The organism is Rhizobium sp. 01T437 (genome assembly GCF_056398505.1).
The window spans coordinates 1-223,982 of the sequence record NZ_JBFTPM010000008.1 but is presented as its reverse complement, the minus strand read 5'-3'; the positions used below and the strand labels follow the sequence as shown (position 1 = coordinate 223,982).

208 protein-coding genes, 6 tRNA genes, 4 pseudogenes and 1 riboswitch (1 of these 219 running past the window's edge) are annotated in these 223,982 nt (G+C 60.4%); of the genes and pseudogenes, 116 read left to right on the top strand and 102 right to left on the bottom strand.

Features of this window, described 5'->3' with window-relative positions:
- The 4 genes from AC1DM5_RS18835 to AC1DM5_RS18820 all read right to left on the bottom strand — a co-directional run.
- Window positions 1-503, bottom strand: partial view of a DUF2232 domain-containing protein gene (locus AC1DM5_RS18835; RefSeq protein ID WP_477820233.1) — the 5' portion only. The gene continues 496 nt to the left of window position 1, outside the view; only the first 503 of its 999 coding nucleotides appear in the window; it begins with the start codon at window positions 501-503; its stop codon lies off the left edge, out of view.
- A 129-nt stretch (window positions 504-632) separates the two neighbouring features.
- Window positions 633-881, bottom strand: a complete 249-nt coding sequence (gene rpsR / locus AC1DM5_RS18830; protein WP_007531286.1) for a 30S ribosomal protein S18 — start codon at window positions 879-881, stop codon at window positions 633-635.
- A 12-nt stretch (window positions 882-893) separates the two neighbouring features.
- Window positions 894-1,352, bottom strand: a complete 459-nt coding sequence (gene rpsF, locus AC1DM5_RS18825) for a 30S ribosomal protein S6 (RefSeq protein WP_477820192.1) — start codon at window positions 1,350-1,352, stop codon at window positions 894-896.
- A gap of 352 nt (window positions 1,353-1,704) precedes the next feature.
- A complete protein-coding gene (locus tag AC1DM5_RS18820; RefSeq protein ID WP_477820191.1) occupies window positions 1,705-2,748 on the bottom strand; it encodes an aldo/keto reductase in 1,044 nt (347 codons plus the stop codon).
- 207 nt (window positions 2,749-2,955) lie between these two features.
- Between AC1DM5_RS18820 and fabD the strand changes: the two genes are divergently transcribed.
- From fabD to gmk, 7 genes are all read left to right on the top strand, one after another.
- Window positions 2,956-3,900 (top strand): ACP S-malonyltransferase, encoded by a 945-nt coding sequence (fabD, locus tag AC1DM5_RS18815; RefSeq protein ID WP_477820190.1) that lies wholly within the window; start codon window positions 2,956-2,958, stop codon window positions 3,898-3,900.
- Between the two features lie 29 nt (window positions 3,901-3,929).
- On the top strand, window positions 3,930-4,667 hold the full coding sequence (gene fabG, locus AC1DM5_RS18810) for a 3-oxoacyl-[acyl-carrier-protein] reductase (protein ID WP_007820098.1): 738 nt from the start codon (window positions 3,930-3,932) through the stop codon (window positions 4,665-4,667).
- Window positions 4,668-4,953: 286 nt separating this feature from the next.
- On the top strand, window positions 4,954-5,190 hold the full coding sequence (locus AC1DM5_RS18805; RefSeq protein ID WP_003547058.1) for an acyl carrier protein: 237 nt from the start codon (window positions 4,954-4,956) through the stop codon (window positions 5,188-5,190).
- Window positions 5,191-5,284: 94 nt separating this feature from the next.
- On the top strand, window positions 5,285-6,547 hold the full coding sequence (fabF, locus tag AC1DM5_RS18800; protein WP_113184548.1) for a beta-ketoacyl-ACP synthase II: 1,263 nt from the start codon (window positions 5,285-5,287) through the stop codon (window positions 6,545-6,547).
- A 118-nt stretch (window positions 6,548-6,665) separates the two neighbouring features.
- On the top strand, window positions 6,666-7,886 hold the full coding sequence (mltG, locus tag AC1DM5_RS18795; protein ID WP_477820189.1) for an endolytic transglycosylase MltG: 1,221 nt from the start codon (window positions 6,666-6,668) through the stop codon (window positions 7,884-7,886).
- A 16-nt stretch (window positions 7,887-7,902) separates the two neighbouring features.
- Window positions 7,903-8,790: a YicC/YloC family endoribonuclease gene (locus AC1DM5_RS18790; protein ID WP_477820188.1), complete on the top strand. Its 888-nt coding sequence runs from the start codon at window positions 7,903-7,905 to the stop codon at window positions 8,788-8,790.
- A gap of 3 nt (window positions 8,791-8,793) precedes the next feature.
- Window positions 8,794-9,456 carry a guanylate kinase gene (gene gmk / locus AC1DM5_RS18785; protein ID WP_477820187.1) on the top strand — a complete coding sequence of 221 codons (663 nt, stop codon included), beginning with the start codon at window positions 8,794-8,796 and terminating at the stop codon, window positions 9,454-9,456.
- Window positions 9,457-9,554: 98 nt separating this feature from the next.
- Here the strand turns inward: gmk and rsmA are convergent, their stop codons facing one another.
- The 7 genes from rsmA to AC1DM5_RS18750 form a co-directional block, all read right to left on the bottom strand.
- On the bottom strand, window positions 9,555-10,382 hold the full coding sequence (rsmA, locus tag AC1DM5_RS18780) for a 16S rRNA (adenine(1518)-N(6)/adenine(1519)-N(6))-dimethyltransferase RsmA (RefSeq protein ID WP_477975411.1): 828 nt from the start codon (window positions 10,380-10,382) through the stop codon (window positions 9,555-9,557).
- A complete protein-coding gene (pdxA, locus tag AC1DM5_RS18775) occupies window positions 10,382-11,410 on the bottom strand; it encodes a 4-hydroxythreonine-4-phosphate dehydrogenase PdxA (RefSeq protein WP_477820185.1) in 1,029 nt (342 codons plus the stop codon). The genes rsmA and pdxA overlap by 1 nt, the downstream gene beginning before the upstream one ends.
- Window positions 11,411-11,417: 7 nt before the next feature.
- Complete coding sequence (locus AC1DM5_RS18770) at window positions 11,418-12,359, bottom strand: SurA N-terminal domain-containing protein (RefSeq protein WP_477820184.1); 942 nt, start codon at window positions 12,357-12,359, stop codon at window positions 11,418-11,420.
- A gap of 187 nt (window positions 12,360-12,546) precedes the next feature.
- Window positions 12,547-14,901: an LPS-assembly protein LptD gene (locus AC1DM5_RS18765; RefSeq protein ID WP_477820183.1), complete on the bottom strand. Its 2,355-nt coding sequence runs from the start codon at window positions 14,899-14,901 to the stop codon at window positions 12,547-12,549.
- Entirely contained in the window at window positions 14,901-15,989 is a 1,089-nt protein-coding gene (gene lptG, locus AC1DM5_RS18760) for an LPS export ABC transporter permease LptG (RefSeq protein ID WP_477820182.1), read from the bottom strand. The genes AC1DM5_RS18765 and lptG overlap by 1 nt, the downstream gene beginning before the upstream one ends.
- Window positions 15,986-17,167 (bottom strand): LptF/LptG family permease, encoded by a 1,182-nt coding sequence (locus tag AC1DM5_RS18755; protein ID WP_477820181.1) that lies wholly within the window; start codon window positions 17,165-17,167, stop codon window positions 15,986-15,988. Before AC1DM5_RS18755 ends, lptG begins: the two co-directional genes overlap by 4 nt.
- 99 nt (window positions 17,168-17,266) lie before the next feature.
- Window positions 17,267-18,040, bottom strand: a complete 774-nt coding sequence (locus AC1DM5_RS18750) for a phosphatase PAP2 family protein (RefSeq protein ID WP_477820180.1) — start codon at window positions 18,038-18,040, stop codon at window positions 17,267-17,269.
- A 140-nt stretch (window positions 18,041-18,180) separates the two neighbouring features.
- Here AC1DM5_RS18750 and AC1DM5_RS18745 point away from each other — a divergent pair, with 140 nt between their 5' ends.
- Window positions 18,181-19,674, top strand: a complete 1,494-nt coding sequence (locus AC1DM5_RS18745; RefSeq protein WP_477975409.1) for a leucyl aminopeptidase — start codon at window positions 18,181-18,183, stop codon at window positions 19,672-19,674.
- Window positions 19,671-20,120: a DNA polymerase III subunit chi gene (locus tag AC1DM5_RS18740; RefSeq protein ID WP_477820178.1), complete on the top strand. Its 450-nt coding sequence runs from the start codon at window positions 19,671-19,673 to the stop codon at window positions 20,118-20,120. Before AC1DM5_RS18745 ends, AC1DM5_RS18740 begins: the two co-directional genes overlap by 4 nt.
- Before the next feature lie 9 nt (window positions 20,121-20,129).
- On the opposite strand, the gene AC1DM5_RS18735 is transcribed toward AC1DM5_RS18740, so the two are convergent.
- From AC1DM5_RS18735 to AC1DM5_RS18720, 4 genes are all read right to left on the bottom strand, one after another.
- Complete coding sequence (locus AC1DM5_RS18735; protein ID WP_477820177.1) at window positions 20,130-20,681, bottom strand: GrpB family protein; 552 nt, start codon at window positions 20,679-20,681, stop codon at window positions 20,130-20,132.
- Between the two features lie 74 nt (window positions 20,682-20,755).
- Window positions 20,756-21,682, bottom strand: a complete 927-nt coding sequence (locus AC1DM5_RS18730) for a Gfo/Idh/MocA family protein (protein ID WP_477820176.1) — start codon at window positions 21,680-21,682, stop codon at window positions 20,756-20,758.
- A 196-nt stretch (window positions 21,683-21,878) separates the two neighbouring features.
- Window positions 21,879-23,765 carry an ABC-F family ATP-binding cassette domain-containing protein gene (locus tag AC1DM5_RS18725; protein WP_477820175.1) on the bottom strand — a complete coding sequence of 629 codons (1,887 nt, stop codon included), beginning with the start codon at window positions 23,763-23,765 and terminating at the stop codon, window positions 21,879-21,881.
- A gap of 93 nt (window positions 23,766-23,858) precedes the next feature.
- Window positions 23,859-24,911, bottom strand: a complete 1,053-nt coding sequence (locus AC1DM5_RS18720; protein WP_477820232.1) for a GGDEF domain-containing protein — start codon at window positions 24,909-24,911, stop codon at window positions 23,859-23,861.
- A gap of 264 nt (window positions 24,912-25,175) precedes the next feature.
- Between AC1DM5_RS18720 and AC1DM5_RS18715 the strand changes: the two genes are divergently transcribed.
- Both AC1DM5_RS18715 and ndk read left to right on the top strand, forming a co-directional pair.
- A complete protein-coding gene (locus AC1DM5_RS18715) occupies window positions 25,176-25,865 on the top strand; it encodes a glutathione S-transferase family protein (RefSeq protein ID WP_477820174.1) in 690 nt (229 codons plus the stop codon).
- Window positions 25,866-25,945: 80 nt separating this feature from the next.
- A complete protein-coding gene (gene ndk / locus AC1DM5_RS18710; RefSeq protein ID WP_477975407.1) occupies window positions 25,946-26,368 on the top strand; it encodes a nucleoside-diphosphate kinase in 423 nt (140 codons plus the stop codon).
- Between the two features lie 82 nt (window positions 26,369-26,450).
- Here ndk and AC1DM5_RS18705 read toward each other — a convergent pair whose 3' ends face one another.
- Together AC1DM5_RS18705 and AC1DM5_RS18700 are read right to left on the bottom strand one after the other, a co-directional pair.
- Window positions 26,451-26,957 carry a hypothetical protein gene (locus tag AC1DM5_RS18705; RefSeq protein ID WP_477820172.1) on the bottom strand — a complete coding sequence of 169 codons (507 nt, stop codon included), beginning with the start codon at window positions 26,955-26,957 and terminating at the stop codon, window positions 26,451-26,453.
- A complete protein-coding gene (locus AC1DM5_RS18700; RefSeq protein WP_477820171.1) occupies window positions 26,954-27,502 on the bottom strand; it encodes a CGNR zinc finger domain-containing protein in 549 nt (182 codons plus the stop codon). The genes AC1DM5_RS18705 and AC1DM5_RS18700 overlap by 4 nt, the downstream gene beginning before the upstream one ends.
- Window positions 27,503-27,569: 67 nt before the next feature.
- Between AC1DM5_RS18700 and AC1DM5_RS18695 the strand changes: the two genes are divergently transcribed.
- On the top strand, window positions 27,570-28,466 hold the full coding sequence (locus AC1DM5_RS18695; protein ID WP_477820170.1) for a branched-chain amino acid ABC transporter permease: 897 nt from the start codon (window positions 27,570-27,572) through the stop codon (window positions 28,464-28,466).
- Here AC1DM5_RS18695 and AC1DM5_RS18690 read toward each other — a convergent pair whose 3' ends face one another.
- From AC1DM5_RS18690 to AC1DM5_RS18670, 5 genes are all read right to left on the bottom strand, one after another.
- Window positions 28,467-28,928, bottom strand: a complete 462-nt coding sequence (locus AC1DM5_RS18690; RefSeq protein WP_477820169.1) for a molybdenum cofactor biosynthesis protein MoaE — start codon at window positions 28,926-28,928, stop codon at window positions 28,467-28,469.
- Between the two features lie 34 nt (window positions 28,929-28,962).
- Entirely contained in the window at window positions 28,963-29,217 is a 255-nt protein-coding gene (gene moaD, locus AC1DM5_RS18685; RefSeq protein ID WP_007820055.1) for a molybdopterin converting factor subunit 1, read from the bottom strand.
- A complete protein-coding gene (gene pgsA, locus AC1DM5_RS18680; protein WP_113184531.1) occupies window positions 29,214-29,804 on the bottom strand; it encodes a CDP-diacylglycerol--glycerol-3-phosphate 3-phosphatidyltransferase in 591 nt (196 codons plus the stop codon). The genes moaD and pgsA overlap by 4 nt, the downstream gene beginning before the upstream one ends.
- Before the next feature lie 110 nt (window positions 29,805-29,914).
- On the bottom strand, window positions 29,915-31,957 hold the full coding sequence (uvrC, locus tag AC1DM5_RS18675; protein WP_477820168.1) for an excinuclease ABC subunit UvrC: 2,043 nt from the start codon (window positions 31,955-31,957) through the stop codon (window positions 29,915-29,917).
- On the bottom strand, window positions 31,954-32,721 hold the full coding sequence (locus tag AC1DM5_RS18670; RefSeq protein WP_477820167.1) for an SDR family oxidoreductase: 768 nt from the start codon (window positions 32,719-32,721) through the stop codon (window positions 31,954-31,956). Before AC1DM5_RS18670 ends, uvrC begins: the two co-directional genes overlap by 4 nt.
- A 364-nt stretch (window positions 32,722-33,085) precedes the next feature.
- Here AC1DM5_RS18670 and AC1DM5_RS18665 point away from each other — a divergent pair, with 364 nt between their 5' ends.
- Window positions 33,086-33,718: an outer membrane protein gene (locus tag AC1DM5_RS18665; RefSeq protein ID WP_477820166.1), complete on the top strand. Its 633-nt coding sequence runs from the start codon at window positions 33,086-33,088 to the stop codon at window positions 33,716-33,718.
- Between the two features lie 112 nt (window positions 33,719-33,830).
- On the opposite strand, the gene AC1DM5_RS18660 is transcribed toward AC1DM5_RS18665, so the two are convergent.
- Complete coding sequence (locus AC1DM5_RS18660; RefSeq protein ID WP_477820165.1) at window positions 33,831-34,427, bottom strand: glutathione S-transferase; 597 nt, start codon at window positions 34,425-34,427, stop codon at window positions 33,831-33,833.
- A 57-nt stretch (window positions 34,428-34,484) separates the two neighbouring features.
- Entirely contained in the window at window positions 34,485-35,354 is an 870-nt protein-coding gene (locus tag AC1DM5_RS18655; RefSeq protein WP_477820164.1) for a 23S rRNA (adenine(2030)-N(6))-methyltransferase RlmJ, read from the bottom strand.
- Window positions 35,355-35,371: 17 nt separating this feature from the next.
- Between AC1DM5_RS18655 and AC1DM5_RS18650 the strand changes: the two genes are divergently transcribed.
- Together AC1DM5_RS18650 and AC1DM5_RS18645 are read left to right on the top strand one after the other, a co-directional pair.
- Complete coding sequence (locus tag AC1DM5_RS18650) at window positions 35,372-37,561, top strand: molybdopterin-containing oxidoreductase family protein (RefSeq protein WP_477820163.1); 2,190 nt, start codon at window positions 35,372-35,374, stop codon at window positions 37,559-37,561.
- Window positions 37,558-38,172 (top strand): NUDIX domain-containing protein, encoded by a 615-nt coding sequence (locus tag AC1DM5_RS18645; RefSeq protein WP_477820162.1) that lies wholly within the window; start codon window positions 37,558-37,560, stop codon window positions 38,170-38,172. Before AC1DM5_RS18650 ends, AC1DM5_RS18645 begins: the two co-directional genes overlap by 4 nt.
- Window positions 38,173-38,218: 46 nt before the next feature.
- Here the strand turns inward: AC1DM5_RS18645 and AC1DM5_RS18640 are convergent, their stop codons facing one another.
- Together AC1DM5_RS18640 and AC1DM5_RS18635 are read right to left on the bottom strand one after the other, a co-directional pair.
- Window positions 38,219-39,517: an FAD-dependent oxidoreductase gene (locus AC1DM5_RS18640; protein WP_477820161.1), complete on the bottom strand. Its 1,299-nt coding sequence runs from the start codon at window positions 39,515-39,517 to the stop codon at window positions 38,219-38,221.
- 4 nt (window positions 39,518-39,521) lie between these two features.
- The gene (locus AC1DM5_RS18635) at window positions 39,522-40,142 is read right to left on the bottom strand and encodes a PadR family transcriptional regulator (RefSeq protein ID WP_477820231.1); all 621 of its coding nucleotides are present in this window, start codon (window positions 40,140-40,142) and stop codon (window positions 39,522-39,524) included.
- Between the two features lie 65 nt (window positions 40,143-40,207).
- Here AC1DM5_RS18635 and AC1DM5_RS18630 point away from each other — a divergent pair.
- Window positions 40,208-40,482 (top strand): annotated as a pseudogene (locus AC1DM5_RS18630) (alpha-D-ribose 1-methylphosphonate 5-triphosphate diphosphatase); the annotation flags it as partial.
- Between the two features lie 2 nt (window positions 40,483-40,484).
- On the opposite strand, the gene purN reads toward AC1DM5_RS18630, so the two are convergent.
- Together purN and purM are read right to left on the bottom strand one after the other, a co-directional pair.
- The gene (purN, locus tag AC1DM5_RS18625; RefSeq protein WP_477820160.1) at window positions 40,485-41,150 is read right to left on the bottom strand and encodes a phosphoribosylglycinamide formyltransferase; all 666 of its coding nucleotides are present in this window, start codon (window positions 41,148-41,150) and stop codon (window positions 40,485-40,487) included.
- A complete protein-coding gene (gene purM, locus AC1DM5_RS18620; protein ID WP_477820159.1) occupies window positions 41,147-42,220 on the bottom strand; it encodes a phosphoribosylformylglycinamidine cyclo-ligase in 1,074 nt (357 codons plus the stop codon). Before purM ends, purN begins: the two co-directional genes overlap by 4 nt.
- A 245-nt stretch (window positions 42,221-42,465) precedes the next feature.
- Here purM and AC1DM5_RS18615 point away from each other — a divergent pair, with 245 nt between their 5' ends.
- The 4 genes from AC1DM5_RS18615 (at window position 42,466) to ppx (ending at window position 48,098) form a co-directional block, all read left to right on the top strand.
- Window positions 42,466-43,590 (top strand): AI-2E family transporter, encoded by a 1,125-nt coding sequence (locus tag AC1DM5_RS18615; RefSeq protein WP_477820230.1) that lies wholly within the window; start codon window positions 42,466-42,468, stop codon window positions 43,588-43,590.
- Window positions 43,583-44,296, top strand: a complete 714-nt coding sequence (hdaA, locus tag AC1DM5_RS18610; RefSeq protein ID WP_477820158.1) for a DnaA regulatory inactivator HdaA — start codon at window positions 43,583-43,585, stop codon at window positions 44,294-44,296. Before AC1DM5_RS18615 ends, hdaA begins: the two co-directional genes overlap by 8 nt.
- A 66-nt stretch (window positions 44,297-44,362) precedes the next feature.
- On the top strand, window positions 44,363-46,567 hold the full coding sequence (locus AC1DM5_RS18605; protein ID WP_477820157.1) for an RNA degradosome polyphosphate kinase: 2,205 nt from the start codon (window positions 44,363-44,365) through the stop codon (window positions 46,565-46,567).
- Window positions 46,568-46,577: 10 nt separating this feature from the next.
- Window positions 46,578-48,098, top strand: a complete 1,521-nt coding sequence (ppx, locus tag AC1DM5_RS18600) for an exopolyphosphatase (protein ID WP_477820156.1) — start codon at window positions 46,578-46,580, stop codon at window positions 48,096-48,098.
- A 91-nt stretch (window positions 48,099-48,189) separates the two neighbouring features.
- On the opposite strand, the gene AC1DM5_RS18595 is transcribed toward ppx, so the two are convergent.
- The 4 genes from AC1DM5_RS18595 to AC1DM5_RS18580 all read right to left on the bottom strand — a co-directional run bounded on the left by AC1DM5_RS18595 (window position 48,190) and on the right by AC1DM5_RS18580 (window position 53,584).
- Window positions 48,190-49,545 (bottom strand): esterase-like activity of phytase family protein, encoded by a 1,356-nt coding sequence (locus AC1DM5_RS18595; RefSeq protein WP_477975405.1) that lies wholly within the window; start codon window positions 49,543-49,545, stop codon window positions 48,190-48,192.
- Window positions 49,546-49,654: 109 nt separating this feature from the next.
- Complete coding sequence (locus tag AC1DM5_RS18590; RefSeq protein ID WP_477820154.1) at window positions 49,655-50,716, bottom strand: adenylate/guanylate cyclase domain-containing protein; 1,062 nt, start codon at window positions 50,714-50,716, stop codon at window positions 49,655-49,657.
- 72 nt (window positions 50,717-50,788) lie between these two features.
- Window positions 50,789-51,940, bottom strand: coding sequence for a ribonuclease D (gene rnd / locus AC1DM5_RS18585; protein WP_477820153.1), 1,152 nt, complete (start codon window positions 51,938-51,940; stop codon window positions 50,789-50,791).
- A gap of 252 nt (window positions 51,941-52,192) precedes the next feature.
- Window positions 52,193-53,584, bottom strand: a complete 1,392-nt coding sequence (locus AC1DM5_RS18580) for a multicopper oxidase family protein (RefSeq protein WP_477820152.1) — start codon at window positions 53,582-53,584, stop codon at window positions 52,193-52,195.
- Between the two features lie 251 nt (window positions 53,585-53,835).
- Between AC1DM5_RS18580 and aspS the strand changes: the two genes are divergently transcribed.
- Entirely contained in the window at window positions 53,836-55,626 is a 1,791-nt protein-coding gene (gene aspS / locus AC1DM5_RS18575; protein WP_477975403.1) for an aspartate--tRNA ligase, read from the top strand.
- Between the two features lie 70 nt (window positions 55,627-55,696).
- Here the strand turns inward: aspS and AC1DM5_RS18570 are convergent, their stop codons facing one another.
- Window positions 55,697-56,887: a hypothetical protein gene (locus tag AC1DM5_RS18570; protein ID WP_477820150.1), complete on the bottom strand. Its 1,191-nt coding sequence runs from the start codon at window positions 56,885-56,887 to the stop codon at window positions 55,697-55,699.
- A gap of 229 nt (window positions 56,888-57,116) precedes the next feature.
- Here AC1DM5_RS18570 and parC point away from each other — a divergent pair, with 229 nt between their 5' ends.
- Together parC and AC1DM5_RS18560 are read left to right on the top strand one after the other, a co-directional pair.
- Window positions 57,117-59,372 carry a DNA topoisomerase IV subunit A gene (gene parC / locus AC1DM5_RS18565; RefSeq protein WP_477820149.1) on the top strand — a complete coding sequence of 752 codons (2,256 nt, stop codon included), beginning with the start codon at window positions 57,117-57,119 and terminating at the stop codon, window positions 59,370-59,372.
- A gap of 194 nt (window positions 59,373-59,566) precedes the next feature.
- The gene (locus AC1DM5_RS18560; RefSeq protein ID WP_477820148.1) at window positions 59,567-60,064 is read left to right on the top strand and encodes an SRPBCC family protein; all 498 of its coding nucleotides are present in this window, start codon (window positions 59,567-59,569) and stop codon (window positions 60,062-60,064) included.
- A gap of 9 nt (window positions 60,065-60,073) precedes the next feature.
- Here AC1DM5_RS18560 and AC1DM5_RS18555 read toward each other — a convergent pair whose 3' ends face one another.
- From AC1DM5_RS18555 to hemB, 4 genes are all read right to left on the bottom strand, one after another.
- Complete coding sequence (locus AC1DM5_RS18555; RefSeq protein WP_477820147.1) at window positions 60,074-60,952, bottom strand: DMT family transporter; 879 nt, start codon at window positions 60,950-60,952, stop codon at window positions 60,074-60,076.
- A complete protein-coding gene (locus tag AC1DM5_RS18550; protein WP_477820146.1) occupies window positions 60,952-61,728 on the bottom strand; it encodes an arginyltransferase in 777 nt (258 codons plus the stop codon). The genes AC1DM5_RS18555 and AC1DM5_RS18550 overlap by 1 nt, the downstream gene beginning before the upstream one ends.
- 183 nt (window positions 61,729-61,911) lie before the next feature.
- Window positions 61,912-62,370 (bottom strand): RDD family protein, encoded by a 459-nt coding sequence (locus AC1DM5_RS18545; RefSeq protein ID WP_477820145.1) that lies wholly within the window; start codon window positions 62,368-62,370, stop codon window positions 61,912-61,914.
- A 73-nt stretch (window positions 62,371-62,443) separates the two neighbouring features.
- On the bottom strand, window positions 62,444-63,457 hold the full coding sequence (gene hemB, locus AC1DM5_RS18540) for a porphobilinogen synthase (RefSeq protein ID WP_477820144.1): 1,014 nt from the start codon (window positions 63,455-63,457) through the stop codon (window positions 62,444-62,446).
- 134 nt (window positions 63,458-63,591) lie between these two features.
- On the opposite strand from hemB, the gene AC1DM5_RS18535 reads away from it, so the two are divergent.
- The 7 genes from AC1DM5_RS18535 to AC1DM5_RS18505 all read left to right on the top strand — a co-directional run bounded on the left by AC1DM5_RS18535 (window position 63,592) and on the right by AC1DM5_RS18505 (window position 70,394).
- Complete coding sequence (locus AC1DM5_RS18535; RefSeq protein WP_007819997.1) at window positions 63,592-64,029, top strand: DUF6163 family protein; 438 nt, start codon at window positions 63,592-63,594, stop codon at window positions 64,027-64,029.
- Window positions 64,030-64,158: 129 nt separating this feature from the next.
- Window positions 64,159-64,671, top strand: coding sequence for a transcriptional regulator LdtR (gene ldtR / locus AC1DM5_RS18530; RefSeq protein ID WP_112566042.1), 513 nt, complete (start codon window positions 64,159-64,161; stop codon window positions 64,669-64,671).
- A 639-nt stretch (window positions 64,672-65,310) separates the two neighbouring features.
- Window positions 65,311-66,612 carry a L,D-transpeptidase family protein gene (locus AC1DM5_RS18525; protein ID WP_477975401.1) on the top strand — a complete coding sequence of 434 codons (1,302 nt, stop codon included), beginning with the start codon at window positions 65,311-65,313 and terminating at the stop codon, window positions 66,610-66,612.
- 181 nt (window positions 66,613-66,793) lie between these two features.
- The gene (gene glyA / locus AC1DM5_RS18520; protein ID WP_113427513.1) at window positions 66,794-68,092 is read left to right on the top strand and encodes a serine hydroxymethyltransferase; all 1,299 of its coding nucleotides are present in this window, start codon (window positions 66,794-66,796) and stop codon (window positions 68,090-68,092) included.
- Window positions 68,093-68,101: 9 nt separating this feature from the next.
- Window positions 68,102-68,578, top strand: coding sequence for a transcriptional regulator NrdR (nrdR, locus tag AC1DM5_RS18515; protein ID WP_113295294.1), 477 nt, complete (start codon window positions 68,102-68,104; stop codon window positions 68,576-68,578).
- A 2-nt stretch (window positions 68,579-68,580) separates the two neighbouring features.
- Complete coding sequence (ribD, locus tag AC1DM5_RS18510; protein WP_477820142.1) at window positions 68,581-69,774, top strand: bifunctional diaminohydroxyphosphoribosylaminopyrimidine deaminase/5-amino-6-(5-phosphoribosylamino)uracil reductase RibD; 1,194 nt, start codon at window positions 68,581-68,583, stop codon at window positions 69,772-69,774.
- A complete protein-coding gene (locus tag AC1DM5_RS18505) occupies window positions 69,774-70,394 on the top strand; it encodes a riboflavin synthase (protein ID WP_477820141.1) in 621 nt (206 codons plus the stop codon). Before ribD ends, AC1DM5_RS18505 begins: the two co-directional genes overlap by 1 nt.
- Here AC1DM5_RS18505 and AC1DM5_RS18500 read toward each other — a convergent pair.
- From AC1DM5_RS18500 to AC1DM5_RS18490, 3 genes are all read right to left on the bottom strand, one after another.
- The gene (locus AC1DM5_RS18500) at window positions 70,375-70,890 is read right to left on the bottom strand and encodes a GNAT family N-acetyltransferase (RefSeq protein ID WP_477820140.1); all 516 of its coding nucleotides are present in this window, start codon (window positions 70,888-70,890) and stop codon (window positions 70,375-70,377) included. The two genes, AC1DM5_RS18505 and AC1DM5_RS18500, sit on opposite strands and share 20 nt — an antisense overlap.
- A 42-nt stretch (window positions 70,891-70,932) precedes the next feature.
- A complete protein-coding gene (locus AC1DM5_RS18495) occupies window positions 70,933-71,427 on the bottom strand; it encodes a cupin domain-containing protein (protein WP_477820139.1) in 495 nt (164 codons plus the stop codon).
- 124 nt (window positions 71,428-71,551) lie between these two features.
- Window positions 71,552-71,911: a hypothetical protein gene (locus AC1DM5_RS18490; RefSeq protein ID WP_477820138.1), complete on the bottom strand. Its 360-nt coding sequence runs from the start codon at window positions 71,909-71,911 to the stop codon at window positions 71,552-71,554.
- A gap of 345 nt (window positions 71,912-72,256) precedes the next feature.
- Between AC1DM5_RS18490 and ribH the strand changes: the two genes are divergently transcribed.
- The 3 genes from ribH (at window position 72,257) to AC1DM5_RS18475 (ending at window position 75,532) form a co-directional block, all read left to right on the top strand.
- Window positions 72,257-72,712, top strand: a complete 456-nt coding sequence (ribH, locus tag AC1DM5_RS18485; RefSeq protein ID WP_007819979.1) for a 6,7-dimethyl-8-ribityllumazine synthase — start codon at window positions 72,257-72,259, stop codon at window positions 72,710-72,712.
- A gap of 3 nt (window positions 72,713-72,715) precedes the next feature.
- Window positions 72,716-73,198, top strand: coding sequence for a transcription antitermination factor NusB (nusB, locus tag AC1DM5_RS18480; RefSeq protein WP_007819976.1), 483 nt, complete (start codon window positions 72,716-72,718; stop codon window positions 73,196-73,198).
- Between the two features lie 195 nt (window positions 73,199-73,393).
- The gene (locus tag AC1DM5_RS18475; RefSeq protein ID WP_477975399.1) at window positions 73,394-75,532 is read left to right on the top strand and encodes a sodium-translocating pyrophosphatase; all 2,139 of its coding nucleotides are present in this window, start codon (window positions 73,394-73,396) and stop codon (window positions 75,530-75,532) included.
- Between the two features lie 72 nt (window positions 75,533-75,604).
- On the opposite strand, the gene AC1DM5_RS18470 is transcribed toward AC1DM5_RS18475, so the two are convergent.
- A complete protein-coding gene (locus AC1DM5_RS18470) occupies window positions 75,605-76,138 on the bottom strand; it encodes an outer membrane protein assembly factor BamE (protein WP_477820136.1) in 534 nt (177 codons plus the stop codon).
- A gap of 188 nt (window positions 76,139-76,326) precedes the next feature.
- Here AC1DM5_RS18470 and AC1DM5_RS18465 point away from each other — a divergent pair.
- The 6 genes and pseudogenes from AC1DM5_RS18465 to AC1DM5_RS18440 all read left to right on the top strand — a co-directional run bounded on the left by AC1DM5_RS18465 (window position 76,327) and on the right by AC1DM5_RS18440 (window position 80,760).
- Window positions 76,327-76,918 (top strand): annotated as a pseudogene (locus AC1DM5_RS18465) (ubiquinol-cytochrome C chaperone family protein).
- 11 nt (window positions 76,919-76,929) lie between these two features.
- On the top strand, window positions 76,930-77,484 hold the full coding sequence (locus AC1DM5_RS18460; protein ID WP_477820135.1) for a YceD family protein: 555 nt from the start codon (window positions 76,930-76,932) through the stop codon (window positions 77,482-77,484).
- 101 nt (window positions 77,485-77,585) lie between these two features.
- The gene (gene plsX / locus AC1DM5_RS18455; RefSeq protein ID WP_477820134.1) at window positions 77,586-78,632 is read left to right on the top strand and encodes a phosphate acyltransferase PlsX; all 1,047 of its coding nucleotides are present in this window, start codon (window positions 77,586-77,588) and stop codon (window positions 78,630-78,632) included.
- Window positions 78,633-78,651: 19 nt separating this feature from the next.
- Window positions 78,652-79,623, top strand: coding sequence for a beta-ketoacyl-ACP synthase III (locus tag AC1DM5_RS18450; protein WP_477820133.1), 972 nt, complete (start codon window positions 78,652-78,654; stop codon window positions 79,621-79,623).
- Window positions 79,624-79,729: 106 nt separating this feature from the next.
- Window positions 79,730-80,068 (top strand): integration host factor subunit alpha, encoded by a 339-nt coding sequence (locus tag AC1DM5_RS18445; RefSeq protein WP_007819963.1) that lies wholly within the window; start codon window positions 79,730-79,732, stop codon window positions 80,066-80,068.
- 149 nt (window positions 80,069-80,217) lie between these two features.
- Entirely contained in the window at window positions 80,218-80,760 is a 543-nt protein-coding gene (locus tag AC1DM5_RS18440) for a MerR family transcriptional regulator (RefSeq protein WP_113324265.1), read from the top strand.
- 99 nt (window positions 80,761-80,859) lie between these two features.
- Here the strand turns inward: AC1DM5_RS18440 and AC1DM5_RS18435 are convergent, their stop codons facing one another.
- Window positions 80,860-81,201 carry a response regulator gene (locus AC1DM5_RS18435; RefSeq protein ID WP_007819959.1) on the bottom strand — a complete coding sequence of 114 codons (342 nt, stop codon included), beginning with the start codon at window positions 81,199-81,201 and terminating at the stop codon, window positions 80,860-80,862.
- 190 nt (window positions 81,202-81,391) lie between these two features.
- Between AC1DM5_RS18435 and AC1DM5_RS18430 the strand changes: the two genes are divergently transcribed.
- The 7 genes from AC1DM5_RS18430 (at window position 81,392) to AC1DM5_RS18400 (ending at window position 93,348) form a co-directional block, all read left to right on the top strand.
- The gene (locus tag AC1DM5_RS18430) at window positions 81,392-83,029 is read left to right on the top strand and encodes a response regulator (RefSeq protein WP_477820132.1); all 1,638 of its coding nucleotides are present in this window, start codon (window positions 81,392-81,394) and stop codon (window positions 83,027-83,029) included.
- Between the two features lie 274 nt (window positions 83,030-83,303).
- Entirely contained in the window at window positions 83,304-84,287 is a 984-nt protein-coding gene (bcsN, locus tag AC1DM5_RS18425) for a cellulose biosynthesis protein BcsN (protein WP_477820131.1), read from the top strand.
- Window positions 84,288-84,342: 55 nt separating this feature from the next.
- On the top strand, window positions 84,343-86,541 hold the full coding sequence (bcsA, locus tag AC1DM5_RS18420; RefSeq protein ID WP_439014570.1) for a UDP-forming cellulose synthase catalytic subunit: 2,199 nt from the start codon (window positions 84,343-84,345) through the stop codon (window positions 86,539-86,541).
- Entirely contained in the window at window positions 86,538-89,060 is a 2,523-nt protein-coding gene (locus tag AC1DM5_RS18415; protein WP_477975397.1) for a cellulose biosynthesis cyclic di-GMP-binding regulatory protein BcsB, read from the top strand. Before bcsA ends, AC1DM5_RS18415 begins: the two co-directional genes overlap by 4 nt.
- The gene (locus AC1DM5_RS18410) at window positions 89,057-90,103 is read left to right on the top strand and encodes a family 8 glycosyl hydrolase (RefSeq protein ID WP_477975395.1); all 1,047 of its coding nucleotides are present in this window, start codon (window positions 89,057-89,059) and stop codon (window positions 90,101-90,103) included. Before AC1DM5_RS18415 ends, AC1DM5_RS18410 begins: the two co-directional genes overlap by 4 nt.
- The gene (locus AC1DM5_RS18405) at window positions 90,100-92,505 is read left to right on the top strand and encodes a cellulose synthase (protein WP_477820128.1); all 2,406 of its coding nucleotides are present in this window, start codon (window positions 90,100-90,102) and stop codon (window positions 92,503-92,505) included. Before AC1DM5_RS18410 ends, AC1DM5_RS18405 begins: the two co-directional genes overlap by 4 nt.
- A gap of 174 nt (window positions 92,506-92,679) precedes the next feature.
- Entirely contained in the window at window positions 92,680-93,348 is a 669-nt protein-coding gene (locus AC1DM5_RS18400; RefSeq protein WP_477820127.1) for an HAD family hydrolase, read from the top strand.
- 35 nt (window positions 93,349-93,383) lie between these two features.
- On the opposite strand, the gene AC1DM5_RS18395 is transcribed toward AC1DM5_RS18400, so the two are convergent.
- Window positions 93,384-94,016 carry an outer membrane protein gene (locus AC1DM5_RS18395; RefSeq protein WP_477820126.1) on the bottom strand — a complete coding sequence of 211 codons (633 nt, stop codon included), beginning with the start codon at window positions 94,014-94,016 and terminating at the stop codon, window positions 93,384-93,386.
- A 212-nt stretch (window positions 94,017-94,228) separates the two neighbouring features.
- Complete coding sequence (locus AC1DM5_RS18390) at window positions 94,229-94,540, bottom strand: hypothetical protein (protein WP_477820125.1); 312 nt, start codon at window positions 94,538-94,540, stop codon at window positions 94,229-94,231.
- A 46-nt stretch (window positions 94,541-94,586) separates the two neighbouring features.
- Here AC1DM5_RS18390 and AC1DM5_RS18385 point away from each other — a divergent pair, with 46 nt between their 5' ends.
- Window positions 94,587-94,829: a hypothetical protein gene (locus AC1DM5_RS18385; protein ID WP_477820124.1), complete on the top strand. Its 243-nt coding sequence runs from the start codon at window positions 94,587-94,589 to the stop codon at window positions 94,827-94,829.
- Window positions 94,830-94,889: 60 nt separating this feature from the next.
- Here AC1DM5_RS18385 and AC1DM5_RS18380 read toward each other — a convergent pair.
- Window positions 94,890-94,966 (bottom strand) — tRNA-Pro (locus AC1DM5_RS18380).
- Window positions 94,967-95,489: 523 nt separating this feature from the next.
- Here AC1DM5_RS18380 and AC1DM5_RS18375 point away from each other — a divergent pair.
- Complete coding sequence (locus AC1DM5_RS18375; protein WP_477820120.1) at window positions 95,490-95,711, top strand: hypothetical protein; 222 nt, start codon at window positions 95,490-95,492, stop codon at window positions 95,709-95,711.
- Window positions 95,712-95,738: 27 nt separating this feature from the next.
- On the opposite strand, the gene AC1DM5_RS18370 is transcribed toward AC1DM5_RS18375, so the two are convergent.
- Window positions 95,739-95,981, bottom strand: coding sequence for a DUF982 domain-containing protein (locus AC1DM5_RS18370; protein WP_477820119.1), 243 nt, complete (start codon window positions 95,979-95,981; stop codon window positions 95,739-95,741).
- 176 nt (window positions 95,982-96,157) lie between these two features.
- Between AC1DM5_RS18370 and AC1DM5_RS18365 the strand changes: the two genes are divergently transcribed.
- A complete protein-coding gene (locus AC1DM5_RS18365; RefSeq protein ID WP_037096147.1) occupies window positions 96,158-96,370 on the top strand; it encodes a hypothetical protein in 213 nt (70 codons plus the stop codon).
- Window positions 96,371-96,418: 48 nt separating this feature from the next.
- Here AC1DM5_RS18365 and AC1DM5_RS18360 read toward each other — a convergent pair whose 3' ends face one another.
- The 6 genes from AC1DM5_RS18360 to AC1DM5_RS18335 form a co-directional block, all read right to left on the bottom strand.
- Window positions 96,419-96,568 carry a hypothetical protein gene (locus tag AC1DM5_RS18360; RefSeq protein ID WP_310382923.1) on the bottom strand — a complete coding sequence of 50 codons (150 nt, stop codon included), beginning with the start codon at window positions 96,566-96,568 and terminating at the stop codon, window positions 96,419-96,421.
- A 62-nt stretch (window positions 96,569-96,630) separates the two neighbouring features.
- On the bottom strand, window positions 96,631-96,924 hold the full coding sequence (locus AC1DM5_RS18355; RefSeq protein ID WP_477820118.1) for a helix-turn-helix domain-containing protein: 294 nt from the start codon (window positions 96,922-96,924) through the stop codon (window positions 96,631-96,633).
- Window positions 96,921-98,195 carry an O-antigen ligase family protein gene (locus AC1DM5_RS18350; RefSeq protein WP_477820117.1) on the bottom strand — a complete coding sequence of 425 codons (1,275 nt, stop codon included), beginning with the start codon at window positions 98,193-98,195 and terminating at the stop codon, window positions 96,921-96,923. Before AC1DM5_RS18350 ends, AC1DM5_RS18355 begins: the two co-directional genes overlap by 4 nt.
- Window positions 98,192-99,754 carry an undecaprenyl-phosphate glucose phosphotransferase gene (locus tag AC1DM5_RS18345; protein WP_477975393.1) on the bottom strand — a complete coding sequence of 521 codons (1,563 nt, stop codon included), beginning with the start codon at window positions 99,752-99,754 and terminating at the stop codon, window positions 98,192-98,194. Before AC1DM5_RS18345 ends, AC1DM5_RS18350 begins: the two co-directional genes overlap by 4 nt.
- 55 nt (window positions 99,755-99,809) lie before the next feature.
- On the bottom strand, window positions 99,810-100,979 hold the full coding sequence (locus AC1DM5_RS18340) for a glycosyltransferase family 4 protein (protein ID WP_477820115.1): 1,170 nt from the start codon (window positions 100,977-100,979) through the stop codon (window positions 99,810-99,812).
- A gap of 3 nt (window positions 100,980-100,982) precedes the next feature.
- Window positions 100,983-101,558 carry a polysaccharide biosynthesis/export family protein gene (locus tag AC1DM5_RS18335; RefSeq protein WP_477820114.1) on the bottom strand — a complete coding sequence of 192 codons (576 nt, stop codon included), beginning with the start codon at window positions 101,556-101,558 and terminating at the stop codon, window positions 100,983-100,985.
- 187 nt (window positions 101,559-101,745) lie between these two features.
- Between AC1DM5_RS18335 and AC1DM5_RS18330 the strand changes: the two genes are divergently transcribed.
- Complete coding sequence (locus AC1DM5_RS18330) at window positions 101,746-103,908, top strand: GumC family protein (protein WP_477820113.1); 2,163 nt, start codon at window positions 101,746-101,748, stop codon at window positions 103,906-103,908.
- 65 nt (window positions 103,909-103,973) lie between these two features.
- Here AC1DM5_RS18330 and AC1DM5_RS18325 read toward each other — a convergent pair whose 3' ends face one another.
- Window positions 103,974-105,209 carry a GNAT family N-acetyltransferase gene (locus tag AC1DM5_RS18325; RefSeq protein WP_477820112.1) on the bottom strand — a complete coding sequence of 412 codons (1,236 nt, stop codon included), beginning with the start codon at window positions 105,207-105,209 and terminating at the stop codon, window positions 103,974-103,976.
- A 125-nt stretch (window positions 105,210-105,334) separates the two neighbouring features.
- Window positions 105,335-105,544, bottom strand: coding sequence for a DUF2842 domain-containing protein (locus tag AC1DM5_RS18320; protein ID WP_132651144.1), 210 nt, complete (start codon window positions 105,542-105,544; stop codon window positions 105,335-105,337).
- A 115-nt stretch (window positions 105,545-105,659) separates the two neighbouring features.
- Here AC1DM5_RS18320 and AC1DM5_RS18315 point away from each other — a divergent pair, with 115 nt between their 5' ends.
- On the top strand, window positions 105,660-106,763 hold the full coding sequence (locus AC1DM5_RS18315; protein WP_477820111.1) for a COX15/CtaA family protein: 1,104 nt from the start codon (window positions 105,660-105,662) through the stop codon (window positions 106,761-106,763).
- Window positions 106,764-106,902: 139 nt separating this feature from the next.
- On the top strand, window positions 106,903-107,070 hold the full coding sequence (locus tag AC1DM5_RS18310) for a hypothetical protein (protein ID WP_477820110.1): 168 nt from the start codon (window positions 106,903-106,905) through the stop codon (window positions 107,068-107,070).
- Between the two features lie 11 nt (window positions 107,071-107,081).
- Here AC1DM5_RS18310 and ubiA read toward each other — a convergent pair whose 3' ends face one another.
- The 9 genes from ubiA to cml form a co-directional block, all read right to left on the bottom strand.
- On the bottom strand, window positions 107,082-107,996 hold the full coding sequence (ubiA, locus tag AC1DM5_RS18305; protein ID WP_477820109.1) for a 4-hydroxybenzoate octaprenyltransferase: 915 nt from the start codon (window positions 107,994-107,996) through the stop codon (window positions 107,082-107,084).
- A 124-nt stretch (window positions 107,997-108,120) separates the two neighbouring features.
- On the bottom strand, window positions 108,121-108,474 hold the full coding sequence (locus AC1DM5_RS18300) for a VOC family protein (protein WP_477975391.1): 354 nt from the start codon (window positions 108,472-108,474) through the stop codon (window positions 108,121-108,123).
- Window positions 108,475-108,678: 204 nt separating this feature from the next.
- On the bottom strand, window positions 108,679-110,499 hold the full coding sequence (locus AC1DM5_RS18295) for an ABC transporter ATP-binding protein (RefSeq protein ID WP_477823570.1): 1,821 nt from the start codon (window positions 110,497-110,499) through the stop codon (window positions 108,679-108,681).
- A gap of 221 nt (window positions 110,500-110,720) precedes the next feature.
- Window positions 110,721-111,485 (bottom strand): bestrophin-like domain, encoded by a 765-nt coding sequence (locus AC1DM5_RS18290; RefSeq protein ID WP_477823569.1) that lies wholly within the window; start codon window positions 111,483-111,485, stop codon window positions 110,721-110,723.
- Window positions 111,486-111,547: 62 nt separating this feature from the next.
- Entirely contained in the window at window positions 111,548-112,339 is a 792-nt protein-coding gene (locus tag AC1DM5_RS18285; RefSeq protein ID WP_477823568.1) for a sulfite exporter TauE/SafE family protein, read from the bottom strand.
- A gap of 84 nt (window positions 112,340-112,423) precedes the next feature.
- Window positions 112,424-113,347, bottom strand: a complete 924-nt coding sequence (gene argC / locus AC1DM5_RS18280) for an N-acetyl-gamma-glutamyl-phosphate reductase (protein ID WP_477823567.1) — start codon at window positions 113,345-113,347, stop codon at window positions 112,424-112,426.
- An 80-nt stretch (window positions 113,348-113,427) separates the two neighbouring features.
- Complete coding sequence (gene speB, locus AC1DM5_RS18275) at window positions 113,428-114,381, bottom strand: agmatinase (RefSeq protein WP_477823566.1); 954 nt, start codon at window positions 114,379-114,381, stop codon at window positions 113,428-113,430.
- Window positions 114,371-114,739 carry an antibiotic biosynthesis monooxygenase family protein gene (locus tag AC1DM5_RS18270; RefSeq protein WP_477823565.1) on the bottom strand — a complete coding sequence of 123 codons (369 nt, stop codon included), beginning with the start codon at window positions 114,737-114,739 and terminating at the stop codon, window positions 114,371-114,373. Before AC1DM5_RS18270 ends, speB begins: the two co-directional genes overlap by 11 nt.
- Before the next feature lie 91 nt (window positions 114,740-114,830).
- Complete coding sequence (gene cml, locus AC1DM5_RS18265; protein ID WP_477823564.1) at window positions 114,831-116,018, bottom strand: CmlA/FloR family chloramphenicol efflux MFS transporter; 1,188 nt, start codon at window positions 116,016-116,018, stop codon at window positions 114,831-114,833.
- 280 nt (window positions 116,019-116,298) lie between these two features.
- Here cml and AC1DM5_RS18260 point away from each other — a divergent pair, with 280 nt between their 5' ends.
- Window positions 116,299-116,676 (top strand): VOC family protein, encoded by a 378-nt coding sequence (locus AC1DM5_RS18260; RefSeq protein WP_477823563.1) that lies wholly within the window; start codon window positions 116,299-116,301, stop codon window positions 116,674-116,676.
- Between the two features lie 54 nt (window positions 116,677-116,730).
- Here the strand turns inward: AC1DM5_RS18260 and rpsI are convergent, their stop codons facing one another.
- Window positions 116,731-117,204 (bottom strand): 30S ribosomal protein S9, encoded by a 474-nt coding sequence (gene rpsI, locus AC1DM5_RS18255; protein ID WP_477823562.1) that lies wholly within the window; start codon window positions 117,202-117,204, stop codon window positions 116,731-116,733.
- Window positions 117,205-117,206: 2 nt separating this feature from the next.
- Window positions 117,207-117,671, bottom strand: a complete 465-nt coding sequence (gene rplM, locus AC1DM5_RS18250) for a 50S ribosomal protein L13 (protein WP_477823561.1) — start codon at window positions 117,669-117,671, stop codon at window positions 117,207-117,209.
- Between the two features lie 349 nt (window positions 117,672-118,020).
- On the opposite strand from rplM, the gene AC1DM5_RS18245 reads away from it, so the two are divergent.
- Window positions 118,021-118,854: an enoyl-CoA hydratase gene (locus AC1DM5_RS18245; RefSeq protein WP_477823560.1), complete on the top strand. Its 834-nt coding sequence runs from the start codon at window positions 118,021-118,023 to the stop codon at window positions 118,852-118,854.
- Here the strand turns inward: AC1DM5_RS18245 and AC1DM5_RS18240 are convergent, their stop codons facing one another.
- Entirely contained in the window at window positions 118,855-119,691 is an 837-nt protein-coding gene (locus AC1DM5_RS18240; RefSeq protein ID WP_477823559.1) for an EamA family transporter, read from the bottom strand.
- A 481-nt stretch (window positions 119,692-120,172) separates the two neighbouring features.
- Window positions 120,173-120,496 carry a hypothetical protein gene (locus tag AC1DM5_RS18235; protein WP_477823558.1) on the bottom strand — a complete coding sequence of 108 codons (324 nt, stop codon included), beginning with the start codon at window positions 120,494-120,496 and terminating at the stop codon, window positions 120,173-120,175.
- A gap of 118 nt (window positions 120,497-120,614) precedes the next feature.
- Here AC1DM5_RS18235 and AC1DM5_RS18230 point away from each other — a divergent pair, with 118 nt between their 5' ends.
- Both AC1DM5_RS18230 and AC1DM5_RS18225 read left to right on the top strand, forming a co-directional pair.
- Window positions 120,615-121,043 (top strand): CoA-binding protein, encoded by a 429-nt coding sequence (locus AC1DM5_RS18230; RefSeq protein WP_007819848.1) that lies wholly within the window; start codon window positions 120,615-120,617, stop codon window positions 121,041-121,043.
- Window positions 121,044-121,190: 147 nt separating this feature from the next.
- Window positions 121,191-122,474 (top strand): O-acetylhomoserine aminocarboxypropyltransferase, encoded by a 1,284-nt coding sequence (locus AC1DM5_RS18225; RefSeq protein ID WP_477823557.1) that lies wholly within the window; start codon window positions 121,191-121,193, stop codon window positions 122,472-122,474.
- Window positions 122,475-122,521: 47 nt separating this feature from the next.
- On the opposite strand, the gene AC1DM5_RS18220 is transcribed toward AC1DM5_RS18225, so the two are convergent.
- The 6 genes from AC1DM5_RS18220 to AC1DM5_RS18195 form a co-directional block, all read right to left on the bottom strand.
- Window positions 122,522-123,532, bottom strand: coding sequence for an NADP-dependent oxidoreductase (locus tag AC1DM5_RS18220; protein WP_477823556.1), 1,011 nt, complete (start codon window positions 123,530-123,532; stop codon window positions 122,522-122,524).
- A 54-nt stretch (window positions 123,533-123,586) separates the two neighbouring features.
- On the bottom strand, window positions 123,587-124,390 hold the full coding sequence (locus tag AC1DM5_RS18215; protein WP_477975388.1) for an SDR family NAD(P)-dependent oxidoreductase: 804 nt from the start codon (window positions 124,388-124,390) through the stop codon (window positions 123,587-123,589).
- Window positions 124,391-124,451: 61 nt separating this feature from the next.
- Entirely contained in the window at window positions 124,452-124,880 is a 429-nt protein-coding gene (locus AC1DM5_RS18210; protein ID WP_477823554.1) for an organic hydroperoxide resistance protein, read from the bottom strand.
- A gap of 157 nt (window positions 124,881-125,037) precedes the next feature.
- Complete coding sequence (locus AC1DM5_RS18205) at window positions 125,038-125,685, bottom strand: cysteine hydrolase family protein (RefSeq protein ID WP_477823553.1); 648 nt, start codon at window positions 125,683-125,685, stop codon at window positions 125,038-125,040.
- 18 nt (window positions 125,686-125,703) lie between these two features.
- Window positions 125,704-126,249, bottom strand: a complete 546-nt coding sequence (locus AC1DM5_RS18200; protein ID WP_477823552.1) for a hypothetical protein — start codon at window positions 126,247-126,249, stop codon at window positions 125,704-125,706.
- Window positions 126,250-126,320: 71 nt separating this feature from the next.
- Window positions 126,321-127,646, bottom strand: a complete 1,326-nt coding sequence (locus AC1DM5_RS18195; RefSeq protein ID WP_477975386.1) for an epoxide hydrolase family protein — start codon at window positions 127,644-127,646, stop codon at window positions 126,321-126,323.
- Between the two features lie 251 nt (window positions 127,647-127,897).
- Here AC1DM5_RS18195 and AC1DM5_RS18190 point away from each other — a divergent pair, with 251 nt between their 5' ends.
- The 3 genes from AC1DM5_RS18190 to AC1DM5_RS18180 all read left to right on the top strand — a co-directional run bounded on the left by AC1DM5_RS18190 (window position 127,898) and on the right by AC1DM5_RS18180 (window position 131,900).
- Complete coding sequence (locus AC1DM5_RS18190) at window positions 127,898-130,747, top strand: ATP-binding protein (protein ID WP_477975384.1); 2,850 nt, start codon at window positions 127,898-127,900, stop codon at window positions 130,745-130,747.
- A gap of 188 nt (window positions 130,748-130,935) precedes the next feature.
- The gene (locus AC1DM5_RS18185; protein ID WP_477823549.1) at window positions 130,936-131,553 is read left to right on the top strand and encodes a LysE family transporter; all 618 of its coding nucleotides are present in this window, start codon (window positions 130,936-130,938) and stop codon (window positions 131,551-131,553) included.
- A gap of 2 nt (window positions 131,554-131,555) precedes the next feature.
- Window positions 131,556-131,900 (top strand): cupin domain-containing protein, encoded by a 345-nt coding sequence (locus tag AC1DM5_RS18180; protein ID WP_477823548.1) that lies wholly within the window; start codon window positions 131,556-131,558, stop codon window positions 131,898-131,900.
- Between the two features lie 9 nt (window positions 131,901-131,909).
- Here AC1DM5_RS18180 and AC1DM5_RS18175 read toward each other — a convergent pair whose 3' ends face one another.
- Window positions 131,910-132,386 carry a MarR family winged helix-turn-helix transcriptional regulator gene (locus AC1DM5_RS18175; RefSeq protein ID WP_477823547.1) on the bottom strand — a complete coding sequence of 159 codons (477 nt, stop codon included), beginning with the start codon at window positions 132,384-132,386 and terminating at the stop codon, window positions 131,910-131,912.
- 151 nt (window positions 132,387-132,537) lie between these two features.
- Here AC1DM5_RS18175 and AC1DM5_RS18170 point away from each other — a divergent pair, with 151 nt between their 5' ends.
- The 5 genes from AC1DM5_RS18170 (at window position 132,538) to pstB (ending at window position 137,392) form a co-directional block, all read left to right on the top strand.
- On the top strand, window positions 132,538-133,341 hold the full coding sequence (locus AC1DM5_RS18170) for an SDR family NAD(P)-dependent oxidoreductase (protein ID WP_477823546.1): 804 nt from the start codon (window positions 132,538-132,540) through the stop codon (window positions 133,339-133,341).
- A 293-nt stretch (window positions 133,342-133,634) separates the two neighbouring features.
- Window positions 133,635-134,657 carry a phosphate ABC transporter substrate-binding protein PstS gene (gene pstS / locus AC1DM5_RS18165; protein WP_477823545.1) on the top strand — a complete coding sequence of 341 codons (1,023 nt, stop codon included), beginning with the start codon at window positions 133,635-133,637 and terminating at the stop codon, window positions 134,655-134,657.
- Window positions 134,658-134,745: 88 nt separating this feature from the next.
- Window positions 134,746-135,723, top strand: coding sequence for a phosphate ABC transporter permease subunit PstC (pstC, locus tag AC1DM5_RS18160; protein ID WP_477975382.1), 978 nt, complete (start codon window positions 134,746-134,748; stop codon window positions 135,721-135,723).
- A 2-nt stretch (window positions 135,724-135,725) separates the two neighbouring features.
- Window positions 135,726-136,583, top strand: a complete 858-nt coding sequence (pstA, locus tag AC1DM5_RS18155) for a phosphate ABC transporter permease PstA (RefSeq protein ID WP_477823543.1) — start codon at window positions 135,726-135,728, stop codon at window positions 136,581-136,583.
- Window positions 136,584-136,633: 50 nt separating this feature from the next.
- Window positions 136,634-137,392 carry a phosphate ABC transporter ATP-binding protein PstB gene (gene pstB / locus AC1DM5_RS18150; protein ID WP_310382952.1) on the top strand — a complete coding sequence of 253 codons (759 nt, stop codon included), beginning with the start codon at window positions 136,634-136,636 and terminating at the stop codon, window positions 137,390-137,392.
- 85 nt (window positions 137,393-137,477) lie between these two features.
- Here the strand turns inward: pstB and AC1DM5_RS18145 are convergent, their stop codons facing one another.
- Entirely contained in the window at window positions 137,478-138,722 is a 1,245-nt protein-coding gene (locus tag AC1DM5_RS18145; RefSeq protein WP_477975380.1) for a cytochrome P450, read from the bottom strand.
- A 147-nt stretch (window positions 138,723-138,869) separates the two neighbouring features.
- Entirely contained in the window at window positions 138,870-140,123 is a 1,254-nt protein-coding gene (locus tag AC1DM5_RS18140) for a GGDEF domain-containing protein (protein WP_477823541.1), read from the bottom strand.
- A gap of 382 nt (window positions 140,124-140,505) precedes the next feature.
- On the opposite strand from AC1DM5_RS18140, the gene clpP reads away from it, so the two are divergent.
- The 6 genes and pseudogenes from clpP to AC1DM5_RS18110 all read left to right on the top strand — a co-directional run bounded on the left by clpP (window position 140,506) and on the right by AC1DM5_RS18110 (window position 149,590).
- Window positions 140,506-141,135, top strand: a complete 630-nt coding sequence (gene clpP / locus AC1DM5_RS18135) for an ATP-dependent Clp endopeptidase proteolytic subunit ClpP (protein ID WP_007819825.1) — start codon at window positions 140,506-140,508, stop codon at window positions 141,133-141,135.
- 305 nt (window positions 141,136-141,440) lie between these two features.
- Entirely contained in the window at window positions 141,441-142,718 is a 1,278-nt protein-coding gene (gene clpX / locus AC1DM5_RS18130) for an ATP-dependent Clp protease ATP-binding subunit ClpX (protein WP_192727478.1), read from the top strand.
- 402 nt (window positions 142,719-143,120) lie between these two features.
- A complete protein-coding gene (lon, locus tag AC1DM5_RS18125) occupies window positions 143,121-145,541 on the top strand; it encodes an endopeptidase La (protein WP_477823540.1) in 2,421 nt (806 codons plus the stop codon).
- Window positions 145,542-145,748: 207 nt separating this feature from the next.
- Complete coding sequence (gene hupB / locus AC1DM5_RS18120) at window positions 145,749-146,024, top strand: DNA-binding protein HupB (protein ID WP_003558438.1); 276 nt, start codon at window positions 145,749-145,751, stop codon at window positions 146,022-146,024.
- A gap of 121 nt (window positions 146,025-146,145) precedes the next feature.
- Window positions 146,146-146,298: riboswitch (FMN riboswitch) on the top strand.
- A gap of 83 nt (window positions 146,299-146,381) precedes the next feature.
- Window positions 146,382-147,292 (top strand): annotated as a pseudogene (locus AC1DM5_RS18115) (DMT family transporter).
- A 96-nt stretch (window positions 147,293-147,388) separates the two neighbouring features.
- A complete protein-coding gene (locus tag AC1DM5_RS18110; RefSeq protein ID WP_477975378.1) occupies window positions 147,389-149,590 on the top strand; it encodes an esterase-like activity of phytase family protein in 2,202 nt (733 codons plus the stop codon).
- Between the two features lie 81 nt (window positions 149,591-149,671).
- Here the strand turns inward: AC1DM5_RS18110 and AC1DM5_RS18105 are convergent.
- Window positions 149,672-150,569, bottom strand: a pseudogene (locus AC1DM5_RS18105) (LysR family transcriptional regulator).
- A gap of 103 nt (window positions 150,570-150,672) precedes the next feature.
- On the opposite strand from AC1DM5_RS18105, the gene AC1DM5_RS18100 reads away from it, so the two are divergent.
- Entirely contained in the window at window positions 150,673-151,662 is a 990-nt protein-coding gene (locus AC1DM5_RS18100; protein WP_477822550.1) for a zinc-dependent alcohol dehydrogenase family protein, read from the top strand.
- Window positions 151,663-151,733: 71 nt separating this feature from the next.
- On the opposite strand, the gene AC1DM5_RS18095 is transcribed toward AC1DM5_RS18100, so the two are convergent.
- Window positions 151,734-152,720, bottom strand: a complete 987-nt coding sequence (locus tag AC1DM5_RS18095) for an aldo/keto reductase (RefSeq protein ID WP_477822551.1) — start codon at window positions 152,718-152,720, stop codon at window positions 151,734-151,736.
- Window positions 152,721-152,869: 149 nt separating this feature from the next.
- On the opposite strand from AC1DM5_RS18095, the gene AC1DM5_RS18090 reads away from it, so the two are divergent.
- From AC1DM5_RS18090 to AC1DM5_RS17980, 23 genes are all read left to right on the top strand, one after another.
- Window positions 152,870-153,271, top strand: a complete 402-nt coding sequence (locus tag AC1DM5_RS18090; RefSeq protein WP_477822552.1) for a (R)-mandelonitrile lyase — start codon at window positions 152,870-152,872, stop codon at window positions 153,269-153,271.
- Window positions 153,272-153,607: 336 nt separating this feature from the next.
- Window positions 153,608-153,684, top strand: a tRNA-Asp gene (locus AC1DM5_RS18085).
- A gap of 73 nt (window positions 153,685-153,757) precedes the next feature.
- Window positions 153,758-153,834: transfer RNA gene (locus AC1DM5_RS18080), tRNA-Asp, on the top strand.
- A 248-nt stretch (window positions 153,835-154,082) separates the two neighbouring features.
- On the top strand, window positions 154,083-154,448 hold the full coding sequence (locus tag AC1DM5_RS18075; RefSeq protein ID WP_007823878.1) for an NADH-quinone oxidoreductase subunit A: 366 nt from the start codon (window positions 154,083-154,085) through the stop codon (window positions 154,446-154,448).
- A complete protein-coding gene (locus AC1DM5_RS18070; protein ID WP_477822553.1) occupies window positions 154,439-155,023 on the top strand; it encodes a NuoB/complex I 20 kDa subunit family protein in 585 nt (194 codons plus the stop codon). The genes AC1DM5_RS18075 and AC1DM5_RS18070 overlap by 10 nt, the downstream gene beginning before the upstream one ends.
- Window positions 155,024-155,041: 18 nt before the next feature.
- On the top strand, window positions 155,042-155,644 hold the full coding sequence (locus tag AC1DM5_RS18065; protein WP_477822554.1) for an NADH-quinone oxidoreductase subunit C: 603 nt from the start codon (window positions 155,042-155,044) through the stop codon (window positions 155,642-155,644).
- 67 nt (window positions 155,645-155,711) lie between these two features.
- Complete coding sequence (locus AC1DM5_RS18060; protein ID WP_477822555.1) at window positions 155,712-156,902, top strand: NADH-quinone oxidoreductase subunit D; 1,191 nt, start codon at window positions 155,712-155,714, stop codon at window positions 156,900-156,902.
- The gene (locus AC1DM5_RS18055; protein ID WP_477822556.1) at window positions 156,902-157,174 is read left to right on the top strand and encodes a hypothetical protein; all 273 of its coding nucleotides are present in this window, start codon (window positions 156,902-156,904) and stop codon (window positions 157,172-157,174) included. The genes AC1DM5_RS18060 and AC1DM5_RS18055 overlap by 1 nt, the downstream gene beginning before the upstream one ends.
- A 16-nt stretch (window positions 157,175-157,190) precedes the next feature.
- Window positions 157,191-158,336, top strand: coding sequence for an NADH-quinone oxidoreductase subunit E (locus AC1DM5_RS18050; RefSeq protein ID WP_477822557.1), 1,146 nt, complete (start codon window positions 157,191-157,193; stop codon window positions 158,334-158,336).
- A gap of 12 nt (window positions 158,337-158,348) precedes the next feature.
- Window positions 158,349-159,653 (top strand): NADH-quinone oxidoreductase subunit NuoF, encoded by a 1,305-nt coding sequence (gene nuoF, locus AC1DM5_RS18045; protein WP_477822558.1) that lies wholly within the window; start codon window positions 158,349-158,351, stop codon window positions 159,651-159,653.
- A gap of 4 nt (window positions 159,654-159,657) precedes the next feature.
- Window positions 159,658-160,317, top strand: coding sequence for a 5' DNA nuclease (locus AC1DM5_RS18040; protein WP_477975376.1), 660 nt, complete (start codon window positions 159,658-159,660; stop codon window positions 160,315-160,317).
- Between the two features lie 225 nt (window positions 160,318-160,542).
- Window positions 160,543-162,624 (top strand): NADH-quinone oxidoreductase subunit NuoG, encoded by a 2,082-nt coding sequence (gene nuoG / locus AC1DM5_RS18035; RefSeq protein WP_477822560.1) that lies wholly within the window; start codon window positions 160,543-160,545, stop codon window positions 162,622-162,624.
- Between the two features lie 12 nt (window positions 162,625-162,636).
- Window positions 162,637-163,683: an NADH-quinone oxidoreductase subunit NuoH gene (gene nuoH / locus AC1DM5_RS18030; protein ID WP_037096242.1), complete on the top strand. Its 1,047-nt coding sequence runs from the start codon at window positions 162,637-162,639 to the stop codon at window positions 163,681-163,683.
- A gap of 37 nt (window positions 163,684-163,720) precedes the next feature.
- Entirely contained in the window at window positions 163,721-164,212 is a 492-nt protein-coding gene (nuoI, locus tag AC1DM5_RS18025) for an NADH-quinone oxidoreductase subunit NuoI (RefSeq protein ID WP_037096244.1), read from the top strand.
- A 142-nt stretch (window positions 164,213-164,354) separates the two neighbouring features.
- Window positions 164,355-164,972 carry an NADH-quinone oxidoreductase subunit J gene (locus AC1DM5_RS18020; protein WP_007823895.1) on the top strand — a complete coding sequence of 206 codons (618 nt, stop codon included), beginning with the start codon at window positions 164,355-164,357 and terminating at the stop codon, window positions 164,970-164,972.
- 25 nt (window positions 164,973-164,997) lie between these two features.
- Window positions 164,998-165,306, top strand: a complete 309-nt coding sequence (nuoK, locus tag AC1DM5_RS18015; RefSeq protein ID WP_477822561.1) for an NADH-quinone oxidoreductase subunit NuoK — start codon at window positions 164,998-165,000, stop codon at window positions 165,304-165,306.
- A 7-nt stretch (window positions 165,307-165,313) separates the two neighbouring features.
- Window positions 165,314-167,311, top strand: a complete 1,998-nt coding sequence (nuoL, locus tag AC1DM5_RS18010; protein ID WP_477822562.1) for an NADH-quinone oxidoreductase subunit L — start codon at window positions 165,314-165,316, stop codon at window positions 167,309-167,311.
- Entirely contained in the window at window positions 167,311-168,822 is a 1,512-nt protein-coding gene (locus AC1DM5_RS18005) for an NADH-quinone oxidoreductase subunit M (protein ID WP_007823904.1), read from the top strand. Before nuoL ends, AC1DM5_RS18005 begins: the two co-directional genes overlap by 1 nt.
- Before the next feature lie 14 nt (window positions 168,823-168,836).
- The gene (gene nuoN / locus AC1DM5_RS18000) at window positions 168,837-170,282 is read left to right on the top strand and encodes an NADH-quinone oxidoreductase subunit NuoN (RefSeq protein WP_477822564.1); all 1,446 of its coding nucleotides are present in this window, start codon (window positions 168,837-168,839) and stop codon (window positions 170,280-170,282) included.
- A complete protein-coding gene (locus AC1DM5_RS17995) occupies window positions 170,282-171,046 on the top strand; it encodes a biotin--[acetyl-CoA-carboxylase] ligase (protein WP_477822565.1) in 765 nt (254 codons plus the stop codon). The genes nuoN and AC1DM5_RS17995 overlap by 1 nt, the downstream gene beginning before the upstream one ends.
- Before the next feature lie 17 nt (window positions 171,047-171,063).
- Window positions 171,064-172,734, top strand: coding sequence for a ribonuclease J (locus AC1DM5_RS17990; RefSeq protein ID WP_113324436.1), 1,671 nt, complete (start codon window positions 171,064-171,066; stop codon window positions 172,732-172,734).
- A gap of 2 nt (window positions 172,735-172,736) precedes the next feature.
- Window positions 172,737-173,141, top strand: coding sequence for a methylmalonyl-CoA epimerase (mce, locus tag AC1DM5_RS17985; RefSeq protein WP_113324477.1), 405 nt, complete (start codon window positions 172,737-172,739; stop codon window positions 173,139-173,141).
- A gap of 110 nt (window positions 173,142-173,251) precedes the next feature.
- Window positions 173,252-173,527, top strand: coding sequence for a DUF1467 family protein (locus AC1DM5_RS17980; protein WP_477822566.1), 276 nt, complete (start codon window positions 173,252-173,254; stop codon window positions 173,525-173,527).
- Between the two features lie 315 nt (window positions 173,528-173,842).
- Here the strand turns inward: AC1DM5_RS17980 and AC1DM5_RS17975 are convergent, their stop codons facing one another.
- Window positions 173,843-174,121, bottom strand: coding sequence for a hypothetical protein (locus AC1DM5_RS17975; protein WP_477822567.1), 279 nt, complete (start codon window positions 174,119-174,121; stop codon window positions 173,843-173,845).
- Here AC1DM5_RS17975 and proS point away from each other — a divergent pair.
- Genes proS through AC1DM5_RS17960 form a run of 3 tightly spaced genes read left to right on the top strand, consistent with a single transcriptional unit; the run spans window position 174,120 to window position 177,499 of the window.
- Window positions 174,120-175,442, top strand: a complete 1,323-nt coding sequence (gene proS, locus AC1DM5_RS17970) for a proline--tRNA ligase (RefSeq protein WP_477822568.1) — start codon at window positions 174,120-174,122, stop codon at window positions 175,440-175,442. The two genes, AC1DM5_RS17975 and proS, sit on opposite strands and share 2 nt — an antisense overlap.
- A gap of 17 nt (window positions 175,443-175,459) precedes the next feature.
- Window positions 175,460-176,764: a lipoprotein-releasing ABC transporter permease subunit gene (locus AC1DM5_RS17965; RefSeq protein WP_477822569.1), complete on the top strand. Its 1,305-nt coding sequence runs from the start codon at window positions 175,460-175,462 to the stop codon at window positions 176,762-176,764.
- Window positions 176,765-176,815: 51 nt separating this feature from the next.
- Window positions 176,816-177,499: an ABC transporter ATP-binding protein gene (locus tag AC1DM5_RS17960; protein WP_477822570.1), complete on the top strand. Its 684-nt coding sequence runs from the start codon at window positions 176,816-176,818 to the stop codon at window positions 177,497-177,499.
- Between the two features lie 3 nt (window positions 177,500-177,502).
- On the opposite strand, the gene AC1DM5_RS17955 is transcribed toward AC1DM5_RS17960, so the two are convergent.
- Window positions 177,503-177,964, bottom strand: a complete 462-nt coding sequence (locus AC1DM5_RS17955; protein WP_007823917.1) for a DUF5680 domain-containing protein — start codon at window positions 177,962-177,964, stop codon at window positions 177,503-177,505.
- 313 nt (window positions 177,965-178,277) lie between these two features.
- Here AC1DM5_RS17955 and dnaE point away from each other — a divergent pair, with 313 nt between their 5' ends.
- A complete protein-coding gene (gene dnaE, locus AC1DM5_RS17950; RefSeq protein WP_477822571.1) occupies window positions 178,278-181,775 on the top strand; it encodes a DNA polymerase III subunit alpha in 3,498 nt (1,165 codons plus the stop codon).
- A 41-nt stretch (window positions 181,776-181,816) separates the two neighbouring features.
- Here dnaE and AC1DM5_RS17945 read toward each other — a convergent pair whose 3' ends face one another.
- Window positions 181,817-182,149, bottom strand: a complete 333-nt coding sequence (locus tag AC1DM5_RS17945) for a hypothetical protein (RefSeq protein WP_477822572.1) — start codon at window positions 182,147-182,149, stop codon at window positions 181,817-181,819.
- On the bottom strand, window positions 182,092-183,210 hold the full coding sequence (locus AC1DM5_RS17940) for an MFS transporter (RefSeq protein ID WP_477975374.1): 1,119 nt from the start codon (window positions 183,208-183,210) through the stop codon (window positions 182,092-182,094). Before AC1DM5_RS17940 ends, AC1DM5_RS17945 begins: the two co-directional genes overlap by 58 nt.
- Window positions 183,211-183,352: 142 nt before the next feature.
- Here AC1DM5_RS17940 and AC1DM5_RS17935 point away from each other — a divergent pair, with 142 nt between their 5' ends.
- On the top strand, window positions 183,353-183,784 hold the full coding sequence (locus AC1DM5_RS17935; RefSeq protein WP_477822574.1) for a winged helix-turn-helix transcriptional regulator: 432 nt from the start codon (window positions 183,353-183,355) through the stop codon (window positions 183,782-183,784).
- Between the two features lie 3 nt (window positions 183,785-183,787).
- Here AC1DM5_RS17935 and AC1DM5_RS17930 read toward each other — a convergent pair whose 3' ends face one another.
- Window positions 183,788-185,038, bottom strand: a complete 1,251-nt coding sequence (locus AC1DM5_RS17930; protein WP_477822575.1) for a L,D-transpeptidase family protein — start codon at window positions 185,036-185,038, stop codon at window positions 183,788-183,790.
- 153 nt (window positions 185,039-185,191) lie between these two features.
- On the opposite strand from AC1DM5_RS17930, the gene AC1DM5_RS17925 reads away from it, so the two are divergent.
- Window positions 185,192-186,922 (top strand): GNAT family N-acetyltransferase, encoded by a 1,731-nt coding sequence (locus tag AC1DM5_RS17925; protein ID WP_477822576.1) that lies wholly within the window; start codon window positions 185,192-185,194, stop codon window positions 186,920-186,922.
- Between the two features lie 104 nt (window positions 186,923-187,026).
- Here the strand turns inward: AC1DM5_RS17925 and AC1DM5_RS17920 are convergent, their stop codons facing one another.
- On the bottom strand, window positions 187,027-188,316 hold the full coding sequence (locus AC1DM5_RS17920) for a DNA polymerase IV (protein WP_477822577.1): 1,290 nt from the start codon (window positions 188,314-188,316) through the stop codon (window positions 187,027-187,029).
- 76 nt (window positions 188,317-188,392) lie between these two features.
- Here AC1DM5_RS17920 and AC1DM5_RS17915 point away from each other — a divergent pair, with 76 nt between their 5' ends.
- Window positions 188,393-188,980, top strand: coding sequence for an N-acetyltransferase family protein (locus AC1DM5_RS17915; protein WP_477822578.1), 588 nt, complete (start codon window positions 188,393-188,395; stop codon window positions 188,978-188,980).
- Here AC1DM5_RS17915 and AC1DM5_RS17910 read toward each other — a convergent pair.
- Both AC1DM5_RS17910 and AC1DM5_RS17905 read right to left on the bottom strand, forming a co-directional pair.
- The gene (locus AC1DM5_RS17910; RefSeq protein ID WP_477822579.1) at window positions 188,955-189,680 is read right to left on the bottom strand and encodes a hypothetical protein; all 726 of its coding nucleotides are present in this window, start codon (window positions 189,678-189,680) and stop codon (window positions 188,955-188,957) included. The genes AC1DM5_RS17915 and AC1DM5_RS17910 overlap by 26 nt on opposite strands.
- Window positions 189,635-189,949: a DUF3572 domain-containing protein gene (locus tag AC1DM5_RS17905; protein ID WP_113185645.1), complete on the bottom strand. Its 315-nt coding sequence runs from the start codon at window positions 189,947-189,949 to the stop codon at window positions 189,635-189,637. Before AC1DM5_RS17905 ends, AC1DM5_RS17910 begins: the two co-directional genes overlap by 46 nt.
- 132 nt (window positions 189,950-190,081) lie before the next feature.
- On the opposite strand from AC1DM5_RS17905, the gene AC1DM5_RS17900 reads away from it, so the two are divergent.
- Together AC1DM5_RS17900 and AC1DM5_RS17895 are read left to right on the top strand one after the other, a co-directional pair.
- Window positions 190,082-190,453, top strand: coding sequence for a response regulator (locus AC1DM5_RS17900; protein ID WP_003547430.1), 372 nt, complete (start codon window positions 190,082-190,084; stop codon window positions 190,451-190,453).
- Window positions 190,454-190,472: 19 nt separating this feature from the next.
- Entirely contained in the window at window positions 190,473-191,846 is a 1,374-nt protein-coding gene (locus AC1DM5_RS17895; RefSeq protein WP_477975371.1) for a PleD family two-component system response regulator, read from the top strand.
- A gap of 762 nt (window positions 191,847-192,608) precedes the next feature.
- On the opposite strand, the gene rpmG is transcribed toward AC1DM5_RS17895, so the two are convergent.
- The 5 genes from rpmG to topA all read right to left on the bottom strand — a co-directional run bounded on the left by rpmG (window position 192,609) and on the right by topA (window position 199,808).
- The gene (gene rpmG, locus AC1DM5_RS17890) at window positions 192,609-192,776 is read right to left on the bottom strand and encodes a 50S ribosomal protein L33 (protein WP_003587245.1); all 168 of its coding nucleotides are present in this window, start codon (window positions 192,774-192,776) and stop codon (window positions 192,609-192,611) included.
- A gap of 93 nt (window positions 192,777-192,869) precedes the next feature.
- The gene (locus AC1DM5_RS17885) at window positions 192,870-194,054 is read right to left on the bottom strand and encodes an MFS transporter (protein ID WP_477822581.1); all 1,185 of its coding nucleotides are present in this window, start codon (window positions 194,052-194,054) and stop codon (window positions 192,870-192,872) included.
- A gap of 251 nt (window positions 194,055-194,305) precedes the next feature.
- The gene (locus tag AC1DM5_RS17880; protein WP_477822582.1) at window positions 194,306-194,758 is read right to left on the bottom strand and encodes a DUF983 domain-containing protein; all 453 of its coding nucleotides are present in this window, start codon (window positions 194,756-194,758) and stop codon (window positions 194,306-194,308) included.
- A gap of 20 nt (window positions 194,759-194,778) precedes the next feature.
- A complete protein-coding gene (gene rnr, locus AC1DM5_RS17875; protein WP_477822583.1) occupies window positions 194,779-197,148 on the bottom strand; it encodes a ribonuclease R in 2,370 nt (789 codons plus the stop codon).
- 2 nt (window positions 197,149-197,150) lie between these two features.
- Complete coding sequence (gene topA, locus AC1DM5_RS17870; protein ID WP_477822584.1) at window positions 197,151-199,808, bottom strand: type I DNA topoisomerase; 2,658 nt, start codon at window positions 199,806-199,808, stop codon at window positions 197,151-197,153.
- 256 nt (window positions 199,809-200,064) lie between these two features.
- Here topA and AC1DM5_RS17865 point away from each other — a divergent pair, with 256 nt between their 5' ends.
- Complete coding sequence (locus AC1DM5_RS17865) at window positions 200,065-200,271, top strand: hypothetical protein (RefSeq protein WP_477822585.1); 207 nt, start codon at window positions 200,065-200,067, stop codon at window positions 200,269-200,271.
- Here the strand turns inward: AC1DM5_RS17865 and dprA are convergent.
- From dprA to AC1DM5_RS17845, 4 genes are read right to left on the bottom strand one after another with little or no spacing between them, the layout of a single operon-like run.
- Complete coding sequence (gene dprA, locus AC1DM5_RS17860; RefSeq protein ID WP_477822586.1) at window positions 200,251-201,399, bottom strand: DNA-processing protein DprA; 1,149 nt, start codon at window positions 201,397-201,399, stop codon at window positions 200,251-200,253. The two genes, AC1DM5_RS17865 and dprA, sit on opposite strands and share 21 nt — an antisense overlap.
- The gene (gene plsY, locus AC1DM5_RS17855) at window positions 201,399-202,019 is read right to left on the bottom strand and encodes a glycerol-3-phosphate 1-O-acyltransferase PlsY (RefSeq protein WP_477822587.1); all 621 of its coding nucleotides are present in this window, start codon (window positions 202,017-202,019) and stop codon (window positions 201,399-201,401) included. The genes dprA and plsY overlap by 1 nt, the downstream gene beginning before the upstream one ends.
- Window positions 202,020-202,072: 53 nt before the next feature.
- Window positions 202,073-203,365, bottom strand: a complete 1,293-nt coding sequence (locus AC1DM5_RS17850; RefSeq protein WP_477822588.1) for a dihydroorotase — start codon at window positions 203,363-203,365, stop codon at window positions 202,073-202,075.
- On the bottom strand, window positions 203,362-204,318 hold the full coding sequence (locus tag AC1DM5_RS17845) for an aspartate carbamoyltransferase catalytic subunit (RefSeq protein WP_477822589.1): 957 nt from the start codon (window positions 204,316-204,318) through the stop codon (window positions 203,362-203,364). Before AC1DM5_RS17845 ends, AC1DM5_RS17850 begins: the two co-directional genes overlap by 4 nt.
- Before the next feature lie 180 nt (window positions 204,319-204,498).
- Here AC1DM5_RS17845 and AC1DM5_RS17840 point away from each other — a divergent pair, with 180 nt between their 5' ends.
- Both AC1DM5_RS17840 and AC1DM5_RS17835 read left to right on the top strand, forming a co-directional pair.
- Window positions 204,499-206,157, top strand: coding sequence for an acyl-CoA dehydrogenase family protein (locus AC1DM5_RS17840; RefSeq protein WP_439014687.1), 1,659 nt, complete (start codon window positions 204,499-204,501; stop codon window positions 206,155-206,157).
- Window positions 206,157-206,774, top strand: a complete 618-nt coding sequence (locus tag AC1DM5_RS17835; RefSeq protein WP_477822590.1) for a GNAT family N-acetyltransferase — start codon at window positions 206,157-206,159, stop codon at window positions 206,772-206,774. Before AC1DM5_RS17840 ends, AC1DM5_RS17835 begins: the two co-directional genes overlap by 1 nt.
- A 112-nt stretch (window positions 206,775-206,886) precedes the next feature.
- On the opposite strand, the gene AC1DM5_RS17830 is transcribed toward AC1DM5_RS17835, so the two are convergent.
- The gene (locus AC1DM5_RS17830; RefSeq protein WP_477822591.1) at window positions 206,887-209,739 is read right to left on the bottom strand and encodes an Rne/Rng family ribonuclease; all 2,853 of its coding nucleotides are present in this window, start codon (window positions 209,737-209,739) and stop codon (window positions 206,887-206,889) included.
- Window positions 209,740-210,508: 769 nt separating this feature from the next.
- On the opposite strand from AC1DM5_RS17830, the gene AC1DM5_RS17825 reads away from it, so the two are divergent.
- The 3 genes from AC1DM5_RS17825 to prfB all read left to right on the top strand — a co-directional run bounded on the left by AC1DM5_RS17825 (window position 210,509) and on the right by prfB (window position 215,586).
- Window positions 210,509-211,633, top strand: coding sequence for an N-acetylmuramoyl-L-alanine amidase (locus AC1DM5_RS17825; protein ID WP_477822592.1), 1,125 nt, complete (start codon window positions 210,509-210,511; stop codon window positions 211,631-211,633).
- A gap of 259 nt (window positions 211,634-211,892) precedes the next feature.
- A complete protein-coding gene (locus AC1DM5_RS17820; RefSeq protein ID WP_477975369.1) occupies window positions 211,893-214,352 on the top strand; it encodes a penicillin-binding protein 1A in 2,460 nt (819 codons plus the stop codon).
- 102 nt (window positions 214,353-214,454) lie between these two features.
- Window positions 214,455-215,586 (top strand): peptide chain release factor 2 gene (prfB, locus tag AC1DM5_RS17815; protein WP_477822594.1). Its coding sequence is split into 2 segments (ribosomal slippage): window positions 214,455-214,523 and window positions 214,525-215,586, totalling 1,131 coding nucleotides; the frame shifts between segments, so codons are not numbered across the junction.
- A 52-nt stretch (window positions 215,587-215,638) separates the two neighbouring features.
- On the opposite strand, the gene AC1DM5_RS17810 is transcribed toward prfB, so the two are convergent.
- From AC1DM5_RS17810 to AC1DM5_RS17800, 3 genes are all read right to left on the bottom strand, one after another.
- Window positions 215,639-216,658, bottom strand: a complete 1,020-nt coding sequence (locus AC1DM5_RS17810) for an alpha/beta hydrolase family protein (protein ID WP_477822595.1) — start codon at window positions 216,656-216,658, stop codon at window positions 215,639-215,641.
- Between the two features lie 300 nt (window positions 216,659-216,958).
- Window positions 216,959-217,489 carry a hypothetical protein gene (locus tag AC1DM5_RS17805; protein ID WP_477824375.1) on the bottom strand — a complete coding sequence of 177 codons (531 nt, stop codon included), beginning with the start codon at window positions 217,487-217,489 and terminating at the stop codon, window positions 216,959-216,961.
- Between the two features lie 4 nt (window positions 217,490-217,493).
- Complete coding sequence (locus AC1DM5_RS17800; protein WP_007823974.1) at window positions 217,494-218,267, bottom strand: NAD kinase; 774 nt, start codon at window positions 218,265-218,267, stop codon at window positions 217,494-217,496.
- A gap of 263 nt (window positions 218,268-218,530) precedes the next feature.
- On the opposite strand from AC1DM5_RS17800, the gene AC1DM5_RS17795 reads away from it, so the two are divergent.
- The 4 genes from AC1DM5_RS17795 to AC1DM5_RS17780 all read left to right on the top strand — a co-directional run bounded on the left by AC1DM5_RS17795 (window position 218,531) and on the right by AC1DM5_RS17780 (window position 220,465).
- Window positions 218,531-218,606, top strand: a tRNA-Thr gene (locus tag AC1DM5_RS17795).
- Window positions 218,607-218,713: 107 nt separating this feature from the next.
- On the top strand, window positions 218,714-219,076 hold the full coding sequence (locus AC1DM5_RS17790) for a hypothetical protein (RefSeq protein WP_477824374.1): 363 nt from the start codon (window positions 218,714-218,716) through the stop codon (window positions 219,074-219,076).
- A 274-nt stretch (window positions 219,077-219,350) separates the two neighbouring features.
- Window positions 219,351-219,857, top strand: coding sequence for a DinB family protein (locus tag AC1DM5_RS17785; protein ID WP_477975435.1), 507 nt, complete (start codon window positions 219,351-219,353; stop codon window positions 219,855-219,857).
- Between the two features lie 11 nt (window positions 219,858-219,868).
- Complete coding sequence (locus AC1DM5_RS17780) at window positions 219,869-220,465, top strand: TetR/AcrR family transcriptional regulator (RefSeq protein ID WP_477975367.1); 597 nt, start codon at window positions 219,869-219,871, stop codon at window positions 220,463-220,465.
- A gap of 216 nt (window positions 220,466-220,681) precedes the next feature.
- Here AC1DM5_RS17780 and AC1DM5_RS17775 read toward each other — a convergent pair whose 3' ends face one another.
- Window positions 220,682-220,969 (bottom strand): hypothetical protein, encoded by a 288-nt coding sequence (locus AC1DM5_RS17775; protein ID WP_477824378.1) that lies wholly within the window; start codon window positions 220,967-220,969, stop codon window positions 220,682-220,684.
- A 46-nt stretch (window positions 220,970-221,015) separates the two neighbouring features.
- Window positions 221,016-221,906, bottom strand: coding sequence for a 23S rRNA (guanosine(2251)-2'-O)-methyltransferase RlmB (gene rlmB, locus AC1DM5_RS17770; protein WP_477975365.1), 891 nt, complete (start codon window positions 221,904-221,906; stop codon window positions 221,016-221,018).
- Window positions 221,907-222,110: 204 nt separating this feature from the next.
- On the opposite strand from rlmB, the gene AC1DM5_RS17765 reads away from it, so the two are divergent.
- Window positions 222,111-222,195, top strand: a tRNA-Tyr gene (locus tag AC1DM5_RS17765).
- A 25-nt stretch (window positions 222,196-222,220) separates the two neighbouring features.
- Window positions 222,221-222,294: transfer RNA gene (locus AC1DM5_RS17760), tRNA-Gly, on the top strand.
- 35 nt (window positions 222,295-222,329) lie between these two features.
- Here AC1DM5_RS17760 and AC1DM5_RS17755 read toward each other — a convergent pair.
- Window positions 222,330-222,530 (bottom strand): hypothetical protein, encoded by a 201-nt coding sequence (locus tag AC1DM5_RS17755; protein ID WP_477824371.1) that lies wholly within the window; start codon window positions 222,528-222,530, stop codon window positions 222,330-222,332.
- A gap of 275 nt (window positions 222,531-222,805) precedes the next feature.
- On the opposite strand from AC1DM5_RS17755, the gene tuf reads away from it, so the two are divergent.
- Window positions 222,806-223,981, top strand: coding sequence for an elongation factor Tu (gene tuf / locus AC1DM5_RS17750; RefSeq protein ID WP_113323818.1), 1,176 nt, complete (start codon window positions 222,806-222,808; stop codon window positions 223,979-223,981).
- Window position 223,982: the final 1 nt, after the last annotated feature.

Below are 223,982 nucleotides of genomic sequence, written 5' to 3'. Positions count from 1 at the left end.
AATGTCGGCTGCTGCTCCTGCAGCGAGGCCATCAGCACATCGACCATCTGGTCGGTGATTTCAGGCCCGTAGCCGATCATGATGCCGGTCACGATGACGGCAAAGGTGACGAGACCGCAGAGATGCAGCAGGATATCGGAAAGCGGATACCAGGCGAGCAGATTGTCGGGGCCGCCGAGTTCGGAGGCCGGGCGCGCAAGGTTCGCAAGGTGGCTCAGCCAGCCTGCCGGCAGCAGCGTCACCAGCGTCATGACGAGCGCGAAGGAGGGCGAAATGGCAATCGCGCCGAGCACAGCAGCGGTGACGACAGCGGAAATGGCGGCGAGATTGCCCCAGCCGAGGCCGACGAGCAGGATCGGAAGTGCGGAAGCGGCGTAGAGGACAGCACTGAACGACGGCTGCATGCTCGCGCCAAGCACAAGCAAGGCGGCGGTCAATCCGGCGAGTGCGCCGATCGCAAGCGTTTTCGGGTTCAGTTTTGTCACTTCGCTGTCCTGCTTCATCAAGCAGTTAGAGGATTTCCCTGAATCAATCCGGGAGATGCCTCAACATGGGTTTTCAGGTTCCGATCCGCGCCCATCGCGGAAGGGATGGAAGCCCCGGATCCGAAGACCCGGGGCTCCAATAGTCAATTAGGCGACGACGTACGGCAGCAGGCCGAGGAAGCGGGCGCGCTTGATCGCCTGGGCGAGTTCGCGCTGCTTCTTCTGGGAAACGGCCGTGATGCGGGACGGAACGATCTTGCCGCGCTCGGAAATGTAGCGCTGCAGGAGACGGACATCCTTGTAGTCGATGCGCGGAGCGTTTGCACCGGAGAACGGGCAGGTCTTGCGACGACGATGGAACGGACGACGGACCGGAGCGGAGGAAGATTCAGACATTCTTATTTCTCCTTATGCACGGTCTTCGCGGGGAGCGCGGTCAGGACGCGGGCCACGCTGGAAGTCGCCGTCACGGCGCGGCGGACGATCGCCGAATTCGCGGCGCGGGCCACGGTCGCCGCCGTCACGCGGGCCACGGTCGTCGCGGTCGCGCTTCTGCATCATAGCAGACGGACCGTCTTCGTGCTTTTCAACAGCGATGGTCATGTAGCGAAGAACGTCTTCGCTGATGCGCATCTGGCGTTCCATTTCCTGGATCGCGGCTGCCGGCGCATCGATGTCCATCAGGGCGTAGTGAGCCTTGCGGTTCTTCTTGATGCGGTAGGTGAGGGACTTGAGGCCCCAGTTTTCGATACGCCCGACTTTACCGCCGTTTGCTTCGATCACGCCCTTGTACTGTTCTACGAGGGCATCGACCTGCTGCGACGTGATATCCTGTCGGGCAAGGAATACATGTTCATAAAGAGCCATGACAGCTTTGCCTTTCTTGCGTTGATCAGAACCCGATATTCGGCGGCTAAGCCTCAACGACTGCTCCTGAGAGGCGACAAGCGCCAGGCAAGAAAAGCGTTTCCGAGACGGTCGAGAGCGGAGACACGGGAGGCTGGAACGCTTCCGTTCCGAACGATTTGCAAAATGCAAACCGGCCCTCCGTTCAGCCACCAGCCAGAAGACCGGGTTAACGAACAGGCGCGCTTATACGGATTTTTGAGCGAAAGGCAAGGGAAGCGGGCAAGAAACTATGAAAAGCGATCCCTGCCTGCCGGAAATGAAAAAGGGCGCGATTGCACGCGCCCTCAAAATATCGGCATCCGGATGCCTCTTAGAGCGGCATCGGATACTGCCGGTGAACCTTCTCGATGTCGGCAAGAGCATCGTTGCTGAGCACCACATTCGCCGAGCCGATATCCGTCTTCAGCTGCGCCATCGTTGTCGCGCCGATAATGACCGAGGTCATGAAGCGGCGGGTCAGGCAGAAGGCAAGCGCCATCTGCGAGGGATCGAGGCCGTGGCGGGCGGCGATGTCGAGATAGGCCTTCGTCGGCGCTTCCTGCAACGGCTGCAGGCGGCCGCCGAGGTCGCCGTTGATTGCGGCGCGCGTGCCCGCCGGCTTCTCGCCGTTGATGTACTTGCCAGTCAAGATGCCGGCAGCCAGTGGCGAATAGGCGAGCAGGCCGACATCTTCGTGGTGGGAGAGCTCCGCCAGGTCGAGATCGAAATGGCGGTAGAGGAGATTGTATTCGTTCTGGACGCTGGCGACGCGCGGCAGGTTCATCTGCTCGGACAGCGTCAAATATTTCTGGATACCCCAGGTCGTCTCGTTGGACAGGCCGAAGGCACGGATCTTACCTTCCTTCACCAACTCGCCCATGGCTTCGGCGATGTCGACCATGTTGGCGACCGCCTTAGCGCGGTCCTGTTTGAAGGGGTCATAGTGCCAGCTCTGCCGGAAATGGAAATGGCCGCGGCTCGGCCAGTGGACCTGATAGAGATCGATATAGTCGGTCTTGAGCCGCTTCAGGCTGGAGTCGACCGCGAGCCTTATGTTCTTGGAATCGGCGCCTTCGCCGTCACGCAGATAGGAACGGCCCGTACCGGCGACCTTGGTGGCGAGCACGATATCCTTGCGTTTGCCGCTCTTTTCGAACCAGCTGCCGATATAGTCTTCCGTGCGGCCCTGCGTTTCGGCCGAAACGGGCGTGGTCGGATAAAGCTCGGCAGTATCGAAGAAGTTGATGCCTTCTTGGACGGCGTAGTCCATCTGTTCGTGGGCTTCCGCCTCGCTGTTCTGCGTGCCCCAGGTCATAGTGCCAAGGCAAATCTCGGAAACGGAAATATCTGTGCGGCCTAATTTATTGTATTTCATCGGAAACCTTGGGCGTGATCTGAAAAAGCAAGAGCTTGGGAAGAGCCGCGCAAATCTAGGCTGGATTTGCCGAAGCGCAAGAGGAAAAACCGGGTGTTCCCGCTGGGGCGAAAGGCTTTGGAGAGAATCTGCCGCCACTTGACTCTGAAAGAAAGAATGTCAATTGGAGGCGAAATGGCCCAATGGGCACTATCGAGGGACTGAAAAATGACCGTTGCTTTCACTTTTCCCGGCCAGGGCAGCCAGGCCGTCGGCATGGGCAAGGATCTCGCCGAGAATTTTGCGGAAGCCCGCGCCGTTTTCGAAGAGGTAGATGAAGCGCTTGGTGAAAAGCTTTCGGATGTCATGTTCAACGGTCCCGAGGACAAGCTTACGCTGACCGCAAACGCCCAGCCGGCGCTGATGGCCGTCTCCATGGCCGTCATCCGCGTTCTGGAAGCTAGGGGTCTCGACCTGAAGGCGAAGGTTGCCTATGTCGCCGGCCATTCGCTCGGCGAATATTCCGCCCTCTGTGCCGCCGGCACCTTCTCGATCGCCGACACGGCGCGACTTCTGCGCATCCGCGGCAACGCCATGCAGGCCGCCGTGCCGGTCGGCGTCGGCGCCATGGCCGCCATCATCGGCCTCGAGCATGCCGATGTGCAGGCCATCTGCGAAGAAGCCGCAGCGATCGGCTCCTGTCAGATCGCCAATGACAATGGCGGCGGCCAGCTCGTCATATCCGGTGAGAAGTCGGCCGTCGAAAAGGCCGCCGGCCTCGCGACCGACAAGGGCGCCAAGCGCGCCATCCTGCTGCCGGTCTCCGCGCCGTTCCATTCGAAGCTGATGGCGCCTGCCGCAGACGCCATGCGAGAGGCACTCGCCGGCGTGAAGAAGGCCAATCCGGTCGTGCCTGTCATCGCTAATGTCCGCGCCGCTCCAGTCACTGACGCTGAGGAGATCGCCGCACTTCTCGTCGAACAGGTCACCGGACAGGTGCGCTGGCGCGAAACGGTGGAATGGTTCGCCGCAAATGGCGTCACCACGCTCTATGAACTCGGTGCCGGCAAGGTGCTGACCGGCCTTGCACGCCGCATCGACAGGACTATCAATGGCGTCTCGGTCAACGGCCCTGCCGATATCGACGCTGCCATTGCCGCTCTCACGGCCTGATTGCCCCACTTCATATAAGGAACGTTCCCATGTTCGATCTTTCCGGCCGCAAGGCTCTCGTCACCGGCGCATCGGGCGGCATTGGCGAAGAAATCGCCCGCCTTCTCCATAAGCAGGGCGCCATTGTCGGCCTGCACGGTACCCGCGTCGAAAAGCTCGAGGCTTTGGCAAACGAACTCGGCGACCGCGTCAAGATCTTCCCGGCGAACCTGTCGGATCGCGACGAGGTGAAGGCTCTCGGCCAGAAGGCGGAAGCCGATCTCGAAGGCGTCGATATCTTGGTCAACAACGCCGGCATCACCAAGGACGGTCTCTTCGTGCGCATGAGCGACGAGGACTGGGATGCCGTTCTCGAAGTGAACCTGACGGCGACCTTCCGCCTGACACGCGAGCTCACCCATCCGATGATGCGCCGCCGGTATGGCCGCATCATCAACATCACCTCGATCGTCGGCGTCACCGGCAATCCGGGCCAGGCCAATTACTGCGCCTCCAAAGCCGGCATGATCGGCTTCTCGAAGTCGCTGGCGCAGGAAATCGCCACCCGCAACGTGACGGTCAACTGCGTTGCTCCGGGCTTTATCGAAAGCGCCATGACCGGCAAGCTGAATGAAAAGCAGAAGGAAACGATCATGGGCGCGATCCCCATGAAGCGTATGGGAACCGGCGCCGAAGTGGCGTCTGCAGTCGTCTATCTCGCCTCCTCGGAAGCGGCCTATATGACGGGTCAGACCCTGCACGTAAACGGTGGCATGGCCATGATCTGAAACGATTAGCTGCCGCAGCCGCCGATTTCCGCCAATAGCGTGTTGAGCAATCACGAACGGTTGATTTTCTGGCTTTGCGGCAGACTTAAAGCATGTTAAGCGGGCCATGACTGTCAACAGTCGTCCCGAAAAAAGCAGACGGACCGGTGGGCTTTTCGCAAGCCTGGGACTTCTCTAAAGCCGGGTAAACGAGTTTGCCGAGGATGTCTGAAAGCATCGCAGGCTGAAACAGGGTAGGGGTGTCAGAATGACGCTCCGATCAGGACATAAGGTCGAGGAAACCGACATGAGCGATATCGCAGAACGCGTAAAGAAAATTGTTATTGATCATCTTGGCGTCGATGCCGACAAGGTCGTCGAGAGCGCCAGCTTTATCGACGATCTGGGCGCAGACTCGCTCGACACGGTCGAACTGGTCATGGCCTTCGAAGAAGAATTCGGCGTTGAAATCCCCGATGATGCCGCTGACTCGATCCTGACGGTTGGCGATGCCGTGAAGTTTATTGAAAAGGCTCAGGCCTGATTCTGCGCATTCGAGAAAGGGCGGGCCAAGAGTCCGCCCTTTTCTTTTGTGCATGTTTCTCCATAAAACATAACAGACGGGGGGAAAGCAGTCGATGAGAAGGGTCGTCATAACAGGTACCGGCATGGTATCGCCCTTGGGATGCGGAGCAGAAATCACCTGGTCCCGCCTGCGTGCGGGAGCAAACGGCGCCCGCCTCGTGACCGAATTCGAGGTCGATGATCTCCCTGCCAAGATTGCCTGCCGCATTCCCGTCGGCGATGGTTCTGATGGTACCTTCAATGCTGATGATTGGATGGAGCCGAAGGAACAGCGCAAGGTAGACCCCTTCATCATCTACGGCATGGCCGCCGCCGACATGGCGCTCAAGGATGCCGACTGGCATCCCGAAACCGATGAGGACCAGATCGCGACAGGTGTGCTGATCGGCTCGGGCATCGGCGGCATCGAAGGCATTGTCGAAGCCGGCTATACGCTGCGCGACAAGGGCCCGCGCCGCATCTCTCCTTTCTTCATTCCAGGCCGACTGATCAACCTCGTCTCCGGCCAGGTTTCCATTCGCCACAAGCTGCGCGGCCCGAACCATTCGGTCGTCACGGCCTGCTCCACCGGTGCGCATGCCATTGGTGATGCTGCCCGCCTCATCGCGCTCGGCGATGCCGATGTCATGGTTGCCGGCGGCACGGAATCCCCGGTCAGCCGCATTTCGCTTGCCGGCTTTGCCGCCTGCAAGGCGCTGTCGACGCAGCACAACGACGACCCGCAGAAGGCATCGCGCCCCTATGACAAGGACCGTGATGGTTTCGTCATGGGCGAGGGCGCCGGTATCGTGGTTCTCGAAGAGCTGGACCATGCGCTGGCACGCGGCGCCAAGATCTATGCCGAAGTGGTTGGTTACGGGCTTTCCGGCGATGCCTTCCACATCACTGCTCCGTCGGAAGACGGCGACGGCGCGTTCCGCTGCATGACCATGGCGCTGAAGCGCGCCGGCCTGACGCCTGCCGATATCGACTATATCAATGCTCACGGCACCTCGACCATGGCCGATACGATCGAGCTTGGTGCTGTCGAGCGCCTGGTCGGTAATGCGGCGTCTAAGATCTCGATGTCGTCGACCAAATCCGCGACCGGCCACCTGCTCGGTGCTGCCGGCGCCATCGAGGCGATCTTCACGACCCTCGCAATTCGGGATAACGTCGCCCCTCCGACGCTCAATCTCGACAATCCAGAGCGTGAGACCGCGATCGATCTTGTTCCGCACAAGGCTCGTGAGCGAGAAATCAACGTGGCGCTATCCAACTCGTTCGGATTCGGCGGCACGAATGCATCGCTCGTGTTGCGCCGCTACGTCGCGTAACAGGCGGTTCACGAGCACGGGCGAACGTCAAACGGCGTCATGAAGCGCGGCAGAACCTGTTTTTGCCGCATTACTTCGCGAAATAGCGAAGCGGGGGCCAAGTTTTAGAGGATTGCCGGTGAGCGATACGACCAACCAGAGCAGCGACAACGGCCAGCCGGCGCAGAAGGGACCGATCATCCCGAAATCGCCGAGCGAAGCCCTGCGCCCGGAACGTGTTCCCGAGCCGCCGAAGCGCTCCAGGAATGCGCGCAGCCAGGTCGTCCTCTTCCTGAATTTCGTAATGACCATGGCGGTGGTCGTCTGCATCGCCGGTCTCATTGGCTTTTACTACGCCATCACCGCCTATCAGAACCCCGGCCCGCTGCAGACGAACACCAACTTCATCGTCCGCAATGGCGCAGGCCTCGCGGAAATCGCCACGAATCTCGAGCGCAATCTCATTATCTCGGATGCGCGCGTCTTCCGCTATCTGACCGCGACGCATCTGAGCGCCGGCGAAAGCCTCAAGGCGGGTGAATACGAGATCAAGGCGCATGCATCCATGAACGAGATCATGGAGCTTCTGAAATCGGGCAAGTCGATCCTCTATTCCGTTTCCTTCCCCGAAGGTCTGACGGTGCGACAGATGTTCGACCGCATGCTGGACGATCCGGTGCTCGAAGGCGACCTGCCTGCCGCGCTGCCGGCAGAAGGCAGCCTGCGGCCCGATACCTACAAGTTCTCGCGCGGTACCAAGCGGTCCGAGATCATCGACCAGATGGCCGCCGCCCAGCAGAAGCTGGTCGACCAGATCTGGGAACGGCGTGATCCGTCCCTGCTTTTGAAGAGCAAGGAAGAGTTCGTCACGCTCGCCTCCATCGTCGAGAAGGAGACGGGAGTGCCGGATGAGCGCGCCCATGTCGCCTCCGTCTTCCTGAACCGTCTCGGCAAGGGCATGCGTCTGCAGTCCGATCCGACCATCATCTACGGTCTCTTCGGTGGCGATGGTAAACCCGCAGACCGGCCGATCTATCAGTCGGACCTGAAGAAAGAGACGCCCTTCAACACCTACGTCATCAAGGGCCTGCCGCCGACGCCGATCGCAAATCCCGGCAAAGACGCGCTGGAAGCTGTCGCCAATCCCTGGAAGACGCAGGACCTCTATTTCGTTGCCGATGGCACCGGCGGTCACGTCTTTGCGGCAACGCTCGAAGACCACAACGTCAACGTCAAGCGCTGGCGTAAGCTGGAAGCCGACAAGGGCGCCGATCCCGAAATTGTCGTCGACGGACAGCCGGAAGACCAGCCTGCGGACAATACATCCGCGGTTCCGCCGAAGAAAAAGAAGATCAACTGATATCGGGAGGCCTTTGATGGCATTGCAGTCCATGACTGGTTTTGCGCGGCGCGAGGGAACGACCGACCGCTGGCGCTGGGCATGGGAACTGCGTTCGGTCAACGGCAAGGGCTTTGATCTCCGCCTCCGCCTCCCGCCCGGTCTGGAGCGCCTCGAAACGGATGTTCGCCGCATTGCCGGCGAGAATTTCAGCCGCGGCAATCTGCAGGCCACACTGGCGCTGACGACAGGCGAAAGCCAGCTTGAAGCCGTGCTCAATCAGGATGCCTTCGCTGCCGTTCTCACCATGCGCGACAAGCTGGAAGGTCTTATCGATCCAGCGCCACTGAGGCTCGATACCCTGCTTTCCATCCGCGGCCTCGTCGATTTCCGCGAGACGCAGGACAGCGAAGAGACGGTTGCCGCGCGCGATGCCGATATCCAGTCGGGACTGACGGCTGCTCTTTCCGATCTCAGGACCATGCGTGAGCAGGAGGGAGCAGCACTCGCGCGTGTGCTTCTCGGCCATGTCGCGATGATTGAAGCTCTGACAAGCACGATCGAGGCTGATCCCTCGCGCTCGCCGCAGCAGATCGCGACAAGGCTCTCCGCGCAGGTGGCGCTCCTCATGGAAGGAGCCGGCGGGCTCGACCGTGACCGGCTGCACGCCGAAGCAGCGCTGCTCGCAACCAAGGCGGATCTGCGCGAAGAGATCGACCGGCTGAAGGCCCATGTCGCTGCCGCCCGCGATCTCGTGACAAAAGGTGGCCCGGTTGGCCGAAAGCTCGATTTCCTTGCACAGGAATTTAACCGAGAATCGAATACAATCTGCTCGAAGTCGAACGCATCGGCCGTCACCGCAGCCGGCATCGAGCTGAAGGTGGTGATCGATCAGTTCCGCGAGCAGGTCCAGAATTTGGAGTAGGACATGAGCCCGGCGAAAATCTCGCCCATCCAGATCGCCCGTCGCGGTCTGATGCTGGTCATCTCGTCGCCCTCGGGCGCCGGTAAATCCACCATCGCGCGTACGCTCCTGGAAACGGACAAGCAGATCGGCCTTTCCGTCAGCGTCACGACACGCCAGCGCCGGCCGAGCGAAGTGGAAGGCGTTCACTATCATTTCAAGAGCGTGCGGGAATTCGAGCGGCTGCGCGATTCCGATGCTCTGTTGGAATGGGCCGAGGTTCACGGTAATTTCTACGGCACGCCCCGCGAGCCGGTTGAGCAGGCCATGTCCGAAGGCCGCGACATGCTGTTCGATATCGACTGGCAGGGCGCTCAGCAATTGCAGCAGAAGATGCAGGCCGATGTGGTCTCGATCTTCGTACTGCCGCCGACCATGACTGAGCTGCAATCCCGCCTGCATCGCCGCGCCGAGGATTCCGAGGAGGTCATCCAGACGCGCCTGGCCAATTCCCGTGCCGAGATCTCTCACTGGCGCGAGTATGATTACGTGATCATCAATGATGACCTGAACGCTGCCTTCGATGCGGTACAGTCGATTGTCAAGGCCGAGCGACTGCGCCGCGACCGTCGCCACGGCATGTTCGATTTCGTCCGCGAATTGCTGGAAGAAACGCCGGTTCTTTAAAGCAATTCCAGCAAAAGCGTGCAGCGGTTTTGCGTCCGGAATTGCGTGAAAACAAAGCGATAGAGCATTCCCGTGATTCGAAGAAAAACGGAAATGCCCTAAAGGCTGTTCGCTAGCCGGCAGAATTCTTCCACCGACAGCGTCTCGGCGCGCCTAGCCGGATCGATGCCGGCTTTGACGAGCAGGCTTTCCCCGCCGATCGGCTTCAGGCTCTGGCGCAGCATCTTGCGGCGCTGGCCGAAGGCTGCCTGCGTCACCTTCTCCAGATTGGCGACAGAGCATGGGATCGGGTTTTCGTTCGGCGTCAGGTGGACCACCGTCGAGGTGACCTTCGGCGGCGGCGTGAAAGCCTGTGGCGGTATATCGAATGCCATGCGGGAATGTGTGCGCCATCCCGTGAGCACGCCGAGGCGGCCATAGTGATCGTCGTCCTCGGAGGCGACGATCCGCTCGCCGACTTCCTTCTGGAACATCAGCGTCAGAGATTGCCAGAAGGGCGGCCATGCCTTCGGCAGCAGCCAGTTTACCAGAAGCTGGGTGCCGACATTATAGGGCAGGTTGGCGATGATCTTCACTGGGCCTTCCGGCACCAGCGCCTCGAAATCGGTCTTCAGCGCATCGCCCTCGATGACTTCCAGCCGTCCGGGATAATGGTCGGCGATTTCGGCGAGAGCCGGCAGGCAGCGTGCATCGCGCTCGACCGCGATGACCTTCTTCGCACCGAGCGCCAGGATGGCCCGCGTCAAGCCGCCGGGACCGGGGCCGACTTCAAAGACTGTCGCGTCGTCAAGCGCGCCGGCAGTGCGGGCAACCTTCTGCGTCAGGTTGAGATCGAGCAGGAAGTTCTGCCCGAGCGCCTTGCGCGCGTCGAGCCCATGACGCTGGATAACCTCGCGAAGCGGCGGCAGCCCGTCGAGTGCAGCCATTAAAGACGGCTTTCCGCAGTTCGGCCAAGCTGCGCGCCGAGCTTCAGCGCGGCAACGAGGCTCGTCTCGCGGGCAAGTCCCTTGCCGGCAATGCCGAAGGCGGTGCCATGATCGGGGGAGGTGCGCACGAAAGGAAGGCCGAGCGTCACATTGACGGAATCGTCGAAGCCGAGCGCCTTGGCTGGGATCAGCGCCTGATCGTGATACATGCAGACGGCAACGTCATAACGCGCGCGCGCTTCGTCATGAAACATCGTGTCGGCGGGGAGGGGACCGATCGCATCGATACCCTCGTCACGAAGGATCTGGACCGCCGGATGGATGATGGTCTCATCCTCCTTGCCGATTGCGCCGCCTTCGCCCGCATGTGGATTGAGCCCTGCAATGGCCAGACGCGGAGACGCGATCCCGAACCGCTGCTTCAGATCCCTGTCTGCGATCCGGCAGGTTTCGACGATCAGGCCGAGCGTCAACGCCTGCGGCACATCCTTGAGCGGAATGTGGATGGTGACAGGAATGGCGCGCAGTTTCGGTCCCGCAAGCATCATGACGGGCATGACAGACTGACCGGTCGCATGCATGGCAAGATCGGCAAGGAATTCCGTATGGCCTGGAAATTTGAATCCTGCCTCGTAGAGCACCGACTTGGCGATCGGATTGGTGACGACTGCAAGCGCTTCGCCCTGCATGACGAGCGCCACAGCGGCTTCGATCGAGGCGATCGTGCCCTTTGCCGTCGAGACATGCGGCTCTCCGGCTGCGACATCGATGCCAGCCGGTATCGGTATGACTGGCAGCGCGTCCGCAAATGCACCGAGGCTTTCCGCTGTGTTGCCGATGCTGCGCAGGGGAACGTCGAGGCCGAGCTTTCGTGCCCGAACCGCAAGCACATCGGGATCGCCGATCAGGAAGAACGGCGGCAGTCCAAGCTCGCGTCTGCGAAGCCAGGCCATGAGCGTGATATCAGGCCCAACGCCGGCAGGATCGCCCTGCGTCAGTGCAAGCGGTCGCGAAAACGGTGTCGCCATGAAGAGATCAGCGGTAGATGATCTGCGCGTGTTTACGCAGTTCATCCAGATATTTGGTGGCGTTTTCGTTTTCCGGCGCCGCGGACTTGTCTGCCTTTGCCTTGTCCAGGTCTTCCTGACGGAACACCATTTCAGCCGCCTGGTCATCCGAGACCTGGCGCTGGCTGCAGATCGCGAGATATTCCACGCCCTTGTCGGTCACGCGCGTAGCCGTGGTGTTGCCCTTGGCTCCTATGACCAGATCCTTCCAGTCCGCCGGAATTTCCGGGGCCAGCATGCGGCCGAGATCGCGGATCGAAACGTCCCGCATTGTGGCGGCGAAAGTCTTTGCCTGATCGCAGCCCGGGTATTTGGAGCGTGACGCCTCAGCCTCGCTCTTGCGCTTCGCCGTGATCGCGTTGCGCTTGGATGCGGGAACAACGAAGATGACCTGCTGCAGCATATATTCTGTCGTCACCGGCTTCTGCTTGTTGTTCTGCATCATGCGGTTGACGAGGTCGAAATTCGATAGGCGTGCGCTGGAGCCGTAACGCGCGTTGACGACGCGCGGCCAGCTCATCTGCACGGCAATGAAGTTCTTGAAATGATCGACGCCGACGCCGGCGCGATCGAGGATCTGCCCCATCTGCTCAACGGAAAGCTTGTTGCTGGCGGCAAACCGAGCGAAGGAGGCGTTGACGTCGTCCTGCGAGACGGACATGCGCACGCGAGAGACTTCCTGCCGCTTCAGCGCCTCGTCGACAAGCTGTTCTTCGGCGGCCTTGGCATCGGGTTTCAAGCGCTGCAGGCGCATGAAGGCCTGTCGCTTTGCGACATCGCCGCTGGTAATGGCGGTACCGTTTACCACCGCCTTGACTTCGCTGGCGGCGAAGACAGGTGTACTGAAGGCAGCGAGCATGAAGGCTGCGCCTGCAATAAGCGTGGTTATGGTTTTCTTCGCGTCAATCATCTGTTGACCTCCCGATAGCGCCGTACGATCCAGCGCGCGGCGTTCTTACCATACACTGAGACAAGCGGAAATCGCCTCTCTTGCTCCGCGACACCCTATGTCTCACATAACGACTGGTCGCAATGTCCTACACAGGCTTACGGCGAAAGAATGGCCCGGCCGGAAATCTCCGGCCGTCCATCTGTCATCAGAGGTTATTCGCAGCGTCACCCGTGCCCAGCCTGATATCGCCGAGCGTGCGGAAGGTCAGGCGGGCAGCGATCGTCCAGTCGCTTGCCGTTTGATCCGACGTATCGCGGGCATCCGTATAGGCGATGGTGAAGATCGTGCACTCGTCCTGATAGGAAATGCCGAGCGTGCGTCTGGTGACGACATCGTTGTTCAGATCCCAGGCAATGCCGCCGAAGATCGACCAATAGTCCTTGAACTTGACCCTGGCGTTTGTCTGAATCTCGTCTTGGTCTTCGGCAAAGCCATATGCCGGCTGGGCGCTCACGTGCGTATAGGTGACCTGGCCCGAGAAAGTATCGTTCTGATAGGCCGTGGTCAGATCGCCGCGATTGAACGAGAAATCCTTCTCGTCCAGCCGATAGGAAGCCGCAACGGAAAGACCGAAAGGCATTTCGATGCCGCCCAGTCCGACATAGTCGGAACGGTCGGTTTCAAGGCCGGAATCGGCGCCGACATTCACGAGGTCGTCGGTCGCAAACGAATTCTGACCGGCGAGCTGATAGGACTGTCCAAAGATGCCGTGCAGCTTGTAGCCGCTGTCGAAGGTGCCGGTATACTGGAAGCCGAGGTTTGCGCGCGTGCCGCCCTCGATACGGTCGTAGCCGGAGAACCTGTCACGATCAAAAAGGTTGGTCGCATCGAAGACGAAGCTCTGCGCATCTTCATTCGGCAGCCGGCCTGCAAGCGGCTCGTCTGGCCGCGCATAGATCTGCGCGATCGGCTCCAGAACATGCGTGCTGTTGCTCGTCGTGAACAGGATCGGATAGCGCATTTCCAACCCGGCTGTCAGCATTCCGCGCGTTGCCGCGTTGTCGTCGAGATAGTTGCCGGCATAGGGGATGCCGTTGGCATCGACCGGACTTTCCATGTTGAGCGCGAAAGCATCGCCGCGTGCCGCGAGCAACGGTGTGATCACCAGGCCGGTCGATGTCACGAAGGTGCGCTTCCACTGCAGTTCCGTGCTCAAGCGGGTGGTCTGACCCTCCAGGCCACGGAAGCGGTCGAAGCCCGCGACGTTGTAGAAGTCGTCGTGGGTGCGCGAAATATTGGTGAGATTGACATCTGCAGAAAGCTCACCGCCTGCGAGTGGCTGCGGCGCGACATAGTGATAGTCAAGCGTCGGATAGACGATCGCCTGCTGCTTTTCCGCGGTGCTGTTACTGTCGGCGTCCTGTACGTCGAAATAGAAGGCGCGCAGGTCGAAGTAATTCCGCTTGCCGAGACCCGTCAGATAGACGGTGTTGGCATGCGGCGTGTTGTCGTAACCGTCGATCTTGTAGGTGCGTGAGAAGTTGTTGTCGCTCTGCACCATCACATCCCAGCCGAAGGTCCAGCGGGGATTGATCCTGAAGTTCCCCGCCGATGCGACCATGCCGCGCTGTTCAGCTTCGGCATCGCTTGTACCTTCGCTGAAATTACCGGGGTTCATCTGATCGATGCCGGCGAGGTGCATCGTCATCGTGCCGTTTTCGAAGCGGCGGCGATATTCGCCCTCGAGCAGGAAGCCCTGCGAGGTATAGCCGGTGCCCGTGACGGTGAAATCCGAACTCGGGGAGATGACGTAATAATAGGGAACGGACAGACCGTAGCCAAGATTTTGTGAAACGCTCATCGACGGGAACAGGAAGCCGGACTTGCGCTTCACGGTATTGTCGGGGACTTCGATCCACGGCAAGTATACGAGAGAACGGCCAAGCAGCTGGAATCGCGCCTTTTCAAGGCGGATCGTGTGCTTCTCACTGTTCTGGATAACGCGTTCGGCCTTGACCTGCCAGAAGGGCGCGCGTTCGGGCTTTTCGGCGCAGGGCAAGCAGGCCGTGTAGACGCCTTTATTGAGAATCATCTGCGTACCGCCGACTCGCTGGCCGGTTTCGGCAACGAGGCGGGTATTATCGCTTGTCTCAATTCGCAGCGCATTCATGAAGCCGTCTGCGAAATTGTCGGTCACGTCGAGACTGTCGGCATAGATACGGTTGCCGTCGGGCGTCACCATCTCGATGTTGCCGGTCGCCATCATGCGGCCGGTCTTCTGGTTATAGTCGACCTTCTGGGCGACCAGCCTGTAGCCGCCGTAATTGATCTGCACGCCGCCGATCACAGAGACGAGCTCCTGGTCCTTATTATAGACAAGCTCGTTCGCAGACAGCATCAGCTTCGCATCCGGCGAGATATTCTGGCCGATTGCAGGCATGCCGGTATTGGCCTGCTGGCCATAGGCCAGCGGGGCACTCTCGAAATAGGAACACAGAGCTGCGCCTAAGAGCAGGGCAACCAACTGTTTACTAAACACCTTGCGGTCGCCTACCGCCACTAGCCATCCTCCTGATGAAGCAGGATCGTCGCGCCTAAAGCGAGCGCCACGACCACTGGTATCCAAGTCGCCACAAACGGCGGCACGACACCGCTGCTTCCAAATGCCTTTACAAGCACGGTGACGACATAAAGCATGAAGCCTGAAAGGATTCCACCCAGAATCACAGAGCGTGACTGGTTGAACCGGCTAAATTTTAGAGACACTGTTGCAGCAATGAGAGTCATGGCCACCAAGAGCAGCGGCTGCGACAGCAGAGAGTTGAATTGAGTCTCAAGCGCCTTCGTGGATATCCCGAAGGATTTGGCGGCAGCGATACGGTTGGAAAGGTCAAAGAAACCAATTGTTTCCGGCGCTGTCAGCCGCTCCTTGATGAAGTCTTGCTTCAGATTGGTACGAAGCTGCTCCGTAGCCTTACGCACTGGGATTTCCCCAGGCTTGCGTTCGACGACGTTGTTAAGCTGCCAGTAACCATCTTCCAATTTGGCGGATGAGGCATCCTGCCTCAGAATGACCTGACCGGTGGAATCAAAGTGGACAAGCACGACGTCCATGAGCAGCGTGCCGTTCTCCAGCACGGTCTTGGCGCCGATGATGACATCGTCCCGGCCGCTGATCTGGCGCAGCCACGGAACCTGCAGTGCCCTGATCATGGCATTGTCCTGACCGCGCCAGGCCGTTTCGAATTGTGTTGCCTGCCTCTGGCCCCAGGCGGCGAGCGGATTGAGCGCCACCACCGTCAGCACCCCGAGAATCAAGGACCCCGCGATAAAAGGCAGCATGAACTGCCAGACCGAGATGCCGGCCGCACGGGTGACGACGAGTTCATATTTCCGGTTGAGGCCGATCAGCACGGTGATGCCGACGAACAGCGCCACGAAGGGGATGGTCTGCTGCAGGATCAACGGCAGGCGAACGGCGGTGAGCAGCACAGCACCACCCAGCGTATAGCCGGGGAAATTAGAGATGCGGCTTGCCGTCTCGCTGAAGTCCAGCAGGAAGGTGATGGCGCTCATGCCGATCAGGAACCACATCGTGGTTACGACATACCGGCGGAAGAAATACCGCGACAATGTCCCGAAAATCATCGCACAGCGCCTCCGCCGGTCCGGTTCGTCGCGGCAAGTACCCGCTTCTGCGCGCGCTTCCAGATCGTCGAGGTGCGATTTCTGACGACAAGCGGCATGGCGAGCCGCTTATGCATGTTCAGGAAAATAATCGAAACCAGGCTGGTCACGATCGGGATCGCATAGAGGATCGGGATGTAGATCGTGCTCTTGTCGATCTGGTTGGCAACGTAGAACGCCGCCCAGCGCAGGACGAATGCGAGGCCCAGTGCGCCGATCATCGGATGCATGCGTGCCTCGCGGTGCGATCGCGCATCCCCGGCTATGGCGAGCGAGAACAGCGCGAAAACGAAGGGAAGCATCCAGTCGGTCAGGCGGCGATGCAGCTCGGCGGTATAGCTGCCGGGTTTGGCGATGTAATCAGGATCTTTCGGATCGGGATTGAGCAGGAAGGCGAGATCGCGGTCGCTCGCGCGAAGCGTCGCCTGGCCGTTATTTTCCGTCATATCCGAAAGGTCGAAGGAATAGGAATCGAACTTGATGACCGAGACGTTTCCATCGGGCGTTTTGCGATGGACTTCGCCATCATGCATGATCAGCGACGTGCCGATATCATCCACGGCGCCTTCGCGCGCATAATAGATGAGCTCGTTATTCGGATCGCGCTCGTCGGCGACGAAGAGGCCTTTGAGCATGCGGCCGGCAAGCCGCTGCGAAATCTGCACATAGAGGCCTTCGTCGATCTTGCGGAAGGTCTTCTCCTCGATCACGGACGAAAGAAGATCGGCATAGGTCGCGGCGATCATCTGCCGCACGACCGTCTTCGCACGCGGCTCGACAACATTGTCGACGAAAAACGAGAAGACACTGATGAGGATCGCGAGCAGCAGGATCGGCCGCGCCAGGATGCTGCGGCGGGCGCCGGCGGCATCGATCACGGTCAGCTCGGAATCATTGTTCATCGTCGTCAGCGTCTGGGTAATGCCGATGACGAGTGCAAAGGGCAGCACGATGGGAATGATCGACGGCAGGATCAGCGTCGCAAGCGTGGCGAAGGAGCCGATCGACTGGCCGCTGTCGGTCACCAGGTTGATGCGCTGCAGGACCTGGGTGGTCCAGATGATCGCGAGTACTGGGAGCAGGGCCACGAGAAACATCTGGCCAACACGCCGCAATATATATGTCTCGAGTAGTTTCATGCTCGCCCTTGAACGCGCCTGCAGGTCGATATGATCAGCAGGAGATTCCCTCTACGCTGTTTGTCTCTGTTTTGCGACAAGTCAGTGTCAAAAATTCATTCAAATTTCAGAATTTTTTTGTTGCCGTGGCGACTCAGCAAGTGCCATCAGTGCCGCGAATATGACGACCGAAGAAAGCCATCCCAGCACGACGTCGGATAGATAATGTGCACCGAAGGAGAGCCGCATCGCAGGCGTCAGGATGGAAACGGCGGCGACGGGTGCCACAAGCGCATAACGTATCGACTTCGGAACGAAGATCAGCAGGCAGAACAGCCAGCCCGCGCTCGCCGCCTCGCCGGAAATGAAGGAGCAGTTCGAGACGCACTTGCCGGCCAATGAACCGGCTTCTGCGAAATGCAGCGTACCGCCGAAGAAATCCGTCTGCACTGGCCGCGGCCGACCCCAATGTTCCTTGAGGATCACATTGACGAGAAGAACGGGACCGATCAGCAGCGTGCCGAGCGCAACCTTCAGGTCGCGGGCGCGCGGCGCGTTGAATGTAGCGCCATGCTGCTGATAGCACTCGACCAGTTTCCACAGCATGACCGCGGTCACGACATAGGGAACGTAGAAGAAGAGCGTGCGCAACAGACCGAGGATCGCCTCGCTCCGATAGGGGAAGGAGCCGCAGATCTCGGTTGCCGGGGCCGATGCGTCACAGGCCGCCTGCACGAAAAAAAGCTGGGAAAAATAAATGTCTATCCCGGGAAAGGCGCGGAACAGGGCAAGCAGCAGCCACCACACCCAGAAGAGCAGGACAAAGACGCCGAATGCCGTTTGCGGCAGGCGAACTGCCGGACCCCGCCATCGATTTTTCGAAAAAACTGTCAACGCAAACATCTACGAAACTGACGAAAACCTTTTGGCCGGGCGGCCGCGAGGAACATAACAACTGTCGCCGGCCATTGACAGACCCGTCAAACGCGAAATTATCCCCTGGAACGGATTTCATGAATCCCATCGGAGAAGACATGTCTGCAAAATTCGAAATTTCATTCTCAAAATCGGCAAAGCTCAGCAGCGGCCTCGCGATTCTTCTGAAGACGTCCGAGGCCGACACCGCGGCTGGGGCCGATATTGCCGATCCGGCGGGAGTGATCGCTAAGGCGTCGAAGATTGCGCGCTTTTCGGCAAAGTCGTTGGCTGCCCTCGATCTGGTGGCGCCCGAGGGTGCGCCTGTCGAACGCATCGTCGTCCTTGGTCTTGGAAAGCCGGCAGACCTGACCGTCCACGACTGGCTGAAGGCCGGCGGCAGCGCTGCCTCGCGGATCAAGAATACTGAGAAAGCGACGATCTTCATCGATGCGCCGGGCGCAGACGTCAGCGCCAAGGCTGCGGCCGATTTCGCTCTCGGCATGCTGATGCGCGCCTACAGCTTCGATACTTATAAGACGAAGAAGAATGACGACGAGGAGAAGCAGGCGAAGTCGGTCAAGGTGACGATCGTCACGGCCGATGCGGCTGCGGCCAAGAAGGCCTTCGCCGATGCCGAAGCGGTTGCCGACGGCGTCAATCTCGCTCGTGACCTGGTCAACGAGCCGCCGAACGTCCTCGGCCCCATCGAATTTGCGGCCAAGGCAAAGGAGCTCGAGAAGCTTGGCGTCGAGGTGGAAATCCTCACCGAGCGCGAAATGCGCCGTCTCGGCATGGGCGCGCTGCTCGGCGTCGCCCAAGGCTCCGTGCGCCCGCCGCGCCTGGCTGTCATGCAGTGGAAGGGCGGCAAGAGCAAGGATCGGCCGATTGCCTTCATCGGCAAAGGCGTCGTCTTCGATACCGGCGGCATCTCGATCAAGCCGGCTGCCAATATGGAAGACATGAAGGGCGATATGGGCGGTGCGGCTGCCGTCACCGGCCTTATGCACACGCTTGCCGCCCGCAAGGCGCCGGTCAATGTCGTGGGCATCATCGGCCTTGTGGAAAACATGCCTGATGGCAACGCCCAGCGTCCGGGCGACATCGTCACCTCCATGTCCGGCCAGACGATCGAGATCATCAACACGGATGCGGAAGGCCGCCTCGTGCTCTGCGATGCGCTCTGGTATTGCAACGACCGCTTCAAGCCACAGTTTATGATCAATCTCGCGACGCTGACAGGCGCCATCATGGTCGCGCTCGGCAACAGCCATGCGGGTCTCTTCTCGAATGACGATCCGCTGTCGGCGCAGCTGACGGCCGCCGGTCTCGTCACGAACGAGAAGCTGTGGCGCATGCCGCTTGGCAAGGAATATGACAAGATGATCGACAGCAAGTTCGCCGACATGAAGAATACCGGCGGTCGTCTCGCCGGTTCCATCACCGCGGCGCATTTCCTCAAGCGCTTCGTGCAGGATACGCCCTGGGCGCATCTCGATATCGCCGGCACGGCCATGGGCTCGGTGCAGGACGAGATCAACCAGTCCTGGGGCTCCGGTTTCGGCGTGCGCCTGCTTGATGAACTGGTCCGCTCGAACTACGAAACACGATGACGGAAATCCTCTTCTACCATCTGACGGAATCGAAGCTGGAAGACGCGCTTCCGCCGTTGCTCGACAAGAGTGTCGAGCGCGGCTGGCGCGTCGTCGTCCAGATGAAGGAGGCTGCGCGGCGCGATGCGCTGGATCAGCATCTATGGACCTATCGGGAGGATAGCTTTCTGCCGCATGGCACGGATGAGGCCGATTTCGCCGGGGATCAGCCGGTTCTCCTGACGGTTTCGACTGACAATCCGAATGCTGCTACCGTCCGCTTCATCGTCGATGGCGCCGAGCCGCCGGCCGTCGCGGATTATGAGCGGATCGTCTTCATGTTCGACGGTTATGATCAGGAGCAGCTTGAAGGCGCGCGCGCCCAGTGGAAGAAGCTGAAAGGCGAGGGGCATAACCTCACCTATTGGCAGCAGACGCCGGAAGGGCGGTGGGAGAAGAAGGCCTGACCTCGATCGTCAGGCAAGGCCCGCTTCCGCCAGAACCCTGTTGATGAAATCCTTCTTCGCTCCCGTGTAGGCGGCTCGGCTTTCGGCATATTTTTCCGCGAGGCCGATCTTCAGTTCTTCATAGGCCAGCGCAAGGGCTGGATCGCCTTGCAGCCTGTCGCGGAAGAAGATGTTCCGCCTCCAGTTGAAGCCCTGATATTCGACGACATGGGCGAGATGCGTGCGCGTCTCGCCCGTGACACCGCGGCCGAAGAGATGGTCGTCGGGTACGATGTCGGCACCGGCATAGTCGTAGCCGATCGCTTCCATGGGCTTGATGCAGGCAAGTCCGTCATCAAGGCGGCGAATGCCGATCAGGATATCGATGATCGGTTTCGCCTTGATGCCTGGAATGGCAGTGCTGCCGAAGTGCTGTATATCGATTGCCAGAGGGCCAAGCGCGTCGCGGATCCTGGCCTCTTCCAGCAGATAGGCCTGCCGCCACTTGGCATTGGGGTCGGCGAGCCTCACCGCCAGATGTGGGACGCCCAATCCAAACGATTCATCCTGCTCCTGCTGCATGGAAAACGTCCCTCACGTTTCGTTTTCCTATTCTAGCATTCCGCAGGCACAATGGCATCTGCCCGCGAGGCCGATCAGTCGTAGAACGCCTCGACGAATTTGCGCTTGCCGAGCATGAAGGCATCGGCGACATGGCGCAGCGGCGCCAGATCGACATCCGACTTGCCGGCCTTGATGAGCTCGGCGAAACGGCGGTAGAGCGACGGATATTCGGCTTCCGGCGCAGAGAACTTCAGTTCGCCGTCGACCGAGAGCTTCGAACCGCCTTCGGAAAGAACCATCTGTCCGGCTGCCGTCTCAGCGATGATGTCCCAGCTCTGCTTGCCCGTCTGGCGCCAGTCGAATTCTGCGTGAACGGGAACGTAGTCGACATTGCGGAAATGCAGGTCGGCAGCAATCGGCGAATCACGGTTTTCAGGGAATTCCAGCGTGCCGGCGCTGAGGAACATCGCCTTCGGCAGGATATGCGTGACGATCGAAAGCGCGTTGATGCCCGGATCGAAAACGCCGAGACCGCCGGCCTGCCAGATCCATTCCTGGTTCGGATGCCAGTGGCGCACGTCTTCCTTCCAGATCACGTGCATGCTCTTGATCTCGGTCGAGGCGAGGAACGATTTGGCGGCTTCGACGGCAGCTGCATAGCGCGAATGCCAGCTCGCAAACAGCGTCGCACCCTGCTTGGTCGCGAGGTCCTCCAGATCTTCCACTTCGCTCAGCGTCGCGCCCGGTGGCTTCTCGAGGAAGACGTGTTTGCCGGCGGCCAGCGCCTTGTAGGCAGCTTCATAGCGATACTGAGGCGGCATGCAGAGCGAAACGGCATCGATCGATGGTTCGGCGTCGAGCATGTCGTCTATCGACGTATAGGCGGCAACGCCGTCGACCGTACCGTTGCGGCTTGCCGTCGCCACCAGCTTGAAATCGGCATTGGCGGCGATGGAGGGGAGGTGCTGGTCGCGGACGATCTTGCCGACGCCGACGATGGCGAGGTTGATGGCTGACATTGTAAAGCTCGCGTTCGGTGTTTCGCTAAAAGTATGACTTATTGCGCGCCGTTTTATCAGAAAGCGGTCCGCGGACAAGTCTGGTCTTTGAGAACAGACGACGCGATTTTTGGGTAATTGTCTAGCTCTTGATGACCGCGAAAATTCTTGCGCCGCAGCAAAGTATCTCCAGACAGTGACTTCCGCCGGCGGCGCCTCAGCTCGCCATGGCTCCTTCATATTCAGCGGAGAGCTCCAGCCATTGCTCTTCGGCGGCAGCGAGTTTGGCGGCGGTTTCGCCGCGCTGCTTGGCTTTTTCGGCGGCCTTGGCGGGCGCCTTTTCATAGAGCGCAGGATCCGCAAGTTCCGCATCAAGTGCCTGAATCAGTTTCTCCAGCTTGCCCGTCAAGGATTCGATTTCGTTGATCTTTTTCTTAAGAGGGGCGAGCGAGGCGCGCTTGTCCGCATTCAGTTTGCGCTGGTCGGCCTTCGAGGACTGGTCTTCAGACTGCTTCTGCTTTTCGTCGTCTTTTTTTTTGCCGGAAGCGACGATCAGGTCGCGATATTCTTCCATATCGCCTTCGAAACTCGTCACCGTGCCGTTGTTGACCAGCCAGAGGCGGTCGACGGTCGCTTCGATCAGGTGCCGGTCGTGCGAGATCAGGATAACCGCCCCGTCATAATCGTTCAGCGCCTCGATCAGCGCGCGGCGGCTGTCGATGTCGAGATGGTTCGTCGGCTCGTCGAGGATCAACAGGTTCGGTGCATAAAAGGCGGCAAGCCCCATCAGCAGGCGTGCCTTTTCGCCGCCCGAGAGGTCTTTCGCGGCCGTCGCCATCTTCTCGGTCGCAAGGCCCATCTGCGCCACGCGGGAGCGCACCTTGGCTTCGGGCTCTGTCGGCATCAGCCGCCGCACATGTTCGACAGGCGTCTCATTCGGTACGAGATCGTCGAGCTGATGCTGCGCGAAGAAACCAATCTTCAGGCCCGGCGCCAGACGCACTTCGCCGCTCTCGGCCGCCAGCCGTCCCGAGATGAATTTCGCAAAGGTCGATTTACCGTTGCCGTTCGAGCCGAGCAGGGCGATGCGGTCGTCATTGTCGATGCGCAGGTTGAGCCCTTTGAGGATCGGCTTGCCGGGCTCGTAGCCGACTGCGCCGCCGCTGACCGCGACGATCGGCGAGGCCGGCTGCTTTTCGGGTTCGGGGAAGGTGATCGGCTGAACGTGGTCCTCGATCACGGCCGCGACCGTGCCCATGCGCTCCAGCGCCTTGACGCGCGATTGGGCCTGCTTCGCCTTGGAGGCCTTGGCCTTGAAGCGGTCGATGAAGCTCTGCAGGTGCTTGCGCGCCGCATCGTTCTTCGCCTTGGCCTTCATCTGCAACTCGTCGGCCTCTGCCTTCTGCCGCTCGAACTGGTCGTAATTGCCGCGGTAGAAGGTGAGCTTCTTCTGGTCGAGATGCACGATCGAATTGACCGCGTTGTTCAGCAGATCGCGATCGTGGCTGATGATGATGACCGTGTGCGGATAGCGGCGGATGTAATCCTCCAGCCACATCGTGCCTTCGAGGTCGAGATAGTTGGTCGGCTCGTCGAGCAGCAGCAGGTCCGGCTCGGTAAAGAGCACGGAGGCGAGCGCCACGCGCATGCGCCAGCCGCCCGAGAAGGAGGATGCGGGCCGGGCCTGCGCTTCCTGATCGAAGCCAAGGCCCGAGAGGATGCTGGCGGCGCGTGCTTCCGCCGAATGGGCGTCGATATCGACGAGGCGCATCTGGATTTCGGCGATGCGATGCGGATCGGTTGCCGTTTCCGCCTCGGTCAGCAGGGCGGCGCGTTCCTTGTCAGCGGAAAGCACGATCGTGATCAGCGAATCCTCCGTTCCCGGAGCTTCCTGCTTCACCTGACCCATGCGCGCATTCTTGGGGATCGATATTGTCCCGCTTTCGGCTCCCAGATCGCCTGTTATGACGCGGAAGAGGGTGGATTTGCCGGCGCCGTTGCGCCCCACGAGCCCGGCCTTAGTGCCTGACGGCAGCGAGACGCTGGCGTGGTCGAGGAGCAGGCGGCCGGCGATGCGGGCGGAAATGTCTGAAATCGTGATCATGCGCGCGGTTTTGGCCGAAAGCCGCCGCCAAGGCAAGATGGATCAGCGGCGTGTTGGCCACTGTTTGCCATCAATAGCGCATAGCCGAACGCCTTACCGGCCGAAGGCTTGCACCGGCAGGCGCGGATTGGACTGGGCGGCAAGCAGCGCCACGCGGGCATTGGCCTGAAGCTGACCGGGTGTGGCCGCATCGCCGCTCAACGCCACGCCGACCGAAATCGTCAAGCCGCTTGCATCCGAAGTGTCCGACGCTGCGAAAACAAGATTGTCTTCGACGGAACCGCGCAGCCGCTCGGCGATCGCCAATGCATCCTGCATGCCGACATTGGCAAAGAGGAAGGCGAATTCGTCGGCCTCCAGGCGCGCAATGAAATCGTTCTTCTTCACCGTCTTGCGGAAGAGGCCGGCAAGCTTCTTCAAAAGCTTGTTGCCGGTCTGCGCGCCGTAGCGGGTGGTAAGCTCCTTGAAATCATCGATGTCGATCATGATCAGCGCGCTGCCGGCCGCACCCTCTTCCTGACCATAGAGGTCGTCGAGCGCACGATTGAGCCCGATACGGTTCGGCAGGCCGGTGATCTTGTCCGTGATAGCAGCCGCCTGCACGGCGGAAATGCCGCGCTCCAGCGCCGTCAGCCGCTCGATATCCTCTTCCAGCTTTGTGCCGATCGTTCGTTCTGCTGCAAGGACGGCCGAAAGCGAGGCGGCGAGATATTCGACCTCGGCCATGAAATCGGCAAGGCTCTGGTGCTCCTGCTGGCCCGAGACGGATTTGAGGATGGTCTCGCAGGCGCGCGCAAAGGCCTGGTGATGCAGGCGCCCCTCGGCCAGTCGCTCCGCCGTTTCCTTAAGCATGCGGCTTGCCTCGTTGCGCGAGCGGTCGCCCGCCAGCCCGTAGTGGCCGACGAGCCGGTAGCGCAGGCCGAGTTCGTCCAAGGCTTCCTGCTGCGGATGCGAACCGAGGGCTGCGATATCCTGCGCCAACCCGGCATTCAGGCCGATCAGTGCCTCGTGGAACAGTTCATAATTGCGTGGCAGGCCCGCCACATTGAGCCGCATCATATGCTGAGCGACCTTCTGGATATCGGCAGCCGGCATCGGCCGGGTAGCCTCGCGCGCATTCAATGCATTTGCAACGGCAGTCGGCATGACGATCCCCTCATTGCCATTGGTTCTCTTGGCCATCGGCTCTTCTGCTTCCGCTATGCAGGGAAGCTTTTAAGAGACATTGAATTTTCAAAGCTTATGGGGCGGGAAGCCGCAAAACCGGTTAATGCACTCTTGCTGCGTCCCGATCGGAAATGGCCGTGTTCGTTTCAGCAACGGACGCGATGGGCGCCATGAAAATTCCTGATTTGATCGCGCCCGCTTTCTGGCGTGGAATGAACTCGTTGCGATTGCGAAAGGACGGCCATGACCAGAGCTCTCTACTCCCTGTGCGGCGCCGACGAGCGTCACTTCTTCTCGCCGCATTGCTGGAAAGCGGTGATGGCGCTCGCCCATAAGGGTCTCGATTTCGAAGAGGTTCCGACGACCTACAGCCGCATTGTTGATATCGGCGGCGGCTTCTCCAAGACCGTGCCGGTCCTGGATGACAATGGCCGGCTGATATCAGACAGTTTCGATATCGCCCTTTACCTGGAAGATGCCTATCCGGACCGTCCGTCGCTTTTCGGTGGCGAGGGCGGCAAGGCCCTGTCGCGCATGGTTGAGGGTTATTCGCAGATGATCATCCATCCGGCGATCATGCGGATCGCGCTTCTCGATATTCATTCCATTCTCGATGAGGGCGACAAGGCCTATTTCCGCGTCAGTCGCCAAAGCCGCTTGGGCAAGCCGCTGGAGGATTTCGCCGCCGGTCGCGACGCGGAGAGGGAGGCCTTTGCCGCCAAGCTGGAGCCGATGCGCCACATGCTACGCTTCCAACCCTTCATCGGCGGCGAGAGCCCGCTTTTTGCCGACTATATCGTCTTTGGTGCGCTGCAATGGCTGCGCATCGCCGCAGGCCTCGCCATGCTGGCCCCTGACGACCCCGTCATGGCCTGGTTCGAACGCTGCCTCGATCTTCATGAAAGCCGGGGCCGGACTGTGACAGCGGCGTGAAATTGCCGGAGCCCCCTTGTTTTCGGGCGGTGAGGCGGGTAAAGACCGCCCACTTTTCCCTGAGTATGAGGACCCGAATTATGGCGATTGAACGCACCTTCTCGATGATCAAGCCGGATGCAACGAAGCGCAACCTGACGGGCGCTATCACCAAGATGCTCGAAGATGCCGGCCTGCGCGTCGTCGCCTCCAAGCGCGTCTGGATGAGCAAGCGCGAAGCAGAAGGCTTCTACGCCGTTCACAAGGAACGCCCTTTCTTCGGCGAACTCGTTGAAGGCATGACCTCCGGCCCGACCATCGTTCAGGTCCTGGAAGGCGAAGGCGCCATCCTGAAGAACCGCGAAGTCATGGGCGCAACCAACCCGGCAAACGCTGCCGAAGGCACGATCCGCAAGGTTCATGCTCTGTCGATCGGCGAAAACTCGGTTCATGGTTCCGACGCTCCGGAAACGGCTGCCGACGAAATCAAGTACTGGTTCTCCGACACCGAAATCGTCGGCTGATTCAGCCACGAAGCATTCCCTCGGAATGCATTGAATTGACTCATGAAAGCTGGGCTCGTCCCGGCTTTTTTGTTTCAAAGGCTCAGGCCGGGCACTTGTCTGTATTCGAAAAATCCGTCGACCCGTCCGGTTTGAAAACTTCCGGGTTCTTCTCATAACCAGCACCGAGAACCAACGGCTTGCTCGGCAGAACCGTCTGGTCGAGATCCGATTTGAACTGGGTCTTCAGCTCCTGCAAGAGCTTGCCATCCTTGTCGACCAGCCTGACGGTGACGGCATAGGGCCGGTCCTTGCGCACGCAATGCAGGTTCTCGCTCTGGACCGAAATCTTGTCCTCCATCGGAAACACCTTCTGGTTCAGCACCAGTGGCGCTCCGCCCTGCGGGTTTTCGAATTCGGCGATGATGGTGGACCCATCGGGAATGGGCGCCGTCTTCTTCAGCGTCAGCAGATAAGTGGCGCTTGCGACGCGGTAGTTGAAGACGAAGAGATGGCCCGTCACTTCCAGCATGCTTTCGGCCTCGCGCTGGCAGGCTGAGAGCACGAGCCCCGCTGCCGCAAGGGCCGTGATGATCGAGCGCCGCTTCATGGCGTCTCCTCCTTCTTTTTCCTCCGGTAATGCCTGTTAGCCTTGGCGCGGTTGCCGCAGACGGCCATGTCGCACCAGGCCCGGCTCTTGTTTTTGCTGCGGTCGATGAACAACCAGCCGCAATTGCCGCAAATCTTCATCCGCTCCGGATCGGACATGGCGATCAGCCGCAGAACCGAATGGGCCGTCGCCGCATCGAGACCCTTTTCCGCGGCACCCCGCAGCGTGCGCGCCAGCGCTTCCAGCAGTTCGGCAAGAAGCCGGTCGTCATTGCCCTCGAGCGCGCGCCGGCGGAAATAGCGGTCTGTCGCTTCGCGCAGTTCGATGAAGTTCGCTCTATTCTGCGCTCCAACCGGCACTATGTCGCCGAAAAGTGCCCGTTCGGCGCAGAATTCCTGCGCCGCTTCGGGGAAACGCTCCATTTGCCCTTCGGCCTCGAAGCGGTCGATGCGGCGCGCAGTATCGTGACGCAGGATGACGCTGTTGGCGACATCGAGCGCCAATGCGCCGCCTGAAAAACGGTGAGGGGTCCAGGAGAAGCTCATGGGAAAAAATATAACTGGTAAAACACATTTTGCCAGTTATTATTTTAAGTCGATCTGGAGTAACTGAATGGCTTATCTTCTGCAGCAACTGGCGAATGCGGTGCCGCTAGCAGCGCTCTACGCCACGCTTGCCTTCGGTTATTCGATCGCCTTCGGTGTCACCAAGCGCCCCGACATCACCTATGGGGCGATTATCGCCTTTGCCGGCCAGATCCTGCTGCTCTTCACGGATATGGCCTATAACCGCCTCTGGCTGGTGCTGCCGGCGGCGATATCGATCGGCGTCTGCGCCTCACTGATCTATTCTGTGGGGGCAGGGGTCTGGATCGGCCGCTTCGTCATGCAGCCGCTCGCCAGCAAATCGCCGAACACGGTCATTGTCGCCGCACTCGGCATGATGATCGTGCTCATGGAGACGGCGCGCCTTGCCGCTAATACCCGCGCCATCTGGCTGCCGCCGCTCTTGAATGACAACGTGACCTTCTGGAGCGACGGTACCTTCAAGGTGACACTCACCTATATCCAGCTTCTGGATACGGTTCTGATGTGCGCGATCATTGCGATCGGTGCGTTGATCCTGAAGCGCACCGCCTGGGGCCGCCTTTGGCGCGCCGTCATCGACGATCCGCTCGCCGCCGAACTCTGTGGCACCAGCGCCAGCCGTGTCTTCCTGGTGTCCTATGGGGCGGCGGCGCTGATCGCCACCTGCTGCGGCATACTTGCGACCTTCTATTACGGGTCGATGGATTTCGGCGCCGGGCTGATGTTCGGCCTCAAGGTGCTGCTGATCGCGGCCGTCGGCGGCTATTCGGATCCGCTGCGCTCGGCGGGTGGTGCCGCTGGCCTGGCGCTCGTCGAGACGCTCTGGGGCGCCTACGGTTCCTTCATCTGGCGCGATCTCGCCATCTTCTCGCTGCTGGTGTTCCTGCTGGTGCTGAGCAGGCGTGAGCGCGTCGTGCTCTGACTATTTCCAGCGGTCGCGCGCAGTGTCGTCGGCATCCTTTGCGGCGATCCAGTCGCCGGCGCCGCCATCCTTGCCGTGTTCCTTCTTCCAGAAAGGGGCGGATGTCTTCAGGAAATCCATGACGAAGCTCGCACCGTCGAAGGCCGCCTGCCGGTGCGGCGCTGCCGCGACGACCAGCACGATGTTCTCGCCGGCCGCGATCCTCCCAAAGCGATGGATGGCGGTCAGGCCGCTGAGCCCGAAACGCTCGATGGCAAGTTCGCCGATGCGGGCCATCTCCGCTTCGGCCATGCCGGGATAGTGTTCGAGTTCGAGCGCCGACAGTGTCCCGCCCTCATCGCGGCAGAGACCGGAGAATGTGACGATTGCGCCGATGCCGGGCTTGCCTTTGGAAAGCCGGTCGACTTCCGCCTGCAGATCGAAATCCTCGCGCTGGACGCGGATGGTAGGGGTAATGGTCACAGCAGGCTCCTCCGCCCGGCGGGATTGGCTGTTCTCAGCCACCCGTCATCGGCGGGAAAATGCCGATTTCCTTCGCGCCTGTTATCGGCTCGTCATGCTCCACATGCTCCTGGTCGATCGCGACCCGGATCACATCAGGATATTGAAGAGCCATCTCATATTCTTCGCCCAGGCCCTTCAAATGATTCAGAAGATCGGCAACGCTGACGACGGAAGCGGGGAGGTCGATTTCCTCTTCTCCCTTGCCAATGCGTTCGCGCACCCAGGCGAAATAGACAAGCCGTGTCATTCTTCGTCGTCCACCACGTGTTTCAGCCCGGCGCGGAAATAATCATAGCCGGTATAGATCGTCAGGATTGCAGCAATCCAGAGGAGCGCGATCCCGGTCCAGGTCGTATAGGGGAAAATGGCGTCGCCCGCCGGGCCGGCAAGCAGGAAGGCGATGGCAACGAGCTGCAGCGTCGTCTTCCATTTGGCAATGCGCGTCACCGGCACGCTGACTTTCAGCCCCGCAAGATATTCGCGCAGCCCCGAAACCAGGATTTCGCGGCACAGGATGATGATCGCCGCCCAGAGCGACCAGCCGGCAATCGTGCCGTCGGCAGCGACCAGAAGCAGGATGGCGGAAACCAGCAGCTTGTCGGCGATCGGGTCCAGCATGCGGCCGATATTCGACGTCTGGTTCCAGATGCGCGCGAGATAACCGTCGAGGAAATCGGTGAGCGAGGCGATGACGAATATCCACAGCGCCACCCAGCGCGCCGTGTCGCTGCTGCTCAGTCGTCCTTCGATGAAGAAGCAGACGACGATCAGCGGCACCGCCAGGATGCGGCCGTAGGTGAGGAGATTGGGGATGTTATACGCACGCGATGCCATGATGCGGTTCTCTGTATTGATGCGGCGGTAGATGACGGCTTTGCCCCTCGACCGTCAACATTCTTTCTGTTTTTTCGCTGCCTTTGCGTGGAATTTGCGACCGGCAACGCTTATTTCGCGGCGTCGTCGTGAAAATGATTGTAGACCTGCTTTGCGACGGCCTCGGAAATCCCTTCCACCGCCATGAGATCGGAAAGGGCTGCGCGCGACACCGCCTTCGCCGTTCCGAAGTGCTGCAGCAATGCTCTTTTGCGCGAAGGCCCGATGCCGCCGATCTCGTCGAGCGGATTCTTGACCATCTCCTTCTTGCGACGCGCCCGATGAGAGCCGATCGCGAAACGGTGCGCCTCGTCGCGCATACGCTGGATGAAGTAGAGAACCGGATCGCGCGGCGGCAACGTGAAGCTTCCCTTGCCGGGTGCGAAGAAACGCTCACGGCCGGCCTCGCGGTCCACACCCTTGGCGACGCCGATGGCGATGACGCTGTCGGTAATGCCGAGCTCTTCGAGGATTGCCCGCACCGCCGTCATCTGCCCCTGACCGCCGTCGATAAGGATCACGTCGGGCCAGGCGGGGAAGGGCATGTCGGCTGTGTCTGCGGCGGTGACCTGCGTGCTACGATCCGGAATGCCCTCTTCCTTGAGCAGGCGGGAGAAGCGCCGCGTCATCACTTCGCGCATCATGCCGAAGTCGTCGCCGGGCGTGATCTCGGTCGATTTGATGTTGAACTTGCGATACTGGTTCTTCACGAAGCCTTCCGGCCCGGCGACCACCATGCCGCCGACCGCATTCGTGCCCATGATATGCGAGTTGTCGTAGATCTCGACGCGCTGTGGCACATAGGGCAGGCCGAATGTGTCCTTGAAACCTTCCAGCAGCCGTGACTGCGAGGCCGTTTCGGCAAGCTTGCGGCCATGCGCCTCGCGCGCGTTGGCGATGACATGCTCGACGAGGTCGCGCTTTTCACCGCGCTGCGGAACGAGGATGGAAACCTTGTGCCCGGCCTTTTCGCTGAGGGCGGCGGCCAGCAGCTCCAGCTCCTCCACCGTTTCCGACAGCATGATCTGCCGCGGCACCGGCTTGTCGTCGTAGAACTGCGCGAGGAAAGCGTTCAGCACCTCGGCGCCGGAAAGCTGCGGATCGGCCTTCGGGAAGTAGGCGCGGTTGCCCCAGTTCTGCCCGGTGCGGAAGAAGAAGACCTGGATACAGGAAATCCCGCCTTCATGATGGATGGCGAAGACATCCGCCTCCTCGACGCCGGCAGGATTGATGCCCTGGTGGCTCTGCACATGCGAGAGCGCGGCAAGACGGTCGCGATAGATCGCGGCGCGCTCGAAATCGAGGTCCTCGGCGGCGATGTTCATCGCCTCCGCAATGTGCTCCTTCACCTTCTGGCTCTTGCCGGACAGGAAGTCCTTGGCTTCCTGAACCAGCTCCGCATAGCCTTCGTCACTGACCTCACGGGTGCAGGGCCCGGAACAGCGTTTGATCTGGTAGAGCAGGCAGGGCCGGGTGCGCGTCTCGAAGACGCTGTCGGTACACGTGCGGATCAGGAAGGCGCGCTGCAGCGAATTGATCGTGCGTCCGACCGCGCCTGCCGAGGCAAAGGGGCCGAAATAGTCGCCCTTGCGAGCGCGGGCGCCACGATGCTTGAAGATGGCCGGTGCGCGGTGATCACCGGTAATCAGGATATAGGGAAACGACTTGTCGTCGCGCAGCAGCACGTTAAAGCGTGGCCGCAAGCGCTTGATCAGATTGGCTTCCAGAAGCAGCGCCTCAGTCTCCGTCCGCGTCGTGACGAATTCCATATTGGCGGTCTGGCGCACCATCTGGGCGATGCGGTTGGAGTGTACGCGACCCATCGCATAGTTGCCGACGCGCTTCTTCAGGCTGCGGGCCTTGCCGACATAGAGAACGTCACCCGCCTCGTTGAACATGCGGTAGACGCCGGGACTGTTCGGCAGGCGCTTGACGAATTCGGCGATCAGGTCCGCACCGACAAGGCCGGTCTCGTTGACGCTGCCGGCATTCCAGTCGACCGCCGCAGAAATCGGCGCGACAGAGGCATCGCCTTCCACCTCGATGATATCGTCGTCGTTCTCGTCAGTCTCGTCGTAAAGAACACCGCCATCGGGCAGCTTCTTGGCATTCATTCCTTGATCTCCAGCACATCCGGCGTCTGCCATGCGAGATGCTGGCCACCGTCGAGTGCAATCATCTGACCCGTGATCGAAGGGGTCTCGAACAGAAAACGAATCGTTCGGCCGAATTCCTTGAGCTCAGGTCCCCGCTTCAAGATAAGGGCTGAAACCTGCGCTTGGAAGTCTTCCTGCAATTGCCGTTCGCTCGGCACTGTAGGGCCGGGGCCGATCGCGTTGACGCGGATGCGCGGCGCCAGCGCCTGCGCCATGGTCTGTGTCGCCGTCCACAGCGCCGATTTCGACAGGGTATAGGAGTAGAAGCTCGGCCGCAGCGCCCAGACGCGCTGGTCGATAATGTTGACGATCAGCCCTTCGGCCGTTTCCGGCAGCTGTTCGGCGAATTTAGCGGCGAGTATCGAAGGCGCGCGAACATGGACGGCGAAATGCTCGTCCCACACCTGCGCATCGAATTTGCGGAGCGAATCCTCGAGAAAAATCGATGCGTTATTAACGAGAAGATCGATCGGTCCGAGCGCCTCGCACGCCTTCCCGACAAGCCCTCCGGTCTCATCGATTTTGGCGAGATCGGCCTTGATCGCAACCGCCTGATGGCCCCTTTGCCGCAATTCCGCCACAAAATCTTCAGCCTCGGCGAGCGAGCCGTTGGCATGGATTGCGACCGAAAATCCATCAGCAACAAGGTCTTCGGCGATTGCCCGGCCTATTCTTTTGGCAGCACCCGTCACAAGCGCCGCGCGAAGTCTTTTCTGAGTCAAGATGCTGCCTTCTGGTCCAGCGAGTCCGTTTTCTGACTATATAAGGGCAGGCCTTGATCATATAAATAGGCCGAAAGCATTGCCTGTGCGGCCTGGATATTCTATGTATTATTTGCGATCGCGATTTATTAAAATAAGTATTGTAAGTTTAACTGTTTATTATCCTTAATAAACGGTATGTTGCGGCCAAGCAACATCGAATTTCTGCCGCCGCGGAGCCACAATGATATCACAATTTGGCTCTTTCAAATCCGCATTTGCATTCCAATTTCACTCTCGATCCGGAAGGGACATTTAGTAATCCCCCGTGAATGCTTCGCCGAAGTTTGAGTTGACGAGCGCGCGGGACTGAAAGGAGAAAAGTATGCGTATACTCTTTGCTGGCCTCATGGCTTCCGCTCTCGCCGTTGGCGGTTTCTCGGTCGCACAGGCAGCCGATGCCGTGGACCAGATCCCGCAGGCACCGGTCGCTGAGGAATCCCCGGCTCCGGTCAACAACTGGCAGGGCTTCTACCTCGGTGGCGCCGCGACCTACAACATGGGCAGCTTCGGTCACGACCGTAACACCTATGACTTCGGCGGCCAGCTCTTCACCGGCTACAATTTCCAGCAGGGCCAGATCGTATACGGCGCTGAAGCCGATCTCGGTTATGGCGATGCAGACGTAACCACTGGCGGCATCAAGGACAAGACCGGCTGGAACGGCTCCGTCCGCGGCCGCGTCGGTTATGACCTGAACCCCTTCCTGCTTTATGGTACGGCTGGTCTGGCGCTCGCCGACACCAAGGTTTCCGACGGCACGTCTTCCGACAGCAAGACCGCCTATGGCTACACGGTCGGCGCCGGTGTGGAAGCCTTCGTGACCAACAACATCACGACGCGCCTCGAATACCGCTACACCGACTATCAGGACAAGGACTATAACCTGAACTCCGGCAGCGTTTCGCGCGGCTTCGACGAAAACAGCGTCAAGGTCGGTATCGGCGTCAAGTTCTAATTCGGATTACACCAAATACGAAAAAAGCCGGGCTTCGTGCCCGGCTTTTTTGTTGTCTGCGTCGATCAAAGGTCTCTCAGATTCTGCAGATCTCTCAGGCCCTTCAGATCTTTCAGGCTTGAGGCTTCAGCCGTTGATAGCCGTCGAACTTCTTCTCGAATTCTCCCAGCCAGCCGATCAGCTCGGCATGGTCTTCTTCCCACTGGCCCTTGAAGCGCAGGTCGAGGTAGCCGATCGTGGCGGCGAGTGCGAAATGCCCGCCATGTAGCCTCTTGCCGAGCTTCGGCGTATTGGCCGCCAGATAGTTCAGCGCGGTGGTGACCTTCTTCCATTGACGGTCGATCCAGGGCTGATGCACCTTTTCGTCATCGCGGAAGCGACGCTCGTAGACGATCGCCAGCAGGCAGTCGCAAACGCCGTCGCACAGCGCTTCCAGCACTTCGGAATCGGTGCGCTTGCCCTTCTTGGAAGGATAGAGCGCGCCCTTCGTCAGCCGGTCGAAATAATGCATGATGGCGATGCTGTCGAAGATGGAAACGCCGTCATCCGTCAGCAGCGTCGGGATCTTGCCGAGCGGATTGTTGTCGACGAGGATCGCCGGCCCCGCATTCGTATCGACCCGGATTTCCGTAATCTCGAGACCGAGATGGCGGGCGGCCATGCACACCTTGCTGGAGAAGGGGGAGGTCGGGGAGCAGAGAAGCTTCATGGGGCACCTTTTGGAAATGCTGATGGCGCGGGACTATTCCTGAGCGCCGGGGAACGGTCAATCAGCCTTGGCGGGCTTCGTCTCGCCGCGCAGCCAGAAGGCACGCTGCGAGGCGAAACGGTCTTGCGCCAGATGGTCCTTCAGCGCTGGCAGCAGCTGGTGCAGCTCATCCTTCAGCGTGAAAGGCGGATTGACGATGATGAGGCCCGAGCCGGTCAGCCCCGTCGTTTCGCGGTCGCTGCGCACGGCAAGTTCCGCGCAGAGCACCTTCGGAATGTCCGTTGCCTGCAACGCCTCATGGAATTCCTTGATCGGCGCGCCCTTCTTCAGCGGATACCACAGGCAATAGGTACCGCCCGGAAAGCGCCGGTAGGCCCGGGCCAGGCCATCCACCAGCCGCTCATATTCGCCGTCCTCCTCGAAAGGCGGATCGACGAGCACGATTCCGCGCTTTTCCTTCGGCGGCAGATGCGCGCCGAGCGCCAGCCAGCCGTCGAGCTCGGTGATGCGCGCATGGTGATCGCCTTCAAAGACGCGGTGCAGCCGGACAAAATCTTCCGGGTGCAGTTCCATCGCCGAAAGCCGGTCCTGCGGGCGGAAGAGCATGCGGGCAAGCTTCGGCGAGCCGGGATAGTAGCGCAGGCCGCCCTGCGGGTTCAGTTCGCGGACTGCAGAAAGATAGGGCTCCAGAAGCTCCGAGACCTGCGGCCCAAGATCGGTTTCCAGGAGCTTGCCGATGCCATCATGCCATTCGCCGGTCTTCTGCGCTTCCTCGGAGGAGAGATCGTAGAGACCGATACCGGCATGTGTGTCGAGCACGCGGAAGCCCGCGTCCTTTTTCTGCATATAGCGGATCAGCCGCGCCAGCACCGCATGCTTCAGCACATCGGCAAAATTGCCTGCATGGTAGATGTGGCGGTAGTTCATTTTCGCTGATGCCTGTTATGAATTCGGACCATTGGGAGTTTTTGTGCCTTTTGGGCGATCGAGCCTTGGCATATAGAAATCGCATGAACATTGCGACCCCCATCCACGCCAAATCCCGGATCGGTCACACGGCCTGTCCGCACGACTGTCCCTCCACCTGCGCACTGGAGATAGACCTGACGGAAGACGGCCGCATCGGCCGCGTCCGGGGGGCCAACGACCATTCCTACACGTCGGGCGTCATCTGCGCCAAGGTCGCCCGCTATGCCGAGCGCCTCTACCATCCCGATCGTCTCATGCATCCGTTGCGCCGCACCGGCGCCAAGGGGGCAGGGCAATGGCAGCAGATCTCCTGGGATGACGCGCTGGACGAGATTGCCGAAGCCTTCGTGAAGGCCGAGGCGAAGGATGGCAGCGAAGCCATCTGGCCCTATTTCTACGCCGGCACCATGGGCTGGGTACAGCGCGACTCGATCGAGCGCCTGCGCCACGCCAAGCGCTATTCCGGCTTCTTCTCCTCGATCTGCACCAACCCCGCCTGGACCGGCTTCACCATGGCGACAGGCATGCTGCGGGGCCCGGACCCGCGCGAGATGGCGCGCACCGACTGCGTCGTCATCTGGGGCACCAACGCGGTCGCCACGCAGGTCAACGTGATGACCCACGCGATCAAGTCGCGCAAGGAGCGCGGAGCGAAGATCGTCGTCATCGACATATACGACAATCCGACGATGAAGCAGGCCGATATGGCCCTGATCGTCAAGCCCGGCACTGATGCAGCACTTGCCTGCGCCGCCATGCACATTGCCTTCCGCGACGGTTATGCCGACCGCGACTATATGGCGAAATATGCCGATGATCCCGCTGGCCTCGAAGCGCATCTGAAGACAAAGACGCCGGAATGGGCCGCCGCCATCACCGGCCTTTCGGTCGATGAGATCGAAGCTTTCGGCAAGCTCGTCGGCACGACGAAAAAGACTTTCTTCCGCCTCGGTTACGGCTTCACCCGTCAGCGCAATGGCGCGGTCGCCATGCATGCGGCCGCCTCGATCGCTACCGTGCTCGGCTCCTGGCAATATGAGGGCGGCGGCGCCTTCCATTCCAACAGCGATATCTTCCGCATGAACAATGCGGAGCTGACCGGCAAGTCGATGAAGGATGCCGATATCCGCATGATCGACCAGTCGCAGATCGGCCGTGCACTGACTGGGGATGCCGTCGCACTCCGCCATCGCGGACCAGTGACGGCCATGCTGATCCAGAACACCAATCCGGTGAATATCGCCCCGGAACAGCGGCTGGTGAAGTGCGGCTTTGCCCGCGACGATCTCTTCGTCGCTGTCCACGAGCAGTTCATGACCGAGACGGCCGACATGGCCGATATCGTCATTCCCGCCACCATGTTCGTCGAGCATGACGACATCTACCGCGCCGGCGGTCAGAACCATATCCTGCTTGGGCCGAAGCTCGTCGAGCCGCCACCGACCGTGCGCACCAATCTTTTCGTCATCGAAGAACTGGCAAAACGTCTCGGCGTCGCCGATCGCCCCGGCTTCGGCTTCACGGCGCGCGAAATGGTCGACCGCGTTCTGGCGGCAAGCGGCCTGCCGGATTACGACCATTTCCTCGAGCATAAATGGTTCGACCGCCAGCCGGCCTTCGAGGAAGCACATTATCTTGATGGTTTCGCCCATCCCGACGGCAAATTCCATTTCCGGCCCGACTGGGTGAACGATCCCGCACCGAACAAGCCGCCGGCTTCCGTCGGTACGCTCGGCCCCTACGCAGAGCTGCCGCCGTTCCCGGATCAGGTCGATGTCATCGAACTCGCCGATCCCGAACATCCCTTCCGCCTGGCGACTTCGCCGGCGCGCAACTTCCTGAATTCGAGTTTCTCGGAAACCAAGACCTCACGTCAGAAGGAAGGCCGCCCGGAAGTGATGATCAATCCCGCCGATGCCGAGGCCAATGGCGTCGATAACGGCGATCTCGTCCGCATCGGCAATATCAGGGGCGACCTGCGCCTCCATGCTCGCGTGACGACAGAGGTCAAGCCCAGCGTGCTGATTGCCGAGGGCCTCTGGCCCAACAAGGCGCATGTCGATGGCGAAGGCATCAACGTACTCACCGGCGCCGATCCCGTGGCGCCCTATGGCGGCGCTGCCGTCCATGACAACAAGGTCTGGCTTCGCAAGGACGTCATATGACGCAATCTAAGGCAAAAGTGGAAATCGTCGGCAAGGAAATCCTGTCCGACGGCTGGACGAAGTTGACCAGCTACCGGATCGATTACACCGACCGGAATGGCGTGACCCATCGCTTGCCGCGCGAGGTCTATCACCGCACGCCCGCCGCCTGCATTCTGCTGTACGATCCCAAGCGCGATGTCGTCGTGCTGGTGAAGCAGTTCCGTCTGCCGGCCTATGTAAACGACGATCCCGCCTGGATGATCGAAGTCCCCGCCGGCCTGCTCGACGGCGATGAACCTGAGGCCGCGATCCGCCGCGAGGCGATGGAGGAGACCGGCTATACGGTCCGCGACATCAGCTTCCTTTTCAAGTCTTATCCGGCTCCGGGCTCCATTACCGAAGTCGTGCATTTTTTCGCAGCAAGGATCGATACCGCCGACCGCACATCCGACGGCGGCGGCCTTGAGGAAGAGCATGAGGATATTGAGGTGCTGGAAATCCCGCTCCCGGAGGCCCTTGCGATGGTCGAAAAGGGCGAGATCATCGATCTCAAGACGATCACGCTGCTGCAATGGGCGCTGCTGAACAAGGGCAAACTTCGATCGCGAGGTAAGACGATCGACGCCTGATTCGTCGAGTTACCTCTGAGGCGGATCGACCCTATCCTCGACGGCCTTAGTTTTCCCCGCGAACTCGCATCATCTGCCGAAAGGCGCGCCGCTTTAGTGCAGGTATTGCGTTGATGGTGCGCATGGCGCCACGCGTCGCAGCCAGCTGAAGTCTGCCGACAATTGGCCGATGGGCCAGGTCGCTGGCATCCATCTGCTTTTTCGATTCCTGGACTGCTTCGGCACTATAGCGAAGCATCTCGACTTCGTAGGCATGTATGGCTTCGAGGAGCGGCTTTTGTCCTTGGTCCGCTTCGACCAGCATGCGTCCAAGCAGAGCGGCATCGCGAAGCGCTGTATTGGCGCCCGCGCCTCGTCCGGGTGTCATCGTATGGACGGCGTCACCGAGAAGTGTGACATTCGAACTCGTCCAAGGCGTCAGCGGGACGGAGGTCCTCATCTTGATATCGTGGATCGTCGAGGGCTCGGTCATACGGATGAGTGCACGCAAGTGCGGGTGCCAGTCCCGAGTGATCTCCAAGCCCAGCTCTTGCAGCTGTGCGCCGCTCAGGCCGGTCGGGTCCCGCGGGAAATTCTGCCGAGCGCCCCATACGCCCCAGCCGATACTATCCTCGTCGAGTGCTTCGACGAAATCCGGCCAACGAGCAGCAAAACCAGAGCCGGTTCTGATGTTGGCGAACTCGAGCGAGTGGACAATTGCACCGAAGCCCATCGGTGCCATAATCAGCGACATGCCTTTGAACATTTTGTCCGACAGCAGAGCTTTCGTCTCGGCCGTCATAGGAATTTTGCCCCCGAGCGATACGATCCCAGTATCTTCCAGACGCGCTTCCGGCAGACGTTGTTTGCGTACGGTCGAGCTCGTGCCATCGGCCCCCACAAGGACATCACCTGTCGCGAGGCTTCCATCCTGAAAGCAAGCAGTGACCGACCCGTCGGCGTTACTTGAGTAACCTTCAAACGCCTTCCCGAAGAAAACGTCGTCTTCAAGCCCTCTGAGCAGAACCCGCCTCAGCGTCTTTCGAATGACGTTCTTTTCACCGTCGAGAGCGTTCGGGCCTGCATCATCGATATCGAAGCTCAGCACTTCGCCCAGCTGTTCAGTGAGCATGTTGAAATAGCGCGGCGACCTGGAGCAGGTGGCGACATAGAGATCGTAGAGTTCGCTGGGGATACAGGCTTTCAGCGCTCGGCTTCCAGCCGGGCTGATGCCGACGCGATAACCACCGGTATCGGCGTTTGGCGCGAGGTCGCGCTCATACACGGCAATGCAAACGCCAGCCTGCTTGAGCAGATGAGCAAGTGCCAAGCCGCCGGTCCCGGCGCCGATAATCAAAACCTTCATGGTGCTAGTCCTCGCCGAGTTTAGGGTCGATGGAGAATTTCGCGGCGATCTGCCTCAGCCACTCTTCTGTCCAGGTGATGCGCTGGGCGCGCAGGTCTCCGACAATGCTGTTGACCCAGGACAGCTCGGTTGCGTGAAGCGCTCGGAGATATTCCATCTCGAGAAGGAAGAGCCTTGGAACGGCCTGTGCTTCCTGCAGGGCTCCGTCGATCCGGCGAAGCTCCGACTCGATGGCTTTTGCTCTGAGCTCAAGCTGGCTCGCCACATCATCTGGGGTAAGCAGAGGAAGAAATGATATGGCTGCCGGGAATTCCGGATATTCCCGCGTTAAGGTCGACAATATCGCCCGCATCCAGTCCAGCGCGACGTCGCGGCCCTTCTCGGTTATCTCATACACCGTCCGCTCGGGACGCTTGTCATCCCGGACTGTTTTCTGCGGGGTGATCAAACCCTCGCGTTCAAGCCGCTGGATTGTTTGATAAAGGCTCGCCCTTTGCGTGACATTGATCACCTCGTCCTTGCCGCGCTCCTTGATGAGACGCTGCATTCGGTAAGGATGCATCGGCTCTTCCATGAGCATTGCAAGGATGGCGAGCGCGATTGGAGAACGTTTGATTGATGTCATAGTCATAATGTTACTAGTTAGTTTATAACTAGTCAATACGATGGCCCGGGAGCCGTTGGTTCCTGGTGATGGGCGCGCCGAACGCGCTGCGTGGCCAGTCAATGTCGGGAAATCTGAGCGCGCTCGATGCCGCGAAAGCCGGACTGCTCAGCGTCATCGCCGGCGATTATCGTCTGGCCGCCTTCGCGCCTGGCATCTTCAAGCTTGTTGATATCGTGGAGGGCGGCCCGCCGGCAGCCGTTGTCATGGCGACCGGCAACGCATCCGCGCCACCTTCCGTGGCGGCCAGTTCATCTATAGCGACGGCACATTGCATCCGCTTCAGGCTCTTGCGGCCTGAAGCTAGTCGCCGATCAGCGAAATAAGCTGGGACTTGGGGGCAGTGGCGGAAGCTGCCGCCCCAACCGCTTTCCCGCCTTCCATCTTCACCTTGCCTTCGGCAAAGAGCCGCAGCGCCTGCGGATAGAGCTGGTGTTCGATCGTCAGCACGCGTCCCGCCAGCGCATCGGCGGTATCGCCCGCAAGCACAGGCACGGCTGCCTGGCCGATGACAGGGCCTTCATCCATGCCTTCGGTAACGAAATGCACGGTGCAGCCGGCAATCCGCATGCCGGCGTCGATTGCCCGCTGATGCGTATGAAGCCCGGGGAAGAGCGGCAGCAGGGAAGGGTGGATATTGATGATTCGGCCTTCATGGCGCTGGATGAAGGCGCCCGAGAGCAGTCGCATATAGCCGGCAAGGCAGATGATCTCAGGTGAAAGCTCGTCAAGCGCGGCAAGGATCGCCGCCTCGTGCGCGTCCTTGCTGGCATAGTCCTTGCGCACGAAAGCGAAAGTCGCAATGCCCTCGGCCGCCGCCTTGGCGAGCCCGCCCGCATCGGCCTTGTCGGAAATCACACCGACGATTTCGGCGGGATAATCCTCAGCCTTTGCCGCCCGCACCAGCGCCATCATGTTGGAGCCGCCGCCGGAAATGAAAACGACGGTGCGTTTGCGCGGCGAGTTCATAGAGCGAGCGTACCCTTATAGATAACGCCGGCTTCGCCCTCGGTGCGAGCGACCATGCGACCGAGCGTCACGACCTTCTCGCCTTCCGCTTCAAGCACGTTGGAGACGGCGGCAACATTCTCTTCGGCGACGACGACAATCATGCCGACGCCGCAGTTGAAGGTGCGCAGCATTTCCTTGGCTTCGACGCCGCCTGTCTTGGCAAGCCACGAGAAAACGGCCGGCGCCTCGACGGCGGCAAGGTCGATCTCAGCGGCAAGATGCTTCGGCAGCACGCGCGGAATATTTTCTGGGAAACCGCCGCCGGTGATATGGGCGAGTGCCTTCAGCGCGCTCGTCTCACGGATCGCCTTCAAGAGCGGCTTCACATAGATGCGGGTCGGCGTCAGCAGCGCTTCGCCGAGCTTCTTGCCCTCGGCAAACGGCGCCGGCGCATCCCAGCCGAGGCCGGAAAGCGAAACGATCTTGCGCACCAGCGAGAAGCCGTTGGAGTGGACGCCGGAGGAGGAGAGGCCGAGAATGACGTCGCCTTCAGCGATATCGCCCGACGGCAGCAGCTTGCCGCGTTCGGCGGCACCCACCGCAAAGCCGGCGAGATCATAATCGCCCGAGGAATACATGCCCGGCATTTCCGCCGTTTCGCCGCCGATCAGCGCACAGCCCGCCTCGCGGCAGCCGGCAGCGATGCCGCCGACGATCGCGGCGCCCTGGTCCGGGTCGAGCTTGCCGGTCGCGAAATAGTCGAGGAAGAACAGCGGCTCCGCACCCTGCACCACGAGATCGTTGACGCACATGGCGACGAGGTCGATGCCGACGGTGTCGTGATAGTCTGCGTCGATGGCGATCTTCAGCTTGGTGCCGACGCCGTCATTGGCGGCAACCAGAACCGGATCGGTAAAGCCCGCGGCCTTGAGATCGAAGAGCCCGCCGAAGCCGCCGATCTCGCCATCGGCGCCCGGACGGCGCGTGGAGCGCACGGCTGGCTTGATCTTCTCCACCATCAGGTTTCCGGCATCGATGTCGACGCCTGCATCGCTATAGGTCAGACCGTTTTTTCCAGACTGGCTCATGCTGATCTCCGGAGGATTTAAAGCTGCGGATAAAGGACCGCGTCACATGCCGGTCGCAATTGCATGAGAGTGCGCTTTATGCAAGCGTTGCAAGGGAAAAGCCCCCATTTTCCAGCTAATCCCTGTGCGCTTTCCGGATTCGGTGCAACAGGGTTGACCATCTTTGCGCCTCCATCCTATGTGCTGGAGCGGCCATGGTCGTTCTAAAGCGGCGTGGGCAGGGGCGAGCGATCAGCGGGGAAGCGATGCCACAACAGGTCAGCGGAACGATATTAAAGCGCCAGGTCATCTTCTGGGCGACGGTTCTGCTCGTTTTCGTCGCTTTCCTTTACATCTTCAGTTCGATCCTGCTGCCCTTCATTGCCGGCATGACGATCGCTTATTTTCTCGATCCGGTGGCCGACAGGCTGGAGCGGCTGGGCTTGAGCCGCCTGATGGCAACCATCGTCATTCTGGTGGCTTTCGTCATCGTCTTTGCGCTGGCGCTGATGATCCTCATTCCCGTGCTCATCAACCAGTTCAACGATTTCGCTCAGCGCCTGCCGGGCTATATCACCCTGCTGCAGCAATTCGTCTCCGACTACCAGGAATCCGTGCTGCCCGGCTGGATCAAAAGCCAGCTCGGCACCATCAAGAACAATTTCTCCACCATCCTGTCGGAAGGCATGGGTTTCCTGACGGGGCTCTTTGCCCAGATCTGGAATTCCGGCAAGGCGATCGTCGACGTCATCTCGCTGCTCGTCATCACGCCGGTTGTCGCCTTCTACATCCTGCTCGATTGGGATCGCATGGTCGCCAAGGTCGATCAGTGGGTGCCGCGCGATTACGTGAACGACGTGCGCCAGATCGCCAGGGAGATGGATCAGGCGATTGCCGGCTTTATTAGAGGGCAGGGTTCGCTCTGCCTCATCCTCGGCATTTATTATGCTGTTGGCCTCTCGATCGTAGGCCTGAATTTCGGCCTGCTCATCGGGCTTTTCGCCGGCATGATCAGCTTCATCCCCTATGTCGGCTCGATGGTCGGGCTTGTGCTCGCAATCGGCGTGGCGATCGTCCAGTTCTGGCCGGATTATGTCTGGATCGTCGCTGTTCTCGCCGTCTTCTTCAGTGGCCAGTTTCTCGAAGGTAACATCCTCCAGCCGAAGCTCGTTGGCTCAAGCGTCGGCCTGCATCCCGTCTGGCTGATGTTCGCGCTCTTTGCCTTCGGCGCGCTCTTTGGTTTCGTCGGTCTGCTGATCGCGGTGCCGGCCGCTGCCGCTGTCGGCGTGCTTGTCCGCTTTGCGCTTTCGCGCTACCTTCAAAGCGATCTCTACTATGGCAGGTTGCCGAGCGACCGGGCCGGGAAGACGAAATCTGTTTCCGATGAATGACGTGAAGAACGCTGATCCGAAGCGCAAGGCCGGAGAACAGCTTCCCTTGGCCTTTTCGCATGACGCTGCAACCGGCCGCGACGACCTCCTGATGTCGGAACGTCTCGCTGCTGCGGTTTCGATCGTCGATGCCTGGCCGAACTGGCCGTCGCCGGTCGTCATCCTTGCCGGTCCCGTCGGCTCCGGAAAATCGCATCTCGCCGGCATCTGGAAGGAACTGAGCGGGGCGGAAATCATCCATCCCGTGGCCGGTTCCGATGCGGCAGTCGCGGCCGCCAACGGCCCCGTGTTGTTCGAGGACGTCGACCGGACAGGCTTCGATGACGCCTCGCTCTTCCATGTCATCAACAGCGTGCGGGAAAACGGCACCGGCCTCTTGATGACCAGCCGCCTCTGGCCCATGTCCTGGCCGGTCACGCTGCCCGATCTGCGCTCGCGCCTGAAGGCCGCGACGGTCGTCGAGATCGGCGAGCCGGACGAGGAATTGCTGTCGCAGGTCATCGTTAAGCTCTTCGCCGACCGGCAGCTTTATATAGATGACAAACTCGTCCTTTATATCGTCAATCGTATGGAGCGGTCGCTCAACGCCGCCCAGACGATTGTCGAAAGGCTCGATCGGCTGGCGCTTTCCAGAGGCACAGGGATTACCCGTTCGCTCGCTGCTGAAGTATTGAATGAATTGGGAAATTCCGGCTCGTGCGATTGACTGTCACAGTTCCGTCGTGAAACTGATATATTCGCCGAAAGCGATTGAAAGCAGGGTGAGTGGACCATGGACAGCGCATACCAGGAACATCAGGAACCCACTCCGGACAACAGCGCGGACCAACCGCCGCTGGAGCAGCTTCTCTCCAGCCCCGAGCGCTTTATCAACCGCGAATTCTCCTGGCTGCAGTTCAACCGCCGTGTCCTTGAGGAGACGCTGAACACCGAGCATCCGCTCTTGGAGCGTGTGCGCTTCCTGTCGATCTCGGCCGCCAACCTCGACGAATTCTTCATGGTGCGTGTCGCCGGCCTCGAAGGTCAGGTGCGCCAGAGCATCGTCGTCAAGAGCCCTGATGGCCGCACTCCCGCCGAACAGCTCGATTCGATCCTGAGCGAGATCGATCATCTGCAGATGGAGCAGCAGGCCTCGCTCGCCGTCCTGCAGCAGTATCTCGCCAAGGAAGACATCCTGATCGTGCGTCCGGGTGCGCTTAGCGATGCCGACCGCCAGTGGCTGGCAAACGAGTTCGAGCAATCGATCTTCCCGGTCCTGACGCCGCTATCCATCGATCCTGCCCATCCATTCCCGTTCATTCCGAACCTCGGCTTCTCGATCGGCCTGCAGCTCGTCAGCCGCAGCGGCCGCGATCCGATGACGGCGCTGCTGCGCCTGCCGCCAGCGCTAGATCGTTTCGTCCGCCTGCCAGACGATCGCAACACGATCCGCTACATTACGCTGGAAGACGTCGCCAACATCTTCATCCACCGGCTCTATCCGGGTTATGAGGTGCAGGGCTCGGGTACCTTCCGCGTCATCAGAGACAGCGATATCGAAGTCGAGGAAGAGGCCGAAGATCTCGTCCGCTTCTTTGAGACCGCGCTCAAGCGCCGCCGCCGCGGCAAGGTCATCCGCATCGAGACGGATTCCGAAATGCCGGCCTCGCTGCGCCAGTTCGTGGTTCAGGCGCTCAGCATTCCGGATAACCGCGTTGCCGTTCTGCCCGGCCTGCTGGCGCTCAACACACTCTCTGAAATCACCAAGGCGCCGCGCGACGACCTGCGTTTTCCGCCCTACAATGCGCGATTTCCAGAACGTGTTCGTGAACACGCCGGTGATTGCTTCGCCGCCATCAGAGAAAAGGACATGGTGGTCCACCATCCCTACGAGTCCTTCGATGTGGTGGTCCAGTTCCTTCTCCAGGCTGCGCACGATCCTGATGTTTTGGCTATAAAGCAGACGCTCTACCGCACCTCCAACGACAGCCCGATCGTGCGGGCTCTGGTCGACGCCGCCGAAGCCGGCAAGTCGGTGACGGCGCTGGTCGAGCTCAAGGCCCGCTTCGATGAAGAGGCCAATATCCGCTGGGCGCGCGACCTTGAGCGCGCCGGCGTGCAGGTCGTCTTCGGCTTCATCGAGCTCAAGACCCACGCCAAGATGTCGCTCGTCGTCCGTCGTGAGGAAGGCAAGCTGCGCACCTACTGCCATCTCGGCACCGGCAACTACCATCCGATCACCGCGAAGATCTACACGGATCTGTCCTTCTTCACCTGCAACCCTGTGATCGCCCACGACATGGCGAACATCTTCAACTTCATCACCGGTTACGGTGAGCCGGAAGAAGGGATGCAGCTTGCCGTTTCGCCTTACACGCTGCGCTCTCGCATCCTTCGCCACATCAACGAAGAGATCGAACATGCCCGCGCCGGCCGCCCGGCGGCGATCTGGATGAAGATGAACTCGCTGGTCGACCCTGATATCATCGACGCGCTCTATACGGCGAGCCGCGCAGGCGTCGAGATCGATCTCGTCGTGCGCGGTATCTGCTGCCTGCGTCCGCTGGTGCCGGGCCTCTCCGACAGGATCCGCGTCAAATCGATCGTCGGCCGCTTCCTCGAGCACAGCCGCATCTTCTGCTTCGGCAATGGTTACGGCCTGCCGTCCGACAAGGCTCTCGTCTATATCGGCTCGGCGGACATGATGCCGAGAAACCTCGATCGCCGCGTCGAAACCCTCGTTCCGCTGACGAATCCGACCGTCCACGAGCAGGTTTTGTCACAGATTATGCTCGGCAATGTGATTGACAATCAACAAAGCTACGAGATATTGCCCGACGGTACGTCACGGCGCATGGAAGTGCGCAAGGGCGAAGAACCGTTTAATGCGCAGCAATATTTCATGACCAATCCCAGCCTGTCCGGCCGCGGTGAAGCTCTGAAATCGAGTGCGCCGAAGCTGATCGCCGGTCTGCTCGAAGGCCGAAACAACAAGTAAACTGGACCTAATGGTTGAATCTGAAGCCCAGGGGCGACTTCCGGGTATCGCCCCGGTCTCCGTTGTCGATATCGGATCGAACTCCATCCGTCTGGTCGTCTACGAAGGCTTGTCGCGTTCGCCCACCATCCTCTTCAACGAAAAGGTTCTCTGCGGCCTCGGCAAGGGTATAGCCCTGACCGGGAAGATGGATGAAGAAAGCGTCGCACGCGCGCTTCAGGCCCTTCATCGCTTCAAGGCTCTTTCCGATCAGGCGCGCGCCGCCACCATGTATGTGCTGGCGACAGCCGCCGCGCGTGAGGCGAGCAACGGTCCCGATTTCATCCATCAGGCCGAGACGATCCTGCAGCGCCATGTCCGCATACTCTCAGGTGAGGAAGAGGCGCGCTTCGCATCGCTCGGTATCATCAGCGGCTTTTACAATCCCGATGGCATTGCCGGCGATCTTGGCGGCGGTTCTCTGGAACTGATCGATATCAGGGGCAAGGATGTCAGTGGCGGTATTACCCTGCCGCTGGGCGGTCTGCGTCTGTCCGAATATGCCGGCGGGTCGCTCGCCAAAGCGCGCGCTTTTGCCCGCAAGCAGGTCAAGACCGCCAAGCTGCTCTCCAAGGGGGAGGGGCGTACTTTCTATGCCGTCGGCGGCACCTGGCGAAACATTGCCAAGCTGCACATGGAGATCACCCGTTATCCGCTGCACATGATGCAGGGCTATGAAATCTCCCTCGAGGGCATGACGCAGTTCCTGGATCAGGTCGTCACAGCCAAGGATTCCAAGGAACCGGCTCTGCAGGCGGTTTCCAAGCACCGCCGTTCGCTGCTGCCCTTCGGCGCCATCGCCATGAAGGAAGTGCTGAACGCCATGAAGCCTTCAGTGATCTCCTTCTCCGCGCAGGGTGTGCGCGAAGGCTATCTCTTTTCGCTGCTGTCCGAATCCGAACGCCGCAGCGATCCGCTGCTGGCTGCTGCCGGCGAGCTTGCCATCCTGCGCGCCCGTTCGCCGGAACATGCCCGCGAACTGGCCGATTGGACCGGCCGCATGATGCCGTTCTTCGGCGTTCAGGAAACCGATGAGGAAAGCCGTTATCGTCAGGCAGCCTGCCTGCTGGCTGATATCAGCTGGCGCGCCCATCCCGACTATCGCGGCGCCCAGGCGCTGAACGTCATTGCCCACTCCTCCTTCGTGGGCATCAGTCATCCCGGCCGCGCCTTCATCGCGCTGACCAATTACTACCGCTTCGAAGGCCTGCACGACGACGGCTCTACCGCGCCGCTCTCTTCGATCGCCGGTCCGCAATTCGTCGATCGCGCCAAGCTGCTCGGTGGCATACTGCGCGTCGTCTACCTGTTCTCGGCCTCCATGCCGGGCATTGTGCGCAACCTGACCTTCCGTAAGGCTTCGTCCCCGGATCTCGATCTCGAATTCGTGGTGCCGCACGAATACCACGACTTCGCCGGCGAGCGGCTCGATGGCCGCCTGCAGCAATTGTCGAAGCTGACCAACAAGCGGCTGGCGTTCCGGTTCGAATAGACCTTCTCCAGCGAAGGTAGCCTGACACAGGTCAGGAAACAAAAAGGGCGGCGCTCTCGCACCGCCCCCTCAATCTCACACCAAACCCGAATTACTTCGCGTTCAGGAACTCGCCGACTTCGAGGATGCTGAACTCATTGTTGTCAGCCTTGTTGACGGCACGGCCGGCCGAAAACGGCAGGTTGTTGTCGTTGCCGATGATGATGTGCGTGGCGTCGACGCGGTCGACGTTTTCGATCGTCACGAAGGGCATGTTGTAGACGCCAGCGATATCGCCGGCCTTCTTCTTGTTATCAGGATCCTGGATGTTCAGGAGATCGATATAGCCGATCTTGCGAACGGCCTTGCCGGCGTTGGCATCGTTGAACTCGATCTTGTAGACGCGCTTCAGCTCGGCCGGAGCTTCGAAGCAATCGGGCTTCGGCTGCTTGGGATCGGCGCAAGCCTTGTCCTTCGTGCCGGCGCCGTTGTCGCGCTCCATGACGAGAGCGGTGGAGTCGTCGAGCATGTTGAAGTCACCGATCGAAGCACCCTTGTCTTCGAACGGATAGAGCCAGCTGCGGCCGGTCCACTTCTTGGAAGCGACGTCGAATTCGATGACGCGGATGGCGGTGTGGCCGTCAACCGTTTCCATCTGGCCGTCATTGTAGATGGCGCCTTCGAGCAGGCCGTAGAGCTTGGAGCCGTCCTTCGACATGGCGAGGCCCTCGAAGCCGCCGGAGCGCTTGAGGTTGAAGGCCGGCATCTTGGCAGCCGGGTTGCCCGGCAGCTGGATCAGCGGATTGTCGGGGGAGAGAACCGGCTTGCCGTCGAGCGTGGTGGGGATGACGTCGGTCAGGCGGCCTTCGGTGTCGATCTTCAGGAGGTAGGGGCCGAATTCGTCGCCGAGCCAGAAGCCGTCGGCAACCGGCTGTACGGATTCGATGTCGAAGTCGGCGCCGGTCAGATAACGGGTGTCGGAGGCTTCCGTGACGATCGGGAACGGAGCGACCTTGTTCGGGTCGGACAGGAAGACGTTCTTGACGACGTCAACCTTGTTGGCATTCCAGCCGAACTTCAGCTGATGCAGGAACAGCATGGAGTCGGACGAGGTGAACTTCGAGCCGAAACCGTTGTCGGAGAGCGTCCAGAAAGTGCCGTCGGGCATGGTCTTGATGCCGGAGAAGCCCTGGATCGGCTGGCCGTCGAGCGGCAGCTTGACGTCGGTCACGCGGGCGCCGTCCTTGCCGTCAACCGTGCCGAGCTTTTCGGTGCGCTTGCGGTCCGGGGTGGTGAATTTGCCGGAGGTCTTGAGAAAAGCCGGCGCATCGGCCGGAGCCGGGGTCAGCGTGTTGGCAGGCAGGATGGCCTGGCCGGTAAGCTTCGCCGGGAAAAGCTGCTGGTCGGCGGAGGCGGAGCCTGCGACGAGCATGAAAAGTGATACGGAAGCGAAAAGAACGTTCTTCATGATGTCCCCATAGAAAGGAGTGCAAAAGCGCCATCCGCTTAGCAGGGCATTCATGTCGGCACATTGACGATTGGGTGAAGCTTTGGTGACGGCCGGATAAAGCCCCGTCTCAACCGCGCCTGAGGGTCCCTGGCTGATTGAGGACGGTCACCGCGCGCGAGGAAAGTGCGATGACATCAAGCCCCTGGCCGCGGCCGCGCACGGCGTGATTGCCGAGGTTTTCGCCGATAATTTCCTCAGGCAGCGTCATGCGTTGGGCAAGCTCGGCGGAGATCAGCACCGGCCGGTTGAGTGTCCGGCAGAGCGACTCCAGCCGCGAGGTGGTGTTCACGGTATCGCCGAAGAAGCTGATCTTGTGATGATCGACGCCGACTTCGGCCGTAATGACGCTGCCGCCATGAAGGGCGGCCCTGAGCTTCGGCACCTGGCCATAACTCTTCTTCCAGCTTGCGGCATTGGCTTCGATATCGGCGAGGATATCGAAAAGGCAGCGCACGCAGCGCGCATCCTTGACGCCGCGCGCTAAAGGCCAGGTGATGATCGCCGCATCGCCGACATAGTCGTTGATCAGGCCCTTGTGACGCCGCACCGGCTCGGCGAAGGCGGCAAATAGCGAACTCAGAAGCTGCTGCGCGCGAAGGTCACCATGCTTTTCCGCAAAGGCGGTGGACTCTGCCAGATCGATGAACAGGAAGACGCGTTCTTCCTTTACCGGTCTGCGATAACGGCTGATCAGCATGCTGATGAAGACTTCGCGCCCCAGCAATTCGCGCACCCTGAGCAGGAAGATCAGCGTGGCGCACACGGCAAGTGCGTAGAGGAAAACATCGAACGGCATGATCAGCACGTCGATCATCTTCGGGGGCTTCAGCGCGCCGAGCACGGCGAGGAGAAAACCGGCCGCCGCAAAGCCGATGCTCATCAGGATTTCGTAGATCACGAGCTCGGAGATGATGAAGAGAAGGGTCGGCAGCCTCTGAATGCGCCGGTAGAGGCCGCGTAAAAACACCTTGCGCTCGAAGGCCAGGATGGGCATGCCGATGAAAAGCGCGAAGATCGCTCCGATGACGGGCGTCTGGCCGGTAAAGAAGTACAGATCATAGACCACGCCGCTGAGCGCCAGGACGAGCGCAATCAGGATCCAGTTCTGCGCCGGGGATATCTCTCTCATGCCGACCTTTCGCCGAAGCACTTCATTCGGCTATTGTTTCCGGCGCGGGGCGGTGGTCAAGAGTTTTCGGATTCACTCCTGCAGAGCGACGGTCTCGACCTTGCGGCCGGCAAAGCGCAGGGCGATCTCGCCGCGGATGAGCTGCAGCGCCGGTTCGCCGAAAAGATCGCGCCGCCAGCCATGCATGGCCGCGACCTCGGCCGTTTCGCCCTCGGCTGCAATTCTGTCCAGGTCGTCGCTGTTGGCGATTACCTTCGGCGCCACGCCGTGCTTTTCGGAAATCAGCTTGAGCAGCACCTTGAGAAGCTCGACGGCCGCTGCCGCACCTTCCGGCGGCTGTGCCTGGCGCGGCACGTGCGGCATTTCGGAACGTGGCAGCGCCAGCGCAGTGTTGACCGCTTCGAGCACCGCAGCACCCGTGGCCGAGCGCTCCCAGCCCTTCGGAATCGTGCGCAGGCGGCCGAGAGCCTCGGCGTCCTTCGGCTGCTGCTGGGCGATCTCATAGATCGCGTCGTCCTTCAGCACGCGCGAGCGCGGCACATTGCGCGACCGCGCCTCGCGTTCCCGCCAGGCGGCGACATATTTCAGGATCGCCAGCTCCTGCGGCTTGCGCAGGCGCAGCTTCAGCCGCTGCCAGGCATCGTCAGGGTGGATATCGTAGGTCTCACGCGATTCCAGAATGTCCATTTCCTCGCGCAGCCAGGAGGCACGGCCTTCGCGCTCCAGTTCGGCCTTGAGGTAGAGATAGGCGTCGCGCAGATGGGTGACGTCGGCCAGCGCATATTCGAGCTGCTTGTCGGAAAGCGGCCGGCGGCTCCAGTCCGTGAAGCGCGAGGACTTGTCGATATGGACGTTCTTGGTGCGGCTGATGAGCTGGTCGTAGGAAACGCTGTCGCCGAAACCGCAGACCATGGCGGCGACCTGCGTATCGAAGATCGGGTGAGGGATCAGGTTGCCGCGATTGAAGATGATTTCGATATCCTGCCGCGCGGCATGAAACACCTTCAGCACATCGGGATTGGCCATCAGTTCGAAAAAGGGCGCTAGATCGATATCTTTTGCCAGCGGATCGACCAGCACTTCCACCGTCGGGCTCGCCATCTGGATCAGGCACAGTTCCGGCCAGAAGGTTGTCTCACGCAGGAATTCAGTATCGATGGTAATGAAATCGGACTTGGCCAGCTCTTTGCAGGCGGCCGCCAGATCGGCGGTGGTTTCGATCATATCAATTCATTCGCAAGGAAGAGGTCAGTTAAACCTTCCTTCCCCTTTCGAAGAGATATGTCAATACGGTGAGCGGGGCCTTCGCCTTCGTGAAGCCTTATTCGCCGGGGCGCAGCCGGTGCTTTCTGCGAGTGCTGCGTTCGTTTGCAAGCACGGCAACCCATCCATCGATGGCGACATCGCCGGCAGGATAATAAAGGCGAAGATTTTAATGCCGCTCATAAGAGCCGACCTTTACACTGCCAAGCAATATCAAACCACGCGAAGATAGCTCGTCATGCCCGTCTTCTGGTGCTCGATGATATGGCAATGCAGCATCCAGTCGCCGGGATTGTCGGCGACAAAGGCGAGCTGCACCTTTTCATCCGGCTGGATGAGATAGGTGTCGGAAACGAGCGGCATCACCTCGCGCGTCGATGACGAGATGACGGTGAAGCTCATGCCATGCAGATGGATCGGGTGCGCATGCGGCGTGACGTTTTCCAGATTGAAGACATAGCTCTTGCCGAGTTTCAGTTCGGCAAGCGGCGCGCTCGGGTCGGGCGTATCACCCGGCCACGGCACCTTGTTGATAGCCCAGAAACTGTAACCGAGCGTGCCGCAGATGCTTTCGACAGCCGCGCTCTCCGCCGTGGCGGAAAGCACGAGCGGGATTGTTTCTGCCGAAGAGAGATCGGCCTTCGGCACCGGATTTTCTGCGAGTGCGCCGAGATCGCCGATATTGCGCTTCAGTGACTGCCCGGTGGCGCGCAAGCTCGCGATCACCTTCGGCGTCGTGCCGCGAATGTCTTCCAGTGTCGCGACTGCGCCCTCACTGTCAGGCATTCGAACCGCGAGGTCGAGCCTCTGTCCCGGTCCGATCTGCAGGAGATCCAGCGGGAAACGCTTCGGCACCGGATTACCGTCGATGGCGATCACAGTCGCATCGGCGCCTTCCATCTTCATCTGGAAGACGCGGGTCACATCGGTGACGGCGATGCGCAGGCGGATCAGCCCGCCGGCGGGCGCATCATATTTCGGCTCCTGATGCCAGTTCGCGGTGCGCACAGTGCCATATGTGCCGGCCTTAGCGGCATCGCGCGGGCGGAAGGGAGCAATGAACTGACCGTCGCCGCCAAGCCGCCAGTCGCGCAGATTGAGCACGACCTCGGCGTCGAAGACGGGATCGGACGGATCTTCGATGACAAGCACGCCCGTCATGCCGTGGCCCATCTGGGTCAGCGTGTTGCAATGCGGATGATACCAGAAGGTGCCGGCGTCCGGCGGCGTGAAGAGATAGTCGAAATTGTCGCCCGTATAGACATAGGGCTGCGTCATGAAGGGCACGCCGTCCATCTTGTTGTCGATGCGCAGCCCATGCCAGTGGATCGTCGTCGGCTCGTCGAGGCTGTTGCTTAGCCGTGCCGCATAGGGCTTTCCCCGCGGCATGCGCAGCACCGGCGGCAGGCCGTCATCGCCCCATGTCATGATGTCCCGGGTCGGCGCGGCATCGACGATCTGCGCCGCGGTCTTGCGTGCCGTCAGCACATGCGGCTCAGGTGCGGCCTTCGCCAGCCCGAACCGCCCTGCGACCGCCATGCCAGCGCCATAGGCGCCGGCGACGGCGGAAGCCTTGAGCAAGTTGCGGCGTGTGAGGAGGGGCATCGGCAGGCTCCGTATTGAATGATGCCTCCTTTTAAAGTTGACTGGCGTCTTCAGCAATATGCCGCCTTCGGCCAAACTGCCGCAGCGAGAGCGCCCCAGCTCCTCCGGAAACGAGGGGGCAAACGGCCCGTCGGCTGCGCCAAGCCTTGACAAATCAGAGCGTCCATGCGCTTTTCCGCCCGATTTTCTTGTCGGCGCTGCAGGTCTTCGGCCATGCCGCCGTCTTAAGCCAAATGCCAGGATTTGAGATCATGCACCGCTACCGCAGCCACACATGTGCCGCTCTTCGCAAGTCGGACGTCGGCTCGACTGTCCGTATTTCCGGCTGGGTCCATCGTGTCCGAGATCATGGCGGCGTGCTGTTCATCGACCTTCGCGACCATTACGGCACGACGCAGATCGTTGCCGACCCGGATTCGCCTGCCTTCAAACAGGCAGAGACCGTTCGCGGCGAATGGGTCATCCGTGTCGACGGTCTCGTCAAGGCGCGTACTGAAGACACCGTCAACAAGAACATGCCGACCGGCGAGATCGAGCTCTATGCGCAGGAGATCGAAGTTCTCTCCGCCGCCAAGGAACTGCCGCTGCCGGTCTTCGGCGAGCCGGACTATCCGGAAGACGTTCGCCTGAAATACCGCTTCCTCGACCTGCGCCGCGAAACGCTGCACAAGAACATCGTCAAGCGCACGCAGGTGATCTCCGCCATGCGCCGCGAAATGGGCAATGTTGGCTTCACCGAATATACGACGCCGATCCTGACGGCTTCGTCGCCGGAAGGCGCGCGTGACTTCCTCGTGCCGAGCCGCATTCATCCCGGCACTTTCTACGCCCTGCCGCAGGCTCCGCAGCAGTACAAGCAGCTGCTGATGGTCGCCGGCTTCGACCGCTACTTCCAGATCGCACCCTGCTTCCGCGACGAAGACCCGCGCGCCGACCGCCTGCCGGGCGAATTCTACCAGCTCGACCTCGAAATGAGCTTCGTGACCCAGGAAGACGTCTGGAACACGATGGGTCCGCTGATGACCGGCATTTTCGAAGAATTTGCCGAAGGCAAGCCGGTCACCAAGGAATGGCCGCGCATTCCCTATGACGAAGCAATCCGCAAGTATGGCTCCGACAAGCCGGACCTGCGTAACCCGATCGTCATGGAAGCCGTGACAGACCACTTCGCCGGCTCCGGCTTCAAAGTCTTCGCCAACATGATCGCCTCCAACCCGAAGGTTCAGGTCTGGGCGATCCCGGCCAAGACCGGCGGCTCCAGAGCTTTCTGCGACCGCATGAACGCCTGGGCGCAGTCGACCGGCCAGCCAGGCCTCGGCTACATCTTCTGGCGCAAGGAAGGCGAAAAGCTTGAGGGCGCAGGTCCGCTTGCCAAGAACATTGGCGAGGAGCGTACCGACGCGATCCGCACGCAGCTCGGCCTCGGTGACGGCGACGCCTGCTTCTTCGTTGCCGGCGATCCCGCCAAGTTCTACAAGTTCGCCGGTGAAGCCCGCACCAAGGCGGGTGAGGAACTGAACCTTGTCGATCGCGACCGCTTCGAACTGTGCTGGATCGTCGACTTCCCGTTCTTCGAATGGAACGAAGAAGAAAAGAAGGTCGACTTCGCCCACAACCCGTTCTCGATGCCGCAGGGCGGCCTCGATGCACTGACCAACCAGGATCCGTTGACGATCAAGGCCTTCCAGTACGATGCCGTCTGCAACGGCTTCGAAATCGCCTCGGGCTCGATCCGTAACCAGTCGCCGGAGACCATGGTAGCCGCCTTCGAAAAGGTCGGCTTGAGCCAGCAGGACGTCGAGGATCGTTTCGGCGGCCTCTACCGTGCCTTCCAGTATGGCGCGCCTCCGCACGGTGGTGCTGCCTTCGGTATCGACCGTATCGTCATGCTGCTCGTCGGTGCCAAGAACCTGCGCGAAATCTCGCTCTTCCCGATGAACCAGCAGGCCCAGGACCTGCTGATGGGCGCGCCGACCCCGGCAACACCCACCCAGCTGCGCGAACTGGCGATCCGCCCGATCCCGCCGCAGAAGAAGGACTGAGGCAGAAGTTACTCAACAAAAAAGCCCGGCGAGACGATTGCCGGGCTTTTTTGTTGGATCGGAATAGTACTCAGTCGTTCGCCGAAACCTTCACGCCGAGCATCTGAGGCACCGTGTTCGGTGCACCCATGGCAGCACCAATGATCATCGGGAAGGCGACCGGCTTGTCCGGAGTGGCCTTGACGGTCAGGCTCTTCGGATTGTCGAGGAAGGTGCTGACGGCGGCTGAAATCGCATTCTGCAGTTCCGGAATGTTGAGCTGCGCCAGCATGATCGGCGTCATGGCCTTCAGCGAATCCGCCATCTGCTGGCCGGAGACATTCTGCTTCGAACCGGCATATTCCAGCGCGCGCTTGGTGATCGACGCATCTTCGAAGCGGATCTGAGCGCCCTCGAAGCTGAGCTGCTGGGCAAGGCCGAGCATAGCAAGACCAAGAGCTTGTTGTGCTTCTTCCTTGTTCGGATTGGCTTCTGACTGCTTGATGGCGTCCTGCATCGATTTCACGAAGGCCATCGTGTAGCCCGAGACCTTGAAGCCGAAGTTCAGCTTGCCGACGTTGGTGAGGTCGAGGGAAATCTCGGACAGATCGACTGTACCGGGTTCGAGATCCCAGGCGCCCTTTACGCTGATGTCGCCTTGGACGTGCTGAAGCGCCAGCTTCTCGAGCGCTTCCTTGCTGTCCGGAGTGTCGCCTGCTTGGCTGAGATCGGCCTTGATGCTTTTGAAAGCGCCGTCTAGATCGAAGCCGGATTCGTCTTCGCGCAGCGTGGCGTTTACGTCGCTTTCGAGCACCGAGAAGACCTCGGCGCCATCCTTGACGATCTTGATCGCGCCAGTATGAGCGCTTTCGGCGAAGAACATGGAGTCAACGGTGTCTCCAGGCTTTGCGGGAACGGAAATCCCACCAAGCGTCAGTCCCGCGGCGCTGAAGGTCACGCCGTCATTGGACGAGTTGATGTCGGGGAAAGCGGCCTCTTCGATATAGTAGCTGCCGTCATCCTGCTCTTCCACGCCGGAGAGGGTGACCTCGCCGATGGAGACCGGTTCGCCGCCAGCCGGCTTGATGCTGAGGTTCTTGAGCGTGACGGTCGTGCCGTCGATATCGACGCCATCCGCGGCGACAGTCATCCCGCCCTGCTGGCTGTAGGCGGCATTGATCTTCGTCAGGAGATCCTGGCCGTCCAGCGCGAACGCAGAACCGGCGAACGAAAGAAGGGCTGCGCTCGACAGCATCAGCCGCGTTGTGCGGTAAAAGGTCATGAGAAAGTCCCCTGGTGGTGTGTGCCGTTGAATATTGCAATGAAGCGACTGCGGAACGGTCCGGCTTTATATTTTGCAGACCCCTAAATTTCTGTTGAGAGGATCGGCAAACAAAGTCCAAATTCGGGCGATACTTTTCCCGTCTTTCATGTCAGCAGGAAGACGTCATCCACAGCCGGAGCGCCCGGATTCCTTGCCCCACAGGCACTTCTGAGTTAGTCAGGGTTCCATGGGACAAGAGATTTTACCGCCTTCTGGCGGAGACGGCGACAATATTCAACCGGTCGACCTGAAGGCGGCGCTCGAAGAGCGCTATCTTCGCTATGCGCTTTCGACCATCATGCACCGCGCGCTGCCTGACGTGCGCGACGGCCTGAAGCCGGTTCATCGCCGCATCGTCTATGCGATGCACGACATGGGCCTGCGGCCGACCGCGGCCTTCAGGAAATGTGCAAAGATCGTCGGCGAAGTGATGGGTAACTATCACCCGCACGGCGACCAGTCGATCTATGACGCGCTCGCGCGTCTGGCCCAGGACTTTTCGCAGCGCTACACGCTGGTGAACGGGCAGGGCAACTTCGGCAATATCGACGGCGACAGTCCTGCCGCCATGCGATACACAGAATCGAAGATGACCGCGGTCTCCGAGCTGCTGCTCGAAGGCATCGATCAGGATGCCGTCGATTTCCGCGACACCTACGACGAATCCAATTCCGAGCCGATCGTTCTTCCCGGCGCCTTCCCGAACCTTCTCGCGAACGGTTCTTCGGGCATCGCAGTCGGCATGGCGACGTCCATTCCCTCGCACAATGTACACGAGGTCTGCGACGCCGCGCTGCATCTGATCAAGCATCCCGATGCCACCATCGAGAAGCTCGTCGAATTCATCCCCGGCCCGGATTTTCCGACGGGTGGCATCATCATCGATAATAAAGAGAGCATCATCGAGAGCTACCGCACCGGCCGCGGCGGTTTTCGCGTGCGTGCGAAATGGGAGACGGAAGATCTCGGCCGGGGCGGCTACCAGATCATCGTCACCGAAATTCCTTTCCAGGTGCAGAAGTCGCGCCTGATCGAAAAGATCGCCGAACTGCTGATCGCCCGCAAGCTGCCGCTGCTGGAAGATATCAGGGATGAGTCGGCCGAAGATATCCGCGTCGTACTGGTGCCGAAGAGCCGCACGGTCGATCCGACCATCCTCATGGAATCCATGTTCAAGCTGACGGAGCTGGAAAGCCGCTTCCCGCTGAACATGAACGTCCTGTCGATGGGCGTGATCCCGCGCGTTATGGCGCTGAACGACGTGTTGAAGGAGTGGCTGGCGCACCGTCGCGACGTTCTTCAGCGCCGCTCGCGCTTCCGCCTGGCGGCCATCGACAGGCGGCTGGAAATCCTCGGCGGTTTGCTGATCGCCTACCTCAATATCGATGAGGTGATCCGCATCATCCGCGAGGAGGATGAGCCGAAGCCGGTCATGATGGCGCGCTGGGACCTGACGGACAATCAGGTTGAGGCGATCCTCAACATGCGGCTGCGCGCCCTGCGCAAGCTCGAAGAATTCGAGATCCGCAAGGAACACGACGAACTCACCAAGGAAAAGGCCGAGATCGAAGCACTGCTCGCATCCGACGAGAAGCAGTGGCAGACGGTCGCCTGGGAAATCGGCGAGGTGAAGAAGAAATTCGCCAAGGCCACCGAGGTCGGCCGTCGTCGCACGCAATTCGCCGAAGCTCCCGACGCTGACGAGGAAGCCATTCAGCATGCGATGATCGAGAAGGAACCGATCACCGTCGTCGTCTCGGATAAGGGCTGGATTCGCGCTCTGAAGGGCCACATCTCCGATACTTCGGCGCTGACCTTCAAGGAAGGCGACGGCCTGAAGGTGGCCTTCCCGGCGCAGACGACGGACAAGATCCTGATCGTCACCACCGGTGGCAAGGTCTTCACGCTCGGCGGCGACAAGCTGCCCGGTGGTCGCGGCCATGGCGAGCCGCTGCGTATCATGATCGACATGGAAAACGATCAGGACGTGCTGACGGCCTTCGTTCACGATGCGACACGCAAGATGCTGATTGTCTCCACGGAAGGAAATGGTTTCGTGGTTCCGGAAACGGAAATGGTCGCCAACACCCGCAAGGGCAAGCAGATCATGAACGTCTCCATGCCGCACGAAACCAAGCTTCTCGTTCCCGTCACCGGCGATCATGTTGCCGTCGTCGGCGAGAACCGCAAGATGCTGGTCTTCCCGCTGAGCCAAGTGCCGGAAATGACGCGTGGCAAGGGCGTGCGTCTGCAGCGCTACAAGGATGGCGGCATTTCCGACGTTCGCTGCTTTGCCATCGCCGATGGCCTGAACTGGGAAGACAGTGCCGGCCGCACCTTCACGAAGAACAAAGACGAGCTTGCCGAATGGCTGGCCGACCGCGCCACCGCCGGCCGCACCGTGCCGAAGGGCTTCCCGCGCAGCGGTAAATTCGCCGGCTGATCCCGGAATTTTGAGGCTCCGCCCTTGGCGGGCGGAGCAATTCCTCTATTTCAGTCCTGTCACCCAAAAGAAGGGCCAACAAGAAGGGCAATGTCGTTCCGTGGGCGGACGGGACGGCCATAAGCCGTGCGCTTGGGAGCGCGCGCGAACAATGGAGGCCCCAACAACGGAGGCCCACCAACGGAGGAACGCCGATGTCTACCGCCAATACCATCAAACTGCATGTCTCCCACAGCTATAGGGCGCCGCCCGCCACGGTTTATGATGCCTGGCTCAATCCCGAAATCGCTCGCCGCTTTTTATTCGCGACCGACGACGGTCATGTCATCCGCGCCGATATCGAGCCGCGCGTCGGCGGCCGTTTCATCATCGTCGACCGCCGCCCGACCGGCGACGCCTTTCATCACGGCGTATTCCTGGAGTTGAAGCGCCCCAGACACATCGTCTTCTGCTTTTCGGTCGAGGAGCACGACCACAATTGCGATCGCGTCGAAATCGATATCGAACCCCTGGGCAGCGGTAGCCGCCTCACCCTCACGCATGAAATGTGCGCGGAATGGGCGGAATATGAGGAAAAGACCCGCCAGGGCTGGACGCATATCGTCGAAGGGCTGGATCGGGAACTGGAGCTTTCCGCTGGTTCGAAACGATTGAGTCCGGAAGCAGGCCAGTCCGCCGGCGCTATGGCGTGAGCGGGCCGATCAAGCGGGCTGAACACTCTTGCCTTTCACCATCCAGACGGAATGGGCGGCAATCGCCGCAACGAGTATCGCACCGCCGACGAGCGTCATGGTGGAGGGTGTTTCAGCGAAGATTAGCCAGACCCAGATCGGCGCGAGTACCGTTTCCAGCAGGTAGAACATGCCGACTTCGGGCGCGGAGAGGTAGCGCGGTCCCATCGCCAGGCACCAGAAGGCGACCGGCATCATGATAGCGCCGTTAAAGACGATCCAGCCGGGATGGTTGATTGAGAGTCCTGAAGGCAGGACCTGCATCATGCCGACTGCGGCTGGCAGGATTGCGGCAAGCAGCGGAACGAAACCCATCTCCCGGCGCGAGGCCCGTCCGACAGTGATGGAGGCGGCAAGCACCAGCGCGCTCAAAAGTGCCATGGCGTCGCCGAAGACGTGGCCGCTCGAAAGTCCCTCGCGTACGATCAGCCCGACGCCGAAGATCATGAACAGCATGGCGATCAAAGTCACCGGCTGCGGCTTCTCCTTGAGAAACAGCCAGGACAGCAGCGCACCGAACATCGGGTTGAAGGCGACGATGAAGACAACATTGGCGGTGGCTGTGTTGAAGACTGCCAATACGAAGGTCACGGAAGAGAGGCCGTAGAGCAGCCCGGCCAGCAGGCCGGGGCGACCCGGAACGAGCAGTGGCCACCTGCCGGAGAAAAGGCGCATTGCAATCAGAATGACGAACGTGGCAAGAACCGTCGCCACGCTCCGCGCGCTGAGGATCGACCAGATCTCGCCATCGGCGAGGCGGACGAGTGGAATGTCCATGGAAAGCGCCAGCCCGCCGACTGCCGTCAGCAGCAGGCCTTTCCGATGATCGGAAAGGTGGGGAAGGGGCATCAGTCCTGCGGATCGTCCTCGAGGGAAGAGGGATCGAAGCGTTCCCAGCCGCGCGGCGTCAGATGTTCCTGCGGCTGGAAGCGTGTCTTGTAGTCCATCTTCCGCGATCCTTGAACCCAGTAGCCGAGATAGACATGCGGCAGGCCGAGCGCTCTCGTGCGGCGCACATGATCGAGGATCATGAAGGTGCCGAGCGAGCGCCGGTCGAGGTCAGGATTGAAGTAGGAATAGACCATGGAGAGCCCGTCGCTCATCGTGTCGGTCAGTGCGGCAGCGAGCAATTCGCCCTTCGGCCGCGTTTCCAGCCCGGAGCCTTCCTCGCGCCGGCGGTATTCGATGATCTTGGTGTTCACATGTGTGTCTTCCACCATGATCGCATAATCGAGCACGGTCATATCGGACATGCCGCCCTGCTGGTGGCGAAAGTCGAGGTAACGGCGGAAGAGGGAATATTGCTCGCTCGACGGCTGGGCCGGAAATTCCGTGGCGATGATATCGGAATTGCTCGCCAGCACCCGCTTCATCGATTTGGTGGGTTCGAACTCCTGCGCCAGGATGCGCACGGAGACACAGGCGCGACAGGCCTCGCAGGCAGGGCGGTAGGCAATGTTCTGCGAACGGCGGAAGCCACCCTGGGTCAGGATATCATTCATCTCGGCTGCCCGTGGTCCGACGAGATGGGTGAAGACCTTACGCTCCATCTCATGCGGCAGATACGGACAGGTAGCCGGAGCCGTCAGATAAAACTGAGGGGATGGCGTGGTCTGCGTATTCATCTCTTGCGGAGATTTCCTTTCGGGGCGCCTGTCATTCCAGACAGCATGACGCAAGAATAAAAAACGTCAACAGCGCGGCATTCAGTGCCGCGCAATCGAATATTCGATTTCTTGGATATGGCGCCCTTTTGTGGCCGGCAAAGGGCGGGGGGAGACTTTATTTCGTCCCCCGCCGGGAAGGGATCAGCTGGTGCGGATCGTTGCCGTGCCGACGAGGAAATCGTGCAGCAGGCGCGAGCGCTCTGTGAAGAGGCCGACCAGCAGAATCAGCGGCGTCAGCACTGAGTTCAGGATCCAGAACAGCGCCAGATGCGCGATCGCCATGAAGAAGTCCATCTGACGTCCGTCGACGCGCACGATCGCGATACCCATTGCGCGCATGCCGAGCGAGGCCTGTAACGGACCGCCGACACCCAGGCCGAAGTAGATGCCCGCGACGATGACGTACAGGGCCGGGAAAAGAATAAAGCCGAGCCCGAAGGTGACGATCCCGAGGAAGAACACCACGATCGCTGCCGGAATGCAGAGCAGGGCGATAATGATGTAGTCGAGGATGAATGCGAAGACGCGACGGCTGAGCACACCACTATAGGCGCGCCAGTCCTCCGGTGCGGCATAAAGCGGATTGGGGTTGTAGCTCATCCATATCTCCCTTCGAAAGACGATGCCGCTGATATGGTATCGTCAGGGGGAAATACAATAATTCGCCAGAAAATCACCTTTTTGCGAGGATTTTCGCCACTTCCGGCGCAAAATAGGTGAGGATGCCGTCGCAGCCGGCGCGCTTGAAGGCCAGCAGCGTCTCCATCATGATCCGCTCGCCATCGATCCAGCCGTTCATCGCCGCAGCCTTGATCTGCGAATATTCGCCTGACACCTGATAGGCGAAAGTCGGCAGGCCGAAAGCCTCCTTCACGCGCCAGCAGATGTCGAGATAGGCAAGCCCCGGCTTGACCATCAGCATGTCGGCGCCTTCCTCGACATCGAGTGCGGCATCGCGGATCGCTTCGGTGCCGTTCGCCGGATTGATGTAATAGCTGTTCTTGTCGCCCTTCAGCAGGCCCTTGGTGTTGATCGCTTCGCGATAGGGACCATAGAAGCCGGAAGAAAATTTCGTGGCATAGGACATGATGCCGACGCTCTGGTGCCCGGCGGCATCGAGCCCGCGGCGGATCGCGCCGATGCGCCCGTCCATCATCTCGGATGGGGCGATGATATCGGCGCCGGCATCGGCCTGCAGGATCGCCGCCCGGACCACCTGGTCGACCGTTTCGTCATTGACGATCTCGCCGTCGCGCAGGATGCCGTCATGTCCATGGCTGGTGAAGGGGTCGAGCGCCACATCCGTAATAATGCCGATATTGGGTACAGCCTTTTTGATGGCCGCCGTCGTCTGATTGATAAGGTTATTGGCAACCAGGCTGTTGGAGCCCGTTTCGTCGCGCAATTCCATCTCGATGTCGGGGAAAGTGGCAAGCGCCGGGATGCCGAGATCGGCTGCTTCCTTCGCCGCCTCGACCGCCTTGTCGACGCTCATGCGGTTGACGCCAGGCATAGCGGGGATCGGATCGACGATACCGGTTCCCGGAACGATGAAGATCGGCCAGATCAGATCGTCAACCGTCAGGCGGTTTTCCTGCACCAGCCGGCGCGTCCAGTCCGCCTTGCGGTTGCGCCGCATGCGGCGGTGACCGGTGATTTCATCGACGAGATGCGTCTTGTCCTGCATGATATCTGTCCCTGGGCCATTCCATTTATCGGAGCGCTCATTATCATGCGCCCCGGAAAATCCAAACCGGACGATTGGCCGCGGCGGATGAAAGCCGAACAACTGAAGCCGCAACTCGAGTGTGATGTCCCGCCATGGAAACCGATTCTCCGACGATACCGAAGCGGACGCTGACGGATATCCTCTTTATCTTCTTCCTGCGGCTCGTTGCCGTTTCCTGCTTCTGGTTCGGCCTGCAATATTGGGCGATGCTCGTCGGCTATTCGCTTGTCGGCGCCGGCCGCTTCGATCTGTTGAGCCTGCCGTGGAAGGTCGCAAGCACCTCCCTTGCCGTTCTTTTCCCGGTCGCCTCGCTCGGCCTCTGGCTGACCGTTTCCTGGGGACCGGTCATCTGGGTGCTGGCCGCAGGCGGCCAGATCCTCATGTACGGCCTGCTTCCGCAGATCTTCGGACCCAACCGGCTGATCATTCTGCTGCATGTGATCGTGGCCGTAATCTACTGGATTTTCAGGCTTTCCCTGTGGCTGGAGCGGCGCCGGCAGCGACGCCAGGTAAGCGTTGATTTACCCTGATACATCAAGGGGTTTCCGGTAAGCCTCTGTTAAGCCTGCGGTTTAAGTCGAATTTTATATGTATTCGATAGGGTCTCACTCAAGGCGGGAAGAAAACGACACCGCCAAACAAAACAGTGAGGCAGTCAAATGAACACGAAACTCAAGCCGCAGGCGGCATCGACTTTCCATGCGCAGGATCAGGGCATCCGTGATCTTTACATGGAATCCCTTCATCTTGTTGAACGTCTTCATCGTCGTCTGCTCGACGTCATCAAGGACGAGTTCGACCGTCAGGGCCGTAGCGACGTCAACGCCATCCAGGCGCTCCTGCTTTTCAACATCGGCAACTCCGAACTGACCGCCGGCGAGCTGCGCTCCCGCGGTTATTATCTCGGCTCGAATGTCTCCTACAACGTCAAGAAGCTGGTCGACCTAGGCTTCATCAACCACCAGCGCTCGCGCATCGACCGCCGCTCGGTTCGCATCAGCCTGACCGAAACCGGCCAGGACATCGCTGAAACCGTCGGCAAGCTCTACGAACGCCACATCGCCTCCATCGACAAGGTTGGCGGCATCGGCACTGACGAGTTTACGCAGATGAACAAGCTTCTGCAGCGTCTCGATCGCTTCTGGAACGATCAGATCCTGTATCGCCTGTAAGATGGCGACGATCTGTCCCCAGGCATGAATAGCAGAATGCCCTGACCGGCGCTGGCCGCATCAACGGGGCACGAGATGGTACAGGTGGCGCGGATTGCGCGCCGCTTGAATGCCGGCGATTTCCGATCTCCAATCGGCACCTGAAGCGCGCGCGGTTTCCCTCCGCGACGCGCTTTTCTGCCGTTGCAGACCTACTGTTGGTGAGGCGGAAGCGTGCCGGCCTTCCGCACGGCCGGACGCCTTGATAACGCTCAAGGCATCCGCTCACCTCTGCGTGGCATCTTTGCAACGCATGGCAACCAAGCGCAAAGCCCGGTATTCAAGCCGTTTTTTAGTCGTTATTAACCGGCACGGTTTACCCGTCATATGGTTCGTTGCATGCGGTCTCCGGCAACCGGCAGTCTGTCTTCCGGCCCGGCAACACGAATTGGCCATATTGATGTGACAGCGGAATATTCGATAGCCGGCGTCCTCGATGGACCATTGGCGCCATTCAGTTGCTCCTCGCAATCTTGTGATGGGACTGGCGGAATTTCCAGGTGCGCCGGAAGAACGAACGGATAGGGATCTGCGTTAGAGCGCAGTGATATCGCAAAGAGCCGCGGGTTCCTCCACCGTGGCATTGAGTGGTTGGGACGAATGTCTAAGAAGAACGGAATTGAAGCTCTCTCGCGCCGCGCCTTCCTGGCGTCGGCGGCAACTGTTGGTGCCGGCGCGCTTGCCGGGCCCGCATTCGCGCAATCGGCGCTCGATGGTCTCCTGAATGCCCCGAAACGCGGCAACTGGGACGACCAGTTCGATGCTAAGGCTGCCTCGCGCACGGCGACTGCCGTTCTCTCCAATACTCCGATCCTCAGCCCACAGTCGGTGCCGAGCACGCAGCAGGCGATCATGCAGTATCAGCAGATCGCGTCCGCCGGCGGCTGGCCTGAGGTCAATCCGGGCGATCAGCGCCTGCAGCTCGGTGTTAGCTCCCCCACCGTCCAGGCACTGCGCCAGCGTCTCGCGATCACCGGCGATCTGCCGCGTGAAGCCGGCCTGTCCAACGCCTTCGATTCCTATGTCGACGGCGCCGTCAAGCGCTTCCAGGCCCGTCACGGCTTGCCCGCCGATGGTGTGCTCGGCGAATTCACGCTGAAGGCGATGAACATTCCCGCCGATGTGCGCCTGCAGCAGCTGAACACCAACCTCATTCGCCTGCAGACCTTCCCGGAAGACCTGGGCCGGCGCCACCTGATGGTCAACATTCCGGCCGCTTATGTGGAAGCCGTTGAAGACGGCAGCGTTGCGACGCGCCATACCGCGGTTGTCGGCCGCCTGAGCCGCCCGACGCATCTCGTCAACTCGAAGGTCTACGAGGTCATCCTCAACCCCTACTGGACGGCACCCCGCTCGATCGTCGAGAAGGACATCGTGCCGCTGATGCGCAAGGATCCGACCTATCTCGAAAAGAACGCCATCCGCCTGATCGACGGTAAGGGCAACGAAGTCGCCCCCGAGACCGTCGACTGGAACGGCGAGGCGCCGAACCTGATGTTCCGTCAGGACCCCGGCAAGATCAACGCCATGGCGTCCACGAAGATCAACTTCTACAACAAGAACGGCGAGTACATGCACGACACGCCGCAGCAGGGCCTGTTCAACAAGCTGATGCGCTTCGAATCGTCGGGCTGCGTGCGCGTCCAGAACGTGCGCGACCTGTCGAACTGGCTGCTGCGTGAAACGCCCGGCTGGAACCGCCAGCAGATGGAGCAGGTGATTGCCAGCGGCACAAACACGCCGATCAAGCTCGCCACCGAAGTACCTGTCTATTTCGTCTACATCTCGGCCTGGGGCATGGCTGACGGTGTCGTCCAGTTCCGCGACGATATCTACGAAATGGATGGCAATGCGGAACTGGCGCTCGACACCACCGCTGGCATGGAGCAGCCGGTCCAGTAATCTGGACATCAAACGATCCTCAAAAGCCGCGCCATCTGCGCGGCTTTTTTGATTCTCGCGAGGCGCAATTCACGCAAAGTGCTTGCCCCGCGCGCTTAGCCCAGCAAATGTCGTTCTTCGTATTGCCCTCGCATCGGCGGGACGCTAATACCTTGGCCGCATTCCAGTGAAGGAGCCCGCCATGACCAATGCTTCCACCGAATCCTTCTTCAATCGTTCGCTTGCGGACGTCGATCCGGAAATCTTCGGCGCGATCGAAAAGGAACTCGGTCGTCAACGGCATGAGATCGAACTGATCGCATCCGAGAACATCGTTTCCCGCGCCGTTCTGGAAGCCCAGGGCTCCATCATGACCAACAAATATGCCGAGGGTTATCCGGGCAAGCGCTACTACGGTGGCTGCCAGTTCGTCGATATCGCGGAGGAACTCGCAATCGAGCGCGCCAAGAAGCTCTTCGGCGTCAACTTCGCCAACGTTCAGCCGAACTCCGGTTCGCAGATGAACCAGGCCGTCTTCCTGGCGCTGCTGCAGCCGGGCGATACGTTCATGGGTCTCGACCTGAACTCCGGCGGTCACCTGACGCATGGTTCGCCGGTCAACATGTCCGGCAAGTGGTTCAACGTCGTGTCCTACGGTGTTCGCGAAGGCGACAACCTGCTCGACATGGATGAAGTGGAGCGCAAGGCCAAGGAAACCAAGCCGAAGCTCATCATCGCCGGCGGCACCGCCTATTCGCGCATCTGGGACTGGAAGCGCTTCCGCGAGATCGCTGACTCGGTCGGCGCCTACCTGATGGTCGACATGGCTCATATCGCCGGTCTCGTTGCCGGTGGCGTGCATCCGTCGCCGTTCCCGCATTGCCATGTTGCGACCACCACGACCCACAAGTCGCTTCGCGGCCCGCGCGGCGGCGTCATCCTGACGAATGACGAGGATCTGGCCAAGAAGTTCAATTCGGCTGTCTTCCCCGGTCTCCAGGGCGGCCCGTTGATGCACATCATTGCCGCCAAGGCCGTTGCCTTCGGCGAGGCCCTGCAGCCGGAATTCAAGGAATACGCCGCCCAGGTCGTCAAGAACGCCAAGGCGCTGGCCGAAACGCTTGTCGCCGGCGGCCTCGATGTCGTCTCCGGCGGCACCGACAACCACCTGATGCTGGTCGACCTGCGCAAGAAGAATGCCACCGGCAAGCGCGCAGAAGCCGCACTCGGCCGCGCCTACATCACCTGCAACAAGAACGGCATTCCCTTCGACCCGGAAAAGCCCTTCGTTACCTCTGGCGTGCGCCTCGGCGCCCCGGCCGGCACGACGCGCGGTTTCAAGGAAGCGGAATTCCGCGAGATCGGCAACCTCATCGTCGAGGTTCTCGATGGCCTGAAGGTCGCCAATTCCGACGAGGGCAATGCCGCCGTCGAGGCTGCCGTCCGCGGCAAGGTGGTGAACCTGACCGATCGCTTCCCCATGTATGATTACATGGGCTAAGGAGAAGGCATGCGCTGCCCCTATTGCGGTTCGGAAGATACGCAGGTCAAGGATTCACGCCCGGCGGAGGATAACACCTCCATCCGCCGGCGCCGCATCTGTCCGGACTGCGGCGGACGCTTCACGACCTTCGAGCGCGTGCAACTGCGCGAGCTGATGGTCACGAAGAAGACCGGCCGAAAGGTTCCCTTCGACCGTGATAAGCTGGTCAGGTCCTTCGATGTGGCATTGCGCAAGCGGCCCGTCGATCGCGATCGCATCGAGCGCGCTGTCTCCGGCATCGTGCGCCGGCTGGAAAGCTCGGGCGAGACGGAAATCTCCTCCGAGCAGATCGGCCTGCAGGTTCTGGAAGCCATGAAGAGCCTCGATGATGTCGGCTTCGTGCGTTACGCCTCGGTCTATCGCGATTTCTCGCATGCCGAGGATTTCGAAAAACTGATCGCCGAGATCAACGCCAAGATCGGCCGCGATCCGCTGGACGTCTGACCATGGGCGAGGGGATCGCGCGGCCTGAGGACGAACGCTTCATGGCAGCCGCGATCCGCTTGTCGCGTTGGCATACGGGCCAGACTTCCACGAACCCATCCGTCGGCTGCGTCATCGTTCGAGATGGCGTGATCGTCGGCCGTGCCGTGACCGCGCTCGGCGGCCGCCCGCATGCCGAGCCGCAGGCGCTCGCAGAAGCCGGCGAATTTGCCCGCGGTGCGACAGCCTATGTCACGCTCGAACCCTGCTCGCATCATGGCAAGACGCCACCCTGCGCCGAGGCGCTGATCGCTTATGGCGTCGGTCGCGTCGTCATCAGCGTCACCGATCCCGATGTCAGAGTTTCCGGGCGCGGCATTTCCATGCTGCGCGATGCCGGCATCGAGGTGACCTCGGGCGTATTGGAGGAAGAGGGCAGGCAATCGCTGTCAGGCTATCTCACCCGCCAGACGAAGAACCGCCCCTATGTGACTCTCAAGCTTGCGGTTTCCGCCGATGGCATGATCGGCCGCGAGGGGGTAGGGCAGGTGGCGATCACAGGTCCGGAGGCGCGTGCCCAGGTGCAGGCGCTGCGGGCCGAAACCGATGCCATTCTTGTCGGTATCGGCACGGCTATCGCCGATGATCCGCTGCTGACGGTGCGGACACCGGGCCTTGAGGCCCAATCACCCATTCGTATCGTGCTCGACCCCGTTCTGGCCCTGCCGCTCACGAGCAAGCTTGTCGAGACGGCGCGGGAGGTGCCGGTCATCGTTGTGGCGAGTGAGGAGGTCTGGCCCTTGTCGGCAGATGCCGAGGGCCTGCCGCCCGCGTCGCAACCAGACGTTTCCGCAGCAGGCGATATGAAGCGGGATGCACCCGCCGATCCTGCCGAGACGGGCTCCCGCCGCGCCGCACTCGAAGCCGCCGGCGTCGAGATCCTCTACTGCAATCCCTATCACCCCGAAGTCCTGCTGCCGGCGCTTGCCACACGCGGCATCTCCTCGCTCCTGGTCGAAGGCGGCGCAAAGACCGCGAAGCTTTTCCTTCAAGCTGGTCTCGTGGATCGCATCCAGCTTTATCAGGCGCCTGTCGTCATCGGCGACGGCGGTATTGAATCCCCGCTGCAGGCAACCGACATACCATCCGGTTTCGCCCACAGGGGCACTTACATATTCGGCGCGGATCGCCTGGACGAATACGAAAGAGAGAATTGATGTTCACCGGAATTGTCACTGATGTCGGCACGATCGAATCCGTTTCGCCGCTGAAGGAAGGCATCAAGCTTCGCGTCGCGACGAATTACGATCCGGCGACCATCGATATGGGCGCTTCCATCTCTCATTCCGGTATCTGCCTCACCGTGACCGGCCTGCCGCAGGACGGCAGCAACGGCCGCTGGTTCGAGGTCGAGGCATGGGAAGAGGCGCTGCGGCTCACCACCGTTTCCACCTGGCAGGCGGGCAGCCATGTCAATCTCGAGCGCTCGCTGAAGATCGGCGATGAACTCGGCGGTCACATCGTCTCCGGCCATGTCGACGGCAAGGCCGAGATCCTGTCGGTGACGGAAGAAGGCGATGCCACGCGCTATCGTCTGCGTGCGCCGGCCCATCTCGCGAAATTCGTAGCGCCCAAGGGTTCGATCGCACTCGACGGGACGTCGCTCACAGTCAATGCCGTCGATGGCACGGATTTCGACGTGCTGCTGATCCGCCATACGCTCGAGGTCACGACCTGGGGCGAGCGCAAGGCCGGCGACTTCGTCAATTTCGAGGTCGACACGATGGCGCGTTATGCCGCCCGCCTTGCTGAATTTCCTAGCGCGAAAGCTGAATGATCGGGCCGTTATAGTCCGTCCGCGCGGTTTCGCGGAAACCGAGCTTTTCGGCGACCCTGAGCGACGGCATATTGTCCGGACTGATGATGCAGGTCATCGGCCGTCCCGGAAACTGTGCCTCGCCCCAGCCGATGATCGCCTGCAGCGCCTCGGTGGCATAGCCTTTGCCATGCGCAGATGGCATCAGCGCCCAGCCCAATTCCATTGTGCCTTCGATCGAGGGCTGCATATCACGCTTGGCTTCGAGGAAACCCGCTTCGCCGATGAAGCGGCCGCTTTTCTTTTCATCGATCGCGAAGAAACCGAAGCCCATGTGATGCCACATGCCGGCGATACGCAGCAGCCGTGCCCAACTCTGCTCACGGGTGGAGGGCACGCCGGTGATAAAGCGCACGACATGCTCGTCGCGCCACAGTTCGAAATGCGCCTCGAAATCGTCGCGTTGATGCGCACGCAGAATGAGCCGTCCGGTTTCCAGTGTTGGAATATCAGTCATGAGATGCTGCTCTGAAATGGAGTTGCGATGATGGAGCCGATATCAGAGCCCCGGTTCGCCATCCCAGTAATCGAGCGCATTCTCTCCTCGACCAATATGATCGAAGGAGCTGCCATCGCGGTTGGTCTTGGCAAGGAACTTGCCGGAATCGGGATATTCGCAGATCTCGGTCTTCGCCTTGGTCGATAGGCCCAGATAGATAAGCGTCGTTGATCCGGTATTGATGATCTGATGGGCCGTTTCCGGCCCGCCCGACGGCGCGCCCAGCACATCGCCCTTCTTGATCGGATAGCGCTGGTCGCCGAAGCGATATTCGCCCGTACCCTCGATGATGTAGAAGAGCTCGTCTTCGACGTGATGATTGTGAAAAGGGCAGCCGGATTTACCGGGCGGCACTTCGCTGTAGCTGATGCCGAGATTGGCGAGCCCCAGATCTTTTCCGAAAGACGTGTCGCGGCTTTCGAAGAGCTTTCCCCTCGTCCAGTGTTCGAGGGAGAGATCGGCCGTGTTGATGACCGGTTTTGCGTTCGTCGCCATGGGGTCCTCCGCTTTGGCGAGAAGACAATCCAATCCGGCGGAAAATGCAACAGCGATTTCGATAGAAGGCGGAATGGACGGTGAGGAGATCAACCGCCCATACTCGCCTGCCAAGTTGGCAGCCTCAGCGAACGTAGAACGTAATGCTGCCGTCGGCTGCCTGTTCGGCGTTCACGACATTGCGGATATTGACGCCATCATTGTTGAGCTGGTGTGCCAGCGACCTGTTGGCATCAATGGAAGCCTGAATGGCGTGGACAGCGCTTTGGGAGCGCTGGGGGGCGGAGCGCGGCCCGGTGTCCTCGTCGTCGAGGTTGTGCCAGTTATAGACCGGCTGGATGTCGAAGTCGTTGCCCTGGAAGGTGCGGAGCGTCTGTTCGATACCCTGGGCGGTATTCATGCCGAGGCTTTCAGCCCGGCTGACGCCGGCAAATGCAAGGGAGGAGAAAGCGGCGGCAATAGCGATTTTAGCAACGCGGTTCATGATAGTATCCTTTCGTCAGGTGTGACGGTCGGCTGTCGTTGCAGGGGATCGTCGGTGTTACGACAGAGATTTGGCGCTGCAGCATCGTCGATTCAATAGACTAAGTCACTGAAAATAAATTACAAATTGTTCACGAAATCCGCCTTGGATTTGCCGTTATTGCATCACCCGGCTAAACACGTTTTTTGCGTCGTTGCGGCCGACGAAGCGCGCCTGAGCTATCCCATTGCAGATATTTTGTCTTTCCTTCAGAGCGCCGCCCGAATTTGCTTGCCATTCGTTCGAAGGCGTGTTTTGACCGCGGCCTGCCCGAGTGGAAAATGCCCCTCCAACCGAAGGTGAACCATGCCGAAAGAGACCGCTCCCCATATTTTGATCGTCGAAGCACGCTTCTATGACGACATGGCCGATGCTCTTCTGGAAGGCGCGACCTTCGCGCTGGAAGAAGCGGGCGCCACCTTTGACGTCGTCACTGTGCCCGGCGCGCTGGAAATTCCGGCGACGATTGCCATGGCGCTCGATGGCGCGGATAATGATGGCACGCAGTATGACGGTTTCGTCGCACTCGGCATGGTCATCCGCGGCGAGACCTATCATTTCGATATCGTGTCGAACGAGTCCTCGCGCGCGCTTATGGATCTCGCCGTCAGCGAGTCCCTTGCCATCGGCAACGGCATCCTGACCGTCGAGAACGATGAACAGGCCTGGGTGCGCGCGCGCCGCTCGGAAAAGGACAAGGGCGGTTTCGCCGCCCGTGCAGCTCTCACCATGATCGAGCTGAAGAAGAAGTTGGGTGCATAAAGAATGACTGACGAAAATACCGAACGACCGGTCAAGGCTGCCAACCAGCGGGGCGCTGCACGCCTCGCGGCTGTGCAGGCGCTTTATCAGATGGATATCGGCGGCACCGGCGTTCTGGAAATCGTGGCGGAATACGAGGCGCATCGCCTTGGCCAGGAACTTGATGGGGAAACCTATCTCAAGGCCGATGCCGGCTGGTTCCGCTCGATCGTCTCAGGCGTCGTGCGCGACCAGCTCCGCCTCGACCCGCTGATTGCCTCTGCCCTGCAGGACGACTGGGCGCTATCGCGCCTGGACAGCACTGTCCGCGCCATCCTTCGCGCCGGCGTTTTCGAACTCGTCGACCGCAAGGATGTGCCGGTCGCCGTCATCGTGACCGAATATGTCGAGATCGCTCGTGCCTTCTTCGACGACGATGAGCCCAAGCTCGTCAATGCCGTTCTGGACCGCATCGCCAAGCAGGTGCGCGGCGACCAGAAGAAATAGGCACTTAGCCGCCAAACGATCCCTCCCTTTCTTTCTTCGGAACTGCAAGGCTTTTGAAGTTTTGCAGTCTTGACGCGACGTTATCGACCACGCAATCTCCGCTCGCCAGCTGAGCGTTTCTATGGAGAGGAGTCGATTCAGCAGCATTCGTCGCCGGAGAAGGAGTGAGTTCCGGCTTATGGGAGGAAAGAGCGAATGACCATTCTTTTATTGGTAATCGCATGTGGCCTGCTCTCGGTGGTCTATGCCATCTGGGCAACCCGGTCGGTGCTTGCTGCCGACCAGGGCAACAGCCGCATGCAGGAGATCGCGGGCTATATCCGCGAGGGCGCCCAGGCCTATCTGACGCGTCAGTATAGAACCATTGCCATCGTAGGCATTGTTGTTTTCATCGCAGCATGGCTGCTCCTTTCCGCCACGGCAGCGATCGGATTCCTGATCGGCGCCGTCCTCTCGGGTGCTGCTGGCTTCATCGGCATGCATGTTTCCGTCCGCGCCAATGTGCGCACCGCCCAGGCCGCATCAGCCAGCCTCTCGGCGGGTCTGGACATCGCCTTCAAATCGGGCGCGATCACCGGTCTTCTGGTTGCCGGCCTCGCGCTGCTCGGCGTCTCCGTCTATTATTATATGCTGACGATCGTGCTCGGCCATGAGGCCGGCTCGCGTGAAGTCATCGATGCTCTCGTGTCGCTCGGCTTCGGCGCATCGCTGATTTCGATCTTCGCCCGTCTCGGCGGCGGCATCTTTACGAAGGGTGCCGACGTCGGCGGCGATCTCGTCGGCAAGGTCGAAGCCGGTATTCCGGAAGACGATCCGCGCAACCCCGCAACCATTGCCGACAACGTCGGTGATAACGTCGGCGATTGCGCCGGCATGGCGGCCGACCTTTTCGAGACCTACGCAGTGTCCGTCGTCGCCACGATGGTTCTTGCGTCAATCTTCTTTGCCGGCGCACCTATCCTACAGTCGGCTATGATCTATCCGCTGGCAATCTGCGGCGCCTGCATCATCACCTCGATCATCGGCACCTTCTTCGTCAAGCTCGGCTCGAATGGTTCGATCATGGGCGCCCTCTACAAGGGCCTCATCGTGACGGGCCTTCTGTCCATCATTGGTCTTGGTGCCGCGACCTCGATGACGGTCGGTTGGGGTTCGCTCGGGCAGGTCGCTGGTTTCGACGTCACCGGCACGAAGCTCTTCTTCTGCGGTCTCGTTGGCCTCGTCGTCACAGCGCTGATCGTCGTCATCACCGAATATTATACCGGCACCGGCAAGCGCCCGGTCGTCTCGATCGCCCAGGCATCGGTCACCGGCCACGGCACCAACGTCATCCAGGGCCTTGCGGTATCCCTGGAATCGACGGCACTTCCGGCAATCGTCATTGTCGGCGGCATTCTTGCCACCTATCAGCTCGGCGGTCTGTTCGGTACCGGTATTGCGGTCACAGCCATGCTTGGCATCGCCGGCATGATCGTGGCACTCGACGCTTTCGGACCGGTAACGGACAATGCCGGCGGCATCGCCGAAATGGCCCATCTACCACCAGAGGTACGCAAGTCCACTGATGCGCTCGATGCCGTCGGAAACACGACAAAGGCTGTTACCAAGGGCTACGCCATCGGTTCTGCTGGTCTCGGTGCGTTGGTTCTCTTCGCGGCCTATTCCTATGACCTCAAATATTTTGCGGCGAATGGCGACAAGTTTCCTTATTTTGCCGGCATCGGCGAAATTTCCTTCGATCTTTCCAACCCCTATGTGGTGGCGGGATTGATCTTCGGAGGTCTCATTCCCTACCTCTTCGGCGGGATCGCAATGACTGCCGTCGGTCGTGCGGCTGGTGCGATCGTCGAAGAAGTGCGCCGGCAATTCAAGGAAAAGCCCGGCATCATGCAGGGTACGGAAAAGCCGGATTACGGCAAGGCCGTTGATCTTCTGACCAAGGCCGCGATCCGCGAAATGATCATCCCGTCGCTGCTGCCGGTGCTGGCGCCCGTCGTCGTCTATTTCGGCGTGCTCATCATCTCCGGCTCCAAGGCATCGGCCTTTGCAGCACTTGGCGCATCGCTGCTCGGCGTCATCATCAACGGGCTCTTCGTCGCGATCTCGATGACCTCGGGCGGCGGCGCGTGGGACAATGCCAAGAAGAGCTTCGAAGACGGCTTCGTCGACAAGGACGGCGTTCGCCATATGAAGGGCTCGGATGCTCACAAGGCATCGGTGACGGGTGATACCGTCGGCGATCCCTACAAGGATACGGCCGGTCCCGCCGTCAACCCGGCGATCAAGATCACCAACATCGTGGCGTTGCTGCTGCTGGCGATTCTTGCGCATTAAGACGCGTAAGCCAACAAAACAAGAAACCCGCCGGATCGCTCCGGCGGGTTTTCGTATGGAAGACAGCTTGCTTTAGCGCAGGCTGGACGGGTTCTGCGGCGTACCGCCGGCACCGCCACCGAAGAGGCTCTTGGCTGCATTGGCCGCGCTGCCGCCGGACAGCATCTGCTGCAGGAAGGTGAGTTCGCGCCCGCCCGTCGGGGTAACGCGGGCAATCGTGTCGAATACCTTGCCGTCTTGCAGGGTGTAGTTGGCGCGGCGGGTCACGACGCCGTCCTTGTCGAAATAGATGGCGAGAATGCTCTGGTCGGTGACGCGCAGCTTCTGGTAGGCCATCGAGCGCTGACGGCGCTGCGAGATGTAATAGAAGACTTCGCCGTCGAATGTTGCTGTCGTGGACGGTGTGCCGAGCGACAACAGCACCTGCTCGCGGCTGGAACCCTCAGGCACCAGTGCCAGCGACTGCTCGTCGACGATGTAACCGCCATTCAGCACGGTACTCGTCTGGCATCCTGAGAGGGTGGTGGCGGAGGCGATTATGATGGCAATGGCCGCATTGCTGAAGAATTTCATGTCTGACTTGAAATACCGTTTCTTCAACGACATCTACTCCCTTGAGTATCGATAGCAGCCATTCCAAACACTGCGTGCTTCCTCCTGCAAAACCATTGTGGCCATTCCGGGGTCGAACTCTCCCGATCTGCCTCGTTGTGCACCGGAGCGCACCTGTCCCGAAACCGGCCACGAACGGCATTGCAATTCGCGCCTGCTTCGGTAAACCAGCTTTCGAAATCATGCAACAAGGCCCGGTGCCGCTCGGCGCCAAGAATGCGGCATTTCCGGAAAAAACAAATGATCTTCGGGCTCTTCGGTAAGAGAAACAGCAACCAGACCATCGTCGAGCGGCAATACGCAGCTCTTACGGCTGCCGCCCGCATGCCGGAGCTCTATGAGCGCCTTGACGTACCCGATACCGTCATGGGCCGCTTCGAGATGCTGTCGATCGCCATGATCCTGTTTTTCCGCCGCACCCGCACCTCCGGGACGAGCGGCCAGGAGATCGCCCAGGAAATCGTCGATGCCTTCTTTCAGGATATCGACTATTCGATTCGCGAACTCGGCATCGGCGACAACAGCGTGCCGAAGCGCATGAAGAAGCTCGCGGGCATGTTCTATGGCCGGCTGGAAGCCTATTCGAAGGCTATGGATGCCGGCGATGCCGCTAGTCTTTCCGCAGCACTTCAGCGCAATATCTATCCCGAAACAGCCGAGGCCACTGATATGAGCGGCCTCGCGCAATGGATGATGGCGGCGGAAGCCCACTTGTCGGCCATTCCCGAAGAGGCGATCGCCACCGGTTCGGCGACGATTCCTGAGGTCGCCTGAGGAGTAAAATCATGAAGAAAGATCCGAGCGAGATTCCCTTTTCCTATCCGGTCAAGGTCGGACACATCTCTGCCAATCCGGTCGAGGTCCGCGTGAGCGCCGACAAGGATGAGCTGAAGGCGCTGGCCGAAAGCTGGAACGTCGTGTCGGTGGACAATCTCCATGCCGATCTGCAGATCAACAGGTGGAAGCGCGACGGTATCCGCGTCAAGGGACGCGTGCAGGCCAAGATCGTCCAGTCCTGCATCGTCACCCTCGAGCCCGTCGAATCCGCGATCGATGAGACTTTCGAGCAGATCTTCGTGCCTGAAAATTCCAAGCTCGCCCGCCATCCGGCTAATGATACCGGTGAAATGGTGCTGGATCCCGATGGTCCGGACCTGCCGGAAATCTTTACCGGCGATACGATCGATGCCGGTGAGGTTGTCGCAGAATTCGCAGCACTTGCCATCGATCCTTATCCGCGCAAGGAAGGCGTGGAGTTTGCGGCCCATATCGAGGATACGGGGGAAAATGACCGGAAGCCCTCTGCATTCGCCGCGCTCAAGGACTGGAAAAAGGACTGAAGCATCTCCGGCATTTGCCACAATTCAGTTGTAAGCGACGCCAAAACCGGTATTTTGGCCGAAATTTCGTCCTTGAGGCGAAAGAGAAGGATCAGGGACGCGTGATCAGAATATCTCTCGACCTCATGGGTGGCGACTTTGGTCCCCAGGTTGTCATCCCCGGTGCTGCCAAGGCGCTGGACAGGCACCCGGATATTTCCTTCGTCTTTTACGGCATCAAGGAACAGTGCGACCCGGTTCTGGCGAAGTTTCCCAAGCTCAGGGAAAAGTCGACCTTTCACGATTGCGAACTTGCCGTCAGCATGGAAGAGAAGCCGAGCCAGGCGCTGCGCCGCGGCCGCTATATCTCCACCATGTGGCGCACCATCGAAGCGGTGAAGTCGGGCGAGGCCGATGTCGCCGTTTCCGCCGGCAACACCGGCGCGCTCATGGCAATGGCCAAGTTTTGTCTGCGCACGATGGCCAATATCGAACGTCCGGCGATCGCCGCCATCTGGCCGACGATGAAGGGCGAAAGCATCGTGCTCGATGTCGGCGCCACGATCGGCGCCGATTCGCAGCAGCTCATGGATTTCGCTCTCATGGGTGGCGCGATGGCGCGAGCCCTGTTCGAGGTGGAGCGCCCGACCGTTGGCCTGCTGAATGTTGGCGTCGAGGAGATCAAGGGCCAGGAAGAGGTCAAGGAAGCCGGGCGCCTGCTGCGCGAGGCCAATCTTGATTCGCTCGAATATTTTGGCTTCGTCGAGGGCGACGATCTCGGCAAGGGTACGGTCGACGTCGTGGTGGTGGAAGGCTTTTCCGGCAATATCGCGCTAAAGGCGGCCGAAGGCACGGCCCGGCAGATTGGCGCCTATCTGCGCGCCGCCATGTCGCGCACGCTGCTTGCCCGCATCGGCTATCTCTTCGCCAAGAGCGCCTTCGACATGCTGCGCGAGAAGCTCGATCCGAGCAAGGTCAACGGCGGCGTATTTCTTGGCTTGAACGGCATCGTCATCAAGAGCCATGGTGGGGCGAATGCCGAAGGCATAGCCGCGGCCATCGAAGTCGGTTATGACATGGCCAAGAATGGCCTGACCCAGAAAATAGAAAACGATCTCAAAAAATATCATGCCAAGCGGCTGCCCCCAATGGGGCCGGAAGCCGCGTGAGCGACGGGGTTCAAGCAATATGATCCGATCAGTGGTTCGTGGCTTCGGAGCAGCACTTCCGAAACGCGTGATGACCAACCGCGAAATGGAAGGTGTCGTCGACACGTCGGACGAATGGATCGTCCAGCGTACCGGCATCCGGCAGCGTTACATTGCCGGCGATGACGAAACGACGTCGTCGCTCGGCGAGGCTGCAGCGCGTGCCGCGCTCGCAAATGGCGGGCTGACGCCTGACGATATCGATATGATCATCTGTGCCACCTCGACGCCCGACAACACCTTCCCGGCGACGTCCGTCAACATCCAGAATCGTCTCGGCATGGCGCATGGCTTCGCCTTCGACGTTCAGGCCGTCTGCACGGGTTTCGTCTATGCGGTAACGACGGCTGACGCCTATATCCGTGGCGGTCTTGCCAAGCGCGTGCTCGTCATCGGCGCTGAGACCTTCTCCCGCATCCTCGACTGGAATGACCGCACCACTTGCGTGCTTTTCGGCGACGGCGCCGGCGCGATTGTGCTGGAAGCGGCCGAAGGCGAGGGGACGACGGCAGACCGCGGCGTGCTGACCGCACATCTGCGCTCGGACGGCTCGCACAAGGAAAAACTCTATGTCGACGGCGGTCCGTCCTCGACGGGTACGGTCGGCAAGCTGCGCATGGAAGGCCGCGAGGTCTTCAAATATGCCGTAGGCATGATTACCGACGTCATCCAGGCCGCTTTCGATTCGACCGGAACGACTTCAGATGATCTCGACTGGCTGGTCCCCCACCAGGCCAATCGCCGCATTATCGACGGTTCGGCCAAGAAGCTGAACATTGCCCCGGAAAAGGTCGTCATTACCGTCGATCTGCACGGCAATACGTCTGCTGCCTCCATTCCGCTGGCACTTGCGACGGCTGCCGGCGACGGGCGCATCAAGAAGGGCGACCTCGTGATGCTGGAAGCCATGGGCGGCGGCTTCACCTGGGGTGCGGTTTTGCTGCGCTGGTAGGCGCAAATCCTAAAAAACTGGCGGCGAACAAGAGCTTGACCGTGAGGCACAAGACAAATAATCTTCGTCCACTTTCACAAAATATTTTCTATTGGGCGGGGAAACCATGACCGGAAAGACAGTGACGCGAGCAGACCTGGCGGAATCCGTTTTTCGGAAGGTCGGTCTCTCCCGGACAGAATCTGCTGAGCTGGTTGAAACGGTTATCGACGAAATCTGCAACGCCATCGTGCGCGGCGAAACCGTCAAACTTTCCTCCTTTGCAACCTTCCAGGTGCGCGACAAGAACGAGCGTATCGGGCGCAATCCGAAGACCGGCGAGGAAGTTCCGATTTCGCCCCGCCGCGTCATGACCTTCAAGGCCTCGAATGTGCTGAAGACGCGCATTCTCAAGTCTCATGTTGCCCGGAAGGGCAAAACGAAGCCGCAAAATCCGGCTGCCTGATCATTTTTTCTCCGCTGAACGGAAAAGTTTTTTGCCGCGTAGCTCCTCTGGCTGTGCGCAACGCGAAGACGTGACTTGAATTCGCGGCTCCAAACCGTTGAAATATGATGAGTCGCCGTTTGGATCGATCCGCGAGGTCGCGTAGCAGTATGACGTTGGACAAGAGCCCGGATGCCTTTCGCACCATCAGCGAAGTTGCTGATGATCTCGACCTGCCGCAGCATGTGCTGCGCTTTTGGGAAACCCGCTTTCCGCAGATAAAGCCGATGAAGCGTGGCGGTGGCCGCCGTTATTACCGGCCGGAGGATGTCGATCTTTTGAAAGGCATCCGCCATCTGCTCTACGATCACGGTTATACGATCAAGGGCGTGCAGAAGCTCCTGAAGACAAACGGCAACAAGTTTGTCGTCGCGGTCGGTCACGGCGATCTTGCAAGCGTCGAAGCGCTCTCGGGCAACTTGAACGATACTGTCGCAGGCGAACCGCGCGTCGCCATGGCGGAAGAGGACCAGATCGTCGGCCGCGCCAAGCCGCCGATCACGCGCCGCTTCTTCAATTTCGTCAGCGGCGAGGATGATCAGCCGGAAATTTCGGTCGGCAAGTCGAGTGTCGGCAAGGAGGATCGAGCGCTTCTCCAGGAAGCGCTTTACGATCTCCTGGAATGCAAGCGCCTGCTTGATCAGGTGCGCTAAAGCACATCGCGCAAAAGTGCGCAGTGATTTGGCAGTGACGACTTGCGTGAGACAAGAACCTAAAGCGCGGCAGGCGAATCTCGAAGATCGCGATTCGCTTCAGGCCTGCATGCCTTTGAGCGCTTTTTCGAGATCGGAGAGCTGGAACGGTTTTCGCAGGACAGGCTGGCTTGAATTGCTGCCTTCGGGCGCGCTGCCATATCCCGTCGCAAAGACATAGGGCTTGCCGAGCGCCTCGAGCAGCTTTGCGACCGGCAGCGAACTCTTTCCGGCCAATGATACGTCGAGGATAGCCGCGTCGAATTCTTTGTTCTGGGCTGCATCGAGCGCCTGCTCCAGATCCGGAACGTTCGCACTGACGCGGTAGCCGAGATCCTCGAGCATCTCCTCAAGCAACATGGCTATCAGCGCATCGTCCTCGACGATGAATATGTCTTTCATGGTTTCGTCCACCTTTACCCTTGCGTAGACCGTGCCGAGCCCTTTGCTGGGTATCACGGCTTATCTGTCCCGAGCCGGCTGCTCGTCAAGGCTGGATCGCCGTAGTGCGAGAAACGGCATATTGCCCGGTCGGATTCGATATGCAAAAGCTGGAGGGCCGTTTTCGCAACGGAAGGGAAGAGGCTGGGAAATGGATTTGTTGAGCGCCACGGACTGGCTGCGTCATAGGCCGGGTTTGACCTATCCGCTCGCTGTCGCCGCTGTTGCATTCACCTTCCTGCTGCGCGTTGCTGCCGGCGATTATCTCTCCGGCTTTCCCTTTCTGAGCTTCTTGCCCGCCGTCTTGATCGCAAGCTTCATCGGCGGTGCCGGGCCAGGGGCGGTCGCCGCCATTCTGTCAGGTTTCGTCGTCCAGCAGTTCTTCGTCGAGCCGCACGATATCTTCTGGCCCGTTACCTTCGGCCAATGGATCGGCCTGTCGACCTTCGTCGTCAATGCATTCATCATCGTCGGACTGATGCAGGCGATCGTCGTCTCGCACGGCCGGCAGGCGCGCCTGCGTAGAGAACTCAACGATTTTAACAGGAAACTGGAAGAGACGGTTACGCAACGCACCGGCGAACTGAAACGAGAGATGGCGGAACATGCCGCCGCCCAGGCGCAGGTACGCCAGTTGCAGAAGATGGAAACCATCGGCCAGCTGACCGGCGGCGTCGCTCACGACTTCAACAACATGCTGGCGATCATCGTCGGTAGCCTCGATCTTGCCCAGAGGCGGTTGAACGGTAAGGAGGATCCACGCCTCCTGAACTCGATCCAGAGCGCCAGGGACGGCGCGCAGCGCGCAGCGGTGCTGACCGCGCGCTTGCTCGCCTTTTCACGCCAGCAGCCGTTGGCGCCGGAAATCATAGATGCAAACAAGCTGGTCGGCGGCATGTCGGAACTGCTGCGCGGGATGCTGGGCGAGCAGATCAGGATCGAAGCGGTTCTGGCCGGTGGCCTCTGGCCGACCTTCGCTGATTTGAGCCAGCTTGAAAATGCCATCCTCAACCTCTCGGTCAATGCGCGCGACGCCATGCCTGATGGCGGACATCTGACCATCGAGACGGCCAATACGGAACTGGACGACCGTTATGCGCGCATGCACCAGGAGGTGGAGGCCGGCCAATATGTGATGATCAGCATCACCGATACAGGCATCGGCATGTCGCCCGAGGTTCTGGAACGCGCCTTCGATCCTTTCTACACCACGAAGGGTCCCGGCAAGGGCACGGGCCTCGGCCTCAGCCAGGTCTATGGCTACGTCAAGCAGAGCAGGGGACACATCAAGATCTATTCCGAGATCGATCGCGGCACGACGATAAAGATCTATCTCCCGCGCCATGTCGGTTCGGGCGACGCACGCTTTTCGGCGCCGTCGATGACGCCGATCCCGCAGGGGAGCATCGAGGATACCGTTCTCGTGGTGGAGGATGACCAGAGTGTGCGGGAAATGACAGCCGAAAGCCTGCGGGAACTCGGCTACAGCGTGCTGCAGGCCGCAGGCGGTCCCGAGGCGCTGGAGGTTCTACAGAACGAACGCGTCGATCTCATCTTCACAGATATCGTCATGCCGCAGATGAATGGTCGCCAGCTTGCTGATGCCGTCATGGAGAAGTGGCCGGAAATCCGGATACTCTACACGACCGGTTACACCCGCAATGCCATTGTTCACAATGGTGTGCTGGACCACGGCGTCTCGCTGCTCGCCAAGCCCTTCAGCCTGGAACAGTTGGCCCACAAGGTCCGCGAGGTACTGAACAGCAAGCCTCCTGCGGAACAGGCGTGAGGCCCGGGAAGAACCTCATTGCCGTGCCGACAAGATTGAGAGCCTCCGGACCGTCCTTTGCCGGATACCGTTCATTTCCTCTCGTGTGGCTGCGCCCGCAAAGGTGGATCGTCTGCTAACTTTACCCGGTAAAACTGTGGTCGAGATGTTGACCATTTGTTAACCATAAGCATCGTTTATTCCTAATGAACGACATAGGGGTTGTTGATTCGGAAATTCGTCGCGCTTTGTCCCTTCAGGCAAAGATTAAAAATACGATAGCAACGGCCAGGACATGCATCTTCCTAAGACGATATCGGTGGTGGCTGTTGCGGCCATGATAGCCGGCTGCACGTCGACAGGTGGAGTGCGTCAGCCTGCCGGGCCTGAGACAGTAGAGCCGGAAAAGGCGCTTGTGCTGCCGCCCCCCGGGGGGCCGTCGATCGTCAGCGTCGTAGAACAGAAGCGCGGAAACGGTGTGGAGCAGACGATATCGCTCTTCACGTCCTCATCTGTTCAGGGCCAGAATTTCCTGAAAGCTCAATTCCTTGGCGCGTCAGGCACCAATCCAGGGGCCGGCAGCGCCTCCTACAGGATGATCCGGGAAGGGGATATCGCCCGCGAGATGGCGCGCTCGGTTCCCGGCGTTCCAATGGCGACATCAGCGACCTTCCTGCAGAACAGCTACGGTCCCTTCGGTTATGCCTCGGGCAGCAGCCGTGCTGGCGATACCTGCATTTATGCCTGGCAGCAGATCCGCTCCAGCAGATCCGCACAGACGCAGGCGCGCAACTTCGGTATGATCCAGATCCGCCTGCGCCTTTGCGATGCCCGTGCTACCGAGCGCCAGCTTCTTGGCATCGTCTACGGCTATACCGTCACCGGCACTTTCGATGGCGATATCTGGAATCCCTATGGCGCTCCGCCGTCGGCCAATCCGACGCTCGGCCAGACCGGCGCGCCGATCTATCCCGATGAAGGCGGCTATCGTCCGACCACGATGCCGATCGGTTACGAGCCCGCTCCGGCCGCGGTCCGCCAGTCACGGGCCATAGCCGTACGCCGCGTGCAGGCGCAGCCGGCACCCGCCGCGCCGGTCCTGCAGCCGCCTGTCGGCCCCCGTGTGCCGCTGCCGAACGACGACACGCAGACGAATGCGATAGAGCCGCCGGCAGTGGCGCCGGCGACGATCCAACAAACGGCAAGGCCGATCGGTGTGACCGTGCCTTCGCCTGATTGCATAGGCGATGCGGCCATGACGGCCGCCTGCCAGAAATAGCAAACATGCCCAATGCGCCGACGCGCAGCGGTTGAGCCATTTCGAAGGAACGTTCATGCGTAAGGCTGGCAGTGTTGTCATATGGGCCTTGGTGTCGCTTTGTGTGATCGCCCTGATCACGCTGCCCGTCAATCTGCAGACCCAACTCATCGCCAGCATCACCGTCGTCACGGTCATGGCGCTGATCAAGGTGCTGAAGGGTGAGGGCACATGGCGTCTCGTGGCGCTCGCCTTCGGTACGGCCATCGTCCTGCGCTATGTCTATTGGCGGACGACCAATACGCTGCCGCCGGTCAACCAGCTCGCAAACTTCATTCCCGGCCTGCTGCTCTATCTTGCTGAAATGTATAGCGTGATGATGCTGGCGCTGTCGCTCTTCATTGTCGCGACCCCGCTGCCGCCGCGTCCCTCACGTGCCGGCAAGCTCGAGCGCTTCCCTCATGTCGATGTCTTCGTACCATCCTACAACGAAGATGCCGGCCTGCTTGCCAATACGCTTGCCGCCGCCAAGGCGATGGATTATCCGGCCGACAAGCTGCACGTCTGGCTGCTGGACGATGGCGGCACGTTGCAGAAACGCAATTCCGGCAAGCTGATCGAAGCGCAGGCCGCCGCGGCCCGCCACGCCGAGCTCAAGCAGCTCTGCATCGATCTCGATGTCAATTACCTTACGCGCGACCGCAACGAACACGCCAAGGCCGGCAACCTCAACAACGGCATGCAGCATTCGAGCGGCGAGCTGATTGCCGTTTTCGACGCCGACCATGCGCCGGCGCGCGACTTCCTTCTGGAGACGGTCGGCTATTTCGACGATGACCCGAAGCTCTTCCTCGTCCAGACGCCGCATTTCTTCATCAACCCGGACCCGCTGGAGCGCAACCTGCGCACCTTCGAAAAGATGCCGAGCGAGAACGAAATGTTCTACGGCATCATCCAGCGCGGCCTCGACAAATGGAACGCCGCCTTCTTCTGCGGTTCGGCAGCGGTGCTGAGCCGCCGCGCGCTGCAATCCACCAACGGCTTCAGTGGTGTCAGCATTACCGAGGATTGCGAGACCGCGCTTGCTCTTCACGGCGCCGGCTGGAACAGCATCTATCTCGACAAGCCGCTGATCGCCGGGCTGCAGCCGGCAACCTTCGCAAGCTTCATCGGCCAGCGCAGCCGCTGGGCGCAGGGCATGATGCAGATCCTGCGCTTCCGCTTTCCGCTGCTTAAGCGCGGCCTCACCCTGCCGCAGCGCTTCTGCTACATGTCCTCGTCGCTGTTCTGGCTGTTTCCGTTCCCGCGCACGATCTTCCTGTTCGCGCCACTCTTCTATCTCTTCTTCGATCTGGAAATCTTCACGGCTTCCGGCGGCGAGTTCCTGGCCTATACGCTCGCCTACATGATCGTGAACCTGATGATGCAGAACTATCTCTACGGATCGTTCCGCTGGCCGTGGATTTCCGAACTCTATGAATATGTGCAGACGGTGCACCTGTTGCCGGCTGTCGTCTCGGTCATGCTCAATCCGCGCAAGCCGACCTTCAAGGTCACCGCGAAGGACGAATCCATTGCCGTCAGCCGCCTGTCGGAAATCAGCAGGCCCTTCTTCGTGATCTTTGCGGTGCAGATCATCGCCGTCGCGATCACCATCTACAAGATCTATGCCGAACCCTATAAGGCGGATGTCACCCTGGTCGTCGGCGGCTGGAACATCATCAACCTCATCCTTGCCGGCTGCGCGCTCGGCGTCGTCTCCGAGCGCGGGGAGAGAGCATCCTCCCGCCGCGTGCGCGTCAACCGTCGCTGCGAATTCGGCGTCGGCGACCAATGGTACACGGCCTCTATCGAGGATGTCTCCGTCCACGGCGCGCGTCTGCACATCTTCAGCAAGCATTTCGATGCAGTGCAGGTCGGCGCGCTCGGCGAAATCCGCTTCCGTCCCTATAGCGGCGCCGATCTCGAAACCTTGCCGCTCATCGTCCGCAACATCGAACCGTCGGGCGATATTACCAATGTCGGCTGCCAGTATCAGCCGAAGAGCGCGCTGGATCACCGCCTGATCGCCGACCTGATCTTCGCCAATTCCGATCAGTGGACGCAGTTCCAGGCTTCTCGCCGCCGTAATCCCGGCCTCATCAGGGGCACCGTCTGGTTCCTCGGCCTCTCGCTCTACCAGACGAGCCGTGGCCTGGTGTATTTCTTCCGTAGCATGCGGCCGGAGCGTGAAGCGCATCGACAGCAGCAGGCGGCAAAGGTGAACGCCGGATGAGAAAGCTCTTCGCCGCTTCCCTTTTTCTGGTCGGCACGTCGGTTCTCGCTTATGCGCAGATCAGCCCTTTCGACATGTCTGGCGAGCGTCCGGCGGGTGCGCCGCCGGTTGCTCCGCGCCTGAGACTGCCCGCCCAGCCTGCACAGCCCGCGCCGGCTCCTGTTCCTGTCGTGCCGCAGACGGTTGCCCCACAGCCGGTGCCGCCTCCCGCACCGGCGCAGACGCAGGCACCCGCGCCGACAGCGCCGCCGGTCAGCGCCGTTCCCGCCGCACCTGCACCGGTGCCGGCCACGCCTTCCGCCCCGGCACAGGCCCAGCCGCAACCGGCAGCGCCACCTGTCGTCCGTCCTGTCGCGGCCGCTCCGCAGACCGGTGATTTCAGGCGCTATATCGTGCCCTTCTCCGAACTCGGCCTTGCCGGTGAATACGACCGCAGGTCATGGTCGATCTATCTGACGACGGAGCAGGCGGCGGCGAAAGCGCGATTCACTTTCACCTATCAGAACGCCATCGTCGTCGCTCCCGAAGTGTCGCAGCTGACCGTGTTCATCAATAACCGTGCCATCGGCCAGCAGCAGGTCGGTTCACCCGACAGCCCATCGGCGGTCAGCTTCGAGGTTCCTCAGGGCCTGCTGCAACCCGGCGCCAACCTCATCACCTTCGAAGCCAATCAGCGTCACCGCACGGATTGCAGCATCGACTCCACCTATGAGCTCTGGTCGAACATCGATCCGGCCGGCACCTATCTGAGTTTTGCCAGCCGCGATGCCGGCCAGCTTTCCGGCACGGAAGCGATCCGCGCCATCGGCGTCGATGGCACCGGCAAGACGGAATTCGATCTGGTCGTTCCGGCGATGGAACAGCCCGGTACCACCAAGCCACTCCTGCGTCTGGCGCAGGGCCTGTCGCTCCTGAGCGGCATGCCGAACCAGGTCTTTGCCTTCAGTACCGGCGCGCTGCCGGCAGCTGGTCCCGGCAAGATGGGCGTGCTCGTCGGTACCGCGGCCGAGCTGCGGCCGATCTTCCCCAGCCTTCCCCAGGGCGCTGAAAGCGCTCCACTTGCCGCCTTTGTCACTGACCCGCGCAGTGGTTCGCCCGTCCTGCTGATCAGCGGTCCATCCTGGCAGGCGGTTTCGACAGCGATCGATACCATCGTGTCTCCGACCGACCGGGCCCCCGAAATACGCCGCGACGTGCTGACCACTCAGCGCTGGACGGCACCCGACGCGCCGCTTCTCTTTGCCGATACGCGCATCCCGCTTTCGCAGCTCGGCATACGCACCGTCGACTTCTCCGGCCGCCGCTTCCGCACCGGCTTCAATGTCGCCGTGCCGGCCGATTTCTATGCCAATGCCTATGGCGAGGCGAAAATCCTGCTCGATGCCGCCTATTCCAGCAAAGTGCTCCCCGGCAGCCATATTGACGTCTATGTGAACGGCAACATCGCCTCCACCGTGCCGATCGCCACGACCAACGGCGGTATTTTCCGCCAGCTTCCGATCCGCGTGACGATGCGGCACTTCAAGCCTGGCCTGAACTCGATCGCCATCGAGGCAGTTCTGATGACTGAGGACGATGCGGCCTGCGTCCCCGGCGCGACGGCCTCGCAGGCGCCGCGCTTTGCACTTTTTGACACGTCCGAATTTCACATGCCGGATTTCGCCCGCGTCGGGCAGCGTCCGAACCTCGCGGCCATGGCCGGCACATCCTACCCTTATGGGCGCAATCCCGATCCGACGCCGCTGTTCATCGACCGCACCGATGCTGATACACTTTCCGCCACAGCGACCCTGCTTGGTCAGCTCGCCATCATGGCCGGCCACCCGATCGCAATCGAACCCGTCGCCTCGCCGGGCGTGATCGGTGACCGCAACGCCATTTTCATCGGCTCGATTTCGCAGATGCCGGCAACGGCGCTCACCCAGGTCAATGTCGCAACCGCCAGCCAGGCTTCCTGGCGTCCGGTGACGGATTCACAGCCGACGGAAATCGATAATCGCGAGACGCTGGAGCAATGGCGCTCACGCATCACCGGCGGCGCACTTCAGGGCCGCATAGAGGCGTTCCGCGAATGGCTGCGCCGCAACTTCGACATCACTGCCAGCTCACTGCAATTCGTCCCAAATGCCGAACAGGTATTCACGCCGTCGAATGCGACGACCTTGATGATCGCTCAGGGCAAGAGCCCGGATGGCGGCGGTGCCTGGACCGTCGTGACGTCGCCCTCAGCCAAAGACCTGCGCGAGGGGTTGAATGCGCTCACTGCGCAGATGAACTGGCCGCAAATATCGGGCCATATCACCACCTATTCCAGCCGCACCGGCAAGATCGAGAGCGTGCCGGTCACGCGCTTCGATTTCGTGCCCACTGGCGGCTTGTCGATCGCCAACTATCGCCTGATTGCTGCCAATTGGCTGTCGACGAATATTCTCTCCTACTCCTTCCTTCTGGTCATGCTGTCGCTGCTGATCGGTCTGGCCACTTCCAGAATGCTCTCAAGGCTCGGCAGGTCGAAATGAGAGGTTGGATCGCCACATTGTTCGCAGGCACGATGATGCTGGCGCTCGCCGGTGGGCCGGCCTCTGCCCAGCAGCCGCGGATCAGCAGCGAGGCATGGGCAGCCTATAAGGCGAAGTTCCTCGATCCGAGCGGCCGCATCGTCGATAACGGCAACGGCAATATCAGCCACAGCGAAGGGCAGGGCTATGGCCTGCTGCTCGCCTATCTCGCTGCAAGCCCGGCCGATTTCGAGCAGATCTGGTATTTCACCCGCACCGAACTGCTGCTGCGTAATGACGGCCTTGCTGTCTGGAAATGGGATCCGTCCGCCACCCCGCATGTGACCGACACTAACAATGCCTCCGATGGCGACATATTGATCGCCTATGCCCTTGCGCTGGCGGGTTCTGCCTGGAACCGAACCGACTATATCACCGCGGCCACCCGCATAGCGCAGTCGACGCTGTCGGAAACCGTAGCCGATTTTGCCGGCCGCACCCTGCTGATGCCAGGTGCGCAAGGCTTCTCCGCCGCGGATCGTGACGATGGCCCTGTCATCAACCCATCTTACTGGGTCTATGAAGCGCTTCCCGTCATGGCAGCACTTGCACCGTCCGATCAGTGGCAGAAACTCGCCGATGATGGTCTCTCACTGCTCAAGGCCATGAAGTTCGGCCCGCGCAAGCTGCCCGCGGAATGGGTGAGCCTGAAGCGCCAGCCGCAGCCGGCCGAAGGTTTCGACGTCGAGTTCGGCTACAATGCGATCCGCATCCCGCTCTATCTGGCGCGAGGCGGCGTGACCGACAGGGCTTTGCTGACGCGTCTCAAAGAAGGCATGACCGCAAACGGCATGCCCGCCACCATCGATCTGACTACCGGGCAGCCGAAGACGGAGCTTTCCGATCCTGGTTATGAAATTGTTAACCACGTTGTGGCCTGTGTATTAGACGGAACAAAAATTCCTGCCGAAGCGCTGCAATTTGCGCCCGCCTATTATTACCCATCAACGCTTCAGATTCTGGGGCTGGCCTATGTCGGGGAGAAGCATCCAGAGTGTCTGTGAAATCTTCTCTTGTGGCGATAACGGCAGCAGTCCTGGTGGCGACTCTCATCGCCGGGCTGAAGGACCGTGAAGCGTTGCAGGAGCGCTTCGGCTTCGGTGGCAGGACCCCTGAACTCATGATGATGGGGCGCATCAAGGGGCCGGATACTCCCTCCAATCAGCCGATCGACGTGCAGACCGTGGCGGAACGAATCCAGGCCGCGACACAGGATAATTCCGCCGATCAGCCTCAGAGCCCGGCCCAGATGGATCTGATCCAGACAAATCAGGCCCAGCAGCCGGCTCCGATTCCGGTCGCCCCGCAGACCACACCATCAGCGGCTCCTGCCGGTGCCGCCACCACGCCGGCCAATCCGCCACCAGCAGGCACGGCAGCAGGCCAGCAGCCGGTCGTCGACGTAAGCGCCCTTCGTTATTTCGCAAGCCGCGGCGACAAGCTTCGCCTGCAGGCGGAAATCTCCCGCCTTCAGGCGCTCTATCCGAATTGGGTGCCGCCCGCCGATCCGCTCGCCATTCCACAGAACGGCGACAGGCAACTCGAAAACATGTGGCAGCTTTATTCGGAGGGCCGTTATGCCGAGCTGCGCAAGGCGATCGCAGATCGTCAGGCCGCCGAAAGCTGGCAGCCGCCGGCCGACCTGCTCGACCGCCTGGATGTCGCCGAATCCCGAACCCGGCTCATCAATGCTTCCGATCTCAAGCAATATGCGACGGTCATCGATATCGCAGCCGAAACGCCGAGCCTGCTGACCTGCGCCGAGATAGATGTGCTCTGGCGCGTCGCCGAAGCATTCGTTGAGACGAACAGGCAGCAGCGCGGACAGGATGCCTATACCTACATCCTGAAGAACTGCACCGAGCCGGCCGAACGCGTGGCGACGATCCAGAAGGCTGCCGCTCTTCTGCCATATGGTTCGATGCAGGCGCTGCTTTCTCTCGAAAAACCTGCAGATGCCAATGGTGTCAGAGAATTCGACAGCCTGCGCGATGATCTTGCCCGCCGCTTTGTTGCCGATGGCAACGACGATGCCAAGCTCGAAGTCGCTCCCGATTATATCTCGCGCGTCGAGAGGCTTGCCAAAGAGCAGGGGCTACCCTCGGACGCGCTGCTGCTCGGCTGGTATCAGCTTCGCCGCAACAACGAGGCGGATGCCGAAAAGTGGTTCCGCATCGCACATGAGAAGCAGGATTCCGCTCTTGCCTCGCAGGGCCTGGCGCTGGCGCTGATTGCCCGCAAGTCGCCGCAGGAAGCGGAGGACGTCATGTATAAATGGCGTGGCGATTCCAAGGATGCGACCGCCACCTATCTTGCCGCGACCGCCAATCTGATGGCCTTGCAGCCGCCGGCCGATCTGAGCGAGGACGTGCTCGGTCGCATCGCCGCTACGATCATCGAGCAGAAATACGTTCCAACGGCCCAGCAGTTCGGCTGGTATGCCCGTTCGTTGAACCAGTTCCAGACGGCCGCCCGCTGGTTCGAGACGGGACTGCGCTGGAAGCCGGATGACGAACCCTCAGCCTATGGCCTTGCCGTTACCCGGCAGCAGTTGAACGACCGTGCCGGCGTTGCCGAGATCCAGCGTCTCTGGGCCGGTCGTTCGCCCCGCATTGCCACGTTGAACGACACGTCTGCCGGCTCCCGAACCAATGCTCCATTGCCGGCCCCCGGCTCTGCGACGGAGCCGCAGCCGGTAGTTCAGCCCGCGGCACCGCAAGTCCAGTCTGCGCCGACCGAACGCAGTGCGGCCTTCCAGCCGGAGCCTCAGCCCCCAGCTCAATTCCAATCCCAGCAGTCGCAAGCGCAGTCCCAGCCCGTTGCGCCGGCAAGGCTCGCGCGGGTCATGCAGACGGTTGCAGTCGAGCGTGGTCCGCGCCAGCTTCGCGGATGCTCCACGACCATTGATCCCACCCGCCTCAACCCCAGCGATGCGCTGACTCGCGGTTGGTGCCTGATGGATATCAACAGGCCTATGGAAGCGGTAAAGGCTTTCGAGGCGGCGCTTGCAAGTCCTGTGCGCAAGGAGCGTGAGGATGCCGCCTACGGCCAGAGCCTTGCTTATCTGCGCGCCGGCCTTTCCAACAGTGCCGCAGTCGCGGCCACCAAGGCGCCGCAGAACCGCGACCGCGCCTCCGAACTGCAGGTGGCGATCCTTGCCGATCGCGCGCTTGCCGCCTTCGAAGGCGGACGCTATCGCGAAGCGCTCATTTTTCTCGACCAGCGCGCCCAGCTGCAGCAGGAGCGCATCGATCTCATGGTGCTGCGTGGCTACAGCTACATGAATCTGAAGATGTATGGTGACGCCACGCGAGTTTTCGAGGCTGCGGCTGCCACCGGTAATCGCGATGCCACACGTGGCCTTGCGGATGTGAGGCGCATCACCCATCCCGAGGTCAACGACTAAAGCGCGTCGCGACCTCTTAGATTCGTTCGCCACGCTTTAGGTCTTTGTTTGACGCATGTCGTTATTGTAAAACCGCTCCACACTTTTGCGCGACATGCTTTAGGTTGACGCCGGTCCTGCGCTCGGCTAGTCGCGGAAGGCCCGACGGCTTTCCGCTTCGCAAGGAACCCTCCTTTGTCCGCTTCCCATCGCGTTCTCGACAAGACCTACGATGCCTTCCTCTTCGATATGGACGGCACGGTGCTGAACTCCATCGCCGTCGTCGAGCGCGTCTGGAGCGAGTGGGGCCTCCGCCATGGCTTCGAGCCTGAGGTTCTTCTCAAGACCATCCATGGTGTTCGTGCATCCGACAGCATTCGCCAGCTCGGCCTTCCCGGCGTCGATCCGATTGCTGAGGCAAAGCTGCTTCTGAAGGAGGAGATGGAGGATTTCGAGGGCATCGTCGAGATTCCGGGCTCCATCCGCTTCCTGAATGCACTGCCCGCGGATCGCTGGGGGATCGTCACTTCGGCGCCGATCGAGCTCGCCGTCCGCCGCATGGCGGCCGCAGGCATTCCCATGCCGAAAATGATCGTCAGCGGCGAGGAAGTCTCGTCAGGCAAGCCGAGCCCGGAATGCTACCTGCTCGGCGCGAGCCGCCTTGGCGTCGATCCCACCCGCTGCCTGGTATTCGAGGATGCGGTTGCAGGCATTCTCGCCGGCGAGGGTGCCGGAGCCGATGTCACTGTCATCACCGAAACCCATGCGACGCCCTTCGAGACACCGCATTTCACCATCGCCAACTATTCCGCATGGCAACCGCGTGTGGCGGCGGATGGCAAGCTCGCGCTCTCCGCCGCATAGTCTGGCAGCCTGAATAGTCTTGAACGGACAGGGCTTCAGAATTTATAGCCCACGCCGATCATCACGACATGCTGGTCGATGTCGCCGTCGAGCCCGAGAAGATCGGCGCTGCCGTAATCATTGTAGCGATATTCCAGCCGGCCGAAGAAGTTATTGGTGAAGGCGTAGTCGACGCCCGCGCCAATCGTCCAGCCTGATAGCGTATCCCTGTCGTTGCCGGCGGGGCCGTCGATATGGGCCTGCGCAGCCGTCCAGCCTGCCGCGCCATAGATCAGAGCGCGATCGATCGCATAGCCGAGCCGGGCTCGGACGGAGCCGGCAGTTTCGAGGCCGACTTCAAACGGGCCGACATCGGCCTTGTCCCAGTTATAGGAAACGTCACCTTCGATACCGAAGACGAAATTGTTGTCGAGCTGCCAATTATAGCCCACGAAGCCAGTGATCAGGCCACCATTCATGTCTTCGGAAAAGACGTCGAAATCGCCATTGGCCCAGGTTGGTCCGCCACCGACACCGGCATAGAAGCCCGTCCATGTGAAGACCGGCGCGATCTCGGCTGCCGGTGCGGCCGGTACCTCACCGATGGCATCAGCCGCCATGGCCGCGCCAGCGATGAGGCCGGTGACGAGGAAGCTGGCGACTGCGGCTGATACGAAGCGACCTTTCATGATTTCCCCCTGCCGGCAAGAGCCGGCTGAAAACTCGTTGAGATCCGACTGCCTCGGACAGAAACCGCATCGGCGCATGGCACATCGCGGCTGCGGGCAAGCGACCCGCAAAATCGTGGTTTCCAACGCGGTTTTTGGGTAAAGGTCCGGGAAGGGGTTACGGCCCGACTGGATGGATCCGGCTCGATCGGCAGGACAGAAGCCGGCAAGGCCTAGAGCTTGATGCGATTGCCCTTGTTGTCGAGCATCTGCAGTACGTTGCCGTCCGTCTTGATTGAAATGCAGTCAGTCTGCTTGTTGGGGAAAAGAACGCAGATCTGACCGTCTGAAATTTTATAGCCGTTCTTATTGCCTGGACGGTATTCATAGCCGTTCGAGGCTTTCCGCAAGTCGCTGGCGCCTTTCAGCATCTGACGGATTTCGTTTTCCTTGGCGTTCCGGAATTTGACGTTTTCTGCCAATGCGATATGCGAGGAGGCAAGCGTCACGATCACGCCGATGAGAAGTGAGCGGCTTGGCAGCATGTGGTAAACTCCAGGCAATGGTCTGCAGGAAATTGAAGAGAGTGAAATGATCAGGTTCGTTCTTGCCTTAGCTTTAGCAATGCTTGCCGGTAATGCAATGGCTGTCGATCCGAGAAATCCGCGTGTCGACCGGCAAACCTACCAGGATTGCCGCCGCTTTCCCGAGCGTTGCGCCGGCGACGACCGCAACCGCAATCGCCGCGATTATTACCGCGACAACACCCGCCAGGGCTCGGGCCGGTACATCTACCGCGGCGAGCGCCGCATATGGACGGATGAATCGCGCTGAGGACGCGCCGCGCCCTCACTCTTGCGAGATGCGGAAAGACTGAGATTTCAAGGGATTAAATGGTCGGGGCGACTGGACTCGAACCAGCGACCCCTTGACCCCCAGTCAAGTGCGCTACCGGGCTGCGCTACGCCCCGACCTGCCGAAACGGCTTGCTTCTGTTAGACTTTTCGGTTTTTGGACGCAAGGGAAAAATGCCGCCGTGATCATAAAACGGAATTTGTCCAAGGGAATGTCTGCTGAGGAGCTTGTGTCCTGCTTCTCTGGCGCCGTCCAGAGGGCTCACAACTCGCCGATGACTGCTGAAAAAAGTCCGCGCAGAGCGGCAAAAATCCTTGCATACGACGGCGTAGCATGGAAATCCTCCCGCCCATAAGCAATGCGGCACTAAGCTGCGTCGACCTTTGCCGCAATAATATGAGGTTTAGGTTGTAGTTTTTGATATACTAAATTTTCGGTAAACTATTTCTTTAATATTTCCGTCAAATATCTCCGCTTGGGGAGGGGATTTATTTCATATTTGGACGAAATCTACCTATGATTGAAGCTGATGTGCACGATCGTCCCAATTTTGGATTATTTGAAAATTGAAATTTATTCGCAATTTTATTGCTGAGGGTGTAATGAAGGGAAATCGTAGAAAAGCATAGTTTCGGGCTTATGACGATTGACAATAAGACACAGGATTGTCGGCAGACCCTTGCCGCTGCATTCAAGGCTCTCGCTGACGAAGCCGTGAAAGCCGGCTGGCCGGAAGGGGAGGTTGCCCTTGCGCTCGCGGAGCTTGCCGAAGAGCATGTCGCCGAAGTTGGCGCCAAGGTGATTGTCGAAGGCTTCAATCAGTATCAGCTTCATCAGGCGAGCGGCCGGCTGAAATTCTGAGCTGAATTCTGACTGGCCTATCAATCCTCACACCAGCAGCCCGGCTGTCCTGGCAGCCATCGCGAAAGACACCTGTGCCGCGCGCGGGCTCCTCAGCCCATCCATTGCATCAAGGCAGTGCTGGAGTGCTATGCGATATTCGCGGCCGCGCTTGGCCGGCCAGCGCTTGAGATATTCGACGGCTTCCCAGGCAGTTGAAACGATGAAGCTGCTGCTTGGAGATTTGACCCTCACGGGCGAGGGGAAGCGTTTTTCGCTCACGGCTCTCATTCCATATGAATTCCAAACGGCCCCGTAACGCGCGAGACAAGAGATTGTTCCCGACGATTTTGATTTGCGCAGTTGCTAAAGTTTTGGGCCACGCGCATAATAAGAACATGGCTGGCAGGGAGGGCGTCGGCTGCGCAGAATGATGCGTTATTGCCCTCTGAGGGAAATGCGGCGCGATGTTGAAATCGTCAGTTCATCCCCAGGATCTACCGCTCTTTTCGGAAGATATCGACCTGCTGTCGCAGGTCCTGAGCCAGATTTGCGATGACAGCGGCATCGCCCCCCGCACGCCGGAGGCCGATAGGATCGGCGCAGCCATCATCCAGCTTTACAAGCAAGGCGTGAAGGACAGCGGCAAGCTGACAATTCTCGCCAAGACCTATCTCTAAAACTCCCCGATCCAGAATGCTTTGCGCTGATCAGAAAGGGCTCTGAGCTCAGTTCTGCTCGATAGAGACACCGTTCTTTCCGATACTCATCTCGATGCCCTCAGGCTTGCTCTCCTCATGGAAGATGTAGGCGCCGAGGCCGACGACCACGACGACGAGCGCGCCGATGACAAGGTAAAGACCGCTATTGCGATTCAAGATAGGCTACCCCCAACACATTGACAGGACAGCCGAAACGCCTGAGATGGCGCTTGGTTCCGTCAATCGTCGTTGGCAGCGTTGAGATTTTCCGGCCGGATGCCGTCATCGTTGGAGCTGCGGGCGCGCAGGCGTATGCCGGGGCCGCCCTCATCCTGATTGCCGCTGGCGATGAAGATGATGCCGTGGGCTTCCAGCGTGTTGCGAACGTCGATCGTGGCGCGCGTCTCGCCGGCCCATTCGCCGTTTTCAAGCGCCTGGACTGTTTCGACGGAAAGTCCGGCATGAGTTGCGAGCTCCTCGATGCTCATGCCGATCATGGCGCGTGCGCCGCGTATCTGTGTCCCTGTAATCATGCCGGAAATCTAGCGCCTTTGCGGAACTTCTCAAGTGTTTGTGAGCGGGTCGAGCGCTTGTGGCGAACTTCCAGCGCCGCGCAGCCCCAGACGATGCCGAACAGCAGGTAAACGTGGCGCCAGTGGTCGATATCGATGACGTTGCCGATCGCCGCATGGCCGAGAACGGAGATCCACGCGACCATGAGGAAAGGCTGCCATGGCCGGTCGAGCAGCATGTTGCGGAAGCCGAGAGTGAGCGTCCAGCACAGCATGCCGACATAGCTGATGAAACCCAGCCAGCCGTAGGTGGTCAGCGACTTCAGCCAGATATTGTGCTCGTCTTCCGGAAACATGGTGCCGAAGACCAGAGGCCCGATACCGAGCGGCCGTTCCATCATCATCTGGAAGCCGATGCGATGGCGGTCGAAACGGCCGAGATGCTCACCGTCATATTGCTGCACGAGCTGGGCGCGGGCGGAGAAGAGCTCGCTGACCTTGGGAACCTGCAGCGCGACGAGCAGCGAGGCCACCATCAGGATGATCGCGCCTAGCGACAGGATCAGCACCCTGAGCCGGAAGGCGCCGCTGCGCTCCTTCAAGAGCATGATGAAGATCAGTACCACCACGGCAAAGGCGAAGAGACCCCAGGCGGCGCGTGAGAAAGAGAGGAAGATGCCGAGCGCCAGGATGAGCAACGCTCCCGCCTTGATCGGTGACGTCTTGAGATTTCCGGCGAGAATGCCGTGCACGAGGTAAAGCCCCGGCGGCACGAGGAAGGGGCCGAAAACGTTCGGATCCTGGAAGGCGCCCTTGGCGCGGTCGTAAAGCGTGAAGACTTCCGAGCCCGGAAAGGCGTGGAAATAGCCGAGGATGCCGAGCAGGGAAGTGATAACAGCAGCAAAGCTCCAGGCATTGAAGATCAGCGGCAGCCGCTTGTGGCTGTCCTCGATGATCGCGGCATAGAAGATGGAGGTCAGCGCCAGGAAGGTGGAGACGGCGATATACATCGGGCCGGTCGCCAGGTCCCGCATCTGGGTGAGCGACAGCATGCCGCCGATGTTGAAGGTCAGCAGGAGCGCCAGCAACGGCGCGGTGGTGCGGGATATCTTCAGGCCGAGTATGAACCACAGGCCGATCAGCCCTGCCATCCACAGTTCATAGGGCGCGGGCTCGTCGATGACGAAGCCGGAAAGGAAGACCCCGAAAGCGACCGCCGCCGAGCCGATGAGGCGGAGCGTCAGCCGTTGCGGCTGGGCCACGCGCACAGGGGAGGCGTCGATCGCGCTCAATAGGCGTTTTCCGTGTTGAGCAGCCGGACCGGCGTCAGGAACAGGATCTTGAGGTCGAACCAGAGCGACCAGTTCTCGATATAATAAAGGTCGTAGGCCGTGCGGAACTTGATCTTCTCGTCATTGTCGACTTCACCGCGCCAGCCATTGATCTGCGCCCAGCCGGTGACGCCGGGCTTGACGCGGTGGCGGGCAAAATAGCCGTCGACGATATCGGCGAAAGCGCGGTCGTGCGCCTGGGCGAGCACGGCGTGCGGACGCGGGCCTACCAGCGAAAGCTCGCCTTTCAGCACGTTGAAGAGCTGCGGTAGCTCGTCGATCGAGGTCTTGCGGATGAAGCGGCCGACACGGGTGACGCGCGGATCGCCCTTGGTGACGGCGGCTTTCGCCGTCGGATCGCTCATGTTGGTGTACATGGAGCGGAACTTGAAGACATTGATGACTTCATTGTTGAAGCCGTGGCGCTTCTGCTTGAAGAAAACAGGTCCTTCCGAAGTCGCCTTCACGGCAATCGCTGTCGCCACCATGACGGGCCAGAGCAGGCAGAGCGCGATGATTGTGAAGAAGATATCGAAAGCGCGCTTGGCAACGGAATCCCAGTCGCGGATCGGCTTCTTGAAGATGTCAAGCATCGGCACTGCGCCGACATGCGAATAGGCACGCGGGCGGAAACGAAGGCGATTTGCGTGTGCGGCAAGGCGGATGTCGACCGGCAGCACCCAGAGCTTTTTCAAAAGTTCGAAGATGCGCGCTTCGGCAGAGAGCGGCAGTGCGATGATCAGCATGTCGATGCGCGTCATCCGCACGAATTCCACGAGTTCGCTCACCGTGCCGAGCTTCGGATAGCCGGCGACCATGATCGGCGAGCGCTTCTCGCCACGGTCGTCGAAGATGCCGCAGACACGGATGTCGTTATCCGCCTGCTGCTCCAGCATACGGATCAGTTCCTTGGCCGGCTCGCCGCCGCCGACGATGACGGCGCGGCGCTCCATGATACCGTTGCGCGCCCAGTTGCGCATGCCCTGTGCAACGAGGAAACGCTCGATGACCAGAAAGAGCGCCCCTGCAATAAACCAGATGCCATAGGATTCCGCGGTTGCAGCGCTGAGACCCCGCAGAAGCGAGAAAGCGCCTGTTGTCAGCACGAAGACGATGGCGAATGCTGCGAAGGCACGCGGCAGATACCGCACGCGGGCTCTGAGAGCCGGAATGGAATAGGTATCGGCAAGCTGAAGCGCTATGACGGTCAATGCCGAAACGATTGCCGCCATGACGGCCCGCATCAGGATGCTGTCGCTGCCGTCGCCAGGCGCGAAATAGAAGGCGGCAAGGCCGATGACGAACTGTGTCAGGAATTCCAGCAGCCGCAACTGGCCGATGATGATCGTCGGCGAATAGGTTCCGTCTCGGAACTGTTCGGCGATCTGACGTGCATAGGGATTGATACCAGGCGTCTCGCCGGCAGCATGCTTGGAGGCGTCGTTGCGCGTTTCCGTATCGGAGACCTGCTTGCGCAGGGCTTCGACATCGAACTGTCCGCTCTTTTCCAGCTTGTTCATGGGGCTTCATCGCTCGTTGATGTGAGCGGGATAACAGAAAGCCCCTAAGAAACATTTACGAGGCGGCCGGGATCGCCTGTGCCGCAGCGGGATTGACGAGTTCGCCGTAGAGTTTCAGCACATCGCGCGCCATGACCGCCGCGGAAAAGACCGATTTGACCGTGTCGGGAGAGGGCATGACTTTGTCGTGCCAGCCGGGTACTGTCAGTGCTTCCGCCATCACCCGCGCCAGATCGTCTGAATCTCCCGGTGTCACCAGCGCGGGACTGTCCGCGCCGAGCACCTCGGGAATACCGCCGACGCGCGACGCGATGACCGTCTTGCCGGCGCCGAGCCCTTCCAGAACGATGTAAGGCATCGCTTCGGCGCGGGAGGGAACAACGAGATTCTGCGCCATGGAGAAGGCATCCTTCACGCGCATGGCCGGCAGCATGCCGATGCGCTTGCCGAGGCCGCGCTCCACCATCATCTCGCGATAGCGGTCGCGTTCCGGCCCGTCGCCGATCATCAGCGCCGAAAGCGGCCGGCCGAGCAGGCGCTCGGTCTTGGCGAAGGCGTCGATGAAGAGATCCGGGCCTTTAAGGTCGCGCAGCATGCCGACATAAATGAAGTGCACGGCATCGGAGCGGGTCGGAATGTCTGAAAAGTCCCGCGCGCCGATGCCGTTATAGATCAGACGGTTGGTGACCCGCGGCCGACCCACCTTGGTCGCATAGGTCTGGCGCTCATATTCGCAGATGAAGACCAGCGCATCGGTAAAATATTCCTGCAGCCGCTCCATGCGCAGCACGAACTGGCCGAGCATGGAGGCGCGGGAATAATGCAGGCTTCCGCCATGCGCGGTATAGAGGCGGGCTACGCGATACCTATTGACCCGCAGGGCTGAGCCGGCAAGCCGCGCAAGCACACCGCCCTTGGCGCCGTGCCCATGCAGCACATCCGGCCGCAAACTCCTGATTTCCTTGAATGTGTTCCAGAGTACCATGGCATCAGCCGGGCTGATGGAGCGCCGTATCGGAATACGCGTCAGGCCGAGCGAAAGATAAGGGCGGATATCGTCGAAGAGACGGTCCTCATATTCGCCGCCGGTCGAGCTGTCGCAGATGATGCCGATTTCGTGGCCCGCTCGGCTGTGTTCCTCCACCAGATCGCGGACATGGCGGAAAATTCCGCCGACCGGCGACCGGAAGCAGTGAAGAATGCGGAGGGGCCTCTGTTCCTCCATCAGCTAGAAGAGCCGTTCACGAACATAGATCGTGTCACCGGCAATGATCGGGCCGGAAATATTGACGCGGCCTGTCAGCACCTGTCCGTTGATCTTGCGCGTGACGTCGACCATGCTCTGGTTGGCGCGGCTGGTGAAGCCGCCGGCAACTGCGATGGCGTTCTGCACGGTCATGCCGGGAACATAGGCATATTGGCCGGGCTGGCCGACTTCGCCCATGATGTAGACGGAGCGATAGCGGTCGACATCGATCGTGACATCAGGATCGCGAAGATATCCCTGCTGCAGCTTCTGCGCGATCTGGCCGGAAAGCTGCTGCAGGGTGCGGCCGCGGGCAGGGACCTGGCCGATAAGGGGGAATGCGATATAGCCGGCCTGATCCACAGTATAGGTATTGGTCAGCGTCGCCTGATCGAACACGGTGATGCGCAACCGGTCGCCGCTGTCAAGCGAATAGGGCTGGATCGTCGCCTGGTTGAAGGCCTTCGGCGCCGGCCGATAGGTCGTGCAGCCCGCCAGTGCAGCCATCATGGCGACAAGGCTCAGAGCCATCAAGGTCTTGGGCTGGACGAAGGGCATCCGCTTGCTCACAGGAAGATAAATCGGTCGAGCCGTTATCGATCTATTAGGGTTAATGCCCGGTAAAAAATCCGCCGATTTCCGCAATTCCTTTATCAGGAGCGTCTTGTTTGCGAGGGAATTGCCATTAACCGTTGAGTTACCATGGTCGTTTACGCTTGGGGCAGTTCGTATTGGAGTAGTGAGTATGTCCCGCGTAGCGAGTGATCAGGATGTGGACATCGACCTCGGCCAGCTTGTGCGCGCGGTCTGGGCCCGTCGTCTGAGAATATTGACGATCACCGCATTGGGTGCGGCTGTCGCCTTTGCCGGCGCCAAGATAGTTTCGCCGCAATATCGTAGCGAGACGCGTCTGCTTATCGAGCCGCGCGCTCCCGCATTCGCCAATACCCAGACGAATGATGCCAGTGCCGGGCCACTGCTCGACGAGTTGAATATCGCGAGCCAGGTGCAGATCCTGCAGTCGGCGGACCTTATCAAGCAGGTCATCAACAATCTGAAGCTCTATAATCTGCCGGAATTCGATGCGGCTGCGAACGGCTCCGCGCTCACCGATATCCTCGTGACGCTGCACCTGAAGAAAAACCCGCTGGAAAATCCGCCGGAAGAGCGTGTTATCGACGCCTTCACTCAGCGCCTGCAAGTCTATCAGGTGCCGGGCTCGCGCGTCATCGGCATCACCTTCACCTCCAAGGATCCAAAGCTCGCCGCCAGTATTCCGAACGCCATGGCGCGGGTCTACCTGGCAATCCAGAGTGGCGCCAAGCTCGACTCCAACACGGAAGCCACGCGCTGGCTCGAGCCGGAGATCGACAGCATGCGCCAGAAGGTGAGCGAGGCCGAGAAGAAGGTCGCCGATTACCGCACCACCCATGGCCTGCTGCAGACCAACGGTACCACGACCTTTACCGCGCAGCAGCTCAACGATATCTCCGTCGAACTGACCCGCGTGCGCACTGACAAGGCGAATGCCGAGGCGAGGGCGCAGGCCGTGCGCAACGCGCTCTCTTCGGGCGAAGCCTCCGACACGCTGAGTGATATTATGTCGTCGCAGGCGATCCAGCGGTTGAAGGCGACGGAATCCGGCCTCCAATCGCAGATTTCCGACCTGCAGACGAGCCTGCTGAACAACCACCCGCGGCTGAAGAGCCTGCGCGCTCAGCTTGCCGATATCCGCGTGCAAATCCGCCAGGAAACGCAGAAGATTCTCGCCAGCATCGAGAACGAGACGAAGGTTGCCAATCTGCGCGAACAGGAATTGGAACAGCAGTCCGATACGCTGCAGGCCAACAGCGCCAAGGCGGGCGAGGACGGAGTGGGTCTCAACGCGCTTGAGCGGGAGGCGAACGCCCAGCGCCAGCTTCTCGAAACCTACCTCGTCCGCTACCGCGAGGCTGCTTCCCGCGCCGACCGGAATTCCAGCCCCGCGGACGCCCGCATTGTTTCGAAGGCGATCGAGCAGGTCGATCCCTATTTCCCGAAGGTCGTGCCGATCGTCGTCGTTGCCGCAGTCGCAACACTCATCATGAGCGCGATCGTCATCATGCTCTCCGAACTCTTCAGCGGCCGTGCGCTGCGCCCGGTGGAAGCCCCCGATGTCGAGGACAGGGTCGAGGAAGAAGGGCGGGGCGACGCAGCACCCGTTCCCGCCTCGAAGATCGCCAAACTGAGCATGCTGACGGCTGCCATTGATGAGGATGAGCATGAGGATGAGGAGCCGGAAGCCGAGCCGGTAGGGGAAGCGCCTGCCGACGACAACGAATTCTCCGTTTCGTCCGTCGCGCGTTATCTCACCGACTGCCGTGCTCCGCTTGCCGTCTCCATATCTCCGACTGGTGACAACGGTTCGGCCGCGACCGTTGCCCTGGCACGCGTGCTCGCCGATACCGGACGCCGCGTAATCGTGATCGACATGACCGGCTCCGGCTATCCGAGCGAATTGATGGCCGAGAACCAAGAGGCACTGGGCGTCACCGATCTTCTCTGCGGTGAGGCCGCCTTCGGCGAGACGATCCATGGCGACCGGATGTCCGATGCACATCTGATCCCGCAGGGTGTGAGCGATGTGCGCCGCGCCATGCGGGGCGTCGACAGGCTTTCGCTACTGCTCGATGCGCTGACTTCGGCCTATGATATCGTCATCGTCGAATGTGGCGCGGCCGATGTCGCCGGCGTTTCGCGGCTGACGCGCAGCAAGGAAATCGAGATCATCCTGTCGCTGCCCGAGATCGATGAGGCTACTTTCGTCGGCATGATGCAGGATTTCCAGGGCGCCGGCTACGAGCGCGTCGTCCTGATGTCGGGTGGCGAAGAGGCTGCCATGCGCAGCCCGGCGCGTCACGCCGCCTGATCTTTAAATCTTTGTTTTAAGCATGTCATTGTCGCAAAACCGCTGCACACTTTTGCGCGCCATGCTTACCCGACCTTGGCCCGGATATTTTGGGCGAATTTATAGAGACCGGGGCGGGCCTTGATGAAGGCCTTGCCACGGGTGATCGCCCGATGCGCCGTACCGGCTGCGAAGCCGATGCCGGAGACCGGCAGAACCACATCGTAGTGGTCCGTTTCGACCGGTGCCCAGGAGCGCTTGTAGGTCTGGTCGCCGAGACCGAAATCGAAGAGCGCAACTCCCTTGCCGTGCAGACCTGATATCATCTGCCAGAAGAGGAATTCACCAGGGCTTGCATCCGCAACCAGATCCTCGTCAATCGCGCCGAACTGGCAGATGACGTGGTCGCCTTTGCGGGAAATCCCCGACAGCGCGGCGATGCGTCCCTCATAGTCGCCCTTCAGGCGCAGGGCGCGCATCTGCAGGCCGAAATTGTCGCCATTCCTCTTGTCGATCAGGCCGTGCAGGAAGGTCTTGGTCTCCCCATCCGCAAAGACATCGGGCAGGCCGAGCGAGGCGAAGCGGGCGCTTTTCAGGCGGAAGAACATGTCGAGCAGTTCGTGTTGCTCCGAGGATGCTTCCGGCGCGATATAGTCGAAGCCGCCAACCGCCTCCAGCCGCCGGCTCTGCGCGCGGAATTTCTTGCGCCTGCTCTTGGCGTTCAACTGCTGCAGCGTCTTCTCAAACGTATCGAAGAGCGGAAGCTGATAGGCGTGGTTCTGGTTCTGCACCATGGGCAGGCCCGAGAGCATGTTGCGACGGCTGCGCCATTCCAGTGGAATATTTTGCAGAAGAAGCAGATCGGCCTTGCCGGCCAGTGCTGCACGAAGGCGGGCGGCGAGATGATGGCTGTCCACCGTATCGCTGTCTGCGGCAAAGTCCTGTGAGAACAGGCCGGTATTGATGTTGCTGTGGTCGGCGCCGATGAATTTGGCGATCCGCATACCGCGCGAGGCGACGATTTCCACCGGCAGGATGAAGGCGGTGCGGTTGCCGCTGCTGCCACGCAGGATGGCGAGCGGACGGCGGAAAGCCGCCACCCAGGCGGCGCACCAATCATAGCTTTGGTGCAGCGAGGAAAGATTGTCGCGCTCCAGCGCGCGCCATTCCTCTTCCAGGGGCTCCATTCTGTCGAAAAGCTGGATATCGAGTTCGGCCATGGCAAGTTTCACGCTGAGTTGGCGCAGCCGGGAAATGCCGGCTTCAGCTTGCGCCACAGCGTCGAACTTTTGTTCAAGAACATCGAGCCTCTGCGTCTGCACGGGTCTTTCTCCGATCGAGAGATTGCTGCAGAGGAAGGTAAGGCGGCCAGACGTATATTTGGTTTAACCGCCGCGTCAGGGAGAGGTTTTCCGCAGATCAGGGTTATTCCGCCGTTAATCGGACCCTACTGCTGTTTCGGACCGGCCATCCACTTGATGATAACCATCGCCGGCAGCACCCAAAGCAAGCCTGTGAGCGCGAAGTAGAGCAGATGCCCCCACCAGGGCGCATTGCCGAGCGTCGCGACCGCGATCGTATTCGCCACAATCGCATAGAAAAGCACGAGGATGATGATCAGGATCGTGCCGATGAATTTGCGAAGGCGGACGGGCATCGTATAACTTTCGAACAGATGGGACTGAGCCGGCGCGACGGCATGCCGCAAAGGTTCGGGGCTTGTTTTGCATCAGCCAGTGGGGCAAATCAACTGCCGGATAAAAGGAGACATCATGGCCGTCGCGAACCTGAGCCCGGAGCAGGCGATCCGCACTGAAGTGCGCAGGCAGGACAACAACCGCCGCGCCGTGCGCATCTGGCTGGGCTTCGTGCTTCTGGCGCTCTTCTGTCTCGTGCTCGTGGGGGGCGCGACGCGGCTCACCAATTCCGGTCTTTCCATCACCGAATGGAAGCCGATCCACGGCGTCATCCCGCCGCTGAATGCCGCCGAGTGGGAAGAGGAATTCAGGCTCTACCAGCGCATTCCCGAGTTCCAGCAGCTGAACAGCGACATGACGGTCGATCAGTTCAAGAGCATCTTCTGGTGGGAGTGGGCGCACCGGCTGATCGCACGCGGCATCGGCGTGATCTTCGCGCTGCCGCTGGTCTTTTTCTGGCTGACGGGCAGGATCGAGAAGCGCCTGCGCTGGCCGCTTGCCGGCATCCTGGCTCTGGGTGGCCTGCAGGGCTTCATCGGCTGGTGGATGGTCTCCTCCGGCCTGTCTGTGCGCACGGACGTCAGCCAGTACCGGCTTGCAACCCATCTCGTCATGGCCTGCCTGATCTTTGCCTCCTGCATGTGGATCATGCGCGGGCTTTCGCCGCATTCCGATGATGCTGCGCCGACGAAGAATTCCCACCGCTGGGCGGCGGCGATCGCCATCTTCTCGCTCTTCCAGATCTATCTCGGCGCACTGGTCGCCGGCCTCGATGCCGGCTTTACCTACAATACCTGGCCGCTGATGGATGGTGCCGTCGTGCCCGGCGATCTCTTCATCCAGCAGCCCTTCTGGATCAACCTCTTCGAGAACCCGAAGACGGTGCAGTTCATCCACCGCTTTGGCGCCTACACGTTGTTCGCACTGACGCTGATCAACATGGCAATCGCGCTGCGTGCCGCATCCTGGACCACGCATGCACGCCGCGCCGTGGTGCTCTTCGTACTCGTCACGATTCAGGCGGCAATTGGCATCACCACGCTGCTGCTCGAGGTGCCGCTGCACTGGGGCCTGCTGCATCAGGCAGGTGCTTTGGTGGTATTCGGTTTCGCCGTCGCCAACTGGCGCGGCTATTACGGCGAATATCCCCGCGCAACTGTTATCGCCGAGCGCGATTAAGCAGGGATAGAGACGTCCTTATCCCCTGGCTCGCGGAAGAGTGAATGGGATCAATGCGATAAGTCCTCGCATGGATTTGCCGTGACATGCTAGATTGTCGGCTTGGCGTATGGGCGATCCTATGAAGGGGGATGTTCACATGAACAGATTTCGCACATTCGTGATGGCCGGCGCGCTGATCACGCTTTCCGCGATCGCTTCGGGCTGTACATCGACGGGGAGATACGACTATGGCGAGGATACATCCCTGAATCCGGCCTGTGCCGACGGTTTCCGTCCCAGCGATAGTCGCCCCTGCTCTTATTGAGCCGACGGGGCTTACCAGGTTCCCATAAGGGCCGAGGCTGCCAGCAATAGCCCGGTCAGGATGTTTGCCAGGAACAGGCGGTAATTCACTTCCGGTCGTGCAAGGTCAATCCGCCAAGTCTGCCAGACAAGGTGCGCGGCGATGACGAGCATTCCGAACGCGTAAGGCAGGGACATGCCCGACAGCCAGCCGCCGAGCGACCATGCGGCGATCGTCAAAGCGTAGAACAGGCCAATCATGAGCTTGCCATGCCGACCGAACAGGATGGCAGTCGATTTCAGGCCGAGGCTTCTGTCGTCCTTCACGTCGACATAGGCATAGACGGTATCGTAGCCAATCTGCCACGCGATGGCTCCAGCCCACATAAGCACGGCTCCGGCCGGAATATGGCCGGCAATTTCGGCCCAGGCCATGAGCATGCCCCAGTTGAACGCTGCGCCCAGCACTGCCTGCGGCCAATGGGTGAAGCGTTTGCAAAGCGGATAGACGAACACAAGCGGCAGAACGCAGAGGGCCACCAGCCGCGTATAGGGCGTCAGAAACAACAGGAGAGACGCCGCCAAGGCGAGCTCGACGGCCAGAAAGGTTAACGCCTGACTGACGCCGATCTGCCCGCTTGCCAGAGGCCGAAAACGGGTTCGCTCGACATGGCCGTCAAATTTCCGGTCCGCGATATCGTTGATCGTGGAGCCGGCGCTTCGCATCAGCAGGGCGCCGAGCGTGAAGACGGCTAGCTGCCGGATATCGGGAAGGCCATCTGCGGCCTGAAACAGTGCCGCCCAGCATGGAAACAGCGTTAGCCATATTCCGACTGGACGATCGAGCCGCGCGAGCCTTGTGTAAGGTCGCCATGCGCCCGGCAACAGCCGGTCCACCCAGTCACCCCGATGAATATCGCTCAAGTCAGGGCGGTTTAATGTGTTCATGGTGTGATCCGGATATTTTCGAAAATTCTCAATGAAAGCAGTTATTTCGTGCCTTGGATTGGTCGTCGCAGAATAGAGGCTTTCGCAGGCGTTGCAATGATCGTTCCTGTCTCAGACAAACCATTCAGCCTGTGTGAGAGAGGATGTTCAGCAGCTTGCCGGTGGGATCGCGAATATAGAAACGCCTTACGCCCCAAGGCTCGTCGGCCGGCCCGTAGACGATCTGGTGCCCGCCCGTCACAGCGCGCTGATGGACCTCGTTCACGTCATCGACCTCGATCGAAATGTCGGGCACTGCGGTTCCTGATCCGCCCTCCGTTGCAATACCGATCTGGGTGATTGCTCGCCTGTCTGATGCGAGGGTGACGATCCAGCCATGATCCATGACGATGTCGAGGTCGAACAGCTCGGAATAGAAATTGCGTACCTCCTCAATGGAGGCGGCGGCGATATTCGGAACGATGCGCAGCACTGTCATGGTGTTCCTCCCTAGAGCGCTGTGCGTCCATTCGGACGCACAAAGGACGCTCTAACTCTTTGAATCTACGCATCAGGCTTTCCGAAAATCGATTCCGATTTTCGGGCCGATGCTGTAGGCGTGAAGAGAAATAGCACTTGGTCGATCTGCGGAACAGTTCGGGCCTGTCTGCCGAACTGTTCCGCATATCATCGTCATGGGACCTCAGATGCTCGCCTGCAGCCCATAGAGATTGGCATAAACGCCGCCGCTCTCCATCAGCCTGTCATGATTGCCTTCTTCGACGATACCGTCGCCGGTGAGCACCAGAATGCGGTCGGCGTGGCGGATCGTCGAAAGGCGGTGGGCGATCACGAGTGTCGTGCGCCCCTTGGCAAGCGTCAGGAAGGCCTGCTGCACAGCCCGCTCGCTTTCATTGTCGAGCGCGCTCGTCGCCTCATCGAAAATGAGGATGGCAGGGTTCTTGAGGAAGGCACGAGCGATCGTCAGCCGCTGGCGCTGCCCGCCCGACAGTTTTACGCCGCGCTGGCCGATATCGGTCTGATAGCCCTGCGGCAACGCCATGATGAAATCATGCGCATGGGCAGCCCGGGCTGCGGCTTCCACCTCTTCGTCCGTCGCATCCGGTTGGCCGTAACGCAGGTTGTCCGCTACGGTTCCGGCGAAGAGATAGACATCCTGCTGCACCACGCCGAGGTGCCGGCGCAGCGAGGCGAGCGTCACATCACGGATATCAGTGCCATCGATTTCGATCGAGCCACCGGTGACATCATAGAAGCGGGGAAGCAGCGCGCAGAGCGTGCTTTTCCCCACACCGGAGGGGCCGACGAGTGCCACGAATTCGCCTGATCGAATGGTCAGCGACAGGTTGCTGAGCACGTCCGCTCCGTCCTCATAGCTGAAATCGACATTCGAGAGCCGGATTTCTCCCTTCGGGGTATGCAACGCACGGGCCGAAGGGTGATCCACCACATCAGGATCGATCTCCAGTATCTCCATCGCCCGCACGAAGCCCGTATAGCCTTCCTGCCAGAGCCGGGCGAGGTTGGCCATCCGCTTGACCGGATCGACGAGGACGCCGACGCAGAGCAGGAAGGTCAGGAGATCGGCAATGGTGAGTTCCGCCGCAAGGATGCGCAATCCGCCGAGGATGACGACCAGAAGCGTAATGATCTGGGCGAAGGTCTCGGCACCAGCGGAAAACCAGGCTTCGCTGCGGTAGCCATCGGCACGGCTTTCAAGGAAGCGCCTGTTCAGGGCGGCAAAGCGTTTCCGCTCCAGGTCTTCGTTGGCGAAGGACTGGACGACGCGGATGCCCGCCAGCGCATCCTCGACCCTTTCGTTGACGGCGGCGATTTCCTGCTTGCTTGCCTCGAGGGCACGGTTCATGCGCCTGTTGAAGTGCAGCGCATAAGCCACGGCAAAAGGCGTCAGCAGGAGGATCAGGAAGGCAAGCTGCGGATCGATGAAGAACAGGACTGCCATCGCCCCGCTATATTTGAGGATAGCGATCAGAAGGTCTTCCGGCCCGTGATGGAAAAGTTCTCCCAGCCAGAACGAATCGCCGACGATGCGGCTCATCAATTGGCCGGTGCGGTGCCGGTCGTAGAAACCGAAGGAGAGTTTCTGGCAGTGGTCGAACAGTTCCTGCCGGATATGCGCCTCGATATGCGCACCCATCATATGGCCGCGATAATCGACGAAGAAGATGGCAGCTGTCTCGACTGCCACGATGGCCAGCATGACTCCTCCCATGCCGAGGATCTGCCAATAGGCCGAAACCATATCGGTGAGCGCGATGAGATGGCTCATGACGATGTTGGTGCAGAGCGGCAAGGCTACTGCGGCAGCAGCAACGACGACGGCGCAGGCAATATCGGCCATGAGCAGCGGAAGATGCGGCCGGAAGTAGGACAGGAACTTGCGCAGGCGCGGCTGGCGCCTGTCGTGGGATTGCGATGCTGTTGAGAAGCTGCGGTTAAGACGCGGCAGGTTTTTCCTCGCGCGTGAAAGCAAACTGGACATGAAGACGGGTATCCTGAGTGTTGATCTTGTTCTTCTGGTTGCTCAGGATCGTTTTCATGAGTGCCTCCCATCGGCGTGAAACAGGGGCTGCGCGCCTTTCAAGCAGCACGGCCTTGCTGACTGCGTGCCGCTTTTACCGCAAAACGCAGCGAAAAGCGACAGTCTTTTGCTTTGGCGCATGACGGCGATAGGCTTGGGTGAGGCCTTCGGGCCATTTCCACTTACGGATCCGGCCCGCTGATTTCCTCCTGCAAGCGCTCGAAAGCCGTGGGAAACAACGTCGCGGGTGGGCTGTAAGGATTTGAGAAGGCGTAGATGAAGAAAAGGATGATGCCGGTAAAGACACCGAAGATCGACAGCAACAGCAGGTTGCGGCCGTCGGGCGCATAGGGGTAGTAGCCGATGGCGGTGAAGATCACACCCGAAACCGCAGCAAACCAGAAGATCAGGCTGATGGAGTCGGTGCCGCTGTTTTCCCGCCGGTCGCGGGATTCCGAAATCATATGGATTTCTTCGAGCATGTGGCCGCGCAGGCTCTCCTGCTTGGCATTGACGGGAGCCAGTTCGAGAATTTTGAGATAAGCGTTGTTCCATTGATCCCAGGCCGCCGAAGAGAGTTCGCCGGTGCGCCCGAGTTCGCCCCATTCCTGCTCGATGACGATGCGGACATAATCTTTCAGGGCTTTCTGGATTGGCGCCTGCGCCTCCGAGCCATAGCGCTCGGCATCATAGAAGACGTCGCCGACCGCATTGCTTTCCACCGTGCTTTCCGTTCGCAGCGCCTGGTATTCAATCATTTCCTGCGCAAAAACGAGGGCGAGGATGAGAGCATGCAGGCTGGCGATGCGAGTGATGACTGAACTTGCCAGCTCCCTGTCGCGCCCGCCTGGGTCACCGCCCATAAGCAGATGCATGATATAATAGGCCGCAAGCACCGTTGCGGTCGTGCCTCCAATGATGGCAATGCCGATCAGAACCGACGCCATTTAGCTCCCCTCACATGGGAGAGTGTAAGGCTTTCATAGCAGGCGGGCAATCGTATCGGGGACTACCGAAGCAGACTGTCGAAGACAGGCATGCCGCCGATCGCCGAGGCTGCGATCAGAATGTAGCAGGTCATGCGGAAGGTGCTTTCCTTGGCGAACCCGAACAGCTTCGAGCCGCCCCAGAGGCCAACGGCATAGGCGGGCAGCGTGACGATAGTAAGCGCAAAGACCGTGGAGACGAACAGTCCGCCGAAATAATAGCTGACGAAGCTGAAGACCGTGGAGATCGAAAAGTACAGGATGACGTTCGAGCGCACACGCGTGAAGTTGCTCTTGCCGCCGAGCCAGTAAGCGACAACAGGCGGCCCGCCGAGCTGCGCCGCGCCGCTGAAGAGACCGGCAATGAGGCCGATCGCCGCGCTGAGCGGAGCGACCGGCTTGCCATGATAGCGCCAGCCGGAGACAAGCAGCGCCAGTAGGGAGATGGCGATCGCCGAGATGATCCAGCGCAACAACAGCGGGTCCATAAGCGCCAAAACCGCAGTTCCGGCCGGAACACCGAGAGCGGCACCTGCTGCCATCGTGAAGACCTCGCGCCTGTCCGCCCCGCGCCATGCGGCGGGGATCATGCCGAGCGTCGCAAGCCCGTCGATGACGAGCAGTACAGGGGAGGTGAGTTTTGGCCCGATGACGGCACCGGCAAGCGGAATGAAGATGAGTGCTGCGCCGAAACCGGAAAAGCCGCGAGCGAGGCCGGCGACGAAAGCAAATATGATAAGCGCGTAGATGCCGCGATCGGGCAGCGCTGCATCAAACCAGGCGCGCAGGCCGGCCATCAGCGCTTCCAGCGTCATCGATCGGGCTCCGTATTTCGGGGAGAGACAGGGCGGGAGGCCCTGTCTTAACGCAATCGCCTGACAACAGGCAAATGCCTGATATCAGGCGCCCAGCATCAGGTCCATATTCTGGACGGCGGCACCGGAAGCGCCCTTGCCGAGATTATCGTAGACGGCGACGAGCAGCGCCTGCGCGATATCGTCATTGGCAAAGACGTGCAGGCGCATGCGGTTGGTGTTGTTGTAGATTTCCGGGTTGAGTTCCGGCGTGCGCTCCGACACCTCCAAGGGGGCGACCTCGACGAAACCCTTGATGCCTGCATAATAGTCGGCGATAGCGGCATGCAGATCGGCACCCTTCGGCACCTTGGGCAGATGCGAGAGCTGCAGCGGCACGGTCACGACCATGCCCTGCGCGAAATTGCCGACGACCGGTTGGAAAAAGGGCACGCGTCCAAGCTTGGCGTAGCGCTGCAGCTCCGGCAGGTGCTTGTGCTTGAAGCTCAGGCCATAGGGCATGTATTCAGGCGCATCCTCACCCTTGGCGACGTAATCCTCGATCATGGTGCGGCCGCCGCCGGTGTAACCAGAAATGCCGTTGACCGTGACCGGGAAATCGGCCGGTACGAGGCCGGCTTCGATCAGCGGGCGCAGCGTGGCGATCGGGCCTTGCGGCCAGCAGCCGGGATTGGCGACGCGCTTGGCCGAGCCGATGACGCCGGCCTGCTCCTTGCTCATTTCCGGAAAGCCATAGGCCCAGCCCTCGGCGACGCGATGCGCAGTCGAAGCGTCGATAACCTTGGTACGGTCGTTCTCGATCAGACTGACGCTTTCCTTGGCCGCGTCGTCAGGCAGGCAGAGGATGGCAATATCGGCGTCGTTGAGCAGGGCAGCACGCACCGCCTTGTCCTTGCGGCTTTCGGTCGGGATCGACAGCAGCTCAAGATCGCGGCGCTCCGCCAGACGCTCGCGGATCTGCAGACCCGTCGTTCCAGCCTCGCCATCGATGAAGATCTTTGCTGCCATGATTATCCTGCACTTTCAGTGGGTTCGGATTGTTTCCGGAATCAGTTTGCCATGAAGTTGAATCAATTTGATAACAGCAGTCATCCTGCCGTCGCGCGCCGTTCGGCGTGGAGGCCCAGCATATACATTGCGACCGTCGCCCCCGCAATGGCGGTGATGTCGGCATGGTCATAGGGCGGAGAGACTTCGACGACGTCGGCGCCGCGGATGTCGAGTTGCTTCAGTCGCTGCAGCACGGAGAGGATCTTCGCGCTTGAAGGACCGCCGGCAACCGGAGTGCCGGTGCCGGGCGCAAAGGCCGGATCCAGGCAGTCGATATCGAAGGTCAGGTAGGCGGGCGAACCCTTCGTATGCGCGATAATCGTCGATGCGATGTCCGTCGCGCTCATTTCCTCGACCTGATGGCCATAGAGAAGATGGATGCCGAAATCCTCTGGCGCATGAGTGCGGATACCGATCTGGATCGAGCGGTCGGGATCGATAAGGCCGGCGCGGACCGCACGGGCCACGAACGAGCCGTGGTCGATGCGGCGCTCATCGTCCAACCAGGTGTCCTGATGCGCGTCGAACTGCACGAGCGCCAGCGGGCCGTGGCGGTCGACATGCGCCTTCAAGAGCGGCCAGGTGACATAGTGGTCGCCGCCGAGGGTCAGCAGGAAGGCGCCGCTGTCGAGAATGGCGCTCGCCTGCCGCTCGATGGCGGCGGGTGTATCCTGATGGTTGCCGTAGTCGAGCAGGCAGTCGCCGTAGTCGATCACGGCCATCTCGGCGAAGAGATCACGCTGGAACGGATATTGCGGATCATTGTCGAAGATTGCGGAAGCCCGGCGGATCGCCTGCGGCCCGAAACGCGTGCCCGGCCGGTTGGAGGTCGCGGCATCGAAAGGAATACCCCAGACGACGGCATCGGCTCCTGTAAGATCCTTGGTGAAGCGGCGGCGCATGAAGGAAAGCGCGCCGGCAAAGGTCGGGTCGGAGGCAGCCGATGTCAGGCTCTGTGCCGTGAAGGCATGGTCGATGGTCTTATTCACCATGGGAGGCTTCTTCCTCTGCGATAAATTCGTAAGCGCGTTCTACCCGCGCAATGCGAACCTTATATTGCTTGTACCAGCGCTTGCGGCCGAGCTGCTGGGCGGCAAGATGGTTTGCCACCTGTTTCCACGCCTTCAGGCTTTCCTCGTCGGCCCAGTAGGAATTGGTGATGCCGAAGCCATCGGCATCCCGCGCGCTTTCGGCCCCGAGACAGCCCGGCTGCTGCAGTGCCAGTTCCGCCATCCGGTCTGCCATCGCGCCGTAACCATTGTCGCCCTCGGTGCGAACGGAGGAGAAGGTCACGACGTAATAGGGCGGTTCGGGCGTGGTGGCGAAGGGTGATGGCTGGGTGGAGGACATGCTCGGATTCCTTGTCTCTGCAGGAAGGGGTAGGCGAGGTTCCGGCAGATTTCAAGGCAGGGCGGCGGATCTTCTCCGCCGCCCTTTGATCTCAGCCGCGGGCGCGGATACGGCGCAGCGCAAGTAGGGTGACGATACCCGTCACCGCGCAATAGCCGGCGAGCGGCCATGCCGTATTGCCATCCAACAGCAGCACGAAGAGCGTGCCGATGCAGCCGACGATCAGGCTTTCGACGCAGAAATAGAGCGCAACCGCCGTTCCGGCTGTTTGGCCAAAGGCCGCCAGCGCACCGTTCGCTGTGACTGCAGTCGTCAGCACGATGCCGACGGCAATCACCCACATCGGCAGAACGAAGCTGGCGAATGAGGGAGCAAGCAACACTTCGCCGATGCCGAGGAGCAATGCGCCTACAAGAAGCAGGCCCATGCCGCGGGCAAGGCTGCCGGCCATTCCCCATCGCGCGACGAAGCGTCCGGCGAAGCGTGCGGATATGATCATCACCGCTGCGGCCGTTGCGAAGGAAAGGCTGAAGGCGAGACCGGAAAAGCCGGCATGATCGATCAGCACACGAGGTGCGGTGGAAAAGAACACGAAGAAGGCTCCCATCGCCGCGCTGAAGCCCATCGTGTAGGTCCAGAAATGCGCATTCGCCAGGATGGCGCGCATGCTGATCGTTGCATTGGCCGATGCCGCAGGTCTCGTTTCGTGCCAGCCTCTAAATGCATTGAGGATTGCCGCAAGCATCAGTCCGCCGAGCAGCAGGAAGATGGCACGCCACCCAACATGATCGGCAATCAGTGCACCGGCGATCGGTCCGAGCGCCGGCACGAAGGAGAGGATCGCGCCAAGCAGGCTGTAGATGACGGCGCCTTCCGGCCTCGCGGCATAGACATCGCGCACCGTTGCGAAGGTCGCCACAAGTGCCGCCGACGCGCCCGCCGCCTGCAACAGACGCAGCACGACAAACAGTGCGGCCGACGACGTGGCTGCGAGCAGCAGCGAAGAGGCCGCAAACAGCAGCGCGCCGACAAGCAGCACCGGGCGCCGGCCGATCCGGTCCGACAGAGGGCCGAAGAGCATCTGTCCGGCGCCGAGGATCAGCATGTAGAGGCTGAGCGTCAGTTGAACGACTGTCGCCGATGTGCCGAGTGCTTCAGGCATCGTCGGGACGACGGGGAGGTAGATATCCATGGCAAGCGAGGCCAGGATATCGAAGGGCGCCAGAAGCAGCAGCGCTGCCGGCAGGGAGCAAGTCCAGTTCCTGTTTTGGGAAGGCATAGGTATTCATCCGCTCGAATGAGTTCATCCGTCGGCGATCTGCCTTCTCATCGCAGTCTGGATTGATCGGACAGATGCCGCAACAACTTCAAAAGGTTGCTGCGGCCTATCTGTCTGCGGACGGGGTGGCTCCCATGTCAGGTCCTGTCTTGTCCGATTTGAAATCTGATGCGGCTTTAGCAGCCGGCAGTACCGGCGACAATAGGTGAGTGTGGCGCGTTGACTTCGCGAACCGCTTCCAAGAAGCTGCGCCGACCGAACCAGGAAGGAGCCATGGGCAATGTTCGACCACATTTCAATCGGGGTAAAAAGCCTCGATAGATCGCGCCAGTTTTACGATGCGGCGCTGGCGCCGCTCGGCTATGAGCGGCTGTCGAATTTCGACGGAACGATGGGATACGGCGCCGAGAGGCCTGCCTTCTGGGTGAGTGAAGTGGAGCGCCCGGTGCCGGCCGATCGCGGCTCTGGACTGCATTTCTGCTTCGTCGCCAAGAGTGAGGAGGCCGTCAATGCCTTTTATGCCGCAGCGCTTGCCAATGGCGGCGAGGACAATGGTGCGCCGGGCATCCGTCCGGACTACAGCCAGTTCTATTATGCCGCCTTCATCATCGATCCCGATGGATATCGGCTTGAGGCTTTCTTCAACAAGCCCGAATAAACGAAAAGGCCGGGCGAAAACCCGGCCTTTCCATAAAAGCATGTCCGAAAGCGATTAGCGCTTCGAGAACTGGAACGAACGGCGGGCCTTGGCCTTACCGTACTTCTTACGTTCGACGACGCGGCTGTCGCGGGTCAGGAAGCCACCCTTCTTCAGGACCGGGCGCAGGCCCGGTTCGAAGTAGGTGAGGGCCTTCGAAAGACCGTGGCGAACGGCACCGGCCTGGCCGGAAAGACCGCCGCCGGCAACGGTTGCAACGATGTCGAACTGGCCGTCGCGGGCAGCAGCAACGATCGGCTGGCGCAGGATCATCTGCAGAACCGGACGAGCGAAGTATTCCGCGAATTCCTTGCCGTTGACGATGATCTTGCCGGAGCCTGGCTTGACCCAGACGCGGGCAACAGCGTTCTTGCGCTTGCCGGTCGCGTAGGAACGGCCAAGCGAGTCGACCTTGCGGACGTGAGCCGGAGCAGCAGCAGCTACTTCAGACGACGTGCCGAGATCCTTCAGGGAAGAGAGGTCAGCCACTATCAGGCGCTCCTTACGTTCTTCTTGTTCAGCGAGGCGACGTCGAGGACGGACGGCTGCTGGGCTTCGTGGGGATGGTTCGGGCCGGAGTAGACGCGCAGGTTCTTCATCTGGCGACGGCCGAGCGGGCCGCGGGGAACCATGCGCTCAACAGCCTTCTCGAGGACGCGCTCCGGGAAGCGGCCTTCGATGATCTGGCGAGCCGTACGCTCCTTGATACCGCCGGCATAACCGGTGTGCCAGTAGTAAACCTTGTCAGAATACTTCTTGCCGGTGAAAACGACCTTGTCAGCGTTGATGACGATAACATTGTCGCCGTCGTCAACGTGAGGCGTGAAGGTTGCCTTGTGCTTGCCACGCAGACGCATAGCGATGACGGAAGCGAGACGACCAACGACGAGCCCTTCGGCGTCGATGATGACCCACTTCTTCTCCACCTCTGCAGGCTTCTGGGAGAAGGTTGCCATAATTGTTACTCTCTCTTGGATCCCCATGCCCGAAGGCGAGGGGCGTTTCTTGTTGCTTGGTTGGTCGGCCGTAAGACAGACCAAAAAGAAAGCAGCCCGCAAAGGCTGCATTTCCGGCGCGGCTTATAGCGACAATCGATTAGCCGGTCAATACAAGCCATTTTGACTATCAGAAAAATAAGTAAGTAAAAACAATAGTTTAACAGTGTGGTATGTGCATACCCCATTTTAGGGCGCCTGAAAACAGGAAGTTTCGCCCTTCGAGGCCGTCGCATTGCGGTATTCGGCTCGAAATCGCCCCACCCTTGTGGCACAAAAGCGGGATATAGACAGCGCACAGGAACATGCAATGGCCGAGATCGTATCCTTCCGCAGGGACAACAACAATTCAGGCGAGGGCGCACTTGTGCTCCGCCAGCTTTCCGGTGGCATATTGCGCCTGACGCTCAACAATCCGCCGGCCAATGCTCTGTCGATATCAGTCATGGAAACGCTGATGGGCGAGCTGCAGGGTGCGGCGGACGACGAGGACGTGCGCATCGTCGTCATCGCTTCGACCGGCAATGTCTTTTCCGCCGGTCATGACCTCAAGGAGCTGACCGCTCATCGCGCCGACGAGGACGAAGGTGTCGCCTTCTTCGAAGAGGCCTTTGCGCTGGCCGCCGACATGATGCTGGAGATCAATCGCCTGCCAAAGCCTGTTATCGCCGAGATCGATGGGCTCGCGACCGCAGCGGGCTGCCAGCTCGTCGCGAGCTGCGATCTCGCGATCTGCACGGATACCTCCACCTTCTGCACGCCAGGCGTCAATATCGGGCTTTTCTGCTCGACGCCGGCTGTCGCCGTTTCGCGCGCCGCTCACCGCAAGCAGGCGATGGAAATGTTGCTGACGGGCGAGACGATCGACGCCTCGACTGCAAAGGATTTCGGTCTGGTAAACCGTATCGTGCCAAAGCAGTACCTCACGCAGGTGGTCAACAAATACGCTTCCGTCATCGCTTCGAAGTCGCCGCAGGCGCTGAGGATCGGCAAGGAAACCTTTTACAAGCAGCTCGAAATGCCCGTCGCGGAAGCCTACGATTATGCCGCGAGCGTGATGGTCGACAGCATGCTGACCGATGATGCGCAAGAGGGCATCGGCGCCTTCCTCGGCAAGCGCACGCCCGAATGGAAGGGCGAATGATCAGGCAAGTTTCAGGATCAGCCCGCCGAGCGCGATGATGATGCCGGCGAGATAACGCCAGATGCTGGCTTTCTCCTTCAGCACGAGAACCGAGATGACAAGCGCAAACAGGATGGCGGTTTCCCGCAGCGCCGCCACCGTCGCAACCGGGGCCTTCGTCATCGCCCAGAGCGCCAGCCCGTAGGAGGCGATCGAGCCCGCCCCGCCGATCAGTCCGCGCCACCAGTTGCGCCTGACGTGAGTGGCGACAGTCAACAGACCGCGCCGTGAAAGCGCCCAGGCAAAGAGCAGAACCGGCGGCAGAAGCGACATCCACAGCGTGTAGGAAATCGCATTGCCCGAAAGCCGGGCGCCGATGCCGTCCACATAGGTATAGGTGGCGATGACGCAGGCGTTGATGAGCGCCAGCATAATCGCGTGGTGGCTGCCGTGGCGGGCTTCGAAGGCGAGCGTCAGGATGCCAACACAGATCGTCATGGTTCCGGCAAGCGCTCCACCCGTCAGATGCTCTCCCAGGATAAAGCCGCTGGTGGCGACGATGAGCAGGGGCGCGCCGCCACGCATCAGCGGATAGACCAGGCCGATATCGCCGGCCCTGTAGGCAGCGGCGACCAGCTGGAAATAGGCAAATTGCAGGATGGCGGAAGCGCCGATGAAGGGCCAGGCCTGCGGCTGCGGCAGGGGGAGCAACGGCAGGAAAGGTAGCGAGGCGACTGCGCCGCCTGCAGAGATCAGCGCCGCATCAAGCGACTTGTCCTTGCCGGCTTTGATGATGGCATTCCATGTCGCATGCAGAAGAGCACCGAAAAGGACGAGAAGAAGAACATCGAGGGGCAAGGTGGATGGTCCAGGAGCAGTGCAACAAGATTGGGGAAAACATCACAGCTTTCCCGTTTGAACCTGCCTTGAAATAACAACCTGGGTTTGCGTGATTTGCCCTGGAAGGTGTACTCCGCACGGTCGAATTTTCAATAGCATGGATTGATCAGGTGAACAATTGCCCATCGTTGTAGCAATTTTTGCGTGCGCTCGAAATACGTTCAATTACGCTCAGCTCACACAACTATGAGATGTCGCTAATGGACACATGAACATATCGTGATCAAATTATGTATGAAAGGTGAAATTCATCTGTAGAAAGAGAGTGTCGACAATCCTATGATGCTGAAATATAGACATTATTCTATAACTTTGAAATGATTATAAATTAACAACCAGAAGAGGTGCTCACGATATTTTGTATCCCCAGATTGATCGTCCGGTCCTTTCGCAGGTGCGAAAGGACCGATAGTATTCGCAATTCCGAATAAATGCAGAGTTAGAGACTATAGTGTGGAATGAGCAGCATCCCGTCCAGGTTGTCGATATTCTGGCAGTTCAGCACCCGGCACTTGGGATTGTCCCTGGAGGGAATGCTCGTCCATTCCGCATAATCGGTCGCGTCGCAATAGTTGCTGTTGCGGACATAGCGGTCGTAGAGAGGAAGGCCGCGCGGCGAGGTATAGCGAAAGATGACGGCGCCTTCGTTGTGGATCGCCGCCCGCACGCTCTGGCAGCTCATGGCAAGCGGATTGTAGCGTGAGATCGCAAGCGTCGGCGAGGCAGCTAGCACGAGCGCGAGCGCAAGGATTATTTTTTTCATGGCATAATTTCTCCCTGATATTTCCGGCACCTATATACGTTGAAACGAGCCGCCCGGTTTCAATGAATCGCGACTGTCAAATCCGCCTCCTGAAGACACCAGACCGGAGACACCAGATATGAACCATGATGCCTACGCCGACGACTATCTTTCCGGCATTCTGAAATCCGTCAAAACCATCGCGCTGACGGGGGCTTCGCCCAATCCGGCCCGGCCGAGCAACGGTGTCATGGGTTATCTCCTGTCGCGCGGATACAAGGTCATTCCTGTCAATCCGGGGCAGGCGGGCAAGCAGATTCAGGGCCAGACCGTTTACGCCCGTCTCGCCGACATTCCCGAACCGGTCGACATGGTCGATGTCTTCCGCGCATCCGAATATCTTGATGGAGTGGTGGACGAGGCGCTGGCACTCGAGCCCCGCCCGCAGGTTGTGTGGGCGCAACTCGGCGTAAGCGACGACGCGGCCGCCGCCAAGGCCGAAGCCGGCGGCATCAAGGTCGTCATGAACCGTTGCCCGGCGATCGAGTATCCGCGTCTTTTCGGCTGACGCTGTGAGTATCCACGTCTTCTCGGCTGACGCCGTCAAGCAGAACGGATTTTCCTTGGAACGCGCCGCGGTTGAAAAAGATCGCGGTTAACTTTCACATTCGAGCGGCTATGATCGCGCCCGTCAACAACAGTACGGGAGGACGACATGGCTAAAAACGATCCGGGATTCAACACGCTGGCAATCCATGCGGGCGCACAGCCCGATCCGGCGACCGGCGCGCGGATTACACCGATCTACCAGACGACGGCCTTCGTCTTCAACGATTCCGACCATGCCGCAGCTCTCTTCGGCCTGCAGCAGTTCGGCAATATCTATAGCCGCATCATGAACCCGACGCAGGCGGTTCTGGAGGAACGCGTCGCGGCCCTTGAAGGCGGCACGGCAGCGCTCGCCGTCGCCTCCGGCCATGCCGCGCAGATGATCGTCTTCCATACGCTGATGCGTCCCGGCGAGAATTTTGTCGCCGCCCGCCGCCTCTATGGCGGCTCGATCAATCAGTTCGGCCATGCCTTCGAGAATTTCGGCTGGCAGGTGCGCTGGGCCGATTCCGACGACCCCGATGATTTCAAGAGCAAGATCGACGACAAGACGCGGGCGATCTTCATCGAGAGCCTCGCCAATCCCGGCGGCACCTTCGTCGATATCGCCGCGATCGCCGAAGTCGCCCACCGCCACGACCTGCCGCTGATCGTCGACAACACCATGGCGACACCCTATCTCATCAGGCCGATCGAACATGGCGCCGATATCGTCGTGCATTCGCTGACCAAGTTCCTCGGCGGTCATGGCAATTCCATGGGCGGCATCATCGTCGATGGCGGCACCTTCGACTGGTCGAAGACCGGCAACTATCCGATGCTCTCCAGCCCGCGGCCGGAATATAATGGCGTCGTCCTGCACCAGACCTTCGGCAATTTCGCCTTCGCGATCGCCTGCCGTGTGCTCGGCCTGCGCGACCTCGGTCCGGCCATCTCGCCCTTCAACGCCTTCCTCATCCAGACCGGCATCGAGACGCTGCCGCTGCGCATGCAGCGCCATAGCGACAATGCGATTGATGTTGCCAAATGGCTGAAGGCCCATTCCAAGATCGCCTGGGTGAATTATTCCGGCCTGGAGGATGACCCGAACCACGCCCTGCAGCAGCGCTACTCGCCCAAGGGAGCAGGCTCGGTCTTCACCTTCGGCGTCAAGGGCGGCTACGAGGCCGGCAAGGCGCTGGTCGAAGGATTGGAGCTCTTCTCGCATCTTGCCAATATCGGCGATACGCGCTCCCTCGTGATCCATCCGGCCTCCACCACGCACCGGCAGTTGACCGACGAGCAGAGGATCGCCGCTGGTGCCGGGCCGGACGTGGTGCGCCTCTCCGTTGGCATCGAGGATGTGAAGGACATCATCGCCGACCTCGAGCAGTCGCTGTCGAAGATCTGAGGAAAGACCGGTCGTGCCGTCACGGCGCGATGCGGTGGTTTTGAAGATCACGATACACGGACAAGGAGCTTCCCGAAGTTGCTGCCCTTGAGCATGCCTATGAACGCTTCGGGAGCTTGCTCCAGCCCCTCGACCACGTCCTCGCGGTACTTGATGTCGCCAGACGCGACCAATGGCCCGATCTCCTGCTGAAACGCTTCGTAGTGCGTGGGGATGAATTCGGAATTGATAAAGCCCCTCAGAAGAAGGCTCCGGCGCAGGATCGCGGACATCGTGGCAGGGAGCCGATCCTGCTCGCCTTTGCCCGGATCGTTGTACTGGGCGATAAGTCCGCAGACAGGCACGCGGGCATATTGGTTCAGGAGCGGAAACACCGCATCCCAGACATGGCCGCCGACATTTTCGAAGTAGACGTCAACGCCATTGGGGCAGACACTGGAAAGCTCAGATACGAAATCGGTTGAGCGGTGATCGACCACGGCGTCGAAGCGCAGTGCGTCTTTTACATAGTCACATTTGTCCCTGCCTCCCGCGATGCCCACCGCACGCGCACCAGCCCGCATTGCAAGCTGGCCGACGAGTGATCCGACAGGTCCGGATGCAGCGGCAACCACCACTGTCTCACCCGGCTTCGGCTGCCCGATCACCTTCATCCCGCCATAGGCTGTGAAGCCCGGCATGCCAAGAACGCCAAGCGCAGTGGAAATGGGAGCGCCGTAGGTGTTCACATGCTGAACTCGGTTGGCATCTATGACCGCGTGCGTGCACCATCCCGTCATTGCACGAACGATATCACCCGGTTTGAATTCCGGGCTCCCGGACTGCGTGACTTCGCAGACGGTCTCGCCTGCCATGATGCCACCAACGGGAACCGGCTTGGCATAGGATTTGGCGTCGCTCATGCGACCGCGCATATAGGGATCGAGCGAGAGATAGAGGACACGAAGCAAGACTTCGCCCTCACGCGGCTCGTTGATCTCGATCGCCTCGGTCCGAAAATGCTCAGGCCCTGGTGCGCCAGTTGGCCGGCGGGCCAGAACGATTGCTGACGATCTCATCGCGGGTTCCTTTCACTGTGATTAGGCGGCCATGTCCGGGGATGGCTGAGCTGCCTACGTTTGGGCGGTCTTGAGGTAGCGCTGTGCCGGGGCATTCAGGGAAATCTTGGGAATGAGTTGCTGGCGTGCGGCATCGTATGCCTCCCATTCTGATACATCCGGCAGCGAGGGCAGGGTGACCAATTCACCGAGGTCGAGGCCGGCAAGAGCAGCATCGACAGCATCTTCCGCGCGCATGACGGCGCGGCTGGGCAGATGATCCAGCGAACCTCCGGAGGCTTCCCAGAACTGTGTCGCGATTGCGCCTGGAAGGACGGCCTGGAAGCGCAGGCCGCTGCTGGATAATTCCTTGTCGAGCGACTGCGTGAACGACACAACGAAGGCCTTCGATGCTCCGTAGACACCGTTGAACATGCCGGGAGCGAGCGCAAGCGCGGACGCAAGGTTTATGATCGTGCCGCGTTTACGCTCCGCAAATGCCGGGACGGCGGCATAGACGAGGCGGGTCAACGCGACGACGTTGATCTCGATCATACGCTCCATGTCGTCGACATCGGCTTTCAGGAGCGGCTCGACGGAACCGACGCCTGCATTGTTGACGAGCATGGTGATCGAAGGATCGGTCCTCAGGATGGTTTCGATCCGTCGGAGATCCTCCTTCCTGCCGAGATCGGCCGGAACCGGCGTAACGGCTCTACCCGTCGATTCCGAGATGCCCTGGGCGACTTTGGCCAGGGCGTCTTTCCCTCTGGCCACCAGGACGAGGTCAAACCCCCGCCGCGCAAGCCTGTCGGCGTAGATCGCGCCGATACCCGAAGATGCGCCTGTTATCAGCGCAGTACCATTTGCAGAAGTCATTGTACGCACTCCTTCCTGGCATCGGCCGCGACCTGCGGCGAGGGGCTGTCAGCCGGTTTTGTCAGACCAGCTTGATCGTGACGTCGATGTTTCCACGCGTTGCCTTCGAGTAGGGGCAAATCTGGTGCGCCTCGTCGATCAGCGACTGGGCGACATCGCGCTCCACGCCTGGAATGCCGACGTTCAGGCGAGCGGTCAGCGAGTAGCCGTCAGTGTCGGACAGGTTGAGATCGACTTCGGCATCGATCGTGACGTCACCAGCGAGCGTGATATGCTTTTTCTGCACGATGAGCCCGATGGCGCTCTCGAAGCAGGCCGACCAGCCTGCTGCAAAGAGCTGTTCGGGATTGGTGCCGATGCGCGCCGTGCCCGGTACGCCGAGCCTTACATCGAGACGCCCGTCGGAACTGCGGGCGACACCGTGTTCGCGACCGCCGGTGACGTGTGTCTTTGCGGTGTAGAGGACTTTGGGATTCATTTTCTGGTCCATGACGCACTCCTTTTTTGCTTTCGTTGCGGATGCCCCTGTTTGGGCGGGTGTACGCTTCTTCGGTCACGCGTCGGCGAGTCTATGACCGCTTGGGCGAATGCCGTGGGCGCTAAGGACGGCCATTCGGCCGACCTCCTTCAGCCTTCGATGCGGCCGGTTATGCCGCCGGCGCCATGTTCTCCATGGCCGCCAGTGCTCCGAGGATTTGCTCGGTCGTCACGATGGCGCTGGCGTAGTTCGGCATGTTGATTTCCAGCGCCGCATGCATCATCTCGTCGGAATAGTCGGCGACCGCGTCCTTCACGACCGTCACGTCATATCCAAGCTCGGCTGCGAAGCGGACCGTTGCCTCGATGCAGGTATGCGCGATCAGGCCGATGACGATCAGTCTGTGGATGCCCCGCCTTTTGAGCTGGTTGTCGAGGTCGGTGTTGGCAAAGCCGCTGGAGCACCAATGCTCCGATGCCACGACCTCGCCCGCAGCAGGAACGAACTCCGCCTTGAATTCTCCGCCCCAGGTGCCGAACTCGAAGGTCTTGCGCTTCCAGGCCAGTTTCTGAATGGGGGCGATATACTTCCAGTTCTCGTAGTCGCCTTCGCGAAAGCGGTGATGCATCGCGAAGAAGACGGGGAGTTTGACCTGCCGTGCCGCCTTTAGGATCTGCTCCATGTGCGGGACGCAATTGTTGGCCTCGGCAACCGCCTGAATGCGCGGCCAGATCTTGCCTCCTTCGGAAATGAAGTCGTTATACGGGTCGACCACCAGAAGCCCGGTAATGCCGTGTTCGTAGGACAGTTCGGTCATCGCATCCTCCTTTGGCGCTCAGGCGGCTCTCGACGATGACTGGTTACGAAGCGCAAAGCGCTCGATGCTTGCTGCAAAGAGCGGCGTCTCGCCTTTGTTATGGGCGATCGACATCGGCTGGCGCTGCGTGCGGAACACCTCGAAGGGGATGCCCTGCCGATCCAGGTTCGCCAACATTTCGTCGGTGGCGAAGGACTGGACGCGGTTGGTGAACTCGCAGCGGTCCTTGTCGATCGCCTTGACGCTCAGTTCCCAGGTCACATGGATGGTGACACGGCCGGTCGGCGTGAAGACGTCGGAGTCTGAATCGAGGATCAGGTGATCCTTCTCTCCGAGCGTCTCGACATAGTGCTGGACCATCAGACTGCCGCCGATCGTCTCGACATTGATCGACATGCGTGTGCCGTCAGGCGCGGTCGTGAAGCCGGCGGCGATATGGGCCGGCGAGCAGCCCTGATATTCCTTCTCCGGCAGTGTGTAGCACCAGTTGGGAATGTCGATTTTCTCGATCGGCGCATTGATGATGGCGGTGAAGCTGGAATCGACGATCTGATTGTCGCGCATTGTCTGTCTCCTTCTTCGATAAGGGGTTGAGATCGCTGTGTCGGGCGGCGCACACCGCGCCGCCACCGTTGTCAGATCGATTTGCGAAGCGGCTTGAACGCGGCGCGCAGATCTTCGGTCAGGAACATGGGCTGCTCCCAGGCTGCGAAGTGGCCACCCTTGGATGGGCGGTTGTAGAAGATGAGCTGCGGATAGGCCTTCTCGGCCCAGCTCTTCGGAGCCTGGTAAATCTCGTCGGGGAAGGCGCTGACGGCGACCGGTATCTTGATGCCGCGCGGATCGAAGAAACCGCCGGACGGGAAATGGGCATTGTCCCAGTAGAGTCGTGCGGAAGAAATTGCCGTATTCGTCAGCCAGTAGAGCGTGACGTTGTCGAGGATATCGTCCTTCGAAAGCCCTTCCTGTTTTCCGTCGAAGACGCGGGCGATCATGTCATAGCTGCGGATGTCATGATCGAGCATCCAGGCGGCAAGGCCGATCGGGGAGTCGACGATGCCATAGAGCGTCTGCGGCCGGTTGTTCATCTCGATCGCATAACCGAGGCCGTTCTTGTAAAAATCGTCGAGCTGCTCATAGGCGCGCTTTTCATCGGCCGAGAGGCTGTCGGGTGCCGGGGCGCCTGACGACAGCAGCTTGGCAATATCGGCCGGCACGGTGGCTGCCATGTTGGTGTGGATGCCGAGAAGGCCGGCCGGTTCCTGCATCGCCATCAGCTCGGTGACGGCATTGCCCCAGTCACCGCCTTGGGCGACATACTTCGTGTAACCGAGACGCTGCATGAGCACGGCCCAGGCCTTGGCGATGCGCGGCGGATTCCAGCCCGGCTCCGTCGGCTTGCCGGAGAAGCCGTAGCCGGGAAGCGAGGGAATGACAACGTGGAAGGCGTCTTCGGCGCTGCCGCCGTGTGCGGTTGGATCGGTCAAGGGCTCGATGATCTTCAGTTGCTCGATGATCGATCCCGGCCAGCCATGGGTGATAATGATCGGTAAAGCGTTTTCGTGCTTGGACTTCACATGGATGAAGTGGATGTCCAGCCCATCGATCTTCGTGATGAACTGCGGGTAGGAGTTGAGCTTCGCCTCGACCTTGCGCCAGTCGTAGTTCTTGGCCCAGTGGTCGGCGAGCTTCTTGATGGTGGAGAGCTGGACGCCTTGCGAGTGGTCGCTCACCGTCTCGCGATCTGGCCAGCGTGTGGCGGCGACGCGGCGATGGAGGTCTTTGAGGGTTTCGTTCGGAAAATGAACGTGGAACGGCTTGATCGCCTCATCGGCTGTGGCAGCAAGCAGATGGGATGGCAGAAGCGCGCCTGAACTTGCAACCGCCACGCCCAGGGAGGCAGCGGCGAGAAAACGGCGGCGGTCCTGGTCGATTGCATCAGCGACTTCGGTCTTGATCATGGCTTTCTCCTCGGGGATCAGGATGTTTCGGTTGCACGTTTGTGCTGACTGAAACCTACTGCCGTATGCCGAGAAGCGCCCGTTATGCGTTGTTAGCTGTTGTCAGGAGACGAAAGCGGAGCATGTTAACACCAGCCGATATTCGCGCATCGACTGTTTTTCTCCCGTTTCGATACCTTCGGGTAGTGGCACGGATCGAACCGCTGGACTAATGTCCGCCAGCGCACAGACGTCGGCCAGAGGGATGAGCCATGGCGATCGTAGCAGTCGGGAATAACACGGGAATTCGCTTCGGACCGTTCAAGCTGGCGGTAGGCGAAAGGCTTCTGACCAGGGAGGGTGTCCCTGTCGAGCTGGGCGGACGTGCCCTCGACATTCTTGTAGCGCTCGTGACGTCCCCAAATGAAATCGTCAGCAAGAAGGAACTGATGGACAGGGTCTGGCCCGACGCAGTCGTCGAGGAAGGCAGCCTTCGCTTCCATATGGCCGGACTACGCAAGGCCCTCGGGGATGGCCAGGACGGCGCGCGCTATATCACCACGATTGCGGGGAGGGGCTACTGCTTCGTCGCTCCTACAGCAGCCGCGTTGCCCGATCATCGCGATAGCCCGCCCGTCGAGGACGCGTTTCCGCATGCGAACCTTCCGCCACGGCTCGCCCGAATGGTCGGCCGTGACGTCGATGTCATGAAGCTGGGTGCGCAACTGACGGATTCCCGGCTCGTCACGATCGTCGGCCCGGGCGGAGTGGGAAAGACGACCGTCGCGATTGCGGCAGCCCATCAGGCCGCCGAGGTTTTCGCCGGGCACGTGCTGTTCGTTGATCTCGGCGTGGTCGCCGATCCGAAACTTGCTGCGACGACGATCGCTGCCCTGCTCGGACTTTCGGTCCAGGCCGAAGACGCCACACCCGATGTCATGCGGTTTCTCAGGGACAAACGCCTTCTCCTGATCCTCGATACCTGCGAGCACCTGGTGGAAACGGTCGCCACCATTGCTTCGTCCATTCTGGACGCCGCACCACAGGTGCACATGATAGCGACGAGCCGTGAGGCGCTGCGCATCGACAGCGAGCGCATCTACAGGTTGGATGCTTTGGGATACCCACCGGAAGTCACTGAAGCGCCGTCAGCGGCCGTTCAGCAATATCCGGCAGCGCAGCTTTTCGTCGAACGTGCGATAGCCAGCGGTGCCCAACTCGACGGAAACGAGGCCGAAGCCGCGATTGTCTGCGACATATGCCGAAAGCTCGATGGGGTCGCCCTGGCCATCGAACTCGCCGCCAGACGCGTCGAGGCCTATGGTCTGGAACAGACCGCAGCATTGCTCGATCAAAGGCTGACACACCTGTGGCAGGGTTTGCGGACAGCCCCGCCGCGCCAGCAAACGCTGCAGGCCACCCTCGACTGGAGCTATGGGCTTCTGTCCGAAACCGAACGTGCGGTGCTGCGCAGGCTCGCGGTGTTCGTGGGAAATTTTCCACTCGATGCCGCTTTGGAGGTGGTGACGAACGACACGCTCGATCGTGCTTCGGTTTTTGCGGCTATCGACAATCTGGTGGAAAAGTCGATGGTGGCCGCCCGCCCGATCGGTGCCATGATGCGTTACCGGCTTCTCGACACTACGCGCGCCTACGTCATCGAACTCGGCAGGGACGACGAGTGGCAGGAACTGGCGAGGCGACACGCAGCCTACTGCCGCCTTTGGTTCGAACAGAACGGCAGCGAGTGGACGTCGCTCTCGACCCCCTTGGAGCGAGCGCCGCACTTCAATGCAGTCGATAACGTTCGCAGCGCACTCGAATGGTGTTTCGGGGAGAACGGCGATATATCGCTCGGGGTCGGCCTTGTCGCCTCCGTTGCTCCTGTCTTCCGTGCGATGGGCTTGCTGCCGGAGTGCCAACGATGGACGGAGCGCGCACTCCAGTCGCTGGACGATGCCACCCGTGGCACGAGCGAGGAGATGCAGCTCCAGGCGGCATTCGGAGTATCGATGATGTTCATGAGAGGCCACAACGAGATGTCGGCTGCCGCGCTGAACAGGAGTCTGGAGATAGCCGAAGCGCGCGGCGACGACCTCAATGCCGCAAGACTGCTGGGACCGATCCACTTCTTCCATCTGCGCAGCGGCGAGTTCAGGCTATGCGTGGAATACGCCGAGCGCTGCACCGAGATCGCCGATCGAATAGGCGATCCTGCGGCGACCACACTATCCAAGGCTCTTCTCGGCCTCTCTTACTGTCTGGTCGGGCGCCTCGCTGAAGCACATGCGACGCTGAAACCCGTTGTCGAGCCCGGTCTTTCGCCAGCCAGCAAGCAGATGCACTACGGCTTCGATCACTACACCTGGGCCAGGATCGGCTGGTCGACAAATCTCTGGCTGGAAGGCCATACCGACCGGGCTCGCGCGGTGATCCGCCAATGTTTCAAGGATGCGGAAACGATGCGCCATCCCGTCTCCTTCGCGATCTCGTTGAGTTCGATCGCGACGCTTCTGTGGATCGGCGATTTCGACGTGGCGGAGGAACAATTGGTTTCCTTCATCGCCAGAGCGGAGACCCAGGCTTTCGGCCCCTATCTCTCCATGGGTCATGCCTACAAGGCCGAGATCGCGATACGGCGAGGTGACTTCGAAGCCGGCGTTACGGCGCTGCGTAAGCAGCTGGAGGATCTTCATGCCACACGCTTCGAACTCTTCACGGTGCGGTTCCACTTCGTTCTCATCATGGGCCTTCTGGCCGGCGGGCGATCTGCCGAAGCATGGGAGCTCGCAGAGGAAACCGAGCAACTGATCGAGGAAAAGGGCTACTATTCCTACCTTCCGGAGCTTCTGCGGTTAAGGGGCTGCATTCTTTTGGCTGCACCCGGACTGAGCCACATGGATGCAGAGACCTGTTTCACGTTGTCATTGGACGTGAGCCGCAGGCAAGGCGCTGGCGCCTGGGAAATCCGGGCGGCGACTGATCTGGCGAGGCTCTGGACGGAGCATGGGCGGACCGAGGAAGCCGATGGGCTGCTTCGACCCGTTTATGAGCGGCTGACGGAGGGGAGGGACACGCCCGCTCTTCGTGCCGCCGCGCAGGCGCTCGGGCAAGCCGGCTGAGAGGCACGGAGCGCGCTGTAATTGCAGCGATCTTTTATTGGTCGTGACGGATTTGGCGTGAAGGCGGCCAAGCTGATCATTTGCGGAAATTGCCGGACATGTTGGATGTTATCATCCCTAAAACCGTTTGATTTCAATGAGAAATCTGTCAAAGCTATGTGACGGACTACAGCTGAGGAAAAGGCTTCATGTTTCTGCTTTCCGTTGCGGCCATCTGGGCGGTGGCCGCCATCACGCCAGGCCCCAACTTCTTCATCGTCGTCCGGACGGCGCTGGAGGGTTCGCGAAGCGCGGCAGTGGCCGTCATCGCCGGTGTTATCCTCGGCACCTTCTGCTGGGGGCTCGCCGGCTGGCTCGGCATCAGCGCGCTCTTTGCGGCCGCACCTTTCGCCTATCTGTTCCTGAAGGTCGCTGGCGGGCTCTATCTCTGCTTCCTCGGTGCAAAGCTCGTCTGGAACACCTGGCACAAGGCGGGCAATGGAAAGCCGCAAACAGCACGGGCAGGGATCGGCACGAAGCAGGCTTTCTATTCGGGGCTCGCGACCAACCTCGCCAATCCGAAATCGGCTTTCTTCGTCGCTTCGCTCTTTGCGGCGACACTTCCCGTCGAACATAGCTGGATACAGGGTGCTTCTGCTGTCGCAACCATGGTTCTAGTCTCCTCGCTCTGGTACTCGTTCGTGCTGACAGTATTGCGCAACCCCGCCGTTGCCGGCGCCTATGCGCGCGGCCGCAAGACACTCGATGCTGCGGCCGGCGTCATCTTCATGGGCTTCGGCCTGAAACTTCTGACCTCGGCGCGGTGACCATGGCAAACGTTATCTCCTTCGATATCGATAGTGTCGTACCGGAAGTCGGTGCGCCCGCCGCAGAGCGCATCATTTCCGGCAATCCGCAATTCCGCACCTGGAACCTGGAGGAAGCCGACGGCGGCCTCTATGCCGGCATCTGGGAGGCAACGCCTGGCAAGTGGCGGATCGCCTATGAGGAATGGGAATATTTCAGCGTCCTCTCCGGTCATTCCATTGTGACCGAAGACGGCGGCGAACCTATTCATCTCAAGGCCGGCGATCGCCTCATCCTCAGACCGGGCTTCAACGGAACCTGGGAAGTGATTGAAACGACTCGCAAGGATTATGTAGTCCGCCTCTGAAGGCGAGCATCAGCCCTTGTCTTCGCCGGCCCGAAAGCGACCGGCGAAATCCTTCGAGGCAATCAGGTTCAGCGTGTCGCGCAGCGCCTTTGCCTGCTCTTCGCCGAAAAGCTGCTCGAAGCGTTCGTGCGCTTCCCGCCAGAGCCGGGTGGCTTCCTGCCATTTTTTGATGCCGGCTTCCGTCAGCTTCGCGCGCTTGACCCGACGGTCCTTCTCGTCGGGCACGAGTTCCACCAGCCCGTCCCGGATCAGCGGCTTCAGCGTGTGGCCGAGCGCTGAAAGATCCATCACCATGTTTTCGGCCAGAACCTTAAGCGATGAACCGGAATTCATATGGATCTGCGTCATCAGCGTATATTGCGTGCCCCTGAGGCCGCTCGCATCGATAACGTCATCATAGAGCTGGCCGAGCTGCCGCGTCGCTCGCTTCAGCGCGCTGTTGCTGCAGATCTGCCAGCTCTCGAAGAGCTTCGCCCGTTCATTCATCATCATTCTCCTGCAGCGGATGTCTCTAGCACATTGATGACGCGCCAAACGCCGCTACGTTTATTTTTCGTCGCGCCCCTTGCACAAATCCAGGTTCCTTACACATATAGTGGCATATACCACTAAATTCCAGTCATGAAAGGATGAAACCATGTCTCGCTCTACTCTCGGAACTGCCCTCGTTACCGGCGCCTCTTCGGGCATCGGCGCAACCTATGCCGACCGGCTCGCCAAGCGCGGCTACGATCTTCTGCTCGTCGCTCGCGATGCCGCCCGCCTGAACGCACTCTCCGAAAAGCTCTCGGCAGAGCAGGGGATCAAGGTGGACGTGCTTCCGGCTGACCTCACCAAGCGCGAGGATGTGCGCAAGGTCGAGCAGCGTCTGCGCGACGACAAGGCCATCACGCTTCTCGTCAACAACGCCGGCATCGGCCCGAAGGGCACGCTGCTCGAAGATGACATCGATTATCTCGAAACCATGATCGAACTGAACGTCGTCGCCGCAAATAGGCTTGCCGTTGCCGCCGCCCAGACTTTTGCCGAACGCGGCAAGGGCGCAGTCATCAATATCGCCTCCGTCGTCGCCCTCATCCCCGAGCGTTTCAACGGCACCTACAGCGCCACCAAGGCTTTCGTGTTGAACCTCACCCATGCGCTGAATGCCGAAGCCGGTCCGAAGGGCGTCAAGGTTCAGGCCGTGCTGCCTGGCCTGACCCGCACCGAGATCTTCGAGCGTGTCGGCGGCTCCTTCGACAGCTTCCCGCCATCCATGGTGATGGACGTGACCGACATGGTGGATGCCGCTCTCGCAGGTTTCGATCAGGGCGAGGTGATCACCATCCCTTCACTGCCCAATATTGCCGATTTTGACGCCTATACGGCCGCTCGTCATGGGCTTGGCCCGAACCTTTCTCTCGACAGGCCTGCCGCCCGCTACGGGATTTCCAAGGTCTGATTGCGACATTTTCGAACAGGGCTGCGGCAATCGACCGCAGCCCTGCGACAATAGCGTTGTACCTCATCTGCTAGGGCTTTGTTGATGCGCGATTCATTAGGAAAGTCAGTGACTTCAGCGACTTATGCACAGCTTTGCATTTCATGTCACCCGTCACAAACTGTCATCAAACTGTAATAATAGACGCCTAGCCGCCTTCCCGTGACGAGGAAATTCAGCGCCCCTGACAGTGGACACCCCCTCCATGGCGCCGGACCTCGTCGTCCTTTCGTTCCATCAGGGAAGAGTCGCAAATGCTCACCAAGAAACTTCTTTCGGCCTGCCTCGGCGCCGGCCTGGTTGCCGCTCTGGCAGTCTCGGCCTCCGCTGCCGATATTACCGGCGCTGGTTCGACCTTCGTCTATCCGGTTCTTTCGAAGTGGTCGGCAGACTACAACAAGGAAACCGGCGACAAGCTGAACTACCAGTCGATTGGTTCGGGTGGCGGTATCGCCCAGATCAAGGCTGCAACGGTTGACTTCGGCGCTTCTGACGCCCCGCTCAAGCCGGAAGATCTGACGGCTGGCGGCTTCGGCCAGTTCCCGCTCGTTGTCGGCGGCATCGTTCCCGTCATCAACGTCAAGGGCATCAAATCAGGCGAACTGAAGCTCTCGGGCAAGGTCCTCGCTGACATCTACCTCGGCAACGTCACCAAGTGGAACGACAAGGCCATCGCCGATCTGAACCCGGGCCTGAAGCTGCCCGACAGCCAGATTGCCGTTGTTCACCGTTCGGACGGCTCGGGCACGTCCTTCAACTGGACCAACTTCTTCTCCAAGGTAAACCCGGACTGGAAGTCGAAGGTTGGTGAAGGCACCGCCGTCAACTGGCCGGTCGGCATCGGCGGCAAGGGCAACGAAGGCGTTGCTGCTTACGTTACCCGCGTCAAGGACTCGATCGGTTACGTCGAATACGCCTACGCTCTGCAGAACAAGCTGCCCTACGTTCTCATCCAGAATGCTGCCGGCCAGTACCCGAAGCCGAACGCTGAAAGCTTCTCGGCTGCCGCTGCAAGCGCAGAATGGGGCAAGGCTCAGGATTTCTACCTGATCATGACCAACGCTCCGGGCGAAAAGGCCTGGCCGATCACGGCAACCACCTGGGCGATCATGTACAAGGAACCCAAGGACGCTGAACGCTCCAAGGCTGCTTTCTCCTTCTTCAAGTGGGCCCTCGAAAAGGGTCAGAAGGAAGCTTCCTCGCTCGATTACGTTCCGCTTCCGGACGCGCTCGTAAAGCAGATCGAAGATTACTGGACGGCCTCTTTCAAGAGCTGATCCTGACGAAACTGCGGTCGGGGCGGGAAGCTTGGCTTTCCGCCCCGAATGCCTTTGACACCCCCTCAAAGCAGCAGAGCGTACGGATATGAGCGAAGCATTGGCATCGCTGCCCGCCGACACCGCGGGCGTGAAGCGCCGCGACGGCGCCGCAGGCGATCGGATTTTTTATTGGATAGTCTTGGGCTGCGGCCTGTTTGTTCTCGCCGCCCTGCTGGCAGCGGCGGTCTCCATGGCCCTGGGCGGGCTTCTCGCGTTCCGGACCTTCGGCTTTGGCTTCCTGACCGGCACTGAATGGGATCCGGTTGCTGAGAAGTTCGCGGGTCTTGTGCCGATCTATGGCACGCTGGTCACCTCTGCGCTCGCCATGATCATCGGCGTTCCCGTCAGCCTCGGTATCGCGGTTTTCATTACCGAAGTTGCGCCGCGCTCGATCCGCGGGCCAATCGGCGGCGCCGTCGAGCTTTTGGCCGGCATCCCCTCGATCATTTACGGCATGTGGGGTCTCTTCACCTTTGCTCCGTTCATGTCGGATTACATCCAGCCGGTGCTCATCGACTGGCTGGGTCCGATCCCGCTGATCGGCGCGCTGTTTTCGGGGGCTCCGCTCGGTATCGGCATGCTGACGTCAGGCATCGTGCTGGCGATCATGATCATCCCCTTCATTTCCTCGGTCATGCGTGACGTCTTCCTGGTCGTCCCCGCGCAGCTGAAGGAATCGGCCTATGCGCTTGGTTCGACAAAGTGGGAAGTAGTGCGCGACATCGTCATCCCGCACACCCGCACGGCCGTCGTCGGTGGCATCTTCCTTGGTCTCGGCCGCGCACTCGGGGAAACCATGGCAGTCACCTTCGTCCTCGGCAACACCCATAACATTGCGGTGTCGCTGATGGAGCCCGGCACCTCGATTGCCGCAACGCTCGCCAATGAGTTTGCCGAGGCTTCGGACGACCTCTACCGGTCGTCGCTGGCAGCACTTGGCCTAATCCTCTTCGTTGTCACCTTCATCGTTCTGGCGGCCGCCAAGCTCATGCTGGTGCGTATGGCAAAGCAGAGGGGGGAATAATCATGGCTACCTATTCGGGTTCCCTTTACCGCCGCCGCCAGATTGGAAGCGCAATCGCGCTGACGCTTTGCTGCCTCGCGACCGTACTCGGCCTGGTCTTTCTGGTGTGGATCCTCTGGACGACGCTGATCCACGGTCTGTCTGCGCTGAGCCCCAGCCTTCTCACGGAAATGACACCGCCGCCCGGCGAAGACGGCGGTGGTCTCGCCAACGCCTTCATGGGCAGCCTGCTGATGGTCGTTCTCGCTGTTATCATCGGTACGCCGATCGGCGTGCTGGCCGGCACCTATCTGTCGGAATTCGCCCGCGGCAAGAAACTCGGCGAGGCCATCCGCTTCGTCAACGATATCCTGCTCTCGGCGCCGTCGATCATCATCGGTTTGTTCGTCTATGAAGTGGTCGTCCGCCCGACTTCACGCTTCTCCGGCTTTGCCGGCGGCATCGCGCTCGCCTTCATCTTCCTGCCGGTCGTGGTGCGCACGACCGACGAGATGCTGCGGTTGGTTCCCGATGTCATGCGTGAGGCAGCCCTTTCGCTCGGCATTCCGCGCTGGAAGGTCACCGTCAACGTTCTCTACCGCGCCGCCTCCACGGGTATCCTCACCGGTATCCTGCTCGCGATCGCCCGCATTTCGGGCGAAACCGCGCCGCTCCTCTTCACGGCTCTGAACAATCAGTATTGGAGCCTGGATATGTCGCAGCCGATGGCGAACATTCCCGTCGTCATCTTCCAGTTCGCCATGAGCCCCTATGAGCAATGGCAGAATCTTGCATGGGCCGGTGCCTTCGTGATGACGGCCGTCGTTCTAATCCTGAGCGTCGTATCGCGCTCCGTCCTGAACCGAAAAGGTGGGAAATGATGCTTCAGTCTGCAGACACTATCGATACTACCAGCAAGCTGGAAAAGCCGATGGCGAGAGACAAGATCTCCCTCGAGAAAGTCAATTTCTACTACGGTGACGCCCACGCGATCAAGGATGTGAGCCTGAGCTTCCCGGAGCGCCAGGTCTCGGCCCTGATCGGTCCCTCCGGCTGTGGCAAGTCCACCCTGCTGCGCATCCTGAACCGCATCTACATGCTGTATCCGAAGATGCGTGCCACCGGCTCGATCAAACTCGACGGCAAGAACATTCTCGACCCGAGCTTTTCGATGAATGAACTGCGCGCCCGCGTCGGCATGGTGTTCCAGAAGCCGGTGCCGTTCCCGATGTCGATCTATGACAACATCGCCTATGGCATTCGCCACCATGAGCGCCTCAACAAGGCCGATATGGACGTGCGCGTCGAGCAGGCGCTGCGTCAGGCCGCTCTCTGGGATGAGGTCAAGGATAAGCTGAAGGGCAGCGGCCTCGGCCTTTCCGGCGGCCAGCAGCAGCGTCTCTGCATCGCCCGCGGCGTGGCGCTGCGACCGGAAGTCCTGCTTCTCGACGAGCCGACCTCGGCCCTCGACCCGATCTCGACTGCCAAGGTTGAAGAGCTGGTCGCGCAGTTGAAGGGCGAGTTCACGATCGTCATCGTCACCCACAACATGCAGCAGGCAAGCCGCATCTCCGACAACACCGCCTTCATGTATCTCGGCGAGCTGATCGAATACGGCCCGACGGCGCAGATCTTCCAGTCGCCGAAGGTCAAGCGCACGGAAGACTACATCACGGGCCGTTACGGCTGATGCGATATTTCCTCGCGGAACAGAAACGGTCGGCACGCGATGAGCTTGCCGGCCGTTTTCGTTTCAGGATTGTGAGTGTGATGGCCTACCAGACGAGGTCCAGACGATCGAGGCCGTGGAAATGATAGACGTCCTTGACGACGGGCGTCTTCGCAAGCTTGAGCCCCGGCAGCCGCTTGAACAGGATCGGCAGCACGACGTTGAGCTCCAGCCGCGCCAGCGGCGCGCCGATGCAGAAGTGGATGCCGGCGCCGAAGGAGAGATTGGGCGCCTCGTTGCGATCGGGCTTGAAGGTGAGGGGATCGCTGAATTTTGCCGGATCGAGATTGGCGGCGGCCAGGATCATGCTCACCTTGTCACCGCGCTTGAACGCGATGCCGTCGATCTCGGCAGGCTCGAGCGCCCAGCGCTGGAAGATGTGGACGGGCGCGCAGATGCGCAGTGATTCCTCGACCGTGCGCTCGGTGGCGGTTTCGTCGCGAAAAAGCTCAGCCGGGTTGTAGCCGCTATCCAGGATGATGCGCACGGAATTGCCGATCTGGTGGACCGTCGCCTCATGGCCGGCATTGAGCAGCACGATGGTCGTCGAGATGAGCTCGTCTTCCGTCAGGTACTGGCCCTTGTGCTCAGTATGGATCATATGCGTCAGCAGGTCGTCGCGCGGTTCAGCGCGGCGCTCGGCAATGACCGTCTTCACATAATCGGAAAACTCCCGTGCTGCCTGCTCGGCAGCATCTTCGTCCGCGCGAGTGCGCCCGAACATATACATGCGCACATAGGCATGCGACCACTTGAGGAGCTGCGGCCCCATTTCTTCGGGAATGCCGATCATGCGGGCGATCATCGTCACCGGGATGATATCGGCAAAGGCCGAAAGAAGCTCGACCTCGCCCCTGTCTGCAAAGCCGTCGATCAGCCTGTTCGCGAGCTCTTCCAGCTCCGGCTTCATCCTCTCGACATGGCGCGAGACGAAGGCGCGGTTGACGAGGGTGCGCAGCCGCGTGTGTTCCGGCGGCTCCAGCTCCAGCAGCGAATAGCGCTCGGCGAGATCGAAGGCGGCGATATGCGGCTCGGGCTCGGGAAGGCCGAGCTCCTCGCGGCTGGCAATATGCAAGATCTGCCGGCCGAAGCGACGGTCGCGCAGCAGCCCGTTCACATGATCGTAGTTGGTGACGAACCACTGCTTCTGCTGTTCCCAATAGAAGGTGGTACAATGGGCATGGAGCGCGGCATAGACTGCGTTCGGGTTGCCATAGAAGGCCGGGTCGCTGCCGTCGAGCGACACATGGCGGGTGGCTGGATCGATCTTGAGGAAGGGCGGTATCATCATGAGCAGAGGCTTAGCGGATTTGCCAAGCCTCGAAAAGATGGCGGTTTACAGCAATTCCAGCAAAAGTGTGCAGCGGTTTTGCGTCCGGAATTGCGTAAAAACAAAAGGATAGAGCATTTTCGTGGTTCGAAGAAAAACGGAGGTGCTCTATCCGGCGCGGGAAAGTACACCCATGCGGCGCAGTGCTTCCACCTGATCGTCGACGGTCGGCACGAGTTCGCCGGCATGGGAGTTCGGCTCGCCAGGCGCGGGTGCCGCCGCTTCTTCCTCGCCGAAAACGACCGTGCAGTTGCGGCCGGCAGCCTTTGCCGAATAGAGCGCCCGGTCGGCGGCCGACACCAGCCGGTCGATATTGGCTTCGATCGCCGAGGAGAGCGCGATGCCGACGCTGACGGTGGCGGGGATCAGTGCCTCGCCCGTGCTGACGGGCAGGCGGCAGAATTCGGCGCGGATCGATTCCGCCAGCGCTTCCGCTTCCGTCTGGTCGCGGACGGTCACGAAGGCCGCGAATTCCTCGCCGCCCATGCGGCCGAAGATATTGTTCGGGATATACTGGCGGGCAAGGCGGGCGAAGGCGGTGAGGACGGCATCGCCCGACTGATGGCCGAAGCGGTCGTTGACGCGCTTGAAATGGTCGAGGTCAAAGAGGATGACACCGACCTGCTGCTGCTCGTCATGCGCCTTTTCCTGGATCTTGTCGAAATAGCCGAGCAGGCCGCGGCGGTTCAGCACGCCGGTCAGCGCATCCGTCAACGTCAGGAGGCGCAGGTGGCGTTCCGATCGTTCCATGATGAGGCGGCAGGTGAGCGCGAAGGCGATGGTGAGCAGGAAGGCGCTGGCCATGGCGGCCACGCCGCTGAAATTCGTCGCTTCCCCATCCGAAGGCAGAATAAGCGCCATTGTCAGCGCCACGCCGAAGCAGAGGAAGGCCTGCAGCACGAAGATCGCCATCAGCATGATGCGTGTGCGCTCACGACGGATGTCGCCGGCGGCGACCGCCATGGCAAGCGCGGTGGCGCCGGTCGCCGAGGAGAGATTGTAGAGAATGACCCGGTTGGAATAATCCTCGTTGATCCACGGCAGGAAGACGCCCGCAAGCCAGATTGCCGGCGGCAGCAGCGCCCACCATTCCATCTTCTTGCGGTCGAGCGCCAGGAAGCCGGCGACCCAGGCACTCTGTCCGAGCAGGGCGACGGCATTGCCGATCTCGATGGAAAGCAGGTCGGGGATTTCGCCGCGGGCTGCAATCAGCGCAAAGCCGATGCCGCTGAACAGGAAGCCGAGCCCCCAATAAAGGTAGGCGCCGCTCTTCTGGTTGTGGCGCCAGGCCACGAACAGAACCAGAGCCAGAGTAAGGGCCTCGGAACACCAGATGGACAGACCTGTAGTGACATTGAACACGGCGGCAACCCCTTGAGAATTGGTCGCATCCTTGCCGAAGAAGCTCGCCGTTTGATTAATGGCGCAAGTCTGCGGTCGGCAATTTCGTCGATATCTGCCGGTAAGCTTTCCGCGAGGTAAATGTCCATGAGATCAGTCGAATGTAGTAAGCCTTCCTTCATCCTGTCGCAGAGAAAAACTGTGAGAGCCAAAGGTCTGGCCTCGCCGTTAACAGGCGTTTGGGAGAAACGGGATAGGGAAATGTCAAAGCCATATGTCGCGCCCGCTTCTTAACGTTATCCTTATGCGTGTCTTGAAGAGGGGGGCTGGGACACTCTATGTAGGGACAAGGCATTTTTCTTTGATTCCCGGCTTTCGCCGGAAAGACGTTAAAAGGACGCACATGAGAAACCCAGTCGATACCGCTATGGCACTCGTGCCGATGGTTGTGGAACAGACCAATCGCGGTGAACGCTCCTACGACATCTATTCCCGCCTGCTCAAGGAACGCATCATCTTCCTGACGGGCCCTGTCGAGGACCATATGGCGACACTCGTCTGCGCCCAGCTTCTCTTCCTCGAGGCCGAAAACCCGAAGAAGGAAATCGCGCTCTACATCAATTCTCCGGGCGGCGTCGTTACCGCCGGCATGGCGATCTACGATACGATGCAGTTTATCAAGCCGGCCGTTTCGACGCTTTGCATCGGTCAGGCCGCTTCCATGGGCTCGCTGCTTCTGGCGGCCGGCCACAAGGACATGCGCTTCGCCACGCCGAACTCCCGCATCATGGTCCACCAGCCTTCGGGCGGTTTCCAGGGCCAGGCATCGGACATCGAGCGTCACGCCCGCGACATCCTGAAGATGAAGCGCCGCCTCAACGAGGTCTATGTGAAGCACACGGGCCGTACCTATGAGGAAGTCGAAAAGACCCTTGATCGCGACCATTTCATGGATGCGGACGAGGCCCAGACCTGGGGCGTTATCGACAAGGTTCTGACCTCGCGCATCGAAATGGAAGGCGATCAGGCCTAGTAATTAATAGGGATGGTGTTTTCGCCGCCACAGTTCTATCCCATTTGTGATTGAACAAGGGGTTTCATCTGGCGGCGGAGACGCTAATAGTAACTATTAATGCTATGTTGAATTTTTGTGACATAGCATTCGGCATTCGAAGGGGAATTCGTTGCCGCCGGTACCCGGACATGATTGATTGGGCCCGGTTCGTACCCCCTGAAGCCCTTGTCGGCAGGAACTCCGGGTAGGGAGTGCTGCCAGGGAGCTGATTGAGTGGACCGCGATTTCGCGTTCGAAATGCGGCGTGCTGGAAGGAAAGTGATATGAGCAAGGTCAGCGGCAGCAACGGCGGCGACAGTAAGAACACCCTCTATTGTTCTTTCTGCGGAAAGAGCCAGCATGAAGTCCGGAAGCTTATTGCCGGACCGACCGTGTTCATCTGCGATGAATGCGTCGAGTTGTGCATGGACATCATCCGCGAGGAGAACAAGTCCTCGATGGTCAAGTCCCGTGACGGCGTCCCGACGCCCCAGGACATCATCAAGGTCCTCGACGAATATGTCATCGGCCAGCGTCAGGCGAAGAAGATCCTGTCGGTCGCCGTTCACAACCACTACAAGCGTCTCGCGCACGCCTCCAAGAACGGCGATGTCGAATTGGCGAAGTCGAACATCATGCTGGTCGGCCCGACCGGCTGCGGCAAGACCTATCTTGCCCAGACGCTCGCCCGCATCATCGACGTTCCCTTCACGATGGCCGACGCGACCACGCTGACGGAAGCCGGCTATGTCGGTGAAGACGTCGAAAACATCATCCTGAAGCTTTTGCAGGCTGCGGATTACAATGTCGAGCGCGCCCAGCGCGGCATCGTCTACATCGACGAAGTCGACAAGATCTCCCGCAAGTCCGACAACCCGTCCATCACCCGAGACGTGTCGGGCGAGGGCGTGCAGCAGGCGCTTCTGAAGATCATGGAAGGCACGGTTGCCTCTGTCCCGCCGCAGGGCGGCCGCAAGCATCCGCAGCAGGAATTCCTGCAGGTCGACACGACGAACATCCTGTTCATCTGCGGCGGCGCCTTCGCAGGCCTCGACAAAATCATCTCTGCCCGCGGCGAGAAGACCTCGATCGGCTTCGGCGCGAGTGTCAAGGCACCGGACGACCGCCGCGTCGGCGAAGTGCTGCGCGAACTGGAGCCGGAAGATCTGGTCAAGTTCGGCCTCATTCCGGAATTCATCGGCCGTCTGCCGGTTCTGGCGACGCTGGAAGACCTCGATGAGGATGCGCTGATCCAGATCCTGTCCGAGCCGAAAAACGCGCTGATCAAGCAGTATCAGCGCCTGTTCGAGATGGAAGACGTGGAGCTGTCCTTCCACGAGGACGCGCTGCGCGAAATCGCCCGCAAGGCGATCATCCGCAAGACCGGTGCTCGCGGCCTGCGTTCGATCATGGAAAAGATCCTGCTCGACACGATGTTCGAACTGCCGGCGCTGGAAGGCGTTCGTGAAGTCGTCATCTCCGAAGAGGTCGCACGCGGCTCGGCTCGTCCGCTGTATATCTACGCCGACCGTCAGGACGAGAAGGCAAACGTTTCGGCCTGAAGCTTGAGCTGAGAACCGTTATTTTAAGGGGCTTGCCTTGTGCGGGCCCCTTTCTATTTGAAAACAGGTGCCGGGCGCTGATAATAGTTGCGGGCAAGGTTGAAAACAGCCGTCGCCGATATTGCGCAAAGGATGACCCTTGGCAATGATGCTGTGATTCCGTAGCGTGTTGCTGGCGTTGTTATTTTAGGCGGTTCGGAAATGGTAAGCGTCGCTCCAGATAGGCGCTTCATTGTGTTGGCGTTCCATGTAATAAAGCTGTCACAACCGTGGAACGCGGGCGTTAACGTGGCTTGAAAAGCGTAGTCAGAACCTCCACTTGTAACAACAAGTGAGAGTGTCGGCCGGTCCCAAGCGGCCGCGCCAAAGAGCCCGGTAACGGGACGATGGAAAGGAATAAAAATGACGAAGAAAACGTCTGTAGCGAGCACCAGCACCGCCTATCCTGTTCTCCCCCTGCGCGACATCGTGGTATTCCCCCATATGATCGTCCCGCTGTTCGTCGGACGGGAAAAGTCGATCCGCGCGCTCGAAGAGGTCATGGGTTCCGACAAGCAGATCATGCTGGTCACCCAGATCAACGCCAGCGATGATGATCCGGACCCGTCTGCGATCCATCGCGTCGGTACGGTCGCAAACGTGCTGCAGCTCCTGAAGCTGCCTGACGGTACCGTAAAGGTTCTGGTCGAAGGCCGTGCGCGCGCCGAGATCGATACCTACACGAGCCGCGAGGATTTCTACGAAGCCCTCGGCCATGTGCTCGAAGAGCCGCATGACGATCCGGTCGAACTGGAAGCTTTGTCGCGTTCCGTCGTGTCGGAATTCGAGAGCTACGTGAAGCTCAACAAGAAGATCTCGCCCGAGGTAGTCGGTGCGGCCAGCCAGATCGACGACTATTCCAAGCTCGCCGATACGGTCGCCTCGCACCTGTCGATCAAGATCACCGAGAAGCAGGAGATGCTGGAAACCACCAGCGTCAAGGCTCGCCTCGAAAAGGCGCTCGGCTTCATGGAAGGCGAGATCTCGGTCCTGCAGGTCGAAAAGCGCATCCGCTCGCGCGTCAAGCGCCAGATGGAGAAGACCCAGCGCGAATACTACCTGAATGAGCAGATGAAGGCGATCCAAAAGGAACTCGGCGACGGCGAGGAAGGCCGCGACGAGATGAGCGAACTGGAAGAGCGCATCGCCAAAACCAAGCTGTCCAAGGAAGCCCGTGAAAAGGCCGATGCGGAACTGAAGAAGCTGCGCCAGATGAGCCCGATGTCGGCGGAAGCCACCGTCGTGCGCAACTATCTGGACTGGCTGCTCGGTATTCCCTGGGGCAAGAAGTCGAAGATCAAGGCCGATCTCAACAATGCCGAGAAGATCCTCGAAGCCGATCACTTCGGTCTCGAAAAGGTCAAGGAGCGCATCGTCGAGTATCTGGCGGTCCAGGCTCGTGCCACCAAGATCAAGGGCCCCATCCTGTGCCTCGTCGGCCCTCCGGGCGTCGGCAAGACCTCGCTCGCCCAGTCGATCGCCAAGGCAACCGGCCGCGAATATGTCCGCATGGCTCTCGGCGGCGTCCGTGACGAAGCCGAAATCCGCGGCCACCGCCGCACCTATATCGGTTCGATGCCCGGCAAGGTCATCCAGTCGATGAAGAAGGCGAAGAAGTCCAACCCGCTGTTCCTGCTCGATGAGATCGACAAGCTCGGCCAGGATTATCGCGGCGATCCGTCTTCGGCTTTGCTCGAGGTACTCGATCCGGCTCAGAACTCGACCTTCATGGACCACTACCTGGAAGTCGAATACGACCTGTCGGACGTGATGTTCATCACGACGGCGAATACGCTGAACATCCCGGCTCCGCTGATGGACCGCATGGAAATCATCCGTATCGCCGGCTACACCGAAGACGAAAAGCGCGAGATCGCCAAGCGGCACCTGCTGCCGAAGGCCATCAAGGAACATGCGCTGCAGCCGAGCGAATTCTCGGTCAGCGACGATGCGCTGATGGCGATCAGCCAGCAGTACACCCGCGAAGCTGGTGTCCGTAACTTCGAACGCGAATTGATGAAGCTCGCCCGCAAGGCGGTCACAGAGATCATCAAGGGCAAGACGAAGTCAGTTCACGTTACGGCAGCGAACATTGACGATTATCTTGGCGTTCCGCGCTTCCGCCACGGCGAAGCCGAGCGCGAGGACCAGGTCGGCGTGGTCACGGGTCTTGCCTGGACGGAGGTCGGCGGCGAGCTGCTGACGATCGAAGGCGTCATGATGCCCGGCAAGGGCCGCATGACCGTCACCGGCAACCTGAAGGAAGTCATGAAGGAATCGATCTCGGCAGCGGCGTCTTACGTCCGCTCGCGCGCCGTCGATTTCGGCATCCAGCCGCCGCTCTTCGACAAGAGCGACATCCACGTGCACGTGCCGGAAGGCGCAACGCCGAAGGATGGTCCGTCTGCCGGTGTCGCGATGGCAACCGCGATCGTCTCGATCATGACCGGTATTCCGGTCAACAAGGATGTGGCAATGACGGGTGAAATCACCCTGCGCGGCCGTGTCCTGCCGATCGGCGGCCTGAAGGAAAAGCTGCTGGCCGCATTGCGCGGCGGCATCAAGAAGGTGCTGATTCCGGAAGAGAATGCCAAGGATCTGGCAGAGATTCCGGACAACGTGAAGAACAACATGGAGATCATTCCGGTCTCGCGTATGGGCGAAGTGATCAAGCACGCGCTGCTTCGTCGCCCCGAGCCGATCGAGTGGGATGGCACGGTCGAAACGCCCGTCATCGCGACGGTCGAAGGGCTCGATGATGCAGGTGCAGCCATTGCTCATTGAGCTTTGGCGGCCACATTTATGCCCAATTGTTGCAAATAGCGAAAAAGGCCGGCGGAAACGCCGGCCTTTTTTGTGAAAACGTCATGTAGACGCTTGCTTTTCCTTGATTTGCAGGGTTTTTGGGTTCTCGGCGGGCCTGATGAAAGCGATTTCTGCGCCTAGCTTACAGATTGAGTTGTTTCAAACCATTTAGAAAGGGGTGGAAACATGAACAAGAATGAACTCGTGTCCGCAGTAGCCGAAAAGGCTGGACTGACGAAGTCTGACGCAGCATCTGCCGTAGACGCAGTTTTTGATGTTGTGCAGGCCGAGCTGAAGAACAAGGGCGACATTCGTCTCGCTGGCTTCGGCAGCTTCACGGTTTCTCATCGTGCTGCCACGAAGGGTCGCAACCCGTCGACCGGCGCCGAAGTTGACATTCCGGCACGCAACGTGCCGAAGTTCACGCCCGGCAAGGGCCTGAAGGACGCCGTCAACGGCTGATACGAGATTGTCCGCCGGCCGTAAACGAGAACGGCCGCGCAGGATTTCGAGGGGGTTCGGCATCGCCGGACCCCTTTTTGTTTTCGCCGCTTGCGGCATGCAGCGCTTTGCCTTACGACGGCGATGTTCTCAGGGCGGGGTGAAAGTCCCCACCGGCGGTAAGGGCTACGGCCTGAGCCCGCGAGCGCCTTCTCAAGCCTTGGTTTGGGAAGGGTCAGCAGATCCGGTGTGATTCCGGAGCCGACGGTTAAAGTCCGGATGAAAGAGAATGAGCATGGCCGCGCGCGGGCAGGGATCTGTCGGCGCCTGCGTTCTATAGCCTCATGCGTCCTGATTTATGTTTGGTCCCTATTCCGGATGGAAGACATGAATCAGAATTCCCTTGCAATCTCGCATTCCCGCGCCTTTGCCGGTGCGGCCTTCATGGTGCTTGGAGGCGTCGTCTTCTCGCTCCTCAATGTCGTCACCCAGTGGCTCACGATGACGCTTGCCTTCCCGGCGGCTTCCGCAGCCTTCTGGCAATATGGCTTCGCCTTCCTTTTCTCCTTGCCCTTCCTGCGCAAGGTCGGCCTTTCCGCCATGCGCACGGATTATCCGTGGCGGCATATCGTGCGTGTCGTCTTTGCCGCGCTCGGCGTCGAGGCGTGGGTCTCCGGCCTCGCCTCCGTGCCGATCTGGCAGGCGATCGCGCTCGTCATGACCTCGCCCTTCTTCATCATTCTCGGCGCACGCCTTTTCCTCGGTGAACGTGTTGGCCCCGCTCGCTGGATGGCGACAGGTGTCGGCTTTATCGGCGCCATGATCATCCTCCAGCCATGGTCGGACAGCTTCACCTGGGCAGCACTTCTGCCTGTTATCTCGGCCCCCTGCTTTGGGGCGCCTCTTCGCTCGTCACCAAGAGCCTGACCGGCATTGAGAAGCCGGAGACGATCACCGTGTGGCTGCTGGTGCTGCTGACGCCGATCAATGGCGGCCTGGCGCTCGCGGCGGGCTTTGTGGTGCCGACAGGCGCCGCACTTGCTCTCTTCCTTCTGGCAGGCCTCCTGACGGTCGTGGCGCAATATCTGCTGACGCTCGCCTATGCCAGCGCCGACGCAGCCTATGTGCAGCCCTTCGACGACCTGAAACTGCCGCTGAACGTGCTCGCCGGCTGGCTTTTCTTCGGCTATGCGCCGGCTGGTTATCTGTGGCTCGGCGCTGCGCTTATCCTCGCCGCGTCGCTGTTCATCATGCGCAACGAGATGCGTCGCGAACGGCAGGCGGCCTGACGCAAACCGTACAAAATGTCGCAGGCTGTCATGTGTCTGTCATGGCAGTCCCGCAAAAAACCTCTGTTCGATTTTTTCGACATTGGGGGATTTTCAATGACATTGTCTTCGCGCAAGGCAGCGCTCGCTGCCGTGCTTTTTGCATCCGTTGCCTTCCCGGCAGCGGCTGAGCCGGTTTTCAACCGCATCGCCTCTTTCCCGGTCGCGACCAACCTGCCGGCTGACAAGGACAAGCTTTCGGCCACTTCGGCCGAGATCATCACCGCTTCGCAGGATGGCAACACGCTGATCTACAGCGACAGCCCGCTCGGCGCGATAGGCTTCATCGACATCACCGATGCCAAGGCACCCAAGGCCGGCGGCGCGCTGATGATGGACGGTGAACCGACCTCGGTCACGACTGCAGCCGGCAAGGCGCTCGTCGCCGTCAACACTGGCGAAAGCAAGCAGAAGCCGTCCGGCCGTCTGGCGATCGTCGATATCGCCGGTAAGAAGATCGATGCCACCTGCGATCTCGGCGGCCAGCCTGATTCGATTGCCCTCAACAAGGACAGGACGCTCGGCACCATCGCGATCGAAAACGAGCGCGACGAAGAGGTCAACGACGGCAAGATCCCGCAGATGCCGGCAGGCGACCTCGTCGTCTTCCAGGTCAAGACCGACGGTACCGTCGATTGCGGCACGATCAAGCACGTCGCCCTGACCGGCCTCGCTGGCGTTGCCCCGGAGGATCCGGAGCCGGAATTCGTTGCCTTCAACAGCCAGAACGAAATCGCCCTGACCCTGCAGGAAAGCAACGAGATCATCATCCTCGACGGCACGACCGGCACAGTGAAGACGCACTTCTCTGCCGGCACCGTTGATCTCACCGGCATCGACACCAAGCGTGACGGCGCCCTGAAATTCACCGGCGAGAAGAAGGGCGTCCATCGCGAGCCCGACGCTGTGAAGTGGCTGGACGACAACCGTCTCGTCGTCGCCAACGAAGGCGATTATGAAGGTGGCTCGCGCGGCTTCACCATCTTCGACAAGACCGGCAAGGTTCTCTTCGAATCCGGCAGCTCCTTCGAGCGTGCTGTCGCCGCTCTCGGCCACTATCCGGAAAGCCGCTCCTCGTCGAAGGGCGTCGAGCCGGAAGGTCTCGAAGCGGCCAAGTTCGGCGCTGACAACCTGTTCTTCCTGCTCGCCGAGCGCGCTTCCGTCGTCGGCGTCTACAAGGACACGGGCGCCGATCCGGAACTGCTGCAGATCCTGCCGTCGGGTATTTCTCCGGAAGGCGCGATCGCCATTCCGCAGCGTAACCTGCTTGCGACCGCCAACGAACTCGACCTCGGCAAAGACGGCGGTGCGCGTTCGCACGTGATGATCTACGAGCGCGGCGAAGGTGAGAAGGCCTATCCGCACATTGTCTCCGCCGAGAAGGACGGCAATCCGATCGGCTTTGCAGCTCTTTCGGGCCTCGCTGCCGTTCCTGGCAAGCCGGGCATGCTCTACGCCGTCAGCGACAGCGTCCTCGGTTCGCAGCCGACGATCTACACGATCGACGCCACCAAGAAGCCGGCCGTCATCACCGACGCGCTGGTCGTCAAGCGTGACGGCGCTCCGGCCCAGAAGCTCGACATTGAAGGCATCGCTGTTGCTGCCGACGGCTCCTTCTGGCTGGCTTCGGAAGGCTATACCGAGCGCCTGGTTCCGCATGCGCTCTACAACGTCACTGCCAAGGGCGACATCAAGACCGAGATCGCCCTGCCGAAGGAACTGCTCACCAACGAAATCCGCTACGGCTTCGAAGGTGTCACGATTATCGGCACCGGCGACGACGCAACGCTCTGGATGGCCGTTCAGCGCGAGTGGAACGATGACGAGAAGGGCTTTGTGAAGCTCCTCTCCTACAACCCGAAGAAGAAGGAATGGGGTGGCGTCCGCTACCCGCTCGACAAGACCGAGAGCGGCTGGGTCGGTCTCTCCGAAATCACCGCACAGGGCGACAGCGTCTATATCATCGAGCGCGACAACCTCGTCGGCGATGCGGCCAAGCTGAAGAAGCTCTACAAGGTCGCAATCTCCGACCTGAAGCCCGGCAAGCTCGGGGCCGAACTGCCGGTCGTCAAGAAGACGGAAGCCCATGATTTCATCGGCGACCTGAAGTCGGCCACCAATGGCTATGTTCTCGACAAGCTGGAAGGTTTCGCCTTCGACGCATCAGGCAAGGCCTATGCCGTGACCGACAATGACGGTGTGAGCGACTCCTCGGGCGAAACCCTGTTCTTCCCGGTCAACCTGACCGCAACGAACTGAGTTCGCATTCCCGCGAAATGGAAAGGCCGGGCTTTGCCTGGCCTTTTTCTTTGGCTCGATCACTCTGACGACCCGACGGACCTAGACCATGAATTTGGGCAGAGCGGCCGCCAATGCGTCGACGGCAAGACGGATCCTGAGCGGCAGGTGCGGTGTCTGCAGCCAGAGCGCATGGCAGTCATAAAGAAACTCCGGCTGACCCGGCAAGCACTTCCAGCGCTCCAGCCTGTACGCGGTCGCGGATGAGCCAGTAGGGCAGCCAGGCAAGCCCCATGCCGGCCGTTGCTGCATCTGCAATCGCATCGAGATCGTCGAGCCGCAATCGGCTGTTTGGCCGAACTTCCACCGGAGGCTGGTCGCCATGCGGGAAGAGCCATGGGCTGAAGCGGGCAGAGCGTGCGTAGATGATCGCATTGTGCCTGCCGATATCTTCGATCTGCTCAGGTCTACCATGCGCATCGAGATAGCCCGCTGAGGCGCAGACCACCATGCGCTGGCGCGCGACGCGTCGCGCGATAATGCCTGACCTGTCTGCTAGTTCGCCGGTCCGGATCGCGAGATCGTAACCGTCATCGGCGAGATCGGTAATGGGATCGCTGAGCGACAGATCGAGTTGGAGGTTCGGATATCGCTTTGCAAGCTCGATCAGAACCGGAAGCACGCAATGCCGGCCAAAATGCGCGGGCATGGTGACACGCAGCTTTCCGCATGGTTCGGAAAGATGATCGATCGCAAGCGCATCCGCTGCCTCCGTCTCGGCAAGGATCATCCGGCAACGTTCATAATAGGCACGTCCGAAGTCCGTCAGGCTCTGGCGGCGTGTCGTCCGGCTGATAAGGCTGACCCCCAATCGCTCTTCCAGAAAGCGGATGTGCTTGCCGACCATGGGCCCGGATAGGCCGAGTGCCGCCGCCGCTGCCGCAAACGAGCCCAGATCCACGGCCTTCACGAAGACGGTCATGCTGGTGAGACGATCCATATTGCAAACTCATGGTTTCTTCTGTCTTGCCTTTGGACCAATTTATCTTCTGCAGTCCGCTTGTCATAGCTCATTCGGTTCAATTGTTTTGGAGTCGATGGAAATGGCACGCATTATCCGCTTCCACGAGCTGGGTGGTCCCGAGGTTCTTCGCATCGAGGATGTAAATGTGCCGGCACCCGGGCCGGGGCAGGTTCAAATCCGCGTCAAGGCGCTGGGCATCAACAGAGCCGAGGCGCTGCTGCGGTCCGGCAACTACATCGAGACTGCGCCTCTGCCATCTGGCCTGGGCCTCGAAGCGGCCGGCATCGTCGAGGCGGTAGGCGAGGGCGTCGATGGCTTTGCGCCGGGTGACGGCGTCAGCATCATTCCGCCGATTTCCATGGTGCGCACACCGGCCTATGGCGAACTGGTCGCATTTCCCGCTGAATACGTGGTCATGCACCCGCCGTCGCTCTCCTGGGTGGCGGCAGCCGCGACTTGGATGCAATATCTCACGGCCTATGGCGCGCTCATCGATATTGCTCGGCTGCAGAAGGGCGATTTCATTGCCGTTACCGCGGCATCGAGCAGCGTGGGGCTTGCTGCGATCCAGATCGCCAACATGGTGGGTGCCACGCCGATCGCGATCACGAGGACCGCGGCGAAACGTCAGTCATTGCAGGATGCCGCCGCCGCGCATGTCATTGCATCGCAGGAGGAGGACCTTGAAATACGGCTGAGGGAAATCGCCGGGGCGGATGGCGTACGGGTCGTCTTCGACGCCGTGGCAGGCCCGATCTTCGAACCGCTGACGGCAGCAATGTCATCGGGCGGCATTCTCATCGAATATGGGGGACTGAGCTCGGCGCCGACGCCCTTTCCTCTGCCTGCCGTGCTCGGAAAATGTCTGACGCTGCGCGGCTATCTCGTTCACGAAATCACCCGCGATCCGGCCCGGCTGGACGCGGCAAAGCGGTTTATTCTGGAAGGGCTCGAATCCGGTGCTCTCAAACCCGTCATATCGAGAACATTCCCCTTCGAGCAGATCGTCGAGGCGCATCGCTTCCTGGAATCGAACGAGCAGTTCGGCAAGATTGTCGTAACGGTTTGATCCAGCACGGCCGGATGGATAGATCAGGCCCGGCTATCTCGGCTGGCCGGGTCTGAGCAATCAGTCAGGGCCTACCAGCGCTGATGCACATGCGGTGCGATCAGACGCTCATAGATCTCGCGCGTGGCGGCCATGACGTCGGCAGAGAGCGGCGCAAGATCGGCAGCGGCTGCGTTCGCCTTGGCCTGCTCGGCATTTCGTGCACCGGGGATGACGACGGTGACGGCTTCTGCCATCAGGATCCAGCGCAGCGCAAAGGCCGCCATGCCGGCGCCTGCAGGAACGAGCTTGCGCACTTCCTCGACCGCCTGCAGGCCGACCTCGAAGGGTACGCCCGAAAAGGTTTCGCCGACATCGAAAGCTTCGCCGTTACGGTTGAAGTTGCGGTGGTCGTCGCTGGCGAACTTCGTGTCGCGGGTGATCTTGCCGGAGAGCAGGCCGCTTGCGAGCGGCACGCGGGCGATGATCGCCACGTTCTTGCGGCGGGCTTCGCTGAAGAACAGATGATCGGGACGCTGGCGGAAGATGTTGTAGATGATCTGGATGCTGACGACGCCGGGATATTCGATCGCCTTCAGTGCTTCCTCGACCTTCTCGACGCTGACGCCGTAGCCCTTGATCTTGCCGGCCTTCTGCAACTCGTCCAGACCTGCGAAGACTTCCGGGCGATAGAGCACTTCCGTCGGCGGGCAGTGGAGCTGCACGAGATCGAGGCTGTCCACCTGCAGGTTTTTCAGGCTGCGGTCGATGAAGCCTTCCAGATTGGCCTTGGTGTAGCCATCAGCGACATGCGGGTTCAGACGGCGGCCGGCCTTGGTCGCAACCATCGGGCGTTCACCGCCCCGCGCCTTCAGCACATCGGCGATGATCTTTTCGGAGCGACCGTCGCCATAGACGTCGGCGGTATCGATGAAGGTCATGCCGGCGTCGAGCGCGGCATTCAAGGCAGCGCGGCCGTCCGCTTCGCTGACATCGCCCCAGGAGCCGCCGATCTGCCAGGCGCCAAAGCCGACATCGGTGACGGTAAAGGGCAGGCGGCCAAAAGCATGATGTTTCATGGAAATCCTCCGTTCGTGATGAAAGGCCCTCGCAGTAGCAGGCGCCGGGTAGGGCGGCAATTGCCGATGGCGCTTGGATCGCCTGCTGCGATCAAATATCCTTGTCCACGACGGCTTCAACCGCAGACAACGGAAGAACAGGAAAGATCATGGATATCAAGACTGCAGGCTCGCGCCCTTCCACGAAGGGCCAGGTCGATTATTTCACCGGCTCAGTTCGTCTCGATCCGCTCGTCGAGGCGCCGGAGCCGGCGCGCGTGCGGGGCACTCACGTGACCTTCGAGCCGGGGGCGCGCACCGCCTGGCATACGCACCCCCTGGGTCAGACGCTGATCGTTACGTCAGGCAGAGGCCTCGCTCAGACATGGGGCGGGGAAATCAGGGAAATACGCCCGGGTGATGTCGTGTGGTTCCCGCCGGGCGAGAAGCATTGGCATGGCGCAAGCCCCGAGACCGCCATGAGCCATATCGCCATCCAGGAAGCATTGAACGGCAGCGTTGCGGACTGGCTGGAGCAGGTCAGCGACGAACAATATGCCGGCAAGGCCTGAGGCGGCTGCAAGGGACTTCAGGCTCTGAGAGAGCGCATGCGATTCGAGCTTCCGTCGTGAAGCTCTGTCGCGGGCAGGGGCGTTTCTGGCATCCCCGCCGCATCCGTGCGGGCTGCTTGTGGAAAACCTGACGCAACGGATATGAGGCCCGCAGGCAAAGCAGAATCGCCGATTTGCCGGGAGGATCGAGAAGGCTTTCCGAAACAATTTCAGGACTGTCATGGTTTTGTCTCCAAACCTGCTTGACACTAAAAGGCGAACCCCTTAGTTAGCCGCTCATCCCAACGGCCAGCCCGTTTGGAGAAGGTGCTCAGGCACCGGATTGCTTGAAAGAATGCGGGTGTAGCTCAGTCGGTTAGAGTGCCGGCCTGTCACGCCGGAGGTCGCGGGTTCGAGCCCCGTCACTCGCGCCATTTCAAAGCAGGCGTCAAATTGACGCCGTCTGTCCGGTTTCGTGGTATCCTCACGGTCCGAAAGGTCCAATGCGCGGGTGTAGCTCAGTCGGTTAGAGTGCCGGCCTGTCACGCCGGAGGTCGCGGGTTCGAGCCCCGTCACTCGCGCCACTTATCTCCGAAAAGCCATGCAGTTTCCGAGGGTCAGCCATGCGGCCTTCCGCGACATTTGCGGATTTGTCGCGACATCGTTGCATCTGCTTGATAATGTCCGTCTCACGCTGTTCGAATAGCTTCTGTAAAAGTCTTGCGCCGGGGCTCCGGCTGCGCTAACCACGGCTTGTTGCAACGCACGTTCGCTTGCCGGGCATTTGCCCAGTTGCGCCGCCCGGCGCCGCCCGCAAGCAGGGATGAACATGATGACTGAACTGCTCAGTTCCTATATTCCGATCGCTATCTTCATCGGCATCGCGCTCGTTATCGGCCTGGCGCTTCTCATTGCGCCGTTTGCCGTTGCCTTCAAGGCGCCCGATTCGGAAAAGCTTTCGGCTTATGAATGCGGCTTCAACGCATTCGACGACGCTCGCATGAAGTTCGATATCCGCTTCTATCTTGTGTCGATTCTCTTCATCATCTTCGACCTCGAAGTCGCTTTCCTCTTCCCGTGGGCCATTTCCTTCGGCGCCATCGGCTGGTTCGGCTTCTGGTCCATGATGGTCTTCCTTCTCGTGCTGACCATCGGCTTTATCTATGAATGGAAGAAGGGAGCCCTGGAATGGGAGTAGCCCCCGCTAACAATCAGACGCTCGTAGCGCAGCAGCCGAAGGGGATTATCGATCCCTCGACCGGCAAGCCGATCGGCAGCAACGACGCGTTCTTCGGCGAGATCAACAACGAGCTCGCCGACAAGGGTTTTCTCGTCACCTCGACCGATGAGCTGATCAACTGGGCTCGTACCGGCTCGTTGATGTGGATGACCTTCGGTCTCGCCTGCTGCGCCGTCGAAATGATGCAGCTCTCCATGCCGCGTTACGACGTCGAGCGCTTCGGCTTCGCGCCGCGCGCTTCGCCGCGCCAGTCGGACGTGATGATTGTCGCCGGCACGCTGACCAACAAGATGGCGCCCGCTCTGCGCAAGGTCTACGACCAGATGCCCGAGCCGCGTTACGTCATCTCCATGGGCTCCTGCGCCAATGGTGGCGGCTACTACCACTATTCCTATTCGGTCGTGCGTGGTTGCGACCGCGTTGTGCCGATCGATATCTACGTGCCGGGCTGTCCCCCCACGGCGGAGGCGCTGCTTTACGGCGTGCTTCTGCTGCAGAAGAAGATCCGCCGCACCGGCACGATCGAACGCTAAGGGTAAGGACAGAGAATTATGAGCGAAGCCCTTACTGAGCTTTCGTCCTACATTTCGGAAGCGCGTGGCAACCTGATTGCCGCCTCGCAGCTCAAATATGGCGAGCTGACGCTGACGACGACTGGCGATAACCTGATTCCGCTGCTGACCTTCCTGCGCGATGACGCCAAGTGCGGCTTCGTCAACCTGACGGATATTTGCGGCGTCGACTGGCCGCAGCGCGAACTGCGCTTCGATGTCGTCTATCATATTCTGTCTCCGAAGCAGAACCTGCGCATCCGCGTGAAGGTGGCGACTGACGAGGATACGCCGGTTCCGTCCGCCTGCGCCGTCTATCCGGGTGCCGATTGGTTCGAGCGCGAGACCTGGGACATGTACGGCGTGCTCTTCACTGGCCACCCGGACCTGCGACGGATCCTGACCGACTACGGTTTCGAAGGTCATCCGCTGCGCAAGGACTTCCCGACGACCGGTTTCGTCGAAGTTCGCTACGACGATGCGGCAAAGCGCGTCGTTTACGAACCTGTCGAACTGAAGCAGGAATTCCGCAATTTCGATTTCTTGTCCCCTTGGGAAGGCACGGAATATGTGCTGCCGGGCGACGAAAAGGCGAAGCAGTAAGTTTGAGGCGTGTGGCGGGCCGAAAGCCCGCTGTTCACTGACTACCTGAAAAAGCGAGCCCATCGCCATGACCGAACATAACGTCCGTAACTTCAACATCAATTTCGGGCCGCAGCATCCGGCGGCGCACGGCGTTCTGCGTCTTGTGCTGGAGCTTGACGGCGAAATCGTGGAGCGCGTCGATCCGCATATCGGCCTGCTGCATCGCGGTACCGAAAAGCTGATCGAGACCAAGACCTATCTGCAGGCCGTTCCCTACTTCGACCGCCTCGACTACGTGGCGCCGATGAACCAGGAACATGCCTATGCGATGGCGGTCGAAAAGCTGCTCGGCATCGAGATCCCGATTCGCGGCCAGCTCATCCGCGTGCTCTACTCGGAAATCGGCCGTATTCTGTCGCACCTGCTGAACGTCACGACGCAGGCCATGGACGTTGGCGCACTGACGCCGCCGCTCTGGGGTTTCGAAGAGCGCGAGAAGCTGATGGTGTTCTATGAGCGCGCCAGCGGCTCGCGCATGCATGCTGCCTACTTCCGTCCGGGCGGCGTTCACCAGGACCTGCCGGAACAGCTCGTGCAGGACATCGGCAAGTGGTGCGACGAATTCCCCGCGAAGCTCGACGATATCGACGACCTTCTGACCGGCAACCGCATCTTCAAGCAGCGTAACGTCGATATCGGCGTCGTCTCGTTGGAAGATTGCTGGGCCTGGGGCTTCTCGGGCGTTATGGTGCGCGGTTCGGGCGCTGCCTGGGACCTGCGCCGCGCGCAGCCCTATGAATGCTATTCCGATCTCGAATTCGACATCCCGATTGGCAAGAATGGCGACAACTATGACCGCTACCTGATCCGCATGATCGAGATGCGCGAATCCGTGAAGATCATGAAGCAGTGCGTCAATCGCCTGCTCAGTGATGCGAAGACGGGACCGTTCTCCTCGATCGACGGCAAGGTCGTTCCGCCGAAGCGCGGTGAGATGAAGCGCTCGATGGAAGCGCTCATCCACCACTTCAAGCTCTACACCGAAGGCTATCACGTTCCAGCCGGCGAAGTTTATGCCGCTGTCGAAGCGCCGAAGGGTGAGTTCGGCGTCTACCTCGTCTCCGACGGCACCAACAAGCCTTACCGCTGCAAGATCCGCGCTCCGGGTTATGCGCATCTGCAGGCAATGGACTTCATGTGCCGTGGCCACCAGCTTGCCGACGTCGCGGCCGTTCTCGGCTCGCTCGACATCGTGTTCGGCGAGGTGGACCGCTGATGCAGGCTCTGCCGCTCGCAGCCGCACTTCTTCTTTCGGCTTCCGGTGCCTTCGCGCAGGATGCCGGAAAGCTCGGCACGCCGCTGGGCCATGAGGAAGCGCAGCCGCCGGCAGAGCAATCGTCCATGGGCGATCTTTTGTCCAAGGGCTATCAAATCAAGGCCGCCGTGCCGAATGGCGGCAAGTTCGTGGTGTTTATGCAAAAAGACCAGTCGGCCTATGCCTGTGAAATGCAGTCTTTGACTGCTTCGCGGTGTGGAACGCTAAACTGACAAGGCGTGAGGAAGAATGTCCGTTCGTCGATTAGCCGAAGATCAATTCCAGCCGGCCGCATTCGCTTTCAGCGATGAAAATGCGGTCTGGGCGGAAAAGACGATTCAGAAATATCCCGCAGGCCGTCAGCAGTCCGCGGTCATTCCGCTGTTGATGCGTGCGCAGGAGCAGGATGGCTGGGTCACTCGCCCGGCGATCGAAAAGATCGCCGACATGCTGGACATGGCCTATATCCGTGTTCTTGAGGTCGCGACCTTCTACACCCAGTTCCAGCTTCATCCCGTTGGCACCCGCGCTCACGTGCAGGTCTGCGGCACGACGCCCTGCATGCTGCGTGGCTCGGAAAAGCTGATGGGCGTCTGCCGCAGCAAGATCCACCAGCATCCGTTCGAGCGCAATGCCGAGGGCACGCTCTCCTGGGAAGAGGTCGAATGTCTCGGGGCCTGCGTCAACGCTCCGATGGTGATGATCGGCAAGGATACCTACGAGGATCTGACGCCGGAGCGCCTGGAGGAAATCATCGATACGTTCGCGGCCGGAAATGGGGCGAGCGTCAAGGTTGGCCCGCAGATCGACCGTCACCTGTCTTCGCCCGAAGGTGGCCCGACGACCCTGCTGAGCGATGTTGCTGCCACCCGCACCGGGGTTAACAAGGCCCCGGCGACCGCGCCTGTCGACGGCGCGCCGGTTCCGCCCTCCGAGGCCGCTCGCCCGAAGAGCACCGATGCCGAGACTAACGCGTCGCTGAAGACGCCGGCAACGTCTCCCAAGGCATCGGCCAAGAATGCGAAGGCTGCCGAAGCTCAGCCGCTGTCCGGTACGGCCGCTTCCGAGCCCGCGCCGAAACCTGTCACTGAAGCCGTTGTAAAGCCGTCGCTGACCGACAAGAATCGCCCGGCCGGCATCGAAAAGCCTGCCGCTCCCGACGATCTCAAAATGATCTCTGGCGTCGGTCCGAAGATCGAAGCAACGTTGAACGAAATCGGCATTTTCACCTTCTCGCAGATTGCGGGCTGGAAGAAGGCCGAACGCGAATGGGTCGATGGCTTCCTGAATTTCCGTGGCCGCATCGAGCGCGACGACTGGGTCAAGCAGGCCAAGGCGCTCGCCAAGGGCGGCGAAGCGGAATATATCAAGGTCTTCGGCAAGAAGCCGCGGTAAGAGGTGTGAAGCATGTTAGAAGATAAAGACCGCATCTTTACCAACATCTACGGCCTCAAGGACAAATCCCTGAAGGGCGCGATGAGCCGCGGCCACTGGGATGGCACCAAGCAGATCCTCGAAAAGGGCCGTGACTGGATCATCGAGGAGATGAAGGCTTCCGGCCTCCGTGGCCGTGGCGGTGCAGGTTTCCCGACAGGCCTCAAGTGGTCGTTCATGCCGAAGCAGAGCGATGGCCGCCCGCATTACCTCGTCGTCAACGCCGACGAATCGGAGCCCGGCACCTGCAAGGACCGCGACATCATGCGCAACGATCCGCATACGCTGATCGAAGGCTGCGTGATCGCAAGCTTCGCCATGGGTGCCAACGCTGCCTATATCTATGTGCGCGGCGAATATATCCGTGAACGCGAAGCCCTGCAGGCCGCGATCGATGAATGCTACGATGCCGGCCTTCTCGGCAAGAACAACAAGCTCGGCTGGGATATGGACATCTTCGTCCATCATGGCGCCGGCGCTTATATCTGCGGCGAAGAAACCGCGCTGCTCGAAAGCCTTGAAGGCAAGAAGGGCCAGCCGCGCCTGAAGCCGCCATTCCCGGCCAATATGGGTCTCTATGGCTGCCCGACGACGGTCAATAACGTCGAATCGATCGCCGTTGCCCCGACTATCCTGCGCCGTGGCGCCGGCTGGTTCTCGTCCATCGGCCGTCCGAACAATGTCGGCACCAAGCTCTTCATGCTCTCCGGTCACGTCAACAAGCCGTGCACCGTCGAAGAGAGCATGGGCATCACCTTCCGCGAACTGGTGGACAAGCACGCTGGCGGCATCCGCGGCGGCTGGGACAACCTACTGGCCGTCATTCCGGGCGGCGCATCGTGCCCGATCGTTCCGGCCAAGGACATCATCGACTGCCCGATGGACTTCGACGGCCTGCGCGCTGTCGGCTCCTCCTTCGGTACGGCCGCCTCGATCGTCATGGACAAGTCCACCGACGTCATCAAGGCGATCGCCCGTATCTCGGCCTTCTTCAAGCATGAGAGCTGCGGCCAGTGCACGCCGTGCCGCGAAGGCACCGGCTGGATGTGGCGCGTGATGGAGCGCATGGCGCGCGGCAATGCCCAGAAGCGCGAAATTGACATGCTGTTCCAGGTCACCAAGCAGATCGAAGGTCACACGATCTGTGCGCTCGGCGATGCCGCCGCATGGCCTGTGCAGGGTCTGATCCGTAACTTCCGTCCGGAAATCGAAGCCCGCATCGACCAGTATACGGCCAGTGCGCTCGATCACGGTGCGGTTCTGGAGGCGGCTGAGTAAGCGCATGACGACCAGGGCATCCGACAGCAAGGTGGGAGAAGGGGCAGCCGATTTCGCGGCTGACTTCGGCCGTCTTGCTGCCGGCATGCTGGAAAATGCGCGTGCGATGCCCGTTCACCCGCTGATGGCGCATCCAGCTGCGGCATTTGCCGCGGCCACAGCGATCGGCTTCGGCATTTCCACGCAGATGGCCGGCGTCTTCTTCGGCGCACTGCAGGGCGCGTTCGAGACGGCGAACATGGCGGCCGCAGCGCTCGACGAAACGCCGCCGGATGAAGAAACGCCAGAGATGGCCATCCGCCCGGAGAATATTCGCCCTCCGGCTGAAACGGCTACGCCGGTTCGCAAGGCTGTAAAGCCGAAGCTGACGGTGGTTTCCACCAGGGCGCCGACGGTAGAAGCCGTAAAGCCGACGGTTGTCAAGACGAAGCCGGCCGCAAGGTCCAGGAAGGTTGACGACCTGAAGCTGATCGCTGGCATTGGTCCGAAGCTGGAGCAGGTGCTGAACAAAAGAGGCATCTGCACCTTTGCCGATATCGCGGCATGGAGCGACGCCGACGTTGCGAGCCTGGACGCTGAGCTCGGCTTCGACGGCCGCATCCTGCGTGACGACTGGGTTGGCCAGGCCAAGGTGCTGGCGACACGGGGCCGCAGGAAGAAGTAGATTTCCGGCCACAGGCGATGGCCGGAAGAATGGCGTATCGACCGACGGGGCAGGGGGCTCCGGGTCGTGGTGCCGATGGCGGGTTTCGGGTCTCGGAACCAGCGAAAGAGAATTTGGGCAATTCCGGCGCCGGGACGGACGAAATGTCTGTCTTGGCAATATGGATGTTGCAAAAATAGGTTTGTTTGCCGGTGCCCGGCGAATGGGAAACAGGACTGAGTGACGATGGCAAAACTGAAGATTGACGGTAACGAGATCGAAGTTCCGGATCATTACACGCTGATTCAGGCGTGCGAAGAGGCCGGTGCTGAAGTTCCGCGCTTCTGCTTCCATGAGCGTCTGTCGGTTGCCGGCAATTGCCGTATGTGCCTCGTCGAGGTCAAGGGCGGTCCGCCGAAGCCGCAGGCTTCCTGCGCCATGGGCGTGCGCGATATTCGCGGCGGCCCGAACGGCGAACTGCCTGAAGTCTTCACCAATACGCCGATGGTCAAGAAGGCCCGTGAGGGCGTGATGGAATTCCTGCTGATCAACCATCCGCTGGATTGCCCGATCTGCGACCAGGGCGGCGAATGCGATCTGCAGGACCAGGCCATGGCCTTCGGTATCGACACTTCGCGCTATCAGGAAGACAAGCGCGCCGTCGAAGACAAGTATATCGGCCCGCTCGTCAAGACGGTCATGAACCGCTGCATTCACTGCACGCGTTGCGTCCGCTTCACGACGGAAGTTGCCGGCATTTCCGAACTCGGCCTGATCGGCCGCGGCGAAGACGCCGAAATCACCACCTATCTCGAGCAGGCCATGACCTCCGAGCTGCAGGGCAACGTCGTTGACCTCTGCCCGGTCGGCGCACTGACCTCCAAGCCCTTCGCCTTCACGGCCCGTCCGTGGGAACTGAACAAGACCGAATCGATCGACGTCATGGACGCCGTCGGCTCGGCAATCCGCGTCGATACCCGCGGTCGCGAAGTCATGCGCATCCTGCCGCGCGTCAACGAGGCGGTGAATGAAGAGTGGATCTCCGACAAGACCCGTCACGTCTGGGACGGCCTGAAGACGCAGCGCCTCGACCGTCCTTACGTCCGCAAGGACGGCCGCCTGCAGCCGGCGAGCTGGGGCGAAGCCTTCGGCGCCATCAAGGCTGCCGTATCGGCAACATCAGGCGACAAGATCGGCGCGATTGCCGGCGACCTCGCTTCGGTCGAAGAAATGTATGCGCTGTCCGAACTGATAAAGTCGCTGGGTTCCGGGAACCTCGACTGTCGCCAGGATGGGACGGCACTTGATCCGTCGCTCGGCCGCGCAAGCTACCTTTTCAATCCGACCATATCAGGCATCGAACAGGCCGACGCACTGCTCATCGTCGGTGCGAATCCGCGCTTTGAAGCCGCCATCCTCAATGCCCGCATCCGCAAGCGTTTCCGTCGCGGCGGCTTCCCGATCGGTGTGATCGGCGAGGGTGGCGAGATGCGCTACAAGTATGATTACCTCGGTGCAGGTCCCGATACGCTGAAGGACATTCTTGACGGCGGCCACGCCTTCGCCGAAGTCCTCTCCAAGGCTTCCAAGCCGATGATCATCATCGGCCAGGGCGCTCTGACCCGTACGGATGGTGCAGGCGTTCTCGCAACCGCCGCCAAGCTCGCCGTCAATGTCGGCGCAGTCGCTGAAGGCTGGAACGGCTTTGCGGTGCTGCACACCGCGGCATCGCGCGTCGGCGGCCTCGACCTCGGCTTCGTGCCGGGCGCCAAGGACGCCAATGCCGCCGAGATGCTGAAGGCTATGGACGTGCTCTTCCTGCTCGGCGCCGACGAACTCGACTTCTCGACCAAGGCTGCGAAGTTCACCGTCTATATCGGCTCGCATGGCGACAGCGGCGCACATGGCGCCGACGTCATCCTGCCGGCTGCTGCCTACACCGAAAAGTCCGGCACCTGGGTCAACACCGAAGGTCGCGTCCAGATGGGCAATCGCGCCGGTTTCGCACCGGGCGACGCCCGCGAAGACTGGGCGATCATCCGCGCCCTTTCCGACGTGCTCGGCAAGAAGCTTCCCTTTGATTCTCTCGGCGAATTGCGCAGCAAACTCTATGCGGCATTCCCGCATTTCGCGGCCGTCGATGAGATCGCCGAAGGTGATAGCGCCCAAATTGCCGCACTGGCGAAAAAAGCCGGTAAGATGAACAAATCCGGGTTTGCGTCGTCGGTCAAAGACTTCTATTTGACGAACCCGATAGCGCGCGCCTCGGCTGTCATGGCCGAGTGCTCGGCATTGGCCCGCAACAATTTCAAAGTCGCGGCAGAGTAAGGGCAGGAACTCATGGATTCTTTCTTCTCGACCTATGTCTGGCCGGCGATCATCATGATCGGTCAGTCACTGCTGCTGCTCGTCTGCCTGCTGGTCTTCATCGCTTACGTCCTTCTTGCCGACCGCAAGATCTGGGCTGCCGTCCAGCTGCGCCGCGGTCCGAACGTCGTCGGCCCCTTCGGCCTGTTCCAGTCCTTCGCCGACCTTCTGAAGTTCGTCTTCAAGGAGCCTGTCATTCCGGCTGGCGCCAACAAGGCAGTCTTCCTGCTCGCCCCGCTCGTGACCGTGCTTCTGGCGTTGTCGACCTGGGCGGTCGTGCCGCTCGCCGATGGTTGGGTGGTTGCCAACATCAATGTCGGCATCCTCTACATCCTGGCGATCTCCTCGCTTGAAGTTTACGGCATCATCATGGGCGGCTGGGCTTCGAACTCGAAGTATCCGTTCCTCGGCGCGCTGCGCTCCGCCGCACAGATGGTGTCCTACGAAGTCTCGATCGGCTTTGTCATCGTCACCGTTCTTCTTTGCGTCGGTTCGCTGAACCTGACTGACATTGTCAATGCCCAGCGCACCGGCCTCGGCACGATGCTCGGCCTGCCGAATTCGTTCCTCGACTGGCACTGGCTGGCGCTGTTCCCGATGTTCGTCGTCTTCTTCATCTCGGCGCTCGCCGAGACGAACCGCCCGCCTTTCGACCTTCCGGAAGCAGAATCCGAACTCGTCGCCGGCTTCATGGTCGAATACGGCTCGGCTCCGTACATGATGTTCATGCTCGGCGAATATGCGGCCGTCGTGCTGATGTGCTCGCTGACGACGATCCTCTTCCTGGGTGGCTGGCTGCCGCCGGTTGATTTCTGGCTCATCAACTGGGTCCCGGGCATCATCTGGTTCATGCTGAAGTCATGCCTGGTGTTCTTCATGTTCGCCATGGTCAAGGCTTTCGTGCCGCGTTACCGCTACGACCAGCTCATGCGTCTCGGCTGGAAGGTTTTCCTTCCACTGTCGCTCGCCATGGTCGTCATCGTTGCATTCGTGCTGAAACTGACGGGATGGGCAGGCTGATGTCCAACCTCGTTTCCGGCAAAATTGGAGATTGAAGATGGGAAGCCTGTCCGCCTCCATCAACTCGCTTTTCCTTAAAGAATTCGTCGGCGCCTTCTTCCTGTCGATGCGCTATTTCTTCAAGCAGAAGGCGACGATCAACTACCCCTTCGAAAAGGGTCCGGTCAGCCCGCGCTTCCGCGGCGAACATGCACTGCGCCGTTATCCCAACGGTGAAGAGCGCTGCATCGCCTGCAAGCTCTGCGAAGCGATCTGTCCCGCTCAGGCGATCACCATCGAAGCCGGCCCGCGCCGCAATGACGGCACACGCCGCACGGTGCGTTACGACATCGACATGGTGAAGTGCATCTACTGCGGCTTCTGCCAGGAAGCTTGCCCTGTTGATGCGATCGTCGAAGGCCCGAATTTCGAATTCGCCACCGAAACCCGTGAAGAACTCTACTTCGATAAGCAGAGGCTCCTCGAAAACGGCGACCGGTGGGAGCGTGAAATCGCCCGCAATATGGCGATCGATGCGCCGTATCGTTGATTGAAATTTGAAATGCCGCGGGAAGGGCACTCTTGCTCACCGCGGTCAACATGCACCGGGGCTTTGCCGGCGAAAGCTGTGCGAAGTCCCATCGGGCAGGGAAACTCCCGGCTGCCCGGGGGAAGATGAAAAAGGCACCAACATGGGTCTGCAGGCTCTATTTTTCTATCTTTTCGCCTTTGTCGCGATAGCGTCGGCGTTCATGGTCATCTGGGCGAAGAACCCGGTTCACTCGGTTCTGTTCCTGATCCTGGTGTTCTTCAATGCAGCGGGTCTCTTCCTGCTGCTGGGTGCCGAATTCCTGGCGATGATCCTGCTCGTCGTCTACGTGGGCGCGGTCGCTGTTCTCTTCCTCTTCGTGGTGATGATGCTCGACATCGACTTCACCGAGCTTCGCGCCGGTGTTCTCGAATATGCGCCGATCGGCGCGCTGATCGGTCTCATCCTCGCAGCCGAACTCATCGTCGTCATCGGCGGCAGCGCGATCTCGCCCGAGATTGCCAAGACAGTCGCCATGCCGATCCCGGCACTCACCGAACGCACCAATACGGCGGCTCTCGGCGACGTGCTCTATACGAACTACGTCTACTTCTTCCAGATTGCCGGTCTGATCCTGCTGGTCGCCATGATCGGCGCGATCGTGCTGACGCTGAAGCATCGCACCAATATCAAGCGGCAGAATATTTCCCGCCAGGTTGCCCGCACGCCTGCGACCGCCGTCGAGGTGATCAAGGTCAAGCCGGGCCAGGGCGTGAGCTGAGCCGAGAGGTCAAGGAACAAAGAACATGGTCATCGGACTTTCCCACTATCTCACGGTCAGCGCCATCCTCTTCACGATCGGCATCTTCGGCATCTTCCTGAACCGGAAGAACATCATCGTCATCCTGATGTCGATCGAATTGATCCTGTTGTCGGTCAACATCAACATGGTCGCCTTCTCGTCGTTCCTCAACGACATCGTCGGCCAGGTCTTTGCACTGTTCATTCTGACTGTTGCTGCTGCTGAAGCGGCGATCGGTCTTGCAATTCTCGTTGTCTTCTACCGCAACCGCGGTTCGATCGCGGTCGAAGACGTCAATATGATGAAGGGCTGAGCGGCTCATGTTCCTCTATAAGGCTATCGTCTTCCTTCCCCTGATCGGCGCGATCATCGCCGGCCTCTTCGGCCGCGCGATCGGCGCCAAGGCGTCGGAATATGTCACCTGCGGCCTGATGATCATCGCCGCCGTCCTGTCCTGGGTCGTTTTCTTCACGGTTGCGCTCGGCCATCCGGAAGGCGTGATCAAGGTCGAGGTTCTTCGCTGGATCCAGTCCGGCGGCATTGACGTCTCCTGGTCGCTGCGTGTCGATACGCTGACCTCGGTCATGCTGATCGTCGTCAATACGGTCTCGACCCTGGTGCATATCTACTCGATCGGTTACATGCACACCGATCCGCATCGCCCGCGCTTCTTCGCTTATCTGTCGCTCTTCACTTTCGCCATGCTCATGCTGGTGACCGCCGACAACCTCGCCCAGATGTTCTTCGGCTGGGAAGGCGTGGGTCTGGCCTCGTACCTGCTGATCGGCTTCTGGTACAAGAAGCCCTCGGCATCGGCAGCTGCAATAAAGGCCTTCATCGTCAACCGCGTCGGCGACTTCGGCTTCGTGCTCGGTATTGCCACCGTCTTCGTGCTGTTCGGCTCGATCAACTTCGACACGATCTTCGCCAATGCTTCGACCTTCGCTCCGGCGGAAGGCGGCGGCGAAGCCGGCGAAGTGATCCTGAACCTCTTTGGCATGCATCTCGACAAGGCGCATGCGCTGACCGGCGCCTGCCTGCTGCTCTTCATGGGCGCAATGGGTAAGTCGGCACAGTTCCTGCTGCACACCTGGCTGCCGGATGCCATGGAAGGCCCAACCCCGGTATCCGCACTCATCCATGCCGCAACAATGGTGACCGCCGGCGTCTTCCTCGTCGCCCGCATGTCGCCGCTTTTCGAACTGTCGCCGGATGCGCTCGTCGTCGTGACGGTTATCGGCGCAATCACTGCCTTTTTCGCGGCGACCGTTGCTCTTGTGCAGAACGACATCAAGCGCGTCATCGCCTATTCCACCTGCTCGCAGCTCGGCTACATGTTCGTGGCGCTCGGCGCCGGGGCCTATGGCGCGGCGATCTTCCATCTCTTCACGCATGCCTTCTTTAAGGCGCTGCTCTTCCTTTGCGCCGGCTCGGTCATCCATGCCGTCGATGGCGAGCAGGACATGCGCTACATGGGCGGCTTGTGGCCGCATATTAAAGTTACTGCTGTCCTGATGATCATCGGCACGCTGGCGATCACCGGTTTCGGCATTCCCTTCACGCCGATCGGCTTTGCTGGCTTCTTCTCCAAGGATGTCATCGTCGAGGCGACCTATGCATCGCATTCGCCGGCTGCGGGCTTCGCCTTCACGCTGCTCGTTATTGCCGCGCTTTTCACGAGCTTCTATTCCTGGCGCCTGATCTTCATGACCTTCTTCGGCAGGCCGCGCGCTTCGCATGAAGTCATGCATCACGTCCATGAATCGCCACAGGTCATGCTGGTGCCGCTCTATATCCTGGCGATCGGCGCGGTCGTCGCGGGCGTGCTCTTCGAAGGCCGTTTCTACGGCGAGGAATATGCCGAGTTCTGGAAGGGCGCGCTCTTCACCGGTGCCGAGAACGAACTGGTGGAAGAATTCCATCATGTTCCGGTATGGGTCGGCCTCAGCCCCTTCATCGCCATGCTGCTCGGTTTCGTGACCGCCTGGTACATGTACATCAGGTCGCCGTCGACGCCGCGCAAGCTCGCCGAGCAGCACCGTGTGCTCTATCAGTTCCTGCTCAACAAGTGGTACTTCGACGAGCTCTATGACTTCCTCTTCGTCCGCAGCGCCAAGGCGCTTGGCAACTTCCTGTGGAAGAAGGGTGATGTCGGCGTCATCGATACCTACGGTCCGAACGGCATTGCCGCCCGCGTCGTCAACGTCACCGACCGCGTCGTGCGCCTGCAGACCGGCTACCTCTATCACTATGCCTTCGCGATGCTGATCGGCGTTGCGGCGCTTGTTACCTGGATGATGCTCGGGAGTTCCTTCTGATGACCGATTGGCCTATTCTTTCAACGGTCACCTTCTTGCCGCTCGTCGGCGTGGTGCTCTTGTTGCTGATGAACGGCGAAACCGAGAACGGCCGCAAGAACGTGCTGTGGATTTCGCTGATCACCACGGTCTTCACCTTCATCCTCTCGCTCTTCATCTGGATCGGCTTCGACAACGCCAATCCAGGCTTCCAGATGATCGAGCAGCATAGCTGGCTCGGCACCGGCATCGGCTACCATGTCGGTGTCGACGGCATCTCCATGCTGTTCATCATCCTCTCGACCTTCCTGATGCCCTTCTGCGTGCTGGCAAGCTGGCTCTCGATCGAGAAGCGGCTGAAGGAATACATGATCGCCTTCCTCATCCTCGAAGTGATGATGGTCGGTGTCTTCGTCTCGCTCGATATCGTTCTCTTCTACGTCTTCTTCGAAGGCGGCCTCATTCCGATGTTCCTGATCATCGGCGTCTGGGGCGGTGCGAACCGCGTCTATGCGAGCTACAAGTTCTTCCTCTACACGCTGCTCGGCTCGGTTCTGATGCTGCTCGCCATCATGGCGATGTACTGGCAGGCCGGCACGACCGACATCACCGCGCTGCTGGCCTACAAGTTCCCGCCGGCAATGCAGACCTGGCTGTGGCTTGCCTTCTTCGCCTCCTTCGCGGTGAAGATGCCGATGTGGCCGGTCCACACATGGCTCCCGGACGCACACGTCCAGGCGCCGACGGCCGGTTCCGTCATCCTGGCAGGCGTGCTCCTGAAGCTCGGCGGCTACGGCCTGATCCGCTTCTCGATCGGCATGTTCCCGGTCGCTTCGGATCATTTCGCGCCGCTCGTCTTCGCGCTGTCCGTTATCGCTATCATCTACACCTCGCTGGTCGCGATGATGCAGGACGACATCAAGAAGCTGATCGCCTATTCCTCGGTCGCTCACATGGGCTACGTGACGATGGGCATTTTCGCGGCGAACGCTCAGGGCCTGCAGGGTTCGATCTTCCAGATGCTGTCGCACGGCATCGTCTCGGGCGCGCTCTTCCTGTGCGTCGGCGTCGTCTATGACCGTACCCACACCCGCGAAATCGCGGCCTATGGTGGCCTGGTCAACAACATGCCGAAATACGCGGTGGCCTTCATGGTCTTCACCATGGCGAATGTCGGCCTGCCGGGCACTTCGGGCTTCATCGGCGAATTCCTGACGCTGATCGGTGTCTTCCGCGCCAACACCTGGGTTGCGCTCTTTGCCGCCACCGGTGTCATCCTCTCGGCTGCCTATGCGCTCTGGCTCTATCGCCGGGTGATCTTCGGCGCGCTGGAGAAGGAAAAGCTGAAGGCTCTGCTCGACCTTTCGCCGCGTGAAAAGGTCATCCTTTATCCGCTGGTCGCGCTCACTATTTTCTTCGGCGTCTATCCGGCTCCGGTCTTCGATGCGACCGCAGCTTCCGTAGACCATCTGATCAACAGCTATTCGGCCGCAGTGCAGGCAGCGCAGAATGTTGCGCTGTCGATGAAATGACGGGACTTTAGGACATGACTGCTGAAACAATCTCCCTGAGCCTGTACCTGTCCGCGCCGGAAATCATCCTCGCGATCGGTGCCCTCGTACTGCTCATGATCGGCGTCTTTGCGGGTGAGCGGTCTGGTCCGCTCGTCAGCACGCTGGCGATGATCGTGATTGCTATCTCCGGCCTCTGGTTGGTCTTCGTCCCTGGCGACGGGCTTGCCTATGGCGGTGTTTATCTCGCTGACGGCTTCGCACGCTTTATGAAGGTGCTGGCGCTGATCGGCTCCTTCGTCGCGCTGTTCATGTCGATGGGTCTCGCCAGAGAAAACCAGCTCGACAAGTTCGAGTTCCCGGTTCTTCTGGTGCTGTGTACGCTCGGCATCATGCTGATGATCTCGGCCAACGACCTGATCGCGCTCTATCTCGGCCTTGAGCTGCAGTCTCTGGCGATCTACGTCATCGCTGCGATCAACCGCGACAGCCTTAAGTCGACGGAAGCCGGCTTGAAGTATTTCGTGCTCGGCGCACTCTCCTCGGGCATGCTGCTCTACGGCATGTCGCTGGTTTACGGCTTTACTGGCCATACGCACTTTGCCGATGTCGCCCAGGCGTTGACGGTCGAAGGCACGCGTTCGCTCGGTCTGATCTTCGGCCTCGTCTTCATCCTCGCCGGCATCGCCTTCAAGATCTCGGCCGTTCCATTTCACATGTGGACGCCGGACGTTTATGAAGGCGCGCCAACCCCGGTCACTGCCTTCCTGGCGAGCGCACCGAAGGTTGCCGCCATGGCGATGATGACCCGTATTGTCATCACCGCCTTCGAGCCGGTGCTGACCGACTGGCAGCAGGTCATCGTCTTCATTTCGATCGCCTCGATGCTGCTGGGTTCGTTCGCGGCCATCGGCCAGAAGAACATCAAGCGACTGATGGCCTATTCCTCGATCGGTCACATGGGTTATGCGCTGGTTGGCCTCGCAGCCGGCAACCAGACGGGCGTCACAGGCGTCATGCTCTACATGGCGATCTACATGGTCATGACCCTCGGCTCCTTCGCCATCATCATGTCGATGCGCCGCAAGGACGGCACGGTTGTCGAGAATGTCAGCGATCTCGCCGGCCTGTCGACGACGAACCCCTTCATGGCTGTCGTGCTGACAGCACTGATGTTCTCGCTCGCCGGTATCCCGCCGCTCGCCGGTTTCTTTGCGAAGTACTTCGTCTTCGTCGCCGCCATCGAAGCCAAGCTCTATGCGCTTGCTGTCATCGGTGTCCTGGCTTCGGTCGTCGGCGCTTACTACTACCTGCGCGTCATCAAGCTGATGTGGTTCGATGAGGCGACCGGCGAATTCGCCCGCGTCTCCGGCTCGCTGCGCCTCGTCTTCGGTCTCTCCGGCCTCTTCGTCGCTGCCTATGTTCTCATCGGCGGTCCGATCGGTGGTGCGGCAGAGCTCGCTGCGGCAACGCTGTTCTGATGGCTTCCGACAAGCGGCGCCGGATATCGCTCGGCGATATCAGGCACGAGGCCTTGTCGGATACGTCGTCGACCAACACGGAATGCCTTGCCCGGGCTCGGGCAGGGGACAGCGGTCTGCTCTGGGTGACCGCCGAACGACAGACCGGCGGCCGGGGCCGCCGGGGCCGTCCCTGGGTTTCAGAGCGCGGCAATCTCTACGCCTCACTTCTCCTCATCGATCCGGCGCCGATGGAGCGCCTTGCCTCCCTGCCGCTGGCAATCGCCGTCGCCGTGCACCAGGCGATCCGCAGTGTATTGCCGCCCGGCGCCGAGCCGCTGGAGGTGAAGTGGCCGAACGATATCCTGATCGGACGCAAGAAGACCTGCGGCATCCTCGTGGAAGGCGAACGACTGGCGGATGGCCGCCATGCTGTCGTGATCGGCATCGGCATAAATGTATCGGTCATGCCGGACAATCCTATCTATCCCGTCACCTGCCTGCGCGGTCAGGGAAGTGCGGCTTCGCCCGAAGAGCTCTTCGCCCATCTCTTTGCCTCCATGGCCGAGACGCTTGATATCTGGGATGAAGGGCAGGGTATCGCCGAGGTCACGGCTCGGTGGCGCGCTGTCGCCTGCGGTATTGGCGAAAAGATAACCGTGAATCTGCCCGACAGGTCGATTTCAGGGTATTTCGCCGGGATAGATGATAATGGCCTGTTGATGCTCGATACCGGCGCAGGCAGGATAATGCCGATTGCGGCCGGCGATGTATTCTTTGGATAGTGGAAAAAACAAACATTATGGCGAAACAGGACGAACTGGTATTTCTGCCCCTGGGCGGCGTCGGCGAGATCGGCATGAATCTCGCGCTGTACGGCTACGGCCCGGCGGATCATCGCCAGTGGATCATGGTGGATTGCGGCGTCACCTTTCCGGGCCCGGATCTGCCGGGTGTCGATCTCGTCCTGCCGGATATCCGCTTCCTTGCCAATGAGCGCAAGAACCTCAAGGCGATCATCATCACCCACGCCCATGAGGATCACTATGGCGCGCTCGCCGATCTCTGGCCGGGCCTCAACGTGCCGGTCTATGCCTCGCCCTTCACGGCCGGCCTGCTGGAAGCCAAGCGCAATTTCGAGAAGGATGCGATCGGCGAAGTACCCGTGACGATCTTCAAGGCCGGCGATACGATCAATGTCGGCCCCTTCAGCATCGAGGGTGTCGCCGTCAATCACTCGATCCCCGAGCCCATGTCGCTGGTGATCCGCACGCCGCTCGGCAATGTCATCCACACCGGCGACTGGAAGATCGACCACGAGCCGTCGCTCGGACCTCTGACCGACGAGGCGCGCTTCCGTCAGATTGGCGATGAGGGCGTGCTGGCGTTGCTCTGCGACTCCACCAATGCGCTGCGCGACGGCGTTTCGCCCTCCGAGAAGGATGTCTCGGAGAGCTTGCGCAAGATCATCGAGAATGCCGAGGGGCGTGTGGCAATTACCACCTTCTCCTCGAATGTCGGCCGTATCCGCACTGTCGCCGAAGCCGCCGAAGCCGCCGGTCGCGAAGTGCTGCTGCTCGGAAGCTCGCTGAAGCGCGTGTGCGACGTTGCCCAGGACATCGGCCTGCTGGAGGGCGTAAAGCCCTTCATCTCCGAAGAGGATTACGGCTTCATCCCGCGTGACAAGGTCGTGGTGATCCTCACCGGCAGTCAGGGCGAGCCGCGCGCTGCCCTTGCCAAGCTCTCCCGCGACGAGATGCGCAATGTGGCGTTCACCGCCGGCGATATCGTTGTCTTCTCCTCGCGTGCCATCCCCGGTAACGAGAAGGCGATCCAGGACATCAAGAACGGTCTCGTAGAGCAGGGCGTTCACATCATCACCGACACAGAGGCGCTGGTGCATGTCTCCGGCCATCCGCGCCGCAACGAGTTGCAGAAGATGTACGAGTGGACACGGCCGAAAGTCGTTGTGCCCGTACATGGCGAGGCAACGCATCTGACGGCGCACAAAGAGCTTGCCGAGCAGTCCGGCATTCCGACGGTGCCGCGTGTGCGCAATGGCGATGTGCTGCGGCTCGCCCCGGGACCGGTCGAGGTGATCGACGAGGCGCCGCATGGCCGCATCTACAAGGATGGGTCACTGATCGGTGACTTCGATGAGATGGGCATCGGCGAGCGCAAGAAGCTTTCCTATGTCGGCCATGTCGCCCTCAGCATCGTGCTCGACAGCCGCTACGACATCATTGGCGAGCCCGATCTCGTGGCGATCGGCCTGCCGGTCTATGACGACGAGGGCGAAGATATGGAAGATGGGTTGTTCGACGCCGCGATCGGGGCGTTCGAGAGCATTCCACGCGCCCGCCGCAAGGATATCGACATGGTACAGGAGGCTCTGCGCCGCGCCGTGCGCGCTGCCGCCAATCATACCTGGGGCAAGAAGCCTCTCGTCACGGTCTTCATCACCAGGGTCTGATGATGCTTGGCCGGGTGAACCATATCGCCATCGCCGTGCCTGATCTGGCCGCCGCAGTCGCGAGCTATCGCGACACTCTGGGGGCAGCGGTCTCGCAGCCGCAGGCGCTACCGGCGCATGGCGTGACGGTCGTTTTCGTGGAGCTGCCGAATACCAAGGTGGAGCTGCTGGAGCCGCTCGGTGAAGCCTCGCCCATTGCGGCCTTCCTCGAGAAGAACCCGTCGGGCGGAATGCACCACATCTGCTACGAGGTCGCCGATATTCTCGCTGCCCGCGATCGGTTAACGGCATCGGGGGCTAGGGTGCTTGGCAATGGCGAGCCGAAGATTGGCGCGCATGGCAAGCCGGTGCTTTTCCTCCACCCGAAGGACTTCTTCGGTACGCTGATCGAGCTGGAACAGGTCTGAAGCTCTGCGTCAGAGTGACCTAAATCGCCCACCGCCTTTGAACTGGCCGCCATTCCGGCTTATAAGCAGCCAAAACCAGCCGCTAAGGCGCCATATCGACGGGAACCAAGATGTTTCAGGCCTTCCTTCAGGGGTTCGCAGTTTATTTCATTATCTGGTGGATCACGCTTTTCGCCGTGCTGCCGATCGGCCTGCGCACTCAGGCGGACGATAATGATGTTGTGCTGGGCACCGTGCCGAGCGCGCCGACCCGTTTTCGTCCGGGTTTCGTTTTTTCGCTGACGACGCTCATTTCAGGTGCAATTTACGGCTTCTGGTATATCTGTTCGACCTATTTCGGTCTCGGCTTCGATGCACTTCCACAAATAGGGCCTAGCTTCTATTAGGAATGGCTTTTGCTCAATCTTTGAGCAGATGTAAATGCAACCGCGAAAAATCTGTCATACGGACGTCATGCAAGTGAGGCAAAGAGCTTGCGTAACGGAAGGCGGGCTTACCTAACGAAAGGCGAGCTTGATTTTTCGGGAATGTCGGAAGCCGAAAAAGCAAAAAAAAACAAGGCTAAAAGCCTTGTTTTAATTATCGCGTGATCCTTAACCGTTACCGGGGCAGCGACGAGCGCGCCTAAGATCTGATCCTCCCAAGACTTGACCGCGAGTTCGGCAAGAATTTAACCTTCCTGCCTGTTTTGTGAGCTAAAGCTAGCTCAAAGATTGTGCTTTGTCATTAGCTTTTTTTGCATTTTTGCTACACTCACGCAAAATTTTTCTGTTGACAAGATTTGCCTTCAAGCCCTTATAAATACGCGCTTTTTCGCGCCTGCTCAATTTGTGGGCGCTAACATGCGTCTGCGGGAGGCAGCTGGCACGGGTCGCGGGTTTCCTTCCTGCCGCGAAGCGGCTATGAACGCTCCCATCTTTAACAAATGCCGTCGATTCCGCTTGGGTAAGCGGCGTCTCAACTGTACCGGAATCCGCCATGCGTCTGTCCCGCTTTTTCATACCCATTCTCAAGGAAAACCCCAAGGAGGCGGAAATCGTCTCTCACCGGCTGATGCTGCGCTCCGGTATGGTGCGCCAGCAGTCGCAGGGCATCTATTCCTGGCTGCCGCTCGGCAAGAAGGTGCTGGACAAGGTCAACAACATCATCCGCGAGGAGCAGAACCGCGCCGGCGCCATCGAGCTTCTGATGCCGACGCTGCAGTCGGCCGAGCTCTGGCAGGAGAGTGGCCGTTACGACGCCTATGGCAAGGAGATGCTGCGCATCAAGGACCGTCAGGACCGTCCGATGCTCTACGGCCCGACCAACGAAGAAGTGATCACGGATATCTTCCGTTCCTCCGTGAAGTCCTACAAGGACCTGCCGCTCAATCTCTATCATATCCAGCTGAAATTCCGTGACGAGATCCGTCCGCGCTTCGGCACCATGCGCTCGCGCGAATTCATGATGAAGGACGCTTACTCCTTCGACTTGACGCGCGAAGGTGCGGAACATTCCTACAACAAGATGTTCACCGCCTATCTGCGCACCTTCGATCGCCTTGGCCTGCGCGCCATTCCGATGCGCGCCGACACCGGCCCGATCGGCGGCGATCTCAGCCATGAATTCATCATCCTCGCCGACACCGGCGAGTCGGAAGTGTTCTGCCACAAGGATTTCGTCAATTTCGACATTCCCGTGGAAAATACGGATTTCGACAGCGTCGACGGCCTGAAGTCGATTTTCGACAAGTGGACGTCGCTTTATGCCGCGACCTCCGAGATGCATGACGAGGCGGCCTTCAACGCCATTCCGGAAGGCGAGCGTCTTTCTGCGCGCGGCATCGAAGTCGGTCATATTTTCTACTTCGGTACCAGGTATTCCGAGCCGATGGGCGCGAAGGTGCAAGGTCCCGATGGCAAGGAACATACCGTTCACATGGGTTCCTACGGTATCGGCCCGACACGCCTTGTTCCCGCCATCATCGAAGCATCGCATGATGAGAACGGAATCATCTGGCCGGAGTCGGTCGCGCCCTTCGATGTTGTGGTCATCAACATGAAGGCCGGCGACGAAGCCTGCGACGGCACCTGCGAGCTGATCTACGCGGCGCTGACGAAGGCCGGCAAGGATGTGCTCTATGACGACACGGACGACCGTGCCGGCACCAAGTTTGCGACCGCCGACCTGATCGGCGTGCCGTACCAGATCATTGCCGGTCCGCGCGCGGTCGCGAATGGCGAAGTGGAAGTGAAGGACCGCAAGACTGGCGCCCGCGAGACGATGACCATCGAGGCGGCGATCAACAGGTTCGTGGCTTAAAGAAAGACGGAGGCGAAATGGCAGAGGCAGCAGTGGACCGGAGTTCAAAATCCGGCTTGGGTCCGGCTGGCAAGCCATTTTCCACCTTCGAACGCCTTGTGGCATGGCGCTATCTGCGCGCCCGCCGCAAGGAGGCGTTCATCTCCGTCATTGCCGGCTTCTCCTTCGTCGGCATCATGCTGGGCGTTGCGACGCTCATTATCGTCATGGCCGTGATGAACGGGTTCCGCACGGAGCTCGTCTCGCGCATCCTCGGCATCAACGGCCACATGATCATCCAGCCGATCGATGGTCCCTTTACCGACTATGCCGACCTCGTGAAGAAATTCGAGGCCGTGCCCGGCATCAAGATGGCGTTGCCCTTGGTGGAAGGCCAGGTGCTTGCCTCCTCGCGGACGGGCGGCAGTACCGGTGCGCTGGTGCGCGGCACGCGCGCCGAAGACCTGACCAAGCTCAAGGCCGTCTCCGACAATATCAAGTCCGGCGACATGGTGGGTTTTGCTGCAGGCGACAGCGTTTTGATGGGCACGCGCATGGCCGACCAGCTCGGCCTGCGGGTCGGTGACCTGATTACGCTGACGTCACCGGAAGGTGATGTGACGCCGATGGGCGTCAATCCGCGCATCAAATCCTACAAGATCTCCGGTCTCTTCGAGATCGGCATGTCGGAATACGATTCCTCGATCATCTATATGCCGCTCGAGGAATCGCAGCTTTATTTCAATGCCGACGGGCTGGTGCAGTCGATCGAACTCTTCGTCAATAACCCCGACGATATCGACAATCTGAGGCCCAAGGTGGAGGAGGCGGCCGGTCGGCAGATAGCCATCACCGACTGGCGTCAGCGCAACCAGACCTTCTTCTCCGCCCTGGAGGTGGAGCGCAATGTCATGTTCATGATCCTGACGCTGATCGTGCTCGTGGCCGCGCTCAACATCATCTCCGGCCTCATCATGCTGGTGAAGGATAAGGGCAGCGACATCGCAATCCTGCGCACCATGGGTGCGAGCGCCGGCGCCATTATGCGCATCTTCTTCATGACGGGAGCGGCGATCGGCATCGTCGGCACGATCGCCGGCGTTTTGCTTGGCGTGCTCGTCTGCGTCAACATCGAGTCCATCCGCCAATTCTTCTCCTGGATCTCAGGCACCGTGATCTTCAATCCGCAGGTCTATTTCCTCAGCCAGCTGCCGGCGGAAATGGATGTGAGCGAAACGGTTTCTGTCGTCATCATGGCGCTGACTCTCTCCTTCATCGCGACGATCTTCCCCGCCTGGCGCGCCTCCCGCCTCGATCCCGTTCAGGCCCTTCGTTACGAATAAGGCCGTGATCCAAGGTCAAATCCAAGGCTCAATCCAAGGAATGCCGCATTCATGAAACGCAACGTCGTTCTCAAGCTTTCGGGCGTCGCGCGCCATTATGGCCAGGGCGAAACGCTGCTGACTATCCTCAAGGGTGCGGACCTCACCCTGTCGAGCGGTGAGATGGTGGCGCTGGTGGCGCCGTCCGGCACCGGCAAATCGACGCTGCTGCATGTCGCAGGGCTGCTGGAGCATCCCGACGGCGGCGAGGTAGTGGTCAACGGCCGCCCCTGTGATGGCCTTTCCGATGAGAAGCGCACGGCCATCCGCCGCGGCGAGATCGGTTTCGTTTATCAGTTCCACCATCTGCTGCCGGAATTCTCTGCGCAGGAGAACATCATGATGCCACAGCTCATCGCCGGCCTCTCATGGAAGGAAGCGGGCGAGCGGGCGAAGATGCTTCTGGATTACATGCGCATCGGCCACCGCGGTGCGCATCGCCCGGGCGAGCTTTCCGGCGGCGAGCAGCAGCGCGTGGCAATCGCTCGCGCCGTTGCCAATGCACCGAGCCTGCTTCTGGCCGACGAACCGACCGGCAATCTCGACCCGGAAACCGCCAGCTATGTCTTCGACGCTCTGGAGGCCCTGGTGCGCCAGTCCGGCCTTGCCGCGCTGATCGCCACACACAACCACGAGCTCGCCCGGCGCATGGACCGGCGCGTGACGATCTCCGACGGCAAGGTCGTGGATTTCTGATTATCAGGGGATAATCAGCCCGCCGCGATAATCGAGCTCATAGGCCTTCTGACCATCGACAAGGATGAATTCGTGGCCACGGAAATGCGTGCAGTCGCCTTCGCTCGTATCGACATAGCGCCCCAGCGAATGATCGAAGACCATGCCGCCGAGGAAGCGGCCTTGTTTGTAGAGCTGTGACAGCGCGGCGCTAATGATCGTGCCGGCGACAGTTCCGTCGATGATCCCGGGCTCGATGATCCGCCCGAAATAGTTCATCGCCCACACCGGCTTTTCCTCCAGCCACACCACTTCCTGACCGGCAAAATCCGTGCCGCCGAAATAGCTGTCGAGATAGCGCCAGATGCCGCGCTTGTAGCCGAGATCATGGGCGCCGATCCGATAGGAAGGCTGTGCCTTGGCGCCGGCAACATAAGTCTGCGATTTGGCTTCGACAATGAAGCCGTTGAGTTCCTGCGTGTCCATCGTCCCACTGCTCCGATGTTAACCATGTCCCGCAGAAGCGGGGGGTAAACCTGTTGACAATAGAACATACATGGAACAAATTAAAAACATAAGAGCAAACGGAGAGCCAAATGACTGACATGATCCGTGATATCGCAGCATTCACCTCCATCGCAATGTTCATTGCCAGCTTTTCGCTGATCGTCATGGCAATGTAAGAATTCAGGGGATCGCATGGCAGCCATGCGGTCCCGAAGCGGGACTTTTTCTGGACAGAATCGCCGACAATGCCGACAATGCGCACTCTTCAGTGAGGCGGTTCGAAAGGCAGATCATGGCGGATGCGGAAAAAGGTGCTGCTGGCGCAGTCGTCGGCGGAAAACCGGGCTTCGTCCATCTGAGGGTCCACTCCGCCTATTCGCTGCTCGAAGGCGCGCTGCCCCTCAAAAAGATCCTCTACAAGGCATCGGGCGACAGCCAGCCGGCAATCGCCATCACCGATACCAACAATCTTTTCGTCGCCCTGGAATTTTCCCAGAAGGCGCTGGAGGACGGTCTGCAGCCGATCATCGGCTGCCAGGTGTCGATCGACATGGAAGATGGCCTCGACACCGAGAAGCGAGGCGGTCAGCAGGCGCTGGTTAAATTGCCTTCGATCGTGCTTCTGTCAGCTACGGATGCGGGTTACGAGCGGCTGGTCGATCTCGTCAGCCGCGCCTATCTCGGCGGTGAGAGCAATCAGGCTGTCCATATCCGTTCCTCCTGGCTGGAGGAAATCGGTACCGAGGGGCTGATCGCTTTGACCGGTGCCTCGACCGGCCCTGTCGACATGCCGTTTAAGGACGGCCATGCTGCTGCGGCAGAGACGCGACTGCTGGCGCTGAAGCGCCTCTTCGGTGACCGGCTCTATGTCGAACTGCAGCGGCACGGAACCTACGACAAGCGCCACGAACAGAAGATCATCGGCCTTGCCTACAAGTATGATCTGCCGCTGGTGGCGACCAACGAGGCCTTCTTCCCGACACGAGACGATTACGACGCGCATGACGCGCTGATGGCGGTGGCCCACAACGCCATCGTTTCCGACGACAGCCGCTTCCGCCTCTCGCCGGATCATTATCTGAAGAGCCGTGCAGAGATGGAAAAGCTTTTCGCCGATCTGCCTGAGGCACTGGATAATACCGTCGAGATCGCACGGCGCTGTTCCTTCATTCTGAAGACCCGCAAGCCGATCCTGCCACGCTTCACCGGCGCGACCGATGATCCCGAGGAGGCCGAGCGCGCAGAATCGCTCGAACTTCGCCGCCAGGCGGAGGAGGGGCTGGATATGCGCCTTGCCGAGCTTGGAATGTCCGCCGGTTACGAGGAGAAGGATTACCGCGAACGGCTGGAATTCGAGCTCAGCGTTATCGAGCGCATGAAGTTCCCCGGCTACTTCCTGATCGTTGCGGACTTCATCAAATGGGCCAAGCAGCAGGATATTCCGGTCGGTCCGGGCCGCGGTTCGGGTGCGGGTTCACTGGTCGCCTATGCGCTGACGATCACCGACGTCGATCCGCTGCGTTTCTCGCTGCTCTTCGAACGCTTCCTCAATCCCGAACGTGTCTCGATGCCCGACTTCGATATCGACTTCTGCCAGGACCGCCGCGAAGAGGTGATCCGTTACGTGCAGCAGAAATATGGTCGCGAGCAGGTGGCGCAGATCATAACCTTCGGTTCGTTGCAGGCGCGCGCGGCACTGCGCGATGTCGGCCGCGTGCTGGAAATGCCCTACGGCCAGGTCGACAAGATCTGCAAGCTGGTGCCGAACAATCCCGCAAACCCGACGCCGCTTTCCAAGGCGATCGAGGAAGAGCCGAAGCTGCAGGAAGAGGCAGCCAAGGAACCGGTCGTTGCCCGCCTTCTGGATATTGCCCAGAAGATCGAAGGCCTCTACCGCCACGCCTCGACTCATGCCGCCGGCATCGTGATCGGCGACCGTCCGCTGTCGAAGCTCGTGCCGATGTATCGCGATCCGCGGTCCGACATGCCGGTCACCCAGTTCAACATGAAATGGGTGGAACAGGCCGGTCTCGTGAAGTTCGACTTCCTCGGCCTGAAGACGCTGACCGTGCTCAAGGTCGCTGTCGACTTCTGCCGGAAGCGCGGCATCGAGGTCGATCTTCCGAAGATCCCGCTCGACGACAAGAAGACCTACGAGATGCTTTCGCGCGGCGAGACGGTCGGCGTGTTCCAGGTTGAAAGTGCCGGCATGCGCAAGGCACTGATCGGCATGAAGCCGGACTGTATTGAGGACATCATCGCGCTGGTCGCCCTCTATCGCCCGGGTCCGATGGAAAACATTCCGACCTACAATGCCCGCAAGCATGGCGATGAAGAGCTGGAATCGATCCATCCGATGATCGACCATCTGCTCAAGGAAACGCAGGGCGTTATCGTCTACCAGGAGCAGGTGATGCAGATCGCCCAGGTCCTGTCGGGCTATTCGCTTGGCGAAGCCGATCTTCTGCGCCGCGCCATGGGTAAGAAGATCAAGGCCGAAATGGACCAGCAGCGCGAGCGCTTCGTCGTCGGCGCGGTCCAGAACGGCGTGTCGAAGCCGCAGGCCGACAACATCTTCGAACTGCTCGCAAAGTTCGCAAACTACGGCTTCAACAAGTCGCACGCTGCCGCCTACGCTATCGTCTCCTATCAGACGGCCTATATGAAGGCGCATTATCCGGTCGAGTTCCTGGCCGCGTCGATGACGCTCGATATGTCGAACACCGAAAAGGTCAACGACTTCCGCCAGGATGCCAAGCGCCTGGGCATCGAGGTCATCGCGCCCTCCGTCCAGACCTCCTTCCGCCAGTTCGAGACCGGCGACAACCGTATCTATTACGCGCTTGCGGCTCTCAAGGGTGTCGGTGAATCCGCTGTCGATCACATCGTCGAAATGCGCGGCGACAAGCCCTTTGCCAGCATCGAGGATTTCTGCCTGCGCATCGATCCGCGCCAGGTGAACCGCCGCGTGCTGGAAAGCCTGATCTATGCAGGCGCCTTCGATTGCTTCAACCTGGATCGCGCCCAGCTTTCGGCCGGTCTCGACCGCGTGCTCGGCTATGCGCAGCGCGCCCAGGAAAACAAACTGAGCGGCCAGTCGGATATTTTCGGCGGTGCGCTATCCTCGGGTCCGGAAAAGATCGCCTTGCCGCCGTTCTCGCCCTGGCTTGCCTCCGAGCGGCTGCTCAAGGAATTCCAGGTGCTGGGCTTCTACCTGACCGCCCATCCGCTCGACAGCTACAACAACATCCTTCAGAAGATGCGCGTACAGACCTTCGCGGATTTCTCGACGGCGGTGAAGCAGGGCGCTGCGAACGGGCGACTGGCGGGCACCGTCATTTCCAAGCAGGAGCGCAAGACGCGCACCGGCAACAAGATGGGCATCATCGTCTTCTCGGATTCCTCCGGCCAGTATGAAGCCGTGCTCTTCTCCGAAATGCTGAACCAGTATCGTGACATACTCGAGCCCGGGAAATCCTTCGTCATCACCGCGATCGGCGAAGAGCGGCCGGAAGGTGTCAGCCTGCGTCTGCAGACCATCCAGTCGCTGGAGGAAAAGTCGCTGCAGATGCAGAAGGCGCTACGCGTCTATGTCCGCGACTCCGGCCCGCTACGCGCCGTCGCCGCACATCTGAACGCCAAGGGCGACGGCCTCGTCTCCTTCATCGTCATCAAGGAGGAGGGCAAGCGCGAGGTCGAAGTGGTGCTGCAAGAGAAATATCGCATCACGCCCGAGATTGCAGCTGCCTTGCGGGCTGCTCCTGGCGTCGTCGACGTCGAACTCGTCTGAACGAAAAGAGCGACCGGCAGTGCGCCGGTCGCCTTTATTTTTCAGCCGGCCTGCAGCCGGCAGGATGCATCCGCGCAGCGGCCTCTGCCGAAGCCCATGATGACCATGCCGATCAACGTCGCCGCGACCGGCACCAGCAAGGCGGTGCGCAGCGCTTCCAGGCGTTCGGATGGACTGTCTCCATCGCCGAGAGCAAGTGTGCCGACGGCGCTGACGGCGGAGAGGCCGAGGGCCGCGCCGAACTGGAACGACGTATTCACCAGCCCGCTTGCCAGTCCCTGTTCGTTTTCGGCAATACCTTCAGTCGCAATGATCGTCAGCGGGCCGTAGCCAAGCGAGAAGGCCAGGCCGAGCAGGATCGTCGACGGCAGCATCGCCGCATATGTCCAGTCGAGCCCCATACCAAGGAAGAGCGCGTAGCCCGGGCAAAAGCAAAGCCGCCAAGCACCACGCGTCCATTGCCGAAGCGCTCGACGAGTAGGGGCGTCAGCAGGGGCGCCAGAATGGCGTCCATGCCGATGACGATGAGGGCGAGGCTGGTTTCGAAGGAGGACCAGCCGAGCAGTTCCTGCAGGTAGAGCGAGACGATGAACTGAAAGCCGAAGAAGGCGCCGGTGAAGAGCATCGCTCCGAGGTTGGATTGTACCAGGGCGGCAGACCGGAAGATGCCGAGCCGCACCAGCGGCGCACGCGAATTGCGTTCGATGAGGATGAAGGCGAACCAGAGCACCGCGCTCGCGCCTGCCGCCACAATCGTCCAGGTTAGCTCACTGGTGGCATGCTCCAGTCGCGTCAGCGCATAGGCGGCAAGCAGCATGGCGCCGGTCAGCGTCAGCGCGCCAGCAATGTCGAACCTCTGGCGTGGGGTTGTGTCCTCCTTGTTCTCCACGATCAGCTTCGTGCCGGCAACGAGCAGGATGGCGGAGAAGATAACAGGTGCGAAAAACACCCATCGCCAGCCGACGGCGGACAGAAGCCCGCCAATGACGAGGCCGAGGGAGAAGCCGGCCGAGGCCGTGCCGGCATAGATCAGCACGGCCCTGTTACGCTGCGATCCCTCCGGAAAGCTACCATTGATGAGCGCAAGCCCGGCGGGCGTCATGAAGGCGGCCGCTGCACCCGTCACGAAGCGAGCCGTCAGCAGCATCCAGCCCTCGGTCGCAAAGCCGCCGAGGCCGGAGAACAGCAGGAAGACGGTCAGTGCCGTCAGGAAGACCTTGCGCTTGCCGTACATGTCGGCGACTCGCCCGCCAAGCAGCATCAGCCCGGCATAGGCAAGCACATAGGCCGAAACCACGGCGCTCAGCGTGGTGGTCGAAAGACCAAGCTCGGCCCGGATCGATGGAAGCGCGATGTTGAGCATGGCCGCATCGACGCCTTCGAGAAAGATGGCGCCGCACAGAACGGCGAGCATTCCGGCAGCGCTGCGGCTCATTCTTCCGCTATCCAATGCCAGTGGAGGACTTGTAGACATCCTGATTTCCTTGTCCGTGAAGCAGGGAAGAGCGAGAATGGTTACATATTGATCCTCGGTTCCCTATTGTAACCAAAGCTGACATAAGGCATGGTTCGGAGCCATGGAAGAAGGCACTTCAAACTCACCGAGTGACTGCTGCAGCACCGACCGCGATTACGACGTCCACCAGTGGGATTCGCGGGAAGAATGCGAGGTGCGCCAGATCCTCGATCGCATCGCCGACAAATGGTCGCTGCTGGTCATTGCCCTGCTCGAAAAACGCACCTTGCGCTTTACCGAATTGCGCAAGAGCATCGATGGCATCAGCCAGCGTATGCTGACGACGACATTGCGTCAGCTCGAGCGTGACGGGCTGATCGAGCGGACAGTCTATCCCGTCGTTCCGCCAAGGGTTGATTATGCTCTGACGGATCTCGGCTGCACGCTGCACGACACGATCAAGGCGCTCGTGGTCTGGACGGAAACGAACCAGGCAAAGATCATTTCCGCCCGCCGAAGCTACGACGAACGCGCCAGCGAGAAGCTTTGGTAAGCCTCAGCTCTCGCGGGTGATGGTGATGAATCCCGTGCCTTCGCCGGTTTCGGATCCGAGGCCTGTATCTGATATCGTCAGCGTTGAGCCAGGCGAGATCAGTGCATCGATCCGGTGACGGGTTTCTTCTGACATCGAGATGCGGCTGAGCGCTCTGGCGATTGGACGGCCGCTGATGATGGAGCTTTCCTGATTGGCGATGCCGAGCCGCTTCACCGTCTCGCGGGAGAGATTGTTCTCCAGCGTTACCCCCAGCCAGTCCGCCGTGCCGGCCGCCTCATCGACTGAATGCAGCGAGAAGAAGTGCGTGCCGAGAGCAAGACCCGGACCGGCGATGGTAATGGGCGCCTCGAAGAGCGGCTTGAAATCCTGCCGTACCATGATGACGCCATTCGGAGGCTCGCCTTTGCCTGCCGCTGCGTAAACTTCCTTAAGGAGAGTATCAGTGACCAGGCCCTTGTCACGGGCAAATTCCGTTGGCCGCAGCGCCTTGAAGGCATTGATGGCCTGAACGGTCGCAGGACCGGCCAGCCCATCAGGCTCGCCGGCAGCAAAGCCGAGCTGGTTCAGCAGGGTCTGGATATCGATGACGTTTTCACGCAGCGTCCGGCGCGTAATCAGCATGCTGATCGGCGCGCTATCCGCAGCAGGCGCCTGCAGCTGGAACTGCGGCATCGGCAGGGCAGCCGTCGTCTCGTTCATGGCGACCTGCACCTGCGTCTTCGCGTCACCTATGGACGGCCGCAGCTCCACGTCCGATAGCAGTGGTGCCGGTTCGGGCCGGTTGGGGCGGAACAGGGTCGGATGGTCAATCGGCTCTGGTATCAGCTCACTGTCGGTAATGATGACAGGCACGCCCATCTCGGTCATCTTGTAGAGCGATTTCGCAAAGGCGTCGGGCATGCGCACGCAGCCATGCGAGGCCGGATAGCGCGGCACGGAATTAGACTCGTGTAGCGCGATGCCGGACCATGTCAGCCGCTGCATGAAGGGCATCGGCGCGTTCGAATAGATATTGGATTCGTGGTACTTCTGCTTCTCGATGACGGAGAAGATACCGCTCGGCGTCGTGTGCCCATCCTTGCCGCTCGAGATCTTGGAGGTCGCCACGACCTCCGCACCGTCATAGACGGCCAGCGACTGCTTATCCTTGGACACGAAAATCTGCAGCGTGCGCGCGTCTGCTGCAAAAGCCGGATGGACAAGAGCGGTTGCCGACAGCAACCCGATAAGAACGCTTACACGCACAGACATGACGCAATACACCACATGCACAAAAACGACGCGAGTTAAGCACGCGAAGTTTAACGAAGGCTTGAATACGCGGCGCCGCTTTGATCACGAGATTGTGGGATATTCAATTTTATGCAAATCTAAAAAAGGAGAAGTCTTGGGGGAGACTTGGAAATGCATGTCGATATTGCTTCCGCGTTCGATGATCTGCATGCCCTGAAAGATAACTGGAACGAGGTCTACGCTGCCGATCCGGAGGGGAACTACTTCCTCTCCTGGCACTGGATCGTCAAATGGCTGGAGCGGCGTGCTTCGTCGTTCGTTCTCGCCGCTAAGCGGCAGGAGGGGGATGAACGATACGTGGCTTTCCTGCCCATCCAGCTGCATGTCGAATTCGAGGAAGGGCAGGGCCTCGTCAATATACTGCGGCTCGGCGGCACGCCTTACGCCGGCTATAATGGCCTCCTGACACGTCCCGAGGATGCCGAAGCGGCGCTCAGCGCCTTTGCCGATTGCCTCCAGACCTTCAACTGGAAACATCTCGATCTCGACGATGTCTATATATCCGAGGAGAGACTGAAGGCGCTCCTCGAGGCCTTTCCGGTTTCCGAATTTTCAAAGAGAAAGGTCGCTCGCAGGCCGCACATCACCTCGGTTGGTGAAAACATCGACCACGACGTCTATGTCTATGTGCCGCTCGGCGATGATTTCGAAACCTTCGTCGATGAGCGTTTCGGCTCGAAGACCCGGCGCAATGCGCGAAAAGCGCTGCGCGATCTCGTCGCACCGCAGAACGAACTGCGTATCACTCACGTCACGCCCGAGACGATGGAGCGCGACCTGGCGCTCTTTTACGAGATGTGGAACCTGCAATGGGGCGAGCGCCAGCCGCGCTACGGAAAGTTCATTCTCGACAACAGCCGTCATATGCTGCCGGCCTGCATCGAGCATGGCACGGTGTTCATGCCGATCCTCTGGCATCAGGACAAGCCGGTCGGCACCTTCATCATCTTCCTCGATCCCTACCGCAAGTCGATGATGTGCTTCCTCGGAAGTCGCGACCTGACCTTCCGCCACTCGATCAGCCCCGGTTTCATGCTCCATTGCTACAATCTGCGCTGGGCGATCGAAAATGGCTACCGCATCTACGACATGGGCACCGGCAATTACAGCTATAAGGATCTACTCGGATCGGAGCACCATATCGTCGAGAAGCTGCAGATCTCGACGCTGACAGGCCGTAATATCGGCGACCGTCTCGATCCGCACTCGCTTGGCATCGCCATGCATCAGGCGGTGCATTTCTTCAGGAATGGAAACCCGACCGCCGCCGAACTCTGCTGCCGGCAGATCCTGGCCGTCGACGAGAAACATGCGCAAGCCAGTTCATTGCTGGCGAAAATCGAGGCGGCGCGGCGGCCAAGGTTGACCGGTGATCCCGAAACCCATTTCAGTGCTGCCGCTGAACGTCATCGGGCCGGCGATCTTACTGCTGCGGAAGCTGGCTATCGCGACGTGATCTTAGTCATGCCAGATCATTTCGATGCTCTGCAGCATCTGGCATTGCTGCTATTGCAGAAGGGCGATCTGCGTGACGCAGCAGTCTGCGTCGATAAGGCGATCGAGGCGAAACCGACATCTGCCTCCGCCTATTGCAATCGCGGCAATATCCAGGCGCGGCTTTCGAATTTCGATCAGGCGCTCGCAAGCTACGATCGGGCAATCGCTCTCGATGCCGGTCACGCCATCGCTCTCAACAATCGCGGCAATGTTTTACGGCGACTGGGGCGCCATGATGAGGCGCTGGAAAGCTATGATCGTGCCATCGCGATCGAACCCGGTTATGTGCAGGCTGCGAAGAACAGGGAGGCGGCGCTGCAGGAAATGTCCACGGTGCCGGCCTAGAGCGCCGTGCGTCCATTCGGACGCACAAAGGACGCTCTAACACTTTGAATCTACGCATCAGGCTTTCCGAAAATCGATTCCGATTTTCGGACCGATGCTGTAGGCTAGCGGTTCCCCTTGCCACCGAAAGTATAGCCGGTCTCGACCGTGCCCTTGCCGAACTTGTCGCGCAACTTGTCCATGGCGGCTTCCGCCGCCGCGCGCCGGCCGGATTGCTGGTCGATGAGATCGGGCGGGTCGGCGCGGCCGGCATCGCCGAGATCGGTGACGCCAATGCCGATCAGGCGGAATTTCGTGCCGTCCGTTTCCTTCTCCAGAAGATCGAGCCCCGTGCGGAAGATCTTGTCGGCCAGTTGTGTCGGGTCTTCAAGGCGCCGGTTGCGGGTGCGCGATTTGAAATCGGCCGTCTTCATCTTCAGCACCACGGTCTGGCCGGCAATGCCGTTCTTCTTCAGCCGCCAGGAGACCTTTTCCGAGAGATTGCGCAGGATCGGCACCAGATCATCATAACGCGAGATATCATCGAAGAAGGTGGTTTCAGCTGACACGCTCTTGGCCGCATCGTTGATATGCACCTCGCGGTCGTCGATGCCGCGCGACAGGCGGGAAAGCCGCTGGCCGATGCTGCCGAAACGGCGCATCAAGTCATTCTCTTCCATTTGCTGCAACTGGCCGATCGTGCGGATGCCGTCTGCTTCGAGCGTCGCGGCAAGTGCCTTGCCGACGCCCCAGATGGTCGTCACGGGACGAGGCGCCAGAAACTCCACGGCTTCCTCGCGTCCGATGACGGAAAAACCACGCGGTTTCTGCAGGTCGGAGGCGACCTTGGCGAGGAATTTGCAATAGGAAAGACCGACCGAGACGGTAATGCCCACCTCTTTTTCGACGCGGCGGGCAAACTTCGCCAGCGTGCGGGCCGGCGGATCGTGATGCAGCCGTTCGGTGCCGCCGAGTTCAAGGAAGGCCTCGTCGATGGAGAGCGGCTGCACAAGCGGTGTCAGTTCCTGCATCAGCGCGCGAACCTGCCGCCCGACCTTAACATATTTCTCCATGTCCGGGCGGATGACGACGGCCTGTGGGCAGGCCTCCAGCGCCTTGAACATCGGCATGGCCGAGCGTACGCCGTGGATGCGGGCGATATAACAGGCAGTTGAGACGACCCCACGCTTGCCGCCGCCGATGATCACGGGCTTGTCGGCAAGCTCCGGATTGTCGCGTTTTTCCACAGCGGCATAGAAGGCGTCGCAGTCAATATGCGCGAGCGTCAGGTCGTAAAGCTCTTTGTGGCGCGCGAGACGCGGGCTGCCGCAAACATGGCAGCGGCGCACGTCTCCCTTCTGCTCGGCAAGGCAGTCGCGACAGAAGCCGGGTGTCTTGTCAGATGCAGGCGCCATGGTGAGAACAAAGGTTGAACATTGCAACATTACGCCCTAAGCTTTTGAGTCTCAAGAGAGGGAGGAGAGCTTGGCCGTGGATATCGATCTTCGTTTCGAACCTGTTACGGCCGAGCGCTGGGGCGATTTCGAAAAGCTGTTCGGCCCGCAGGGCGCCTTCTATAATTGCTGGTGCGTGGCGCTGCGTCTTCCGCATGCCGTCCGCACGAAGATGGAGCCTTCGGAGCGCAAGGCCCATATGCAGGGCCGGATTGAGACGGGACCGCCGCCGGGCATTCTCTGTTATATCGAGGGCGAGCCTGTGGCCTGGGTTCAGGTGGGGCCGCGCCACGACGTGCCGCAGTTCAATTCGCCGCGAACGGTTTCGCGGCCACTCGAGGAGGGTGACGCTCATGACCCCTCGATCTGGGCAGTCAGTTGTTTCTTCCTGTTGCCGAATCTGCGCGGAAAAGGCTTGAGCCACAGATTGCTTGCTGGTGCCGTCGATTATGCCCGCGGTCAGGGCGCACGGTTGCTGGAAGCCTGTCCGATCGACCATGTGAAGCAGTCGAAATCCGTCACGCTTTGCATCGGCTCCACGGCGATTTTCGACACGGCCGGTTTCGAAACGATCGCGCAGCGCAAGGACGGCCGGCCGCTCATGCGGCTGGATTTGCACGGCTGATCGTATGTGCCGTAAGATGTTGGTCGATGAGTTCGGCGGCATGAGCCCAGTCTCTCGCCCGCGCGATATTCTCGGCGGCGGCTGGCGCGAAGCGGTGAACGGGCGAATCCGGCATGAGATGGATGAGCAGGCAATCTGCCACATGCTCCTTCACGGAATGCAGGTTGCGCGCCATATCATCGATAAAGACGACCGGAAGATCGCGACCGCCATGCAGCGCCTGCACGATCGGTCCCTTCGGCTGTTCGCTGGCAAGCAACGGGAAGGTGAGGCCCGCGCTGTCGAGAAGGCGACGACGATGGGCGGAAAACTGCGGTGGCATCGCGGTGAGGAACAGGACGTCGGCATCATCAGACAAGCGTTCGAGCGTCGAAACGACGGGATCGATAGGCGTCTGCCAGCTTTCCTGGGCTTCGAAGAATTCCAGGATCAGCCGGCTGACATGCTGATCCTCAAGCGCAACCCCGTCGGCCAGCGAGACGATGTTGCCGTGAAGACGGAAGGAGCGCGGCAGAAATTCATGACCGAGACTTTTGAGGTACAGTTGGAAAGGACCGATGAATTGCAGCACCACATCATCGACATCGCAGACGATGAGCGGCCTGTCGCCAAGGCGGATATGCGAGATGTCGAATTCGGCGCTGTTGCTCACGATCAGTATTCCCCAGAGTCGAGGCCAGGCGGCGAGAAGTGGCGCCATGCCGCAGTCAGCGCTTCCGGCGTCGTGTTCGTCGCCTCACAGAAGGCGATTGCCGTCGGCTCATGGTTCATGAGGAAGTCCAGCATGCCGGCGAGAAAGCCGGGATCGTTGATGGCATTGCGCACTTGCTGGGGTTCTACGCCTGTCAATGCCAGGAAGCGACCGAAGAGATCCGGGTCGTTCGCAAGCCAGCCGAGGACGGCAATGGCCGTTTCTTGCGGATCTGCTGCCGCCGCAAGTTGTTTCGAAGTCTTGAAATTGCTTTGCATTGCGGTGGTCGAGTTACCTTTTCTTCAACCAAATACCGGTAGCTTGCACTATCGGTTTCATGGAGCCATTTGTCAGCTAATGTCTTTATCATGGACATTTGGCTTCAAGAGCGGACGTAGGGACAGCTAATCATGCCCAAACAGGTGATGATTGTAGAAGATAACGAGCTCAACATGAAGCTCTTTCGCGACCTCATCGAGGCCTCGGGCTATACCACGATCCAGACCCGCAACGGCATGGAAGCGCTTGATCTTGCGCGCAAACATCGCCCCGATCTTATACTTATGGATATTCAGCTTCCGGAAGTTTCCGGCCTCGAAGTCACCAAGTGGCTGAAGGAAGACGACGAACTGCATGTGATCCCGGTCATTGCCGTCACGGCCTTTGCCATGAAGGGCGACGAGGAGCGGATCAGACAGGGCGGCTGCGAGGCCTATGTCTCGAAGCCGATCTCCGTTCCGAAATTCATTGAGACGATTAAGACTTATTTGGGCGACGCCTGAGGCATCGGAAAAAAGATTCATGACTGCGCGAATACTGGTTGTTGATGATATTCCGGCAAATGTGAAGCTGCTCGAAGCGCGGCTGCTGGCTGAATATTTCGACGTGCTGACCGCGGCCGACGGCTACGAGGCGCTGGCGATCTGCGACCGCAACCAGGTCGATCTCATCCTGCTCGACATCATGATGCCCGGCATCGACGGTTTCGAAGTCTGCGAGCGGCTGAAGGCCAATCCGAAGACCGCCCATATTCCCGTCGTCATGGTCACAGCACTCGACCAATCGGCCGACCGCGTGCGCGGCCTGAAGGCCGGTGCCGACGACTTCCTGACGAAGCCCGTCAACGACCTGCAGCTCATCTCCCGCGTAAAAAGCCTGCTGCGCCTGAAGACGCTGAGCGACGAACTGCGCGTGCGCGCCGAGACCGCCCATACGATGGGCATGGACGAGTTGATGCGCGCCGGTGACGGACGCGCCGACGAGGCGGGACAGGTGTTGCTGGTCGACAGCCGTGCCAACTCGCAGGAACGCATCATCAAGACGCTGAAGCCCGTCGCAGACGTAGTCGCCATCTCCGATCCGCAGGCAGCTCTTTTCGAAGCCGCCGAGAGCGCCTTCGAACTCGTCATCGTCAACGCCAATTTCGATGAATACGATCCGCTCAGGCTTTGCTCGCAGTTCCGCTCGCTGGAACGGACCCGTTTCCTGCCGATCCTGATCATCACGGAGCAGGGCGCCGACGAGATGGTCATCCGCGCGCTCGATCTTGGGGTCAACGACTATATCGTGCGCCCTGTCGATCCGAACGAGCTGGTCGCCCGCAGCCTGACGCAGATCCGCCGCAAGCGCTACAACGACCGCCTGCGCGCCAGCGTCAAGCAGACGATCGAACTCGCTGTCACCGATCCGCTGACCGGTCTCAATAACCGCCGTTATCTCGACAACCATCTCAACGTGCTCTTCAACCGTTCGATGGCCCGTGGCCGGCCGCTTTCGGTGCTGATCACCGATATCGACCGCTTCAAGCAGGTCAACGACACCTATGGCCATGACGGCGGCGACCAGGTGCTGAAGGAATTCGCAAACCGCGTGCGCTCGACCGTCCGCGGCGCTGATCTTGCCTGCCGCTACGGCGGGGAGGAGTTCGTCGTCGTCATGCCGGACACCTCGCCGGAAATTGCCGCGGCCGTTGCCGAGCGCCTGCGCGCGGCCATCGAAAGCACGCCGTTCCTGCTGAAGTCGTCGGGCGAAACGCTGAATATTACGGCCTCTTTCGGCATATCCTCGCGCATCGCCTCAGTCATAACGCCCGACCAGCTCATGAAGCAGGCAGACCTTGCGCTCTATGAGGCCAAGAATACCGGGCGCAACCGCGTCGTGGCCTCGGCCGCCTGACGACATAGCGTTCCGTAATGCGTCGCTTTCGGTTATCCACTGGGGGTAGCTGAACCTTACGAATATTTAATTTTGTTGGCTGCAACGAAGGTGCCGGTTTTTCAACCCGATAGCCCAAAAATGGACTTTAGAGCGTGTTTCTTCCGATAACACGTATCGCCTGCTCCCGAAAGCTAGAGGCGGCGAACGTGAAAAGAAGAGCGGACTATAGTTGCATCCTGATTGTCTGACCTCTGTAAATCGTATTTCACAAAACGTAACGCCGACGCCTTACGTAAGGGGAGGGGCTGAGGTATTATTGCAATATATTTCTGAAATTCTTGCTGGTATCAAATATTGTCCTTTTGGTAAAAGAGATTTCGTTGCGTCTTTACACGTGCCAAAACTGGACTTTTAACCATAGAATCATACTCGGAAATTTTACCATTAAGAATTTGTTGATTTTCTTTCATTTTTGCGCAAATTATCGGCTCAGAACAGAAAACGCTCCCGTGGAGGAGCTGTCGATACCCCATGATGCTCAGGTCCGCCGCATCTCCTGGGTCGTGGGGTCGGTCGGCTGGTACGCAATCTCAAACGGTTCCTCGTGCCGTTTTGCATGCTGGCCGACCCCCTTTTCGTAAAAACGCCGTCACTTCCCGAAGATGGAAGGGCGGCGTTTTTCTTTGTTTGCGCTAACATTGTCGTCAGCAAGCCCAGTGCAAACAAAAAGCGCGCAACCCGGAGGCGCGCGCTTTTTGAAAGAGCCGTGAGATCAGGTAATTACTTGATCTTGGTTTCCTTGAACTCGACGTGCTTCTTGGCAATCGGGTCGTACTTGGTCTTCGTCATCTTGTCCGTCATCGTACGGCTGTTCTTCGTCGTGACGTAGAAGAAACCGGTGTCGGCCGTCGACAGAAGCTTGATCTTGATAGTGGTAGCCTTGGCCATGGTCGTCCTGCCTTTAAGAAAATGAAAGCCGTGGAAAACCGGATAGGCTCCACGGCAAATTCTGGCGCGAAACTACGAATCTAGCCCGAAAAGTCAAGCCCGCTTTCCGAGGAAAAGCAGTCTTATGCCGGCGAGCAAGGCATAAAGCCCGAAGAAACCGGCAATTGCATAGGCAAAACCGTTGTTTCCGGCAACATCGATGGCAGCGCCGATTACCTGGGGGCCTGCAACGGTGCCGACGGCATAACAGAAAACGAAGGCCGCATTGGCGGCCGCAAGGTCCGAACCTGTCAGCCGCGAGCCGAGATGGCTGAGACCGACCGTGTAGAGGCCGGAGACGCAGCCGCCCCAGAAAAGCAGGATGCCGGCCATGAGAAGCCAGTTATTGACGAGGACCGGCAGCATCATCGTGCCGACGAAACCGGTCAGCGCCATCAGCGCCAGCAGGGGGCGCTTGTCCTTGATGCGGTCCGAAAGCAACCCGAGCGGGATCTGGAAGATGACGTTACCGACACCCATCATGGTGAGCAGCAGTGCTGCCTGCGATTCGGTGAAATGCGCACGCACCGCAAAGATCGGAAAGAGCGAGAGGCCGCCGGCTTCGACTGCCCCGAAGATGAAGACGGCCGCGGTTGCGGTCGGCACCAGGAAGACATAGCGCATGAAATGCAGTTCCGGCTTCTCGTCCAGGACAGGGCTTTCATGGCGGGCGATAAAGATCGGGATCGCAGCCAGCAGGATCGCGAAGGCGCCGACCAGGAAGGGCAGGATGCCGTCGCTGCCAAGCAGCGAGAAGATCAGCGGGCCGGCAGCAAAGCCGAGTGAAAGGACGGTTGCGTAGATGCCGAGCACGAAGCCGCGTTTGGAAGGCGGTGAGGCCGCATTGATCCAGAATTCAGAGAGGATGAAGAGTGTGGTCGTTGCGCCGTGGAAGGCGAAACGCAGCGGAAACCACATCCAGAAGTCCTGTGCATAGTAGAAGCCGAGCGCGCTGAGCGCCGAGATCAGCACCGCCCAAATCATGGTGGGCGCGACACCGTATTTATGCGCGAGCTTGGTGGTGATCGGTGCCGCCGCCATCGCCGCGATACCGGCCATGGCGGTGTTAAGGCCGATGAGGGTGGAGGAAATGCCACGCTTTTCGAGAATTATGCTGAGGAGAGGAAGTCCCAGGCCGATCGCTATGCCGACGGCGGAGATGGACGAGACGGCTGCCACCAGAGAAGGCCAATGGATTTCCTCAACATCGCCCGGTGTGCCGTTCCTCGGCTGAGACATTTATCCATCCTTAGAGAGGTATGCGGACGAATCGTCCGTCTGGAGCCACATAGAAAGACATAGACATGCCAAATCCAAGTGACGGGCAGGGTTTCACAATATTTCTGGCATCCGCCGGCGATTTCTTGAGTGTAAGCTTTCCCCGTACAAAAGATGATGACCGTGTCGATCCTCTGCAGATAGTCGGCTATGGGTCATGGCGCTCTGGTCGCTGCCACTACACGCGAAATATGTCTGGAAGGTGAAGGTGTTCAAGCTTGCCGGCCGGGTACGTCGTAATCATCCGGTTCGTCATCATGGCCGCCGAAACCGTGCATCTTCAGCGCCCATTGCAGGCCTATGACGCCGCCCTTGATCGGCTGGATCGAGACGAGCGCCGTGATGATGGTGATCGGTGTCCAGATGGCGAGATGCACCCAGACCGGCAGGACGAAGGCCATGTCCGTCAGCATGAACCCACCGACGACGACGTGGCCGAGCACGAGGATGACGATATAGGGCGGCAGGTCGTCGGCGCGCTGGTGGTACATCGCCTCGCCGCAGGCGGCGCAATGATCGACGGGCTTCAGAAAAGCGCGAAACAGCTTGCCGCTGCCGCAGGCTGGGCAGCGGTTCAGCATGCCGCGCATGATGGAGCGCCCGAGCGGGCGCTCGGCATCGGGCGTATCCCCGTAGCGGACGACCTCGTCTGTCGGTGTGCTCATCGATCTTTCCCTTCCCGGAACTAGTGCCGCCCGCGCGGCGGCCTCGTTCCGATCTTCTTGCGAGCGCGGCTTGCGTCGCGTCGCCCCGCCTTGTGGAAGGAGCGCACAGCCGTCGGCATCTTGCGTCCCTCGCTCAGCATCTCGAAGCGCAGGGCGCCCGCAAGCGGGATCGCCTCTGCCAACCGCACGGTCACATCGTCGCCGAGACGATAGCCAAGGCCTGTCTTTTCACCTGATAGCGCCTGATGCGCCTCGTCATAGATGAAGTAGTCGGTGCCGAGCGTAGATATAGGGATGAAACCGTCCGCGCCATAGTCCGGCAGCATGATAAACAGACCGGATTTGGTGACGCCCGAAACGCGCCCCTCGAATTCCTGGCCTATGCGGCCGGCAAGATGATGGGCGATGAGCCGATCGACCGTCTCGCGTTCGGCGGCCATGGCGCGACGCTCGAAGGTGGAGATTTCGGCGGAGATGTCGTCGAGTGTCGCTTCCTCGTCCGGTGTGATGCCGCCCTCGCCGAAGCCGAGTGAGCCGACGAGCGCACGGTGCACGATCAGGTCGGCGTAACGGCGGATCGGCGAGGTGAAGTGCGCATACTTCATCAGGTTCAGGCCGAAGTGTCCGATATTTTCAGGACTGTAGATCGCTTGGCTCTGCGAGCGCAGTACCATCTCGTTGACCATCGTCTGGTGCGGTGTGTCGTCCGCCTTTGCGAGGATGCCGTTGAAGCTGTTGGCGCGCATATTGCCGCCCTTGGCAAGCGAGATGCCGAGGGTAGCGAGGAACTCGCGCAGCACCTCCTGCTTGGCAAGCGTTGGCGTATCGTGGATACGGTAGATCAGCGGCTGGCGCTTTTTTTCCAATGTCTCGGCAGCGCAGACGTTCGCCTGGATCATCATTTCTTCGATCAGCTTATGGGCATCGAGGCGCGGCGGCACGAAGACCCGGTCGACGGTGCCGTCGGGCTTCAGCAGTATCTTGCGCTCAGGCATGTCGAGCTCGAGCGGCTGGCGCCGGTCGCGACCGCGCTTCATCGTCTCGTAAGCGTGCCACAGCGGCTTCAGGATTGGCTCCAGCATCGGCCCGGTCTTGTCGTCAGGCTTACCGTCGATCGCAGCCTGCGCCTGCTGATAGGACAGCTTGGCAGCGCTCTTCATCATGATGCGATGGAAGGTATGCCCGATCTTGCGGCCGTCCTTCGAGAAGACCATGCGCACCGCAAGGGCAGGGCGGTCGACGCCTTCCTTCAGCGAGCAGAGATCGTTGGAGATCCGCTCCGGCAGCATCGGCACGACACGATCGGGAAAGTAGACCGAGTTGCCGCGCTTCAGCGCTTCACGGTCGAGCGGTGAATTCGGCCGCACGTACCAGGAGACGTCGGCAATGGCGACGGTGACGATAACGCCGCCGGCATTGTCTTCCGACGGATCATCCTCGGCATAGACGGCGTCGTCATGGTCCTTGGCATCGGCAGGGTCGATGGTGATCAGTGGCAGGTCGCGCCAGTCCTCCCGATGCGACATGGTGGCAGGCTTGGCGTCATCCGCCTCTGCGACGGCGGCTGGCGGGAAGACATGCGGAATACCGTGCGCATGGATGGCGATCATCGAGATCGCCTTTTCCGAAGCGACGGAGCCGACGACCGAAAGCACCTTGGCACGAGCCAGGCCGAAACGGCCAAGACGCGCAATCTCCACCTCGACCAGATCGCCGTCCTTGGCATCGCCCTTGTATTCAGGGTCGATCACCATTTCCTCGCCGCGCCGCTCGATGGGCAGCAGGCGTCCGGCACCGCCGGGCGCATCCTTGAAGACGCCCATGCTGGCGCCCCGCCGCTTGTCGATCACCTTGATGATGCGGGCGGTATAGGCCGGGCCGCCACGATCGACAGCCGGGAAGATCTTGGCAAGGATACGGTCACCCATGCCTGCAACCGGCGACTTGCCCTTGCCCTGACGGCCCGCTGGCGATTGCTGGCGAATGGCGACGGCAGGGGCCACGCCCTGATCCTCCGGCCATTCGGCCGGGCGGCCGATCAACTCGCCATCCTTGTCGCGCGTGGTGATGTCGAGCACGGTGACGGGCGGCAGCGCACCGGGCCGGATCAGCGACTTGCGGGTCTTCTGCAGCATGCCTTCCTGCTCCAGCTCCTGCAGCAGGTGCTTGAGCTCGACGCGGCTTTCGCCCTTCAGCCCGAAGGCCTTAGCGAGTTCGCGCTTGGAGGCTTTCTGCGGATGTTCGGCGATGAAACGCAGGATGACTTCGCGCGGCGGCAGGATGCCGTGCACGATGTTCAGCGGCTCAGGCGCAGGTTCCCTGCTCGCGCGTCCGAATTTTCCCGGGCGCTTGCCCATGGCTCTCGTAGTCTCGCGCGGTTCTCTCGCCACTCTCAGCTCTTTTTCGTTTTCGCCGGCGCTTTTGCCTTGGTTGCCTTCGGCTTTGCGGCGGTCTTCGTCGTCTTGGCTTCAGCGGCCGCAGCCTTCGGCTTCGCCGCCGACTTGGCCTTTGTCTTGCCGGCGGGAGCCTTGCCTGCCTTTTCTGCGATCAGCGCCAGCGCCTCTTCGACGGTGATGGCCTGCGGATCCTTGCCCTTCGGCAGCGTCGCGTTGACCTTGCCCCAGTTGACATAGGGGCCGTAGCGACCGTCGCGAACGGTGATCGCACCACCGTCAGGATGAGCGCCGAGCTCCTTCAGGGCTGCCGGCGTTCCGCGGTTGCCGCCCGGCGCCTTGGCCTGCTTTTCGGCAATCAGCGTCACGGCGCGGTTGAGACCGACCGAGAAGACGTCCTCGATGCTTTCCAGGTTGGCATAGGTGCCGTCATGCAGCAGGAACGGCCCGTAGCGGCCGAGCCCGGAAGAGATCATCTTGCCGGATTCCGGATGTTTGCCAATATCGCGCGGCAGCGAAATCAGCGCCATCGCCTTCTCGTAGTCGATATCCTCGGGCTTCCAGCCCTTCGGCAGCGAGGAGCGCTTGGCATCCTTGCCGTCGCCGCGCTGGATATAGGGTCCGAAACGGCCCGAACGCAGCGTCAGTTCCTCGCCGGTGGTCGGGTCGGTGCCGAGGTTCTTCGGCTCGTTCAGCGCAGCGCCTTCGGCCTCGCCGCCGTTCTCGGAAGAGAGTTGGCGGGTATAGTTGCATTCCGGATAATTGGAGCAGCCGACGAAGGCACCGTACTTGCCGAGCTTCAGCGACAGGTTGCCGGTGCCGCAGACCTGGCAGATGCGCGGATCGCTGCCGTCCTCGCGCTTCGGGAAGACCAGCGGTGCCAGGGCTTCGTTCAGCGAGTCCAGAACGTTGGTGACGCGCAGTTCCTTGGTGTCTTCGATCTGCGAGAAGAAATCCTTCCAGAAGTCACGAAGAACCTGCTTCCAGTTCAGTTCGCCGGCCGAAATCCGGTCGAGCTTCTCTTCGAGATCGGCCGTGAAATCATATTCGACATACTTGGTGAAGAAGCTTTCGAGGAAGGCGGTAACGAGACGCCCCTTTGCTTGCGGAATGAGCTTACGCTTGTCGATCGTCACATAGTCGCGGTCGCGCAGTGTCGCGAGCGTCGCGGCATAGGTGGACGGACGGCCGATGCCGAGCTCTTCCATTTTCTTGATGAGCGAGGCTTCGGAATAACGCGGCGGCGGCTCGGTGAAATGCTGCGTCGAGTTGATCTTCTGCTTGGCGAGGTTCTCGCGCGCATTGATCTCCGGCAGGCGGCCATCTTCCTCGTCAGCGTCGTCGCTCTGCTCGCCATCCTCCTTCTGGTCGGTATAGGCGGCGATGAAGCCGTCGAAGCGGATGACGGAACCGACGGCGCGCAGGCCAGCCTTCAGGCCGTTGTTGTCGGCAATGATTTCAGCCGTCGTACGTTCGATTTCGGCCGATGCCATCTGGCTGGCGATACCGCGCTTCCAGACCAGATCGTAGAGACGGATCTGGTCGGCATCCAGGAATTTGCGGACGCGATCCGGTGAGCGGTTGAAGTCGGTCGGGCGGATCGCTTCATGCGCTTCCTGGGCGTTCTTCGCCTTGGTCGAGTAGAAACGTGCCTTTTCCGGCAGGTAGCGTTCACCGAACTGCTCGCCGATGGCGCTTCGCGCCGCATCGATCGCTTCCGGCGCCATCTGTACGCCGTCTGTACGCATATAGGTGATCAGACCGACGGTCTCGCCGCCAATGTCGACGCCCTCGTAAAGCTTCTGCGCGATCTGCATGGTGCGCGAGGCCGAGAAGCCGAGCTTGGAGGAGGCTGCCTGCTGCAGCGTGGAGGTCGTAAAGGGCGGTGCCGGGTTACGCTTGACGGGCTTTGCCTCGACGCTTTCGACGACATAGCTGGCACCTTCCAGCAGCGCCTTCAGGTTGCCGGCTTCTTCGCCATTTCCGATCGAGCGCGGCTGCAGCCGCTTGCCATTGGCGGCAACCAGTCTTGCCTCGAATTCGTCGCCGCGCGGCGTCTTCAAGAGCGCCGAAAGGTTCCAGTATTCCTCGGAAACGAAGCGCTCGATCTCGGATTCTCGATCGCAGACGAGGCGCAGCGCAACCGACTGCACGCGGCCGGCGGAACGCGCGCCGGGCAGCTTGCGCCAGAGAACCGGCGAGAGGTTGAAGCCGACGAGGTAATCGAGTGCGCGCCGTGCCAGATAGGCATCGACCAGCGGGACGTCGATGTCGCGCGGATCGGCCATCGCATCGAGCACGGCCTTCTTGGTGATGGCGTTGAAGACGACGCGCTTGACCGGCTTGCCGTTGATGACGCGCTTCTTGTTCAGAAGGTCGAGAACATGCCAGGAGATCGCTTCGCCTTCGCGATCCGGGTCGGTCGCCAGGAACAGGGCATCGGAGGATTTCACCGCGTCGGCAATATCCTTCATGCGCTTGGCGGACGCGCTGTCCACCTCCCAAAGCATCTCGAAATCCTGATCCGGAAGAACTGATCCATCCTTGGCAGGCAGATCGCGCACATGGCCGAAAGAGGCGAGCACCTTGTATCCTGGACCCAGATACTTATTGATCGTCTTGGCCTTGGCAGGCGATTCCACCACTACAACATTCATGATGATTCTCTAAAAAAGATGCCGATCCGGCGGAGAGGCAGGCGTAACATGCACTGCAACATGAATACCGGCCCCCCGACATGGACAGGGAATTCGCTCTGGTCAAGAGGTTTGCTTCAATTTTACCTCTTTGCCGCGTATCGCAACCATTGCGAGATTCTGAACCTATTGCAATTCAGGATGATTGCGCTATCGTTTTTGAAGTGTGGTTCGGGCTCCTGGTAAAGCAGCGCTCTCCGATTTCATAGAGACAATTATGGCGCCCAAGGCTGCAGAAAAAGACACCGATCGCTCGGCATCGCTTGAAAACATTGCTTTCATCCGGCAGATGCTCGCAGAGTTGCGCCAGGTGGCAGAACGCGAAAATGCGGAGATGCTCTGTTATCTCATCGAAATGGCCTATGTCGAAGCCGGAGACCTGCGGTCACGCATCAATAGCGGCTCAGTCGGTCATGGAAATTGAGACCAGCCCGCCGGCATGGCGATGGAGCCGTCCGGCCATATCCAGCTCCAGAAGAACAAGATAGACGGCGGAAGCCGAAAGACCGGTATGACGGATGATGTCGTCGACCTCCGCCGGCGTCGGACCGAGCGCATCGATGACGAGCGTGCGTTCCGTTTCGTCGGGCGGAAGCGACATCCTGCCGCCTTCGCGCTTCGGTTCTTCGGCTGATGGCAGCGAGAAGAGATCGGGCTGGGAGAGCGGCGCCAGCGCTTCCACGACATCCTCAGGCGAAGTGACGATCATCGCCCCGTCCTTGAGGAGGCCGTTCGTGCCGTGGCAGCGCGGATCGAGCGGCGAACCCGGCACGGCAAAGACCAGCCGCCCGAATTCGCCGGCCATCCGTGCCGTGATAAGCGAACCGGAGCGAACTGCTGCCTCAACGACCGCAACGCCGAGCGCGATGCCCGCAATCAGCCGGTTGCGGCGGGGGAAATCACGCGCACGCGGCTCCCAGCCGAAAGGCATCTCGCTGACGGCAAGCCCGTTGCCATTCCATATCTCCTCCAGCAGTCCGACATTCTCAGGCGGGTAGGGCTGGTCCAGCCCTCCGGCCATTGCGGCAATAGTACCGGTATCGAGGCTCGCCCGATGGGCGGCCGTGTCGATGCCGCGGGCAAGGCCGGAGACGACCGCATAGCCGGCCCGGCCACAATCTCGGGCCATCATCGCCGCGAATTTCGCGCCGCTGATGGAAGCATTGCGCGAACCGACGATGCCGACCGCCGGTCTGTTTAGCACGGAAAGATCGCCCTTGACCGCGAGCAGCGGTGGCGCACCGTCGATCTGGCGGAGCGCCTGCGGATAATCAGGCTCGCCGATGCCGATGAAGCGGGCGCCAAAGCGCTGCGCCGCCTCGAGTTCGCGGTATGCTTCTGCTTCGGTGGCGATGCGGATCGAACGTGTCGCGCCGCCGCGCGCCGATAGTTCCGGTAGCATGGAAAGAGCGGCTTCCGCCGAGCCGAAATGATTGATGAGATCGCGAAAGGTCGCGGGGCCGACATTGTCGGAGCGGATCAGCCTCAGCCAGGCGATCCTCTGTCTCTCCGTCAGCGCAATTCCTTTTGGCTTTGCGCTGAGCGCGTCCATTACCCCTTAGCCCCGATCTTGCTTTCCGTCCCGCTGATCAGGCGGGAGATATTGGCCTTGTGTTTCCAGTAGGAGATGACGCTCATGATGGCCATGATTGCCGCAACCTTTTCGTCGCCCAATATCCACAATGCAACCGGGATGACAAGCATCGCAACAAGCGCTGAAAGCGAGGAATAGCGGCTGACGAAGGCAACCCCAAGCCAGACGGCTGCAAAGAGCAGAACCATTGATGGCGCGACGCCGAGCAGCGTGCCGATATAGGTGGCAACACCCTTGCCGCCCTTGAAACCGATCCAGAGGGGGAAGAGGTGGCCGATGAAGGCAAAGAAACCGGCGATGACGCCCGCTTCCTCACCGGCGAAATAAGCCATAATCCAGGCGGCCGCGGCGGCTTTCAGCGCATCGAGCAGAAGCGTAGCGGCCGCGAGCTTCTTGTTGCCGGTACGCAGAACGTTGGTCGCGCCGATATTGCCAGAGCCGATGCTGCGCACGTCGCCGAGGCCGGCGGCGCGCGTGAGGATGAGACCGAATGGGATGGAGCCGAGCAGGTAGCCAACGACGACGGCGGCAAGCGCCAGAGGCAGGGTAATCTGCCAGGTGACAAGATCAGATATCATTTTTGTTCCCCAAGTCTTTTGCCGAGAGGATGCCCGGAAGGGCAGGGCAGCCCTCAGTCCTGCAATGCGTGAACCAGCGTGCCCCCGACATAGGTCGCAACGGCTCGCCCGCTGAAGCGCGCATCCTCGAACGGCGTGTTCTTCGAGCGGGAGAGAAGCATGTCCTTGGAGACAAGCCAAGGTTCTTCGAGATCGATCAGCGCGATATCGGCCTTGGCGCCGGGCTTCAGCGTGCCGGCATCGAGGCCAAAGATCTGCGCCGGCCGCGTCGACATCGCATCGATCAGCCGCAACAGGCTGACCTGCTCGCTGTGATAAAGCCGTAGCGCTGCCGCGAGCATCGTCTCCAGTCCGACCGCACCATCTTCGGCCTCGGCGAAGGGCAGGCGCTTGGTATCGACATCCTGAGGGTCATGCGAGGAGACGATGATATCGATCGCGCCTTTTGCCAGCGCATCCACCATTGCAACCCGGTCGTCTTCGGAGCGCAGCGGTGGATAGAGCTTGAAGAAGGTGCGATATTCGCCAATGTCGTTCTCGTTCAGCGCCAGATTGTTGATCGAGACGCCGCAGGTCACCTTCACGCCGCGCGAGCGGGCAAGCTCGATCGCCTCGACCGACTCAGGCACGGAGATCATCGCCGCATGGTAGTTGCCGCGCGTCAGCTGCGCGATGCGCAGGTCACGCTCGAGCGGGATCAGTTCCGCTTCCCTCGGAATGCCAGAGAGGCCGAGCCAGCTTGCAAGCAGGCCTTCATGCATCACGCCATTGGCGCCAAGATATTTGTCGCGCGTGGCGCAGGAAAGGACGGCGCCGAATTCGCGTGCATAGGTCATCACCCGGCGCAGCACCTGTGTATCGGAGATGCTGGAATGTGCGTCGGTGAAGGCGACGGCGCCTGCCTGCATCAGGAGGCCGATTTCGGTCATCTCCTCACCAGCGAGCCCCTTGGTAATGGCTGCTGCCGGGTAGACGTTGATGACGGCCGTGTCGCGTGCCGTCTTCTTGACGAACTCGACGAGCGCGATGTCGTCGATGACGGGATGCGTATCCGGCATCATAATGATGGAGGTCACACCGCCCGCTGCCGCTGCCCGGCTTGCCGAGGCGATTGTCTCGCGGTGCTCGCCGCCCGGTTCGCCGATATGGACGCGCGCATCCACGAGGCCCGGCGCCGCGACGAGGCCAGTGCAATCGCGCACGGTAGCACCTCCGGGAGCGCCCTGGTTCTGTGCATCCTTGCCGGCCGCGACGATGAGACCATCCTTGACGACGATCGTGCCGATCTCATCGAGATTGCGGGAAGGGTCGATGATGCGGACGTTCTTGAGGACGAGATTGCTCATGCGCCCACTCCATCAGTGCGGGGACCCTGGTTCTGGGAAACGAGCAGCGTCTCCATGACGGCCATGCGCACGGCGACCCCCATTTCCACCTGTTCGGCGATCACGCTCTGCGGGCCATCGGCGACCTCGGAGGCAATCTCCACGCCGCGGTTCATCGGTCCCGGATGCATGACGAGCGCATCCTCCTTCGCAGCCTTCAGCGTTTCCGCGTCGAGGCCGTAGAAATGGTAATATTCGCGCACCGACGGCACGAAGGCGCCGGACATGCGCTCGCGCTGCAGCCGCAGCATCATCACCACATCTGCGTCCTTCAGTCCTTCCTTCATCGAATGGAAGACCTCCACGCCCATCTCGGCAATGCCGGCCGGCAGCAGCGTAGCGGGAGCGACGACCCGCACCCGCGCGCCCATGGCGTTCAGAAGAAGAATGTTGGAGCGCGCCACCCGCGAATGTAAGACGTCGCCGCAGATTGCGACGACGATGCGCGACAGCCGGCCCTTGGCGCGACGGATCGTCAGCGCGTCGAGCAGCGCCTGCGTCGGGTGCTCATGCTGGCCGTCGCCGGCATTGATGACGGAGCAGGAGACCTTCTGGGCGAGAAGTGCCGCAGCGCCGGCGCTGGAATGGCGGATGATCAGGACGTCCGGCCGCATCGCGTTCAGGGTCATCGCCGTATCGATCAGCGTTTCGCCCTTCTTCACCGAGGAATTACCGACCGACATGTTCATCACGTCGGCGCCAAGGCGTTTGCCGGCAAGTTCGAAAGAGGCCTGCGTGCGCGTCGATGCCTCGAAGAAGAGATTGATCTGCGTCAGGCCCCGAAGGGTCGACGTCTTCTTTTCTCTTTGCCGGCTGATCTTGACGGCTTCGTCAGCCTTGTCGAGAAGATAGGTAATATCCTGCTCGGTGAGGCCCTTGATGCCAATGAGGTGGCGGTGGGGGAAAAAGACCATGACCCTGCCTCTTATTGTCTTCGCGGGGTCTATAAAGAGTGCGGGGGGAAGGGGCAAGCTTGTGCTGTACGCAAATCCCATGTTCCCCATGCATTTTCCGTCGAATCCCGCTAGAGCAGAAATCTGCGAATCACGAACTTCCGGTTTCCTTTTGCCGGGCTCATGAAATAGAAGCGAACTATGACCTCCGCAAACCGGACTGAAGACAAACTCGCCGAACTCAACCAGCCGAGCCTCTGGTCGGGAATCAATGCCTACCGATCCGATCCGCTGATCGTCGATCTGACTGCCACACTGCCACGCACCATCCGTGAAGACCTTGAAAACATGGGCCGCTTCGTCACCTCGCCGGAAGCGCAGGAACTGGCGCGCATGGCAAACCAGGGCACGCCGCAGCTGCGCACCCATGGCCCGCGCGGCGAACGCCTTGATATCGTCGAATTCCATCCCGCCTGGCATGCGCTGATGCGCCGTTCCATGGCGTCCGGCCTGCATTCCTCCGTCTGGGATCCGCAGGCCGATACGGAGGCCAAGGATCAGGCCCACCATATTCGCGCAGCCCGCTTCTATCTGACCGCGCAGCTGGAATCCGGTCATCTTTGCCCGTTGACGATGACAAGCGCGTCCGTTGCCGCTCTCTCGGCCTCACCGGCCGTGCAGAAGGACTGGGCGCCGAAGATCCTGTCGCGCAAATATGACTCGTCCAATCGTCCGGCCATGCAGAAATCGGCCGTGACGATCGGCATGGGCATGACGGAAAAACAGGGCGGTACCGATGTCCGCGCCAACAAGACCACTGCCGAAAAGGTCAGCGAAGGCATTTACCGTCTGTCCGGCCACAAGTGGTTCATGTCCGCGCCGATGAGCGACGCCTTCATCATGCTGGCACAGACCAAGGACGGCATGGGCTGCTTCCTGGTGCCGCGTCTGCTCGAGGATGGTTCTGCCAATGGCCTGCAGTTCCAGCGCTTGAAGGACAAGATCGGCAACCGCTCCAATGCTTCTTCCGAAGTGGAGTTCACCGATACGTTCGGCTTCCTGCTCGGCGGTCCCGATGCCGGCATCCGCACCATCCTCGATATGGTGACGCTGACGCGGCTCGATTGCGCGCTTGCCTCTTCGGGCATCATGCGCGCATCGCTCGCCGAGGCCGTGCACCACACCCGCGGCCGCAGCGTTTTCGGCAAGATGCTGGTCAACCAGCCGATCATGACACGCGTGCTCGCCGATATGGCGCTCGATGTGGCAGCCGCCACGGCTCTTTCCTTCCGCCTGGCCGATGCCTTCGACAAGGCGCGCGGCAATGCGGAAGATGCCGCCTATGCCCGCGTCATGACGCCGGTCGCCAAATACTGGTGCTGCAAGATCGCCCCGTCGCTGATCTACGAGGCGATGGAATGCATCGGCGGCAGCGGCTACATCGAAGAACGCCCAATCGCCCGCCACTATCGCGAGGCGCCGGTCAATGCGATCTGGGAAGGTTCGGGCAACGTCATGGCGCTCGATGTGCTGCGTGTGCTGAACCGCGGCAAGGATCTGTTCGAGACGGTATTTGCAGGCTTTGCGCGCGATCTCGGGCCGGCCGGCAAGAAGACGATCGACGTGCTGCGCGCCGCAATCGCGCTCTGCGAACAGGACGAGGGCGCCGCCCGCCTGCTGGTCGAGCAGCTGGCGCTCGTTGCCGGTGCCGCAGAACTCTACCGGCTTGGGGCTGGGCGCATAGCAGACGCCTTCATCGAGACCCGTCTTGCTGGCGGCTGGCGCTCGACCTACGGCATGCTCGATTCCCGTTTCGATGCGAGCTACATCGTCGACCTGCTTTACCCGCCAGCGGCGTAATGCTGCCGTTTCGCAATGCGCGGCAAGACGATCTCGGTGAGATCTACGCAATCTCGCTTGCGACTGGTGACTGTGGGCAGGATGCGAGCCATCTGTACCGCGATGGCCAGCTGATCGGTCACATCTATTCCTCACCCTATGTCGTGCTGAGCCCGGAAGCGACCCTCGTCGTGACGGACGGGCAGGGCATTGCCGGCTATATCGCCGGTGTCTACGACACCGCCACCTTCGAGGCACGGCTTGAGCGCGAATGGTGGCCGGCTCTGCGGGCTCGATATGCCGAACCGGCCGGCGACTCAAACTCATGGACTGCCGATGAGCGCCGCAGTTTCGCGATCCATCATCCGCGCATCGTGCCGAAGCAGATCGTCGACGCCTATCCTGCCCATATCCACATGAACCTTCTGCCGCGCCTGCAGGGGCAGGGTGTCGGCAGTGCCCTTCTGGATGAGTGGGTGTCGCTGGCTCGCAGGGCAGGCGTCAGCGGCATTCATCTCGGCGTCAATGCCGGCAACCAGGGCGGACTGCGCTTCTGGTCCTCGCGCGGCTTTACGCGTCTTGTCCCGCCGCTCGTTTCGCTATCGGAAACCACCGTCTGGTTCGGCCGGACACTTTAGGCCCAAGCCTTCTGCCGGTCGGCGTCGACGGAACACGTTCGCTCTCAGGCACAAAAAAATCCGGCCGCGTCGCCGCAGCCGGATCATATCACTTATCGCCAAAAATCAGCTTTCAGAAGAAGCCGCGGCGCTGCCACCAGCCAGCCTTCTTCGGCTTGCCTTCGCCCTCAGCTTCCGCGCTTTCGGTGCGGGTCGAGGTGACGGTCGGCTCAGAAGACGAGATGTTGGATCCGCGGTTGGCGCGAACCGGCTTTGCCTCTTCCTGCGCCGGTGTTGCGAGATCCGCAGACGCTTCCATCACTTCCGGCTCGGCCTCGGCCGCGGTCTCAGCGATAGGCGCTTCGATTACGGGCTCCTCGACCGGCGAGGGTGCAGCTGCTGCCTTGCGGCGGCCACGGCCGCGTGCCGGCTTGACCTCTTCGGCAACGCTTTCGCCAGCTTCGACAGCAGCCATTGCTGGCTGAGCTTCAACCGTTTCGGCTGCGACGACTTCGATCACTTCCGCTGCGGTCTCGGACGTCTCGTCGGCTCCACTATCATCGCCTTCGTCAGCCTCGTCACCTTCGGAAGCGGCGTTGGCTTCAGCACCTTCTTCACCGCGGTTGCGGCGGCCACCACGCTTGCCGCGACGGCGGCGCTTGCGGCGCTGTGAATCCTCGCTGTCGGCGTGGGTTTCGGCCGGAGCTTCGCTGGCGTCGCTATCGCCCTCGCTGCCGTCGTCCTCGCCCTCATCACTATCGTCAGCCGCGTCGGAGACCGTATCGGCACCAACCTGCTGTTCGGCATTGCCATTGCGGCCGCGACGGCGGCGACGGCGCTTGCGCTTGCGTCCACCTTCGCCTTCACTCTCTGCACGAGCAGCCGGGCGTTCGGCAGCAACAGGCTTTTCTTCCAGCTCTTCGTCTTCCTCCTCGTCATGCTCGATGACGATATCGTCGTCATCGTCATCGGGGATGGCTGCGAAGTTGAAGAGGCTTTCGATCTTGACCGGGTTTTCAACCGGCTCGCCACGATCGATCGCGAAGTGCTGCGCACCGACCGAGCCATCCGCATCGATGATGATCGCCACACCGAAGCGGCTTTCATAATCGACGATTGTCTGACGTTTATGATTGAGCAGGTAGAGCGCGATATCGGGCGTCGTGCGCACGGTGATATTGTGCGTGGTGTTCTTGAGCAGATATTCCTCGACGCCGCGCAGCACATGCAGGGCGACGGAGGACTGTGAACGGACATGGCCGGTGCCGCCGCAATGCGAGCAAACCTGCGTCGTCGATTCGAGAACGGAAGCGCGGATGCGCTGGCGCGACATTTCCAGAAGGCCGAAATGCGAGATGCGGCCGACCTGGATGCGGGCGCGGTCGTTCTTCAGGCATTCCTTCAGCTTCTTCTCGACAGCGCGATTGTTGCGCTTCTCTTCCATGTCGATGAAGTCGATGACGATCAGGCCGGCAAGGTCACGCAGGCGAAGCTGGCGGGCAACTTCGTCCGCCGCCTCGAGATTCGTCTGGAGAGCCGTATCCTCGATCGAGTGTTCGCGGGTCGAACGGCCGGAGTTGACGTCGATCGAAACCAGCGCTTCGGTCTGGTTCATGATCAGATAACCGCCGGACTTCAGCGTTACCTGCGGCTGCAGCATGCGGTCGAGCTGCGCCTCGATGCCGGAGCGCGAGAAGATCGGGTGGATGTCGCGGTAGGGCTGGACCACCTTGGCATGGCTCGGCATCAGCATCTTCATGAAGTCTTTCGCTTCACGATAGCCTTCTTCGCCGGAGACGATGACTTCGCTGATATCCTTGTTATAGAGGTCACGGATCGAGCGCTTGATCAGCGAGCCTTCTTCGTAGACGAGGCAAGGGGCCGTAGAGGCGAGCGTCAGCGTGCGGACGTTCTCCCACAGGCGCATCAGATATTCAAAGTCGCGCTTGACCTCGACCTTGGTGCGGTTGGCACCAGCCGTGCGCAGGATCACGCCCATGCCCTGCGGCACTTCCAGCATGCGGGCGATTTCCTTCAGCCGCTTGCGGTCCTGTGGGTTGGTGATCTTGCGGGAAATACCGCCGCCACGCGCCGTGTTCGGCATCAGAACCGAATAGCGCCCTGCAAGCGAGAGATAGGTTGTGAGAGCAGCGCCCTTGTTGCCGCGCTCTTCCTTGGCGACCTGCACCAGCAGGATCTGGCGGCGCTTGATGACTTCCTGGATGCGGTATTGCTTGCGCGGCTTGCGCTGCACCCGGTCCGGAACCTCTTCCATCGCGTCTTCGGCGCCAACCGATTCGATAACTTCCTCTTCGCCATGGTCGTCGTCATCATCGTCGTCGTCCTGACGGCGCTTGGAAACGTCGACATCCTCAGAGATGGAGTCCGTTTCGACCATCGCGGCCATCTCGCCGCCGGTCGAACCTTCGTCATCATTGTCGGCGACCGATGCTTCCGGTGCGGCTGCCTCTTCGGCAACCGGCTCGGCTGCCTTCTTGCGGCTGCGGCGGGCGCGCGGCTTCTTGACCGGCGCCTCTTCAGCGACGGGTGCAGCCTCTTCGGCGGGCGTTGCTACTTCTTCTGCAGCAACTGCCTCGGGCTGTTCCACCGGAACGATGCCGATATCGGGCTGATCCTGCGTGGAGAGATCGACGAGCGGAGCCGTTTCGACATGCTCGACATCCTCGTCGCGGCGATGCTCCTCGGCTTCGGCGCGAAGCAGGGCCTGACGGTCGGCAAGCGGGATCTGGTAATAGTCAGGATGGATTTCGGCAAAGGCCAGGAAGCCGTGCCGGTTGCCGCCGTAATCGACGAAAGCGGCCTGCAGCGAGGGCTCGACCCTCGTTACTTTTGCAAGATAGATGTTGCCGCGGATCTGCTTCTTGTGCTGCGACTCGAAGTCAAATTCTTCTATGCGGTTCCCGCGAACGACAACGACGCGCGTCTCTTCCTCGTGAGACGCATCGATAAGCATTTTGTCTGCCATGTAAGCTGAGCTCCTCGGCGAGGCCGCGAGAGCGCATTCCCGACTGCTGTTGACACAGAAAGAATGCGGTCCGCCGTGGCCGCGCCGGATAATGAAAGTCGCGATTGGTGCGAGGGAGAAGGCAGCAGCCAGACCGCAGCCGGAACCATTTCGTTCCGGGGCCTGTACACTTCAGATAAAACCTGCTGCGAAACCATCAACAACCAAGCGTGATCGACAATGACGAAGACCCGTTTCGGGTCCGATGAGTTTGCTCCCTGAGAGCGTGGTGGCTGATCCACCAATGAAATCCCAGCATGAAGCCGGAAAATCAGGATCCAGTTCTCGGGTGGAAATGCACTAGACGGCGGACGATTACCGGTTGTAGCGCCAGATCCGGGGGTCGGCTGGCTGCCTCGCGGCGACTCTATCCCGTCAACACTTCTACCCTAAAATTCGTTGTATGTTTTCTCTGTCACAATAGCAAGGGAAAAGCCAAATGTGCCATAATATTGATGGATTTCGTATCGCATAAACTTCTTGGGGATGAGCGATCTCGATTCGAGGGTCAGTGCGTGGTCAGTGCGTGTGCGCTCGCCTCTAGCGGGCGACCGCGGAGGCGATGTAGGGTCCATCGCAGAAATAAATAGGGTGTGGCGGGCTATTGTTTAAGAGGTTTCGGATCGCGGTGGAGTTATCCGCAGGGCGAAAACTGGGTTTTGCGGCGTGGCTTTTCGCCTTCGCAGCGCTTTGCGCGGTTCCGGGCAGCGCAGCCGGTGCAAAGAATCCCTTGCTGGCCTACGGAGCGCGTATCGTTGGCGACGACGCCAGAACCCGTATCGTCATCGATTTCGACCGTGAGCCTCGTTTTTCCGTCCACTACATCGCCAATCCCGAGCGCATCGTCGTCGACCTGCCGGCGACCGCTTTCGGCTTTCCGGCCAAAGACCTTGAGGCGCGCGGCCTCTTCAAGGACATCCGTTATGGCGCCATGGATGAAGGAAGCGCCCGCATCGTGTTGACGGCGGCGCGTCCGGTCAAGCTCGCCCTTGCCAAGGTACAGACGGATGAGAGCGGTAATGGCCACCGGCTGGTGCTCGATGCCGAGATGATCGACAAGCAGAAGTTCGCCGAACTGGTGAAGACCCAGTCCTGGAACGACCAGGCCGATGCGGCTGAGACGACGAGTGCCATTCCCCAACCGGAAAAGACCGCGCCTGGAGATTTCGTCATTGCCGTCGATGCCGGCCACGGCGGTATCGACACGGGCGCCATCGGCGTCGATACGAAGACCGAGGAAAAGCTGGTGACGCTCGCCTTCGCCAGGGCGGTGGCCGATCGCCTGAACAAGGAGCCGGGCATCAAGGCCTTCCTGACGCGCGACGACGACGAGTTCCTGTCGCTCTCGCAGCGTGTGCTGATCGCCCGGCAGAACCATGCGGGCCTCTTCATTTCCCTGCATGCCGATACGCTGAAGCAGAAAGATATTCGCGGCGCGACGGTCTACACGATTTCCGACAAGGCCTCGGACAAGCTCGCCGCCGATCTCGCCGAACGCGAAAACCTGTCGGACCAGATCGCCGGCAAGGAAACGGTCGCCGAGCCGCCCGAGGTCGCCGATATCCTTCTCGACCTGACGCGGCGCGAGACGCAGGCCTTCTCGATCTCGCTCGCCGAAAGCGTGCTTGCCTCGTTCAAGGACCAGGTCGGCACGATCAACAATCCGCACCGTCACGCGGGCTTCCGTGTGCTGCAGGCGCCGGACGTCCCGTCTATCCTGCTCGAGCTCGGCTTCCTCTCCAATGTCGAGGACGAAAAGCGTCTGCTTGACGATGCCTGGCGGTTGAAGATGGCCGATCTCCTGACCGATGCGGTGAAACGGTACCGCACGAGCCTGATGGCAAACGGTGGCTAGCCTGGGCGTTGCCCGGAAGTGACACCCGCGCCTAAACCGGGACCTCTTGCCGACCGGGAAGGCGAAAGTGGCGGGACGGGCCCTATTTTGCTCACATTCACGCCGTTACTCCGGTCTATATGTTTCGAACATGTAAGACGGAATCGGCTTGTGGCGCCAACGCGCATGGAGTAAGCCGCGCAACGTGCAAAGAGACATGATCTGTGCGATTGTGGCGGCTGCGCCGATCTAATGATTAGAAATACCGGTAGCTGAAAATATGGTTAGACTTCTTGGATATTTCTTCGGGATAGCATGCGTCCTGTTCCTGGGCGCTGCGGCTGTTATTGCCGTCTATCTTGCTAATGTCGCGAAGGATCTTCCTGACTATGCGGTGCTCAACAGCTATGCGCCGCCGGTTACCACCCGCGTTCACGCCGGTAACGGTGCGCTCATGGCCGAATATGCCAAGGAAAAGCGCCTCTTCCTGCCGATCCAGGCTATCCCGGACCGTGTGAAGGCAGCTTTCCTTTCGGCCGAAGACAAGAACTTCTACAACCATCCCGGCGTCGATCTGACCGGCCTTGGCCGCGCCATCCTCGTCAACCTTCAGAATTTCGGCTCCGGCCGCCGCCCAGTCGGCGCATCGACGATCACCCAGCAGGTGGCGAAGAATTTTCTTCTGACCTCCGACCAGACGATTGACCGCAAGATCAAGGAAGCGATCCTGTCCTTCCGCATCGAGCAGGCCTACAGCAAGGACAAGATCCTCGAGCTTTATCTCAACGAGATCTTTTTCGGCCTGAACTCCTACGGTATCGGCAGTGCCTCGCTCACCTATTTCAACAAGTCGGTCACCGAGCTGACGATTGCCGAATCTGCCTATCTCGCATCGCTGCCGAAGGGTCCGGCCAACTACCATCCCTTCCGCCATCCGGATGCCGCGCTTGAACGCCGCAACTGGGTCATCGACCGCATGGTCGAGAACGGTTACGTGAGCCAGAGTGACGGCGAGGATGCCAAAAAGCAGCCGCTCGGCGTCACCGCCCGCAGCAGCGGACCGTCTCTTTTTGCTTCCGATTATTTCGCCGAGGCTGTCCGTCGCCAGCTCATCGATCAGTATGGTGAGAAGGCGCTTTATGAAGGCGGCCTTTCGGTGCGCACCTCGCTCGATCCGCGGATGCAGCTCTTTGCGCGTAAGGCGCTGCAGGATGGCCTGACCAATTACGACGAGCGTCGTGGTTTCCACGGACCGATCAAACAGATCAGCACGTCTGGCGACTGGGGTCCGGCGCTCGCCGAAGTACCCGCTCTGTCGGACGTGCCGGAATGGCGCCTGGCGGTCGTGCTCGCAGTTTCCAATGACAGCGTCGATATCGGCCTTCAGCCACCCAAGGATGGAGGCGGCAAGGTCGCAGGCGAACGCGAACGTGGGTCGATTGCAGCCAAGGATATGCAGTGGGCATTCCGCTCCGCCGCCGGCGACCGCAAGACGACGAAGTCGCCGGTCGGCGCCGTCTCGGCAGGAGATGTCGTTTACGTTGAGCGCCTCGGCGGCGACAATTCGACCTCCTATCGCCTACGCCAGCCTCCCAAGGTGCAGGGCGGTCTCGTCGCCATGGACCCGAAGACCGGGCGCGTTCTCGCCATGGTCGGGGGCTTCTCCTATGCCCAGTCGGAATTCAACCGCGCCACGCAGGCGATGCGCCAGCCGGGTTCCTCCTTCAAACCCTTTGTTTACGCCGCAGCCATGGACAACGGCTATACGCCGGCCTCGGTCATCATGGACGCGCCGATCGAGATCGTTTCGGGCGGTCAGGTCTGGAAGCCGGAAAACTACGGCGGCGAAGTCGGGGGCCCCTCGACGCTGCGCTCCGGTATCGAGAATTCGCGCAACCTGATGACGGTGCGCCTTGCCAATGACCTCGGCATGAATATCGTTGCCGAATATGCCGAACGCTTCGGCGTCTACGACAAGATGCCGCCGCTGCTCGCCATGTCGCTCGGCTCGGGTGAAACGACGGTCCTGCGCATGGTTTCGGCTTATTCGGTCATCGCCAATGGCGGCAAGCAGATCAAGCCGACGCTGGTCGACCGCATCCAGGATCGTTACGGCAAGACGATCTTCAAGCATGAAGAGCGTCTCTGCGAAGGCTGCAATGCCGGCGACTGGCAGAACCAGGAAGAACCCAACATCGTCGACAACCGTGAGCAGGTTCTCGATCCGATGACCTCCTACCAGATCACCTCGATGATGCAGGGCGTCATCCAGCGCGGTACCGCCGCGGGCAAGGTCGATCTCTCGGGCCGTGACGTTGCCGGCAAGACCGGTACGACCAACGATGAAAAGGACGCCTGGTTCGTCGGCTTCACGCCGGATCTGGTTGCAGGCCTTTACCTGGGCTTCGATACGCCGGCCCCGCTTGGCCGCGGCGGCACGGGTGGCGTTCTTTCGGCGCCGATCTTCAATGAATTCATGCAGGCGGCCGTCAAGGACATGCCGGAATCCAAATTCGTGGTCCCGGCCGGCATGAACATGATCGCGATCAACCGCAAGACCGGCATGGCTGCTGTCGATGGCGAGCCGGGCACCATCATCGAAGCCTTCAAGCCGGGCACCGGCCCGGCTGACAGCTTCTCCGTCATCGGCATGGACGGCACGATGGCGCCGGAAGAAATCCTACGCACGTCGCCGCAAGCAAACCAGGCGGTCCAGACCAATACGCCCGGCCTGTTCTGATCGAGACCGATTTCCTTTGCGCCCGCCACGGCTCTTTACATCCGCGGCGGGCGTCTCTATGTCACCAGCACTCACAGAATACCGAAGCAAAGAAGCAGGAAAATGCGAGCGGAAATCCAGAACATAGTCGATGAAACCAAGCAGGCTATCACCCTGCTGAGGAGGCATCTTTGACTGGGACCAGGCGGTAAGGCGACTGGACTGGTTGAATAACAAGGCAGAGGACCCCAACCTCTGGAACGATGCGCAGGAAGCCCAGAAGCTGATGCGCGAGCGCCAGCAACTCGATGACGGCATCAGTGGCGTCAAGGCGCTGGAACAGCAGCTTTCAGACAATGTCGAGCTCATCGATCTCGGGGAAGAAGAAGGCGACGAAAGCATCGTCAAGGAAGCTGAGGCCGCGCTGAAAAGCCTGCAGGCCGAGGCAGCCCGCCGACAAGTCGAAGCCATGCTGTCAGGCGAGGCCGATGGCAACGACACCTACCTGGAAGTCCATTCCGGCGCAGGCGGCACGGAAAGCCAGGACTGGGCGAACATGCTTCTGCGCATGTACACTCGCTGGGCCGAGCGCCAGCGCTTCAAGGTCGAGCTTTTGGAAGTGCATGACGGTGAAGAAGCCGGCATCAAGTCCGCAACGCTTCTCGTCAAGGGCCACAACGCCTATGGCTGGCTGAAGACCGAATCGGGCGTGCACCGCCTGGTGCGCATCTCGCCTTACGACAGCAATGCGCGCCGCCACACGTCCTTCTCGTCGATTTGGGTCTATCCCGTCGTTGATGACTCGATCCAGATCGAGATCAACGAAAGCGATTGCCGTATCGACACCTACCGTTCGTCCGGCGCCGGCGGCCAGCACGTCAACACGACAGACTCGGCCGTGCGCATCACGCATATCCCGACAGGCATCGTCGTGCAGTGCCAGCAGGAGCGTTCGCAGCACAAGAATCGCGCCAAGGCCTGGGACATGCTGCGCGCCCGCATGTACGAAGCGGAGCTGAAGAAACGCGAGGACGCCGCTAACGCCGAAGCCGCTTCCAAGACGGATATCGGCTGGGGCCACCAGATCCGCTCCTACGTTCTGCAGCCTTACCAGCTCGTCAAGGACCTGCGCACTGGCGTTGCGAGCACGGCTCCGGACGACGTGCTCGACGGCGACCTGAACGAGTTCATGGAAGCAGCACTTGCTCACCGCATCAGCGGCGCAGCCGACGCTGTCGTCGACGACGTCGACTGAGCGGCGAAGACGGACCTGAGATAGAAAGCCCCGGAGACGGGGCTTTTCTTTTTCAGGTGTCCAATGGAATGCCTGTTCCGTGAAAGAACACACCCGATAGTTCGGCGATCTCCTCGTGGACATCAGCACGTTCTACCCCCGCCGGATCGGTGAAGAGATGCTCCGCGAAGGAAAGCCCCAATGTCGTGCCCTCGGGCACGAAGATATAATGCCCAAGGCCGCCCTGGAGTATCTTGAAGGTGCTTCGATCAAGCCGTGCATGCAGCCATTTTGAACATTCTTCGACCGGGGCCGTGTTGTCGGCATCACCGACCAGAATGAGGGCAGGCTTATCGATGGCTTTCAGGCTCCCTTCGCTGAAGCCGCGGATAGATCGACCGGGCGCGCAGACCAGCGCGGCCTTGATCCTGTCGTCGCGATAGGATTGCGACATCCGCGACCATGAATCGCGAAATGCCGTGCTCGTGCGAAGCAGCGACGGAATGTGATCGGCGAGATCAGGAAATTCCCTCGGGCCGCGCGGGGACTCAGGCTTCAATCTGGATTGTTCGAACTGCGAGAATTGCGCGACCGCGCCGAGAAGCAGCATCACCGTATAGGCTCCTGCCGAAAAGCCGGCGGCGAATACGCTCCTGGTATCGATATGCCCGGCAAGATCACCCTGCCAGTCTTTTCGGCGATCGAGCATGAGGCTCAGATCGGGCGCGCGCTCCCAAAGGCAGGCAAAGCCCTCGGCGCGATAAGCTTCGCCGCCGGTATTGCCGTGGTGGTTGACGCCGAGCGCGATAAATCCCCGATTGACCAGGCGGCGGGCGAGCCATTCCAGCCCCGCGGCCGAGCCACCGGTACCATGCGAAAGCAGGACCAGCGGGTAGGGCTTCGTCGCCGGCTGAACGGGCGCATCACGGGCGACCGCGGCCCTTCGGAACCAGCTTCGTCCCGGGATTTCGGTTTCGATCGACCCCTCGGCTGCCGGATACCAGAGGGACCAGCGGACAGGTCTTGGGCCGGTCTCATCCCAGTCCAGCCGCGTCTCGTCGTGGAGAACGCCTTCGCGAAAGCCGAGTTTCATGGCTAGAGCCTTTCCTGGTCAGATTGCAGCATTCTGCCGGAGCAGGTTTTTGTCAGGGCAAAGGCGATTGGCGAGGGCATACCCCAAGGTACGTCTGAGCCGATCGCCTTTGATCCTGGCGGAAAGATGCCCGGCCCTTCGGGTTGGCTGAAACGAGCCGCCTGATCGACCGGCCGGCTTGGCCGTAGATCTGGGCTACGACGCGCGCCGGCCGGTCGACCATCCGACTCCGTTTGAGCCAACAGAATGCTGCAATCTGACCAGGAAAGGCTCTAGCCCCGATGAATAGGCCTGCGGCGCTCAGTTGGTCGCCTTCTCCACGGTAATGTCGCCAAACTCGTCGATCAGCACCGTCCAGCCATCGGATTCGGCGGCTGGATCGGTCTTCAGATAGACCGTGGCGAAAAGGCCCGGTTCCTTGATGAGGCCGCTCGAATTTTCGGGTCGGATATCGGTGACGAAGGGCTTGAGATCGCTGATTTCCTGCAGTTCGACCGTCGAGATGATGGTGGGGCCAGTGTCTCTCTGCGCGATCTGCTGCAGAAAGACCTTGGAGGTCTTGTCCGGCTGGCGCACAGCGAAAAGCTTGTAATAGCCATGCCGCTGCTCTTGCTTGGCATCCCCCTCGCTCACATTTTGGGCGCTGACGCTTTGCGTGGTTGTCGGGGCACGCTCGACCGGCAACGAATTACCGTCGTCTTCCCAATAGCCGGTACTGGTCGCGAAGATGATCGAGGCCGGCAGGATATCGTCATGAACGGTCTGCGCCACGGCGGCGATCGCCCAGCCGGAAACAAGGAGCGCCGTCATAAATGCTTGCCGCATCGCCATCATTTCAATCCTCGAATTGTTCTGCCAGAATCCGGTCCGACCAGGAACGGTCGGGATCGGAAAGGATGCGTGCGGTCATGTCCTCGGACTGGGCGATGCGTACATGCAGTATGGATTTGATCTCCGTATTGTCGGCGACCGCATTCACGGGCCGCTTCTCGGCTTCCAATATATGGATGTCCACCGTCACCCGGTTGGGAAGCAGCGCTCCGCGCCAGCGCCGCGGCCGGAAGGCGCTGACCGGCGTCATGGCGAGGAGGGGCGCGTCAAGCGGAAGGATCGGGCCGTGGGCCGAAAGATTGTAGGCGGTCGAGCCTGCAGGCGTTGCCACCATCAAGCCATCACAGATCAATTCCTCCAGCCGCACATGTCCGTCGATTTCCACCCTGAGCTTTGCTGCCTGATAGGATTGCCGGAAAAGATAGACCTCGTTGATCGCAAGCGCCGAGGAACTGCTGCCGTCGGCATTGGATGTCGTCATCTTCAGCGGATGAAAGGCGTTCTCGACGGCGGTACAGATGCGGTCATGCAGGTCGGTAGTCTTGTAATCGTTCATCAGAAAGCCGACCGAGCCGCAATTCATGCCGTAGACGAGCTTGCCGCTGTTCATGGTACTGTGCAGTGTCTGAAGCATGAAGCCGTCGCCGCCGAGCGCGACGATGACATCGGCCTCGTTTGCGGGCACATCGCCGTAAAGGCGAATCAGTTCATCTCGCGCGGCGAGTGCTTCCGTAGTCGGCGAGGCGATAAAAGAAAGCGTCTGAAATGACCGGCCCATGCAATGCCCTTTGTTATGCTGCTCTAGCTAAAGGATAAAGGGCTTGTACGACAAGACGTTTTGCGTTGCGAGCGAAGTTCGGATGATCTTATCGCCCTGATAGATCAGCCGGTGATTCCGGTAATGAACATGTCCACATGGCCCTCAGCGGGATTTCCCAACCATAGCGTTGATCGACAACCCGCTGTGGATAGCTTTACCGAGCTGCCGGAATGGGCAAATTTTCTTTACAAAAGATCAGAATCTGCTACTTCGCAGCCATTGCCCTTGTAGCTCAGTTGGTAGAGCACCTGATTTGTAATCAGGGGGTCGCGGGTTCGAACCCTGCCGGGGGCACCAGTTTTTCCAAGCCATTGCATTACATGAACAGAGACTGAAGGGTCGATTCAGCGGCAATTCAGGAGCACCAGGTCATTCTCGCTTCATCAGAAACGAGGAAGTGAGCCATGAGGATCTCCAGTTTTCTCTTAGCAGCCGCCCTTTCGGCCGGTACTTTGTTTTCCGCCGTAGCTCCGGTTGCGGCCATCCCTCTCGACCGTCCGGCAGCCTCGCAACAGAGCGATGTGATCCAGGTCCGCGGCGGTGATCGGGATTGGGGTGATCGAGATTGGGGCGACCGCGACCGGGGCGACCGCGATTGGGGTGATCGCCGTGACTGGCGCGAGCGTCGCGAGTGGCGTGAACGTCGCTACTGGCGTCCGGCCTGGGGCTATGAACGCCGCTGGAGCCCGTGGCGGGAAGAGCGTTGGCGCGAGCGTCATTATTGGCGTCGCCACCACGATGGACCCTATTGGCTCTACCGGAGCTGATAGCTGACCGAGACACGCATTTCCAATCCCTGAAGCACGCCGCGATTTTTCAGATTCGCTCCCCACGCTTTAGGTCTTCGTATTCACGCAGGTCGTTATCGCAAAACCGCTGCACAGTTTTGCACGACATGCTCTAGCAAAATCCCGTCGCAAGGTTTCGAACTTGCGGCGGGATTTTTGCTTGATCGGTATCCAGTGCATTCGAGAATTTTATTGACTGACCACCAGTCAATAATTTAAAAATGGGTTATCAATCGCCGCGATGGAGTTCGCCATGTCTGCAAAAACACTCCTGACCTCTCTCTTTCAATATAAGGCCAGCGTTGATGAGGAGCTTTTGACCGCGCTTGCTGCTTTTCCCGAAAGCGGGCCATCGGAAAACCTCCAGTCCGCTTTTCGTGTTCTCAATCACGCTCAAATCGTCGATCGGATTTTCGCTGCCAACCTACGGAAGGAGCCGCATGGCTATACGGCGAGTTGGACCAGCGAGCCGCCAGCTTTTGGGGATCTTGCTTCCGCGATCAGGAAAACCGACAGGTGGTATCTGGATTATATGGTGCAGGTGACGCCCGAGGAGCTCGAAGAGACGATTGACTTCACTTTCACCGATGGCGGGCAGGGCCGCATGTCGCGGGAGGAGATGCTGGCCCATGTCATCACCCACAGCGGTTATCACCGCGGGGAGGTCGGTCGTCTTTTGCCCGACATTGAAAACACTGCTATGCGCGACGTATTCGCGGGCTACCTGCACCGGGCGGAGCCTCGGCGTCGCAGGCATTGACGGACTTTCCGATGACATCACGCATGGCCGGCAGGCCAAGGACCAAACCAGCCGAGGAACGGCGGGACGACCTCATGCTCGTGGCCGAACGCCTCTTTCTCGACAAGGGGGTGGAGCCTACGACGATCGAGGAGATTACCCAGGGTGCTGCCGTCTCAAAGGGAGCCTTTTACCTTCATTTCTCTTCGAAGGCGGATGTTATCGAAGCATTGCGGACCCGCTTCGTTCAGACGCTTCTGCACGGCATCGTGGAAGAAGTAGGTAAGCAGGAGACTGGCGACTGGGACGGTGAGTTGACGGCCTGGGCAAAAGCCTGCGCCATGGGCTATGTGAACGCCGCGCGCCTGCACAATCTCGTCTTTTCTGCTGCTCCGCCTCCAAGCCGCGAGGGCCTGACGAGCAACATCCTGATCGATAATCTCCAGCAATTGCTAGCAGCAGGATGCCGTGAGGGAGCTTGGTCACTGAGGGAGCCGGCATTCACCGCCATATTCCTGTTCAACGCTTTGCACAGCGTCGTAAATCAGAACGGCATCGGCGACGATGATGCCGAGCGAACAAAGCTGCTTCGCAATATCGAGGATAGTGTTCTGCGCCTCGTCCGGTGAGACGGTTTGCAGTCACTTCCGTGCGGGTTCGTTCACGCTCGATGCGATCTTCGTACCGCTACCGGTCTGTCCGGCTCCGGACGGAGACATCATCGCGATGCTGAGGACCGAAGCAATCATAACGGCAACGACGGCAATCATCAGGCGCATGAACATCTAGATCCCTGTTTGTCTGGCGGGATTAAACGTCTGGCGACGTTGCGGGTTCCGGATCGGCTATTGCACGGATGGAGGTGGATTTGATGGCGTCGTCGACGGTGCCAGGGGATCCGGCTGGCGGATCGGGTGAGACCTGTCCACCCACGTGATGCTCAAAATGACCATGACGAGGACCGCAATGAAAAGAACGCCGAAGATCAGCGGTCGAATTGCCATAGTGCGGATTCCCCTTTTTGCCGGTGCCCCAAAGATGAATGCATTGCCGATGATAGCGACCGGCAAGCTCTTTCCAAGGCGGAATATGGACCAGGGGAAAGGGTGTTCAACCGCAATGGCGGTCATCATTCCCTCTCTCTCCGCGACATATCAATAGTGATCTGCCGACTGTGGCCTATGCCTTCAGGTGCAGTCCCGCTGCATAAAGCGCAATCGCCGCGGCATTCGATACGTTCAGCGATTTGATGGCGCCGGGCATATCGAGCCGGGCGAGCGCGCTGACGGTTTCCCGGGTCTTCTGCCGCAGGCCCTTGCCTTCGGAGCCGAGCACTAGCGCGATTCGACCACCTGAGAACGTGCCTTCGAGCGGCGCCGGTCCTTCCGAATCAAGCCCGATCGTGAAGAAGCCGAGCTTGTGCAATTCGCCGAGCGCATCCGAGAGATTGGTGATCTGTATATAAGGTATGAGTTCCAACGCGCCGGAAGCCGATTTGGCAAGCACGCCCGATTCGGTTGGGCTATGTCTCTGCGTGGTGATAACGGCGCCTGCATTGAAGGCGACGGCCGATCGCATGATGGCGCCGACATTGTGCGGATCGGTTACCTGGTCGAGCACGAGAAGCAATGGGCTATCCTTCAGTGCTTCCAGCCGCCGGACGGGCAGGGGGCGTGTTTCCAGCATCACGCCCTGATGGATCGCTTCGGAGCCGAGCACCTTGTCGATATCATGCGGCGAGACCATGTCGACGGGAATACCGATCGTATCAGGATCGATCTCCAATCGCGCAAGCGCGTTCTGTGTCACCGATAGCTTGATGTTCTTGCGCTCAGGATTTTCAAGCGCGGCACGAACGGTATGAAGGCCGTAGAGGAAGACCTGATCGGGGGCGAGCGCCGGCGGTTTCCAGTCGTCTCCGCCACGCTTGCGCTTCTGTGGTGCCGGTGTTGGAATCTCACCGCGTTCGCGCTTGCCGTCGCGATGCGCGCGTCGCAAGGTTGCGTAATGCGTGTCCTTTGCGGACTTGTCGGTTGCGGGCTTGTCGCCGGATTTCTTATCTTTGCTCATGCGGCTTTATAACGATGGCGCCTGTTGCCGCATAGGCCTTCTTTCATACGCCGGCTTTCAACAGGCGATGAAATTTTTCCTGTCTTTTCCATTGCCATCGTGTTGACAGACTGAAATCGTCCGGTCATATACGCGGCGCAGACGACGGGGCGGCAACGCTTCAAAGTCTGACGAACTTGGTCTTCAAGATCCGGACGAAAAACTGGAGAGATGCCCGAGTGGTTAAAGGGGACGGACTGTAAATCCGTTGGCTCAGCCTACGTTGGTTCAAATCCAACTCTCTCCACCATTCGTCATTGGATCGGACCAACCCCGCGGGTATAGCTCAATGGTAGAGCAGCAGCCTTCCAAGCTGAATACGCGGGTTCGATTCCCGCTACCCGCTCCATCTTCCTTGCCGTTTTCAACGAATCGCTCTGGCTTTCAGAACTCGAAGACGAGATTCATGAAATTGCCGATGATCCAGTAGCCGAGCACCCCTATGGCGACGCCGGCGATGAAGACCGAAGACTGGCCCGTGTTCTTTTTGACGCTCGTGCCCGCATCGTCGTCGCGCGGATAGCCGAACTCATGATGGTCTTCCATGAATGCCGAATAGTGGTTGGTGTAGCTCTCCGATTGCATTGGGTGTCCCTCCGAATATTAGAGGGGTATCATGGAAGTTTTCCTGTTCGGTGAAATCAATTAGTAAAATGTAATATAATCTTGTCGGCAGGCGTCGCGCCGATGACATCGCGTGGCACCCGGGTCACGATCGCAGAAATTGCAGTCGCTGCCGGCATCAACAAGGCCGGAAGCGGGCTTTCTCTCGATTTCCCCTGAGATTTCAGGTGTTTTGGGGCCGGTGCCGGCGAATCGTCTTGCGGGTTGCGAATTATCTTCCATATGCGCTGACACAAATGGCAAAGAGTAAGTTTGAGCGCAACAAGCCGCACGTCAACATTGGCACGATCGGCCACGTTGACCACGGCAAGACGTCTCTGACGGCAGCGATCACGAAGTACTTCGGTGAGTTCAAGGCGTATGACCAGATCGACGCTGCACCGGAAGAAAAGGCACGCGGCATCACCATTTCGACGGCTCACGTCGAGTATGAGACGCCGGCCCGCCACTACGCGCACGTCGACTGCCCCGGCCACGCTGACTATGTCAAGAACATGATCACCGGTGCCGCGCAGATGGACGGCGCGATCCTGGTCTGCTCTGCCGCTGACGGCCCGATGCCGCAGACGCGCGAGCACATCCTGCTCGCCCGCCAGGTTGGCGTTCCGGCGATCGTCGTGTTCCTCAACAAGGTCGACCAGGTTGACGACGCCGAGCTTCTCGAGCTCGTCGAGCTCGAAGTTCGCGAACTCCTGTCGTCCTACGACTTCCCGGGCGACGACATTCCGGTCGTCAAGGGTTCGGCTCTTGCTGCTCTTGAAGATTCTGACAAGAAGATCGGTGAAGACGCGATCCGCGAGCTGATGGCCGCTGTCGACGCCTACATCCCGACGCCTGAGCGTCCGATCGACCAGCCGTTCCTGATGCCGATCGAAGACGTGTTCTCGATCTCGGGCCGTGGTACGGTTGTGACCGGCCGCGTCGAGCGCGGTATCGTCAAGGTTGGTGAAGAAGTCGAAATCGTCGGCATCCGTCCGACCTCGAAGACGACGGTTACCGGCGTTGAAATGTTCCGCAAGCTGCTCGATCAGGGCCAGGCCGGCGACAACATCGGCGCTCTGGTTCGCGGTGTGAACCGTGACGGCGTCGAGCGTGGCCAGATCCTGTGCAAGCCGGGCTCTGTCAAGCCGCACAAGAAGTTCAAGGCAGAAGCCTACATCCTGACGAAGGAAGAAGGCGGCCGTCATACGCCGTTCTTCACGAACTACCGTCCGCAGTTCTACTTCCGCACGACGGACGTGACCGGTATCGTCACGCTTCCGGAAGGCACGGAAATGGTTATGCCTGGCGACAACGTCACGGTTGACGTCGAGCTGATCGTTCCGATCGCGATGGAAGAAAAGCTTCGCTTCGCTATCCGCGAAGGCGGCCGCACCGTCGGTGCAGGCATCGTTGCTTCGATCATCGAGTAAT

What these genes read in the sequence shown, in the direction of transcription:
- rpsR (WP_007531286.1), bottom strand. Translation starts at nt 881, where the DNA reads ATGTCTGAATCTTCCTCCGCTCCGGTCCGTCGTCCGTTCCATCGTCGT.
- rpsF (WP_477820192.1), bottom strand. Translation starts at nt 1,352, where the DNA reads ATGGCTCTTTATGAACATGTATTCCTTGCCCGACAGGATATCACGTCG.
- AC1DM5_RS18820 (WP_477820191.1), bottom strand. Translation starts at nt 2,748, where the DNA reads ATGAAATACAATAAATTAGGCCGCACAGATATTTCCGTTTCCGAGATT.
- fabD (WP_477820190.1), top strand. Translation starts at nt 2,956, where the DNA reads ATGACCGTTGCTTTCACTTTTCCCGGCCAGGGCAGCCAGGCCGTCGGC.
- fabG (WP_007820098.1), top strand. Translation starts at nt 3,930, where the DNA reads ATGTTCGATCTTTCCGGCCGCAAGGCTCTCGTCACCGGCGCATCGGGC.
- AC1DM5_RS18805 (WP_003547058.1), top strand. Translation starts at nt 4,954, where the DNA reads ATGAGCGATATCGCAGAACGCGTAAAGAAAATTGTTATTGATCATCTT.
- fabF (WP_113184548.1), top strand. Translation starts at nt 5,285, where the DNA reads ATGAGAAGGGTCGTCATAACAGGTACCGGCATGGTATCGCCCTTGGGA.
- AC1DM5_RS18790 (WP_477820188.1), top strand. Translation starts at nt 7,903, where the DNA reads ATGGCATTGCAGTCCATGACTGGTTTTGCGCGGCGCGAGGGAACGACC.
- gmk (WP_477820187.1), top strand. Translation starts at nt 8,794, where the DNA reads ATGAGCCCGGCGAAAATCTCGCCCATCCAGATCGCCCGTCGCGGTCTG.
- rsmA (WP_477975411.1), bottom strand. Translation starts at nt 10,382, where the DNA reads ATGGCTGCACTCGACGGGCTGCCGCCGCTTCGCGAGGTTATCCAGCGT.
- pdxA (WP_477820185.1), bottom strand. Translation starts at nt 11,410, where the DNA reads ATGGCGACACCGTTTTCGCGACCGCTTGCACTGACGCAGGGCGATCCT.
- AC1DM5_RS18770 (WP_477820184.1), bottom strand. Translation starts at nt 12,359, where the DNA reads ATGATTGACGCGAAGAAAACCATAACCACGCTTATTGCAGGCGCAGCC.
- lptG (WP_477820182.1), bottom strand. Translation starts at nt 15,989, where the DNA reads ATGATTTTCGGGACATTGTCGCGGTATTTCTTCCGCCGGTATGTCGTA.
- AC1DM5_RS18755 (WP_477820181.1), bottom strand. Translation starts at nt 17,167, where the DNA reads ATGAAACTACTCGAGACATATATATTGCGGCGTGTTGGCCAGATGTTT.
- AC1DM5_RS18745 (WP_477975409.1), top strand. Translation starts at nt 18,181, where the DNA reads ATGTCTGCAAAATTCGAAATTTCATTCTCAAAATCGGCAAAGCTCAGC.
- AC1DM5_RS18740 (WP_477820178.1), top strand. Translation starts at nt 19,671, where the DNA reads ATGACGGAAATCCTCTTCTACCATCTGACGGAATCGAAGCTGGAAGAC.
- AC1DM5_RS18735 (WP_477820177.1), bottom strand. Translation starts at nt 20,681, where the DNA reads ATGCAGCAGGAGCAGGATGAATCGTTTGGATTGGGCGTCCCACATCTG.
- AC1DM5_RS18730 (WP_477820176.1), bottom strand. Translation starts at nt 21,682, where the DNA reads ATGTCAGCCATCAACCTCGCCATCGTCGGCGTCGGCAAGATCGTCCGC.
- AC1DM5_RS18725 (WP_477820175.1), bottom strand. Translation starts at nt 23,765, where the DNA reads ATGATCACGATTTCAGACATTTCCGCCCGCATCGCCGGCCGCCTGCTC.
- AC1DM5_RS18720 (WP_477820232.1), bottom strand. Translation starts at nt 24,911, where the DNA reads ATGCCGACTGCCGTTGCAAATGCATTGAATGCGCGCGAGGCTACCCGG.
- AC1DM5_RS18715 (WP_477820174.1), top strand. Translation starts at nt 25,176, where the DNA reads ATGACCAGAGCTCTCTACTCCCTGTGCGGCGCCGACGAGCGTCACTTC.
- ndk (WP_477975407.1), top strand. Translation starts at nt 25,946, where the DNA reads ATGGCGATTGAACGCACCTTCTCGATGATCAAGCCGGATGCAACGAAG.
- AC1DM5_RS18705 (WP_477820172.1), bottom strand. Translation starts at nt 26,957, where the DNA reads ATGAAGCGGCGCTCGATCATCACGGCCCTTGCGGCAGCGGGGCTCGTG.
- AC1DM5_RS18700 (WP_477820171.1), bottom strand. Translation starts at nt 27,502, where the DNA reads ATGAGCTTCTCCTGGACCCCTCACCGTTTTTCAGGCGGCGCATTGGCG.
- AC1DM5_RS18695 (WP_477820170.1), top strand. Translation starts at nt 27,570, where the DNA reads ATGGCTTATCTTCTGCAGCAACTGGCGAATGCGGTGCCGCTAGCAGCG.
- moaD (WP_007820055.1), bottom strand. Translation starts at nt 29,217, where the DNA reads ATGACACGGCTTGTCTATTTCGCCTGGGTGCGCGAACGCATTGGCAAG.
- pgsA (WP_113184531.1), bottom strand. Translation starts at nt 29,804, where the DNA reads ATGGCATCGCGTGCGTATAACATCCCCAATCTCCTCACCTACGGCCGC.
- uvrC (WP_477820168.1), bottom strand. Translation starts at nt 31,957, where the DNA reads ATGAATGCCAAGAAGCTGCCCGATGGCGGTGTTCTTTACGACGAGACT.
- AC1DM5_RS18665 (WP_477820166.1), top strand. Translation starts at nt 33,086, where the DNA reads ATGCGTATACTCTTTGCTGGCCTCATGGCTTCCGCTCTCGCCGTTGGC.
- AC1DM5_RS18660 (WP_477820165.1), bottom strand. Translation starts at nt 34,427, where the DNA reads ATGAAGCTTCTCTGCTCCCCGACCTCCCCCTTCTCCAGCAAGGTGTGC.
- AC1DM5_RS18655 (WP_477820164.1), bottom strand. Translation starts at nt 35,354, where the DNA reads ATGAACTACCGCCACATCTACCATGCAGGCAATTTTGCCGATGTGCTG.
- AC1DM5_RS18650 (WP_477820163.1), top strand. Translation starts at nt 35,372, where the DNA reads ATGAATTCGGACCATTGGGAGTTTTTGTGCCTTTTGGGCGATCGAGCC.
- AC1DM5_RS18645 (WP_477820162.1), top strand. Translation starts at nt 37,558, where the DNA reads ATGACGCAATCTAAGGCAAAAGTGGAAATCGTCGGCAAGGAAATCCTG.
- AC1DM5_RS18640 (WP_477820161.1), bottom strand. Translation starts at nt 39,517, where the DNA reads ATGAAGGTTTTGATTATCGGCGCCGGGACCGGCGGCTTGGCACTTGCT.
- AC1DM5_RS18635 (WP_477820231.1), bottom strand. Translation starts at nt 40,142, where the DNA reads ATGACATCAATCAAACGTTCTCCAATCGCGCTCGCCATCCTTGCAATG.
- purN (WP_477820160.1), bottom strand. Translation starts at nt 41,150, where the DNA reads ATGAACTCGCCGCGCAAACGCACCGTCGTTTTCATTTCCGGCGGCGGC.
- purM (WP_477820159.1), bottom strand. Translation starts at nt 42,220, where the DNA reads ATGAGCCAGTCTGGAAAAAACGGTCTGACCTATAGCGATGCAGGCGTC.
- AC1DM5_RS18615 (WP_477820230.1), top strand. Translation starts at nt 42,466, where the DNA reads ATGCCACAACAGGTCAGCGGAACGATATTAAAGCGCCAGGTCATCTTC.
- hdaA (WP_477820158.1), top strand. Translation starts at nt 43,583, where the DNA reads ATGAATGACGTGAAGAACGCTGATCCGAAGCGCAAGGCCGGAGAACAG.
- AC1DM5_RS18605 (WP_477820157.1), top strand. Translation starts at nt 44,363, where the DNA reads ATGGACAGCGCATACCAGGAACATCAGGAACCCACTCCGGACAACAGC.
- ppx (WP_477820156.1), top strand. Translation starts at nt 46,578, where the DNA reads ATGGTTGAATCTGAAGCCCAGGGGCGACTTCCGGGTATCGCCCCGGTC.
- AC1DM5_RS18595 (WP_477975405.1), bottom strand. Translation starts at nt 49,545, where the DNA reads ATGAAGAACGTTCTTTTCGCTTCCGTATCACTTTTCATGCTCGTCGCA.
- AC1DM5_RS18590 (WP_477820154.1), bottom strand. Translation starts at nt 50,716, where the DNA reads ATGAGAGAGATATCCCCGGCGCAGAACTGGATCCTGATTGCGCTCGTC.
- rnd (WP_477820153.1), bottom strand. Translation starts at nt 51,940, where the DNA reads ATGATCGAAACCACCGCCGATCTGGCGGCCGCCTGCAAAGAGCTGGCC.
- AC1DM5_RS18580 (WP_477820152.1), bottom strand. Translation starts at nt 53,584, where the DNA reads ATGCCCCTCCTCACACGCCGCAACTTGCTCAAGGCTTCCGCCGTCGCC.
- aspS (WP_477975403.1), top strand. Translation starts at nt 53,836, where the DNA reads ATGCACCGCTACCGCAGCCACACATGTGCCGCTCTTCGCAAGTCGGAC.
- AC1DM5_RS18570 (WP_477820150.1), bottom strand. Translation starts at nt 56,887, where the DNA reads ATGACCTTTTACCGCACAACGCGGCTGATGCTGTCGAGCGCAGCCCTT.
- parC (WP_477820149.1), top strand. Translation starts at nt 57,117, where the DNA reads ATGGGACAAGAGATTTTACCGCCTTCTGGCGGAGACGGCGACAATATT.
- AC1DM5_RS18560 (WP_477820148.1), top strand. Translation starts at nt 59,567, where the DNA reads ATGTCTACCGCCAATACCATCAAACTGCATGTCTCCCACAGCTATAGG.
- AC1DM5_RS18555 (WP_477820147.1), bottom strand. Translation starts at nt 60,952, where the DNA reads ATGCCCCTTCCCCACCTTTCCGATCATCGGAAAGGCCTGCTGCTGACG.
- AC1DM5_RS18550 (WP_477820146.1), bottom strand. Translation starts at nt 61,728, where the DNA reads ATGAATACGCAGACCACGCCATCCCCTCAGTTTTATCTGACGGCTCCG.
- AC1DM5_RS18545 (WP_477820145.1), bottom strand. Translation starts at nt 62,370, where the DNA reads ATGAGCTACAACCCCAATCCGCTTTATGCCGCACCGGAGGACTGGCGC.
- hemB (WP_477820144.1), bottom strand. Translation starts at nt 63,457, where the DNA reads ATGCAGGACAAGACGCATCTCGTCGATGAAATCACCGGTCACCGCCGC.
- AC1DM5_RS18535 (WP_007819997.1), top strand. Translation starts at nt 63,592, where the DNA reads ATGGAAACCGATTCTCCGACGATACCGAAGCGGACGCTGACGGATATC.
- ldtR (WP_112566042.1), top strand. Translation starts at nt 64,159, where the DNA reads ATGAACACGAAACTCAAGCCGCAGGCGGCATCGACTTTCCATGCGCAG.
- AC1DM5_RS18525 (WP_477975401.1), top strand. Translation starts at nt 65,311, where the DNA reads ATGTCTAAGAAGAACGGAATTGAAGCTCTCTCGCGCCGCGCCTTCCTG.
- glyA (WP_113427513.1), top strand. Translation starts at nt 66,794, where the DNA reads ATGACCAATGCTTCCACCGAATCCTTCTTCAATCGTTCGCTTGCGGAC.
- nrdR (WP_113295294.1), top strand. Translation starts at nt 68,102, where the DNA reads ATGCGCTGCCCCTATTGCGGTTCGGAAGATACGCAGGTCAAGGATTCA.
- ribD (WP_477820142.1), top strand. Translation starts at nt 68,581, where the DNA reads ATGGGCGAGGGGATCGCGCGGCCTGAGGACGAACGCTTCATGGCAGCC.
- AC1DM5_RS18505 (WP_477820141.1), top strand. Translation starts at nt 69,774, where the DNA reads ATGTTCACCGGAATTGTCACTGATGTCGGCACGATCGAATCCGTTTCG.
- AC1DM5_RS18500 (WP_477820140.1), bottom strand. Translation starts at nt 70,890, where the DNA reads ATGACTGATATTCCAACACTGGAAACCGGACGGCTCATTCTGCGTGCG.
- AC1DM5_RS18495 (WP_477820139.1), bottom strand. Translation starts at nt 71,427, where the DNA reads ATGGCGACGAACGCAAAACCGGTCATCAACACGGCCGATCTCTCCCTC.
- AC1DM5_RS18490 (WP_477820138.1), bottom strand. Translation starts at nt 71,911, where the DNA reads ATGAACCGCGTTGCTAAAATCGCTATTGCCGCCGCTTTCTCCTCCCTT.
- ribH (WP_007819979.1), top strand. Translation starts at nt 72,257, where the DNA reads ATGCCGAAAGAGACCGCTCCCCATATTTTGATCGTCGAAGCACGCTTC.
- nusB (WP_007819976.1), top strand. Translation starts at nt 72,716, where the DNA reads ATGACTGACGAAAATACCGAACGACCGGTCAAGGCTGCCAACCAGCGG.
- AC1DM5_RS18475 (WP_477975399.1), top strand. Translation starts at nt 73,394, where the DNA reads ATGACCATTCTTTTATTGGTAATCGCATGTGGCCTGCTCTCGGTGGTC.
- AC1DM5_RS18470 (WP_477820136.1), bottom strand. Translation starts at nt 76,138, where the DNA reads ATGTCGTTGAAGAAACGGTATTTCAAGTCAGACATGAAATTCTTCAGC.
- AC1DM5_RS18460 (WP_477820135.1), top strand. Translation starts at nt 76,930, where the DNA reads ATGAAGAAAGATCCGAGCGAGATTCCCTTTTCCTATCCGGTCAAGGTC.
- AC1DM5_RS18450 (WP_477820133.1), top strand. Translation starts at nt 78,652, where the DNA reads ATGATCCGATCAGTGGTTCGTGGCTTCGGAGCAGCACTTCCGAAACGC.
- AC1DM5_RS18445 (WP_007819963.1), top strand. Translation starts at nt 79,730, where the DNA reads ATGACCGGAAAGACAGTGACGCGAGCAGACCTGGCGGAATCCGTTTTT.
- AC1DM5_RS18440 (WP_113324265.1), top strand. Translation starts at nt 80,218, where the DNA reads ATGACGTTGGACAAGAGCCCGGATGCCTTTCGCACCATCAGCGAAGTT.
- AC1DM5_RS18435 (WP_007819959.1), bottom strand. Translation starts at nt 81,201, where the DNA reads ATGAAAGACATATTCATCGTCGAGGACGATGCGCTGATAGCCATGTTG.
- AC1DM5_RS18430 (WP_477820132.1), top strand. Translation starts at nt 81,392, where the DNA reads ATGGATTTGTTGAGCGCCACGGACTGGCTGCGTCATAGGCCGGGTTTG.
- bcsN (WP_477820131.1), top strand. Translation starts at nt 83,304, where the DNA reads ATGCATCTTCCTAAGACGATATCGGTGGTGGCTGTTGCGGCCATGATA.
- bcsA (WP_439014570.1), top strand. Translation starts at nt 84,343, where the DNA reads ATGCGTAAGGCTGGCAGTGTTGTCATATGGGCCTTGGTGTCGCTTTGT.
- AC1DM5_RS18415 (WP_477975397.1), top strand. Translation starts at nt 86,538, where the DNA reads ATGAGAAAGCTCTTCGCCGCTTCCCTTTTTCTGGTCGGCACGTCGGTT.
- AC1DM5_RS18410 (WP_477975395.1), top strand. Translation starts at nt 89,057, where the DNA reads ATGAGAGGTTGGATCGCCACATTGTTCGCAGGCACGATGATGCTGGCG.
- AC1DM5_RS18395 (WP_477820126.1), bottom strand. Translation starts at nt 94,016, where the DNA reads ATGAAAGGTCGCTTCGTATCAGCCGCAGTCGCCAGCTTCCTCGTCACC.
- AC1DM5_RS18390 (WP_477820125.1), bottom strand. Translation starts at nt 94,540, where the DNA reads ATGCTGCCAAGCCGCTCACTTCTCATCGGCGTGATCGTGACGCTTGCC.
- AC1DM5_RS18385 (WP_477820124.1), top strand. Translation starts at nt 94,587, where the DNA reads ATGATCAGGTTCGTTCTTGCCTTAGCTTTAGCAATGCTTGCCGGTAAT.
- AC1DM5_RS18375 (WP_477820120.1), top strand. Translation starts at nt 95,490, where the DNA reads ATGACGATTGACAATAAGACACAGGATTGTCGGCAGACCCTTGCCGCT.
- AC1DM5_RS18370 (WP_477820119.1), bottom strand. Translation starts at nt 95,981, where the DNA reads ATGAGAGCCGTGAGCGAAAAACGCTTCCCCTCGCCCGTGAGGGTCAAA.
- AC1DM5_RS18365 (WP_037096147.1), top strand. Translation starts at nt 96,158, where the DNA reads ATGTTGAAATCGTCAGTTCATCCCCAGGATCTACCGCTCTTTTCGGAA.
- AC1DM5_RS18355 (WP_477820118.1), bottom strand. Translation starts at nt 96,924, where the DNA reads ATGATTACAGGGACACAGATACGCGGCGCACGCGCCATGATCGGCATG.
- AC1DM5_RS18345 (WP_477975393.1), bottom strand. Translation starts at nt 99,754, where the DNA reads ATGAACAAGCTGGAAAAGAGCGGACAGTTCGATGTCGAAGCCCTGCGC.
- AC1DM5_RS18340 (WP_477820115.1), bottom strand. Translation starts at nt 100,979, where the DNA reads ATGGAGGAACAGAGGCCCCTCCGCATTCTTCACTGCTTCCGGTCGCCG.
- AC1DM5_RS18335 (WP_477820114.1), bottom strand. Translation starts at nt 101,558, where the DNA reads ATGCCCTTCGTCCAGCCCAAGACCTTGATGGCTCTGAGCCTTGTCGCC.
- AC1DM5_RS18330 (WP_477820113.1), top strand. Translation starts at nt 101,746, where the DNA reads ATGTCCCGCGTAGCGAGTGATCAGGATGTGGACATCGACCTCGGCCAG.
- AC1DM5_RS18320 (WP_132651144.1), bottom strand. Translation starts at nt 105,544, where the DNA reads ATGCCCGTCCGCCTTCGCAAATTCATCGGCACGATCCTGATCATCATC.
- AC1DM5_RS18315 (WP_477820111.1), top strand. Translation starts at nt 105,660, where the DNA reads ATGGCCGTCGCGAACCTGAGCCCGGAGCAGGCGATCCGCACTGAAGTG.
- AC1DM5_RS18310 (WP_477820110.1), top strand. Translation starts at nt 106,903, where the DNA reads ATGAACAGATTTCGCACATTCGTGATGGCCGGCGCGCTGATCACGCTT.
- ubiA (WP_477820109.1), bottom strand. Translation starts at nt 107,996, where the DNA reads ATGAACACATTAAACCGCCCTGACTTGAGCGATATTCATCGGGGTGAC.
- AC1DM5_RS18300 (WP_477975391.1), bottom strand. Translation starts at nt 108,474, where the DNA reads ATGACAGTGCTGCGCATCGTTCCGAATATCGCCGCCGCCTCCATTGAG.
- AC1DM5_RS18295 (WP_477823570.1), bottom strand. Translation starts at nt 110,499, where the DNA reads ATGTCCAGTTTGCTTTCACGCGCGAGGAAAAACCTGCCGCGTCTTAAC.
- AC1DM5_RS18290 (WP_477823569.1), bottom strand. Translation starts at nt 111,485, where the DNA reads ATGGCGTCGGTTCTGATCGGCATTGCCATCATTGGAGGCACGACCGCA.
- AC1DM5_RS18285 (WP_477823568.1), bottom strand. Translation starts at nt 112,339, where the DNA reads ATGACGCTGGAAGCGCTGATGGCCGGCCTGCGCGCCTGGTTTGATGCA.
- argC (WP_477823567.1), bottom strand. Translation starts at nt 113,347, where the DNA reads ATGGCAGCAAAGATCTTCATCGATGGCGAGGCTGGAACGACGGGTCTG.
- speB (WP_477823566.1), bottom strand. Translation starts at nt 114,381, where the DNA reads ATGGTGAATAAGACCATCGACCATGCCTTCACGGCACAGAGCCTGACA.
- AC1DM5_RS18270 (WP_477823565.1), bottom strand. Translation starts at nt 114,739, where the DNA reads ATGTCCTCCACCCAGCCATCACCCTTCGCCACCACGCCCGAACCGCCC.
- cml (WP_477823564.1), bottom strand. Translation starts at nt 116,018, where the DNA reads ATGCCTTCCCAAAACAGGAACTGGACTTGCTCCCTGCCGGCAGCGCTG.
- AC1DM5_RS18260 (WP_477823563.1), top strand. Translation starts at nt 116,299, where the DNA reads ATGTTCGACCACATTTCAATCGGGGTAAAAAGCCTCGATAGATCGCGC.
- rplM (WP_477823561.1), bottom strand. Translation starts at nt 117,671, where the DNA reads ATGGCAACCTTCTCCCAGAAGCCTGCAGAGGTGGAGAAGAAGTGGGTC.
- AC1DM5_RS18245 (WP_477823560.1), top strand. Translation starts at nt 118,021, where the DNA reads ATGGCCGAGATCGTATCCTTCCGCAGGGACAACAACAATTCAGGCGAG.
- AC1DM5_RS18235 (WP_477823558.1), bottom strand. Translation starts at nt 120,496, where the DNA reads ATGAAAAAAATAATCCTTGCGCTCGCGCTCGTGCTAGCTGCCTCGCCG.
- AC1DM5_RS18230 (WP_007819848.1), top strand. Translation starts at nt 120,615, where the DNA reads ATGAACCATGATGCCTACGCCGACGACTATCTTTCCGGCATTCTGAAA.
- AC1DM5_RS18225 (WP_477823557.1), top strand. Translation starts at nt 121,191, where the DNA reads ATGGCTAAAAACGATCCGGGATTCAACACGCTGGCAATCCATGCGGGC.
- AC1DM5_RS18220 (WP_477823556.1), bottom strand. Translation starts at nt 123,532, where the DNA reads ATGAGATCGTCAGCAATCGTTCTGGCCCGCCGGCCAACTGGCGCACCA.
- AC1DM5_RS18215 (WP_477975388.1), bottom strand. Translation starts at nt 124,390, where the DNA reads ATGACTTCTGCAAATGGTACTGCGCTGATAACAGGCGCATCTTCGGGT.
- AC1DM5_RS18210 (WP_477823554.1), bottom strand. Translation starts at nt 124,880, where the DNA reads ATGGACCAGAAAATGAATCCCAAAGTCCTCTACACCGCAAAGACACAC.
- AC1DM5_RS18205 (WP_477823553.1), bottom strand. Translation starts at nt 125,685, where the DNA reads ATGACCGAACTGTCCTACGAACACGGCATTACCGGGCTTCTGGTGGTC.
- AC1DM5_RS18200 (WP_477823552.1), bottom strand. Translation starts at nt 126,249, where the DNA reads ATGCGCGACAATCAGATCGTCGATTCCAGCTTCACCGCCATCATCAAT.
- AC1DM5_RS18195 (WP_477975386.1), bottom strand. Translation starts at nt 127,646, where the DNA reads ATGATCAAGACCGAAGTCGCTGATGCAATCGACCAGGACCGCCGCCGT.
- AC1DM5_RS18190 (WP_477975384.1), top strand. Translation starts at nt 127,898, where the DNA reads ATGGCGATCGTAGCAGTCGGGAATAACACGGGAATTCGCTTCGGACCG.
- AC1DM5_RS18185 (WP_477823549.1), top strand. Translation starts at nt 130,936, where the DNA reads ATGTTTCTGCTTTCCGTTGCGGCCATCTGGGCGGTGGCCGCCATCACG.
- AC1DM5_RS18180 (WP_477823548.1), top strand. Translation starts at nt 131,556, where the DNA reads ATGGCAAACGTTATCTCCTTCGATATCGATAGTGTCGTACCGGAAGTC.
- AC1DM5_RS18175 (WP_477823547.1), bottom strand. Translation starts at nt 132,386, where the DNA reads ATGAATGAACGGGCGAAGCTCTTCGAGAGCTGGCAGATCTGCAGCAAC.
- AC1DM5_RS18170 (WP_477823546.1), top strand. Translation starts at nt 132,538, where the DNA reads ATGTCTCGCTCTACTCTCGGAACTGCCCTCGTTACCGGCGCCTCTTCG.
- pstS (WP_477823545.1), top strand. Translation starts at nt 133,635, where the DNA reads ATGCTCACCAAGAAACTTCTTTCGGCCTGCCTCGGCGCCGGCCTGGTT.
- pstC (WP_477975382.1), top strand. Translation starts at nt 134,746, where the DNA reads ATGAGCGAAGCATTGGCATCGCTGCCCGCCGACACCGCGGGCGTGAAG.
- pstA (WP_477823543.1), top strand. Translation starts at nt 135,726, where the DNA reads ATGGCTACCTATTCGGGTTCCCTTTACCGCCGCCGCCAGATTGGAAGC.
- pstB (WP_310382952.1), top strand. Translation starts at nt 136,634, where the DNA reads ATGGCGAGAGACAAGATCTCCCTCGAGAAAGTCAATTTCTACTACGGT.
- AC1DM5_RS18145 (WP_477975380.1), bottom strand. Translation starts at nt 138,722, where the DNA reads ATGATGATACCGCCCTTCCTCAAGATCGATCCAGCCACCCGCCATGTG.
- clpP (WP_007819825.1), top strand. Translation starts at nt 140,506, where the DNA reads ATGAGAAACCCAGTCGATACCGCTATGGCACTCGTGCCGATGGTTGTG.
- clpX (WP_192727478.1), top strand. Translation starts at nt 141,441, where the DNA reads ATGAGCAAGGTCAGCGGCAGCAACGGCGGCGACAGTAAGAACACCCTC.
- lon (WP_477823540.1), top strand. Translation starts at nt 143,121, where the DNA reads ATGACGAAGAAAACGTCTGTAGCGAGCACCAGCACCGCCTATCCTGTT.
- hupB (WP_003558438.1), top strand. Translation starts at nt 145,749, where the DNA reads ATGAACAAGAATGAACTCGTGTCCGCAGTAGCCGAAAAGGCTGGACTG.
- AC1DM5_RS18110 (WP_477975378.1), top strand. Translation starts at nt 147,389, where the DNA reads ATGACATTGTCTTCGCGCAAGGCAGCGCTCGCTGCCGTGCTTTTTGCA.
- AC1DM5_RS18100 (WP_477822550.1), top strand. Translation starts at nt 150,673, where the DNA reads ATGGCACGCATTATCCGCTTCCACGAGCTGGGTGGTCCCGAGGTTCTT.
- AC1DM5_RS18095 (WP_477822551.1), bottom strand. Translation starts at nt 152,720, where the DNA reads ATGAAACATCATGCTTTTGGCCGCCTGCCCTTTACCGTCACCGATGTC.
- AC1DM5_RS18090 (WP_477822552.1), top strand. Translation starts at nt 152,870, where the DNA reads ATGGATATCAAGACTGCAGGCTCGCGCCCTTCCACGAAGGGCCAGGTC.
- AC1DM5_RS18075 (WP_007823878.1), top strand. Translation starts at nt 154,083, where the DNA reads ATGACTGAACTGCTCAGTTCCTATATTCCGATCGCTATCTTCATCGGC.
- AC1DM5_RS18070 (WP_477822553.1), top strand. Translation starts at nt 154,439, where the DNA reads ATGGGAGTAGCCCCCGCTAACAATCAGACGCTCGTAGCGCAGCAGCCG.
- AC1DM5_RS18065 (WP_477822554.1), top strand. Translation starts at nt 155,042, where the DNA reads ATGAGCGAAGCCCTTACTGAGCTTTCGTCCTACATTTCGGAAGCGCGT.
- AC1DM5_RS18060 (WP_477822555.1), top strand. Translation starts at nt 155,712, where the DNA reads ATGACCGAACATAACGTCCGTAACTTCAACATCAATTTCGGGCCGCAG.
- AC1DM5_RS18055 (WP_477822556.1), top strand. Translation starts at nt 156,902, where the DNA reads ATGCAGGCTCTGCCGCTCGCAGCCGCACTTCTTCTTTCGGCTTCCGGT.
- AC1DM5_RS18050 (WP_477822557.1), top strand. Translation starts at nt 157,191, where the DNA reads ATGTCCGTTCGTCGATTAGCCGAAGATCAATTCCAGCCGGCCGCATTC.
- nuoF (WP_477822558.1), top strand. Translation starts at nt 158,349, where the DNA reads ATGTTAGAAGATAAAGACCGCATCTTTACCAACATCTACGGCCTCAAG.
- AC1DM5_RS18040 (WP_477975376.1), top strand. Translation starts at nt 159,658, where the DNA reads ATGACGACCAGGGCATCCGACAGCAAGGTGGGAGAAGGGGCAGCCGAT.
- nuoG (WP_477822560.1), top strand. Translation starts at nt 160,543, where the DNA reads ATGGCAAAACTGAAGATTGACGGTAACGAGATCGAAGTTCCGGATCAT.
- nuoH (WP_037096242.1), top strand. Translation starts at nt 162,637, where the DNA reads ATGGATTCTTTCTTCTCGACCTATGTCTGGCCGGCGATCATCATGATC.
- nuoI (WP_037096244.1), top strand. Translation starts at nt 163,721, where the DNA reads ATGGGAAGCCTGTCCGCCTCCATCAACTCGCTTTTCCTTAAAGAATTC.
- AC1DM5_RS18020 (WP_007823895.1), top strand. Translation starts at nt 164,355, where the DNA reads ATGGGTCTGCAGGCTCTATTTTTCTATCTTTTCGCCTTTGTCGCGATA.
- nuoK (WP_477822561.1), top strand. Translation starts at nt 164,998, where the DNA reads ATGGTCATCGGACTTTCCCACTATCTCACGGTCAGCGCCATCCTCTTC.
- nuoL (WP_477822562.1), top strand. Translation starts at nt 165,314, where the DNA reads ATGTTCCTCTATAAGGCTATCGTCTTCCTTCCCCTGATCGGCGCGATC.
- AC1DM5_RS18005 (WP_007823904.1), top strand. Translation starts at nt 167,311, where the DNA reads ATGACCGATTGGCCTATTCTTTCAACGGTCACCTTCTTGCCGCTCGTC.
- nuoN (WP_477822564.1), top strand. Translation starts at nt 168,837, where the DNA reads ATGACTGCTGAAACAATCTCCCTGAGCCTGTACCTGTCCGCGCCGGAA.
- AC1DM5_RS17995 (WP_477822565.1), top strand. Translation starts at nt 170,282, where the DNA reads ATGGCTTCCGACAAGCGGCGCCGGATATCGCTCGGCGATATCAGGCAC.
- AC1DM5_RS17990 (WP_113324436.1), top strand. Translation starts at nt 171,064, where the DNA reads ATGGCGAAACAGGACGAACTGGTATTTCTGCCCCTGGGCGGCGTCGGC.
- mce (WP_113324477.1), top strand. Translation starts at nt 172,737, where the DNA reads ATGCTTGGCCGGGTGAACCATATCGCCATCGCCGTGCCTGATCTGGCC.
- AC1DM5_RS17980 (WP_477822566.1), top strand. Translation starts at nt 173,252, where the DNA reads ATGTTTCAGGCCTTCCTTCAGGGGTTCGCAGTTTATTTCATTATCTGG.
- proS (WP_477822568.1), top strand. Translation starts at nt 174,120, where the DNA reads ATGCGTCTGTCCCGCTTTTTCATACCCATTCTCAAGGAAAACCCCAAG.
- AC1DM5_RS17975 (WP_477822567.1), bottom strand. Translation starts at nt 174,121, where the DNA reads ATGGCGGATTCCGGTACAGTTGAGACGCCGCTTACCCAAGCGGAATCG.
- AC1DM5_RS17965 (WP_477822569.1), top strand. Translation starts at nt 175,460, where the DNA reads ATGGCAGAGGCAGCAGTGGACCGGAGTTCAAAATCCGGCTTGGGTCCG.
- AC1DM5_RS17960 (WP_477822570.1), top strand. Translation starts at nt 176,816, where the DNA reads ATGAAACGCAACGTCGTTCTCAAGCTTTCGGGCGTCGCGCGCCATTAT.
- AC1DM5_RS17955 (WP_007823917.1), bottom strand. Translation starts at nt 177,964, where the DNA reads ATGGACACGCAGGAACTCAACGGCTTCATTGTCGAAGCCAAATCGCAG.
- dnaE (WP_477822571.1), top strand. Translation starts at nt 178,278, where the DNA reads ATGGCGGATGCGGAAAAAGGTGCTGCTGGCGCAGTCGTCGGCGGAAAA.
- AC1DM5_RS17945 (WP_477822572.1), bottom strand. Translation starts at nt 182,149, where the DNA reads ATGCTGCCGTCGACGATCCTGCTCGGCCTGGCCTTCTCGCTTGGCTAC.
- AC1DM5_RS17940 (WP_477975374.1), bottom strand. Translation starts at nt 183,210, where the DNA reads ATGAGCCGCAGCGCTGCCGGAATGCTCGCCGTTCTGTGCGGCGCCATC.
- AC1DM5_RS17935 (WP_477822574.1), top strand. Translation starts at nt 183,353, where the DNA reads ATGGAAGAAGGCACTTCAAACTCACCGAGTGACTGCTGCAGCACCGAC.
- AC1DM5_RS17930 (WP_477822575.1), bottom strand. Translation starts at nt 185,038, where the DNA reads ATGTCTGTGCGTGTAAGCGTTCTTATCGGGTTGCTGTCGGCAACCGCT.
- AC1DM5_RS17925 (WP_477822576.1), top strand. Translation starts at nt 185,192, where the DNA reads ATGCATGTCGATATTGCTTCCGCGTTCGATGATCTGCATGCCCTGAAA.
- AC1DM5_RS17920 (WP_477822577.1), bottom strand. Translation starts at nt 188,316, where the DNA reads ATGGCGCCTGCATCTGACAAGACACCCGGCTTCTGTCGCGACTGCCTT.
- AC1DM5_RS17910 (WP_477822579.1), bottom strand. Translation starts at nt 189,680, where the DNA reads ATGGCGCCACTTCTCGCCGCCTGGCCTCGACTCTGGGGAATACTGATC.
- AC1DM5_RS17905 (WP_113185645.1), bottom strand. Translation starts at nt 189,949, where the DNA reads ATGCAAAGCAATTTCAAGACTTCGAAACAACTTGCGGCGGCAGCAGAT.
- AC1DM5_RS17900 (WP_003547430.1), top strand. Translation starts at nt 190,082, where the DNA reads ATGCCCAAACAGGTGATGATTGTAGAAGATAACGAGCTCAACATGAAG.
- AC1DM5_RS17895 (WP_477975371.1), top strand. Translation starts at nt 190,473, where the DNA reads ATGACTGCGCGAATACTGGTTGTTGATGATATTCCGGCAAATGTGAAG.
- rpmG (WP_003587245.1), bottom strand. Translation starts at nt 192,776, where the DNA reads ATGGCCAAGGCTACCACTATCAAGATCAAGCTTCTGTCGACGGCCGAC.
- AC1DM5_RS17885 (WP_477822581.1), bottom strand. Translation starts at nt 194,054, where the DNA reads ATGTCTCAGCCGAGGAACGGCACACCGGGCGATGTTGAGGAAATCCAT.
- AC1DM5_RS17880 (WP_477822582.1), bottom strand. Translation starts at nt 194,758, where the DNA reads ATGAGCACACCGACAGACGAGGTCGTCCGCTACGGGGATACGCCCGAT.
- topA (WP_477822584.1), bottom strand. Translation starts at nt 199,808, where the DNA reads ATGAATGTTGTAGTGGTGGAATCGCCTGCCAAGGCCAAGACGATCAAT.
- AC1DM5_RS17865 (WP_477822585.1), top strand. Translation starts at nt 200,065, where the DNA reads ATGGCGCCCAAGGCTGCAGAAAAAGACACCGATCGCTCGGCATCGCTT.
- dprA (WP_477822586.1), bottom strand. Translation starts at nt 201,399, where the DNA reads ATGGACGCGCTCAGCGCAAAGCCAAAAGGAATTGCGCTGACGGAGAGA.
- plsY (WP_477822587.1), bottom strand. Translation starts at nt 202,019, where the DNA reads ATGATATCTGATCTTGTCACCTGGCAGATTACCCTGCCTCTGGCGCTT.
- AC1DM5_RS17850 (WP_477822588.1), bottom strand. Translation starts at nt 203,365, where the DNA reads ATGAGCAATCTCGTCCTCAAGAACGTCCGCATCATCGACCCTTCCCGC.
- AC1DM5_RS17845 (WP_477822589.1), bottom strand. Translation starts at nt 204,318, where the DNA reads ATGGTCTTTTTCCCCCACCGCCACCTCATTGGCATCAAGGGCCTCACC.
- AC1DM5_RS17840 (WP_439014687.1), top strand. Translation starts at nt 204,499, where the DNA reads ATGACCTCCGCAAACCGGACTGAAGACAAACTCGCCGAACTCAACCAG.
- AC1DM5_RS17835 (WP_477822590.1), top strand. Translation starts at nt 206,157, where the DNA reads ATGCTGCCGTTTCGCAATGCGCGGCAAGACGATCTCGGTGAGATCTAC.
- AC1DM5_RS17830 (WP_477822591.1), bottom strand. Translation starts at nt 209,739, where the DNA reads ATGGCAGACAAAATGCTTATCGATGCGTCTCACGAGGAAGAGACGCGC.
- AC1DM5_RS17820 (WP_477975369.1), top strand. Translation starts at nt 211,893, where the DNA reads ATGGTTAGACTTCTTGGATATTTCTTCGGGATAGCATGCGTCCTGTTC.
- AC1DM5_RS17810 (WP_477822595.1), bottom strand. Translation starts at nt 216,658, where the DNA reads ATGAAACTCGGCTTTCGCGAAGGCGTTCTCCACGACGAGACGCGGCTG.
- AC1DM5_RS17805 (WP_477824375.1), bottom strand. Translation starts at nt 217,489, where the DNA reads ATGGCGATGCGGCAAGCATTTATGACGGCGCTCCTTGTTTCCGGCTGG.
- AC1DM5_RS17800 (WP_007823974.1), bottom strand. Translation starts at nt 218,267, where the DNA reads ATGGGCCGGTCATTTCAGACGCTTTCTTTTATCGCCTCGCCGACTACG.
- AC1DM5_RS17790 (WP_477824374.1), top strand. Translation starts at nt 218,714, where the DNA reads ATGAGGATCTCCAGTTTTCTCTTAGCAGCCGCCCTTTCGGCCGGTACT.
- AC1DM5_RS17785 (WP_477975435.1), top strand. Translation starts at nt 219,351, where the DNA reads ATGTCTGCAAAAACACTCCTGACCTCTCTCTTTCAATATAAGGCCAGC.
- AC1DM5_RS17780 (WP_477975367.1), top strand. Translation starts at nt 219,869, where the DNA reads ATGACATCACGCATGGCCGGCAGGCCAAGGACCAAACCAGCCGAGGAA.
- AC1DM5_RS17775 (WP_477824378.1), bottom strand. Translation starts at nt 220,969, where the DNA reads ATGATGACCGCCATTGCGGTTGAACACCCTTTCCCCTGGTCCATATTC.
- rlmB (WP_477975365.1), bottom strand. Translation starts at nt 221,906, where the DNA reads ATGAGCAAAGATAAGAAATCCGGCGACAAGCCCGCAACCGACAAGTCC.
- AC1DM5_RS17755 (WP_477824371.1), bottom strand. Translation starts at nt 222,530, where the DNA reads ATGCAATCGGAGAGCTACACCAACCACTATTCGGCATTCATGGAAGAC.
- tuf (WP_113323818.1), top strand. Translation starts at nt 222,806, where the DNA reads ATGGCAAAGAGTAAGTTTGAGCGCAACAAGCCGCACGTCAACATTGGC.